Below are 230686 nucleotides of genomic sequence, written 5' to 3'. Positions count from 1 at the left end.
TGCACCAGGGGCGGACGAAGGAAGCGACGCATAGGCCTCTATCGAAACATTTCCGGCAGTTTCGATTCTCACGGCCTCGATCGTAACGTTTTGTCCTCGAGTGATTAGCTTTACATCTTCGAGGCGGAGTATCCCGAAATGAAAGGCAGGCGCGTCCAAGACGACGGTGGTACCCTTCAGAATTAGCGGGGCCCGTTTGGACAGTTCGGATATGCGGTCAAAGCGGTCACCATTTACGTCGGGGTCGGCCCTATAGCTCCCCGGGATGGCAACAGCTCCAGGACCGAGATAGATTGCAGGATCCCCACCGCTTAAGATCGCAAGTTCATTTTGCTTAAGCATTCTTGCGACGAGCGTGGCCCCCCTTTCCGGTAGACCGAAGAAAGCTGAAGTGACGAACAAAATCGCGACGGCAATGCAACCGGCCAGCATGGCCCAGAGAGCGACCGCCGCTGGGTAGCCAGTTGGACGGCTCAAGGCCTGAACCAGCAAGGCCACGATTGTCGCGAGCACCAGGATGAACACTGCCGTTGGCACAAGGGCAGATGGCGCAACTCGCCACGAGAGCACGATCGCGGCCGCAGCGAGCACCAGGTAACCACCAAAAACAAAACGAGCAACACGCGGCGACATCTTTTGAGCGTGTTTCCAAACGTCACCTTCCGCTGGTTCAGTCATGTATCTTCTCAAATGCTCCCTGAGTACAAATCGAGTGCGACTACTTATGGAGGATAGCGCCCGACGCCAGCTACCTATCGCCGGTCCGGCGAAGCGGTACCGGCATCTTTGCCCTGCCCATCAGGCAGTAAGAGCATCATCAAAATCTTGCAATTCCGAATTGTATTGGGCGGGGACCCGTTTTGTCAAAAGGAAGTTGTTCTTGGCAGCAGTTAAGGCATGTCATCAGCACAACTAGATGCCTAATCCACGCTTGCGGTCAAAATCCCAATCGATCCTGCCGCCCGCCATCATGACGCCTGTCACCTGCTTTCCAAGGCGCTGCTCCAGGGCCGGCCGCCATGGCACGAGTTGGAAACCGAGCCCATCATCGATCATGGCATAGCGGCCCGAGGCGAGGGTCACTCGTTGCCTATAGATGCCAGAAATTGGATCGCCCTCGGCAGCCAAACGGTGGTCAAGCCCCGTTTCAGCCGAAACCTTGCTGGCGCTGGCCTCTAGCTCCCGACTTCGTAACGTCGCAAGCAAGTCGCGGGCGAACACCACGCGTTGCCCGTGCCGGCGAGCCAAGCCCTGCTCAATGAGGTGATCGACGCGCGCGTCCATTGCATCCCGGACTTCGGCACCAAAGCCGCTGCGGCTGAGCGGCGGATCCTTGGTAAGGAGCTGACGGTCGAGCCAGGTGCTGCCCTTCGCGACCACTTGTTCATCGATCGACAGATCTGATCGGATCGCCAGCGACACGCGCCTGCGTCCGTTCGCATCGTCGTAGATGCGCCCCTCTCCGATCATACCGTTGTCCTTCTTCGAAGGCACCGCATCCGCGCAGAACGTGTCCCGTGAAAATCCCGTCGAACGGTTTGGCGCTCTTATAACGGAAGCGTCCGATCGCTTTGCCGTCCCGGCGCGTTGGATTCGCGCAGTGATGAAGATTGAGAGCGGGGGTGAACGATGTGCAACGTCGCCTCGCGGCGCACTAGGCCTGATGCAACTCATGCCCGGCACTTGGGTGGAGCTCAGCGCTCGCTATGGTCTCGGTCTCGATCCGTTTGACGCTCGCGACAACATACTGGCGGGCACTGCATATCTTAAAGAGATGCACGATCGTTTCGGCTCGGCAGGCTTTCTTGCGGCCTACCATGCAGGTCCGCGGCGATATGAACAGCACCTCGTAACAGGAAAGCCGCTTCCATCCGAAACTACGGCCTACGTCGCAGCGGTCACGCCATTGCTGGATAACGAGCAGGGTGAACATGCCGCAGCTGACGGCAGGCGTGCACTTCCTTGGCGGGAGGCTCCCCTGTTTGTTGACCGGGCGGGCGCACGGTGACGGACATTCGGTTCGCATTCGAAACGCTGCAACACGATCATGATGCTAAGTCTTTCGAGTTTGCTACTGAAAGACCCTCGCTCACAAGAGTTCGCGGAGGAGTGCGATATTAACGTGCTGCTGGCATACGGGCGATGCCTTCGGCCCGCGCTCTACTCGTCGCTTCGCTCCTCACCGAGCCACCCTACGGGTGTCTCGGCCCTCCGGGTGACGATCGCTATCGCAAGCGCTCGCTTCGCTCGCAAACAGTGGGCGGCTTCGCAAGTCAACTGCCAAAGTCGCGGCGGCTCGTTCGCAATGAATCCCCCACCAGTCGGCGCGTTCGGGCAGGCGCTATTGGATGATCCACCGCTATGACTCGAACTGCATTTTGTCGCAAATCGTCGCGAGTACTGAGAGCCCGTTGTCCTAGAAGTTGGGCCCTGGCGACCAGCGACCGGGGATGGCAAGGGAAAAGGCCGGCCGTCGGCTCGGCTTATGTGGTTGGTTGGAGAGGGGATTTTGTCGTGCGGGCAATAGTTCCTGCCGTCGCCTTTCGCGATTTCTCGAGCGCAATCAATACCTCGCGCGCCGTACACTCGGTGCAGAAGCAGGGGTTACAGCCGTGACGTCACGTGACGACGACCTGCGGATCCGACCCGGCCGCATCCACCACGGCAACCGTGGGGCCAAGCGCCCGAAGAGCTTTGTCGGGGAGGTGATGAGGTCAGCAAAGCGGGCGGGTCATGTCGGCAACAGATTCCGATCAGGCCAGGCTCACAGTCGTTCCCATTTCGGACGCGGCCGTCGCGCGGCAGTCTCCATCCGCCTGCGCTCGAATGCCCGGCGGGTCGTGACAAAAGCACGCGTTGTGCGTCACAAAGGCTCGCGCTTTCGATCGGCACCGCTGCCCAAGCACTTGGCCTATCTCAAGCGTGATGGCGTAACGCGTGACGGCGAAGACGCGCGCATGTTTGACAGGACGTGTGATGCGGCGGACGAGCGCGCCTTCGCCGCGCGTTGCGAAGAGGATCGTCATCACTTCCGGTTCATCGTCTCGCCCGAGGATGGCGCAGCGCTGGGGGAGCTTAAGACGTTCACGCGCGAGCTGATGCGTGACGTCGAGAAGGATCTCGGAACCGGGCTCGAATGGATCGCGGTGGATCATTGGAATACGGACAATCCGCATGTCCACATCCTCGTCCGCGGGCGTGCTGACAACGGTCAGGACCTTGTGATCAGCCGCGAGTATATCAGCCGCGGCCTCCGGGATCGGGCGGCGGAGCGCATCACTCTCGAGCTTGGGCCCCGCAGCGAGCACGAGATTCGCGCAAGCTTGGGGCGGGAGGTCGATGCGGAGCGCTGGACCAGCCTTGACCGGGCGCTGCGGGACATTTCCGACGCGAATGGGGGAGTGGCAGACCTGAGGCCGAGCGACGATATCGAGGACCCAGAACTGCGCACCTTGCTGCTCGGCAGGGCCGCCAAGCTGGAACGCCTTGGCTTGGCAGAACCGGCAGGTCCCGTCTGTTGGACCCTGAAACCTGGCCTCGATCAGACGCTTCGTCAGCTTGGCATGCGCGGCGACATCATCAAGACGATGCATCAGGCTCTGGTTGGGGCCGGTCGCGAGCCGGACATCAGCACCTTTGCTCTTCACGGCGAAGAGCCCGCCGATTCGGTCCTGGGCCGCCTCGTCAAACGCGGTCTTGACGATGAGCTCAAAGGATCCGCGTATGCGATCATCGTCGGTGTAGACGGCCGCACTCACCATCTGCGCTTTGCGGACATCGAGATGACCGGTGATGGGCCGGTCGGCGCCATCGTTGAGCCGCCGCGCTGCATGCGCGCGAAACTCGAAGTCACGGTCGAACGGGAGTTCGACTGCGTAAGCGACCGCAACGAGCGGTGCTTCCCGCATCCCCGGCGCGCGGCTGCCGTAAGAATTGGTTGGGAAGCCTTCTCAAGCGCTCCGACCAGCCCGAGCGGGCTGTTCACCCGCAAAGACGGTCAGCCGTATCCACGCCGTCACGCCAACGCAAATGGCGCCCAGGCAAGCGAAGACCTCACGCCAGGCCGGCGAAGGCACCCCGATCTGGGACAGGGCGAACATTGCATGATAGCCAGCAATTGCGGCGGGGAAGGCGAATGCTGCCGCGATCACGATGCGCAAAGCCAAGGACCGACTGACGGCGACGGTCACCTGACCAAGCACAAGCGTTAACGCGCCGCCGGCCATTCCGATAAGCAGCGCGCCGGCAACGCCGGCGCCGTTCTGAAACGCAGTCATTCCGAGACTCAGCGCGACGAAGAACGGCAGGGCATATACGGCAAGTGCGAGGATCGCCCAGCAGAACAAACCGATGCCGAGTGCGTTGAGGACAAGCCCAAGGGCGAGCATGGTGGTGACTCCATGTGCATAGATCTACTGGTCGCGCCTTCCACCACCACCGCGGCGCGACCTTGGACGTACTGTCGAAACGAGGCGGAGTTGCGGCGTGCAACTCCACCTTGCTTCTTGATATCGAGCAGACGGCGCTCACGCGCCGCCGAACCGCCAGACCGGAATGCCGAGCCGCTTCGCCTTGTCCGCAAGGTTGTCCTGGATTCCCGTGCCCGGGAAGTGCATGACGCCAATCGGGAGGAGCTCGAGCATGGCATCGTTGCGCTTGAACGGTGCCGCCTTGGCGTGCTTGGTCCAGTCAGGCTTGAAAGCGATCTGTGGTACCTTGCGGTTGGTCGCCCATCTGGAGGCGATTAGTTCAGCGCCTTTCGGCGAGCCGCCATGGAGCAGGACCATGTCGGAATGCTTGGCATGAACCTTGTCGAGTCTATTCCAAATGAGGTGATGGTCGTTGAAGTCGAGCCCACCGGTGAGCGCGATCTTCGGTCCTGACGGCAACATGATCTCGGTTTCGGATCGACGCTTCGCGGCGATGAAGTCGCGGGAGTCGATCATCGCTGCGGTGAGTGTGCGATGGTTGACCAGTGATCCCGAGCGAGGACGCCAGGATGAGCCGGTGTGAGTCTCAAAGCGTTCGATGGCCTGGTCGCGGAAGAGTTCCAGGCAGTTGCGGCGCTCGATCAGCGTGATGCCTTCGGCCGTCAGGCGCTCGAGTTCGACTGATCGCACCTCGGAGCCGTTCTGCTCTTGCTGACTCTTGTGTTGCGCCTGTTCGTTGTCGTCGAGATGACGTTCGATGCGGTCAACGGCGCGATGGAACAGGTTGACGGTCGACCAGAGGAGCTCGTCCAGGTCCGGCTCAAGCCGTGTGTCGCTCAACGTCGCGACCAAGGCGTCGAAGATATCGGCAACCGCACCGGTGATCATCTTGCCTTCGGGTAGCGGTCTCGGATCTGGCTGGTCGTCAAAAGGACGATAGCCGAAGAGTTGTAGTTCGGTGAGGACGTGGTCGGTTGAAGACGTGGCGTGCGGCGGCTCGATGTCGTCTTGATCGGTCATGGGAAGCGGTCCTTTGCCGGATCGGCCGCGCCCATCGCGGCCTTCGTGGCGATCACCCAGGCGGCGGGGGGAGCGGGCCAGAACCCGAAAGGGCCGAAGCGGCAGCGGAGGATGGCGGAGGCCGGCTATTTTGCTTCGCGATGCAAAGCGCGCTGGTCAGATCGCTCTCGTGTCTTCTCATCGCTTGCGCGCGGCGGAAAATAGCCGGACGCAGCCATTGCCGGCCCGGGCCGCTTGCCGTCCGATCGCCCGCTAGAAGGCCGAGGTCGCGTCCTCTTCCGGTATTGGGCCGCGCCTGTGACCGACCTTTCAACGTCGATCGAACAGCGGGGGCTATTCCGCGACCGCCATCGACAGATGCAGGAAGCGAACGGCGTCCTCTGGCGCCAGCTGAAACCGCAAGGCTTCTCGGAGCGCATCGAAACCGAAGATGTGCAGATCCTCGTTGAAGTCGCCCAACCGAGGCGACAGCGGAATTGCTTCAATGCCGGCGTCTGTTGCACGCCGAGTCAGAACGGCCTGAACCAAATCCCCCGCGGCATCGGTGTCGCGGGCGATGTAGAGCCGGCGCAGACTCGACGGGAGTAACATGGCTGAGAGGTGATTGGCCGAAAGCGCTGCGGCCATCGGCATAGTCGGCAGCACGTAGCGTAGCGAAAGCATGGTTTCGATCCCCTCGCCGGCAGCGAGCACGTCGTCCATCACGCCGAAGCGAACCGCGTTGCCGAGCAGGTCGCCCATCGCCCGTCGTGGCGTTCCGATCGGAGCCTTGCCGAGCCGCACGTGATCGAAGCCGTCCGGGTCGAGCCAGGTGCGGTGTACGCCGGTGATCCTTCCATCGAGATCGGTGACGCATGCGATCATTGCCGGCCAGGTCTCGGTCGGCAGATGCTCGTCCGGCCGATAGTAGCAGCGTGGATGAAAGCGCAGGCTGCTGCCATGGTGCACGTGGGCTATCCCACGACGCTGCAGATACGACTCAACCACGGTCCCCTGGATCGGACTGGATATCGCAAAGAGGCGGCGGGCGGCCGCTTGCGATCCGGCTGGCGCCGCCGGACGATCGAGCCTCAAGACCAATTCCGGCTCGGGACGAGGCAGCTTAAGAAAGCGCCTCGCCTCCTCGGCGACCTGGCGGAAGTCGCGCAAGCCCAAGCTTTCGCGGATGATGTCGAGGAGATCGCCATGCTCGCCCGTTGCGGCATCGGTCCACTTGCCGGCGGGTCCCTTGCGTGACTCCTGGAGCCGCACAAACATCGAGCGGCCTGCCGTGTTGTGAACGTCGCCGACCAGCCAGTACCGCCCCTCCCGCTTGCCGTTGGAGAGATAGTGACGGCACACCGCTTCGGCTTCGCGCGCGAGGCGGCGTGCAAGCTCGGAGGCATCGCGGCGCATCACGCAGCCTCGCGCGCACTGATGCGCGTCAGCGGATAGCGCTCGAGCACCCTTGCGAGGACTTCGACGCCGTTCGCGTCGGTCGGCACGAACATGCGCAGCTTCCAGGAGATAATCTCTCCAAAGAGACCGTAAGCCCGCAGGCGATCGCGCATCATGTCGCCGAATCCGGATAGTTCGATCCGGTGCGTGCCCATCACCCGGGCGCGGTGAAGTTGGAGTCCATCCGTAAGCTCAAGGACGGTCCGTCCGTCCATCAGCGCGGAAAAGGCGGCGTCCGGCGTCAGCGCCGGCGTGTCGGCCGAAAGAGCGTTCGCGACCCAGGTGGCGGAGACTTTGCGGCCAATGATACGTTCGCCCGCATCGGTCTGGAGCCGATAGACACGGGTCGATTCGTTCGGCAGCCGCTTCCAGATGGGTAGCAGCAAGCCCACCACGATGTGGATCGTGCTTTCCGTGAAGTCGGGAACCTCTGCAAGCTCCGCCAACCAGGCTGCTGCAAAACGCTCGCGATCCGCTTCAACCCAATGGCTTTCCGCTATCATGTTGAGTGAGACGCAGTGCTGCTCCATCGGCCGAATCAGGCGAATGCGCCGCTCGATCTCGCCATCGTCGAGCATAAAGCTCGGGGCTGGGACCTGCACGGCAGCTCGTCCCGAGCGCTGATTGATCAGCAGGACGGCACCACTGTCGGAAAGACGAGCGAGACCGCCGTCCAGACTTTCGGGATGATTGCGCTGGCGTTGGGTGATGGTGAAAAGGCGGGTCTCCGCTCCGGTGCCGGCGTGCGTGTAGATCGTCCGCCGGTCGGTGATGACAAAGCTCTCGGCGCGGAGCGTTTCCAGCCCGACGTCATAGGTGCCGGATGCGACTGCGCCCTCGATCCGAGCGGTCAATAGCTGCTCGAAGACGGTGAACAGGATGTTCTGAAGCTCGATCGTGAGCGCCAGCAACCTGTTCAGGAAGGTCGTGATCGGCGGCAGGTCGTCCCTGAGCCCGTTGGTATCGGTGAGCTTCAAGCCGGTTGCATCCTCGAATCGCTCGAGCGAGCAGCCGTCGACCTTGCCGCGCACCAGCAGGATGTAGAGTTGACGCAACGCGTCACGCCCATACTGGCTCTCCAGATTGTCCTCGGGCCGAAACAGGCCCTGCCCTCCGGTCTGGCGCTGGCCGCGCGTGATGGCTCCCAACGTATCGAGCCGGCGGGCAATGGTGCTGAGAAAGCGCTTCTCGGCCTTCACGTCGGTCGCGATGGGACGAAACAGCGGCGGCTGCGCCTGATTGGTCCGATTGGTCCGGCCGAGCCCCTGGATCGCTGCGTCGGCCTTCCAGCCGGGCTCAAGCAGATAGTGGACCCGTAGACGGCGATTCTGTGCCGATAGCTCGGCATGGTAGCTTCTCCCAGTGCCTCCTGCGTCGGAGAACACGAGGATCCGCTTGAGATCGTCCATGAAGGCCGAGGTTTCGGCGAGGTTGGCCGAACCGGCCCGGTTTTCCACCACCAGCCGGTCGCCCTTACGGATAATGCGGCGGGAGCGGCCGGTCACCTCGGCGACCATCTCGGTGCCGAAGCGCTGCACGACCTGGTCAAGCGCGCCAGGCACTGGCGGGAGCGAGGCAAGCTTCTCGATCAAGCAGTCGCGGCGGGCGACGGCCTCTCGGCTCTCCACCGGCTGGCCATCGCGATAGACGGGCCGCGAGCAGAGATTGCCCTCGGAGTCGGTGAAGGGTTCATAGAGCTGGACCGGGAAGGAATGGGCGAGATAGTCGAGCACATACTCGCGCGGGGTGACGTCGACCCGAACGTCGCCCCACTCCTCGGTCGGGATCTCGGCGAGCCGGCGCTCCATCAGCGCCTCGCCCGTCGACACGATCTGGATGACGGCGGCGTGGCCGGCGCCGAGATCGCGCTCGATCGATCGGATCAGCGACGGCGTCTTCATCGAAGTCAGGAGATGGCCGAAGAAGCGCTGCTTGGTGCTTTCAAAGGCCGATCGTGCCGCCGATTTGGCCTGCCCGTTGAGCGTTCCGGTCTCGCCGGTGATGTTAGCGGCTCGCATCGCCGCATCGAGATTGTTATGGATGATGCTGAACGCATCGGCATAGGCGTCGTAGATGCCCGCCTGCTCGGTCGAAAGCTGGTGTTCGACGAGCTCATACGTGACGCCCTCGTAGGAGAGTGAGCGGGCCGCGTAGAGACCGAGCGCCTTGAGATCGCGCGCCAGCACCTCCATAGCCGCGACACCCCCCTCCTCGATCGCCTCGACGAACTCGGCCCGCGTGGCGAACGGAAAGTCGGCGCCGCCCCACAGACCAAGGCGTTGGGCATAGCTCAGATTGTGGACCGTTGTGGCGCCGGTTGCCGACACATAAACAACACGCGCATTCGGCAAGGCGTGCTGGAGCCTGAGGCCCGCACGCCCCTGCTGAGAGGCCGCCTGGTCGCCGCGCTCGCCCTTGGCCCCGACCGCGTTCTGCATGGCATGGCTCTCGTCGAAGACGATCACTCCGTCGAAGTCGGAGCCCAACCATTCGACGATCTGCCGAACCCGCGAAAGCTTCTCGCCACGCTCATCGGTCCGCAGCGTAGCGTAGGTGGTAAAGAGGACGCCCACCGAAAGCCGGATCGAGGTGCCCTGACGGAAGCGCGACAACGGTGTCACAAGCAGGCGCTCCATGCCGAGCGACGACCAGTCGCGCTGTGCATCCTCGATGAGCTTGTCGGACTTGCTGATCCAGACCGCACGGTGGCGGCCCTTGAGCCAATTGTCGAGCAGGACGCCAGCGACCTGGCGTCCCTTGCCCGCGCCGGTGCCGTCGCCCAAGAACCAGCCACGGCGAAATCGGACGGCATTTTCCTCGTCGTCACGGGCAGCAGCCACGACGTCAAAAGTCGCATCGACCGTCCAGGAGCCAGCGAGAAATTTGGAGTGCGCTTCACCAGCGTAGATGACGCTCTCGAGCTGGGCATCCGACAGGATGCCCTCTGCCAAGACATTGGCCGGCAGGTGCGGTCGGTAGGAAGGTCTTGGCGGTGCCACCGAAGCCATCGCCGTGGACTGCACAAGCTTGGTCGGATGCGCGTGCGCTCCCGGAATGCCGATCGACTGCAATCCGTATCCCTCATAAAGCGCATCCGTGAGTCGAGCGCCTTCCGGCGGCGACCATTCGACCGTCTCGTACTCAAGTTCTGCACCTTCTTGCGTTGCGGCTACTGAACCGGACAATCGGCGTGACGGAAAGGTACCGAGCGATTGCGGCGTCGCAGAGCGCCTAACGACATCGAGCACGATCGGGGCTGCAATTGGCAGCCGCGGAGGCACATGCCGGCTCACCCAGTCAAACAAGGTTCCGACATCGCCCGCCATGCCCGGCGAGGCAGGAAAAACCTTCGCATCTACGGCGGGCAGCTTGTCGATCACAAGCAGCCTCGTATCCGTATGAGTTCCGTGTTTCGCGTAGACGCCGCCGTCGATGGCGGCAGAGAACACCACTCGCCCTTTTTCCTGGAGACGAACGAAGGCATCGGTCCATGCTGGATTATCCGGCGCACAACTCGCGCCGGTGATGGCGACCAGACGACCGCCGTTGCAGAGACGGGCGAGCGCCGAAGCAATATGCCGGAGAGCCGCGTCAGCCATCCGTCGATCGACATTCGCCAGCGTCGAGAACGGCGGATTCATCAGGACGACGCTCGGGACAACGCTCACCTCGAGGTGGTCATCGATCTGGGCCGCGTCGAACCGCGTGACATTGACGCCGGTGAACAGATGATCGAGCAGCGACGCGCGGGACGCGGCCAATTCGTTCAGCACCAGAGCGCCGCCAGCGAGCTCGGCAAAGATCGCGAGCAAGCCGGTGCCCGCCGAGGGTTCCAGAACCTGGTCGGCCGGCGTGACGCCGGCTGCGGTACAAGCGGCCAGCCCCAGCGGAATCGGCGTCGAGAACTGTTGAAGCGTCTGACTGTCCTCGGAGCGCCGCGTATGAGTCGGCAGATAGGTCGCGACCCTCGCGAGCATCGGCAGCATCGCCTCCGTTGAGCCTGCCTTGAGACGGATAGCCGGACCGAACTTGCGCAAGAATAGAACGGTTGCCGCCTCGCAGACGTCATAGGCGGTCTTCCAGTTCCAGGCGCCCGACGCATCGGACGCGCCGAAACCCGCCTCCATGACGCTGCGCAGGACGGTCGCATCGATGCGACGGCCACGTTCGAGATCGGTCAAGAGCTGTCGCGCAGCCCTAACAACGGCGGAGGTGACACTTGCGGCGGCACGCAGCGAGAGCGGCGCAGCGGCGGCGCCACCGACGAGAGTTTCGGTCATGGCAGGATTTCTTTCGGAGAGCAGGAACGGGTCGAACCGCCCGGTGCTCTCCTCAAGACCACGGCGATTCAAACCCTTTCCGGCCAGCCTCTCCCTCTCATCCGTTTCCAATAAAAATGGGACCGGCGCTGTACACCGGTCCCCGAGTATCTATGGGGTGGTCCGACCACCCCGCTCCACGATGTTACTCAGCCGCGTCGAGCTGTTGTGGATCGTCGTCGCCGGCGTTCTCCGGATCCTCTTCGTCAGCGAGGAATTCTGGCAGCGCAGCTGCTTCACCCTCCTGCTCCACTGGCGACGCACCGGGGTCGACGAGACGCAGCGGCTCTGGCAACCAGCCAGAGCCATCGAGCAGTCGCTCGGCCTCCTTAGCCATGTCGGCCTTCTTCAGGTGATCGATGAGTTGCGCAGAAGTTTCACCTTTCGCTTCCCGAACCGCTTCCAGGATTCGGGGCTTGGTGACACGGCCGAGATAGTTATCGACCGTGGGTCTCCACCCAGCCTGAACCAGGTCGAGCCCGACTGCGCGCGCCACGACGTCGGCCTGGTCGAGTCGCGTGCGAACGCCGTGGGCGGAAACGCGACCCTCGTTGTAACGGTTGGCAGGCTCATAGAGGGCGTTGATCGCGAATGACGCACAATGAGCAAACAAGGACGCCTGCGCGGCGCCATCGAGAGCAGTGAGCGCGTCCCAGAGATCGGTCTCGCTCTTCGGCAATCGTGCTTTCCACGACTCATGCCGCACCTCGACGGCTTTCGCAGACACGCTCTCCCTCAACCCGGGGGCTTGAGCGGGAAAGGTCGGCGTGCGAAGCCCGATTTCAAGACAGCTCCCGGTCGATGCGAACCGATAAAAGGCCGTCAGCACGAAATTGTGCAGCACTGCCTGGAACGCGACCGCCGGGTTTTCTGCCAGCGCATCCCGCAACGCCAGCGTGCGATGCGCCGTCAGTTCGATGATGAGCCGGTCCGGCAATGGCCTTGCCGGATCTTCATCATCCTCCCCCGGTTCGGCCGATCCGCCGGCGACCGATATCGCCGTACGCGTTGCGGAAGCACCAGCCTCCCGTCCCCCAGTCGATGACGCATCGGTGCCCCGCTCAAGCTCGCAATCGGCCGCAGGCGTCTCATCCTCAGGTCGGACGTAGCCTCGATCGACACAAAGCCGTCCTTCGGAATCGATGCTGACAAAGACGCCGGCTGCCGCGATTCCGGCCGGATCGTAGAGCACAGGCCGGTCTTCGAACACAGTCAGCGCGAGCTCGATCTCGCCGAGACGCTGATCGACCTCCTCGGGCAGTTCATCCGCATCCTGATACTCGGATTCAAGCTTTGCCTGCTCGGCGTTGAGGGCGTCGATGGTGGCCTGCTCCTCGGCGGTGAGATCGACAGGTTTGCCTTCGAGCTCACGCAGGCGATCGGTGTGGCCGTAAGGGAACTCGAGGGCGACCGAAATCCATTTCCACCCCTCCGCGGCGATCGTCTCGGCCTCGGACTTCAGTTTATCGGTAGCAAGGCGGTCCAGCAGGGCAACGTCCTGAAGCCAGCCACCATCATCGTGCTCGAACAGGTCGCGCAGAACGCCGCCGCCTGCCTGCTCGTAAACATCGAGCCCAATGAACTGCACGCGGCGATCGGACGCCCGCACCGTATTCTCCGTCAGCATCCTCCGGATCTGATAGGGCTCATCATAGCCGGATCGGCTGACGTTCTCCCACACTTGCTCCTGCCGCGTATGATCCGCCATGACCGAGAAAGCCATAAGCTGCTCGAGCGCCATGCCGTCTTCGGCATAGACATCGTGCAGCTTTGGCGACACGGACGCCAGCCGGAGGCGTTGCTTCACGACAGCCGGCGTCACGAAGTGCCGGGCCGCGATATCCTCCTCGGACATGCCAGCGGAACTCAAGGTCTGGAAGGCTCGGAACTGATCGAGCGGATGAAGCCCAACTCGCTCGTCATTCTCCGCAAGAGAGTCGTCTTCAGCGATGCCGCCCTCGCGCACGACACAAGGAACGGCTTGCGTCTTCGCCATGCGCTTCTGCTTCACGAGAAGCTCCAGCGCGCGATAACGCCGGCCGCCGGCCGGCACCTCGAACATACCGGTCTCCTTGCCTTCCGCGTCCACAACCGCCCGCACGTTCAGACTTTGCAAGAGTGTACGTTGCGCGATGCTTTCGGCCAGCTGGACGATCGAAACGCCTGCCTTCACCCGCCGGACGTTCGACTGGCTGAGCACCAGCTTGTTGAAGGGAATGTCGCGGGAGGGCGACAGCGTGATCTTTTGGACAGCCTTCGTCATGTCAATTCTCCACGACGGGCGCCCGAGAGCCTCTCTCTCGGCCTCCAACCCGTCGCGGAAACCGACCCCGCCCTCTCACTCTCCTCGGCCAAGGAGAACCTCAGGCCGCTTCCAGGTCCGCAGCCTCAATCGTCATGCCGACAGAGGATTCCGGCAGAAAGCCAAGCAGATAATCAGCAGCTTTGCTGGCCTGGGAGGCAGCGCGCACAATCGCGCGATTGTCCTCGCGCAGCACTTCAAGCCAGGAGCCGATATAGTCGGCGTGCCGCACCGTCGGCACAATACCGAGCGAAGCGCAACTGAATGCAGCCGATATCTCCGCGATGAGCTCCTCGAAGGCATACTTCTTGGTACCGTAGCCGCCTGACAAGTCACGGTTAAGACGTGACGGATGGCCGCTCGCATGCGCCAGCTCATGCAGGGCCGTTCGATGCCAATTGATCGGCTCGAAATAGGCTTGCGGTGGCGGCACCTGCACATAGTCTTCTTCTGGCAGATAGAATGCGCGGTTGCCGCCGATCCGAAATTCGATGCCAGTTGCCTTGATGAGCTTTTCGACCTGCGGCTCAATCAGGCCTGGCGGAGGCGGCGCGGTTGTTGCAATCTCCGCAGGCAGGTCGGCGCACTGATCGGTATTAAAGACCGTGAAGCGTTTGAGGAACGGGATGGCCTGCGCTTCGTCGCCAGTTTCGCTGGCGCGCCGCTTTTCGTCGATCGGAATAAAGCGGTCGGCATAGACGACCGTGGTACCGCGCTCGCCCTTACGGACATGACCGCCGAGCGAGAGCGCCTGGCGGAAGGTAAGCCAGCTCTGACCGGCAAATGCGCGTTCAGTGGCAGCCCCCCAAAGGATCAGAACGTTGATGCCGCTGTAACGACGGCCGGTTGCCGCGCTTTGCGGCATGGCCAAAGACGGCTTCGCCGCCGCACTACCCCAAGGCCGTACCCATGGCAGCCGGCCGGCCTCAAGTTCACCGATGATCTTGTTGGTGATTTCGTCATAAAGGTTTGCCCGGTCCTCACCGGCGCGCGCTCGAGGATGATGTCTGGACATCGCGGGTCTCCGCGACGGGCGCTGCGAGCCTCTCTCGCAACCTGCAACCCGTCACGGCAAAGCCGGGCCGGCACTCTTACTCTCGCCCCTGTTCGCGCGGAAGCGTCGCCGTGTGACGAATGAGCCCGCCGGCCCTCGCCGCACGCACACAACGGTGAGAACGGGGGATCTGCGAGGCGCCCCGCCTTGAGTCCCATTTCTTGATGGGGCTTGGCATCCTAGGGTCGCGCAGGGCCCTGATCAGGCGTGCGCCAATGGCGCATCGCCTCAACAGAAAATGGCACCCGGAGAGCGTGAGCATAGCGACCCGAAGGGGCACGCGGGTCCGAGTGCAGCGACGAGACCGGTTAATAGCGACACCCGGGAACGGGGCAGTGATAGCGATCGCCGAAGGCGAGCCCCTTTCCCGAGTGCCCCCGGCGAGGAGCTCCGATAGTCGTTGCGCGAGGGATCGAAGCCGGATGGCCGAGACGCAAAGCGGCTCGGTTCACGAGAGCCCGATGCGGCGTAAGCCGCACGCGCGCCAGCGGAACAATTTACCAGTCGGAGGATCTAGATGTCCTCGCGCGCATTCGTCTGCGCGTCATAGATTTTGATCTGGAGCATCGGGAAACGCCTCTTCAGTTCTTCTCCACCTGTTCTGGCGCCGTCTCGGGTCGCAAATTCGGCTTTCAGTCGGCCATCCACTTCGAGCGCGTAACCAGAAGATGGCAGTTCACCGGTGGCTGCAACCATGTCGTCCCTATCGTGCAGTGAGGCAATCAATGACGATTGGTTAGCGTGAGTCGCCCAAACCAGGCTAGCGTCACCTAACGGACCGGACGACACCTTTCAAAACGGATGCATGCTGTTGGGGTAGAATGCTCGATTGAAGGGCGTCGAAAAGCCGTAGTCTACGAAGCGTGGTCCGGTAAGACCGAGCGCAGCTCCCGCATGGTTGAGCACGGCCGCGTCGCTAGGGCCCCACTTGCCCGTCCTCAGGCGATCGACCATCGCTCCGATCGCAGCCATGGCTTCGGACACGCTCGTCTCGCAGTGTCCCGCTGCATCGACAAAGGCTCGCCGATATAGCTCCGTCTTGTTCCTTGCCTCGACGGCAGTCAAGTAGCCCGCCAGGAGATGCGGCGGCAGGAGTGCATCTCCAAGCCCATGTGCATGGAAGAGCGGGACCTTGATATTTCCGTCGAGCAAACGCCCGGGTTCTAACCAATAGTGGACGCCGCTCGGCGTCCCTGCGATGCGGGGTTGCTGGTTGATCCCGGCCAGGTCGTGGGCTATCCCCTCGCCTCCCAGGCCGGCCTCTTCGTAGAGCTTGGAAACGATAATCTTCTGCTCGGGATCCGCACCAAGCTCGTAGAACTTGGCGTAGTCTACATCGGTATTCCAAGACGCAAGGCCGCTCGGATTGTCGTAGAGCTGCCTCCGGGTAATGGCATTGGCGAGTCCATCACTCGCTGATTTGATCATGGCGGATTGCAACGATGCCAGGTCCCCCGCAGGCCGCTTCATGGGCGGATCCTTGATGGCTCCCCAAGTTGGCCATTGCGACACTGCAACGGCCAACGCGATGCGGGCTCGTCCCTGGGCCGTCTGCTGAGCTCGTTCCAAAACAAGCTTCCAGGCTTCGTATGCGGCCGGTAACGCATCATTGGGAACGGGAGCCATCAAAAGATCTGACGCCGGCGCCAGGAGGGCCTTCAGGGTGAATGGCAGGTCGAGCCACATGTTGGCAACAGCCATGCCTCCCGTGCCGCGGGCGTTGAAAGCGACTGCTCCATCGATCACGTCTGCATGTTTCTCGGCCATGGCGAGACTCACGAACCCGCCACCCGAGCAACCATACTGAATCGCGTATTTCGGGGTCGCGAACCTTTCCCTTACCATCTTGAGCACCGCCACCTGAGCATCCAGCTCGGTGAGCGGATCATGACGCGTCATACGCTCGGGATGACGGCCTGTTCCGGAGTACGCGTACCCATGGTCCAGAAGATAGGCGGCAAACTTCCCATTTTGATTAGCGATCGCATCAAGATCGTTGATTACGATGCCATTCCAGTCGCTCGGAACAGCTATCATGTAGGGAAAGCCGGATGAAAGCGTCCCTTCCAACCGCTTTATCTCGGCGCCGACGGCTGTCGCTGGGACCGATAGACTCATCAACAGCAATCCCAGCCCGAGTTGCTTTGCATATTTCATATGGGGCATCCTCCTGGCATGGTTATGCGGGCAATCGTCCGAGCGAATTTGTTAGCTTGGCGTTTCACTGCGACCATGTCGTCAGTATCATGCAGTGAGGGAATCAACGATGTTTGGTTACCGTGAGTCGCCCAAGCTAGGCCATCATCACCTGCATCATCCAGCTCGCCGACTCAGCCGATCACGGATGAGAGTTTGCATCATCCGAGCAGGCGGCCGGCTTGCCGTTCGCGCGGACACAGGCGCGGTAGAGCCACGGTTCGACATAACTGCCCTTCCAGATCCCTCGACCGGCGCGCTCGGCGTTTCGCTGAACTCCGCCATATCGGCCTTTCGAGTATTGAGGCCAATCCAACGCAAGACCGTGAAGCACAAGCCATTCGCCAAGGTCCGCGCCACCGACCGAACAGGTCGCGACCGTACGGCCGTATTGATCGAGGCTGACCGGAACGCAATTGACAGGACGGCCAGCAATGAAAGCGTCGAGGCCGTTCGCAGCCTGCGCGCCGCAACGATACTGTAAACTGTCTTCGCCGCGGCACAGCTGGCTGCTCTCCGGCGCATCGACGCCCCAGAGCCGGATGCGCGTTCCATGTATCTCCAGGGTGTCGCCATCGATGACGCTGGCCTGGCCGACAAACTGGTCGGCCAACGCCTTGGTCGACAGAAGTGTGAGCATCAGGGCCACAGGGATTCGAAGCATGCTAATGACCTTGCAGCCACCGCAAGTCTCGCGGTTCGCTCCTGGCCGAATTAGGCCATTCGCTCAATCAAAGTAAGTCGTTCATGCAGACAGACTGCACGAATCGTACTTCCGCTTTATTCGATTGCCTTATCGTCGAGTTCGGCGGCGGTCTTACGTTAGCTCCGGCCGCAAGTCTGAAGGCTGCACGGTCAGCCGATAGGCGACCTCACTGGACCCGTCGAAGATCTCTAGAACGCGATCACAGACCAGGCATTTGTAGTGCCCGGGTTTGCCCTGGCGGGATTCGAGCTCAATCTGCCGATATCCGGCGAAGCAGTCGGGACATGTCACATCGCCCTTCTTCATATGACTTTTATGCGACGGTCCGCCACGGGCGTCAACGGCCAGTGTTCGTTTCGTGGAACGCTCGTGTTCAAAAGCAATTTTCAGAAGTAACTTCTACCCCGTGGAAAGGAATCACAATGGGATCGCCGCGCGCTTCGTTGAAGCGCGCGGCGCCGGTCTAGCGTAGGTCGCAGGAATCTCCCCTGCTAGAATCTAAAGCGAGCACCTACGGTCGCGTTGTAATTGGACGTATAGGCGTATCCGTTCGAAAATCCGCCGTTCACCTGCGTGCGCGACAAGCCTCCATAGAAGTCGAGGCGCCGCGTCAGCTGATAGTCGACAGTTGCCGATATCCAGTTGATCGTACCCGCACACTGGACCTGAGTCGCAGTCCCCGATCCTGGGTTGCTGCATGCCGCTCCGGAGCGCACATAGCTGTTTTGATCCACACCGTACCAAGCCGCTGCCGCGACCAATTTCGGAGTGATTTGCCAGCGAGCGCCGATGAAATAGACGTCAAGCACCTTGGCGGTAGTGTACGAAGTGAACGTGGTTGGAATGAAATTCAACCGGTAGTCCCCGATAGTCCGGTAACCGACTGGAAGCGTGCTCGAGGGATTGGCCATGGAGATATTTTCATAGCCGCCCATCGCCGTGACTGTCGGGAGACCGACGGCCTTGAAATTGTACCACCCCATGATCGACCAGGCGGTGTTGTCCGAAACCGTGGCGTTCAGAACATCGAGATACTGACAGTCCGCAAGGCTCACTCCGAGCGATTGACAGCTTCCGGCCGCCTTGGTCGCCGAGCTGGTTAGAGATGAAGCGGCAATACCATCGTTGAAATGCCCCCAGGTCGCGCTGAGCTTCAGCCCCTCCAACACCCCCCACCCATCGACACCGGCACGAAAGTCATACGCCGATCCGCCCTGTCCCGCGCCCTCGAACCTGTACTGGGCAGCGAAATTGAATTGGCCGACCGCCCCCTTGTACTTCACCGAGTTGTTCCAGTGTTTATCCTCGGTGGCTCCAAGCCCTCCTCCATACGTGCCCGATGTACCGACGAGTGAGTAGGCCGAGGACACTCTTTGCGGGTCAAAGAGCACAAAGTCATCGAATAAAAGGCTGTTCTGGCGTCCGAAGCGCAACTCGCCAAACGACGTGTGGTTTAGACCTGCCCAAGCCTCGCCGTTGAAGATCTGCCCACAGCGACTGCTGTCCGAGTTTGCCGGTGTACCCGGCACGTTTCCGGTCCCGTTGGCGCGAACCAGCGACTTGCAGGAATCTTGAATCGCCAGGAAGGCTGGATCGAAGCCGCTTTGCATGTCCGATATGAACGACCATCCCCGCAGACTCGGCGCGGAGAAGAGTTCGTCGAGCTTCTGCTCTGTACGAATGCCGATGAACGACAGGGTCATCGCGTTGTTGGTGAACGCCCAACGCGGGTCACCACTGTTCTTGGCGACCAAATACTGCCCGTTGATGTAGGGACTCGGCGGGGTACCGTGGTCCTGATACAAGCCGGTCAGGTCGAACACGCCGTAGACGGTCACGCCGGCGTACGACAACTTTCCGGGCTCGCCGTCGAAAATAGTTGAGACGATCTCGGTCGATTTCGTGGGCTCCTTGGTCGCGATATCACCCGCATTCGCCGCCCCAAATGAGCCGGCCATGGCCGCGATACCAAGCGCGACAGCTCCGATAAATCTTCCGCAGATGGACGTATGTGAAGTCAATTTTGCCCCCCATGCGAGATATCTTCAAAGATCTCGCCCCCAGACTCACTCCCCATTTCGTTTTGCCCAGCAGGTCGGCGCGATACAATCGCGTCGAAAAACATAACAGCTATAGCTAACGCCCCCCGCTTCGTCGGCACCGGGACATCGTACGCCAAAAGCGACAGCCAATGGTTGTATGCAATTGACCCCGTTGCCACGCTTGGCGATGCAACGCCCCGTCAATCCAGCAGAACCACGCGGATGTCGTTCGCGTTGGTGAGCGCGGGCCCCTTTAGCAGCAGATCCCCGGTCGCAGCGAAGAGTTCGGTCGCATTACTCTCAGCCTCTAAGAGAATGCGAAGACCTGCGAGGCGACTCGCTTTGCGTCCCATTTCTTCATGGACTTGGAGCCTTGACTACCTGGGTCCGCTGGCCCTGATCAGGCGTGCGCCAACGGCGCATCGCCCGCTGAAATGGCACCCGGAGAGCGTGAGCATAGCGACCCGAAGGGGCACGCAGGTCCGAGTGCAGCGACGAGACCGGTTAACAGCGGCACCCGGGAACGGGGCAGTGATAGCGATCGCGCGAGGGATCGAAGCCGAATGGTCGAGACGCAAAGCGGCTCGATTCACGAGAGCCCGATGCGGCAGAGCCGCACGCGCCCAAACGAAGAGACAGGAAAGCCAAGACGACGCAATCTGGCACCTCCCGCCATTGCGAATCCCAGTCTTGCGTTAGCAAGGGAACGAATGACGGACATAATGATTCGTCGTTTTAGGAGGCATCACAATGCTGATGACGCGTGAACAAAGGCCAGCGACACGTACGTTACGCGGATGGGCGATCCAGGTGCTCCAGGAAGCGGGCGCCATCCGCGAGTGCGACGAACACGGCTGGATGCAAGATCGCGCCGATCCGCATGCACGGGAGCGGGCTTTCGATATCGCCCGTGGAGACCCGCCAGCAGGCATTTCCCCTGATACGGCAGCGGCCGAGGTTCGCGACGTCCTGAATTCGATCGGTGACACCTGCCCGGAATGCCCCGCAGGCTAGAAGGGCTGCTGCCGCACCTCAATACGCTTAGGCGCGTTTCGACAAAGAATTTTGCTTCGGCCGGCAACGTACTCCTGCACCCTGACTTGGCGACCAGGATGCCTTTGAATAGGCGAAGCGCGCTGCATTTCCAACATGGCATGCACGAGATAGGCGCACAGTTCAAAGTATGTCATGATGCAACCACACCTTGATTTGCCGGGGCACGAAGAATGAGTGGAGACGATCTCGGAATCGATTTCTCCGAATGGGCTGCCTTCCAAGATACTCTAAAGCGGCTTGTCGAATTTATTCTCGGCGACGCGCGTGGCATCGTATCTATCCAATCGCGGGTAAAGAGCCTGGAGGCGATCAAGGCAAAGATTCATCGGAGGCAACACCAAGGAAGGCCGGACTATCAGCCGACAGACCTCCGAGACATTCTCGGAATCCGAATTATTGTCGCTGACGAAGAACATGTTCCTGCGACGCTCGAAACCATTCGATCGGAATTCTACGTCCACGAGGCGATTGCCTATGTACCGCAGGACGGGCGCAGCACGTCATTCAGCGACAGCCGTCACCCTAACGTTCATGTAAGGGAACGCTTCGTTGGAGATAGCGCCCATCTCGTCATTTCACTTGGTTCAAAGCGATCCGCGTTGCCCGAGTATGCTCGCTTTGGAGCCTTTCTAGCGGAAGTCCAGATTCGATCAGCGTACGCCGAAGCGATTTCTGAAATGGAGAGTCTGGCAACTGCAAAAGCGAACAATTTGCCTGTGGCGGCCGCAGCGGAGCGAGCCGGAGTAGAATTAAACCGAAAGATATCAGAGTTTGTGGCGCTGTTGAACCGGTCGACAATCCATGAAAAGCGAGACATCCATCCTTTCCTGGACCAGAACCACTTTATCCTCCATCCAAACCCAAACGAGGTTTTCTCTGAAGCCGCTTTGGGATTGGGCACACAGTACAGGATCGACTTCTTGATCCGGCAAGCGGATGGTTCCTATTTGCTTGTCGAGTTGGAGAACCCTGGCGCGCGGCTTTTTAATGCAAACGGTGACTTCAGCGCCTTGGTGAATCATGCGCAGCGGCAAGTCGAAGATTGGCAGCAATGGATCGAAGAGAATCTCTCGCTCGTCCAGAAGCACTATCCCGACATGCTAGCTCCCATGGGGCGTGTCGTCATTGGACGAAGCCGCGACCTCAGTCAGGCTGAAAAAGTTAAACTGGCCCGCCGGAATGTCACTATGCGAGGCCGGATAGAAATCATCACTTACGACGAACTCATACGTCATGCCAAAGCCTTCGTTGATTCCGTTCAACGAAGCATAAGAACCTGACCTCTTCAGCGTATTCCTGCCGACTGTCGAAAATTTCTAGCACACCCATATGTAAGTCTGCAGACGGCTGGAGGAAAACAAAAAGAACGGTCGGCGCCTATCAGAAAGGCAATCGCTCCTGCGAGCGCCCTTAAATCATTGAGTATTTTAGCAAGCACTACTTTAGGTTAGGTGGCCGGGCTGTGGAGGGAATGGCCAGCGGCCAAGTTTTAGCTTGCGGCCTTTCGTTCTGCGGTTGTTTCCTGACATGGGCTAATGCACGCGAGCACCTCGAATGTCTGACGCAACTTCTTCTCCTCCACAACTCGACCCCGCGCCATCCAACTTTGATCGGCTACGCGCGAACTTGACGAATGGCAGTCTCGCCATCGCGCTGCTGGATAGCTGGCTCACCGGTCTACCTTCTACCGCTCAAGAACGAATGCTTTCTGCCGTGGATCAGCACGTCACCAAAAGCCAAACGACGAAATGAAGCATCGCATTCAGAGAATCGACCTTCAGGGCTTCCGCGGATTTGGCGCAAGTCCGCAATCCTTCACCCTGCCGGAATCCGTCACCGCTCTTTGGGGTGGCAATAGCCAGGGCAAGACGAGTCTCGCCGAAGCGATCGAGTTCCTTCTGACAGGGCATATCGCAAGGCGGGAACTCCTCGCCAGCGCCAAGGACGAATTTTCCCAATCCCTGCGAAATGCGCACCTACCAGCCGCAGTTTCGGTTTTTGTCGAAGCCACGTTCAAGTGTCCGGATGGAGTAAACCGCCGCCTCCGCCGAACCTTGACATCCGACTATGACGGCAGCACCGCTTGCACCAGTACGCTCCAAATGAACGGGGTGCAGTGCGCCGAATCTGACGTCGAAAGTACTTTGGGGCTTCGTCTTCTTCATCCGCCGCTTCGCGCGCCTGTGCTCGCCCAACACACCTTGGCGTACGTCTTTACCGCGTCCCCCAACGATCGCGCGGCATATTTTCGGGCGGTGCTCGACACCCAAGACCTCGAAGATTTCCGGTCTGCGGTTGCGAGCCTATCATCCCGTCTCAAGCCCCCGCAAAATACTGAACTCGAGGCACTCGCCGTTCTCGACACGATTCCAGGCCATGCCGCACACGCAAAAGCGATGCGCAACACCAAGACCGAGACGGCGCTCGGAGCGGCACTTTCACGCTCGGTTGAGGCCCTGCTTTTCTCAATTGGGATTGCCCTTAAGCCAACGCCGGCTGAACGAATCGACCAACTGAGTGCGGAGCTGGAAACAAGGCGGTCGCAAGCGTTTCCAATCGACCTCTTCGCTCGGAAAGCCCTTGCGCCGTGGAATACCCCTGCCGATGACCTTTCCAGCACGGTCGACGTTTTTCGACGCGAGCAAGCTGCTATTTCACAGGAGACACGCCGTCTCGTGTCGCTGTTCGAAAGCGCTCTTGCAATACCTGCCGTTCACGACTGCATCGAACCGACAGACTGTCCCCTTTGTGGTACCGCCAATGCCGTTACTCCCGAGCGGGTCGTATTTCTAAATGCTCAGCTCCGCACGAACGAATCCTATCAAAGTGCAGAGAAGGCGTTGCTAGCCTCCCTCCGCGGCGCCGACGCAAAGCTCGTTGCGCTTAATGACGCCGCGCAAGCCGCTTTGCCAAAGTTCATGGGTATTTTGGCTGCGGACCGGCGCAAACGCGGCTTCCGCGTAGCCCGCGTCGTGACGTTGTCGGCCGACCAAGACGGAGCCTCGCGTTGGGTTGCCGCAACGCGCGTGTTCTTCCGCGCGTACATGCGGTATCGCCGCTTAATCGTGGCGATCCGAGGCGAGATCAGCCAGGCGATAGGCGATCCGTTCTCCTGGAAGCGCGATACTGCACTAGCACAAAGCTTGGATCGCTTGCGAGAATACTATGCCGACCTTGAGGCAGCCACCGGCGGATATGGTTTGGCTATCGATGGCATTAGCGCAACGCTGAAAGCGTCCGTCGATCAGAGCACGAACACTCTCGGTTGGGAGGCACTTATTGCGTTGGCCCACAAGCCTTCAGCAGCTTGGTTTGCACTCGAGCAACTCCGCCATCACGAACAGGTCGTCAAGGCGATCGAAAAGGCCGTGCGCGACATCGACACGGCCAACGGCAAGGTATCTGACGAAAAGTTCGCTGACCTAAGTGCGCAGGTTCTGGCGTGGTGGGAACGCCTCCGCCCTGGCGAGCCGACATTCTTTAGCGCAGTGCAGCGGCGCGGAGCCAAGACGCGGCGCACCGTCGATTTGAAGGTCGCACTGTCTTCCAAAGATGATCGAAGCGATATCAAGCTCCGCGATGCCGTTGCCGTGTTCAGCCAATCGCAGCTCCATTGCTTAGGCCTCTCGCTATTCCTGGCTCGGGCGATCGAAGGAGGAGCAGGCTTCGTCGTCCTCGACGATCCTGTCCTCACGAGCGACGACGATTTTCGCCCAAACTTTGCTTCTTCTGTAATCGAAGCACTCTTGGATTCGAGCGTGCAGGTTATTGTCATCACGCAGGACCATAAAAGCTGGAAGGACATTGGCCATCGCTGGGAGCATCGTGGCGCAGCCCAGTTTCAGATTGTCCGCGAAAATGCCGTGGCTGGAACCGAGATTCGAGGGCAGGATGACGCACTCGCCACCATGCTTGCCCAAGCCCGCCCTTTCATCAATTCTCAGGACAGCGATCAGCGCAAAGAAGGAGCAACGCGCCTGCGCCGCGTGATCGAACGCTTTTGCAAGGAGTTGATCGTCAAATCGAGGATGGCGCGGGGCGACAACATGGCGTCCATAACGGACTATGATGGCAAGAACTATGGCGACTACGGCGCACAGGCGCTTGCACTGCTGACCCTTGATCCAGCTCATCGGGGCAAGCTCAACGCCGCCTACAGCTACGTCACGCCAGGGCCGCACGACGACACGCCGCCATCCACGGCCCAGCTCAAAGTAGCTGCCGGAGACCTTAATCGGCTGAAGAAAGACTATCTGCAATAATGTGCACGCTCTATTCCCCCCGCGGTGGCACTCGGTCGCCTTCAAGGTCGTGGATTTCCGGTTGCATGCCGTCAGGCGTCACTTCGAGCGTCGCAAGCGTGACCGGGATCTTGAAACGCCGGGGTCCCGCGCTGCCGGGATTCAGATAGAGAACGCCCCCGACTGTGTCGATCTTCGACACGTGAGAATGCCCGGAGACGATGACGTCGATGCCAGCGCCTGGATCAGCCTTCAGCGTCTTCAAGTCGTGCAGAACGTAGATCGACTTTCCCGCCAGGCGCACAAGCTTCGTGTCGGGGTAATCGCGGGCCCACTCGCCAGTATCCACGTTTCCACGAATGGCCGTGACGGGCGCGATGCGACGAAGCGCGTCGACGATCTCGGGGCGCCCGATGTCGCCGGCATGGATGATGTGATCGACGTCCGTCAAGCCCCGTTCCGCCTCGGGCCTCAACAGACCGTGCGTGTCCGAAATGATTCCAATCCTGAACATCATTTCCCGGCGCCCTCAACCGCGATCGCCAAAAGACGATCAAGAAACTCAACTTGAGCGGCCAACATCTTAGTTCGCGCAAGCTCGATATCAAACCATTCGGCGCAGTCGACTTCGGGAAAGCTCTGCCGTCGACCGCTTCGGGGCGGCCATTCGATATCGAAGGTATTGCTGATCAAGGCCGCCGGGTCAAAGTGGCCCTCGCCGGCGAATGCGATGACGCGCTTCCCTCCTCGCTGTCGGACTTCCCCCAGCGCCTGGAGTGGACCAATCAAAGCGCTCGGGCCGAGTTCTTCGGCAAACTCGCGTCGTGCGACGTTTTCCGGAGCATCATTGGCATCGATTTCGCCCTTTGGAATGGACCAGGCGCCGCTATCCTTCTTACGCCAGAACGGACCGCCGGGATGAACGAGCAGGACCTCCAGCCCACGAGCGCCCTTGCGGTATGCGAGAATGCCCGCGCTCAAAGTCGATCTCCTAGAAGTCTTTTTCACCGCAGCCATATCGCTCCCATTTTGCAGAGCATCCAACGCCTAGCGGGCGAGGAGCACTGAGGCGCGATGACCGGCTAGTTGCACAGCAAAGATCGTTCGAAACAGGCCAGTAGCGCAGCGAGCCCCGTTGTGACGCCTTTGTAGAACCTCGTCGAGATTGAGACTTGCTATCCGCCAATGCCGCCGGCGGACGACGAAGCAGAGGCCGTCCGGCGTCACCGCCACACAATCTAAGCCGACTTCCGCTGCGGTTTGGCTGCCGGCTTCTTCGCCGCGGCCTCTTTCGCCGGCTTCTTGCCTGCGATCGGCATCAGCATTTCCTTCTGGCCGGCCGCCGCCTTGCGCGGTTTTTTTCCTGGCTTCTTGGGTGCCTCTGTCGCTGCTGCCCCCTCGCTTCCAATGCTTTTGCGCAGCGCGTCCATCAGGTCGACGACGTTCTCGCCTCGAGGGCGCGCTTTCGCGGTGATGGGTTTGCCAGCGCGCTTCTGGTTGATGAGATCGATGAGGGCGGTTTCGTACTGGTCTTCGAACTTGTCCGGCTCGAAGTGACCCGCCTTCTGATTGACGATGTGCTTGGCGAGATCAAGCATATCCTTGGTGACTTTGACGTCCTGGATTTCGTCGAAATATTCCCCCGCGGATCGGACTTCGTAGGGATAGCGCAGCAAGGTGCCCATCAGCCCCTTTTCCAGCGGCTCGAGCGCGATGATGTGCTCGCGATTGGTCAGCACCACGCGACCGATCGCGACCTTGTTCATTTCGCGGATGGTTTCGCGGATAACCGCGAAGGCGTCGTGCCCGACTTTGCCATCTGGGGTCAGGTAGTAGGGGCGGATCAGATAGCGGGGGTCGATCTCGCTGCGGTCGACGAACTCGTCGATCTCGATCGTTCGCGTCGATTCCAGCGCGACATTCTCGAGCTCTTCCTTCGTCACCTCAATGAATGTGTCGGTGTCGACCTTGTAGCCCTTGACGATGTCTTCGTTATCGACCTCCTCACCGGTATCAGCGTCCACCTTGGCGTACTTGATGCGGTGGCCGGTCTTCCGGTTGAGTTGGTTGAACGAGACCTTTTCGGATTCCGACGTGGCCGGATAGAGCGCTACCGGACAAGTGACGAGGGAAAGTCGCAGGAAGCCTTTCCAGTTAGCGCGCGGAACCATCGCGGGGGAACTCCATTACTGACGCCGGATTCAAGACGAACGGCCCGGCTTGGTTCCGACACCGCGCCCCTTCCGAAACGATGATTTTTTCAAAATGAGGGTCCGAGCGGACTCGACATTTGTTCTTGTTATGTTCTAATTCGGAATGACCGATCGACCCGCGAGCTGGCGTATGCCGACCCCGAAGCAGATGGAAAAACTGGCCGCGGAAGCTGCCCGTAGACCCGGCCCGTCCGCGGCGGCTCCGGATGCGCCGCTTTCAGCGGAATATTGGGAATCGGTCCTGAAAGACCCTCGCGCCGACGAGAGCGTCGCCCAGAAGCGACAGCGGCGTCTTTCCGAGATTCAACGCCACGTGCTGCGCGTCTCCTGCCGCCGATGCGAGCGAACCGTGGAAATCCAGAAGGCCGATGCAGTCCGATTGTATGGCGCCAACGCGCTTTGGAAGGACGTGGCGCAGCGGTTGCTCGACAACACCTGCCAGCAGCGCACCGGCAGGCATGAAGAAGACGGGTGCTGGCCGGCGTTCGAGACGTCCTAGCCCGTTCCGGAACGCGATCCGATCGCTTGCGCCTGGATGTCCGGATGGCACCGAAGTATCACCCCACGCCCCTGTCGGGCGGCGATCGCAAGGCTCTGGCGAAAGAGCTCGGCAAGGCACGCGCGATGGCCAACATGCTTGCTGCCCAATCGTCGGAGATGCGGGCCAAGGGCGAGGCCATGATCCAGCAAGCTGACAGGCTGCTTTGCGAAAGCTGGAACGAGCGCATGTGGAGCGACGGCGATACAAACGGCGTAACCGCAGCAATGATAAGCGCCATTGCGCGAGCTGAACGTAGGCAAGAAATCAGCCTCGCCCATGCGCGGGTATGACTGTTCCGTCGTCCGCAGGGTGACTGCGTGGCTGATTTCAGATCAGGCCGGGAGGGAAAGATCGACCGCTGGCGCGACGAGCCCGGAGCGGCCGAGTGACAGCAAATGGTGCGCATGTTCACTCCTCGTCGGTCCAGATTGGAACAGCATGGCCAATGACCGCGGATGCCGGTATCGGGCCGAAATAGCGGCTATCCAGCGAGTCCGCCGACTCCCAGTTCATGACAAAAAGCTCGCCTTCACCAATAACGCGGCATCCTTGCCAGGACGGAAGCGGTCGGCCGCGGCCATCGCGCGCGCGAGCCTCTCCCATCTCAATGCCGTCGACCGTGATGGTGAGCGTTTCCCTGCAGACCGTATGGCCCGGCAACGCCAGCACCCGCTTGAGCATAGGTACCCCGACCGGCAGGTAGCCGTTCAGATCAAGGAAGGTTGCGAGCGGCTCGGGTGGTTGAACGGCCACGAGTTCGGTGACGGTCAATCTACCTGCTGGTTGCAGCCTGTAGAGACCGGTCGGGATGCTATTCGAGGCGTTCCAAATGTACCATGGTAACGCCTCTCCGATCGTAGAGAGCAGAAGAGCGATCGCCCCCAGCATGGTGAAGATGGTCCCGCATCGCCCCGTCATGATGCGATCCTCCGGCGATGCAGCCATGCCTGGTGGCGCGAGCGGGTGTATGGCCGGGGTGTTTCATTGACCGACAGACGGTTGTGGATGTGGTGCCAATAGTCGGGCGCGGCTTCGGCCGGATCTATGCCGAGCGCCTCGACAGCATCGATCAATTGCAAGACACGTTCGACCTTCGGCCAGCCGGACAGCCGCAGCAAGATATCGCCGCCGGGATTGATCCAGGGCACGGTCGAATAGCGCTGCCCTGGTGTGGCCGCGCGCAAGATGTCGATACGAGACAGGATCGTTCCGAAGTCGTTGGACGTCCATCTCACGAAAGCGAACACGCTGCCGGGGGCGAAGGATAGGACGCGGCGGCTATTGTCTAGAATCTGCTCCGATACTGGCCGACCGAACCGAATTCGATTCTCGATACGTTTCTCGAGCCACAGGAGCTCAACCGTCGTGACGTCGTTCACGATGAACCTCCAGGTTTGCATTTCGGAGAAGTGAGCGCGGTTTCACGAAACGCCGTGCGGCTCGCGAAAGCCATACGTGCCGGTCGGTCCGAGAACTCGCGGAAACGTGGAGTACTCAGATCCGTTAGAAGGAATCCGAAGGATTCCAAGTTAGGAAAGTTAAGAGAGCGGGAAGTTCTTGCAGGGCAAGGTGTTGGCCAGGATTTTGGTCCCAGATAGCACGAGGATCCGGTCCCCGATGGCACGATAGTCTTGGTCCCCGATAGCACGAGTTGATTCACAGCTTTTTCCCCGGCTGATGGGTGTCGCGGTCACGCAGTCGTTCAGCAAGGGGATCGACGAGAGCGGGCGCAAAGTTCAGTCGCTCGGTGCCGCGTGGATCGCAGGTGATGACGAGTTGGTAGCCCGGGAGCGTTTGACGGCGGACGATCTGGCGCAGGTCGTATGCAAAGTGCTTGAGGGGTGACAAGCTGCCGGATTTCGCATGAAGATGCACGATGTCGAAGCTCCAACCGCCTTGCTGGCGGCCGCCATGCTTGCGCACCAGACGATAAAGCCACCGCTCCAATCCCCCGGTGAGATCGAAATATGCGCGGTCGATCGTGAGCACGAGGGCTTCATTGAGGACGCCGGAGTAGAACCAATCGGGTAAGATGAGCTCCAACCCGCGGGGCTGGCCGTGCATGTCGGCCGTCTCTTTCCACTCATTGATCCAGGAGAAGCGATGCCGCCGGCGTTCGGTCGGCTGCCGGATCGACGTCAAGACAGTGGTCGACTGCAACCGATCGAGCGCAGCCTTGAGGCGGTCGTAGTCGCGAACGCTGGTGCCGCGGCCGACGAAAGTAAGGATCTCGTAGGGTGTGGCGGCCATCAACCGGGATGTCTTCAGGCCGGCGTCACGGGCCTCCACGATTTGCGATGCGGCCCAGATCAGGACATCGGCATCCCAGATCGTCGCCATGCCGTGTTCCGGCACGGCTTCGACACGAATGGAGACGGTCCCCGCGTGGAAGTCGATCGGTACGACGCGCTTGGACTTCGCCAACGAAAAGAACGGATAGGCCATCAAGTCCTGAGCGTCGCGCGGCGCAAGATCGCCGGGAAGCGCACGGAACAGGTCGAGCTGATCGCGCTCGGAGCGACGCTGAAGCGTAGAGGATCTGCTGTCGGACATGGATCAGCGCCGCTCTTTGCCAGCGTAGGGAATAGGTGCATGCCGCTTTGCCGGCAACACGCCGCCTGCACCGGGATCGCTGGTCGACGTCTTGGCGCCGCGGTCGACCCAAGCCTTGAGGTCATCAACCGCATAGACGACGCGACCACCGAGCTTGCGGTAGGTGGGGCCAGTGCCGTAGGTGCGGTGCTTCTCCAACGTGCGGCCGGACAGGCCGAGGAAGCGCGCGGCCTCTGGCGTGCGCAGGTATCGCGGCGGCAAGCCGGCGTTCGTATCGGACATTTGGCGGGCTCCGTGGTCGTCCGGCGCGCTGCCGACTTGCAGCGCGCGACGCCGGTCATAATCGCGGAGTGGACCTGCGTAGGGGGATGCCGAAGATAGGGATGGCCATTTTCGGCACCCCCACTACTCCTTGCGAGACGACGGCCGCAGCAATGCGCGATAGCCGCCGCGCATCAGCGCAAAACCATTTTGGACCAGGCGGATGGTCTGGTTGCGCAAGTCATGCGTCTTCCAGGCGCGCTCTGGAATGCGCTTCGGGCTGAAGAGAACTTGCGCGATTTCGCGATAGGTCGCGCCGGCCAGGCGGCCATCGAGCGCACGGAGCGCCATCGCCAAGCGACGTCGTCGATGTGCGGAAAACGCGTGCAAGGGCGCTCCGGGCGGACGGCCGTTGAGCGTGCGCCAGAACCGATCGATCCTTCGCCCACCATCGACCAAGCTGTGAATGGAGGCTTCCCTTGGCTCGAGATCAGGTGCACGCGCTGCAAGACGCCGAGCGACGTCGACCTTGCGGCGATGAAGCACCCGCCAACCACGTTCGTGCACGATCTTGCCAGCCGGCTGCGCTGCCGCAAATGCGCCAAGGCGGGCCGGCGTCCGTCCGCGACTCTGCTACAACTAGCTTGGCAACCTCGCCACCCTCGAACCGAAGCTTGAGCGATGTGCAATCTCTATTCGATCACGACAAATCAGGCCGCGATCAGCGCGCTATTCCGCGTCGTGAACCGATACGTGGGCAATTTGGCGCCAATGCCCGGCGTGTTTCCCGATTACAAGGCACCGATCGTGCGCAACGGAGCCGAGGGCCGCGAGCTCGCTACGGCCCGGTGGGGAATGCCATCGTCATCGAAGGCACTCATGGACGCCACGAAGAAGCGAGCCGAGAAGCAGCAGGCCAAGGGCAAGACGGTCGATTTCAAGGAATTGCTCAGAATGGAGCCGGACGGCGGCACGACTAACATCCGCAACGTCAAGAGCAAACATTGGGCTCGCTGGCTCGGCGTCGAAAATCGCTGCGTAGTGCCGTTCAACTCCTTCAGCGAGTTCAACAAGACTGAAGGCGGCGACATTTGGTTCGCGTTCGACGAGGCCCGGCCCCTCGCCTGCTTCGCCGGCATCTGGACCAACTGGACGTCGGTCCGGAAGGTCAAGGAAGGCGAGACCACAAACGACCTCTACGCGTTCCTCACGACGGAGCCGAACGCAGAGGTCGGCGCCATCCATCCCAAGGCGATGCCCGTGATCCTAACGACGCCGGATGAGGTGGAGACCTGGTTGACGGCTCCTCTGGACGAAGCCATGAAGCTGCAGCGGCCGCTCGCCGACGGAACGCTCCGGATCGTCGCCCGTGGCGTCAAGGAAGACCCGGCCGGGCTAACGCCGTGACCATCGAAGTCGATGAAGACCAGACAGGTTCGGGGTCACCAGCGCAAGATCATCCACAACGACGTGGACACCTTTTGATGCATCCGTCGAGCAGCGGGACAAGACTATCATGAAAGTCGTCATTCCCACCGAATTGACAGCTCTGGGACAGTATCTTCCACGCTTCCTTGGCCTTGTCGGCGAAAGACTTTGGTTCAAGCGCTTGGACCAACTCGATGCGGAACAGCATAGGTCGCCTTTCCGCTGGAAAATCATTAGCGATTATCACTGGCTTGAAATGGCGATTGGCTTTCAGCATGACGTCTTAACAAAGGAAGGCGTTTTGCGGCCAGAATTGGTCGATGAACTGATCGTCGCAGCTCTGAAGTTCGCAGCAAGCACGGTCGAAATACACGCGCGGCTATCGCCCGTCGGACAAAAGAACTTGGCAGGTCGGTTGCGCGATTGCCTCAAGGCAGAGACAGGTTACGCATCTCTATTCCTCGAGCTCGATCTCGCCCAAAGGCTGATGGATGCCGGGTTCGACGTTAGTTTTGCCGACATGGAGGGAACGGCCCAGTTCGATCTCCTATTCAGCAAGGATACCTTCGCCGGTGAGGTTGAATGCAAAAGCCAGTCGGCCGACGCTGGTCGACAGATCCACCGGAAAGACTTCTACCGCTTCATGGAAGCGATTCTGCCAGCACTTGACGTGCAACGCGCTGTTTGCCGACGCGAAGTCTTGCTCATTACGCTCGACATGCGGCTGTCGCCGAACACTTCGGACCAAACCGGGCTCCTTACGGCAGTCCGGTCAATTCTAGTGGACGGTGCGCGGACATCATTTGCTGGAGACGGCTTCGTTCTGGAGCGCCTGAACTTCGATGCCGTGGCGCCGGATCAATCGATGTCAGGCCCCGAGGCGCTTTACAAGGCTTGCGGTACAGCATTCGGAGCGAACACTCACATCTCGGGTGGCCTTACCGCGGAAGGCGGTTGCCTTGTTGTCATGCGCAGCAAACGCGAGGACGACTCCTCTAAACCATTGCTCGAAGCAATGCGCAAAGCCGCGAGCCAGTTGTCCGGCCAGCGTCCGGGTTTCATAGCAATCCAGGATCACGGGATTTCGGCTGCCGATCTCATTCTTCCTCATGTCCAGCGACGAGCGGCCATCCTGTCATTGGCCCTGTATGGTCGCTATGGCGGATCGCATGTTACCGCAACTTATGTGACTGCGTTCGGAGCGGTCATCTTGCGTAACGGGGTGTTGGGTACGCCAGCGTTCGCTGTTCTCAATCCTGAGCCTAAGTTTCCATTAAATCCAGCCGACGCATCGTCGCTCCTTGCGCTCATGTCGGACGAGACTTACACAGGCAGCACCGGGCCATCGTCTTCTGAGACCGATTTTGCCTAGTGGTCGCCCGTCGAATTGACTGAACAGGAGGCCACACGGCTGACCGGTCCCAACGCTGACAAGACGGGTTAGGCAGTTCCGAACCACTGTTGCGTCAGGATAAGTAGTTCTGCCACCGCCTCCGATGGGCTTGGCGGGCCGAGCGTATCCGGATTCAGTCTAAGGCAACGATCGTCGACCTTGATACCGAAATCCCTCCGGCGTCTTTCCGTCCGGTATATTCTTGGCCGCATGCACCAATTCAACCCAGCCCGATGTCGGCGAGACGCCGCCTTCCGGAATCCACTCGGACCCCCGATGCCCGTCCGGACGTCGTTCGCTTATGGATGCCTCCTCCTGCGATGCGCCGCATCCCCCGGACCCGCGGCGCGTTCATGTTCAATGACATAGCCGCGGCGCGAGGGCCGGACTCCGTCGTGTTGTTCAACGAAAATCTCCGGATCGCTGCAAGATCGGTCACTTCGGCCGTTCTTGAGTTTGAACGGTCGGTTGCTGAGATTTCGTCGCCAGCGAATCCTTGAGCCAGCTCACGCTCAACGCGACGACGACCGCCAGTACGAGAGCGGCGATTCCGCGGTAATAGTTCTGCTCGCGCTCGATCGCGTGGATCCGGTCGCTCAGCGATTTCTCCTGATCCTTGATCTTCTTGGACAGGCCCGCGAACGATTGCAGCTCGCCCGCGACCGAGGTGACGACGTCGATGTCGATGCCCCTGTGGACCGGTCCGTCCTTCTTGAGCTTCGTCTCGCGGTCGAGGCGCGCGAACCAGATCAGGAAGATGGGCTGCCCCCGCCTCAGATGGATCGGCACCGGCCCGGCGTTGAACACGGCGAAGGTCAACTGGCCGCGATAGCCAGGATCGACGTGGAAGCCCGATACGTTGACCAGCCCCCTGAACTTGATCCTGGCGCGGATTGAGATGAACGCGATCGCGTCCGCTGGCACCGAAACGACCTCCTCGGAGAGAAGAAACGCGAATTGTCCCGGCGGGATGGTGAATGCCTCTTCCTCGGAAAGCCTGCGGACCGTCACCTGCGCGGGATCGACCGACTGATCGCTGGGCGACACGTACACCTCCGGCCCGACGGCCAGGGTGTACGCGGCGCAGTCGATCCTTTCGGCGGAGAACGGCTCGATCAGATCCGGCAGCCGCTCGCCCAATGTCTCGCCGCTCCAGAAATATCCATCCATGATCGCCCTCCGCCTGCTGGCCCAGGACGACGATTATCACACAACCCGGGATTGTCCGAGACGCCGGACCTCGATAGAATCATGCACATGGTGGTGCTGGGACATGGGGTCGATCTCGTGGACGTCGAAGCGATCCGTCGCTGGATCGAAGATCCGCGGGATCCTCTCGTCTCCCGCTGCTTCAATGCCGAGGAGATCGCGGAGATCGGCGAAGAATCGGACCGGGTCGAGCGTCTCGCCGGCAGGTTCGCCGCCAAGGAGGCGGTGCTTAAGGCGCTCGGCACCGGATATGGCGCCGGCATCTCCTTCAAGAACGTCGTGGTGCGCCGGAATGCGGGACGTCCTCCCGAAGTGGTCCTGAGCGGGGGTGCGGCGCTGGCCGCCGCCGCGATGGGCGTCGTCGACTGGAAACTGAGCATCAGTCACGCCGGCGGCATGGCCATCGCCAGCGCGATCGCGCTCGGCGTTCCGGTTCAGTCCGCGCTCTCGCGCGAGGGACCCAGATAGTCCAGGCGGTGCGCGTCGAGGTCGACGGAGATGCGGCCGCCGCCGGCGGCATGCACCGCGCGCCAGACCTCGAAGCCCTGAAGGATTGCCTGTTCCCACTCGCCCGTCTTGCGCAGCTTCACCTCCAGGTGCGACGTCATGTCCTTGATCGTGCGTAGAAGTTGAAAGTCCAGGCGCCCCACCCCGTCGAGCATCCGATGCCGGCGGGCGTAGTCGAACACGAGGGCGGCAATGCCCTCCTCGATCACTGCCGCGCGACCGCCGTCCTCCACTTCGTCGAGCAGCGGTCTGCTCTTCCGCTTCCGCCGGATCAGCGACCGCGTGACCGGCGACCAGCCGAGAACCGCGGCGTAGGCGAAATGGAAGACGTCGTGAAAGCGATAGCCGTCGGGATCGTAGGCGTTGTCCGTGAGCTCACTTCCGAACGGCTCGCCGTCGATGACGACGCGCACCCGCCGGCGGACGCCCACGTCGCAGTCGACCAATTCGACCTCGAACCTGCGCGGCAGGCGTTCGTTGTCGGGAAGATCGGCGTCGAAGCTGTCCGACGTCGCGCCGCCGGAAAGGAAGCGACCGCGCGTCTTGTGAAGGTTGGCGGCAGCGACTTCGTCGAGGTCGAGACCGAACTTGCTGGCGACGTTCGCGACGTACCACATCAGATCGCCGAGCTCCTCGGATACACGCTCCTTGAAGAGTCGATGCGCCTCGCCGTCCCGTAAGTGCTTCTTGTATTCGCTCAGCAACTGGCCCGTCTCTCCGGCGAGACCTAGCATCGGCACGATCAGCGACGTCATGTCGTCCGGTCCCTTGGCCGGCACGCGATCGGTGCCCAGAGCCTCCCGCTGGTAGGTCTTGAAGTCCATCCTATGCTCCTGTCGCGGCGGGTCGCCCGAACGGTGGCGCGCCCGATTCGATCTTCAGGTTCAGTTTCCATTTCGGCGGGTAGAACGGTTTGATGGGCGTCAAAGTCGGCTGGAATTTCTGCTTGATGCGGGTCCGCCCGGTTTTGCCCGACACGTGCGGGTGGACCACGCGGGCGTACTTGTCGACCTCGCAGAACAGGTTCTGACAATCGATTAGCTGGAGACGGCGCCCCCACAGGCTTTCGAACTCAAGACCGTAGCGGTCGAACTCCCGCTCCTGGATGTCCGCCATCAGGCGGATCAGTTCGGGTTCGTTCAGTCCGCCGGGGTCCCGGAAACATTTGCGCAGGCCGTCCCGCGCGCCCGGTCCCGGAACGACGAACTCCATCTCGCTGAAGTCGGTGATCTCGCTGTAGTTGACGTCGATGATGAACTGGTAGGCCAGGAAGTCTCCGATCGTCGGATAGGAACGCAGCTTCTCGAAACCGTCCTGCATCGAGTAGGCCTGCGCCAGACGGTCCGGAAGGCGATCAGCCATCATCCGCTCGAGCATCAACAGGTTGTTCTGGTGCTTGGCGGGACGCCCGTAGGCGGCCGCGCCCGGCGGCATTATGTAGGCCGCCGAGTAGATCTGCTTGCCTGCGGCTTTCGCGCGGTCGAGCACGGCGTTGAAGCGTTCGAAGCGGTAGTCCTCAAAGGTAATCTGTCCCAGCGCACGCTCGAGCATCTCCCAGGTCTCGATCTTGTTGAACAGCTTGAACAGCAGTATCCTGAAGAACACCTCTGCGTGGGTCTTCGGCAGGTCCTCGCGGTATATCACCCGCCTGATCAGATACTGGCTGACGCGATCGGACGCGCGGTACGCGTTGGTGAACTTGTAGGTCCCGATCACTCCGTCGCGCGTCCACGGCGGCGCTTCCGCACGCGCCCTGCGGAAGAAGACGGCCTGCCGCTCCGCCGCGAAACGCCAATAGCTTTCGTAGACCTCCGATATCATCGCCGGCGCCAGATGGCTCAAGACGGTCGGAGACGCGGGCCGCCGATCGTCCGACACCCCGCCCGCTTCCGTCCTTCTCCTTGCGCCGCGCGTCCTGGCCGACCGGTTACGCGAAGACTCCTTCAAACCGAAACTCCCCCTGCGAGCCCGACCGGCTCGCCAATTCCCGGGACGATCGACGGCGCGACGGCGGTGCGCAAGGTGGCGATCATCGAATCCAAGGACGCGTCCTTCTTCCTGACGCCGTCGAGCTTGGCGACGCCGACGGTCACGTTGAGCCTGACGAGCGGAAGCTGCATCTCGTGCGCCATGAAGGCGCCGAGCCGCGCGAGCCCGAGATAGTTGCCGTAGGCCTTATCAAACACGTATTGGGTGGCATAGAAGGCGTTGGCGACGAGACCCTCGTTCGTAGGCACAAATGAGACGTGCTGCAGACACGGAAACACCAGTCGCGCCTGCCTCGTGTGATCGCGGGCCGGATCGAAGATCGAAACCTGCAGCATGGTGTCGCGGACACCCTCCTTCCAGTTCGACAGAATGAATTCCAGTTGATTGCCGTTCGAAGGCGTCGCCTCGTTGAAATGCGTCATGCGCTCGAAGTAAAGTCCCCTGCCGTTGACCGAGCGATTCATCGCGACGTAGCGCGGAAACGCGCCAGAATAGAGGGCGAACAGGCGTTCCCGGTCTCCCCGTGCGATCTTCCACAGCCGCTCGGGGAAGATCGTGAAGGCCACGGTATCGACGGAGATCTTCTTCTTCAGCTTGAGCGTCCTATCGAGGGCGTCGCGCACGTCGGCGATCTCGGGAACGACGCCGTCCGCATCGAATCCAGTCAGGCTCAGCGTCAGGGGCGAGATCTCCGTCCGCCGACCGTCGTAGATGGCGAGGAACAGTCGCGCCCAGCCCCGGGACAGATTGGTGTCGCTTATGACTGTCGGTTCGTCGGCGTGAGAATTCGACCTACTCATCGGGATCTTCCTCCAGGTGCCTGAATTGAGCCAACCCCACGTATTCCTTGGGTGCGACGCGGACGAACGTCGCCCAATCCCCGACCGCCGCCCGCACGATGCCGGGACGCACGGCGCGGAAGACGCGGCCGGCTTCGACGTCGCCTTCACGGACGAGCGCGGAGCCCTCGGCTTCGGTGCCGCCCGGCATCAGCACGAGAGTACCGACCTCGGCGTCGATCGTGGTCGAGACGCGGTGACGGTCCGCCAGGATCAGCGGCTCGGGAACGAGCCTGCCGAGCAGTCCAGCGCGGATCGCGCGCGGTCCCGTACGCTTCAGGATCTTGGCGCGTCCGTAGGGAATGATCTTCACGCCGAGCGAAAGGTGCGTGAGCAGCGTCTCGTAACCCACGCCGAACTCGCACGCGACCGCGAACATCTGCTCCGGGCTCGCCGCCGCGGCCGTCCAGCCGCGCGCGCGGAACGCGCGCCGCAGACCGATCGTGGGCATCATCAGGAAGCCCGCGAAGGTGTCCGCGAGGAATTCCTTCGGGTCGTTCCAGGGGTTCTCCTTCGCGTCCTCGCGGAGCTCGTCGATCGAACTGCCGTGGCCGAAGACGTGATGACCGAGTTCGTGCGCGCAATTGAAGGCGCGTCGCGGAAGCGGCCGGCGCGCCGACAGGTGGATGCGCGGCTGGGCGCCGCGTTGGTACATGCCTTCCATATTGATGGCGTTGAAGCGGACGTTCACGCCGAGCTTCTCGCAGATCCCGTAGACGCAGATCGGCTGCGACTGGTGCGCTTCCGCTTTGGTGCGCGTCGCGACCGCGGCCTTGAGCGCGCGCGAGGCCAGTGAGATCCGGTCGAAAGCCGGTTTGTCCGTCCGCTGCATCTGCATTAGCCGTCGCTTCCCTCGTTTTTTTCGTCGCGCATCACGGCCAGCAGCTTGAGCAGCCTCTGGAGGTCCTCGGGCTTGAGCTTGGAAAGCTCGCGCGCGGCGAGTTCGAGGCGGGGATCCTCGGCCGCGACCGCATCGGGCACTTCGCGGAGCAACCAGGCCACGCTCACGTCGTAGAGGGAGGCCAGCTTCGCGAGCTCTTCGGCGGAGACCCTGCGGTTGCCCGCTTCCATCTCCGATACCGACGGCCGATGCAGTCCCAGAATACGGGCGACATGTCCCTGCGAAAGACCGGCGAGCCGCCGGGCTTCCTTGAGACGTTCGGCGATCTGGCCGCGCTTGACTGATTCCTGATCCGTCATGCCGCGGCTTGCTTCTCGCCCTGCTTCTTCTGCAGCTCGCACACGAAGACGGCGATCTCGTCGAGCGAGCGCGGCTCCTTGGTCGTCTCGTCGATGAAGATGTTGACGTCATCGGGGATAGGGACGTCGATCTGCGTGGCCAGGATCGTGGTCGCGACCGGCCACACCTTGCTGTCGAATTCCGGAACGGCGCCGACGGGCTTGGTCGCGCCGGTGAGCGGCGGACATTCAAGCTCGCTGTCGCTCTGTATCTGGTCGATGATCGCGATCAGGGTTTTCACAAGCTCTTTGGGTTCCATGGGTTCTCCGATCTGACCCTTGGTAAGATAATCTTACATTGACATTCGTCAAGAGGGGCCGGCCCCCTTTCTTGCGATCGCAACCTTGCGTACGTGAAGATGTTGTTTACCTGATTGAAAATGCTGGCATACGTACGTGTACGGAAATCCTTGCATGTCAGAAAAACTTACCCTATTTTCTGACGAGAGGAGCGATCTCAATGATTTCGGTTGCGGATAAAATCCTGCGGTATGTTCGAGCTCGGGGTCCGGGCAGCGTTTTCACGCCCTCGGATTTCATCAGGTTCGGCAGTCGTCCCGCCGTGGACCAAGCCTTGTCGCGCCTCTGCAAGGACAAGCGTATTCGCCGTCTCGCCCATGGTCTCTACGACTATCCGCGCGTACACGCGCAGCTGGGCGACCTGGCGCCAGCGCCGGATGCAATCGCCAAGGCCTTCGCGCGCGAGACCGGCTCGCACCTGCAGATGACGGGAGCGCAGGCGGCCAACGCCCTCGGATTGTCCACTCAGGTGCCGGCACGCAGCGTATATCTGACCGACGGACCGTCGCGCCGGGTCGTGCTCGGCAAGCGGACTGTCGATATCCGCCACGCCTCGCCCAAGCATCTGATCGCGCCGGGCAGCATGGCCGGCAACGTCGTCCAGGCGCTGCGCCATCTCGGCCCCGACTCGACTGCGGCCGTGGTTGCCGCCGCAGCCGCGCGCATGAAGGATTCCGACCGGCGCGCGCTGGCGAGCGGCATCAAGCAGGCTCCCGCCTGGATGCGGCCCGCGCTTGACCAGATCGTTCAGCGGACGGCCGCCTAAACCGTGGACACGATCGCCAAGACGCCGGCTGCGGACCGCGCCGCCCTTTTCAACGAAGCGGGCGCGGCCCGCGGCCTAGCGAACGCGATCATCGAAAAGGACTTCTGGGTCTGCTGGACGCTGAAGCGTCTCTTCGGCATCCAGAGCGAAGACTCGCCCGATCTCGTCTTCAAAGGCGGAACGTCGCTGTCAAAAGCGTACGGCGCGATCCGCCGGTTCTCGGAAGACATTGACCTGTCGTTCGATCGGGCCGACCTCGGTTATGAGGGCGCACGAAATCCAGAAGAGGCCCCTTCAAGAAAGAAGGCCGACCGGCTGATCGAAGATCTGGTTGCAGACGTCGAGAAGCACATTGCAGACGTAGTGTTGCCAACCTTGACCGCAGCCATCGCCGGCGAGTTGGGTCCGGCCGATCAGGCCGGATGGAGCCTAACGATCGAGCCGGGCCATCCCCAGAACTTGATCTTCGAGTACCCGTCGAGCCTGTCCGCCGGTGACTACGCCGGCTTCGCGTACATGAGCCGCAGGGTGAAGTTAGAGTTCGGAGCGCGTGGCGATCCCTGGCCCACCGAAAAGCGGCAAATCAAATCCTACGCCGCGCAGCAGTTTCCCGACCTCTTCGCCGACCCCGCATGCACCGTGGACGTCCTGGCGCTGCGGCGCACCTTCTGGGAGAAGGCGACGGCACTTCATGCCGAGCACCATCGCGAACCGCAGTCGCCGACGCCACCGTACTTCTCGCGGCACTACTACGACCTTGCGACGCTGGCGGACACGGACGAGGGCAAGGAAGCAATGATGGACGGCGATCTGCTGAAGCAGGTCGCCGACCACAAGTCGGTCTTCTTCCGCGCGGCCTGGGCGAACTATGACACCGCTCGCGTCGGTACTCTTCGGCTTTCGCCCCACCCCGATCGCGTCGCAGATCTGCGTGCCGACTACCGCAAGATGGCGCCGATGATGTTCGACGATCCGCCGCCGACCTTTGACGCTATCCTGGACCGGATCGCCCAGCTCGAGAAGCGGATCAACGGCGCCTAAGGCGCCTGCATCCGCCGCCCTTCAGGCGGGAATAGCGATGCCGAGATCGACGCAGGTCCCTTCGGCATCGTCCCGGCCGCATGTAGCTCGACTTCGCCGCGACAGTGCAGTGGTTGCAAGGATTTCCGATCGCTTAGTCTTAACCATGAGGCACGCCTCAAGCCAGGTAGGATCGGTTCTCCTCCACGACCCATGCGGCTTATCTGCTGGACAACATGAGGGGCGAACGAAAGATCGAAGCGGTGAAACGGTACGGCGCCGATCATGCCATCGACCACCGCCAAGGCGGATTTCGGGATCGCGAACTGGAAATCACCGGCGGTCGCGGCGCTGACGTCGTGTTCGATCCGGTGGGCGGCGACGTCTTCGATGAGTCCCCGGGCGACATCATACGGGTTCACTTTTGCTGCAGGTCGCGGAGAGCTTCATAGCAAGCCATACTTCGGGAATTGGTCCGAAAATACCAAGTTCCACTTCGCGATTGCAGCGCCCGGCCTGCTCGCGTTCTTCTCGTTCATGGCTTGCCCAGACCAAAGAGCGGCATTGCTCAGCTTGCTAAGTGCATCAACTCGTGAGGTCTCACTCGAGCAGGCGGTCAACACGAAGCTATCGTCTGGGAATCGCGGATCGGATACGTCGGCGAGTTGATCGGACCAGAGCGCTGCGAGAATATTCTTCAGATCAATATCATACAGAATGACGTTTTCTTTTCTCATGAGAGCCGCAGCCCGCATCTCGAGATAGAACGAGCGGATCGGAGCATTGCGGTAAAATTTCCAGGCCTTGAGCAGTCGGATAAGAGGCTTGAGCTTTCCGTTCAACTTAGTATCCAAGCTGTCCACCCAAGCTTTATGGGACTCGGGCGCACTAAATTTCCAGCCTCCCAATCCATCCGGCATGTCGAACTGGCGAAATCCGAGCATCGTCTTACCCGTTTCGTCGACAGGAATGATTTCGACGCGTTCTGCGCCTTCGTCACCGAACGGTATCTGCACTCCGGGACCATTCACTCGGATGTTTGCCGTCGAAGGGAAGCGGGCGCGCATCGACTCAGCAACGGATGCAAGCGTTCGGCCAGAATCCTGTTTGAGATTCGCCCTCGGAATGACGGCAAAATAGTCGACGTCGCTCTGACCGCGCACATTGGTGGCGGCACCGAATGACCCTGTGCGAAACATCGTCACGAGACCAAAATCCGATTTCAACCTAGCCTCGACAGACGCTCGGTGCGAAGCGGCGCTCTGCGTTTCCTGCCGTGAAGTGCTCAATTTTGGGAGAAACTGATCGAAAGCATCTTCCACAGTCAGCGGCATCGTCGGATCTCACTCACCAATGACCTAAAGTTCCTAGCGCTCCGATGTCAGGCCACCGCCTCGTCGGGGAGCTTTAGAATCGTCAGAATCTCGTCCTCGGGAAGCCGGAACGACTGCTCCTCAACCTCGAAGCGGTCACAACCCTTGAATCCAAACCACGCGTCCGCCGGCATCTTCCTTGGAAAACTCTGTTCGGCGGCATCTTCGAATAACATCGCTCCGGCGAAAGTCGCGCGATCAAGAGTATCAACAGGAAACCACCAAGGTTGGATCATCGGCGCACGCTCGAACCACCTCCGCTTGGCTCTTCCGTAGCAGGCAATGATCATGGGGAAGCGGTTTAACACCGTCATTTTGAAGAGAGTCGCCGTCAGGCTGGCTGAATACTCCTCAGCTACTTCGCGCGCGGCGGCCAGCGTCGGTCGCTTGATTTTACGCAACCGGGGGGTAAGCAGATAATTCGGTAAAATGAGATCCGACGCGAACGCATCCGCCTGCCGCTCGGGGTCGAGGGGGCCGTTGCCGAAATTGCAGACGTCCCGCCCCCCACAGAATAGCATCCTACCCTTGTGATGGTGCCAATGCCCTAGTTCGTGGGCGAGCGAGAACCTGCGACGATCTGGAGAACTTTGGCTGTTGACAGCGATCACCGCCTTCCGCCTCGATCCGACGATCGAAGCCTCGCAGCGATCGAGCGGGCGATAGTCGACGACCGCTCCGCGCGTCCATGCGATGGCTTCTAGGTCGATCTCGCCCGGAGCTTCGATTCCAAGGCTTTTGAGAATGCGTTCGGCGGGCGTCAGCGTGGTCATTCGACCTCCGGATCCTCGGACTCGAGACGCGCGAGCCGAGCGAGGTCGTCGAGGATTCCTTGTTCGTCGCTATCGGACAGGCCTTTTCCCTTGCGAGCGGCCATCATCATATCGGAAGCCTTAGTTCCGTCCCCGGCACGCATATGGTCGAGTTTCTTGCGGATGGCGTCCCTTTCTTCGGCAGATACGTTCGTCGACTTGGCCTTGAACGCCGCGACCGCCTGCTTGGCCAGTTGGAGACCTCTCTTCGCGGCAGCGATCTTGGCACGCTCGGTCACCGCATCCATCTCGGTGACGACCGCATCGGAATTGAGGCCTAGCGCGGCGAACTCCTCGCGAAGCTCTTCGGAAGAAGCCGCAAGGATGCTTTCGTCGATCGCATCGTCTAGCTTTTCAAGCTCTTCGCGATATGTGCGGTTGCCGCTCATGATCGAAACCCGTTCGGGAATTTCCTGCCCAGGATCTTCCTGATCCGTTTCATGATATAGTCGTAGCCAGCTTGATCGACCCCGATCTCATCGCGCAACGCTTTTCCCTTGTTCGGACCCGCGATGGCGATGACGGCCAGCTGAGCCTCCTCGTCGCCTTCGAGGGCGTTGTAGATGATCTTGATCGTATCCTCGGACTGCTTTTCGATAAGCGCCGCCTCCGGATCTAGACCATCCGACGCAACCCGCCGCTCCACTCCGACGCGCCCCTCCTCCTCGGTGAGCGACTCCGTCCGTGCGAGCGCCTTACGGCGGTGCGAAGCTATGCTTCGCATCGATTGGGCGAGAAACGCGACGAAAGATTCGTCCTTGGGGCACCTCCGTTCGCCGACGATCGCCTGACAGACCGCCTCGGAATAGAGCTCGTTCTCTCCGAGGTCCGTTCCGCCCCGACGGCGCCGCTCGATGAGCCGGAGCCTGCGCTTGTCGTCCGCGGACATTGAGTCGAGCTTCTCCAGCACCTCCTCGGGGGCGAGGTGCTCCGCGTCCGAAACCGGGGCAGTGCTGCCTTTCGGGGATCCGCTCATGTCGTCCGTGGCCTCGAATATCCCATGCCGGGCTGGGCGAAGGATTCGGACAAAAAATCTGCCCGCGGGAAAAAAATAGAATCCGGGTCCGAAATCGCGCGGCCCGCCGGCATACCCGTTTAGTAGCCGAAGCCCCACCGGACGTGCTCCGGCCTAATACAACCCAAGGCCCGGCGGTGCAACCTTGAGCGGTCGCCCGAGTCCTTGGACGGAGGTTTTTGTGCCCAAGAACATCGTCGTCTTTTCGGACGGCACCGGCCAGGACGGAGGCGCCCGGCCGGAACAGCGGATCAGCAACATCTACAAGATGTATCGGATCTCGCGGGATCACGCCGACACCGGCATCGATCCCTCGCGGCAGGTCGTCTTCTACGACGCGGGCCTGGGCACCGACATCGGCGCTACGGCCCTGACCGCACCCGTCCGCTTCGTCCAGAAGCTGCTCGGGTCCGTCACCGGCGCCGGCATCAAGCGCAACATCGCCGACTGCTACGAATTCATCGTGAACCACTACGAACCGGGCGACAGAATCTTCCTCTTCGGCTTTAGCCGCGGTGCCTACACGGTGCGCAGCCTCGCGAACCTCCTGATGCTCTGCGGTGTGCCGACGAAGTCTCCCGGAGGCGCGCTGATGTGCTATCGCAAAACCGTCAAGGACATCGCCTGGGAGGCGGTTGATACCGTGCTCGAGCACGGTGCTGGGCACCCTCGGGCTGAATTCGAGGACGAGCGTCTCGAATTGGCCCGGCGTTTCCAAATCAATTACGGTTCCGGCGACGGCAGCGATTCCAACGTCGCACCGTACTTCATCGGCGTCTTCGACACCGTCGCCGCCTTGGGCGCGAGCGGCCTGCGTTATTTCGTCATCCAGGCTGGCCTGGCCACCGGCGTCGCGGGTGCGGCGTTCGCCGGCGGATTTCTCCCGGCGGTCCTGATTGCGTTCGCATGGTCCTGGTGGTTCGGCACCGGCTTCATGCTGACCGGCTTCATCGCCCAAGTCGCCATCATTGCAGGCGCGCTCTGTGCGTTCTGGTACTGGCAGAACAAGTCGACAACCAAGACGATCGTCGATTATCCGAAGCCCGGAGAGTCGCGGTCCCACAAGGCCGAGTGGAAGGGCGAGAACTTCGATCGCCTGTTGAGCCGTCACGTTGCTTTCGCGCGCTCGGCGAACGCGATCGACGAGACGCGGAAGGATTTCGACCGCGTCGGCTGGGGCGGCCGCGACGAGGGCGCGCCGCATTTTCCTGGACACGAGCGGCTGCTCCAGTGGTGGTTCGCCGGTAATCACTCTGACGTCGGCGGCTCCTATCCGGAGCCCGAGTCGCGGCTCTCCGACATCGCGCTCGAATGGATGTGCCGCGAAGCCATTTCCGTTCCCGACGGCTTGCTCACGGGCCCCATCGTGGTCAGCGGGAAGAAGATGGAAGGAACGGGCGACTTCGGTCAGGCGCTAAACGTCTATCCGGACGCCGGCGGCGTGCAGCACTGCGAGATCGCCGGCATGCGGGACACGATCGACGCGTTGGGCGATACGCTGCCGAACTTGTCGTGGCTTCGAAAACTGCTCGCCCACCAGACGTGGCAAATCAAGATCCGCGACATCGGTGCCGCCTCCAAGGTCCATCCGACGGTGGCTCAGCGCTTCGAGCTTCCGACCGTCGTGCAGTGCGCGACAGGAGCGGCACACTACCGTCCCGAAGCGCTCGCCCGACACGACGATTTCAAGCAGTACTACCCGGGGAAGGCCGACGCGTCATGAAACTGGTCTCGCTGTTCGACGACTTCCTGAAGGAGACCGTCAACCTCAACAAGACCAGGATTGATCTCCTGGAAGCCAGCATCCCTGCGCTTAAGTCCTTCGTCCGCGACTCTGACTGGAAGCCGAAGGTCCGCACCTTCATGGAGCAAGGCTCATGGGCTCACGAAACCATCATTCGCCCTGTCGACGGCGGAGAATTCGACGCCGACCTTCTGGTGATGGTGGATCCTGTCGACGGCTGGACTGCCACCGAATACGTCGAGAGCCTTGGGCGTGTATTCTCCGGCAGCAAGACCTACGAAGACAAGACCAAGACGTGGGACTACTGTGTCACGATCACCTACGCCGGCGACCGCAAGATCGACCTGGCCCCCTGCGTCGTCGGCCGACTCTGGGAGGGCAGCATGGAGGTCTGCAACAGGAAAGACAGCTTCGAACTGACGGCGCCCATCGAGTACACCGAATGGATGAAGGAGAGGAACGCGTATTCGGGCAACAACTCCTTCCGCAAGGTAACGCGGCTGGTTAAGTACCTGCGCGACATCAAGGAGACTTTCACTTGCCCGTCCGTTCTGCTCACAACCCTGCTTGGCAATCAGATTCAGTGGTTCGAGAGGGGCACCGATGAGTTCGCCGACGTGCCGACGACTCTCAAGACCCTGATCGGGCGGCTCGACGACTGGCTTCGGATGTATCCGTCGAAGCCTACGGTGACCAACCCGAAGCTTCCGAGCGAGGATTTCTCGGCACTCTTTGGCACCGACGAGCAGTATACGAACTTCCGCAACGTGATCGCCCGGTACCGGAAGTGGATCGACGACGCTCACGCCACCGAGGGGCGGCAGGAGAGCATCAAGGCTTGGCAGAAGGTCTTCGGGACCGAGTTCGCCAAGGCCGATCTGGTGAAGGTCGCGGCGGATGGAGTGTCCGAAAGCAACAGCACTTCCCTCGTCAGCCGCTTCCTTGACTCGACGGCGGCCCACCTCGGTGGAATCGTGGATGTGGTCCGGGACTACGGATTATCGATCTTACCGGCCAGCTTCGCGCGCCCAGCGCACATGCAGACGCCACGGTGGCGTAGCGTGCCTCAGCCGACGGACATCGCGGTCTACGCGGAGTGGCGCTCCGCCAGTCATGTGGAAGTCGGTCGGCCCGTCATCGCCGGACAGTTGTTGACGCCGCAGGGTGGACTTTACTTCCGGGCGGCGCTTGTCGGCGGCGCGCCCGTGCCGCTGGAATACTATGTCGAGTGGCGGATCACGAACACCGGAGCCGTGGCGATGACCGCGAGAGCGGGACGCGGCGGATTCGAGGTATCGAACAAGTCGAACGGCCGATGGGAAACGCTGGCGTATCGTGGCATCCACATGGCCGAGGCCTTCGTCGTTCGTCGGAGCGACGATGTGCTTGTCGGTGTCAGCAAGCCGTTCTATGTCGTCATCGAGTGAGCGGGAGCACCAGATGAACTCGATTGCGCAAGAGCAGGATTCGCCGGTATTCCAACGGCTCCTCAAGGCCCGCCAGCGCATCTATTCAGACGCGACGCGCTATCAGATTCTCCAAATGACGTTGACAGTTGTGCTCCCGGTCGTAGGAGCGGTGCTAGCGTTTGCGTATCCGCAGACTAGGCCCTACGTGGCGCTGTACGGTCTGATCGCGACCGCATTGGACGTGATGTGGGTCGATCGAATGCAGCGCCGATTGCTAAAGGTCGCGGCGAAGGTCAGCGAGGAATTCGACTGCGGCCTCTTAAAGATGCCATGGAATTCCTTTGTCGCTGGCAGGCGCGAAGATGCGGAAGTCGTCGACGCTGCCGTACGCCGCTGGAACGACAAGCCATCCAGCATCGAGGAATGGTATACGGGGATCGACCCGGCCGCGAGGCATTCTATGGCTCGCCTGGTCTGCCAACGAATAAACCTCCAGTACGACGCCTCGCTGCGGAGGAAATACGGAACCTACCTGATTTGGGGCGCGGGAATCGCCTTCATCGCATTAATCGTCGGCGCAGTGCTGAAGGATCTCAAGCTGATCGATTTCGCCGCCGTCGCAGCCACGGTGTCGCCGGCGATCTTCTGGGCCATCCGCGAGCAGTTCAGGCAGTCGGACGCCGCAGCGGCCAACGAGACCTTAAAAGGCGAAGCAGAGAAGTTTCTTGAGGCAGTTCGGACCAACGGTTGTGACGATGCCGAGTGCGAAAAGCGGTCCAGAGAACTTCAGGATGCTCTGTTCCAGCGCAGAGTAGCCAACCCGCTCGTGCTGCCGCTTGTCTACCGACTCATGCGCAACGAACTTGAGAAACAGGCGCAGGCCGGTGCCGACGCGCTGCTGAGACAGTAATAGCCGCGGAGCCGCAAGACTTGGCGGGATGGTCTCGCAAACCGGTGAAAAAAGCGCGGATCCGGACAAAACCGAATCCCGTCGCTGATTTCTGAACGAACGCGTGCGGTACTCGCGGTCCCCGCGCAATGCTCCCGCGAGAATAGTTCGGCGGCGGAAGAAGGTCTAACTGCGACCTCGCAGTGGCGCATGTGCTCCTTCGCCGATCACATTGTGGAGAGCATACTGTTAAACAGGCCCCCAAAAACACCGTTTGAAAAACCGTTTTAGTTCGGCAGTCTCCAACGGTTTTTCCCGCTAAGTCCTTGAGGATCATGGTGGGCGCACCAGGGCTCGAACCTGGGACCCGCTGATTAAGAGTCAGCTGCTCTACCAACTGAGCTATGCGCCCGAAAGGCGGTCAATGCCTTGCGAGGCCGGTCGTTTAGCAAAGCGATCCGGGTCTGGCAAGCGATGGGACGCAAGTTTTCCAAGGCTTCGTCCGCAGGGACCAAAAAGCGAAAAGCCGCTGGATTCCAGCGGCTTCGCCAAGGTTAGTCCCGGGGTTAATCCCCGGGAAATCCCGTACTTGCTCAGAGCCGGCCCTCGCGGTCCCGGTCCGGGCCCGGGCCGCCGTCGCGATCGAAGCGGTCACGGTGGAAATGGTCCATGCCGCGCTCCATCATGCGGTCCATGCCGCGTTCCATGAAGTGGCGGTGCCGCGGGCCGTCGTCGCCGCCGCCAAATGGACCGCGGTGGCGGGTCAGCACGGCGAGGCGCCGCTTCTGGCCCTCGTCCAGCGTCTTGTAGAGCGGGTCGGCGGCATCGGCGATCTTCTTCAGGGCCGCAGAGCTCGCGCCCATGTCCTCGGCGCGCTGGCGCAGGCGGGCGATCGGATCACCCGGCTTGTCGCCATCGCCCGGGCCGGCATTCATCCGCGCATTGGCGCGGTCGATGCGCAGCTTGGCGAAATCGCGCACGGCAGCCTCGACCGGCGGCCACAGCTTCTCCTGGTCGGCGTTGAGCTTCAGCCCGGCATGGACGGCGGCGATCCGCGCGTCGACGAAGGCGGCGCGGTCTTCCGGGTTCATGCGGATGTGGCGGATGTGCTCCATCCACGGGCGGTGATATTGAGCATAGACCGCGCCCGAGCCTGCGATGCTGAGCACGGCGATGGCAGCGATGGTGAACTTCCTCATGACGTACCTCCTCTGGAAGGATGCCCCGAGGATGAGCGCGGCGCGGCTGACGTGCAACTTACAACTTGGACAGGGAGCGCGTTCTTACAGAGATGTAACTGCCGTGAATATCCATTCAGATGCATACTGAAATGATTTGCAACAGAAAGGGCTTCCGTGCAGTGCACGGAAGCCCTTGGTTCATCGCCTTTTTAGATCAGTTCGTGGTGCTCTTGGCTTCCTTCAGGAACTCGTCGATCAACGGCTGGCCGACGCGGCCTGCGGCGTCCTTGTAGACCGGCTCCATCGCCTTGCGCATCGCCTCGTCCTGCTCCGGCGTGAGCTTGATGATCTCGCTCTTGCCGCTCTTCTTGATCTCGGCCAGCGCGGCGTCATTCTCCTTCTGCGACTGCGCGTTGTTGAAGTCGGTCGCCTCCTTCATCGCCTTGGACAGCTGGTCGCGGATGTCGGCCGGCAGATCGTCCCAGAACTTCTTGTTCACGATCACGACGTAGCCGATGTAGCCGTGGTTGGTCTCGGTGATGTACTTCTGCACCTCGTGCATCTTCTGGGTATAGATGTTCGACCAGGTGTTCTCCTGGCCGTCGACGACGCCGGTCTGGAGTGCCTGGTAGACTTCCGAGAACGCCATGACCTGCGGCAGTGCGCTCAGCGCCTTGAACTGGGCCTGGATCACGCGCGAGGACTGGATGCGGAATTTGACGCCCTGATAATCGGCGGGCGTCACCAGCTTCTTGTTGGCGCTCATCTGCTTGAAGCCGTTGTCCCAATAGGCAAGTCCGGTGATGCCCTTGGCGTCCAGCAGCTTGAGCAGTCTCGTGCCGAGCGGGCCCTCCGTCACCTTCCGCAGCGTCTTCAGATCGGGCAGGATGTAGGGCAGATCGAACACCTCGAATTCGCGGATGCCGAGCGGGCCGAATTTCGAGTTGGACGGCGCCAGCATCTGCACGCTGCCGAGCTGGAGCGCCTCGAGCTCTTCCTTGTCCTTGTAGAGCGTCGAGTTCGGATAGACTTCGACCTTGACCTTGCCGCCGGTGTACTTCTCGGCGAGCTCCTTGAATTTCTCGGATGCCTTGCCTTTCGGCGTGTCGGTGGCCACCACGTGGCTGAACTTGATGATGATCGGCGATTGGGCCGATGCCGCCCCGGCCAAGCCAAGTGCCAGCGCCGCAATGGAGGCGGCGATCGCGAAGGTGCGCATAATTTCTCCCCGTTGTTATTCTCTTGGGCCGCCCAACGCGGGCGCCTATCCAATAGCCGGGAGCATCAATAGCGGCTCACGCATTGAGCCGCTATTGGCCCTTAGCAGGGCGGCTATTCATGATGAACGCCAGTGAGCCCCTCTCCCGCTTGCGGGAGAGGTTGGGGAAAGGGTGTCTCCGCAACGGGACATTCCCATGAGGAGAGAACCCTCACCCGCCACGCTTCGCGTGTCGGCCTCTCCCGCGAGCGGGAGAGGCAAAGCCAACTCGCAGCTTCGTCAGCTCGCCGCTGCCGTCGTCACCGTGTCGCGCTGGCGCTTCATGACGATCTTGTTGAGTGCGCCGAGATAGGCCTTGGCCGAGGCCACCAGCGTATCCGGGTCCGCCGCGCGCGCCGTCATCGCACGTCCCTCATGCGACAGCCGCACCGAGACTTCGGCCTGCGCGTCGGTGCCTTCGGTCACGGCGTGAACCTGGTACAGCTCGAGCTTGGCCTCGTGCGGCACCAGGCGCTTGATGCAGTTGAACACCGCGTCCACCGGTCCGTTGCCTTCGGCTTCCTCGATCTTGATCTGGCCGTCGACGTCGAGCTTCATGGTCGCGCGCTGCGGGCCATGGGTACCCGCGATCACGGTCAGCGAGGTCAGCTTGATGCGGTCGTGTGAGGCCGCCATCTCCTCGTCGACCAGCGCCTCGATATCCTCGTCGTAGATATCCTTCTTGCGGTCGGCGAGCGCCTTCATCCGCGTGAACGCATCTTCCAGCTGGTTGGGGCCGAGCTTGTAGCCCATCTCCTCCAGCTTGTGCACGAAGGCGTGGCGGCCGGAATGCTTGCCGAGCACCAGCGAGGACTGCTTCAGGCCGACCATTTCCGGCCGCATGATCTCGTAGGTGGATGCGTCCTTCAGCACGCCGTCCTGGTGGATGCCGCTCTCATGGGCGAACGCGTTCCGGCCGACGATGGCCTTGTTGTACTGCACTGGGAACGAGGTCGCCGCCGACACCACCTTCGAGGCGCGGGTGAGCTGCGTCGTATCGATCTTGTTCCAGTAGGGGAATTTGTCGTTGCGGACGTTGATCGCCATCACGATCTCTTCGAGCGCAGCGTTGCCCGCGCGCTCGCCGATGCCGTTGATGGTGCACTCGACCTGGCGTGCGCCGCCGACGACGCCGGCCAGCGAGTTCGCGACGGCCATGCCGAGGTCGTTGTGGCAGTGCACGGAAAACACGGCCTTGTCCGAGTTCGGCACGCGCTCGATCAGCGTCTTCATGAAGTGGGTGTATTCCTCCGGCACCGTGTAGCCGACGGTGTCGGGGATGTTCACCGTGGTCGCGCCGGCCTTGATCACGGCTTCCACGATGCGGCACAGATACTCCATCTCGCTACGGGTGCCGTCCTCGGCCGACCATTCGACGTCGTCGATCTGGTTGCGGGCGCGCGCAACCATGGCGACCGAGGTCTCGAGCACTTCTTCCGGCGTCTTGTTCAACTTCACCCGCATGTGCAGCGGCGAGGTCGCGATCACGGTGTGGACGCGGCCGCGTTTTGCAAATTTCACGGCTTCGGCGCAGCGGTCGATATCGGCCGGATGGGCGCGGGACAGGCCGGCGATGACGGCATTCTTGGAGCGGCGGGCGATCTCGCTCACCGCTTCGAAGTCACCCTGCGAAGTGATCGGGAAGCCGGCCTCGATGACGTCGACGCCCATATCGTCCAGGAGCTCGGCGACCTCGAGCTTCTCCTCGAAGGTCATGGTGGCGCCGGGGCACTGCTCGCCGTCGCGCAAGGTGGTGTCGAAAATGATGACGCGGTCCTTGTCGGACTTGTTCGCGGGGGCCATTGCAAATTTCCTTTTGAGCTTCTGCGCCGTCAGTCTGCTGGGCGCTTGAGGTGTCCGATGATCTCGACCAACCCCTGAGCGCCCAGGCGCGTGGCGCCCAGCCGGCCCTCAGGGGCAAGTAAGAAGAAGGCCGCCAATAAGGAGGGTGGGCAGCAACGCGGCCGGGATCGTGGCGGCGGCCAGAGCCACCTCCCCCGAAATCCCATCGATTTGGCCACGAATCAGCATTGCCAGACCCTTTTGAGCCACACATCCTCGGCCAAAACCGTTGACGGTTCGTTGCCGGAAGGCTCAACGCGCCCGTTTCTAGACGAGAAACGGCCGCAACTGCAACGCCAAAAAGATGGTCAGGGGAACTGACCTAGTAGGGAGTTATCACGCGAAGCAGAATGCGGCGACACCGTGCCGGATTTCGCTTCGCTCCATGCGACCAGACTGGCGCAGCACCGCCGATTATCCCGTGCCGGTGCGGCGGGCGCGAGCCCTGCTCTCCCAGCGGTTCAGCATCTGGCCGAGTTCGCCGTTGACCACGGGCACCACGGTGCTGGGGGGCGCGATCTCGTTGGTGTTGGCTGGCGTGTTGGCGGAGAGCCAGTCCGGCTCGACATATTCGCGCCAGCGGCGTGCCTCCGCCCGCCTCTTGCGGGAGACGTGCTCCCGCGTGAAGTAGCCGCCCGCAAATGCGATCGCGAGCAGGATGACCAGTACGACACCTTGCACAATGAGCTCCGGCTTTATCCCCGTCAGCGCCGCCAATCCAAACGCATTTTAAGGTGACGAAATTGCGACCCGCCGCCGCGCAGCGGTTTCGATTTCACCCCTCGCAACCCGCAGCGGACCGCATTAACCTCCACTTGGCCTGGCCGGGATCAACCGGCCGGCGAACACGATCGGGAGGACGCGATGACACGCCAGGAGGCTCGTGACAAAGAGCAGCGTGACCAGAATGCTGCGCTTTCACGACGAACACTTGTTCAAGGGCTCGCAATCGGCGCGGCCACAATGGTTGGAGCCGGCTCCGCGCTGGCCCAGACCGGCCCCGCCGCACCGCCAACGACGATCACGACACCGCCGCGCGATTTCGGCCCCAACGGCGCACCGACCACCTATTTCTGGGACCCCGACATCATCGCGGTCGATCCGTCCTTCAACGATCTCGCGCAGCCCAACACCGCGATCAAGCGGCTGTACACCGGACTGCTATGGGCCGAAGGCCCGGCCTGGAGCGCGCAAGGAAAGTATCTGCTGTGGAGCGACATTCCCAACAACCGGCAGATGCGCTGGACCGAGGACGACGGCCGCGTCAGCGTGTTCCGCACGCCCTCCAACAACTCCAACGGCAACTCCTTCGACTTCCAGGGGCGCCAGCTCTCCTGTGAGCACCTGACGCGCCGGGTGACGCGCTACGAGCACGACGGCACCGCCACCGTGCTCGCCGACGCCTATCAGGGCAAGCGGCTGAATTCGCCGAATGACGTCGTCGCGCATCCCGACGGCAGCTACTGGTTCACCGATCCGCCCTATGGCGGCCAGCTCTACGAAGGCGAGCCCGACGTCGCGGGTGGCCCGAGCAATGCAAGCGGCAAGCTCAATCCGCGGATCGGACAGCCGGCCGGCTTCGTGCCGGGCAAGCGCGAGTTGCCGACCAACTGCTATCGCATCGATCCCTCGGGCCGCATCGACCTCGTCGTCACCGAGGACCAGGTGCCCGACCCGAACGGACTGTGCTTCTCGCCGGACTACAAGAAGCTCTACGTCGCCTCGACCGGCAAAGGGCCGGGCGACACCGGTCCCGGCGGCAAGGGCGAGATCTTCGTGTTCGATGTCGGCACGGACAACAAGCTCTCCAACCTCAAGAAGTTCAGCGATTGCGTGGTCGACGGCGTGAAGTGCGGACCGGACGGCGTGCGCTGCGACGTCAACGGCAACGTCTGGGCCGCCAGCAATGCCGGCCGCGCGGTCGGCTACAGCGGGGTGACGGTGTGGTCGCCGGAGGGCAAGCTGCTCGGCCGCATCCGTCTGCCGGAAGTATGCGGCAACGTCACCTTCGGTGGGCCGAAACGCAACCGCCTGTTCATGGCCGCGAGCCAGTCGCTCTACGCGGTGTACACGGCGACGCAGGGCGCCGGCCCGGGCTGAGGCCGAAGAGCGGATCACGACACGGCGCCGGCATGCTCTGCCGGCGCCGAATGATGCTTTATCGGTCGTTTGAAACGACCCAGCACTATCCCCATTCGTGATGATGCATCTCATACGGCTTTACGCCCAGCAGGTCGATGATCTCGGAGCCGACCAGCAACAGTGTTCCGCCATGATGGTCAGATGATTTTAAGACGTGAACGTCGCTTGAAAATTGCAATTTGTCCTGTTTGGGATCGAAGTCGGTGATGACCGCGGTGTTGTGCTTGCCTGCGAGATCACCAAGATCGAATACGAACGTATCGGCACCGTCACCTCCGGTCATGGTCATGTGGCCGCGCGCGGCGACCAGCGTGTCATCCAGATCTCCGCCGGTCAGGATATCCCTGCCGGGAGATCCGACCACAAGCTGCGCCATGCCTGCTGCAGCCTCTTCTCCGGTCGGGTCTACGCCGCCCAGCGTCCCGCTGTGACGCTCGGTGGCGACGAAGGCATCGCTCTGCATCGCATTGGTATCGGTGTCACGCAGAATGAGGTCCGACAGCGTGGTGTTCTTTATCTCATTCAGGGTCTGCTTATCGAAGCCTTGGTTCTCGAAGTAGTAGCGATCACCGTCGCGCAACGCGGTGAATTGGTCGGCGATGATTTTGCCGAAGGTGGGCCCGATGACGGCTCCTGGCGCATGATCCTCAGCCAATCCACCGGCCCACAAATCGACGGCATCGATCGAACCATAGGCTTTCTCGAACGCTGTTGCCGTCGCCGGATCAGAGCTGAGTTGATCGAAGCTGGTGTAAGGCGCAAGCCCCAGCGCCTCCCGCGTTTGGTTCAGTGTACCCAGCCCAAGATCATGGCCGCGTTGGATATTGATCGCCGCCAGATCCATGCCGTCCGGAGGATCGAACAGGAGGTTGCGCAAGCCATCGACAATGTGAGCGTCCAGCGGGTTGGCCAGGTCCCCCGCCAGATGCCGCAGCAGGCCGTCCGCGCCAGTCGCCTTGAAGGTCGCCGTGTCCTCGAAGAACGATTGCGCGAGCGTCTGCTCCGACGTAAAGGCCCCCAGATTGCTGATCGCACTGATCTCGTCGGAGACGATGGAGTGACCGAAGCGAAAGGCCGCACCGGCGAACTCTTCGGTGATCCGCGCATCCGCCGTGCGATCATAGCCGTGGTACGGCTTGACGGTGTCCTCGCCCAACAGATGCGGCAGGAACTCGTTATAGGTGATGTTGACCATCTCGGCCGTGGTGATGGCCTTGGCCGTCTCGTATAACTTGTCGCCGCTCCAGTTCGGATGGTCCTCGTGCAGTCGATCGACCTGGTAGTTGTGCTCGCGCACAAACAAGACTTGCAAGGCGGTCAGGTCGGGATTCTCCTGCGCCCGTACGTCGCCGGCCGCAAAGACGTTGCCGTGCTCGGTCTTGACGATCGGGAGATTGTCTCCCGCCGACACCTTCATATGGCCGTCCGCCGTTCGCAGGCTAGCTGCGGTGGCCGCGTCGGAACCGTAGATCTGCGATCCGTCCAGCCAACCCGTCACCGTGTTGATCGCGACTGCCGGACTCCCGGTGACCCCCGTCGCAGGATCGATGGCCACCCGCGTCAACGGGATCATACTACCGGGCGGCAGAAACTCATCATCAGCCGGAACCTTGATCGAGATATCATTCGTACCTGTGCCCTCTTTCTGCAGATCCAGATCGTGATCGATAAACTGGCCCCACGCATACATCATGCCTGACAGCGCGACGCCTAAGTCATCCACCAGATGCGGGCCTTCCTCGTCATCTCCAATATCCGTCTGCGCCACGACAATGTTGCTGATCTCGCGTGGATTCGGACCCGGCGTCATTTCATAGACCCCATCGACGAAATTTGCCGGCCCCAGCCGAGCAAAGTCGGTGTCGGCCTGGTTCAAGGTGGGATCCGCACGATTGTTGTTGGAGCCGTCGATGCTGCGGAATCTGAGCGCCATAGTTCACCCTCCCCGTAGAGTGTTTCGCCCCAGCGCCTTCTACATTTGGTCGCTTGCGGCATGACGCTTTTGTGATTCTTTGTGACGCTCGAATGATCGTTGAGTGGCGACATTCGCTATACGACAGAATTGCACCTCTAGGGTCTGGACTCAGTTGAGCCACCAGAGCAAGGCGGCGGTCAGAAGGATTGCTGAGAGGAAGATATCTGCGCGCTTGTCATATCGGGTGGCGATGCGGCGGAAGTCCTTCAGGCGACAAAACATGCGCTCGATGACGTTGCGGCCTTTGTAGGCGCGTTTGTCGTAGCGATGCGGGTGCTTACGGGTCGGATTTGGGGGGATGACCGCCTTGATCCGCCGCTGTGCGAGTTCCTCGCGCAAGCTTCTGGCGTCATAGGCTCGGTCGGCAATGACACTCTTCGGTCGATGCCCCAAAGTGAGCAGACGGCGGGCTCCGTCGAGGTCGTGGACGTTTCCAGCCGTGATCAACAAGGCATATGGACGCCCGATCTCATCGGTCAGCGCGTGGATTTTGGTCGTTTGCCCGCCACGCGAGCGGCCGATGGCATTGTTGAAGGCCCCCCTTTTGCGCCGGCTGCCGAGCGGTGGGCTTTGATGTAGGTGGAATCAACAGATGCCGCCCCGTACATGCCAGTCGACCCCGTCAGGGCATAGAAAATATCGGTCCAAATCCCCTGACGGCTCCAGCGATTGAAGCGATTGTAAACCGTCGTATACGGGCCGTAGACCTCCGGGCAGTCGCGCCAACGCGCCCCACATCGCAGCATATGGACGATCCCGCTGATCACCCGGCGATCATCCACCCGGTGCGCTCCGCGGCGGCCTCGCGGCAACAACGGCTCTATTCGCTGCCACTCTGCATCGCTCAACCAATAGACTTGCTTTGCCATCCAAGCCTCCCTCCGTTGGAAAGCTTGAATCACAATCCCGCCTCAAGAGGAATCTCTATTGAGTACAGACCCTAGAGGCGAAGCGGCAATCTTGGCCTGAACGATCGTGCCGAACGGCGATGTTGCGCAAATCGGCGCAGCACTATCCAAGGAACAAGCCATGCGCGTTGTGATCTGCGGCGGCGGCGTGATCGGGGCCTGCATCGCCTGGTTCCTCCGCCGCCGCGGCATCGACGTCATCGTGGTCGAAGGAACCGAGGTGGCGGCGGCCGCTTCGGGCAAGGCCGGCGGCTTCCTCGCACGCGACTGGTGCGCAGGCACGCCGCTCGACGCGCTGGCGCGGCGCAGCTTTGCCCTTCATGCACAACTGTCCGGGGAGATCGCGGGCGATTGGGGCTACCGCCCCATGACCGCCTATAGCGGCTTCGTTGCCCCGGATGACGACGCACGCCGGACTCTCCCTTCCACACTTGGCTGGCTCGCCAACGGCGTTGTCATCGCGCAACGCATCGGCACGCGCGAGACGACAGCGATCGTTCATCCCCGCAAGTTCACCTCGTTCGTGATGGACGCGGCACTGGGGCAAGGCGCGCAGCTTCGCCGCGGTCGCATCATCGGCATCGTGCGCGATGCCGATGGCATGACGGCGAGCGGCGTCGAGGTCGAGGGCGACGTCATCGAGGCAGACGCCGTCGTTATCGCGATGGGACCATGGTCGCTGCTCGCTGCGCAATGGATGAGCCTGCCCGCGGTCTACGGCCAGCGCAGCCCAAGCATCGTCTACGACACCGGCACGGATGTGCCCGCCGATGCGCTGTTCCTGGAGCTCGAGGACGGCGGCAACGCGATATCGATCGAGGTTTTCCCACGGGCCGACGGCAGCACACATATCACAGCGCTTTCCGATATCGCGCCGCTGCCGCTCGATCCCGCCGCCGTGACGCCCGACCAGGACGCGATCGCCCGCCTGCAAGCGATGAGCGAGCGGCTGTCGCCGCTGTTCACCCCTGCGAAGATCATCGCGCGGCAGGCCTGCTTCCGCCCGGTGACGCAGGATGGCCTGCCGCTGATCGGCAAGGTGCCACGGAGCAAGGGCCTCTACGTTGCGACCGGACACAATGTCTGGGGCATTCTCAACGCGCCCGCGACCGGCGAAGCGCTGGCGCAGCTGATCGCCGAGGACGCAACGCGCGAGGTCGACTTGTCGCCATTTGATCCCGCCCGGCTGAGAGCACTCGATCCATCCACGCTGCAAGCACGCTGACCCGCTTGACGACAGTGCGGCTCGTCAACCGCGGATTGCTCTCAGCCGTTGATACCCACGCATGCCCGCCGACGAAATCTGCATGCCTGCGCACGCAATGAGTGTTTGGCACTTCTCCTGCCTGCAATTTACGCAGCGCTAGACTTTAGTCCCCTTCTCACAATCCTGAACGCGGTTTCACTTGCCGAGAATGCCCTCGCCGTTATAGTCCCGCCCCAATAGCTCAAAGAAGCTTGGTTCAAAGGGAGATAACAACATGAATAAAGCACTCTCTGTTGCATTGCGAACTGCGCTTGGTGCGGCCGCGACGGGCGCGGTGATGGCAGCCTCAGGCGCGGCACTTGCAGCCGATCCGATTCGAATCGGCGTGATCGCGGAAGCGCAGGCGATTGCCGGCGCCTCCATCCCACAAGCGGCGCAGCTCGCCGCCGAAGAGATCAACGCCAATGGTGGCGTCGACGGCCGCAAGATCGAGATCGTCTCTTACGACAATCACTCCTCCTCGGCGGATTCAGTGCGCGCGTTCCAGCGCGCCGTGAACGAGGACAAGGTCAACGCGGTCATCGCAAGCTACATCAGCGAGGTGGTGCTGGCGCTGGAGCCATGGGCGTCGCGACTGAAGACACCCTTCGTCACGCCCGGTGCTGCCTCGAACGAGATCAGCAAGAGCGTCCACTCCGACTACGAGAAGAACAAGTACACCTTCCACGGCTACCTGACCTCGGCCGCGCTGGCGCTCTCGGTTTGCGACGCCGCCAAGGATCTGCTCGTCGACAAGATGCACATGAAGTCGGCGGTCATCATGAGCGAGGACGCCGCCTGGACCAAGCCGCTCGACATCGGCTACGAGGAATGCCTGCCCAAGATCGGGCTGAAGGTGCTCGACCACATCCGCTTCTCGCCTGACACCACTGACTTCACGCCGATCTTCAACAAGATCGAAGGCTCCAAGCCCGACGTGATCATCACCGGCATCTCCCATGTCGGCGTGCAGCCGACGGTGCAGTGGAAGAACCAGCAGGTGCCGATCCCGATGTTCGGCATCTCTTCGCAGGCGACCAACGAGACCTTCGGCAAGGACACCAACCAGGCCGCCGAAGGCGTGCTCTATCAGGGCGTCTCCGGCCCCGGCGTCGCCGTGACGCCGAAGTCGGTGCCGTTTGCGGAAAGCTTCAAGAAGAAGTTCGGCAACTATCCCTCCTATGCCGGCTACACCGCCTATGACGAGGTCTACTACATCGCTGACGCGGTGAAGCGGGCGGGATCGACCGACGCCGACAAGCTGGTCTCCGCACTGGAAAAGACCGACTGGGAAGGCACGATCGGCCGCGTCCAGTTCTACGGCAAGGAGGATCAGTTCACCCACTCGATCAAATACGGCAAAGGCCTGATCACCGGGCTGATGCTGCAATGGCAGGACGGCAAGCAGAGCGCGGTCTGGCCGAAGGACGTCGCCAAGGTCGACGTCAAATTCCCCAGCTTCATCAAGCTCAGCAACTAGGCAAGCAAATGCTCCCGGGACCATCTCCCGGGAGCTTCCACATGCGGCCCTCCGCAGCACCTCCCCTCAAAGCGGCAGTTCACTACTGCCACGCGGCCAGTCATCAATGCGAGCATTCCAGATCCTGATCGATGGCTTCGCCATCAGCGCTCTCTACGCTCTCGGTGCCACCGGCTTCACGCTGATCTTCGGCGTCTCCGGCGTTCTCAACCTCTCCCACGGCGCCATCATGGTGGCCGCAGCGGTGGCGGCCTGGGCCGCCGCCAGCGTGCTTGGCGTCGGCACCTATGCCGGCGCGCTGATCGGCGTCGGCGTCGCGCTTCTGACAGCCTTCGCCACCTATTTCGCGGTGGTGAAGCCGATCCAGGACTCCCGTCGCATCCCGAATGAAGAGAAGGAGATCTTCGTCCTCACCGGCACGCTGCTGTGGGGGATCATGATCCAGGAGCTGATCGCCTATTTCTTCACCAACAACGCCAAGACCGTGCTGCCGATCGTCGAGGGCGTGGTCGAGATCCTCGGTGTCCGCACGCCGCGCAACGAGATCTTCACGGCGATCGTGTGCTGCCTCGTCATCGCGCTGCTGTGGCTCCTGGTGAACCGCACCCGCACCGGTAAGGCGGTGCTGGCGGCCTCGATGAACCCGCGCGGCGTCACCTTGCTCGGGCTCGAGCTCACCAACATCTACATTGTGGTATGGGGGATCTACGGCATCCTCGCCGGCATCGCCGGGGTGCTGCTCGGGATGTTCCTCGGCGTCAGCTCCTACAGCGTGGGACCGCTGACCGCGAGTGCGTTCTCGATCGTGGTGCTCGGCGGCCTCGGCAGCGTCTCCGGCTCGCTGATTGCGGCCTTCGTGGTCGGCTATCTCGAGACACTGACGGCCTATCTGGTCTCGCCGGCCTATCGCACCATCCCGGCGCTGCTGCTGCTCGTGTTCGTGATGTACATCCGGCCCCAGGGCCTTCTGGGGAGGCGCTGAGATGTCCACCTTCTTTACCTCGCGCCTGTTCTTCATCTCGGTCGCGCTCGTCGTCATCGCGGGCACGCTGCCGCTCTACGTCTCCGGCTATGTGCTTGGGCTGCTGACCGTCGCCTTTTACTTCGGCGTGTTCGCGATGGCCTGGGATCTGCTGTTCGGCTTCGCCGGCGAAGTGAACTTCGGCCCGACCTTCCTGATCGGCGTCGGCGCCTACACCGCCGGCATCCTGAATGCCCAGTTCGGCTGGTCGGTTTACCTCTGCATCGTGCTCGGCGCGCTCGCTTCGGTGATCGCCGGCCTCGTGCTGGCACTGCCGGCGCTGCGCGTGCGCGGGCCCTATTTTGGCCTGACCACGCTGGTCGCGGTGCTGATGCTGCAGAACTTCATCGTGGTGTTCGCCGATCTCACCGGCGGCGAGATCGGCCTGACCATCCCAGACGTCATCACCATCAATGCCGGTGCCAATTACTGGATCGCACTCGGCTTCATGACGATCTCGGCGGCCATCCTCTACGGCCTGTCGCAATCACCGATCGGCCTCGTGCTCCAGGCCAGCGGCCAGGATCCGGTGCAGGCCGGCGCGCTCGGCTTCAACATCGTCAAGCACAAGCTCGCCGCCTTCATCGTCAGCGCGTTCTTCTCCGGGCTTTCGGGGGCACTCCTGGTGTTCTATTTCGGCACCGCCTCGGTCGGCACCGTCGTCGACGTCGCGGTCGGCGTGAACGTGATCGTCTCGGCCGTGCTCGGCGGCCGCCGCACCGTGCTTGGTGCCGCTCTCGGCGCGATCTTCCTGATCGTCGCCGGCGAATTTTTGCGGCCGACCGGCGAGCTCGCGACCTTCATCGTCTCGGCGGTCGCGCTTCTCGTCGTGCTGTTCTTCCCCGGCGGCTTCCTCGGAGCGGCCCTCTCGCGTGAGGCGCGCTCGTGATGGATATGAGGCTTTCAAACCGCGCCGTGCTCGAAGTCCGCGGCCTGACAAAACGCTTCGGCGGCCTGACGGCGGTGAAGAACCTCGGCTTCGAGGTCAATGCCGGGGAGATCTTTGGCCTGATCGGACCGAACGGCTCGGGCAAGTCGACCGCGATGAAGAGCGTCATGGGCATCGAGCGCCCAACCGCCGGCGAGGTGATCTTCGAAGGCGAGAACGTCGCCGGCCTGCCCGCGCACAAGATCGCGCGCAAAGGCTTTGGCATGGTGTTCCAGCACTCGCGGCCGCTGAACCGGCAGACGGTGCTGGAGAACATTCTGGTCGCGCTGCTGCCGGACAGCCTGTTCATGCTGTTCCCCGACAAGACGCTGGTCGAACGCGCCAAATGGATCGCCGACCGCGTCGGGCTTGGCGCCGTGATGAATCGCCGTCCGCCGACGCTGCCCTTCGCCGACCTCCGCCGGCTGGAGCTTGCCAAGGCTATCGCGCGTGATCCCAAAGTCGTGCTGGTGGATGAGCCCTTCGCCGGGTTGACGCGCGCCGAGGTCGAGATGTTCTCCGACCTGATCCGCAGCTTTCGCGACGAGGGCCGCGCGGTGATGCTGGTCGACCACAACGTCAAGAGCGTCGCCGCCCTCGTCGATCGCGTGCTCGCAATGTATCTCGGTGAGGAGATCGTCACCGGCAAGGCCGACGAGGTCATGAAGAACGAGACGGTGCGCCGGGTCTATCTCGGCGGCGCGATCGAGACCCACGCGCGGCCCGAAACCAGCTTCAAGGACAAGGTGCCGCTGCTCCAGGTCGAGAATGTCAGCGTGTTCTACGGCAAGGCGCAGGCGCTGGAGAACGTCTCCATCCACGTCCACGAGGGCGAGTTCGTCTCCATCGTCGGCCTCAACGGCGCCGGCAAGACCACGCTGTTCAACACCATCTCCGGCTTCCTGCCCTATAGCGGCGAGATCGTGCGCGGCGGCGAGAGACTGCGCGGCACGAGCCCGGCGAAGATCGCGCGCAGCGGCCTCGTGCAATGCCCGGAATCGCGCGAGCTGTTCGGCGAGATGAGCGTGCGCGAAAACCTCGATCTCGGCGGCCAGCATCTTGCCGACGACAAGCGCGCGGCGCAGCTCGCCTGGCTGTTCGAGCTCTTCCCGATCCTGAAGGAGCGCCAAGGCCAGATGGCGCAGACGCTGTCAGGCGGCGAGCAGCAGATGCTGGCGATCGGCCGCGCCCTGATGATGCAGCCGCAGATCCTGATCCTGGACGAGCCGACGCTGGGCCTTGCCCCCGTTATCCTCGAGCAATTGTCCAAGGCGCTGACGAAGCTGCGGCAGACCACGTCGATCACGGTACTGCTCGGCGAGCAGAACGTGACCTTCGCGCTGCCCCATGCCGACCGCGTCTATGTGCTGGAGCATGCACGGATCGTCTGGGAGGGTGATCCTGGCCGCTTCGCCAGCGAAGCCGGCGCCGATTTTCTTTGAGTCCGCCAACATCAACAAAAAGCAATAGAAAGGGAAATGACCATGCGACCATCAATTCTCGGCAGCAGCTTCCTCGCCTCCGCACTGGCGCTGTGCCTTGCCGCGCCCGCCTACGCGCAGTCGAATGCTCCCATCAAGATCGGCGTCATCGCCGAGGTGCAATCGATCGCCGGCGCGGCGACACCGGGGGGCGCGCAGATCGCCGCCGACGAGATCAACGCCAAGGGCGGCATTCTCGGCCGCAAGGTCGAGATCGTCACCTACGACAACAAGAGCTCGTCGGCAGACTCCGTGCGCGCCTTCCAGCGCGCCGTGAGCGAGGACAAGGTCTCGGCTGTCATCGCGAGCTATATCAGCGAGGTCGTGCTGGCGCTGGAGCCCTGGGCCGCGCGGCTGAAGATGCCGCTGATCACGCCGGGTGCCGCCTCGAACGAGATCACCAAGGCGATTCACAACGACTACGAGAAGAACAAGTACACCTTCCACGGCTACCTGACCTCGGCCGCCCAGGCCCAGCTCGTCTGCGATGCCGCCAAGGATCTCCTCGTCGACAAGCTCAAGTTCAAGACGGTCGCAATCATGAGCGAAGACGCGGCCTGGACCAAGCCGCTTGACGTCGGCTACGAGGCATGTCTCCCGAAGGCCGGTCTCAAGGTGGTCGAGCACGTGCGCTTCTCCCCTGACACCACCGACTTCACGCCGATCTTCAACAACATCGAAAGCAAGAAGCCGGACGTGATCGTGACCGGCATCTCGCATGTCGGCGTGCAGCCGACCGTGCAGTGGAAGAACCAGCAGGTGCCGATCCCGATGTTCGGCATCAGCGCGCAGGCGCTGAGCCCGACCTTCTGGAAGGACACCAATGGCGCGGCCGACGGCGTGCCGTCGCTGGCGGTCGCAACACCCGACGTCGCGGTGACCTCCAAGACCAAGCCGTTCGCCGCCGCCTTCAAGGCCAAGTTCGGCACGCCGCCGGCCTATACCGGCTACACCGCCTATGACGAGGTCTACATCATCACCGACGCCATCAAGCGCGCCGGCTCGACCGATCCCGACAAGATGGTCGCCGAGCTCGAGAAGACCGACTACGAGGGCACGATCGGCAAGATCCAGTTCTACGGCAAGAACGACGAGTTCACCCACGGCATCAAGTCAGGCCCCGACACTGTCTCCGGCCTCGTCTTCCAGTGGCAGGACTCCAAGCAGGTCGTGGTCTGGCCCGAGAAAATCGCGGAAGGCAAGATGAAGTTTCCGAGCTTCGTGAAGCTGTCGCAGTAATCAGCCGATCCCGGACGCTGGAGCAGCCAGCGTCCAAGTATCTCACCACAGATGCGAGGCCCGTCGCGTAGCAGCGACGGGCCTTCGCTTTGCGCAGACGCAACCGGCCCGCTGGCATCTTGGGACCCATCCTGCGATCCTGCCGTTAATCTCTCCCACGGGGAGCTGGAGAAGCCAGATGGACGACCGACCGAGACAACCCGACAGTCTGATACAGGACGACGGCTTCGTCCGGGTGCGTGGCGCGCGCGAGCACAACCTTAGGAACGTCGATGTTCGCATTCCGCGCAACGCCCTTGTCGTTTTCACGGGCGTGTCGGGCTCGGGGAAATCCTCGCTCGCCTTCGGGACGATCTACGCCGAGGCGCAACGGCGCTATCTGGAGTCGGTGTCGCCCTACGCGCGGCGCCTCTTCCACCAGATGCAGATCCCTGAAGTCGACGACATCGAAGGCCTGCCGCCCGCCGTGGCGCTCCAGCAGCAGCGCGGCGCACCGACGACACGGTCGTCGGTCGGCAGCGTGACCACCATCTCGAACCTGCTCAGGATGCTCTACTCCCGCGCCGGCGACTATCCGCGGGGACAAGCGATGCTCTATGCGGAGGCATTCTCGCCGAACACGCCGGAAGGAGCCTGCCCAACCTGTCACGGTATCGGCAGGATGCTTGACGTCACCGAGAAGTCCATGGTGCCCGACGACACCAAGACGATCCGCGAGCGCGCCGTCGCGGCCTGGCCGAGTGCCTGGCAGGGCCAGAACCTCAGGGACATCCTGACGACGCTTGGCTATGACGTCGACAAGCCCTGGCGCGAGCTGCCCAGGAAGGACCGCGACTGGATCCTGTTCACGGAGGAGCAGCCGACCGTTCCGGTCTACGCCGGTTACGATGCAGCCGAAGTCAAACGCGCCCTGCGTCGCAAGGAGGAGCCGAGTTACCAGGGCACGTTCACCGGCGCCAAGCGCTACGTGATGCAGACCTATGCCAAGTCCGAGAGCGCGATGATGAAGCGCCGGGTCGCGCAATTCATGATCACCCAGGACTGCCCGACCTGCCATGGCACGCGGCTGAAGCCCGAGGCGCTCAAGGTCAAGTTCGCCGGCCTCAACATCGCCGAGATGTCGCACCTGCCGCTCAAGGAGCTGCAGGAGCTCATCAAGCCATTCGCAAAGGCTTCGACCGACAAGTCGGAGAAGGTCGTCGTCGCCAGGCGCATCTGCGAGGACCTGTCGGCACGGCTGACCGTCCTGCTCGACCTTGGGCTTGGCTACCTCGCTTGCGAGCGCAGCACGCCGACGCTGTCGCCGGGCGAGCTGCAACGACTGCGTCTTGCGACGCAGGTCCGCTCCAACCTGTTCGGCGTCGTCTACGTGCTCGACGAGCCCTCAGCGGGCCTGCATCCCGCCGATACCGAGGCGCTGCTGCGGGCGCTCGATCGGTTGAAGCACGCGGGCAATTCGATATTCGTGGTCGAGCATGAGATCGAGGTGATCAGGCGTGCCGACTGGCTCGTGGATGTCGGGCCTGAGGCCGGCGAGAACGGCGGAAGCATCCTCTATAGCGGGCCGCCGGCAGGGCTCGGCCAAGTCGAGGAATCGCGGACCGCCAACTACCTCGTACATCCACGACAGCCGCTGCCGACGGTCCGTCGCGAACCGATCGGGCATCTCAAGCTCAGGGGCGTGACCCGCAACAACCTTCGCGGCCTCGACGTCGATATTCCCCTGGGCGTCCTCGCCAGCGTGACAGGCGTGTCGGGCTCCGGCAAATCGAGCCTGATCAGTCAGTTTCTCGTCGAGGCCATGGCCGAACATCTCGGCCATGCCCTTGCCGACGATGACGACGATAGTCTTTCGCCCACGGTCGAGACGTTGGGCGGCAAGATTGTTGCCGGCCTGGATCGGGTGAATCGTCTCGTCGTGGTCGATCAGAAGCCGATCGGCCGCACGCCACGGTCCAACCTTGCAACCTATACCGGCCTGTTCGACTACGTGCGGCGGCTGTTCGCGGCGACGCCGCAGGCCAAGTCCCGCCGCTACGATGCCGGACGCTTCTCGTTCAATGTCGCGAAAGGCCGCTGCGCGACCTGCGAGGGCGAGGGTTTCGTCTGCGTCGAGCTTCTATTCCTGCCCAGCGTCTATGCACCCTGCCCGACCTGCAAGGGCGCGCGCTACAACGACAAGACGCTCGAGGTGAAGATCCGCGGCAAATCCATTGCGGACGTGCTGGCGATGCGGGTCGACGAGGCCTTCGACTTCTTCCGCGACGATACCGCGCTCAACCGGTCGCTGTCGGTCGTCCGCGAGGTCGGCCTCGGCTATATCCGGCTCGGCCAATCCGCGACCGAATTGTCCGGCGGCGAAGCACAGCGCATCAAACTGGCGACCGAGCTGATGCGGCCGCAACGTGGTCACACGCTCCATATCCTGGACGAGCCGACCACCGGGCTGCATCCAAGGGATGTCGAGCGATTGATCGCCCAGCTCGCGCGGATCGTGGACGCCGGCAACAGCGTGGTCGTGGTCGAGCACGACATGGATGTCGTCTCCCACAGCGACTGGATCATCGACCTCGGCCCCGGCGCCGGCGACGAGGGCGGCCGCATCGTTGCATCGGGGACGCCGCATCAGGTTGCGAGAGCCGGTGGAAAGACCGCCCGCTATCTCGCCGTCCGATTGAAGCAGTGAGGCACGCATGCCTCCATGCACCCTTGAAGCGAAGCACCTTGCAAATTTGGGAGGGTCGATCACAGTAAGGACCGCACGCAGGCAGCTTCAAGAATCTGCGGCTCATTCAAGGAGGATGCATGCTCCCCTATGTCGCTCACGACCCTCGCTTCGAGCGGCTGGTTATCGGCCATGTCAATCTCGAAAAGCTCACCACCGGTTGCCGCTGGGCCGAAGGCCCCGCCTACTTCCCGGCCGGACGCTACCTCATCTGGTCCGACATTCCGAACAACCGGATGATGCGGTTCGACGAGACCGACGGATCGGTGTCGGTGTTCCGCTCACCGAGCTTCAATTCCAACGGTAACACGACCGACCGCCAGGGACGGTTGATCAGTTGCGAGCACTTCATGCGGCGCGTCACCCGGACCGAGCACGACGGCTCGATCACCGTGCTGGCCGACGGGTTCGAGGGCCGCCGACTGAATTCGCCCAATGACGTCGTGGTCAAATCAGACAATTCGATCTGGTTCTCCGATCCGACTTACGGCATCGACAGCGACTATGAAGGACAGCAGAGCCCGTCCGAGATCGGCGCGTCCAACGTCTACCGGATCGACGGCAGCACCGGTGCCATCACGCGCGTCGTGTCCGACCGCGTGCAGCCCAACGGGCTGGCCTTCTCGCCCGACGAGACACGGCTCTATGTCGCCGACACCGGCGCGACGCATGTCCGCGGGCTGCCGCCGACGATCTGGTCCTATGAGGTCAAAGGACAGACAGTCGGAGAGGCCTCGCTGTTTGCGACATGCCCGGACGGGCTCTATGACGGCTTCCGCTGCGACATCCAGGGCAACATCTGGACGTCGGCCGGCCGCGGCGTATTCTGCTACGCAGCCGACGGCACGCATCTCGGCACGGTTCCGATCGGCGAGATCGTCGCCAATGTCTGCTTCGGCGGCCCACGCCGCAACCGCCTCTACATCTGCGGACAGACCTCGCTGTATTCGATCTATCTCAACACGCGGGCGGCGGTGTAAGACAACGGTCGCGACGAGATCGAACGTGTCGCGTCAACTCGTGACACGTTCGCCGCGACCGTAGACCAGCAACATGAAGATGATGACGAGGCCGTAGATCACTTGGCGGCCCGCCTCGGGCATGTCCATGATCGACAGCACGCTGTTGAGCAGCACGATCAGCACGACGCCGATCAGCGTGCCGAGATAGCGGCCGCGGCCGCCGAGAATGTTGGTACCGCCGATCACGACCGCCGCGATCGACGGCAGCAGATAGGCATCTCCCATGCCCTGATACGCCTTGGTGGAGTAGCCGGCGAGCAGGACGCCGGCGAGCGCGGCGGCGAGACCACAAAGGACGAAGCAGATCACGGTGATACGGCGGGTGTCGACGCCGGCGAGATACGCGGCAGCCTCCTTGTTGCCGATGGCGTAGACGTAACGTCCGAGCGCAGTGCGCTGGAGGATGATGGCAACGAGCACGGACACTGCGGCCCAGACGAACAGGGCGTTGGGAATGCCAAGCGTACGGTCACCGGCGAGTGTCCGCATCAGGTCGGTGGCGGCTGTCTGCGGGGCGTAGCCGCCGGTATGCGCGACCATCAGGCCACGCATAACCGCGTTGACGCCGAGGGTAAAGATCATCGAGGGCACGCGGAGATACGCGACCCCGATACCGTTGATGAGACCCACCAGCAGCCCGACCCCGAGTCCGACTGGAATTGCGAGCGGTCCGCCGATCGATGTCGCCATCATCGCGGCGGCGGCGAGCGTCCACGGCACCGACAGGTCGATCTGAGCGATCAGGATCACCATCATCATTCCGGCGGCGACGATGCCGAGGAAGGCGCCGATCTGAAGCTGCTGCAACAAATAGGTCGGCGACAACAGCGGCGCGCTGCCAAATCGGGCAAAGGTGTAGACCGTGCCGGCGACCAGGATGACGAGGATGAACAACGCCGCAATCAAAATCGGGCGGTCATCGCGGGAGAGTCCGAGGGACGCAGTCGTCATCGAAACAGCTCCAGCGTGTTCTTGACGCGCAGAACGCCGAGCGCGCCGATGCTGACCGCCCCCAGCAGGATCAGCCCCTCGAACAGCGGCTGCAATAGCGGCGCGATGTCAAAGATGCGGAAGAAGAACGAGATGACGCGCAAAACCATGGCGCCGAAAATCGAGCCGATCGCGCTGCCGGTGCCGCCAAGCAGCGACGTCCCGCCGATGACGACAGAGGCAATGGAGTTGAGCGTATAGGCGCCGGCCTGCGGGATGTCGGCATTGCCTGAGGAGGTCTGGATGGCGAGGAACAGGCCGCCGCAACCGGCAAAGAAGCCGGCGAGCGTGAAGGCCGCAATCTTGGCACGCTCGATCGGAAGACCGGACATGTAGGCGGCGCCCTCAGCCGAGCCGACTGCATAGACGGCCCGGCCGAGCACGGACCGCCGGAACGGCACCCAGACCAGCAGCGCAATCAGGATCAGCAGCACGAACGGCACAGGGATCCAGGCCACAGGTGCAAACCAGCTTGCGGCGCCATCGTCAAAAATGTGGACGGTTGCGGCGAAATCCCCGAGCGAATTGGTCAGCGCCCAGTTGAGATCCTCATCGATCTTGCCGCCCGGCGTCGGCCGCAGGAACAGCGCGATGCCAATATAGACCGCGCCGGTCGCGAGCGTCGCGATGATCGGCTGGATCCGTCCATAGACGACGATGCAGCCATTGATGAAGCCGGCCAGCGCACCGATCGCAAGGCACACGACGATTCCGAGCAGGATACCGTTCACTCCGCCGGGAAAGGTGCCGAGGCCAAGATGCAGGCCGAAGACGTCCAGATGCAGCGGGGCGCCGCCCGCCGCCCCGGTGAGCAGATAGCTTGCGAAACATCCCACCATGGTCATGACGGCACCCACGGATAGATCCAGCCCCGACGCCAGCACCGGCACGGTCTGGGCCATCGCCAGCATGGCGAGCGCAAAGATCTCGTCGCCGTTCTGCACCAGAACCGCCGACGAGAAACCCTTGGGGTGGGCGAGGTTGTAGAGCAGATAAAGGACGGAGAACAAAAGGACGGCGGTGACGATGCCGATGTTCTGGCGAACCCTGATGACCATATCGTCAAGCATGGGCGGCTCCGGCAGCGTCCGGCGTCGCCGCGTCGATGTTCAGCGCGCTCGCGATAATGTTGGTCTCGGTGAGCTCATCACCTTCGAGCTCGCGCACGATGCGCCCGTCATACATGATCGCCACCCGGTCGCAGCAGCCAATGAGTTCGTCATAGTCGGTCGAGTAGAACAGGATGGCTGCGCCCTGATCGGCGAGCTCGCGCATCAGCCGGTAGAGCTCCTGCTTGGTACCAACGTCGATGCCGCGCGTGGGATCATTGAGCAGGATGATGCGCGGATCGGTCATCAGCCATTTGGCAAGAACGACCTTCTGCTGGTTACCGCCGGAGAGCGTGGACACCGCGTCGCCGGGCGCACCGATCTTGATTTGCAGCCGCGCGATGGCGCGCTTGATCATATCGTTCTCTCGCGCGCGGTCGACCAGAGGTCCGGTCGAGATCGCATCGAGCGAGGCGATCACCAGATTGTCCGATATCGACATCGGCAGCATCAAGCCTTCGGTCTTCCGATCCTCCGGCACTAGCGCGATGCCGACCGACTTCGCCGCCGCCGGGGACGCCGGACGCACCTTGCGGCCCTCGACAGTGATTTGCCCGGAGACGCCGCGCAGCACGCCGAACAGTGCCAGCAGCAAGGATTTTTGGCCCTGGCCGTCGAGCCCGCCGAGGCCGATGATCTCGCCGGCACCGACGCGGAGCGAGATGCGATCGAGGTGCCCGTCCCAGCTCAGGTTCTCGATCGCCAACACCGGCTTCGGCGACCCGCGCGCGGGCTTGGGCGGATATTGGGCCGCGATGTCGCGTCCGATCATGAGCTGAACGATATCGGCAGTCGAGCGCCTGCCCTTGTCGAAGGTCTCGATGTGGCGGCCGTTGCGAAACACGGAGGCGCGGTCGGCCAGCACCTCGACCTCGTGCATCCGGTGCGAAATGTAGAGAATGGCAACGCCCTCGGCCTTGAGCCGCGCCAGCATGGCGTACACTTTCTCGACGTCGGCGCTGGTGAGAGCCGATGTTGCTTCGTCGAGGATCAAGAGCTTCGGCTTCTTGCCGAGCGCCTTGGCGATCTCGACCACCTGGCGGCGCGACAGCGGCAGGTCACGCACGCGCATCAGAGGATTGACGTCCTCGCAGCCGATCTCGGCCAGCAACTCCTCGGCGCGGCGACGCTGCGCCCGCGCGTCGATGAGGCCGAAGCGGCGCGGCGGCGAGGCGATCGAGATGTTGTCCGCGACCGAGAGGTCGGGCATCAGCGACAATTCCTGAAAGATACAGACGACGCCGGCTGCATTCGCCGCCGACGGCGTCGCGAAGCTCACATCGGATCCACCGAGCCGCATGGTGCCGGTATCAGGCTGTACCACGCCGGCGATGATCTTGATCAGCGTCGACTTGCCGGCGCCGTTTTCGCCCAGCACCGCGTGGATCTTGCCGCGCTCGCAGGCGAAGTCGACGCCTTCGAGCGCCCGCACGCCGGCATAACGCTTGGAAATTCCTGATAGCGTGAGGAAGGCAGATTGGGTCAGGGCCGGCTCCGGCATGGCGGGGCTCACGCAGCGGCGGCCCGGCGGAGGCCGGGCCGCAACCGTGACGTCTCCAGTGCGCTCACTGGGTGTTCTTTTCGCTCTGCGACATGATCTCCGGCGCCGTAAAGTTGACGCCGCAGGGCGTGAACTGGTTCGGCGCGAAGAAGTTGGCGTTGAGGTCCGGCCAATAGTTGGTGCCGGGCTTCAGGTCCTTGTAGGTCGCGACCGGGATCGGGATCGAGATCAGCTGCGGCATGACGTTGCCTTGCAACGCCGAGATCGCCGCCTTGGTGGCGATGGCGACCAGCGCCGGAGACTGGCCGTAGGACATACCCTTGAGGCCGTCCTTGGCATGATCGGCGATCTGCTTGCGGTACTCGTTCTCGCCCTCGCCCGACATCGGGACGAAGGGGTGCTTCGCCGACATCATGGCCTGCACGGTGCCGTCGGAGCCGCCTTGGGTGAACACACCATCGAAACGTCCGTGCACGGCCAGCGCGTCCGCCGTCACCTTCTGCGAGGTGCCGGTATCCCAATTGCCGACCACTTCGGTGATCTTGAAGCTGTTGCCCGGCCCTTCCATGACCTCGCGGAAGCCGAGATGGCGGTCACGGTCGACCGAATTGCCCGGCAGGCCGCGAACCTCGAGAATGTCGCCGCTCTTCTTGCCGCTCTCATCGATCAGCCATTTCGCCGACATGCGGCCCATTTCCTTCTGGTCCTCGTTGACCATCATCACCTTGTCGGTGTCGAGGACGTTATCGAAGGGGACCACGACCACGTTGTTCTTGTCGGCGAGGCGGATGATGCGGTCGAAGCCATCAGGAGCTACGGCGATGGTGACGATGGCGTCAAAGCCCTGATTGATGAAGTCCTCCATTGCGCCGAGTTGCGCTGCAACATCGGTGCCGGTCGAGACGACCTTGAACTCCTTGATGTTCTCCTTGATGCCCGGCTGCGCAGCGAAGGCCTTTGCGGTCTTCACCATCTGGATGCGCCAGGTGTTGCCGACAAAGCCGTTGACGAGGGCGATCTTGTAGGGACCGGGCTTCTTGTCCCACTGGAAGAACTTGGTTTGGGACGACCAGGGCTTGAAGCATCCAGGATCGGCGCCCGGACCGGACACCACCTTGGGCCCTGCGAGGGCGCTGACCGAAGACAGCAACAGGCCAGCGCAAGCGAGCCCCGTAAAACGAAGCGTCCACACCATGTCTCTCCTCCTGAGCTTTGTGTTCCACCCCTGACGCGGCGCAATGGCCAAGCCGGGAATTGGGCTTCCCGTGCAATTTACCGAGCTAGGATGGCACGCAAACTCCGATGCGCACAAGCCGAATGCCGGTCATGAGCCCTGCCTTGCTGCGAACGCGTGGAGCAAAACCATCACAATTGCGGGAGACGATGCGACGCCGGGACGAAGTTGAAAATACACGCGTGACAAGCGGATGTTCTCGTCCACCGTGATGCAGCGCAATCGAATGATCCGGACCAAAGGACAGCGCAGCGCAAAAAGAATGATACACAGGGGAAAGATGCACACGCGATGCGCGTCCGAATTGCCTAGTGCGGCGCATGTTGACTTTCGGAGACGCCCTCCAAATACTGGCGAAAAATATAAAACCAGTCGCTAACGACGGTTCTGAGGGAGGATAGGATGCCGACTTCACGCAGGCAGCTGCTGAAGAGTTCGGCGGCTGCCGCCGCTGCACTCAGCCTCGATTGGACACGGGCCCAGGCGCAAGCCGAGAATTTGCGCATCGGCCTGATCTATGACCTCACCGGCCCCTTCGCCGCCGGCGGCTCGGTCGCCTCCTCGGTCGGCGCGCAGATCGCCATCGATCTCGTCAACGAGAAGGGCGGCATCGGCGGCAAGACCAAGATCGTTCCGGTCGCGGCGGACTCGCAGAGCAAGGCGGATGTCGCGATCAACGAGGCCGAGCGGCTGATCAGCCAGGAAAAGATCGACATCATCAACGGCGTCTATTCCAGCGCGCACGCGGTGCCGATGGCGGCGAAGGTGGAGCAGCAGAAGAAGATCCTCTGGATCACGACCGCGGTCTCGACCGCCGTGTTCAAGGACAAGAACCTGCAATACGTGTTTCGTGCGCAGATCCATTCCGATCAGTATGGCCAGGCGTTTGCCGGCTTCCTCGCCGAGCACGCGAAAGGCAAGCTCGGCATGGATCCCAAGGACGTCAAGGTCGCGCTGATCCACGAGGACGGACCCTATGGCGTCGGTGTCGCGGCAGCCGACGAGGCCTATGCCAAGCAGGCCGGCATCCAGGTCGTGCTGCGCGAGGGCTACTCGGCCTCCGCGCCCGACCTCTCGGTGCTAGTCACGAAAATCAAGCGCGCCAAGGCCGACGTGATCTCGCATGCCGGCTACAACCCCGACATCACCCTGTTCCTGCGGCAGGCGCGCGAGAGCGGGCTGCGCTTCAAGATGCTGTTCGGCGCCGGCGCCGGCTACAGCCAGCTCGACAAGCTGCGCGCCACTTTTGGTGCCGACATCGACAATTTCTGCAACATCGATCCGGTGCCGGCGCAACTGCTCGATCCCGCCAAGCTCGCGCCTGGTATGGGCGACCTGATCAAGACCATGGTCAGCCGCTACCAAGCCAAGACCGGCGCGACCGACGTGCCGCCGCACTGCTCGATGGGTTTCAACCAGACCTGGGTGCTGCTCAACAACGTGCTGCCGATCGCGAAGGAGAAGTACGGCAGCTTCGAGCCCGAGGCCATTCGGAAAGCGGCGCTCGACGTCGACATTCCCGCCGGCGGCACCATCCAGGGCTATGGCGTCAAATTCTTCCCGCCAGGCACACCAATGTCCGGCCAGAACGAACGCTCGACCCCGGTGGTGATGCAGAACGCCGGCGAGCACATATCGGTGGTGTGGCCGACGAATATCAGGACGCAGGATCCAGTGTTCCCGCTGCCGAAGGGTTCGACTTACGGGGCGTGAAGGGCGGCGCGGCGATGCACCCTCTCCCTTGCGGGAGAGGGTGGTTTCGCGAAGCGAAGCCGGGTGAGGGGCTGTCTCCGCAAGCGAGCCTCTCGCAATTGAATTCGCGAAGAGAGACCCCTCATCCGGCGCCACAGCCGAAGCTTCGCTTCGGCGTTCCAAGAACGGCGGCCGACGGCCGCCTATGCCACCTTCTCCCACAGGGGGAAAAGGGATGGCAGTGCACGCGTGGCTCCGGCGTGGCGTCACACTCTCACAACACCACCCGCCGTCCCTCCTCCGCGGCCCAGTAGCCCGCGTAGTTCACCTTGATCGTCTCATACGCCAACGCGAGGTCCGACAGCGGCTGTCGTCCCGTCGCGGCGCACTCCATGAAGTCCTGGATCTCCTGCAAATATCCGCGCGTCCATTCTTCCTCGAGGCAGACATATTGCCAGCCGGTCTTGCGATCGACCTTTTCGGTGATGTAGACGCTCGCGAGTTTTTCCTCGCTGGTCTGGTAGCTCATCAGATGCGTGTTCGGGGTGATGTTGGCGAACAGCGAGCCACCGCTCGTATAGGTCTCGATCAGATTGCGCACACCGCCCATGATCATGTCGCCGGAGAACACGGTGGCCTTGGTGCCGTCGGAAAACGTCACCGTCAGCGTGCCCCAATCCTCGACATCCACGGGCTTGGCCTTGATGTAGGTGCGCTCCTCCGGCTTCAGCCCGGCGGTGACGTTGCCGACATCGCAGGTGACGCTGGCGACGCGGATGGTCTCGCCCCGCGCCCTGGCTTCGACCTGTTTCAGATACAGCACGGCCGAGAGCGGATGGCAGCCCATGCGGATCAGCGAGCCGCCGCCCGTCATCGCCCATTGCGCGGCGTGCGCCGCGTGCGAGCCGGAATGGCTCTCCTCGCCCTTCATGAACAGGACCTTGTCCCTGGTCGCTCTCAGGATCTCGGCGGTCTTGGTCACCGCAGGCGCGTAGATCCAGTCCTCGGCATACATGAAGAGCTTTCCGGTACGCTCGATCGCGGCCCGCGTCGCGTCCATCTCCTCCAGCACGCGTTCATACATCAGCGCCTTCGGCACATACTTGCCGATCGGCTGCTTGTCGTCCTCGCGGCCGAAATAGCCGGCGAACGGTTTTTCGCAGATGACATGCTTGCCGGCCTGCATGGCGCCGACGATCATTTCGGCATGGAGATTGGGCGGGGTGCAGATGTCGATGACATCGAGCTCGCGGTCAGCGATCACCTCCGCAAAGCTGCGATAGACCCGCGGAATGTTATGGCGCCCCGCGAAGTCGACGACATGGTCGCCGCGCGCGGCCACGGCCGCGACCTCGACATCGACGCCATAGACGCGCCGGAACGCATACATGTGCAGCTCCGACACGAAGCCGCAGCCGACGAGTCCCACCCTGATCTTTGCCATAGCGCCCCTCACCCTTGCTTTGGACGGCACTATAGCGCGCTGACGCTTCTATTCCACCGACACGCGCACCACGCCGGCGCTCATCATGCCCAGCGCGCGGGCTGCCGGCACCGAGAGATCGACGATGCGGCCACGGATGAACGGACCGCGATCATTGACACGGCACTGGATCGAGCGGCTGCCATAGGACACCCTGATGACGCTGCCGAACGGGCGCGTCCGGTGGGCACAGGTCAGCTCACCGCCCTTACCGGCTTTTCCATATCCGTAATATGAGGCAAGTCCGCTTTCGGCATGGGCAACGGAAAAAGCAGAAAGCGAGAAAGTGGCTAGGCAAAATAACAGCGTCGGCTGCGCTCGCACGGCACCGCCTCCCGGTTAGCCTGCCCGGCGCTGCAAACGTCGCCTTGTTCCCCAAGGTTCCCAAAGCACCGCCGGGCGAGCCCGGCGGTGCCATCACACTTTGTTACGATCGTTGAATTGTTACGATCTGTGAAACACCAGCGTCCTCACCTCGATGCTTTCGCGCGGCGCCGCATCGGCCGGCGTGGTCGGGTCGAGGAACGCCGTGTGCGGCCCGAAACGCGTGCGGCCGTCGGTTGCGGAATCATAGCACTTGAGCAGCAGCGCTTCGTCCGGCGTCATCTCGGGGAAATAGAACCAGCGATGGTTCGGATTGTACTTCACCGAATAGGTCTCGCCGCGCCGGTTGGGATAGATCAGATCGGACGCAACGAGATCGTCGGACGTAACCGTCGTGCCGTCCGCCATCGCCAGCGGAGAATCGCGCAAGGGACCGCGGATCGGCCGCCACAGATTGATCACCTGCACACGGCCCCCAAGCAGCTCTTCGGCTTCGTCAGGCAGATGCTCGCGCACGCGGTTGGCGCCGGAGATGGCGGTCTGGTCGACATGGACGCGCGTTGCTGGCTGGCGTGGGCCGCCGCCACGGATACCCGCGGCACCCTCGACGCGCTTGCGCACGGTATGGTCGAAGATGACGACACGGTCGGCCTTCAGCGTCGCACGCAGGAACGCCTCGACGGCAGGATAATAGACCGCCCTCACCTCTTCGTCGTTGTAGAAATCCTTGACCTGCGTCGGGTGGCGCACCAGCGCAAAGCCTTCGCGGTCGAGCGAAAAATTTTGAGCAATCAGCCGCGCATCGAAGATCGGGACCTGGTGCGGCTCCGGCAGCGCCGTGCTCTTCGGCTCGCCTGGCGGCGGATCGAGGGCATAGGTGCGCGGCTTGGCTGTAACAGGTGCGAGATAGTTGAGTTCGGCAGTGACGAAGGGAAGCGATTCGATTTTTGTTTCTTGCAGGCCCATGGCCGGTCTCCCGATGTTGTCGTCGGATTGATTTTTGAGGGGATGCGGGACGCCGCAAGGGAGGCGCTGCAAATAGCAATGGAAGTGTTGTCGAGGATGAGGAACGAAGAAGGAATGCTTCGACGTCGACCCGACATGCGTCGCTTCCCTTCTCCCCTTGTGGGAGAAGGTGGCGCGAAGCGCCGGATGAGGGGTTCTATCCGGGAGTTCAGGATGTCAGAGATGTGATCGCGGAGAGAGACCCCTCACCCGTCTCGCCGCTAGAGCGGCGAGCCACCCTCTCCCACAAGGGGAGAGGGAAAGGTCCACCTACAACCCCTCTTTCGCAATCGCATCAGTGAACGAACGATCGACGATCTCGGCGGCATCCAGCTTCTGCTTGATCAGTCCCCAGCGGAAATAGAGATCGATCGTCGCCTGCTCGTCCGCGACCACGCCGTCGTCGATCGGCGCGATCCGAATCTTTGCGCGCGACAGCCAGTTCTGCGGCACGGCGGTCGGGATGTTCATCAGCCTGCCCCAGGTCGCCGCATAGCTGTCGACATTGTTCAGCGACCACGCCCGCGCCACGGTGAGACGCCGGACGAAGTCCGTCAGCTCCGCGCGCTTGTCCCTGATGGCATCGGGCCGTGCGACCTGGAAGCTCAGACCCGGCGTCAGGCCTTCAGAGGTGATAATGCGGCGCGACTTGAACAGCACCTCCTCCTGGCTCACATACGGCTCCCAGGTCGACCACGCGTCGACGGAGCCTTGCGTATAGGCGATTTTGGCATCCGAGGGCGCGAGGAATGCAATCTGCACGTCGCTTGCGCTCCAGCCGTTCTTTTCCAGCGCCGCAAGGATCAGCTGATGGCCGATCGAGCCGCGGCCGGTCGCGATCTTCTTAGCCCGAAGATCGGCAAAGCTCTTGATCGGCGAAGCCTCGGGCACGAGGATCGCGAGCCCCTCGCGGGTCTGCCGGATGGCGGCAATCGCCTTCACCGGCGCGCCGGAGGCGGCGGCGAAGGTGAAGGGTGCGTCCCCGACGAGACCGGTCTCGATCGCGCCGGCACTGAGCGCCTCCAGCAACGGGGCTGCCGCCGGAAACTCCTTCCACTCGATCTTGTAGGGCACATCCTTGAGCACGCCGGCCGCTTCCATCACGGCCTGTGCATTGCCCTTCTGGTCGCCCACGCGCAAGGTGGTTTGCGCCGCCGCCAGCTCGAACGAGGCGAACAGCAGCGCGCCGGCCAGCATGAGACGGATCATTCCGCGGCCTCGCCGCGCACGGCCTGACGCTTGGCGACGAGCTCCCGCGTGAGCGGGATCAGTTCGCGGCCGTACTCGATCGCATCGATCAAGGGATCGAAGCCGCGGATCAGGAAGTGGCTGATGCCGAGATCGTAATAGTCGCCGAAGACTTCCGCGACCTGTTCGGGCGTGCCGACCAGCGCGGTGGTGTTGCTGTTGGCCCCGGTGAGCTTTGCGATTTCGGTCCAGAGCCGCTTGTCGATGCGGCTGCCCTGGTCGGCGAGCGCAAGCAGGCGCCGCGCTCCGGCCGTGGCATGGCCATCGGCGGGCTTGCGATATCCGGTCTTGTCCTGAAGTGCCGTCGCGCGCGCCAGAATCTCCTCCGCCTTTTCCCAGGCCTGCTTCTCGGTCGGGGCAATGATCGGCCGCACCGAGAGGCTAAAGCGCGGCGTCGGCCGCCCCTGCCTGACGGCGGCGTTGTGGACGCGGGAAGTGACGTCGCGCACCTGCGCATAGGATTCACCCCACAGCGCAAACGTGTCGGCATGCTTGCCGGCGACGTCGATCGCCGCATCCGAGGCGCCGCCGAAATAGACGCGGATGCCCTCGGGACGATACGGCTTCACCTGCGAGAAGGCATTCTCGACCTGATAATACTTGCCCTTGTAAGTGAACGGCTTGTCGCTGGTCCATTCCAGCTTGAGGACATCGAGGAATTCGGAGGTGCGGGCGTAGCGCTCGTCCTTGTCGTCGAGCGTATTGCCGTCCTGCCGGAGCTCCGTGGCATTGCCGCCGGTGATGACATGCAAGGCGACCCTGCCGCGGGAAAGCTGGTCGAGCACGGCGAATTGCCGCGCCAGCAGCGTCGGCGCAGTAAAGCCCGGCCGCTGCGCGATCAGCACATTGAGGCGCTCGGTGACTCCAAGGGCATGCTGGGCAACCTGGAGTGCGTCCGGCGTAGTCGAATGAAACGCCAGCAGCGCACGATCGAAGCCGGCGTTCTCATGCGCCTTCGCCACCGTCTCGATGTGGGTGGGGTTGAGAACCGGCCCCTCGCGCACGACGGTCTCGGACGAATTGTTGTTGCTGATGAAGCCGATGAACTCGATCGACATGACCGTCTCCCTGTTTGTATCTGCTAGAGTCCGAGCGCGGCGCGGCCGAGGCCGATGCGCGTGGAATCATCCTGTGGCGTGTGCACACGGCCGCACAGCACGTCGCGATAGTGCCGCTCCAATGGATTGATGCGGGACAAGCCGTGATTACCCGTCAGCGACAAGGCATCCTCGACCACGGCCACCGCGTTGTTGGTCACCGTCAGTTTGATGACGTTGGATTCGCCGCTGGAGAGATCGACACCATCGTCAAAGTCGCGGGCGAACGTGTCGATCAGCCGCGCATTGACTGCGAGCCGCGCCTCGATGGCGCCGAGGATCTCCTGTGCGCGCGGCAAGGTCGCGAGCGGCGCGCCGAGGCCGGCGGGAACGCGCTGCCTCAGGAACGAGATCAGCCAGTCCCGCGCAGCACGGGCGACGCCGTCATAGATCGCAGCGACGAAGACGGTGTGGACGGTCGCCTGTGTGAGATCGGGGTTGCGCCAGTCCGGGGGCTTGCGCACGTCGACCTCCGCATCGAGCGGAATCACGACATCGTCGAAGATCACGTCGTGGCTGCCGCTGGCGCGCAGGCCGTGATGGTTCCAGGTCTCGACGATGCTTGTGCCCGGCAGGCCCGCCGGCACCAGGAAACTCCCGACACGCGGCTCGGCTTCATCCGTACGTGCCCAGACCAGATACCATTTCAGGATCGGCGAACCCGTCGAATAGATCTTGTGGCCGGTGAGGCGCCAGCCGGTCTCGGTACGCCGCGCGATCGTCGCCGGCAGGCCGCCGCGCGCGGGTGAGCCGAGCTCGGGCTCGACCCGCAGCGCATTGATGAGCGCAAGGCCTTCGACGCTCTCGCGCGCAAGCTTGCGCGATAGCCAAGCCGGCCAGGCCGGGCTGCGCGCCATCACCAGATGATTGATGGTGTGCATCGACAGCACCAGCGCCGTCGACGGATCGGCCTTGCCGATGATGCCGATTACGCGCGCGGCATATCGTGCGCCGGCACCGGCACCGCCATGAACAGCGGGCACCGTCAGCGACAACAGGTCTGCCTCGGAGAGCTCGCGAAAGTTCTCGAAGGGGAAGCTTCCAGTGCGGTCATGCTCGGCTGCGCGCGCGGCAAAGTTCGTCGCCAGCGCCTCGGCGCGCGCGACATAGTCGGGCTCGCTGTGATCGGTCCGGCCTTTCGCTATGGACGTCACCATGTGGCATCCAGCCCCAGCAGGCCCAAGATCTGACGGCGCAGATCGGCGAGATAAGGATCGCCGCGATGCCGCGGATAGGGCCGATCGACGCGGATGTCGGCCTTCACGCGGGCCGGACGGTCGCTGAACACGATGACGCGATTGGCGAGCACCAGGGCCTCCTCGGCATCATGCGTCACCAGCAGCGTGGTAAAGCCCTTGCGTTGCCAGAGCGCGGCCAGCTCGGCCTGCATGGTGATGCGGGTCAGCGAGTCCAGTTTTCCCAATGGCTCGTCGAGGATGAGGATCTTGGGATCGTTGACCAGCGCCCGCGCCAGCGCGACGCGCTGCGCCATGCCGCCGGAAAGCTGGTGCGGATAGGCGTTGCGGAAGGACGACAGCCCCACGAGATCGAGCGCGGCGTCGACGCGGTGACGCTGGCTTTTCAAAATGCCCTGGGCCTCGAGGCCCAGGGCCACGTTGTCCCAGACCGACCGCCAGGGAAACAGGGTCGGATCCTGGAACACGACGACGCGCGAGGGATGCGGACTCCTGATGCGATCCTCGTCCTCGCGCAGCCTCCCCGCCCTTGGCTTATCGAGGCCGGCGACCAGTCGCAGCAAGGTCGACTTGCCGCAGCCGGAGGGGCCGAGCAGCGCGACGAACTCGCCGGGCTCGACCGAGATGCTGACGTCGCTGAGCACCGGCAATTCAGTGCCATCGATGTCGAAGGCGTGGCTGACCTGCTCGATGTCGAGCGCGGCGCCGGCGGCAGGATGAGAGGCGACTTCGGCGAATGCAGCTACCATTTCACGGTCCCCTTCTGCCACACCAGGAGACGATCGCGGATCGAAAGCAGCAGCGTGATCGCGCCGGAGCAAAGCAGCGACATCACGATCAGCGCCGCATACATGTTGGCGTAGGCGGCCCAGCCCTGCGCCCATTGCAAGTACCAGCCGAGGCCGGCCTTGACGCCGATCATCTCGGCGACGACCAGCACCGCAAAGGACGAGCCGAGCCCCATGAACAGCCCGACGAAGACGTGCGGCAGCGCGGCGGGGATCGCGACCTTCAGCACCAGGAAGGACGGCTTTGCGCCCAGCGTGCGCGCGACGTCGTAATAGGCGTTGCTGACGCTCGCGACGCCCGACCAGGTCAGCACCGTGACGGGAAAGCCCGTTGCCAGCGCGATCAGGAAGGTCGAGGCGCTCCAGCTCGATGGGAACGTGAAGAAGGCGATCGGCAGCCATGCGGTCGCCGGCAGCGGGCCGATGAAGCGCAGCACCGGATGCACCCAATAGCCGACTGCGCGCGACCAGCCGATCGAGACACCGGTCAGGAAGCCGACCGTCGCGCCGATGAGATAACCGCCGAGCTGAAGCTTCACGGATGCAAAAACGCTGTCGAGCAGTTTTGGCAGATCGTCGGTATAGACCTCGACGATCGATTGCGGCGGCGGAAAGAACGGCAGCGGCAGCCAAGCGAATTTTGCGGTCGCGACTTCCCACAGTGTCAGAAACGCACCGAGCGCAACGAGCCAGGGCGCGCGCTGGCGCAAGCCGCGGCCGGCCGAGCCGAGATAATCGGCACCGACCGTTCCGAACAAGGCGACCGCGGCGACGATGAAGGCGGCGATGCCGACCGAATGCGTGCGCGACCAGTCGCCGACGTCCTCCCACCACAGGCAGGACAGGCCGAAGGCGATCCAGGCGACGCTGGCGAGAATGCCGACGCCGGACTCCCGGAGCCAGGCCGCAAGCAGCGGCGCGCGCGAGAGGCGCGGCGCGCCGGAGGCGAGGCCGTCAGACAGCGAATACGTCGACATAGATGCGCTCCGCGAATTTGGCCGTGTCGGTGCTCGGCTTGAAGACCTGCACGCTCTTGAGATCGTCGGCATAGGCCTTGAGCTCGCGCTTGAGCACGTCGCCGACGGGATGATGATGATGGGTGTGGTAGCGCACCATGCCCTCGATATCGGCGAGCGTGGCCGCCTTCGGCGCGTAAGGCTGGAACGATTTGGCCGCGACCGTCGCATTCTGCGCGGTGAACATCGCGGCATCGAGCAGCGCCTGCGTGATGGCGCGCGCGACCTGCGGCTCCTCGCGCACCAGGCTGCCGCGCAGGCCGAGGATGCAGCAGCTCTTCTCGCGGTATTCCCCGTCGAGATTGGAGGCGACCTCCTTGTACTGGCTGTCCTTGAGCCAGAGATAGGCGAGCGGATCGGACGACAGGAACGCCTGCACCTCGCCCTTCTCCACGGCGACGTTGAGCAAATTGCCGGGATAGGCGCGCCAGTCGACGTCCTTGACCGGATCGATGCCGAGCTTCGCCAGCTGGATCGAGAAGAAATTCTTGTCGGGGCCGGCGAGATCGCCGACCGCGACGACCTTGCCCTTGAGATCTGCGAGCTTCGCGACGCCGGAATCGGTGCGCGACAGCACGCGCATGCAGCCGCCATGGGTGCCGGCGGCGATCTTGACGTCAAACCCCTGCTCCAGCGGCTTCAGCCAGCGCAGCGCCATGCCGAGGCCGGCGTCGCTCTTCCCCGTCGCGATGGCTTCGAGCAATTGGTCGGTCGAGCCGGAATAATTGACGAGCTCGACGTCGAGATTGTGCTTCTGGAAGAAGCCGTGCTCGATGGCGACCGGCACGGGCGCGAGGCAGACGGCGCCGGCATTCCACGACAGTTTCAGCTTGCGCGGCGCGCCGCCGAGCGCAGGTGCATCCGATGCCGTCCGGCACAGCGGAAACTCGGAGAAGTCGACACCGGTCGCAATCCCGCCCGGCACGAAGGCCTGCGCTGCACCAAGGGCGCCGAGCGGCGCGGCGAAGGCCGCGGCCAGTCCCGCTTGAAGCAGATGACGCCGGTCGAGCCTCGATCCGCCACGCTCATTGTCGTTATTCATCAGTCCCCGCTCCTGCGCTGGCACGGCTCCGCTGTCTGCGCAACGTGTCGCGTTGCGCATGTTCCGTGCGGAGCTGCGTTGAGAGAATGTCGTTCTGCGGCGGTCATTCGCCGCGTTGATGCGATGCGCAAATCATGCGGCGCAGGCACTGCATCGTCAATGAAATGGAATTTCGAATGTAGTGCGACGGAAAGTCATTCTCTCCATCGCCGTGCGCGGCAACGATGAAAGGATTTTCGATGAGGCATCGACCGGCAGATCGCACTGAGACGCCCTCTTCTGCCTCGTTCTTGCGCATCTTCGGCCGCGCACGCCGCACATTCTCGAAAGCAGCGCTTCACTGAAACGTCCTTGCCCGACACACGCGCAATACAAACGGCCATTTCATTGACTGCATGTTGGGTGCTCATAGACTTGATTGTCTCGCTGCATCGTTCGCTCACGCGTTGTGAGCAAAGCAACAAGACAGGCTACATGCGCATCAACTCCCATCGTCATTCCATCACCCGCCGTCTCGCGGCATCGCTGCTTGCCGCCGTCGTTACCTTGTCGACGGCCGCCGCATCGCTTGCGGCCGACACCGTCGTGCTGCGCGTCGGCGACCAGAAAGGCGGCAACCGGTCACTGCTCGAGATATCCGGCTACGCCAAGGATCTGCCCTATAGAATCGAATGGTCGGAGTTTCCCGCGGCCGCGCCGATCCTGGAAGCGCTCAACGCCGGTGCGCTCGACGTCGGCTACACCGGCGATCTCTCCTTCCTGTCGGTCTATGCCGCCGGCGCGCCGATCAAGGCGATCGGCGGCACGAGATCCGACGCGAAGACACAAGCGATCTTGGTGCGCCAGGATTCGCCGATCAAATCGGCGGCCGACCTCAAGGGAAAGCGGCTCGCCGGCACGCGCGGCGGCTGGGGTCAGTTCCTGATCGACGCCACGCTGGAGAAGGCGGAGATCAAGCTGGTGGATGCGACCTTCGCGCCACTCGGACCGGTCGACGCCAAGATCGCGCTGCTTGCCGGCTCGATCGACGCATGGGCGGTGTGGGAGCCCTACGTTTCGTTCGCGACGCTGAAGGACAAGGCCCGCGTGATCGCCAACGGCGAGGGCCTGACGCCGACCATCACCTTCATCGTCGCCTCCGACAACGCCATCGCCACCAAGCGCGCGGCGGTGCAGGACCTCGTGCAGCGGCTGAACAAGGCGCGGCTGTGGTCGCTTGATCACCTTCCGCAATATGCCAAGAGCACGGCCGAGCTGACCAAGCTGCCGGAAGACGTGCTGCTCTCGGCCTACACCGCGCAGCGCACCAGCCCGATCGTGATCGACGAGAGCGTGGTGAAGGAGGTGCAGGCAGCCTCCGACCGCTCGACGCGCTATCGCATCCTGCCGAAAAAGCTCGACGTCGGCAAAGCCGTCGACCGCAGCTTCACGGCCGCGGCCGCAGGCTCGAACTGAGCGGAGGCGGCGAGATGCACAGCCTTCGCCTTAAGGCCGGCCCGCTGCATCTCGCCGCGATCGTGCTCGCGCATCTCGCCTGCATGAGCCTGATCGTGTGGCTCTCGCTTTAGCCGCGCGAGGCGCTCACCAATAGCCGCGATAATAGGGCCGGTAATAGCCGTAGCGCGGACCGTAATATGGACGATAGGCGCGATAGCCGTAGTAGCGCGGACGCGCGTAGTAGCCGCCATACCCGTAGCTCGGCCCGTAGCCATAATACGCCGGCGCGTAACCATAGCCGTAGCCCGGGTATCCATAGCCGCCATAATACGGACGACCGTAATAGCCATAGCCGTAAGGCGCACTACTGGCGATGGCACCGCCGATGATCGCGCCGGCTGCGAGGCCGCCGAGGCCCCAGCCCCAGCCGCCGCCCCAGCCTCGGCCGCGCCAATACACCGGCGTGACATCGTCACCGGCGGCAGCCTTCATGGCCGCGACGTTGGTCGGCATCGGACCCGCCGCGGCCTGCTCGATTTGGCCGGCCATGACCACGCCGGCAAGCGAACAGGCAATTGCCGTTTTCCAGATCCTCATCGTCTTACTCCCTGTCTGACGTTTCGCTTGGAAAAGGATCGCAATGCCATGATCGGACATCCCTGCGCCAAGTCAAAGCCCAGATTTTTGCGTGCGGCGCACAAGCCCGACCACGGCGCGTCGCTGGATGGCGAGGGCAAAGCATTAAGCTTCCCGCGCCCGCAACCAACAACGGACTTCCCGATTTAGCATTCGTACCGTTACTATCGGTTCCAATGGGCGCAGGACCGTGGGGCTTCTCGCGACAAAAGGTCCCGGCATGCGCCAGAGCGTGGGAGGAAGAACATGAGTGCCGTCGGTAGTGAGCCGCTTGCCCGCCAGGCGCTGGCCTTCGTCCTCGCCGGTGGGCGCGGCAGCCGGCTTTTGGAGCTGACCGACCGGCGCGCCAAGCCCGCGGTCTATTTCGGGGGAAAATCCCGCATCATCGATTTCGCGCTGTCGAACGCGGTGAACTCCGGCATCCGCCGGATCGCGGTCGCGACCCAGTACAAGGCGCACAGCCTGATCCGGCACCTTCAAATGGGCTGGAACTTCTTCCGCCCGGAACGAAACGAGAGCTTTGACATCCTTCCCGCCAGCCAGCGCGTGTCCGAGAACATGTGGTATGTCGGCACGGCGGACGCGGTCTACCAGAACATCGACATCATCGAATCCCACGCCTGCCGCTTCATCGTGGTGCTGGCCGGCGACCATATCTACAAGATGGACTACGAGGTGATGCTGCGCGAGCATGTCGAGAGCGGCGCCGACGTCACGGTCGGGTGCCTGGAGATGCCGCGCGCGGAATCCTCCGGCTTCGGCATCATGCATATCGACGAGAAGGGCTGGATCCAGTCGTTCCTGGAGAAGCCGAAAGATCCGCCGCCGATGCCCGGCAAGCCGGACGTCTCGCTCGCCAGCATGGGCATCTACGTATTCAACGCGAAGTTCCTGTTCGACCAGCTCAAGCGCGACGCCGAGGATCCGAACTCGAACCACGATTTCGGCAAGGACATCATTCCCTACCTCGTCCAGAACGGCCGCGCGTTCGCGCACCAGTTCTCGACCTCCTGCGTGCGCTCCAGCGCCCACAACGGCGCCTATTGGCGCGACGTCGGCACCGTCGATGCCTACTGGTCCGCCAATATCGATCTCACCGACGTCGTGCCGGAACTCGACCTGTTCGATCGCGCCTGGCCGATCTGGTCCTATGCGGAGATCACGCCGCCGGCCAAGTTCGTTCACGACGAGGAGAGCCGGCGCGGCCAGGCCGTGAGCTCGCTGGTCTCGGGCGGCTGCATCATCTCCGGCGCTTCGCTGCGCCGTTCGCTGCTGTTCACCGGCGTGCGCATCAATTCCTACGCCAATGTTGAGAATGCCGTGATCATGCCTTACGTCAATGTCGGCCGCGGCGCGCGGCTGAAGAACGTCGTGATCGACCGCGGCGTCGAGATTCCGGAGGGCCTCGTCGTCGGCGAAGACCCCGAGCTCGACGCGAAACGATTCCGCACCACCGAGCAAGGCATCTCGCTGATCACCCAGCCGATGATCGACGGGCTCAATAAATGAGGCCTGTTCGCGTCCTCGCGGTCGCTTCTGAAGTCTACCCCATCGTCAAGACCGGCGGCCTCGCCGACGTCGCCGGCGCGCTGCCGGTGGCGCTGAAGGCGCATGGCGTCGAGATGCGCACGCTGATGCCCGGCTACCCCGACGTGACGCGGATGCTCGCCGGCGCGGAGGAAATCTGGCGTTGGCCAAACTATTTCGGCGGACCGGGCCGGCTGCTCGCAGCCTCGCACGACGGGCTCGATCTGTTCGTGCTCGACGTGCCGCATCTCTACGCACGGCCGGGCAACCCCTATGTCACCAGCGACGGCATGGACTGGCCGGACAACGGCCTGCGCTTTGCCGCGCTGTCACGTGTCGCGGCCGATATCGGGCACGGCCTGGTTCCGGCTTTCGTGCCCGACATTGTGCACGCCCACGACTGGCAGGCGGGGCTCGCACCGGCCTATCTGCACTATGACAACCGTCCGCGGCCCGGCACCGTGATGACGATTCACAACATGGCCTATCAGGGCAAGTTCGCGCCCGAGCTGATCGGTGCGATCGGCCTGCCCTGGCACTCCTTCAACGTCGACGAAATCGAATATTTCGGCGGCATCAGTTTCCTGAAGGCCGGTTTGCAATTTGCCGATCGCGTCACCACGGTGTCGCCGACCTATGCGCGGGAGATCCAGAGCGACGAAGGCGGCATGGGATTCGGCGGCCTCTTGCGCGCACGCGCGAGCGTGCTGAGCGGCATCCTCAACGGCATCGACATATCGGTGTGGAATCCTCAGGAAGACCCGCACATCGCCTACCGCTTCGGCGCGGAAGATCTGACATTCCGGGCCGCGAACAAGGCGGTGCTTCAACAGCAGTTCAATCTCGATTCCTCGGACGAGGCGCCATTGCTGGGCGTCATCAGCCGCCTGTCCTGGCAAAAGGGACTCGATCTCCTGCTCAAGGCCATTCCAACCATCTTGAGCGAAGGCATGCAGCTCGCGCTGCTCGGCAGCGGCGATCGCGATCTCCAGGAGGGCTACCAGGCCGCCGCACGCGCCCATCCCGGCCGGATCGGCGTCGTGATCGGCTACGACGAGATCCTGGCCCATCTGATCCAGGCCGGCTCGGACGCGCTGATCGTGCCTTCGCGCTTCGAGCCGTGCGGCCTGACCCAACTCTGCGCGCTGCGCTATGGCGCCGTCCCGATCGTGTCGCAAGTCGGCGGCCTCGAGGATACCATCGTCGATATCGACGAGGCCGACGCGACCGGCCATGACGCCACCGGCTTCAAGTTCGGCCCCGTGACGGCGGACGCCCTCGCCGGCACGCTACGCAAGGCCAACAGCGCCTTCCATGATAAGCCGACCTGGCGCCGGCTGCAACGAAACGGCCTTGCGACCGACGTCTCCTGGCGCAACCGCGCCGGTGACTATGCTGCGCTCTATCGTGACCTCATGGCATCCCGCCGCCCCTGAGGCATGACCATCGTCGAATCCATGCTATAGAATCGGCATGGACCCTCTCGTGATCAAGCTGATCGGCTTTGCTGCCGCCACCTGCACCACCGTGGCCTACGCGCCGCAAGCCATCAAGGTGTGGAAGACCCGCTCCACCGGAGACATCTCGCTCGGCATGTTCCTGGTCATGGTGCTCGGCCTCGCGCTCTGGCTGATCTACGGCCTGCTCTCGGGCGACGCTCCGCTGATCGCCTCGAACGCGGTCACCATGCTGCTCGCCGGCGGCATTCTGGTGATGAAGCTGAGATACGGGTGAGGCAACGACCCTCCCCTCTTCCTTCTCCCATCGTGGGAGAAGGGGATCGAGTGCTCGGCTCGATATGTGTCATGCTCTCGCACCGAGATGCACGTTGATACGCCCTCTCCCCTTGTGGGAGAGGGCAGCGACGCCGGTAGATGCAAACTCGCTTGGGTGAGGGGTCGGTCTCGGCAAGTCCAACTCGCGATTTGAATTCGCGGAGAAATACCCCTCATCCGGCGCTTCGCGCCACCTTCTCCCACAAGGGGAGAAGGAAGAGTTAGCCACCAAACACATACGATGCCATCGCAACGCCCGCGACCTCGTCGACGAAGACGCGTTTGCCGACGTCGCTGCCGGCGGCGCCGGCCGCGACCATCAGCGGCAGCAGATGGTCCTCGCGCGGATGCGCAAGGCGCGCGCTGGGGGCGTTCTCCCAGTCGACCAGCATCGCATTGCGGCGCGCCGCATCCGGATTGCTGATGGCCTCGTTCAGATAGGCCTCGAAATCATATGAGACCGGCTTGGACTCCGGCCGGTTGAAGCCACGCATGTTGTGGTAGGTCAGCCCGCTGCCGACGATCAGGACGCCTTCGTCGCGCAACGATGCGATCGCCCGCCCGACCCTGATATGCTCGGCCGCATCATAGCTCGACTTCATCGACAGCAGCACGATCGGCATGTCGGCGGCCGGATACATCAGGCCGAGCGGCACGAAGGTGCCGTGATCAAAGCCCTGATCGGGATCCTCCCGGCAATCGAGGCCGGCCTGCGTGAGCAGCGCCTTCACTTGCGCGGCGAGCTCGGGCTGGCCCGGCGCCGGATATTTGAGGTGATAGGTGTGCTCGGGGAAGCCGTAATAGTCGTACACCATCGGCGGCTGCGGCGAGGTCGACACGGTGAAGGCATCGGCCTCCCAATGGCCGGTGATGACGAGCACGGCTTTCGGTCTCTCGGGAAGCAGCTGCGGCAGCCGGCCGAACTCGGCGGCGGTCTTCGCATATTGCACCCGCCTGTCCTCCATGAACGGCCAGGGGCCGCCACCATGCGACAGGAACAAGGTTGGAAATCGCGTCATGGGCTCGTGTCTCGTTGGCAACAGGCGCGTGCGAGCTGCCCGCGCGATCGGCGACGAGCATAGGCAAAGCCGTATGGTTAGCAAGCCGTTAACGATTTGCCTTCCAAAATCCCTGACGTGGCCGAAGCCGTCGGCCAGAAGACGAGGACGGAAGATGAGGAAGTTTGCGCTGGGGGACGTCGTCAACAGTGACAAGGGCCGCCGCGGCGTCGTGCGCGCCGCCTTCAAGTCGCGGGAAGGCCAGCAGTTCTATGCCGTCGAGAAGGACGGCGCGATGGACTATCTGGAAGAAGACCGGCTGAGCCCGGCGCCGCGCGTCGAGCTCGCGGCTTAACTCCAACTCATTTCCTGCTCTCACCTGCGATCCGATCGAGACGCTCCGCGAGGGGGTCGTCTCCGCTCGCGATGCGATCGTTGGTGATCAGCAGCAGACGATCACGGTCTGCGGCCGCGTCCCAGCGGGGCAGACCGGGACCATTGGGATCGCCGCTCCTTGCAAAATTGATCCAGTAACCGCGAATGCGGCTCGCAACCTCGCGATCTCGTCGCGAAAAAATTCCTGCACCGGGCACGCCTTCCACACCGAAGATGAACTGCAATTCGCGTCCGTGCCCACGATCGGGACTTGCGCGCCGCGCTTCGGGCACATAGCCAAAGCGATAGCGAAAGCTCGGCGCGCCCGTGGCCGCGTGAAGACGAGCCAGTTGTCTTGCCGGCTCGGAAAAGACCTTGTCCGTATAGAACCGAGCCTTCAGCTCCGAAGGTTTCGCGAGGCTGGGATAGAGCTCGCGCAGCCCATCGATCATGCGGCCTGATGCTGCGAGCTCGTCTTGGACGTCGAGTTCGTCGCCGAAACGCGTCTCGTCATCATTCGAGCCGATGATGAGGGGAACGCGGCTCTCGTGCCCCGCGGTAAATCCCGCAGCTATGTCCTCCGTCACCAGGCTCCCATCGATTGCCGGCACAAAGGCGTGCGCGAATTTCTCCAGCAGGCGATCTTCGTCAGCCAGCAATCGCGCCGGCGGGACTGCCCGCAGATCCGGCTCGGAAGCGAGTCCCTCGACGAAATGCGCGCTCACAAGCTCGGCTTCCTGCGGCGAGTGCAGAGCTGCACGGCCGGGCAGCGATTGCAGAATGGCTTTATGGAATAAGCCGCGCGCCTGCCGGCACAGCATCAGCAATGCGATCGATGTCGCGCCTGCGCCGTTGCCGAACAGGGTGACGTTGTTCGGATCGCCGCCGAACGCCGCGATGTTGTCGTGGACCCAATGCAGCGCCGCGATCTGGTCCATCAGGCCGTAATTGCCGGAGCCGCCCTCCGACAGCGAGGAATGCGTGAGCCAGCCGAGCACGCCGAGGCGATAATTCACGGTGACCACGATGAGGCCGGCTTGCGCCAGCCTGGCGCCGTCGAACACCGGATCGCTCGCGGTGCCCATGACGAAGGCGCCGCCATGGATGAACATCATCACCGGCAGCGGACCGTCGACCCCGAAGGGACGAAACACGTTCAGCGTGAGGCAATCCTCGCGCGCGGCAGGCAACGACGGCTGAAGGCATGGCGCGCCGTACTCGTAGGCGGTGTGCATCTCCGAACTCTCGGCCGTCGGCTGCGGCGGGCGCCAGCGCAGCGCGCCGAGCGGTGGCGCCGCGTAAGCCAGTCCCTTGAAGGAGGCCACCTCGCCCTCGACGGCACCAAGCATCTGTCCTTCACGCGTCAGCGCGAATGGAAATTGTCCGACCGGCTGGGCCGCAGCCAAGCCGGCGCAGCACAGACCAATGGAGGCAGCAAGAAGCGCGAGCACGGATCGCATCTTCGGAGTATCTCGATGCGCGGAACGGTTATGGCAGGTTACGTCCGCGGCCGTCAGCGAGGCAAGCCTCCCTCACCTCTCCCCCAAGGAGCTCTCAAGGAGCGGGGCGGGGAAGCGCACCTTCGCACCCGCGGCCTAACCGCCCTTGGCAAGCAGTTCCGCCAGCGCGCGTCGCGCGATGATGCCGAGCTCTCCAAGCGTGGAGTGGCCTGACCGGGCCGCCTCGATCAGGCGCTCGGCGATGAACCTGCGGCTGTCGTGATCGCCGCCATGCGGCAATTGCCGGCAGGTCTCCTCCAGGACGACGTCCATGTTCGCTTTGGTTCGCTCACTCAACTCTGTCATGACGCTCTGGTACGCGTGGCTTGTAAGCGCAAGCATACACAGAAGGATGTGGTCTGATTAGCCCGGACAATCCCGGCGATGGTGCATCGCGGTGCGTGTATCGCCACAAGCTTCGCGCGGCCACGATGACGCCGCAAACGACTACCGAAGATTGCACTTGTCCTGATGACAAGCCGAACCTGCAGCGATAGCCTGCGGGCAAAACACAATACACGGGAGGAATGCCATGCCTGACGCAATGGTCGCCGCGCGTGAATCCAAGGCGACGAGTGGAGCAGCCCAACAGGTCGATGTCGCCGTGGTCGGCGCCGGGTTTGCCGGCCTCTATCTCCTCCATCGCCTGCGCAAGGCCGGCTTCAAGGCGGTCGCCCTCGACGAGGCCGGCGATGTCGGAGGTACCTGGTACTGGAACCGCTATCCGGGCGCCCGCTGCGACATCCAGACCATCGATTACAGCTACACCTTCGATCCGGAGCTCGAGACCGCCTGGACCTGGTCGGAGAAATACGCGACCCAGCCCGAGATCCTGCGCTATCTCGGCTTTGTCGCCGACCGCTATGACCTCAGGCACGACATCCGCTTCAAGACCAAGGTCGTGGAAGCCAAATGGGACGAGGCCGCCGAGCGCTGGCTGATCACCACCGACAACGGGCCGCCGGTCTCCTGCCGTCACTACATCATGGCCACCGGCTGCCTTTCGGCGCCAAAGCCGCCGGAGATCGACGGCGTCAGGGATTTCGAGGGCAAGGTCTATTTCACCGGACGTTGGCCGCATGACGGCGTCGACCTCGCCGGCAAGCGCGTCGCCGTGATCGGCACGGGCTCGTCGGCCATCCAGTCGATCCCGCTGATCGCCGAGCAGGCCGCGCACCTCACCGTGTTCCAGCGCACGCCGAATTTCGCGCTGCCCGCGCATAACGGCCCTTCGCCGTCCGACCGCATGGACCTGTTCCAGAGCGACCGCGCGGTCTATCGCGAGCAGGCGCGCCAGTCGATGACCGGCGTGCCCTATCCTCAGCAGACCGTCGTGAGCTGGCAGCTCAGCGATGCCGAGCGTCGTGAGCGGTTCGAACGCGCCTGGGCAGCCGGCGACCTCGTCCACATCCTGACGCAGCTTTGGGCCGACCAGGCGGTCGATGTCGACGGCAACAAGATCGTCCAGGATCTGATCCGCGAAAAGATCCGCGCCGCGGTCAAGGATCCCGAGACCGCGGCGGCGCTGATGCCGCACGACCATCCCTTCGGGGCAAAACGTCCCTGCCTCGATACCAACTACTACGCGACCTACAACCGGCCGAACGTCACGCTGGTCAACCTGCGCCAGGAGCCGATCAAGGCGATCACCGCGAGCGGCATCACGACGGCCAAGCGCAGCGTCGACGTGGACGTCATCGTGTTCGCGACCGGCTTTGATGCCATGACCGGCGCGATCCGCGCCGTGCATCCCATCACCGGGCGCGGCGGCAAGTCGCTCTCCGACGTCTGGGCGCAGGGACCGCAGAGCTATCTCGGCCTCACGGTCGAGGGCTTCCCGAACTTCTTCATGATCACGGGCCCCGGCAGCCCGTCGGTGCTGTCGAACATGGCGGTGTCGATCGAGCAGCATGTCGACTGGGTCGTCGACCGCCTTGCAGCGCTGCGCGACGCCGGGTTCACCACGATCGAGCCAACCGAGACGGCACAGACCGGCTGGGGCCGGCACATGGCCGACTGCTCCATGGTGACGCTGCATCGGCTCGCCAACACCTGGTACACGGGCGCCAACGTGCCCGGCAAGGTGCAGGGCCTGATGCCCTATACCGGCGGTGTCGGCCCCTATCGCAGCATCTGCGACGAGGTGGTCAGCCGCGGTATGCTCGGCTTCAAGCTCACCGGCCCCAATGGCGCCGCGCAATGCAATGACGGCGAGGCGGTGCGCCTCCAGCCGGACGTGCGGCTGGTGCTGAACCTGCTCGCGTCGCTGAACCTGCCGCCGATCGAGTCGATGGGCGCACTCGGCGCCCGCGCCTTCGTCGACGAGTTCAACAAGGGCCGCCCCGCGGGGCGGCTGATCGGCGACATCGTCGACGGCACCCTGCCCGTCGCCGACGGTGCGCTGCCCTACCGTGTCTACAAGCCGGCAACGCCGGGACCGCATCCGGTCGTGGTCTATTTCCACGGCGGCGGCTGGGTGCTCGGCGACGAGCAGTCGGACGAGCCGTTCTGCCGCGACATGGTGCGGCGGACCGGCATGATCTTCGTCAGCGTCGGCTACCGCCACGCGCCGGAGCATCGCTTCCCGACCGCGGCCGAGGACGGCTATGCGGCGACGCGCTGGATCGCCGAGCACGCCGCCGAGCTCGGCGGCAAGCCGGGCCCGGTGCTGGTTGCCGGCTGGAGCGCCGGCGGCAACATCGCCGCCGTCACCTGCCAGCTCGCGCGCGACCGCGGCGGGCCTGAGATCGCCGGCCAGCTGCTGGTCTGCCCGGTCACCGACTGCAGCTTCGATCGTCCCTCCTACAACGACAATGCGACCGCGTATTTCCTGACGCGCTCGTTGATGTACTGGTTCTGGGACCTCTATTGCTCGCCGGCCGACCGCACCGACCCGCGCGTCTCGCCGCTGCGCGGCAAGGTCGAAGGGCTGCCGCCGGCCCTCGTCGTCACCTGCGAGTTCGATCCGTTGCGTGACGAGGGCATCGCCTATGCCGAGGCGATGGAAGCTGCCGGCGTCCAAGTCGAGCAGCTCAAGGCGCGCGGGCATTTCCACTCCTCCTTTGCGATGGTGGACGTGGTGATCACGGGCGTGCCGGGCCGGGTGCAGATGGCCGGGGCCTTGCGGCGCTTCGCCGGACTGCCGCCGGAAATCAGCCGCGGCGACGAGAACAGTCACGCCAGCCCGGGGCAAAGGATCGCGGCGGCCGCGAGCTGACAGGAATAGGGCGGCCAGGGAACCTTTCCCCGGCCGCCGCGTTGAGTGTTCGTGGCATTGAGATGCAGCGACAGGTGTGAGCCCCGGTGCGCAAGTCGGCGTACTGGGGCTTTTTTGCGTGAGGCGGGGCAATGGCGGACGCGGCCGGGGATTCAAAGGTCGATTTCAGCGCGCTGGCTGTGCTGTACAAATGGCCGTCGCTGGCAAATCAGCGTAGGCCGGACCGAGACTCCTATCAGGTGAGCGAAGGCACGCTCGACGATTGCATCTCGGTGTTCATGGGGAAGCCGGCGGCAACCCGGCACCTCTATGAGATTCGCACCGTGGCGCAGCCACCGCTGGTCACAGACATCCTCTCACCCGAGCACGTCATCGAGCTCTCGCGCTTACGGGAATTTCTCTGACGGCGCTTCACAATCTCGCGCGCAGGAACCTTCTTCCGGTTTTTCCCGTTAACAGGCATCGGGGCCAAGTCGCGAGTGCCTGAGATGCTTGAAGCTGGCGTACCATCTTTCGTCGTGCCCTACGGCGCAGACCAGACCCTGTTCGTGGTGATCGATCGCCTCGACCGGGCGACCGAAATCCGGATCGAGCGAAGCGATCTCGAAGCCACGATCGGCGAACTCGTCGCCGGCTGCTTCAACGATCCAATCAAGGTGATTTCGTTCAACACGCTCGAGCATTGGATGAAGGACATCTCGACCGATGTCGCCGGCGAGATAAAGGCGCGATGCGACATCGATGGCGTGAGGCTGCCCGATTATCTCAGCGACTTCGTCGAGAGTCATTCCTGAGCGCTTGCGTCAATTGCGCGGGCAACAAAAAAGCGCCGCTTCCGCGGCGCTTTCGTGTGATAGCATTATTGTTCGAGCATGATCTTGTCGGAAAACCGCTCCATACTTTTCCGGATCATGCTCTAGTGGTGCCAGAACAATGCCAGCAGCAGAACGATCGGCAACGGCACGCCAAGCAACCAAAGCAAAGCACCTCGTCCAAAACCCATGATGTCCTCCTCTTCAATCACTGTCATGACGCAGGAGAAAAGAAGAAGTTCCGCACCCCGCGGCGAGGGCGAATGCAACCAGGGCATGGAACGCGGGAGTTAGGCGCTGCGGCGCCTGCCGGCGATGACCTCGATCTCGCGGCGGCGCTCGCCGGCGAATGTCAGGAGCCTCTCGATCGTCAGCGTATCCGTGATCCGTTTGGCCAGCCGCTCGGCGCGCGCGGCCTGATCTTCGAGATACTGGATCGTGTTCAAGCGCCGCCTCCCCCGAATTGCTTGGGCAACCATGGTGCTTGAGAAGCAGCTAACAGCCGGTTAAGCGCGCCGCCTCGTCTTGATGAGTCGCGCCCTATCGCACGACGTCGAGCCGGACGTTGGTGATGCCCTTGTCGACCATACCCAGTGCCTCGGCCGCGGAAGGGGAGACATCGACGACGCGCCCGCGAACATAGGGTCCGCGATCGTTGACCCTGACGGTCACGAAACGGCCGGAGGAGACGTCGGTGACGCGCAGCTTGGTGCCGAACGGCAGGCTCGGATGCGCCGCGGTCAATTCGTTCTTGTCGAACTTCTCGCCGCTCGCGGTCTCCGTATCCGAGTAGAAGCTGGCAACACCGTGCGAGGCAGTCTGCTTTGCTGCGACGCGCGCCCGCCTGATCGGGCGCGGATGCAGCGCTGCCACCCTGTGTGGGCGCTCCACCGCGGCCTGCCGGCTGGTCGCGGCGAGATCGGCCTTCTGGCGACCGACCGGCGATTGCGCGCAGGCGGCGAGCGAGGCGGCACCGGTGATGGCGAGCAGCAGCCGGCACGAGGTTGCGAGGGAAATCCGGGCACTTTCGGCACGTGCGATGCGAGACATGGTACGCCCCTCCGAATGGCCGGATTTCGGTGGGCAATGAGGGCAGAACCTTGTCGGAACAAAAGCGGGCCTGAGGCCACCGCCGTTTCGCGTCAGCTGTGACGATTACACCACAGTGCCAGGTCCTGAATCGGGACGGAGACTGCCTCCTGGGAGCGGCGGCCCGGCTCAGGCCGGAGGCGGGATCGCGCGCACCACGTCCCTGAATACGCCGAACTGCAATCGAAACGCTTCCGGGCTGTAATCCTGATAATAGCCCGCAGTCACCGCGACGACGAGATCGAGCTGCGGGACGATGCGGATCGACTGCCCGCCGCGCCCCAGCGCGCCGATCCAGTTGACCTTCCGGTTATTGAGGCGCGCTTGGCCGAGCCACCATAGGTATCCGTAAGACTGATTGTCCGTCGCCTTGATCTTCTCTGCCGTCGAGGCGTCGATCCATGCCTTGGAAACGATTTGGCGATCGTTCCAGCGGCCGCCCGCAAGGACCATCTGGCCGATCTTGGCCATGTCGCGTGGTCGCAAGCGCAATCCCCCTCCGGCATCGGTATCCCCCCGGTACCGACGCCACGATGTGCTGGTGATACCCAGAGGCTCGAACAACGTCTCACGCGCAAATTCATCGAGGGGACGTCCTGTCGCCTTACGGACGATGGCCGACACCAGCATGAGCGCGCCGGTGTTATAGAAGAACTCCTGCCCCGCCGCGGCGGTCACCGGAAGACCGAGAACGTAACGGCACGGATCCCATGCCATGTGCATGCGCGACTCGTCGTTGTCGTAGTCGCCCGTGGCGGGCGTCGCTTCCACCCACTTCAGGCCCATCGACATGGTGAGCACGTGCACCAACCGGATGCGGTCCTTTTCAGGGGAACGCAAGTCGGACAGCTCGGGGAAGAAGCTGAAGATCGGTTCGTCGACGCTGCGTATCAGCCCGCGATCTATCGCGATCCCGACTGCGAGCGACGCAACGCTCTTCGACACCGACTTCATGTCATGCAGCGTGTCGGCATCAAAGGCGACGGTTTCCACGCGGCGGCCGAAAATGCCGTCGGGAATCTCGTCGGCTCCCTTGAAGTAGTGCTCGAACGACAGCTTGCCATTGCGGGCGACAAGCACGGCATGAAAGTTGGCCTCGCTCGCGGCGAGTCGATCAGCCATCCCGCACAGCGCCTCGCGATTGACGAGACTATCGTCATGCACGGAGCCGACCGGCCAGCCGTCGTTCCGCTCAAGCGGGACACCGCAGCCGTCGGGTGCGATCGCGTAGCCCGGCAACGCGGACAGTGGCGCCAGTGCGGCTCCCCCGAGAAGTGAGATGAATTGGCGCCGCCTCATTCGAGCCTATCCATCACCCTTGTTGCGGCCCAGAGCAAACTTCAGCGCCGGCGTAACCAGGCTGCGTATTCTCCCTGAGGATGCGCGCGAATTCACGCCAATAGAGCCTTCGCCAGTCCGTCTTCAAGCTGGCGAGAAAATCGAGCTCTCTTTGCGTCAACATGCACGTCGCGCCTTCATGCCAGAAGGCCTCCCATCGGCTTGACGTCGGTGCTGCCGGGGAAAACCGCATCGGCCAGCGCCTTCTCGTCGACCCGCAGATGATCCCTCAGCAGCCCCTTCAGCACAGAACGCAAGTCCGTGGTCGGCTTGAGGTCGCGATCCTCGAACAGCTGCGCCGGCTTCAGGCCCGGCCAGTCCGCAATCACGCGCCCCCCGGCAAGGCCGCCGCCGATGAGGAAGGCGACCGTGCCGGTGCCGTGATCCGTGCCCTGCGTGCCATTGATGCGCGCGGTGCGTCCGAACTCGGTGACGACGGCGACCACAGTCTCCCGCCACGCCTCACCCATGTTGCTCTCGATCGCCGCGAAGGCGCCGTCGAGCGCGCCGAGCAGATTGTAGAGCTGCCCCGATGCCGCGCCTTCGGCAATATGCGTGTCCCAGCCGACGAAGCCCATGGCACCGACACGCGGACCTTCGGGCTTGGCGAGATAGCGCGCCGCGGTGCCGGCGGCGTCGGCGAAATAGGCGCGCACGCGCGCGATGCCGGCCGGCGCCAGCGTCGGATCGTCCGACATCGGATCGCCCATGCCCACCGCGCCGTCGAGCGAGGCTAGCTTCATGCGCGCCTGAAGCACGGTTGCAAGCTTCGGATCGGTGTGCCGGTAGAGATCGAGCAGGCGGTTCTGCGTGTCCTCGCTCGCCGGCAAGAGCTTCTGCGGCACCCAGGTCATGACAGGCGCGGCGCCGCGCACCACCAGCGGCGTCACCGAGCCGATACCGAGCGCACGGCTGCCACGTGGATCGACGCGGTCGCCCGATTCCAGTGCGAGCAGCGCGCGGTTGAGCCATCCCGATGCGGTCGCGCCGGGTTTTGACATGCCGCTCTCCAGCACGTCCTGACCGTCGAAATGCGAGCGCTCGCGATAGGGCGTCGCGGTGGCATGGACGATCGCGGCCTTGCCGCTCTTGTAGAGCCGGTGCAGGTTCGGCATCGCCGGATTGAGCGCGAAGAAGGCATCGAGCGGCAGCGCCGGCGGCTTGCCGTCCAGCAGCAGCGCGCGATCGCCTCGCAAGGCGATCCAGTCGGGGTCGCCGACTGGCGCGACCGCACCCAATCCATCCAGCGCGCCGCGCAGGACGATGACGAGCAGGCGCGGATCGCGCCCTTCGGCGCGCGCGATCCGCGGCATCTGGCTCCATGCGAACAGCGCGCCGGAGCCGACCAGAAGCTCTCGCCGTGTGGGCAGGTGATCGACGAAGCCCATGTTCACCTCCTCTGAAAATCCGCTGACATGAACAAGAGCGCCAGCGCCTGCTGCCGGGTCTCGGCGCGGCCGACCGCCTGCTTCACCTCGGACGCCACCTGCGATGCGAAGACGTCCTCGATGATGGCTTGCGGATCGACCGTGCCGGTGATGCGCTCGGCGAAATTGTTGGCGACGTCGAGCCGCCGGCCGACGCCGTCGATCCAGCTCGCCTCGTCATCCGGATAGCCCTTGGGCGCGGACGGACGCCACAGCGCCTCGCCGAGCAACTCTTGGCCTGCGGTGTAGCGCACCGGATCAACCTGCGTGATGCCCGTGGCACGCACCATGCCGGCGACCCATTCGCCGGGACGCTTGAGCTTTGACGGTGGTCCGCGCCAGGCGTCGTCCGACGACACCATTGCGATCGCGACCTGCTTGAGGTCGCCCTCGGTGTCGCGAAAACTCTTCGCCATCTGCTCGATGAGCGCCGGCGGCGGCTCGTCGGCGATGAAATGGCGCGCGAGCTTGGTCGCGACATGGGTTGCGGTCGCGGGATGCACGGCGAGATCACGCAGCACGGCGCGGCCCTGCTCGACGTCGTCCTGCTCGTAGCGTTTGCCGAGCACGGTCTGCCCGCCGGGCTCGTGCAGGCGCGGATTGAAGATGAACTCGCCGCCATGCTCGGGATTGTCTCCCGGCGGAACGAGCGTCCATCCTGTCATCACATTGGCAAAGCTGATGACGTCGTCCTGGGTGTAGCCGGTGCGCACGCCGAGCGTATGGAGCTCCATGATCTCGCGCGCGATGTTCTCGTTGAGCCCGCGGCTGCGGTTGATGCCGGCGATCGAGTTCGCGCCCATCGAGCCGAGGTTGTCGAGATAGAACAGCATCGCCGGGTGGCCTTCGACGGCCTGGAGCAGATCGACGAAACGGCCGAGCGTATGGGCACGCACGGCCTCGCGCTCATAGGCGCCGGACATGCTCTGGATCTTGTTGGCGGAGATGCAGAAATGGTTGGACCAGAACCACACCAGCCGCTCGGCAAAGCCGATATCGGCGGCAAGCGCCGCTTCCGTGCGCAGCTTGGCTTCCTGCAGATAGATCGGACGGCCGGGATCGGGAACGGCGTCGGCCGCCTGCTTCGCCGCCGTCTCGGCGGCGTCCTTCTCTTGGCCATAGCCCTGCGCTTGCCCTTCGGGCTGTGCTTGAATCTGCCCTTGGTCGCCCGATGCGGCTGATGCCGCAGCCATCTGCTGCTTCTTGGCCCGCTGCTGTGCCTGCTTGGCACGCGCGGTTCGCCGCGCATTGGCGTCGGCAACGGTGCGATAGGCCTTTGCGCTGGTGGGAAGACTGGCCGCGGCACCCAGCATCAGCGGACGGTCGAGCTCGGCGATCAGCGCGCCGCGCGGATCGGTGCCCATGGCGGCAATCGATCCCGGTCGCGGCCCCATCCCGAAGCGATGGAGCGCAAGCACAGCTTCGGCCTTTGCAGAACTGCTCATGGCGAATGCCCAATTCTTTCGAGCCTGACCGACAGCTTGCCGTTCGCGGCTACGAACCGTAATGCTACAAATCGTAGCATTCAGGATGTGAGGCAGCAAGCGGAGATTGAGGCACCGCTGTCAAGAAATCGGGAGCCGCCGGTCTGACAGACCGGCGGTGGACATCGTCCTAGAAATTCGGCCCCAACGCGATCTTGGTGATCGTGCCGTTCCTGACGCCGATGCGCCATTCCGCCGAACCATTGGCGAACTGGGCGACATAGATGTCGCTGTCGAGCGCGGTGACACCGCGGAACGAGACCGCGCGCAACGCGCCGAGCCGTGCCAGGATCGCCTGGTCGATCGGAAGCTGCTGGCGCGTGATGTCGGCCACCTCCGCCGTCATCCGGTCGTAGTCGGGCTGGCCCTTGCCGACGCCTTCGATGTAGCGGCGCAGCATCTCCTCGCCATTGGCAATCGGAACGGCGCGGCGTGCCGCCCGCCCCGGCTTCGCGCCAATGTTCGAGGCTTCGACATTGTGGAAGCGCGTCTGCCGGCCCGGCATCAGGACCTCGAGGCATCGCCCCGACTTGTCGGCAATCACCCAGGGACTGTTCACGGTGGTCGTGGAGGCCCAGGACGCGTTGGGCCTGACGACGCTCTGCGCCTTGCGATTGCCGTCGGCGTCGAGATTGAAGACCTGGATGTCGTCGCCCATCTCGTTATAGACCATGATCCTGATCGGCGAGGTGCCGGCGCGGCCGCGCGCGCTCGCCTCTTCCGAGCAAGGCAGGATGCCGCCGAGCTCGTCATTGCCGTCGGCCCGGAAGATCACGTCGCCGGCCTTGCCGTCGGGCTCGAGCATCAGGCGGAATTCGGCCGTGCCGTTCTCGAACTTCGCGCCGTAGATGTCATAGCCGCCGGGCCCGACGCCGCGGAAGAAGATCGACTCGACCTCACCGAGCGCCGCGAACGTCGCGCGCATTTCGTTGAGCTGCCGGTGGATCTTGGCTGCCAGCGGCGCGCTCATGCGATCATAGTTCGGCGTGCCGCGGCGCAGATCCTCGATGCCGCGCAGGATCATCTCCTTGCCCCCCGCGACCGGGACCTGCTCCCTAAATCGATCAGGGACTTCCGCGAGGCGGCGCGCAAAGTCCGCCTCGACCGCCTGGGCCACCCCCGCATCGACGCGGGCTGCGAGGCGGGCGCCGAAAACCGCGCTCTGCACCAGCACGCGCGAGACTTTCGCCTGCTCGTCGCGCAGGAAGATCAGCAGACGATCGCCGCCGAAGGAGAAGGCGTCGGTCCCCTCGGCGAGAACAGCCGTCGCGCCCTGCCCGGTTTCCTGCAACCAGAGACGGTCGCCGTCGCGGCGCACCGTGAGCACGCGGTTCGGCGCCAGCCTGTACCAGCCGACATACTGATCGAGCGAGGCGGAATCGGACGCCGGCGTCGGCATCTCGGCAACGCGAACCGCGCGCACGTCGCGGCCGTTCATGCGCAGCATCAGCTCGGAGGAGCGACGCTCCGCTTCGATCGGGAACGTGATCTCGCCCGACGAGGCCGCGTACGCCGCCATGCCGTCACTCCCAACCGTCAGGCGCAGCCTGCGCTGCCCGGTGATTTGTCCGTAGAGCTCGTCGCCCTCGCGGAAGATGGCGAACACCGAGGCCGGGCCCATGGCGTAGAAATTGACAAAGGGACGGTAATGCTGGGTCGGAATCTCGCCGGTCTCCGCGGCGACGGGCGCCAAGTCCGGCGCGCGATAGGCAATCATGCCGGCGGAGACAATCACGACCGGCGCGATCGCGGCTGCGATCGACAGCCGCTTGCGCCAGCCGACCGCGACGGGCATCGCGGCCGCCGCGATGATGCGCTCGACGCGGGCGCGCACGGTCGAGGCGCGCGCCATCGCAAGCTCGACCGGCCGCGGTCTTACCGTGCTGGCAAAATCGAGCAGGATTTCCGCATAGGACAGCCGGTCCTCGATCACCTCGATCGCCTGGGCGTCACTGATGATCTCGGCAAGCTCGGCGAGACGCGCGAGTTGCCACCACGAGAACGGGCTGAACCAGAACACCGCGCGGTTGAGCGAGGCGAGCAGGAGGACATAGAAATCACGGTTGGCGACATGCGCGCCTTCATGCGCGAGCACCGCGAGGCGCTTCTTGGCGTCCCAGCCGGCGAATTGCGGCGGCACCAGAATGGTCGAGCCGAAGGTGACGGGACCGCCGACGTCGCGGCTGACGCGTACATCGGCGTCGATCATCTTCAGGCTCTTCATCGGCTTTGCCGCGCGCGCCAGGCGCCAGGTCAGGCAGAGGCCGATGGCGAGCCGCAGCAGCAACAGGCCGGCGCCCCCGGCATAGACGATGCTGGCGAGAAGCCACCAATTGATCGAAAGCCCGCTTCTGGCCGGCGCAATGGCGGCACCGGGCGCGATCGGCAGCACCGGCTGCGGCGACTCCAGCATCGAGATGTCAGCCGGCAGAAACTCATCCGGCGCGGGCATCGGCAAAGGCAACCGGGTGATCGTCAGCGTCGGCCAATGCATCACGAAGGGCATCGCCAGCGACGCGAACAGCACGACGATCCACGCCGTCATGTGGATGTGCGGATTACGCACGCGGAACAGGGTGAGACCGAACCAGACGACGCCTCCCAGCACAAAGGAGCGCAGCGCCGCCTCCGCCAGAGTTGCGATCATTCTTTCTTCACTCCCCTCGCCTTCTTCGCCTTGGCCACCTGGTCGGCCAGCGTGCGCAATTGCTGCTGGTCGAGCATCGCATTGTCCACCATGCCGACGAGAACTTCTTCAATTGAACCGTTGCAGAACCAGTCGACGATGCGCTGCACGGCCTTGGCCGCCACGCGCGCGCGCGGTTCGGCGGCGTGGTAGACATAGGTGCGACCGTCCACGGTGTGGTTAGCATAGCCCTTTTCTTCCAGCCGGCGCAGCACCGTGCGGACCGTCGATTCCTTCAGACGTCGCGACAACCGCTCACGCACCACCTCGGCCGTGACAGGACCATGGGCCCAAACCAATTGCATGACCTCGCGCTCGAGGTCGCCCAGTTCGGGCAAACGATCGTCCATGGCACCTGACCTTGCGATTGAGTTTTCTTGTAATGCTACAGACAGTCGCATATACGGACGCGCGGCACAACGGCGATTCCGGCGGAAATGGCGGTGTGGGGCTGACCTAACGAGGCGCGTTGCGACCCGCGAGGGTGGTGCGCTCCCTCTCCCGCTTGCGGGAAGGGTTGGGGTGAGCGTGTTTCCGCAGTGGAACTCCCCAAGAGGATAGAGCCCTCACCCGGCGCAAGTGCGCCGACCTCTCCCGCAAGCGGGAGAGGTGACCGAGCCAGCCGCCAGATCGAGTCAATCAAAAGTCATCGGGCTCTAGTAATGCGGCTCGTACATCAGCGACTGGACCAGTCCCTTGACGTCGTTGGGCGCAGGGCCATCGGCGAGGCCGCGCTGATACACGACGTCTGCGACGGCAGCGGCGATGCGGACCGAGACCTCGCGGATGCGCGGCAGCGCCGGATAGAGGCTCCCCTGCGCGAGGTCGTCCTTGCCGACGCAATCGGCGAGCGTGTGGGCGGCGGCCATGAACATCTCGTCGGTGACAAGGCGCGAGCCGCTGGCGATGACGCCAAGGCCGACGCCGGGGAAGATGTAGGAGTTGTTGCCCTGGCGCGGCACGAAAGTGCGGCCGTTGAGCGTCACCGGGTCATACGGGCTGCCGCAGGCGAACAGCGCACGGCCCTCGGTGTAGCGATAGGCATCCTCCGCCGAGCATTCGGCCTTCGAGGTCGGATTGGAGAGCGCGAACACGATTGGCTGCTCGTTGAGCTCAGCCATCGCCTTGAGCACGTCGGGCGTGAAGGCGCCGCCGACCGCGGCGACGCCGATGATCGCCGTCGGCTTCAGCGTCTTGATCGCGGTGAGGAAGTCGGCGATCGGCGCCTGGCCGGCATGAGCATAGCGCAGCTTGTGGCCGGAGAGGCCCTCACGGCCGCCGACGACGAGGCCGCGGGAGTCCACCAGCCAGTTGCGGCGGAGCGCTTCCGTCTCGGACGCGCCCTCCGCCATCATGGCGGAGACCACGAGATCGGCGATGCCGGTCGCCGCCTCGCCCGCGCCGAGGAAGAGAATGCGCTGATCCCTGAGCTTGCCGCCGGAGACGCGCAGGGCCGAGAACAGGCCGGCGAGCGCCACCGCCGCGGTGCCCTGGATGTCGTCGTTGAAGACGCAGGCGTCATCGCGATATTTGTGCAGCAGCTTGAACGCCGAATGGTTGGCGAAATCTTCGAACTGGATCAGCACGCCCGGAAACGTATTGCGCGCGGCTTGCATGAATTCGTCGACGAAGCTGTCATAGGCCTCGCCCGTGAGCCGCCGCTCGCGCAGACCGAGATAATAGGGATCGGCCAGCAGCTCTTCGTTGTTGGTGCCGACGTCGAGCACAACAGGCAGGCACAGTTCGGGATGAACGCCGGCGCAAGCCGAATAGAGCGAGAGCTTGCCGACCGGAATACCCATGCCGTTGGCGCCGAGATCGCCGAGGCCAAGGATGCGCTCGCCATCGGTGACGACGATGAGCCTCGCCTTATAGGGCCAGTTCTTCAGGATCTCCGCGATCTGGCCGCGATCGCGCGAGGAGATGAACATGCCGCGCGGCCGCTGGAAGATCAGGCCGTATTTCTGGCAGGCGAGCCCGACCGTCGGCGTGTAGATGATCGGCTGGATCTCGTCGATATTGTCGACGACGACGCGGAAGAACAGCGCCTCGTTGCGGTCATGCAGCGCGTTCAGAGCGACGTATTTTTCCAGATCCGTCGGCAGCGTGCGCAGATTGGTGAGCACGCGCTGAGCCTGCGTCTCCATTGTCGTCACGCAAGGCGGCAGCAGGCCGCGCAGGCCCAGCGCCTCGCGCTCGGATTCCGTGAAGGCGGTGCCCTTGTTGAGCAAGGGATCGCGCAGCAGCGTCATGCCGTGCGATTGATCGGACGATGTCGGTTGGGCAGCGACCCGGGCAGGTCTATTCACGAATTCCCCCAAGGAGTTTCTTATTGAACCGGCGGCATTGTCGGCCACCGCTCCCCCGAGATCAAGGACGTTGGGACGCAAGGCTCGATTGTGATCTCGCACCGCAGCGAGATTGGCGCGCGAGATAAAAGACTCTCACCCCTCATGGTGAGGAGGCGCGTCAGCGCCGTCTCGAACCATGCAAGCCCCGCTCTTGCCCGCGGCCATCCTTCGAGACGGCCGCTGCGCGGCCTCCTCAGGATGAGGGACAGCGCTCGTGGCGCCGCGCAGCTATTCCGGCTTGATGTCGGCTGCCTTCACGATCGGCCACCATTTCTCGGTCTCGGCCTTCTGGAAGGAAGCAAGCGCTGCCGGCGTTTGCTGATCCCTTGGCGGAATCTCCTGCCCCAGTTCGGCAAAGCGCTGCCTGACCGCGGGGTCTGCAAGCACGGTGACGATGGCTGCATTGAGCTTTGTGACGATCTCCTTCGGCGTGTTCTTCGGTGCCCAGATGCCGTGCCAATAGGAAATATAGAGCCCGGGCAGGCCCGCCTCGTCGACGGTCGGGATGTCGGGGGCGGAGGCAAGCCGCGTCGGCGAGGTCACTGCGAACGCCTTGATCGCACCGCTCTTGGCATGGGCCAGCGAGTTCGACGCCTGGTCGAACATGATGTCGATCTGCCCGGCGACGAGATCGATCATGGCAGGCCCCGCGCCACGATAGGGCACGAACTGGAACTCGGTGCCGGTCTTGCCCTTGAAGAAGACGCCGGCGACATGGGCTCCCGTGCCTGCGCCGGCAGTCCCCGCAGTGGCCTTGCCGGGATTGGCCTTCAACCAGGCGATCAGCTCCTTGAGATTGCTCGCCTCGAGCGACTTCCGGCCGACGATGAGTTGCGTTCCCATCGCGATCATCGCAACCGGCTCGAAGTCGCTCACCACGTCATAAGGCAGCTTGAGGATCGCGCCGTTGAGCACATGGGTGCCCCAATGGCCGATCGTGATCGTGGTGCCGTCAGGCGTTGCGCGGGCGACCCGGGCGCCGGCGATGCTGCCGGAGGCGCCGGCGACGTTCTCGACCACGACCGTGGTGTGCAACTCGGCGGCGATGCGCTCCGACAGGATCCGCGCCAGCGTATCGGTTGGACCGCCCGCCGCGAACGGCACGATGAGGGTGATGGGGCGCGATGGAAACGGCTGTGCGCCGGCCGGCGCGATCGCCCATCCAATCAACGCGCACACGGCGATCACACCGCCGCGCAATCCGGCCCACAGCCCCCGCATCGGTCTCTCCCACCCCTTGTCGCCTGCATGCCCTCTGCAGGCTGAAGCTGGGAGTGAACGCTGCCGGGCGCGCGCAGGCAAGCCGGAAGATTGTCGAGCCGTTATCCGGCCGCCCGCCTTGGCGCCAAATTGGCGGCGCTGTCGGCGGGCGGCGCGATATGCATCAGGATCGTCTGCGTCGCGGATGCGACCTCGATCCCATTCTGCTGGAAGCGCAGCTTCATACGGCGGTTGAATTCACGCTGGACCGGCCAGCGGCCGGCCTCGGTGCAGCGGATCTGGCCGACGATCGACACCATCGCGCCGTCGACCTTGTCGATGCCCCAGAGCTCGAGATCACCGCGGATCAGTGCACGGAACTCCGGTTCGCGCCGCATCTCGTCCACGATGTCCTTGAGAATCTGGCCGGCGCGATCGGTGTCTTCCTTGTAGGCGACGTTGACGCTGACCGAGGCATTGCCGGCGCCGCGGCTTGCATTGGTGATGGTCGTGACCGCGCTGAACGGAACGATATGCACGGCGCCATCGCCGGCGCGCAGGCGGATGGTGCGGATCGAGACGTTCTCCACCACGCCCGAGAGCCCCGACACGCTGACATTGTCGCCGACCTGCACCGTGTTCTCCAGGAGCAGGAACAGACCCGTGATGAGGTCCTGCACCAGCTTCTGCGATCCGAAGCCGATGGCAATGCCGACGATGCCGGCGCCCGCGAGCAGCGGGGCGACATTGACGCCGATCTCGCTCAGTGCGGTGAGGCCGACGACGGTGGCGATCAGGCAGAGCAGCGCGGTGCGCAGCATCGGCTGGAAGGTGCGCAAGCGAGCGGCGCGGGCATAGTGGCCGTCCCGCGACAGCGTATTGATCTGGCGGTCCAGCAGCGCGTTGCTGGTTTCCCAGATCGCGGCTGCAACGAGTATTGCAACGCCGATCGTCACCACCGCCGAGATCAGCCGGCTGCCGATCTGGCCGCCGTAGAACCAGACGATCGCGTCCACGCCCCAGACCTCGAGCACCGCCACGAAGCCGATGAAGGCGATCACGCCGGATACGATCTTGCGCAGCAATGGGAGATAGCGGTTCGCACGGGTCTCGAGACCGGGAAAGCGCTGAAGGATCTCCGGCTTGATACGGAAGCCGCGGTCGATCAGGCTCAGCGTCAGCATGATGGCGACCCGCGTGATCAGCGCCACCACGACCGTCCCGACGAAATACTGCAGGAGCAGCGAATAGCCGTTGCGGATGTTGAGCGCCCACACGGCCCACAGCGCAAGATCGAGCGCGATGGCAAGATAGTGCCAGCCGCCGGCAATGCGATCGCGCAGACGGGCCGCGATCCCCTGCCGGTCGACCGGCGCGCGAATGGCTTCGGCGACCTGGCGGCGGCATTGCAGGATGATGACGACGATGAAGAGATGCACGACCAGCATCACCATGCGCAGCAGCGCGGCGTAACCGGCGCGATGCAGGCCGAGCAGCAAGGCCACATTGGCAAAGGCGATGCCGGATACGCCGACGCCGACGATGCGACGCGCCCAGATCTCGATATAGGCGGCGGTCTCGGCCCGAACCGGAAACAGGCCGAACGGTCCCGCCAACGCCCGGATCACGCAGATCAGTCCGCGGGAGAACGCATAGGCGTTGACGACCGCGAGGATCACGAGGCGAACGGTCGTGGGCTCGCCGATCTCGGTCCCGAGCAGCGCCGTCGCGACGCCGACGAAGAGGACCACCGGCAGCAGCTCGAGCGCGAGGCGCCCCAGCACGAAGGGCAGCCGCAGCATGACCTGCCAGACCCGCGCGAGACTGTGACGTCGCTTGTTCAGTTCGGGGGTGGGAGTGACGTCGGCCATGGATGACGGCGGATCGGCGATCAGCAACACCTGCGTCGGCAGGCGCGCGGTCTGCGGCACGCGTCCTTCCAGGAACGCGACCGGACGACGGATCAGGCGGAAGATCACCCACTCGGCCGCAAGGGCGCAGCCGAGCACCAGCGCCAGCTTCCAGGCGATCTCGATCAGGAGATTGTAGGCCGCGGGATCGTTCGCGGTGCGCAGGAACCAGTAATAGAACGCCGGAAAATGCGTGAGCGTCCGCGCCATGCTGGCGATCTCGCTCGAGATCGCACCGATCTCCTCGGAGACCGTGAGCAGGAGCTGCGCGCCGAGGCCGTCGGCCGAAAGCGGGATCGGCGATTTCTGCTCGGGCGCAGCCGAAGCAGGCTGCTGCTGACCTGATGCGTTCGCGATCGCGCGCAGCGTATCGATCATCTGCGCGCGCTTCTTGTCGTCCTGGAGCGTTTCGAGCGCGCGCTTGGCCTCGTCAGGCGACAGCGCGGCAGCACTGCTGGCGGCCGGAGTCTCGGCGCGGGCGGCGCAGAGAGATGAGATTGCGAGGAAGAGAGCGGCGAGGAGCGCCGGGACAAGCTTATGCGACACGCGGATTCCCTGAAAAAAATGAATGCGCCGGCGGTGTGGGGGTCGTCACCACCGAAGCACATGCGTCATGTCGGATGGCCGCTATTCGCCCCGGCCCTGTGTCGGAAGTTGGCCAAGGAGGCGACATTCTCTTGGCATTTGCCGCAATGCGAGAATGGGAACCGCGGCCTCGGCATCGCGAGAGCCATGAGAGCGCTGAGCGCACGAAGGCCTCTCCCGTCATTCCGGTAGTCAATCCGGAATGACGGCGAGGAGGAGGAGAGAGAAAGCTGGATGTCGAACGGCGCTGTCGCGATGGCCATCATGGCCATCCGATACGATCGATGTGATGCAAAATACAGCGCCGGGAAGGTAGGGGCTTTGCCTCACTGATGCAGCCCGCTAAACCTTGACCCGGCGTGCCGTTCGCGGTTTCTGCCGCTATGCGATAGTCCGAACGAGCTCCATCGCACTTAACGCGGCTGGATTTGCGGAGGTGGCGTCATAGACCTCCCCTTGCTCATGAGGTGGACGTTGCGCGTCGCTTGTTTGCGACCACGGTGATGCTCCTCCCGGGACGTAAAACTGTCAAGCAGGATCAACGATCTAGAGGATCACATTTGAGCGCGCCGGTTCCTCGGATCGCCGTGCTCGCCGAGACGAAACCGCGAAGCATGAGCAGCCGCCAACATGAAGTGCTGCACGCGGAGATAGAAGGGCTATGGCGCGATGGTGGCATCATGCCCTTGTTTTGCCCGACGCGTCAATCCAATTTCGTAAAATCAGCAACCGCTCGAACTGCCAGGCAAGCCATTGATTCCGCTGTCCCGGGCTACTGTGCATGGGGTTGTTTTCGCAGTTTTTATCCTGGCCGGCTCAGCGACCTAAAGAAACATGTCCGTCAGATCGACCGTCGAGGACCTTCCGACCTGGCCGAAGTTTCGCGCCAGCCAGCTTCGCGCCGCCGCGCGGCCCTCGTCGCGCAGGCGGCACAACAGGCTCCATTCGGGATGGAATTGCGTGGCCGTGCCGAGCTGCGACATCAGCTGGTCGTTGCCGATCCAGTGCATGTACATGCGGCTGTGCTTGCCGCTGTCGAGTTCACCCTCATCGATCAGCCGCGTGGCGAAGGCGATCGCGCGCATCTCGCGCATCAAGGACGAATTGAAGCTGATCTCGTTGATGCGGTGGAGGATATCGGCGGCGCTGGTCGGCAGCTCGTCGCGCCGGATCGCCGTGACCTGCACGATGACGACGTCGTGACTGCCTTTGCGGTAGATCAGCGGATAGATCGCGGGATTGCCGAGATAGCCGCCATCCCAATAATGCTCGCCGTCGATCTCGACGGCCTGGAAATAGGGCGGCAGGCAGGCTGAGGCGAGCACGGTGTCCGCGGTGAGACGTGGGCTCTGGAACACCTTGATCTTGCCGGTGCGGACGTTGGTGGCGTTGAGAAACAGCTGTGGCGCCTCGGGCGAGGAATTGAGCCGGTCGAAATCGACCACGCGCTGCAGCAGCGAGCGGAGCGGATTGAAATGGAAGGGATTGAACAGGTTCGGCGGCAGCGTGTGCGTCAGCGTGTGGATCAAGGCGTGGACCGGATGATATTCCGGTGGCAGCTTCAGGGCCTGGATCCATTGGTTGAGCGGCGAGAACAGGTCGTACGCCATGTCCATGCGCGACACTTCGTACCAGAATGCGTGCAGGTTCTGCCGCGCGGCCTCCGCGCCTCCGTTCGCCATGCCGGAGGCCATCGCCACCGCATTCATCGCGCCGGCACTGGTAGCGCTGATCGCCTCGATCGCGAGCCTGCCATCCTCGAGCACGTGGTCGAGCACGCCCCAGACAAAGGCGCCGTGCGCGCCGCCGCCCTGGAGCGCGAAGCTGACGTTCTTCCGGTTCGTGGTTCCGTCGCCTTTCACTTTGCTCGCTTCCTGCCTCCCTTCCCTTCCTTCTCCAGCGCCTTGCGCACCGCGTCGAACTCCTGCAGCGAGGCCTTGTCGGCGCGCGGAAAGCGCAGGTCCAGCTTTTCCAACGCAGCATTGATCACGGAGCCGATCACCACCCGGGCAAACCATTTGTGATCGGCGGGCACGACATACCAGGGCGCATGCGGCGTCGCGGTGTGGCGCACGATGTCCTGATAGACCGCCTGGTAGCGCGGCCACAGCGCGCGCTCCTTGATGTCGTCCATCGAGAACTTCCACTGCTTGGCCGGCTCTTCCAGCCGGTCGAGGAAGCGCTGGCGCTGCTCGTCCCTGGAGAGGTTGAGGAAGAATTTCAGCACCACGGTGCCGTTGCGGCAGAGGTAGCGCTCGAACGCCGAGATGTCCTCGAACCGCTCCTTCCAGATGTTCTTGGTGACCAGCTTCGGCGGCAGCTTCTCCTTGGCGAGGATCTCCGGGTGGACGCGCGTTACCAGGCATTCCTCGTAATGGGAGCGATTGAAGATGCCGATATGGCCGCGCTCGGGCAGCGCGACGGCATGGCGCCAGAGGAAGTCATGGTCGAGCTCCTTGCTGCTCGGCGCCTTGAAGGAACTGACTTCGCAGCCTTGCGGATTGATGCCCTCGAAGATCGCCTTGATCGCGCTGTCCTTGCCGCCGGCGTCCATGGCCTGGAACACGATCAGCAGCGACCAGCGGTCCTGGGCGTAGAGCTTCTCCTGAAACGCGATCAGCTGTTTCTTGTTGGCCTCGAGGATCTCCTGCGCCATCTCCTTGTCGAGATCGCCCTTCTCGTCGGTCTTGTGATCCTTCAGGCGAAACTTGCCGGATCCGTCGTAACGGAACGGCGTGATGTAACGGTCGAGCTGCTCGGCGATCGATTTGGATGGCTTCTTGCTCATGAGTTCGGCGACACCTTGCGTTGCGGCTTCAGTCGGTCGAGCACGCTACCAAGGATGCCCTTGGGAAGGAATATGATGAACAGCACGAGCAGCACGCCATAGACGAGATTGTCCCAGCCGACCGCCTTGGTGCCGAAGCCGATGCGCAGGGTCTCGGCGAGCAGGATGGTGATGACGGCGCCGACGGTCGGGCCGAGCGAGACGAACAGGCCGCCGACGATGGCGGCGAACACCATCTGCAGCGACACCGCGATGCCGCTGACGGTGTCGGGCGTGATGAACATCTGGTACTGGCAGTAGACCGCGCCGGCGAGCGCCGTCATCAGCGCGCTGAGCAGCGTGATCTTCAGCTTCTCCGCGGTGACGTCGACACCGGCTGCGGCCGCGGCGTCCTCGTCCTCCGAGATCGCCTCCAGCGCGTAGCGGGCCATGCTGCGATCGACCCAGTGCCAGACCACGATGCCGAACAGCCAGACCGCGAGCGCGATCAGGTACCACGTCGTCTTGTCGTCGAATTGCAGCGCCAGCAGCTTGTTGCCGGACGCACGGTTCGGGGTGTAGCCGAGCGAGCCGCCGGTATAGTCGCGCGTCGCCGTGATGACCTGGAGCACGATGCCGGACAGCGCCAGCGTCACCAGCACGAAATAATGCCCGGTGATGCGGAAGCGGAAACAGGGATAGCCGACGATCAGCGCCAGCGCGCCCGCCGCGACCATGCTGACGGGAATGCCGATCCACGGCGACAGACCGAGATGATTCCACAGCAGTGCGGTGACATAGGCGCCGATCCCCATGAAGCCGCCGTGCCCGAGCGAGACGAGGCCGAACCGCCCCATCATCGACCACGATGTGTAGGCGAACGACCAGATCAGGATCAGCACCAGAATGTGCAGGTGATAGGGATCGCGATAGACGAAGGGCAGCGCGACCAGCGCCGCCAGCCCGATGCCCCAGGCTGCAAGCCGCCCCTGCCCCATCATCGGCGCCTCGCCAGGAGGCCCGCGGGCCGGATGAACATCATGACGATGAAGAAGGCGAAGGCGAGCACATAGCCCCATTCGAGATCGGAGAACAGGCCGCCGAGCGAGATGATCTCCGCGAATACGAAGGCAGCGATGAAGCCGCCGATGAAATTGCCGAGCCCGCCGAGCACGCAGATCAGGAAGGTGATCGGTCCGAAGGACAGCCCGACGAAGGGATGCACGTCGTATTGCAGCACCAGGAGGCACGCGGCGAGCCCGGCCAGCGCACCCCCAAGTGCCGAGGTGATGAGATAGATGCGCTTGGTATCGACGCCCATCAGCGCCATGATCTGCCGGTCCTGCGAGATGGCGCGGATCGCGGTGCCGGTGAAGGTGCGCGTCATGAACAGATACACGGCGACCATTCCGACCAGCGCCGCTCCGAAGGACAAGAGCCGTGCGTAGCTGAAGTTCATGTCGCCGAAGGCAAGCACCGGCAGGCGGATGCCGAGATTGCGGAAGTCTATGCCGAAGGCGACCGTGGCAAAGCTCTGGAGCACGAACAGCACGCCGCCGGTCGCGAGCAGCTGGTTGATCGGCGGCGCGGTGAGCAGCGGCGCGATCACGAGGTAGTGCAGCGCCGCGCCGAGGACCGCGACCAGCAGGACGGTGAGCGGTGCGGCGACGAAATAGCTGACGCCGTAATACTGCACCATGAAGTACATGGCGTACATGCCGATCATCACCAGCTCGGCGTAGCAGATCCAGGTCACGTCGATGACGCCGAAGATCAGGTTGAGCCCAAGCGCGAGCAGCGCCAGCACGCCGCCGAGCAGGATGCCGTTGATCACGGCCTCCAGCAGATAGATGTCGAAAACCTCCAGGAATGCTTGCATGCCCCCTCACACCCCGAGATATGCTTCCTTGACCGTGTCGCTCGCCAGCATCTCGGCCGAGGTGCCGGACGCCCTGATCGTGCCCGCCTCGATCAGATAGGCGCGATCGACCACTTTCAGCACCTGCTGCACGTTCTGCTCGACGATCAGCACGGTCAGCCCGCTGGCGCGGATCCGCTTCACCAGCTCGAACACCTGCTGCACCACGACCGGCGCCAACCCTGCCGAGGGCTCGTCGAGCAGCAGCAGTTTCGGATTCGACATCAACGCGCGGCCGATCGCGCACATCTGCTGCTCGCCGCCGGACATGGTGCCGGCCATCTGGTGCCGGCGCTCCTTCAGGCGCGGAAACAGGTCGAACACGACGTCGAGCCGCTCGGCATAATGCCCGCGCGCCTCCTTCATGAAGGCGCCCATCTTGAGGTTGTCGTCGACCGTGAGCTGCGGGAACAGCCGGCGATTCTCCGGCACATGCGCAATGCCCAGGCTGACGATCTTGTGCGACGGCGTCGCCACGACGTCGATGCCTTCCATCTTGATCGAGCCACGCGAGGGCCGGATCAGGCCGGAGATGACGCGCATCAAGGTGGTCTTGCCGGCCCCGTTGGGTCCGATGACGCCGACGGCTTCGCCGGCCTTGACGTCGAGATTGACGTCGAACAGCGCCTGGAACGTGCCATAACCGGCATTGACGCCGTGGAGCTCCAGCATGGCTACCCTCCCGCGCGGCGGCGTGCTTCGGCAGCCGCGGCCTGCGTGGTCTCGGCATCGGTGCCGAGATAGACCTCGATCACGCGCGGATCGCCGGCAACGGCACTGGGAAGCCCCTCGGAGATTTTCTCGCCGTGATCGAGCACCATGACGCGATCGACGACCCGCATCAGCACGCCCATGATGTGCTCGACCCAGATGATGGTGATGCCGAGCTCATCGCGAATATTGCGCAGCATGTCGGCCGCCTGGTCCATCTCGGCCTCGTCGAGACCGCCGAGGCTCTCGTCGGCCAGCAACAGCTTTGGCGCGGTGGCGAGCGCTTTCGCGAGCTCGAGCTTCTTCAGGCCGGCGGCTCCTAAGCCGTCGACGCTGGCATGGCGATCGGTCGGCAGGCCGACCAGCGCCAGAGACCGCTCCGCCGCTTCCTCGGCCTTGACGCGACTGTGCCGGCCCTGGCCATAGAAGCCGGCGAGCGCGACATTTTCGAAGATCGTCAAGCGGCGGAAGGGACGCGGAATCTGGAAAGTACGGCCGATGCCGCGATTGATGATCCGGTGCGGCGCAAGACCTGCGATCTCGTGCCCGGCGAACAGGATCGATCCGGAGGTCGGCGCCAGCGTGCCGGAGAGCATGTTGAAGATCGTGCTCTTGCCCGAGCCGTTGGGACCGATCAGGCCAAGGATCTCGCCTTGGTCGACCCTGAACGAAACGTTGTTGACGGCCCTGAAGCCGCCAAACCGCTTCACCAGCCCGCTGACTTCCAACACCGGAGCACCCCGCCGCTACTGGTTGCTGTAGGTGGTGCCTTTCGGCAGCGGCAGCACCGCCTCGCGCTGCGCCTGGCTCTTCGGCCACACCACGGAGGATTTGTCGTCGATGTATTGGATCACGACCGGGAACGAGCGCTCGTTCTGCCCGGCCATCGGCGTGCCCTCGCCGTAGAACTTCACGCCGAAGCCGAGCATGGTGCCGCCTTCGGGAATGTCGGTGTCGAGCGCAGCCTTGCGCAGCGCGTCGGGATCGACACCGCCATATTTCTTGATCGCGCGCGGCAGCACGTCGCTCATGAACACATAGGTGTTGGAGGCGCCGATGCCGACATGAGCCGAGCGGATGGCAACGCCCGGCTTGATCTTGTCGAACTCCTCGCCGACCATCTTGATGACGGGAGAGAGCTTCGGGTCCATCGTCTTCTGGTTGGCGAGCCAGATCGAGATCGGATCGGCGTTGAAGATGTAGGTCGCGTCCGCGCCCATGCCCTCCTTCAGCTTCTCATAGACGCCGTAACCGGCGCCATGCCCCATCAGCGCGCCGAACTTCAATCCCTGTTCGCGGGCCTGGCGCAGCAGCAACGTAATATCAGGGTTGTAGCCGGTGTGGAAAATGACGTCGGGCTTGGCGCGCTTCAGCTTGGTCACCAGCGCAGAGAGATCCGGTGCGGTGGCCGAATAGCCCTCCTTCATCACGACATTGAAGCCGGCCTTCTTCGCACCCGCCTCGTTGCCCTTGGAGACGTCGACGCCATACGCGCCGTCCTCGTGGATGATGGCGACGCGGAGGTCCTTCGGCTCCTTGCCGAGCTTTTCCTTGGCATTCTGCGCGATGAAATCCATCGTCATCATGCCGAACTGGTCGCCGCTCGCCTGCGGGCGGAACACGTATTTGTAGCCCTTCTCGTTGAACACGGCCGACGAGATGCAGGTCGTCATCCACATGAACTTCTTGAGTTGCTCGACGCGGGCCGCGACCGGCACGCATTGCGCCGAGGAGAAGAAGCCGAGCACCATGTCGACCTTCTCCTGCTCGAGCAGGCGGACGGATTCGTTGATGGCGATATCGGGCTTGCTCTGCGCGTCAGCGTAGACGGCCTCGACCTTGTAGCCCTCGACGCCTGACTTGGCGAAATGGTCGAGGATGATCTTTGTGCCGACATAGTTCAGCTCAGAGCCGCCGCCCGCGAGAGGCCCGGTCAAATCAAAAACGACGCCGATCTTGATCTTCTTCTCCTGAGCCTGGGCGGACGCCGCCAAGCCCGTCGCGGATATCGCGACCAACAGCCCACGTACCAAACGGGCAGCCATGCGCAGGCGCATCAAAACCTCCCTGGACGATTGTGCATCGCATTCTTGTTGCTCTTGCTTTTTTGCCCATCACATGGGCTGAGCGAAGCGATGTCAAGCCTCGCGCGTCAGCGGGAGGCGAACTGCTGCGCAATAAAGGCCGTGACAAATCGTGGCATGGTCGGCAGGAAATCGCTCATCTCGCGCACGAGATGAATGGCCGACAATTCAGGCTCGGCCTCGCGCGCCAGATTGGCTTCGATCTGGGCGCGGGCCTCATCGCCCGGCATATCCAGGTTCAGGACCTGAATCATCGCAATCGCACGGCCGGAGACGACGCAGTGCCAGTCCGTCTCCGCCGCGTAATCGTCGGCGGTCAATCCGGTCTCTTCCGCGATCTCGCGGACGACGCTGCCGGGGATATCGAGCATGCCATCCCTGACGTCGTCGAGATCGGGCGTGCCCGAGGGGAAATAGATGCGGCCGGCATTGGAGGTGTGATGCGCCATCTCGCCCATCACGAAGGCGCCGTCGGAGGTGCGCAGCGCGCCCATGCCGAAGCCATTGAATACGGCCGTGTCAGGAAAGCCCCAGTCGCGCCAGGCGAGGAAGCTTGCAAAATCCGTCTCGAAATAGGTCGCAGCGAAATGACCGTCCGCGAACACGGGATCGCGTCCCATCAGCACGCGGCCGTTCCAGAGCTTCGGCCGCTCGCGCTGCATTTCGGCGAAATGCGCCGCGATCTCGACGCGGCGCTCCTCGGCGAACGGCCACGCGATCGGCCGCACGGCAAGATCAAGCGACGTGACGCGATGAATGACTGGTGACGTCATGACGCCTGACTACTACGCCTTCGCGTCAGTTATTTGGCATTCCCCGTCGTCTTCTTGGCCTGGTCGATGAATTTGTTGGTGAAGGTCTTGCTGACGTCGATCTTGGCGTTCGCGACCTCGGGCGAACCGACGCTGAACACCGCAAGCACGGCCTCCGCGCCCTTCGGGTCCATCTTGCCGGTCTCGGAGAACATCGGAATCGTGTTCTTCAGCGCCGCGAGATAGAGGTCCTTGTTCTTGCCGACCATCTCCTCCGGCATCTTCGCCATGATCTCCTCGGGCGAATGCGAGTGGATCCAGGCGATCGTGGCGAGCATCGCATTGGTGAGCGCCTGCGTTTCCTTCTCGTGGCCATTGATCCAGGCCACGGTCGAGTACAGCGCGCCACCCGGGTATTCGCCGCCGAACGTCTCGAGCGTGTCCTTTTGCGTGCGGGTGTCGCTGAGGATGCGCAGGTCCTTATGGGTGCCCTGCAGCACGGTGACGGAAGGATCGAGCATCACAGCCGCATCGAGCTGGCCCTGCTCCATGGCCGCGACCGCGGTGGCGCCGAGGCCGACGCCGATCACGGCGGTGCCGGCGGGATCGAGCCCGTTCTTCTTGAGCAGGTATTTGAGGAAGAAGTCGGTGGAGGAGCCGGGCGCACTCACGCCGACCTTCTTGCCGGCGAGGTCCTTGACTGATTTGATGTCATTGGTACGCGACGGCGCGACTACCAGCACAAGACCGGGATAGCGGTCATAGACCACGAAAGCCTGAAGCTCCTGCTTCTTGGCCGCCAGATTGACGCAATGGTCGAAATAGCCGGAGACGACGTCGGCGCTGCCGCCGAGCACGGCCTTGAGCGCGTCGGAGCCGCCCTTGAGGTCCACGAGCTCGACATTGAGGCCGGCCTTCTCGTATTCGCCGAGTTGCTTGGCCAGCACCGTCGGCAAATAGCACAGGCAGGCGCCGCCGCCGATCGCGACGGTGACCTTGCTTTGCGCCGCGGCAAGCGAAGTGGTGAGCGTCAGCGCCAGCAGCGCGCCGGCGAGCCTGGCAATCGTGTTCTTCATTGGTTTCCTCCGTTAGGCCGGCGGCACCATAGAGCAGCCGGACGGGCTTGAGAAGCACCGCCCAAGTGGGCTGGCCATTGGCCTTTCGGCGCAATAGCATGCCCAGACAAGAACAATTCTCGATGGGGAGATCATCCATGAACCGCCTTGCTACCGGGCTGTCGATCGCCGCCGCCTTTGCCGCCGGATGCGGCGCAACCCACCTACTCCGACCGGCGCTCGCCGCCGAAAACATCACCGCGCAGATCATCCACACCGGCGAGATGGAGGGCGATGCGCTCGGGCCCGCCAACGCCGTCGGCTACCGCTCCAAGATGTTCGCGAGTGCGGACGGTGCCACCATCTCGATCCAGGTCGGCAACGTGCCCAAGCACATGCATCCCAACACCAACGAGATCCAGTACATCCTGGACGGCACCGGGACGATTTGGCTCGGCGACAAGGAGGTGACGGTCAAGCCCGGCGACCTCGTGATCATCCCGAAGGGCACGCCGCATGGCGGCACCAAGCCGATCAGCGGCCAGGTCAAGGCGATCGCGATCAAGACCCCGCCGCAGGCACCCGACGACACCAAGCTGCTGGATTGAGCTCTTGCTTTCACCTCTCCCGCTTGCGGGAGAGGTCGGCGCGAAGCGACGGGTGAGGGTTCTCTCCTCTTGGGGATTGTCCCATCGCGGAGACCCCCTCTCCCCAGCCCTCCCCCGCAAGCGGGGGAGGGAGCAAACCTTCCATGAGGCTTGTAATCAAATCACTCTTATCACGACCTAGCCGCGTCCGTCCGACGCGGTCGGCCGCCACACCAGCAACCTGCGCTCCACCAGCGTCACCCCGAAATCGATCAGGATGACAAAGGCGGACAACACGAACATGCCGGCGAACACGCCGGCGACGTCGAAGATACCCTCGGCCTGCTGGATCAGATAGCCGAGCCCTGCCGCCGATCCCAGATATTCGCCGACCACCGCGCCGACCACCGCGAAGCCCACCGAGGTGTGCAGCGAGGAAAACATCCAGGACAGCGCCGATGGCCAATAGACGTGCTGCATCAATTGCCGCTCGCTCATGCCGAGCATGCGGCCATTGTCGAGCACGGTGCGGCTGACTTCCTTCACGCCCTGATAGACGTTGAAGAACACGATGAAGAACACCAGCGTGACGCCGAGCGCGACCTTGGACCAGATGCCAAGCCCAAGCCACAGCGCGAAGATCGGCGCCAGCACGACGCGCGGCAGCGCGTTGACCATCTTCACGTAGGGGTCGAACACCGCTGCGACGAGCGGCTGGCGCGCGAACCAGAAGCCGACCAGCACGCCGCCGAGCGATCCGATCACGAAAGCCAGGATCGATTCTGCCAGCGTGATGCCGAGATGCTTCCAGATCACGCCGGAGGCGAACCACTTCACGATCTGGTTGAACACGTCGATCGGGTTGGAGAAGAAGAACGGCGGCAGCAGGATCTTGCCGAACACCGGCACGGTCGACAGCAACTGCCAGAGCGCGAGGCAGACGATGGCGACCAGGACTTGCAGCGCAAGCAGTGTCACGCGCGACATCAGATCGCCTCCGCCGCCTGGGTCGACTGCGCGTACCCCTTCATCACCTCGTCCTTGAGCACGCTCCAGATCTCCCGATGCAGCGCATGGAACTCCTTGTCCAGCCGCACCTCGAAGATATCGCGCGGACGCGGCAAGCTCACGCGCCAGTCGCCGATGATGCGCGAGGACGGTCCCGCCGACATGATCACGACACGATCGGCGAGCGCGATCGCCTCTTCGAGATCATGGGTCACGAACAGCACGGCCTTGCGGTCGGCGTTCCAGAGGTCGAGCAGCAGGTTGCCCATGACCTGGCGCGTCTGGGCATCGAGGGGCCCGAACGGCTCGTCCATCAGCAGGATCTTGGGATCGCGGATCAGCACCTGCGCCAGCGCCACGCGCTTGCGCTGGCCGCCGGAGAGCATGTGCGGATAGCGGCCTGCGAAGGCACCGAGGCCGACGGAGGTCAGCCATTTCTGCGCCCGCGGCAGCGCTTCAGCGCGCGGCGTGCCCTTGATCTCGAGCCCGATCGCGACGTTGTCGAGCGCGGTCTTCCAGGGGAACAGCGCATCGGCCTGGAACAAATAGCCGGCATCCCGGTTCAGCCCCGCCAGCGGCTGGTCGAATATCCTGACGCTGCCGGCCACGGGCTTCAGCAGCCCGGCGGCAACGTTAAGCAATGTCGATTTCCCGCACCCCGTGGGACCGACAATGGCGACGAACTCGCCCTGCGCCACCGCGAGATGGGCTTTCTCCACCGCCGTATAGACCCGGCCGTCCCCGAGGCGGAATGCGACCTTGGCATCTTCCAGCGCCACTGCCGTGGGCGTTGTCATGTATTCCCTCCGATTTGGCCCGATGCCTTAGCCGCTCGCGCAGCCAAGTTCAATCAACCGGCCAAGCGTGCTACGCATGGGGCTTGCCGTGCCTCCCCCTCCAGGGGAGGGTAAGGAAGAGCCCCGTTCAATGCCCGCCAAGTTGGCGATCAGCTACCAACACGTCACCAAGAGCTTCGGTCCGCTCAAGGCCGTCGACGATTTGTCGCTCGACGTCGCCGAAGGCGAGCTCGTGGCGATCGTCGGCGGGTCGGGCTCCGGCAAGACGACGCTGCTGCGGCTCGCCAACCGGCTGATCGAGGCGGAGAGCGGCACGATCACGGTGGAGGGTGAGGACGTACGAGACATCGACCCGGTCGCGCTGCGGCGGCGCATCGGCTACGTGTTCCAGGCCGGCGGACTGTTTCCGCATTTGAGCGTTGCCGACAATATCGGCATCACGCCAAAGCTGCTGGGCGCGCCGGCAGCGGACATCGCGAGCCGCGTCGACGAGCTACTGGAGCTCGTGCAGCTCGACCGGACCGCGCATCGCGACCGGCTGCCGGAGGCGCTCTCCGGCGGCCAGCGCCAGCGCGTCGGCGTGGCGCGGGCGCTCGCGGCCAAGCCGCGCATCGTGCTGATGGACGAGCCGTTCGGTGCGCTCGATCCCCTCACCCGCGATGCGCTCGGCGAGGATTTTCGCGACCTGCACCGCAAGCTCGGCCTGACCACCGTGATGATCACGCATGACGTGACGGAGGCGATCCTGCTCGCCGACCGTATTGCGGTGATGCGCGATGGAAAACTACTGGCACAGGGCACGCCTGCGGAGCTGTCGAAGAGCAGCGACGCCTATGTGCTGGAGCTGTTGCGCACGCCCAGGCGTCAGGTCGAACGGTTGAACGCGCTGCTGCCGACGAGCGGTGCGGCATGAGCTTCTTCTCCGACCCGCGCTGGAGCGAAGCGTTGTCGCACTTGCCCGATTATCTCGGCAATCATGTGCGGGTGAGCCTTGCCGCGCTCGCGCTTGGCCTTGTAACCAGTCTTCCGCTGGCCATCCTCACACGCAACCGCCCGGCGCCGCGGAGCATCCTGCTTGCGCTTGCCAGCATCGTGCAGACGGTCCCCGGACTTGCGCTGCTTGCGCTGTTCTATCCGCTGCTGCTGCTGGCAGCCTCCCTGGCGCTCGCCTGGTTCGGCTTTTCCTTCTCCGCCTTCGGCTTCCTGCCGGCCATGCTGGCGCTGGCGCTCTATTCGATGCTGCCGGTGCTGCGCAACGGCATCACCGGCCTCAACGGCATCGATCCGGCGTTGCACGAAGCCGCCAAAGGCGTCGGCATGACCGCACGGCAGTCGCTGGTGATGGTCGAGCTGCCGCTGGCGCTGCCGGTGATGATGGCGGGCATCCGCACCGCCGCCGTGTGGGTGATCGGCACGGCGACGCTGTCGACACCGATCGGGCAGACCAGCCTCGGCAATTACATCTTTGCGGGGCTTCAGACCCAGAACTGGGTGTTCGTCCTGTTCGGCTGCGTCGCTTCGGCCCTGCTCGCGCTCGCCGTCGATCAACTGCTGGGCCTGATCGAGAACGGACTGCGTCATCGCAGCCGTCTGCGCACAGCGCTCGGCGGCGTCGGGATCGCGGCCCTCGTCGCGGCAACGCTGGTGCCGACGATGGGGCGCTCGACGCAGGGCTATATCGTCGGCGCCAAGACCTTCGCCGAGCAATATGTGCTGTCGGCCCTGCTCAGGGATCGCCTCCAGGCCGCCGGTCTGTCCGCCACCGCACGATCGGGCCTCGGCTCCAGCGTGATCTTCGAGGCGTTGAAGGCCGGCGACATCGATCTCTATGTCGACTATTCCGGCACGCTCTGGGCCAACCAGCTGCATCGCACCGACATCAAGCCGCGCAAGGAGCTGATCGCCGAGCTCAAGACTGCGCTCGCCAAGGACAAGATCACGCTGCTCGGCGAGCTCGGTTTCGAAAACGCCTATGCGCTGGTGATCCCGAAGAAACGCGCCGAGGCGCTTGGCATCCGCACCATCGCCGATCTCGCCGCGCATGCGCCAACCCTGTCGATCGCCGGCGACTACGAGTTTTTCTCCCGGCCGGAATGGGCGGCGCTGCAAAAGGCCTACGGCCTTCAATTCCGCGCGCAGCGCCAGATGCAGCCGGACTTCATGTATGCGGCGGTCGCCAGCGGCGAGGTCGACGTCATCGCCGGCTACACCAGCGACGGCCTGATCGCGAAATACGATCTCGTCGCGCTCGACGATATCAGGCACGCGATCCCGCCCTACGACGCGATCCTGCTGCTCGCGCCCAAGCGCGCCGACGACGAGCGATTGCAGGCTGCGCTCAAGCCACTGCTCGACAAGATCGACATCGCCGCCATGCGCGAGGCCAATTTGCGCGCCAGCGGCAACGATGCGAACTCGTCGCCCGACGCGGTGGCGAAATGGCTGTGGGGGAAGGTGGGCGGGCAGTAGGCCCGCAGCACAACCCGTCATCCTGAGGTGCGAGGCGTGCACTGCGAAGCAGTGCGCGCGGAGCCTCGAAGGATGAACGGCCCCGATGCAGCCGGGCCGTCGCCTTTCGAGGGCCGCTGAAGAAGCGGCCACCTCAGGGTGACGGTCAAAGAGTAACGCTTGTGGCCGAAGCAAAGAGCCTACAGCCCGCGGATCATCCCAGCATTGATCAGCAGCCGGTTCAACCGCCGCGCCTCGGCGCCGTCCTTGCAGCCGTAGAAGATGCCCTTGCAGCGGAGCATGATTTCTTTCTGCTCGGCGAAGGACGGATCGAGCGGGATGCCGGCGGCCTCCTGGATCACCAGCGGCAGGTAGGGGCCGTCGATCGTGTCCATCACGGCGTCACTCTTCACCGGCTCGAAATTGATGGCGTCGATCGCATAATAAGTCGCGTAGAGACGTGGGTCGTAAGCGTCGAGCTTCTTGCCGAGATCGCCTTCGTCGAGCCCGGGCTCGAGCAGATGCGGCGCGAACTCCGGCTGATGATCGCCGTAGCGCACGATCAGGAAGGGCTCACCCGGAAAAGTCTTCTTCAGGCCCGCGACGAACGCCTTGTACTGCTCGGCGCTCATCGTCTGCCGGCGCAGATATTCGTCGATCGACGGCGCGTTGCCCGGCGCGCGCCAGTTCGGCAGGAGATCGGGACGGAAGCGCGTCTCCCAGGGGAAATGATTGGCACCGAGATAGATGAAGGTGAACAGCGGCTTATTGGGCGGCTGCTGGCCCATCAGCTGAAGCGCCTTGTCGTAGAAGAAGGAGTCCGGCTCGACGTCCTTGGCGCCGAGATCCTTCGAGTCGAGGAAGCGCTCGATGCCGGTCGTCATCTGGAAGCTCCGCGCGCCCATGAAGCCGCCATAGGCGGGATAGAGCGACATAGTGTCGTAGCCGCAACGGCGCAGCGCCAACGGCAGGCCGCGTTCGACGCGGTTCGAGGCGATGCGCGTCACGAAATAGGAGAAGCGGCCGAACGAGCGCGAGGAGAGCCCGGCAAGCACGTTGTATTCGGTGAACCAGCTCGGCCCGCCATTGCTCTCGGCCAGGAATGCGCGCTGCTTGCCGTCCCACGACTTGAAGTGATCGCCATAACGCGGCGGCACCTTGACGCCCTGCGCGGCGCGGATGTCGAAGCTCGATTCATCATGGATCATGATGATGTTCGGCCGGCGGCGCGCGGGGTGGCAGGCATCGACCAGTGGCACGTTCAGCCGCTCGTTGGTCGCCGCGGCCGATTCCATGAAACCGTATTGCACGAAGTCGGAGACCGCGGTCACGCCGGAGCGGAAGAATTTCGAGAGATAGCCGTCGTCGTAATAGCCGCGCCAGGCCTCGTCGGGATGATAGAGCGAATAGCAGACCAGCGTGGCGAGACAGGCGAGCTTGCAGGCGAACGCCGGCAGACGGCGGATGCGGAACGGGTCGAGCCACCACAGCGCATACATCAGCGGCAGCGTGACGAGGCCGGCCAGGATCACCGACCAGCGCAAGTTCGGGAAGATCGTGAACAGGAATGCGACGGTGTCGCGGTCGATCATCATCAGGTCGATGAAGTTCACCGTCATCTGCACGACGTCGTGCTTGAGCTGCGACAGCAGCACCAGCACGACGACCATGGTCAGCGACAGCGCGCCCGACAGCGCCGGCCGGCGCAGCAGCGTGATCCAGAAGAAATTGAGGATGCCCCAGGCCAGCGCGAAGGACAGGCGCGAGCCGAAATCGGTCTCGGTCTCGTACATCAGCGCGAGCGCGGCAAAATGTGGCGCTGCGACCGCGAGCAGCCGCCAGATGCCGAGCGCGGCGACGCTCGCCAGCACGGCAGTCGTGGCAGAGGGACCTGGATTGGGCGCGGACGCCATCGACGCTACGCAACTTCTGGTCCGGCGCGGTGATGCCAAGCCGTCTGGCCGGCCTGACGGCGGCTAGGGCGTCCGGGGCAGCCGGAAGCCTGCACCGTGTCATAAAACTGTAACGGAACCATCAAGGACAGGCAACGCGCGGTGCGATCCAACCTTCGCTTAATGTTAGCGGGAGACGATGGGTCGCACCGTCGGCCGAGCCGCGCGACCGGCTCTGGGCTTGGCGATCCCCGCGATGAACAGGCGGAAGCGCCGCTGCGCCTCCTCGGCCACCGCCCCATCAAGGCGTCGCGGGCGGCCTCGCGGCAGGCTGAAACGGCCGCCTTACTGCGGCAGCAGGCCAAGCCGCTTGGCGATGATGCGGTCGAGCGTCCGTTTCGGCAGCAAGGCTCCGATCAGATGACGCATCGGATCCGGCGTGATCTGGTAACGCACCTTGGGGCTTGCCGCCGTCAGCGCCTCGAACACGATCTCGGCGATGCGCTCGGCCGGCAGCCCCTTCGCGCCGAGATCCATCATGAACGCCATGGCCTTGTTCAACGCCGGCAGATAGGGCGAGTTCTGGTAGACTGAGAGATCGATCTCTTCGGCCTTGCTCCAGATCGGCGTCTTGACCGCGCCGGGCGCGACGATGATGACGTCGATGCCGAACAGCATCAGCTCGCGACGCAGGCTCTCCGACAGGCCCTCGATGGCGTGCTTGGAGGTGCAATAGGGCGCCGACAGCGGATTGCCGTTCTTGCCCGCGACCGAGCTGATCATCACGATCCGCCCCTTCGGCCCCTTCAGCGACGGGTCTGCGCCAAGCAGCGGCCCGAACGCCTGCGTCGCGATGACCGGGCCGATGACGTTGACGTCCATCTGGCGGCGGAAACCGTCGGCCGATAGTTCGAGGACGGGACCGGCGACCGCGATCCCGGCATTGTTCACGAGACCGGCCAGCGTCTCGCCGCCCAGCGCCTCGCGGACTTGGCGCGCCGCGGCCAACACGGCGGCCTCGTCGGTGACGTCGAACAACAGTGGCGTGAAATTGGCGCCGAACTCGCTCCTGAGCCGCTCAGCGTCGGCCTGCTTGCGGACACTGCCGAACACGCGATGGCCGCGCCCGATCAGAAATTTCGCAGCGGCCCAGCCGATGCCAGTGGACGCGCCGGTGACGACAACAGAGCGCATGGTCCCCTCCCCTCAAGGTTCCCGCGATCATGTAAGAGGAAGGCGCCGTTGTGCAATGGATCGCGGCGCTCAGGCTGCGCAATCCGCGGCAAGAGGGCCCAGCAGATGTCGGTTCTTAGAATCACGCGAAACGTGAACGCCGCGCAGCATAGGGGTCGCAGGATGAGAGCGCGGATGAAGAGTGGATTTCTAGACTCTGAAGACGCTGATGTTTTGGTGTTCAGAAACTAGCGAAAAATCCTAGAAACGACGCAAGGTCAAGAATGTGGTTTAGGCGTCAGTTCTTCGCGCTCAGAGGGCACATCAGCTCGCGAAGAATTTGAATGAAGCAGCAATGCTTCGCGCGAGATAAGGAGCGAGATCGCTGGTTGCGATCTCGCTCGATATAGTCGCGAAGGTTTAAGATTTGGTGTGACGAGCGAAGCTTGTGTGATCCGCCGTCACATCTCGGGCGTAGCGCGCTGCGCCACGTCCCGAGAACGATGACTTAGTTCTTCGACTTGTCGACCAGCGCGCCCTTCTTGATCCAGGGCATCATGTCGCGCAGCTTCGCGCCGACTTCCTCGATCGGATGTGCGGCGAGCTTGGCGCGGGTGGCCTTGAACGAGGTCTGGTTGACCTTGTTCTCGAGCATCCAGTCGCGGGCGAACTTGCCGCCCTGGATGTCGGCGAGAACCTTGCGCATCTCCTTCTTGGTCTCGTCGGTGATGATGCGCGGGCCGGTGACGTACTCGCCATACTCGGCGGTGTTGGAGATCGAGTAGTTCATGTTGGCGATGCCGCCTTCATAGATCAGGTCGACGATCAGCTTCACTTCGTGCAGGCACTCGAAATAGGCCATCTCCGGGGCGTAGCCGGCCTCGACCAGGGTCTCGTAACCGCCCTTGATCAGTTCGACCAGGCCGCCGCAGAGGACCACCTGCTCGCCGAACAGGTCGGTCTCGCATTCTTCCTTGAAGGTCGTTTCGATGATGCCGGCGCGGCCACCGCCGACAGCCGAAGCGTAGGACAGGCCGAGGTCATGGGCGTTGCCCGAGACGTCCTTGGCGATCGCGATCAGGCAGGGCACGCCGCCGCCGCGCTGATATTCCGAGCGCACGGTGTGGCCGGGGCCCTTCGGCGCGATCATGAGCACGTCGAGGTCGGCGCGCGGGTCGAGCAGGTTGAAGTGGACGTTGAGGCCGTGCGCGAACACGAGGGCGGCGCCCTTCTTCATGTTGTCGTGCAGGTGCTCGCGGTAGATGTCGCCCTGGAGTTCGTCCGGGGTCAGCATCATGACGAGGTCGGCCCATTTGGCGGCTTCGGCGACTTCCATCACCTTGAAGCCGGCGGCTTCCGCCTTCTTCACCGAGCCAGAGTCCTTGCGCAGCGCAATCGCCACCTCCTTGACGCCGGAGTCCTTCAGGTTGAGCGCATGGGCATGGCCCTGGCTGCCATAGCCGACGATGGCCACCTTCTTGCCCTTGATCAGGTTCAGGTCGGCGTCGCGATCGTAATAAACACGCATAGTCGTTTCCTCGTTCGGGGGCCGGAATCGGCCGATGGTCAGGTCTTTCGAAGGCGAAATGACGGATTTCGGGGGCTGTCTAGAGCATTTTAGGGCCCCTGGGAAACCCGTTTCTGCATGGAAATCTGCGGCATCATGCATCCATGAAGACGGGGTAGAGGGAAGCGAGTAGCAGGACCGCCATCAGGATGTTGAAGGCGCGGACCAGCCGCTCGGAGGTCAGGACCGGGCGCAGCGCAGTGCCGAACAGGGCCCAGACCACGGTCGAGACGGTGCCGATGATCAGGCTGATCAGGGTCTGGATCGCGATATTGAGAGGGAATTGGGCGATCGCCGCATAGGCGGTGATGGTGCCGATCACGATCACCCAGCCCTTGGCGTTGATCCACTGGAACATCGCCGCGCCCCAGAAGGTCATCGGGCCGCGGGCGCTCCCCTCACCGGGCTTGGTCGGGCCTGACATGGCGATCGCAGCGGCAAGATAGATCAGGTAGATCGCACCGCCATATTTCAGGATGGTCTGGAGGATCGGATAGGCCAGGAACACGGCGCCGAGACCGAGGCCGACGGCGGCGACCATGAAGGCAAAGCCGATGACGATGCCCGCGATGTGCGGGATGGTGCGGCGAAATCCGTAGGTCAACCCCGAGGACAGCAGCATGATGTTGTTCGGCCCGGGCGTGAAATACATCACGGCCATGAAGGCGAGGAAGGCATAGAACAGCGATTGGGACATGCTCACCTCACGCGGCTTTCGGTAGCGTTTGAGGACGCTTCACGAGCACCATCACCGCGATACCGCCGATCACCGTGAGCATGCCGGCGAGGCGCAAAGGTCCAAACCGCTCGCCGAACACGACGCTGGAGGCGGCCGATCCCACGAACGGCACCAACAGCGCGAACGGCACCACCTGCGCAGCCGGATAGTCACGGAGCAGCCGGCCCCAGAGCCAGTAGGCGATGCTGGTGGAGATGGCGCCGATCGCCAGGAGGCAGATCAGGCCGGTCAGCGACATGTGGATCAGCGAGTGAAAGGTCGGCGCCGGCCCGTCGACGACCAGTGCCAGCACGAACAGAGGCACCGCGGCAGTGAGACATAGCCAGGCGAACAGGTCGAACATCGGCGCCCCCCGCGCGCCCCGCAGCAGGAGATTGCCGACGGCAAAGCAGATCGGCGCGATCATCAGCACCGCGAAGGCGCCGACACTGAAATCATAGCCGACGGTGCCGCAGATCATGAGAAGGCCGACCGCCGCGATGACAATGCCCAGCGTCTGCGCCGGTGTTGGCCGCTCGCCGAATGCGATCGCGGCAAAGCCGATCGTGAACAGTGCCTGACTCTGCACGACGACGCTGGTCAGCCCCACGGGCACGCCATGGGCGATGCCGTAGGCCTGGCTCAGGAACTGTCCGAGGAACAACGTGAAGCTGATGGCGATCAGCAGCGACCAGGCGACCTTCGGCTTGGGAATGAAAAGGCACGGCACCGCGGCAATGGTGAAGCGCATCGCCGTCATCAATTCCGGCGAGAACTCGTCGAGCGCGATCCGGCTCGCCACGAAGGCAAGCCCCCAGATGATCGCCACTAGGATGGCGATGAGGATGTCGGCCGGCTTCATTCCCAAACTCCCCAACCTCTCCCGCTTGCGGGAGAGGTCGCGCCGAAGGCGCGGGTGAGGGTTTTCTCCTCTAGGGGGTTCTCGATTGTGGAGACACCCTCTCCCCAACCCTCCCCCGCAAGCGGGGGAGGGATTACAGCAACGTCGTAGTTGCAGTTTTCTCTCACGACTTTAGCCTTGCTCGCCGGCTTTCGGTTTCCGCAGCAGATAAGTGCCGTGCATGGGGGCGTGGTAATCGGCCGAGACCAGCGTGAAGCCGACGTCGGTCAGCATCCGCTCCATCACCCAGCCGAAGGTGGAATATTCGTCGCGCATGTGCGTGACGACGCCGTCGCGCGAAAAGTCGTGGTTCTTGATCTGAAAATCGGCCCATTGCTCGACGTCGCGCTCGATGGCGTCTGGCATCAATGCGTAGACGATGTCGCGCAGGTAGAAGCTCGCGCCCGGCTTCAGCGCGCGATAGATCCGCGACATCGCAACCGCCTTCCAGAAGTCCGGCAGGTGATGCAGCGTGAACTCGCTGACGATCAAATCGTAGGACTCCGGCTGGTAGGAGAAGCTGAGCAGGCCGGCCGATTGGGTGCGGACCGGCGCCTTGCGGTCACGCGCATAGATCTCGGCGAGCGCCAGCATCGCCGGCGAGATGTCGATGGCATCGACCTCGGCGCCCATCAGGGAGCCTTCGGTCGCTAGGACGCCGTTGCCGCAGCCGATGTCGGCGATGCGCCAGCCGCGCTGGACCCCGAGCATTTTCAGCGCGGCGCGCGCCCTCAGATCGGCATCGTCATGGCTGTCGTAGATCGACGCCACTGCGGGCTCGATCCCCATCCGGTTCCGCTCGTTATAGTACCAGTCGCGCGCCAGCATGGTTCACATCCCTTCAGGCCCGCGGCCGATCGCGGCAACGCCGGTGCGCGAAACCTCGACGAGGCCGAGCGGGCGCATCAGGTCGATAAATTGATTGATCTTGTCCGTATTGCCTGTGATCTCGAACACAAAGCTCTCGGTGGTGGCGTCGATCACACGGGCGCGGAACGCATCCGCCAGCCTGAGCGCCTCGACCCGATGCTCGCCCTGCCCGCGCACCTTCACCATGGCGAGCTCCCGCTCGATCGAGCGCTTGGTCAGGGTCATGTCGACGACGCGGTAGACCGGGATCATGCGGTCGAGCTGGTGCTTGATCTGCTCGATCACCATCGGCGTGCCCGTGGTGACGATGGTGATGCGCGACAGGTGCTTCTGGCTCTCGGTCTCCGAGACCGTGAGGCTCTCGATGTTGTAGCCGCGGCCTGAGAACAGGCCGATGACGCGTGCGAGTACGCCCGGCTCGTTCTGCACCAGCACCGCAAGCGTGTGCGTTTCGTTGGGATCGTGGCGGTCCTCGATGAAATAGGCGGATGCGGGCTGGTTCATTGTCGTCCCCTCTTGTCTTCCGTCACGCCATCGCTGGCGCGTCCGTCCCCACCCAACGGCGGAACAGATCGAAATCGATATTGCCGCCGGACAGCACGAGACCGACGCGCTTGCCCTTCAGCTTGCTTTTCTCTTGCAACGCCGCAGCAAGCGCAGCTGCGCCGGCACCTTCGGCGAGATTATGCGTGTCGGTCCAGTAAGCGCGGATCGCGGCGGCCACTTCGTCATCGGTGATCTGCACGATGCGTGAGGCGCCCTTGCGGATCAGCGCCAACGCATCCTCGTCAGGGATACGCGTCGCCATGCCGTCGGCGTGCGTTTTACTGGTCTCCGTGGTCACGACCTTGCCGGCCGCAAACGACAGGGCGTAGGACGGCGCCTCTGTCGACTGCACGCCGACGATCTCGGTCTTCAGGCCCAGCAAGTCGCGCGCTATGATGCAGCCGCAGATGCCGGAGCCCTGCCCGATCGGCACATAGAGGATGTCGAGATCGGGCGCCGCGCGGAACAGCTCGAGCGCGTAGGTCGCAACACCCAGGACGAGGTCCGCGTGGAACGACGGCACCATGTGGAGACCGGCGAACTGCGCGCGACGCTCGGCCTCTTCACGTGCGGCCTGGAAGTCCTCGCCATGCTCGACCAGCTCGGCGCCGAACGCCTTCATCGCGCGGTTCTTCTCGACCGAGTTGCCGCGCGGCACGTAGATCACCGCCGGCACACCATGGCGGCCCGCGGCAAAGGCCAGGCTCTGGCCGTGATTGCCGCGCGTCGCCGAGATGATGCCGGGAATGTCCGGCCGCTCGCGCTTCAGCCGATCCAGATAGACCAGCCCGCCACGCACCTTGAAGGCGCCGATCGGCGTGTGGTTCTCGTGCTTGACCACGACCTCGGTGCCGAGGCGCTCGCTGAGCAAGGGCCAGCCGCGTGCCGGCGTCGCCGGCACCGCCTGCCCCACGATCGCATGTGCGCGCTCGAGCTCCGTCAGGTCGAACATGGTAGCCCCGCATACGGTCTGCTCCCTCGCCCCGCTTGCGGGGAGAGGGTTGGGGTGAGGGGGAGTCTCCACGGGGACGGTGGCAGTGCGACTCGCCGAGCCTCCCCCTCACCCGGATTGCGCTCGCGCGCAATCCGGCCTCTCCCCGCAAGCGGGGAGAGGCGAAGAGAAGTCGCTCGTCGTTGCTGCGTCATCACCAGCTCACACCAGCGCCTTGCCGCCGGCGAATGCCTTCGCGGTTGCCTCGTCGTTGGCCTGCTCCGGCAACAGCATCTCGTTGTGCGCCTTGCCGGAGGGGATCATCGGGAAGCAATTTTCCAGCGCAGCAACGCGGCAGTCGAACAGCACCGGGCGCTTGACCGCGATCATCTCCTTGATGGCGCCTTCGAGATCGCCGGGCTTGTGCACCTGGAGCCCGACGCCGCCATAGGCTTCCGCGAGCTTGACGAAATCCGGCAGCGCCTCCGAGTAGGAATGCGACAGGCGGTTGCCGTGCAGCAGCTGCTGCCACTGCCGCACCATGCCCATGTACTGGTTGTTCAGGATGAAGATCTTGATCGGCAGCTCGTACTGCACTGCCGTCGACATCTCCTGCATCGTCATCTGCACCGAGGCATCGCCCGCGATGTCGATGACGAGGCTGTCGGGATGGGCCACCTGCACGCCGATGGCCGCCGGCAGGCCGTAGCCCATGGTGCCGAGACCGCCCGACGTCATCCAGCGATGCGGCTCCTCGAAGCCGTAGAACTGCGCCGCCCACATCTGGTGCTGGCCGACCTCGGTCGTGATGTAGGTATCCTTGCCGCGCGTCAGCTCGAACAGGCTCTGGATCGCGTGCTGCGGCAGGATGACGTCGTTGCTCTTCTTGTAGTAGAGCGAGTTGCGGGCGCGCCACTGCGCGATCTGCTGCCACCACGTCTTGATGTCGGGCCTCTTCGCCTCCGCCTTGAACACCTGGAGGATGTCGCCGAGGATGTTGCCGCAATCACCGATGATCGGGACATCGACCCGGATGTTCTTGTTGATCGAGGACGGGTCGATGTCGATGTGAATCTTCTTCGAGCCCGGCGAGAACGCATCGACCCGGCCGGTGATGCGGTCGTCGAAGCGCGCGCCGACGCACAGCATGACGTCGCAATCATGCATGGACATGTTGGCTTCGTAGGTGCCGTGCATGCCGAGCATGCCGAGCCAGTTCTTGCCCGACGCCGGGTACGCACCGAGCCCCATCAGCGTGGAGGTGATCGGAAAACCCGTGACCTCGACCAGCTCGCGCAAGAGCTTGGTCGCCTCGGGGCCGGAATTGATGACGCCGCCGCCGCTATAGATCACGGGGCGCTTGGCATTGGCGAGCAGCGACACAGCCTTGCGGATCTGCGTCGCATCGCCCTTCAAGCGCGGCGCATAGGAGCGGTGCACGTCGGACTTGCGCGGCGGATGATAGGTGCCGGTGGCGAACTGCACGTCCTTGGGGACGTCGACCAGCACCGGGCCCGGACGGCCGGAGGTCGCGACGTAGAACGCCTCATGCAGCACTTTTGCGAGGTCGTTGACGTCGCGCACCAGCCAATTGTGCTTGGTGCAGGGGCGCGTGATGCCGACGGTGTCGCATTCCTGGAACGCATCGTTGCCGATCAGATGCGTCGGCACCTGGCCCGAGATGCAGACCAGCGGGATGGAATCCATCAGCGCATCGGTGAGCGGCGTCACCATGTTGGTGGCGCCAGGGCCGGAGGTCACCAGCGCGACGCCCGGCTTGCCGGTCGAGCGCGCATAGCCCTCGGCGGCATGGCCCGCGCCCTGCTCGTGGCGGACCAGGATGTGCTGGACTTCGCTCTGCTGGAAGATCTCGTCATAGATCGGAAGCACGGCGCCGCCGGGATAGCCGAAAATGTCGGTCACGCCATGATCGATGAGCGCGCGGACGATCATCGCGGCGCCGGTCATCTGGTTCGGATCGTGGCTCTTGTCGCTCATTGGCTTGCTCCGGATGCGCTGTTGTCAGCGGCTTCGTTCGGGTTCGGGAAATAAAAAAGGCCCCGAAGAGGGCCCACACACACCGCCTGTCTTGTGGATGGCAGCTAGCCATCCCCGGCGGTGTGCCTGGGTACGACGGCGATAAGGAGTTTGGTAATAATGTTACGCATGGCAGGGGCCCGGCTTCCCAAAGGTTGCGCGAAACATAGCGACCAAAGCCCGGATGTCAAGGCAATGCGGCCGTTCCCGCGCGATTTTGGCAGTGTAGCGGTGTTCCCGGGGTTCGGCGAGAGGTAAATTTGGGAACTGGATACAAAAGCACGTTAGGCAGGATCCTCAGTCGCTCGCACAATCGCCGCCAGCCACCCCCTCGCCTCCTCCGGCCTCACCCATTGGAACTTGGGCAATTGGTGCCGGAACCAGGTGAACTGCCGCTTGGCGTAATGGCGGGTATCGGCCTTGCCGATCGTGGCAGCTTCCTCGAGGCTGAGCTCACCGCGCAGACGCCGCATCAGCGTCGGCACGCCATGAGCCTTCATCGCCGGCAGCAGGGGATCGAGGTGTCTAGCGGCCAGCCGCTCGACCTCCTTCAGCGCACCGGCACCCAGCATGGCGTCGAAGCGGGCATCGATGCGGGCATAAAGCTCGTCGCGCTCGGGGGCGAGAAACACCGCGTGATAACTGTTCTTCGGCAGCAAGGGCGGCTGGCCCTCCTGGTGCCAGTCGAGCAGTGAACGGTTGGTCGCTTCGACCACCTCAAGCGCGCGCGCGATGCGGGTGCGGTCGCGCAGGTTCAATCGCTCGGCCGCGCGCGGATCGCGGCGCGCAAGTTCCGCGTGCAGCGCCTCGACGCCGTTTCGCTCCAGCCGCGCACGCACGTCCTCGCGCACCGCGGCCGGGATTGGTGGCACCACGGAGAGGCCCGCCGTCAGCGCCTTGAAATAGAGCCCGGTGCCGCCGATGAAGATCGGCAGGCGGCCTTCGGTTGTCGCGTCCTCGAGCGCCCTCGCCGCATCGCCCACCCAGGCACCGGCCGAAAAATTCACGGCCGCGTCGACATGGCCATAGAGACGATGCGGCACGAGCGCCTCATCCGCCACTGTCGGCCGTGCCGTGATGATGCGCAGGTCGCGATAGACCTGCATGGAATCGGCATTGATGACGACGCCGCCGGTGGCGAGCGCGAGCTCCAGCGCCAGCGCCGACTTGCCGCTGGCGGTCGGGCCTGCGATAAGCACGGCCTTGCCAACATGCCTTCTGCCGACTTGTCCCTCGCTCACGAAAACCTCAAATGTCCCTCGTCGCCACGCTGATCTGCAATCCCGATAATCCTGCGCTCGACTCTACCATCGTCGACGGCGCCCGCGCCGTGCTGCCTCAGGCAGCTCCCGCGCACTGGCTGTTCGACGGGGTTGCGGTCGACATTCCCTTCGGCGCCGACAGTAACCTCGGAGGCGACCGCCACGCCATCGAGCAGCGGCTCCGCGAGCTTCGCGGCGACCTGCCCATCGACATCGTCGTGCAGCCAGCCGGCTTCCGGCGCAAGAAGCTTTTTCTCGCCGACATGGATTCCACCATGATCGGCCAGGAATGCATCGATGAGCTCGCCGACTTCGTCGGGGTGAAGGCGCATGTGGCGGGCATCACTGAACGCGCGATGCGCGGCGAGATCGAGTTCGAGCCGGCGCTGCGCGAGCGCGTGGCGCTGCTGAAGGACCTGCCCGCCAGCGCAGTCGACGAGGTGCTGGCCAAGCGCATCACGCTGAGCCCCGGCGGCCGCGAACTGGTCGCGACCATGCGCGCCCACGGCGCTTATACCTGCCTCGTCTCGGGCGGTTTCACGCTGTTCACGAGCGCGGTCGCCGCCAGGATCGGCTTCCAGGAAAACCGCGCCAACGAGCTCGTTGTGCGCGACGGCAAGTTCACCGGCGAGGTGAAGGAGCCGATCCTCGGCCGTGCCGCGAAGCTCGCGACGCTGGTGGATCTGATGGAATCGTTCGATCTCGACGACCTCGACTCGGTCGTGGTCGGCGACGGCGCCAATGACCTCGCGATGATCCAGGCGGCGGGACTTGGCGTGGCCTATCACGCGAAGCCCGCGGTGGCCGCGGCCGCGGCGGCGCGGATCGATCACGGCGACCTCACCGCCTTGCTGTATGCGCAGGGGTATCGGCGGGACGAGTTCGTGGAGGCTTGACACACTCGTCGTTCCGGGATGGTGCGAAGCACCAGACCCGGAACCTCGAGATTCCGGGGTCGACGCTTCGCATCGCCCCGGAATGACGGATGACGTTACTGCACGCTCAGCGCCACGAAGCGCAGCTCGCCGTCGGCGTTGGAGACGAGCAGCAGCACCGACTTCTTGCCGTCCTTCTTGAGCTGATCGACCCGCTTCTGGATGTCGGCACCGCTCGACACCGCCTCCTGCGCCACCTCGACGATGACGTCGCCGGCGGAAAGACGCTTCTCGGCGGCGTCGGAATTGGCGTCGACGCTGGTGACGACCACGCCCTTCACGCTTTCCTTGATCTTGTAGCGCGTGCGCAAATCCTTGCTCAGCGCTGCCAGATCGAGGCCAAGCGCCTTCTGCGTCACCAGCTTCTCGGGTGCGGGCTCGTCGGTCTTGACCGCGGCCTGCACCTTTTCGGGATCCTGCAGGCGGCCGAGCGTGACCTTCTTGGTCTGCTCCTGGCCCTTGCGGATGATGATGACGTCGACCTCCTTGCCGACCGCCGTGTCGGCGACGACGCGGGACAGGTCCTTCGGGTCCTTGACGTCCTTGCCGTCGAACTTGACGACGACGTCGCCGGGCTCGATGCCGGCAGGCTTCGCCGGGCCCTTGTCGTCGACGCCCGCGACCAGCGCGCCACGCGCCGGCTTGATGTTGAGGCTCTCGGCGATCTCGTCGGTGACGCTCTGGATCCGCACCCCTAGCCAGCCGCGGCGCAGCTCGCCGAACTGCCGGAGCTGGTCGACGACGCCCACCACCGTCTTCGACGGCACGGCGAAGCCGATGCCGATGGAGCCGCCGGAGGGCGAGATGATCAGCGTGTTGACGCCAATGACGTCGCCGTCGAGGTTGAACAGCGGACCGCCGGAATTGCCGCGATTGATGGAGGCGTCGGTCTGGATGTAGCTGTCATACGGCCCCGAGGAGATGTCGCGGTTCTTGGCCGAGACGATGCCGGCCGTCACCGTGCCACCGAGGCTGAAGGGGTTGCCGATCGCGACCACCCAGTCGCCGAGGCGCAGCTTGTCGGAGTCGCCGAACTTCACCGCGACCAGCGGCTTCGGCGGCTTGATCTTCAGCACGGCAAGGTCGGTCTTCTTGTCGACGCCGACCAGCTCGGCCTTGATCTTGGTGCCGTCGTTGAGGATGACGTGAATCTCGTCGGCGTCGGCAATGACGTGGTTGTTGGTGACGACCACGCCCGACGTGTCGATGATGAAGCCGCTTCCGAGCGAGTTGGTCTTGCGCGGCGGGTTGTTCTCGCCGCCCTTGCTGCCGCCGCCGGGCCCTCTGCGGTTCTTGAAGAAGTCGTCGAAGAACTCCTCGAAGGGCGAGCCGGGCGGCAGTTGCGGCATGGTGTTGCTGCCGCCGCCCTTGGCCTCGACGGTCTGCGACGTCGAGATGTTGACGACCGCGTCGATCACCTTCTCGGCGACGTCGGCGATGCCGTCCGGTCCACGCGCATGAGCCGGCGTGGCGAACGCGCCGAAAGCACCGATGGCGAGCGCGGCCAGCCCAATTCGCACACAATGGCGCAAGCGGGACGGGGCAAGGGTGGCAGCGGTCATTGTGATCTCCAGAGAATAGGGATTCGGCGCCAGACTGCGCTCGAACTGGGGGACGGCGCAAGCGCAGAGGTTAATGGGCCTCAAAACCCGATAATACGGCGAAAACCGGTCGTTCGCCTTCACTTTGGCGTTGGCGTCGCGCCTAAACCGGGCGGCGCATCACCCAGATCAGGATCAGGCCGGCCACGGCCGAACCGATCCCGACAGCCCGCAGGATGTTGTCCGGCGTGGCGATGGCACTTTTCATGGCCTTGCGCATCCAGTTCGGACTTGCCGCGAACATCAAGCCTTCCAGCACGAACAGGATGCCTAGGCCGATGAGGAAGTCGGCGAACGCAATGGACCTCATCGGATTGGAACCTCCCGTGTGCTGTTCTTGTGTGGACGAAGGGCGGCAGAACTGCCGCCCTTGTCTAGCCTACGGCTTGGCTGCCGTCTCGGCCGCCGTCTTGCCCGCCGGGTTACCGAAAAACCGGAAGAAATCCGACTCCGGCCGCAGGAGGAAGCGGGTGTCGCTGGAGCGCAGCCCGTTCTCATAGGCCGTCATCGACCGGTAGAAGGCGAAGAAGTCGGCATCCTTGCTGTAGGCTTCGGCGAACAGGCGGTTGCGCTCGGCATCGCCCGCGCCGCGGGTCTGGTCGGCCTGCGAATTGGCTTCCGCGACGATCACGGTCGCCTCGCGGTCGGCCCTGGATTTGATCTCCTGAGCCTTCTGGCCGCCCTGCGCGCGGAACTCGGCGGCCTCGCGCTCGCGCTCCGTCTTCATCCGCAGGTAGACCGCCTGGCTGTTCTGCTCCGGCAGATCGGCGCGGCGGATCCGGACATCGACGACCTCGATGCCATAACCGTCGGCCTCGCGATCGAGCTGATCGCGTATGCGCAGCATCAGCTTCTCGCGGTCGTCGCGCACCACGTTGATGAAGGTCACCTCGCCGAGCACGCGGCGCAACGCCGCGTTCAGGAGCGTGGTGAGCTGGAGGTTGGCGGCCTGGATCGTGCCGACGCTCTGATAGAAACGCAGTGCGTTCTTGATGCGGTAGCGCGCGAACGCGTCGACCACCAGGCGCTTCTGATCGGAGGCGATCGCTTCCTGCGACGGGTTCTCGAGGTCGAGGATGCGTTTGTCGATGTTGATCACCGAATTCCACGGCGCCTTGAAGTGCAGGCCGGGATCGGTGACGACATCGACGGGTTCACCGAAGCGCAGCACGATGGTCTGCTCGGTCTGCTGCACCGTGAACAGCGACATGTAGCCCACGATCAGGACCAGGAGCAGCCCGAGCAGCGCGACGAAACCTGTAACCGGAGACCTCATCGGTTGCCTCCGCTCGACTGCGGACCGGTCGTAGGCTGCCGCTTCGGCGCCAGTTCGGGCAGCGGCAGATAGGGCACGACGCCCTGGCCTGCGGGGCCGCCGTCATAGACGAGCTTGTCGGCGCCGCCGAGCACGCGCTCCATCGTCTCGAGATAGATCCGTTCACGCGTCACGTCGGGTGCCTTCTTGTATTCCTCGTAAACCTTCAAGAAGCGCGCGCTCTGGCCCCTGGCCTCGGCGACGGCCTGCTCCTTGTAGCCTTCGGCGGCCTGCTGGATCTGCGCCGCACGACCGCGCGCCTGCGGCACGACCTGATTGGCGTAGGTCTGTGCTTCGTTCTGCAACTGCTCCTGATTGGCGCGAGCCGCCTGCACGTCGCGGAAGGCGTCGATCACCTGCGCCGGCGGATCGACCTTCTGCATCTGGACCTGGGTGATGAGGATGCCCGCGCCATAGCTGTCCAGCGTCCTCTGGATCAGCTCCTGCACGCTCTGCTCGATCGTGTTACGGGCGCCGGTCAGGATCGGCTGGATCTGCGAGCGGCCGATCACCTCGCGCATCGCGCTTTCGGCAACCGCCTTCACGGTGCCTTCGGGGTTCTGAATGTTGAAGAGAAAAGCGCCGACGCCGCCGGCGTCCGGCTTGATGCGCCAGAGCACGGTGAAGTCGACGTCGACGATGTTCTCGTCACCGGTCAGCATCAGGCTCTCTTCCGGCACGTCCCGTATGGAGCGGCCGCGCCGCGCCGGATCGTCGATCAGCGTCATGCCGATCGAGGTGGTGTTGACGCGCAGCGCCTTCGGCAGCAGCACGGTCTCGATCGGATAGGGCAGATGATAATTGAGGCCCGGATCCACGGTGCGGACATGCTTGCCGAAGCGCAGCACGACGCCCCGCTCTTCCGACTGCACGCGGAAGAAGCCCGACAGCAGCCAGAACGCGATGATGAGCAGGATGATCAGCGTGATGCCGATGCCGGAGAAATAGCCGCCCGGCATGATCTGCTGGAGGCGGTCCTGGCCGCGCCGCAGAAGGTCTTCCAGATCCGGAGGCCTCGGCCCGACCGGTTGCGGGCCTGAGCCCCATGGTCCCTTTGGACCCGAGCCCCATGGGCCACCGCCCTGATTCTTCCACGGCATTCGATGCTCTCCTCGGCAGGGTCGAATTGCCCCCGCCCGCTTGTCCGGTCCGGCTTTATAGGGGACAGGCAGGTCCCTTACAACGCAGCCCTGGCCGTCTTTCGAGCTATGCTCGGGCACGAAAATGTCAATGTAAACATTGACGAATGCGGTTAATGGCCCGCCCGCCGACGATATGTCACATAGGAGAAGTCGGCGCTGTCGTCGGGGCCCGCAGGATGACGGATGCGCGCCACCTCATCCCACTCCGACTTGTCGATGTCGAAATGCGTGTCGCCGTCGGGCCGCGCATGCACTTCGGTGATTTCGAGGCGATCGGCGCGATCGAGCCATTGCCGAAAGATCTCGGCGCCGCCGATCACCGCGACCTCAGTGACCGAACGCCGCAGGGCATCGCCGCGCGCAACCGCGTCCGCATCCGCCGCCGCTGTCGTGACGATGGCGCCCGCGGCGCGATAATCCGCGGCGCGCGTGATGACGATATTGGTGCGGCCCGGCAGCGGACGGCGGGGCAGGGATTCGAAGGTCTTGCGGCCCATGATCACGGGCTTGCCGATCGTAAGCGCCTTGAAGCGCGCCATGTCGGATTTCAAGCGCCACGGGATCGCGTTGCCCGCACCGATGATCCCGTTCTCGGCGATCGCGACGACGAAGACGATCTCCATCAAGAACCGCTCCCGGCAAGCCGTGTCAGCGCCGGCCCGGTGACGCGACACAGCGTCCAGTCGTCCATCATGGCGGCACCGAGCGATTTGTAGAACGCGATCGACGGCGCGTTCCAGTCGAGCACCGCCCATTGCAGGCGCGACCAGCCATTGTCGACGCATTCCTTGGCAAGATAGACCAGCAGCGCCTTGCCGAGGCCCCTGCCCCGATGCGACGGCCGCACATAGAGGTCTTCGAGATAGATGCCGTGGCGACCGCTGAAGGTGGAGAAATTCGCAAACCACACCGCGAAGCCGACCGCCTCGCCGTCCCACTCGGCAATCGCGCAATAAAGCCGCGGGTTGCTGCCGAACAGCGCGTCCGCAATCATCGCCTCGGTCGCCTCGACCTCGTGCGAGAGCTTTTCGTATTCGGCAAGCTCGCGGATGAAAGCCAGAACGAGCCCAGCTTCGCCCGGGCGCACGCGGCGGATGTTGAGCGACATAGGGCGCTAGACCGCCACTTCCGCCTTGATGTGCGGATGCGGATCGTAGCCGACGAGCTCAAAATCCTCGTAGCGGAAGGAGAAGATGTCCTTCACCTCGGGATTGATCCGCATCACCGGCAGCGCGCGCGGCGCGCGGGTGAGCTGGAGCCGGGCCTGCTCGAGATGGTTGGAATAGAGATGTGTGTCGCCGAGCGAGTGCACGAAGTCGCCGGGCTTCAGGCCCGTGACCTGCGCAACCATCATCGTGAGCAGCGCATAGGAGGCGATGTTGAAGGGCACGCCGAGGAAGACGTCGGCCGAACGCTGATAGAGCTGGCACGACAGCTTGCCGTTCGCGACATAGAACTGGAACAGCAAGTGGCAGGGCGGCAGCGCCATCTTCTCGACGTCGGCCGGATTCCAGGCTGTGACGATCAACCGGCGCGAATCCGGGGTGCGCTTGATCATGTCGACGACATTGGCGACCTGGTCGATGCTGCGGCCGTCGGCCGTCGGCCAGGAGCGCCATTGATGGCCATAGACCGGACCGAGATCGCCATTGGCATCGGCCCACTCGTCCCAGATGGTGACGCCGTTGTCCTTGAGATATTTGATGTTGGTGTCGCCCTTCAGGAACCAGAGCAGCTCATGCACGATCGCCTTCAGCGGCAGCCGCTTCGTGGTCAGCATCGGAAATCCGGCCGACAGGTTGAAGCGCATCTGATGGCCGAACACCGACAGCGTGCCGGTGCCGGTCCGGTCGGTCTTCTCCGCGCCGTCTGAAAGAATCCGCTCGAGCAGGTCCTGATACTGGTGCATGTGCCAAAAACCTTAGGAAGACGGCAGCCTTTTGGGGAGGCGGCGAATTTAACGGCGCCCTCCGCGCGACGACAGCGGCGATTCGCTGTTCGCGCCGATTATACCCGGAAAAATGAGTGGTCCCGGCACAAACGACAAGGGGCGGAACTCGGCGTCCCGCCCCCTTGCCTATCGGATTGATCCTGCTGGCTAAGTTGCCGGCTTGAGCACCGGGCTCCACTTCGCGATCTCGCTCTTGACGAGGGCCGCCAGCGCCTCCGGCGTGCGGTCCTTCGGGGCCGGAATGACACTACCGAGCTCGAGCAGGCGCTTCTTCACGGTCTCGTCGTCGAGGGCCTTGACGGCCGCGGCGTTCAGGCTCGCCACAATCGCCGGCGAAGTTCCCTTCGGCGCGAACATCGCGTTCCAGGCTTGGGCCTGGAATGCCGGCAGGCCGGCTTCCGCCGTCGTCGGCACGTTCGGCAGCGACGGATTGCGCTCGGCCGTCGCGATCGCATAGGCCTTGATGGTGCCGGCATTGATCTGCGGCACGGCGTTGACGATCTGGTCGCACATGTAATCGACCTGGCCCGCCACCAGCGCGTTCATCGCCGGGCCCGTGCCGTTGAAGGGCACGCCAACCGGCTTGATGTCCAGGATCGAATGCAGGAGCTCGCATGAGACGTGCGAGACCGAGCCGACGCCGGCATGCGCGGCGTTCACCTTCTCGGCGTTCGCCTTCACATAGGTGACGAACTCCTTGAGGTCCTTCGGCGGGAAATCCTTGCGCGCCAGGATCAGGATCGGCGTGCCCGCGAGCAGCGCGATCGGCTCGAAGTCCTTCTCGGGATGATAGGCGAGTTTCGGATAGAGCGGCACGGAGGCGGCATGCGTGCCCATATGCCCGGTGATGAGCGTATAGCCGTCATTGGTCGCGCGCGCGGCGCGCGTCGTGGCGGTGGTGCCGCCGGCGCCAACCACGTTCTCGATGATGATGCTCTGCCCAAGCGTCTGCGCCATGTGCCCGGTGACGATGCGCGAGATCACGTCAGTCGGTCCGCCGGCCGCGAACGGCACGATCATGGTGATGCTGCGCGTCGGGTAGGTTTGCGCCTCGACCGGCACGATGAAGGTGCACAGCGTTGCCAACGCTGCGGCACATGCGCCCGTGAGCGCGCGAATGAAGGTCATGTCGATCTCCTTGGACACACACAAAAATGCCGGCCCAAAGGCCGGCATTTTCATTTCATGAAGCCGTAACACAAGTCGATTCGACTTCTGAATGCGGCGCGCCGACGCAGGGGCGCGGCGCCGACGCAGGGCGAGCTCAGTTCTCGGACTCGGTGAACACCTCGTCGCGCTTGGAGCGCAGCACCGGTAGCACCGTAAGGACAAGGAGGCCCGCCGCGATCGCAAGCAGCACCGCCGACAACGGACGCGTCAGGAAGACGCTCCAATCGCCGCGCGAGATCAGCAGCGCACGGCGCAGGTTCTCTTCCATCAGCGGTCCCAGCACCATGCCGAGCAGCAGCGGCGCCGGCTCGAAATCGTGCTTGATCAGCCAGTAGCCGACGAGGCCGAACACGCCTGCGAGGATGACGTCGACCGGCGCGTTGTTCACCGAATAGATGCCGATCGCGCAGAAGATCACGATCGAGGGGAACATCAGCCTGTAAGGCACGCGCAGCAGGCGCACCCAGATTCCGACCAGCGGCAGGTTGATGATGATCAGCATCAGATTGCCGATCCACATCGACGCGATCATGCCCCAGACGAGATCCGGCTGCTTCTGCATCACTTGCGGACCCGGCACGATGCCGTGGATGGTCATCGCGCCCACCATCAGCGCCATCACCGCGTTCGGCGGGATACCGAGGGTGAGCAGCGGGATGAAGGAGGTCTGGGCCGCCGCGTTGTTGGCGCTCTCCGGCCCCGCCACGCCCTCGATCGCGCCGCGACCGAACCGCGAGGGGTTCTTGGCGAGCTTCTTCTCGAGCGTATAGGCCCCGAATGATGCGATCGTCGCACCGCCGCCGGGCAGGATGCCGAGGATCGAGCCGAGCACGGTGCCGCGCAGGATCGCGGGCGTCGAGTCGATCAGGTCCTTCCTGGTCGGCATCAGGCCGGTGATCTTCTGCTGCACGAGGTCGCGGCTCATCTCGGCGCCGGCGTCGAGATTGCGGATGATCTCGGCAAAGCCGAACACGCCCATCGCCACCGTCGCAAAGCCGAGACCGTCGGCGAGTTCGGGAATGTTGAAGGCCATGCGCGAGGCGCCGGTCTCGATGTCCGAGCCGACCATGGAGAGCAACAGGCCGAACACGATCATCGCGATGGCCTTGAGCACCGAGCCCTTGGCCAGCACCACCGCGAAGATCAGGCCGAGCACCATCAGCGAGAAATATTCGGCCGGGCCGAACGCCAGCGCGAGTTTCGTCAGCGGCGCGCCGAGGACGGCAATCAAGACCGTCGCGACGCAGCCGGCGAAGAACGAGCCGATCGCGGCGATCGCCAGCGCCGGGCCGGCGCGGCCCTGCCTCGCCATCTGATGGCCGTCGATGGCGGTGACGACCGATGTCGCCTCGCCTGGTATGTTGACCAGGATCGACGTGGTTGAGCCGCCATATTGGGCACCATAATAAATGCCCGCGAGCATGATCAGCGCGCCGACCGGCGGCAGTCCGAAGGTGATCGGCAGCAGCATCGCGACCGTCGCGATGGTGCCGATGCCCGGGAGCACGCCGACCAGCGTTCCGACCAGGGCGCCGATCAGGCACATCAGCAGGTTGATCGGAGAGAACGCGACGGCAAAGCCGTGAGCGAGGTTGGCAAAGATATCCATCACGCCCTCACTGGATCAGGAAACGCGGAAACATCGGCATCGGCAGTCCGAGCACGTAGGGAAACAGGATTGCGCAGCCGAACGTCAGACAGGCGCCGACGATGGCGGCTTCCAGCCACCGCGTCTCATGCGAGCCTGCCGCCGCGATCATGAAACTCGCGAAAGCCGTGACGACAAGGCCGAGCGACCGGATCGACAGGGCGAAGAAGAGAATTGCCGCCACGACGAACAGCGGTCCCCGCCAGGAGTAATGGGACAGCGGCGCGCCCTCGTGCACGAGGCCCGTCAGGGCGATACCCGCGGATAAGGCCACCAGCAATCCGCCGAACATGCGCGGCGCGGTGCCCGCGCCGAAGGAGAAGCCCCGCATGCCCTGCAAGTCGCTCCCTGCCCACAGCGCGAACAGGGCAACCGCCATCAACACCACACCGCCGACATAGTCCTGCGCCGACCGGATCGTCATGAATACGGTGAGGATCGCCACGGCAAACAACGGATAGGAATAGATCAGCGCCAACAGCACCTCGGACGACGCCTTCTTGGCGCCGCCGCCGAACGATCCGAAGATGGTGCTGGGCGCCCCCACGAGCAGCGCCGTCACGTGGCTGGTGACGACCGTCGCCGGGCCTCGGCCGGCCCCCCAGCCGAAGATCGTCCCGATCGACCAGATCAATTCGAAAATCTGCGGCGCAATTGCCAACAGACAAAAGCCGAGCGCCAACCGGGTGTTTCGGGTGGCGGTCGCTGAGTGGCCCATCGTGTCGGCCATGCATGTCTCCTCCGCGACCCGTAAGTCACGAGCACTGTTGTTCTAAATCGGCTGGAACTGGATCCCCCCGCCCCGGATCACTGCCTAGCGATTTTCATCACACAATGCCAGCAAAACCCAACACCCCCCCAGCGAGCAGGAGCCAGAGTGGATTGATGCGCGAGATGGATGCGATCACCGCAACCGTGGCGGTCAGAAGCAGTGCAGCAATCGTGCGATCGGTCGACTGGGCCAGGATCAGGGCGCTCGCCGCCATCAATCCGATCGACAGGGGAACCAGTGCAGCCTGGATCAGGCCGGGCCAGCGCGATTGGCTGGGCCGGTTCAGGAGCCGGCTGACACAATAGGCAAGCAGCGCCGTCGGCAGGCACATCGCCAGCGTCGCCGCCAGCGCGCCGGGGATTCCGGCGACGGCATACCCGATCAGTGTCACGATAAGCACGTTCGGACCTGGCGAGAGCTGCGCAATCGCATAGGCATCGGTGAACTGCTTGTCGGTCATCCAATGATGCACCTCGACCGCGATGCGGTGCATCTCCGGCACCGCGGCCGCAGCGCCCCCGACCGCGAACAGCGACATCAGGCCAAAGGTGGAGATCAGCGCCCAGATCGGGTTTTCGGCGTTCATGCTGCTACTTTCCGCCGCAGGAAATAAGTGACCCCGACACTGACGGGAATCGCGACCAGCAGCACCGCCTGGAGCGGCAGACGGAGCACGCCGATGGCGGCGAACACGCCGAGCATCAGGATCAGCGCGACGGCGTCCATCCGCTTGAACAGCGGGGTCATCATGCGGAAGACCACCGCGATCAACAGCCCCACCGCCGCGCAGGAGATGCCGGCGAGGCTGCGGCGCAGCAGCTCCAATTCGCCAAAATGAGCGTAGATGATCGCGAGCACGGTCATGATCAGCGTCGGCGGGAGCAGCAGCCCGGCAAAGGCGGCAATTCCGCCCGCGATCCCGCGCAGCCGCGCGCCGAACACCATCGACAGATTGACGATGTTGGGACCGGGCAGGAAATGGCAGAGCGCAAAGGTCTCGTTGAACTCGTCCGCGGTCATCCAGCGGTGCTGCTCGACGATCGCACGTCGGGCAAACACCAGGACGCCGCCAAAACCCGCCAGCGACATCCGGGCGAACGCCAGGAAGAGCGCGACAAGGCCTGGCGGTGTGGTGGCAAGATCCGGCTCTTGGACGGCCGGTGCTGAATCCGTGGACATGTCAGGAGCTTAGAACGAGGGTCGTGCCGCGGCCAAGACGCTCCGGAACCTATCCAAGGGGAAACCGTACCCGTCTTGCTCGAAACCTCTGTTTTTCGAAACCTTTGCCTCCTATATTGGGGGTGCCGGTTCGCCGGCTATGGAAATAAACGGTCGTCGCAATAAACCATTCGGACCCGGGGGCGGTACCCGGCGCCTCCACCAAAGCCCACTCCGTGGGACTACCCGGACAGCGGGTTTTGGCGGGGGCGAAATAGGATCGACGAGGGCGTAAAGGGCGTACTTTTTCCCGGTATTGTTCCGCCGTTATCGGGCTACTGCAATAGTTGCCAACGACAACTTTGCTCCGGTTGCTCAGGCTGCGTAACGCAGTTTGAAAGACCACTTTAAAGTCCTAGCGGGTTAAGCTCCGCTAGGCGGGGTTCGGAGGCACCTGGCAACAGAAGCCTCCACTTTGCTCTTTGATTTCTTCCCCGGCGGGGACTCCTGCTGACCCGTCAGGCGCGGTACTATTGCGGCTTGGCGAGTCGGGCCGGCAGGGCCCAACTCCTGGAATGCAACAGGACCACCATGGCGACCGATCATATCCGATACGATGTGCTGGCCCGCGACGCGCTGCGCGGCGTGCTGCGCAAGGTGCTGACCGATGCCGCGGCCCATGGACTGCCGGGCGAGCACCATTTCTTCATCACCTTCGTATCGAAGGCCGAGGGCGTGAAACTGTCGTCGCGGCTGCTCGCACAATATCCGGAAGAGATGACGATCATCCTCCAGCACCAGTTCTGGGACCTGACCGTGCTCGAGGACCGTTTCGAGGTCGGCCTGTCCTTTGGTGGCATTCCGGAGCGGCTGATCGTGCCGTTCAGCGCCATCAAGAGCTTCCTCGATCCGTCCGTGAAATTCGGCCTTCAGTTCGACACCTCCGATGTCGCGGAGGTGGCACCCGAGAATTTGCCGGCGGCCCCCGCCGCCTCGGCCGTCGCGGTGCCCGCGCCTGCCACCGAACCGGCGGAGAGCACGGAGCAGCCGACGGCCCCGAACCAGGGCGGCGCCGAGGTCGTGCGGCTCGATCGTTTCCGCAAGAAATGATCTAGTTTGGGCCCGCGCCCGTCGCACACGGCCAAACTCCCTATATAGAACAGCATATCAAGAGACCGCGCGGCGTTTCGCGCGACGGAATGGATGTGCTCATGGCCAAGACTGCTGGTTCGACGACTGCTGGTTCGAAGACTGCTCGCTCGAAGACTGCCCGCTCCGCGTCCCGCACCGAGACCGACAGTTTCGGTCCCATCGAGGTCGCCGCCGACCGCTACTGGGGGGCGCAGACCGAACGCTCGCGCCAGAATTTCCGCATCGGCACGGATCGCATGCCGATCTCGCTCGTGCATGCGCTCGGCATCGTCAAGCTCGCCGCCGCGCAGTCCAATCGCGAACTCGGCCTGCTCGACCAGCGCCGCGCCAACGCCATCATCCGCGCCGCGCGTGAGGTGATCGACGGCAGCCTCGACGATCATTTCCCGCTCGTGGTGTGGCAGACCGGCTCGGGCACGCAGACCAACATGAACCTCAACGAGGTGATTGCCAACCGCGCCAACGAGCTGCTCGGCGGCGAGCTGGGCGCCAAGAAGCCGGTGCATCCCAACGACCACGTCAACATGAGCCAGTCGTCGAATGACTCGTTCCCGACCGCGATGCACATCGCGGCGGCAAGCCGCATCAATGTCGATCTCGTCCCTGCCCTCGGCGAGCTGCTCCGCGCGCTGCGCAAGAAGGAGAAGGAGTTCGCCAGAATCGTGAAAATCGGCCGCACGCACACCCAGGACGCCACGCCGCTGACGCTCGGCCAGGAGTTTTCCGGCTATGCCGCGCAGGTCGAGAGCGGCATCGCTCGGCTCAAGGTCGCGGTGAAGGACCTCTATCCGCTGGCGCAGGGCGGCACCGCCGTCGGCACCGGCCTCAACTCGAAGCCACGCTTTGCAAAACTGTTCGCAAAGCACGTTGCCGGGATTACGAAGCTGCCCTTCACCAGCGCTGCGAACAAATTCGAGGCGCTGGCGTCGAACGATGCCTATGTGCTGGTGCACGGCGCCATCAATGCGGCGGCGACGGGCCTGTTCAAGATCGCCAACGACATCCGCCTGCTTGGCTCCGGCCCGCGCTCGGGCCTCGGCGAATTGATCCTGCCGGAGAACGAGCCGGGCTCCTCGATCATGCCGGGCAAGGTCAATCCGACACAGTGCGAGGCGATGACTATGGTCTGCTGCCAGGTGTTCGGCAATCACACCGCCATCACGGTGGCGGGCAGCCAGGGCCATTTCGAGCTCAACGTCTACAAGCCCGTGCTCGCCTACAACATGCTGCATTCGATCCGCCTGATGGCCGACGCCGCGCGCTCCTTCACCGAGCATTGCGTCAGCGGCATCCGCGCCGACGAGAAGCGCATAAGTGAGCTGATGCAGCGTTCGCTGATGCTGGTGACGGCGCTTGCCCCGAAGATCGGCTACGACAATGCCGCCAAGGTGGCCAAGACCGCGCATGTCAACGGCACCACGCTGAAGGAGGAGGCGTTGCGTCTCGGCTTCGTCTCGGCTGACGAATTCGACCGTCTGGTGCGGCCGGAGAAGATGACCAGCCCGGGATAGTTTCCGAATTCCGATAGTCATCCGTAATGATACGGCTCAGAAATATGCGGCTTTGAGAGCGGGATTTGATTACCGTCAATGTTGTGGCCTGGCAGCGTGCTACGCAGCCCTTCTGCCCTCGACGGGCGAAATTCATCGTTTGGTGGCCCAAGAGGCCGATTGACGAGGACAAGCGAATGGCGATCAAGTCTTGGAGGGTGCAAGGCAGCACCCTGTTTCTGAGTATTTCATCCAGCCTGAAGAGGAGCGGATGATGGAGACGCGGCATGGGGAACGTCATCAACCTGAATCGTTTCAGGAAGCGCGCCGAGCGGGAAGCCTCGGCGAAGCAGGCGGACGCCAACCGGGCGAAGTTCGGCCGCACGAAGGCGGAACGGTCGGCGGAGGAGACACGCGCGGACAAGGCGAAGGCGCACCTGGACCAGCATCAGATCGATCGCGAGGAGCAGCCATGAAATCGCCCGTCGTGAAACGATCGATCGTGGTCGCCGGCCACAAGACCAGCGTCAGCCTGGAAGAGGCGTTCTGGAACGGCATGAAGGAGATCTCGGGCCTGCGCAACATGACGCTGTCCGAGCTCGTCGGCGAGATCGATGGCGCTCGCCAGCAGGGCAATCTGTCCTCGGCGATCCGCCTGTTCGTCCTCGATTACTTCAAGAGCCGAGCCATGGCCGCCATGCAGCCGGAAAAGGTCCCGGCCCAGTAGGCGTTGGGGCATATCCCTCATCGCAGCCCGAGTCCTGCACTTTAAAATCACTCTAAGGTGCAGTTTCGGCGAGCCCGCCCGCTTGACCTCAATGCCCTGCGTTGAAAATACAGGGCATGACCGACACCAAGGATACGCGTTCGCACATGCCGCTGGGCCTGGCCCAGCGCGGCTATATCGGCGTCATTCAGCATCTTGCCGCCAAGGACGCGGGCTCGGCGCTCTCGGACATCGAGCTCGAGAGCCGCCTGATCGAGCTCGGGTTCGTCGAGGGCGCCCGGGTCGAGGTCCTGCACGAGGGGCTGGTCGGGCGCGACCCGATCGCCGTGCGGGTCGACAACATCACGATCGCGGTGCGTCGGCGTGAAGCCATGGCCATCATCGTCGCTTAGATAGCGGCCGGACCTCTGATCCCGGACCAGTGCCCCCATGGAATTACCCCTGCTGCATCTCGCCCTGGTGGGCACACCAAACAGCGGCAAGACCTCGCTGTTCAATGCCCTGACCGGCAGCCGGCAGAAGGTCGCGAACTATCCGGGCGTCACCGTCGAGCGCAAGGAAGGCTTCTTCGTTACACCCCTGGGACGCCAGGTCTCCGTGGTCGACCTGCCCGGCACCTATTCGCTGCGCGGTCGCAGCCCGGATGAGGAGATCACCCGCGACTTCGTGCTCGGCAAGGCCTCCGGCGAGACGATGCCCGATCTCGTGCTGTGCGTGGCCGATTCCACCAATCTGCGGCTGACCATCCGCCTGCTGCTCGAGCTCAAGCGCACGGGACGGCCGATGATCCTCGTGCTCAACATGTTCGACATCGCGACGCGCCGCGGCATCAGTGTCGACGTGGAACGGCTCGCCAAGGAGCTGGGGGTGCCCGTGGTCACCTCGATCGCGGTGCGCAAGGGCGGCACCGCAGATCTGTTGCAGCTGACCGACGAGATCGCGGCAAAACTAGCCGCCGAGCCACAGGAGAACAGCTGGCGCGCGCTCAGCGTCAGCGAGTTGCGCGCAACCCAGCGCGAGGCCGACCGCATCATCGGCGAGTGCGTCGGCCTGCCTGCTAGGCCCGACACCTGGACCGCGCGGATCGACGCGATCGTGCTGCATCCCGTCGGCGGCCTCGTCGTGCTCGCGCTGATCCTGTTCGTGATGTTCCAGGCGGTGTTCGCCTGGGCGCAGCCGCTGATGGAGCTGCTCAATTCGGGCTTCGATGCGCTCGGCGAGTTCGTGCACGCCACCCTCCCCGCCGGCCTGCTCCAGAGCTTCCTTCAGAACGGCGTGATCTCGGGCGTCGGCAGCGTCATCGTGTTCCTGCCGCAGATCATCATCATCTTCCTGTTCATCCTGCTGCTCGAAGATTTCGGCTACATGGCGCGCGCCGCGTTCCTGATGGACCGCATCATGGGCGGCGCCGGCCTGCACGGCCGCGCCTTCATTCCGCTCCTGTCGAGCTTCGCCTGCGCCATTCCCGGCATCATGGCGACGCGCGTCATCGACAACAAACGCGACCGGCTGACCACGATCCTGATCGCGCCGCTGATGACCTGCTCGGCGCGCATTCCCGTCTACACGCTGATCATCTCCGCCTTCATTCCGGCCAGGGACGTCTGGGGCTTCATCAACCTCCAGGGGCTCGTGATGTTCGGCCTCTATGCGGCCGGCATCACCAGTGCGCTTGCCGTCTCGTTCCTGATCAAGTTCTTCATGCTGCGCGACTTTGCGCCGGCGCCGTTCATGCTGGAGCTGCCGGACTACAAGATGCCGCGGCTGAAATCGATCGCGATCGGCATCTACACCCGCGCCAAGATGTTCTTGCAGCGCGCCGGCACCACGATCTTCTCGATGATGGTGCTGATCTGGTTTCTGGCCTCATTCCCGCAGCCGCCGGCAGGCGCGACCGAGCCGGCCATCGACTTCAGCCTGGCCGCGATGATCGGCAAGGCGCTCGAGCCGCTGCTCGCCCCTGTCGGATTCAACTGGCAGATCGCGGTCGCGCTGATCCCGGGCATGGCGGCGCGCGAGGTCGCGGTCGCAGCGCTCGGCACCGTCTACGCGATCGAGGGCGGCAAGGAGGCGGCCGAGCAGATCGGCCAGGTGCTGGCGACGAAATGGTCACTGGCGACCGCCCTGTCGATGCTGGCCTGGTACATCTTCGCCCCGCAATGCGCCTCCACGCTAGCCGTGATCCGGCGCGAGACCGGAAGCTGGGGATGGATGGCCGTGACCTTCACCTACATGCTGGTGCTGGCCTATGCGGCGAGCCTCGTGACCTACAATGTCGCGGTCGCGCTGGGCGCGGGATAACACCCAACAAAGCTAAGACTGCGAAAACAACCCCATGCACAGTAGACGGGGGTTGCGGAATCAATGGCTTACGCGTGCGCTAAAGAATCCCGGCCACAGACTGCGCGCCGATTGCGCCGTCGGGCAAAACACTGGCACAATGGCATCGTCGAAGAATTGCCGGGACCAGGATGGAGATCCCCCGGCGAACACCAACGATGGCAAGGATCCGTCTTGGCTGTGCCGTCTTGCGAGGCCCATCTCGCGCGTCGCCGCCGCGATCGAGTAGGCCAGGTTCGACACAACCTTTTCGGACCGCGGCGTAACGGCCCGCGCAAGGTTGATCTATATCAACGTGATCGATCTCTTGAAGAAGCGGCGACTCTCGGTGTCGTGGTCACGAGAGCGGTGTTTGGCCCGGGCTATGTCACTGACCACCGGATCATCGGCGCCGTGCTGGTTTATCTGCTGATTGCTGTTGGATTTGCCTGCATATTCACGTTCTTGGGATTATCGATCGACGGTGCATTCAAGGGAATCGAGTTCGAGGACGACCGCTCGCTCGCGAGCAAGGTTTTCTATCTCAGCTTCGCCACGCTGACGACCACCGGATATGGCGATACTCGGCGAGCAGAACCAACACATTGACCGATGATACGCCGCCAAACGCAGCACGTTCCTGTCCGTTGGTACTATGAACGTTGGGACAATAGTCATTGGCTCCAGTTTTGAACAAGCTTGATATCGGCCAGAACGAGGCGGCGCGACACCAGCCCCGAGGCACACGCGCTGCGACTGACAAACCCGATCGTCATGAGATTGAGGAGTTGGTCCGATGCTGATGCACTTGACCTCGGCTTCCCTGCCACGCCCGCATTCTCTCAGTGAACTCGGAATGACCGCGGACTCCAATCCAATGATCAGCCTGAGCGAGTTCAAATACCGGCGCGGTAGCGAGATCTACGGCGAGAAGGAGCCCGCCGAGTATATCTACCAGGTCAAGTCGGGGACGGTACGAAGCTACAAACTGCTGTCCGACGGACGCCGGCAGATCAGCGCATTCCATGTCCCCGGCGACATCTTCGGATTGGAGAACAGCGGGGTGCATCGCTTTACGACAGAAGCCGTGGTGGACACGACCGTGCGCTTGATCAGGCGCGAGAGCCTCGACTCCGCCGCCGAAAATGACGGCGCGCTGATCAGGAATCTGCTCTGCATGACCACGACGAATCTCCGGCATGCGGAGGACCACATGCTTCTGCTCGGGCGCAAGACGTCAATGGAGCGGGTTGCCGCCTTCCTGATCGAAATGGACAGACGGCTCACCGCTGCAGGAATCCTGTCGCTGCCGATGACCCGACGCGACATCGCGGATTATCTCGGCCTGACGATCGAGACCATCTCGCGGTCGCTGTCGTATTTGCGCGAACTCGGCATCCTCCGCTTCATCGACAACAACCAGCGTCACCTCGTCATCATGGACAGGCAGCAACTCGCCGCATTCGACCGGCGGAATTGACGCTGAACGCGCTGAAATCCTGGCGCTTGTTCGACGCCCCATGAAAAAGGCCCCGGTCGATGCCGGGGCCTGAGTTCACTGGGGAGACTCGAGATCAATAGTGAGCCGCGACCGGAGCACCGAAACCACCGAAGCGGTAATTCAGCCGGAGCGTGATCATGTCCACATCCTGGCTGATCCCGTTACCCGCAATGAAGCCCCCGGAAGGGAGGGGAACGCCGACGAAGGCGTTGTTGTCATTCCCCATCCAGAGATGGTCGTATTCAACGCCGACCGACCAGTTCGGCGCGAAGCCATATTCATAGCCGACACCTAGGGCGCCGCCCCAACGCGTGTGACCTGCCGAGGCGATGCCGATCCCGGTCAAGTTGTCGAATAGATCAAGGCGATTGCGCGTCACGGCGGCGCCACCCTTCACGTAGAACAGTGACGCGTTCCATGCCCAACCGAGCTGTACCGTGAAGAGGCCAATGGCGTCTGTTTTGGCTGTGGTTGAGAGAAATGGATCGATCAGGCTGACGCGGGTGTTCTTGAGATCGGCCCAATCGCCCTGTGCTTCCAATCCGAGCACAAACTGATTGGTCTGCCAGCGGTACCCGATCTGTCCGCCCGCAACGCCTCCGGAACGATCACCGCAAGCGCCTGCGGCTACCCCTAAGTCGTTTACGAAGTCCACGCAACCGTGGCTCTGGGCCCATCCGCCGTTGGCGCCGATGTAGAACCCGCTCCAGTTGTAGATCGCCACCACCGGCGCCGGCGGGGGTGCCTTGACGGCCATGTCGGCCGCCATGGCCGGAGCTACCATACTCAGCGCCGCGAAACCGATTGCAGCGATCGAGAGCCTTTTCATCGTCATATCCCCTTTGCTCGAATCTTCCCGTCCCCAAAATGCGAGCCCTTGTGCAGGATTGGCGTGCACAAACGGCGCGAATATCCGGAATTCTACCTGCGAGGGAATTTTCAGCCCGTATCAAAATGGCAACATTCCAGCGCCATCGCTGTGCACGTTGCCGTGCTTAGTCGGTGTTCTGAGCTCCGGCCCCTGCGGCGCTTTCCCGTCCGTCGGCAAGCCACGCGTTGATGCCGGACGCCGGAATGACCCTCTTGGGAAGGTGGGGATTGATCGTGCCCGCAAAGACAGCGAGGCCTTCGTCGAGTTTTGCGCGCGCGAACAATTTTGCGTCGTGCTCCGTCACAAACGTCTTTGTTTCGCGAGGGCTCCGCTGTCTCGGCAGGATGCCGCGCTTTTGCACTTCAAAGGTGACGTACCAGATCGGGATCATCGCGCTCACCAATTTGTCACCAGCCATAGGAGGTGGTTGTGGCGCGGTCATGATCGCGACGATTGATTCAGATCAAGTCGCGACTTTGACGACCCGATGCCGCGATTGAATCGTTGGGCGGAGCTGCGGTAGGAAGATTGATCGGCGTGATCGGCGAGACCGACATGCGAATCCAGCCCCGGATTCCGCTGCACTCCATCCGGGCTACGGGCCGCTCTTATGCATCACTTCAGCACCAACAGGCTAACCGCCGAGCGATTGCACGAATCTGACATCGCCGACCTCGTCGCGCTGCATCTCGATGCCGAGGTGTCGCGCTATCTCGGCGGGGTGCGGGCGCCGGACGTCACGAGGACCTACCTTGCGACCAACATGGCGCATTGGGACCAGCATGGCTTCGGACTCTGGACGCTGCGAACGAAAGACGGCACCTTCGCCGGGCGAGCCGGCATCCGGCACATTCTCGTGGACGACGTCGACGAGATCGAGATTGCCTACGCCTTCAAACGCGAATTCTGGGGCCAGGGATTTGCAAGCGAGATCGCGACCGCGCTGACGGACATCGCCCTGTCGCAACTGAAACTGCTCTCTCTTATCGGCATCGTGTTCGTCGGCAACGGCGCATCGCGCCGCGTGCTGGAGAAATCGAACTATCTCCTCGAGCGGAGCACGATCCGTCACGGCGAGGACGTCGTGATCTACCGCATCCGGCGGTGAGAGCGCCGGTAGCCTCATGGCTCCAGCGTGTAGGAGCGCCCGGGTTCGAGCACGTAGATGGTCAGAAAGCGCAGCGGACGTTCCGGGTCGCAATTGCGAAACAGGCTGTGCGGAAGATCCGCCCGATCCTGCAGCGTCTCGCCCGCCCGGTATTGTCGCGGTTCATCGCCGCCATAGGCGGACTCGGCGACCCCTTCGACGATGTAGACCGCGCCCGCAACCGGATGCCGGTGAAGCGGCGCCACGCCGCCGGGCGGATAGGTGACCTCGACGACCATGAGCTCCTGATTGCCGGGCATTGGAAGGCGTTCGAGAACCTTGCGCGTGACACCGGCAAATCCCGCTTGTTGAGCGCTTGCCTGACCGTCGGTCCGTTCGACCATGGAGCACCTGTCTCGTTCGGAATCGGAGGGAGATCTAGAATGCCAGTTGCAGCCGCGTCAGTACACCGGCGAAAGGGGCAACGATGGCGCCTGCACACGATCGCATCAAAATCTCCGTCGGCATGACCACGCGGTCCGCTAGCGCGACTGGTCTCGTCCGTCCTCCGGATCGCTCTCCGGCTCCTGGATCAGCACCGCCGGTTCGTCATAGCCTTTGCGGCTGCTGTAGAAGACCAGCGCCATCAGTCCGACGCCGACGACCAGCGAGAACACGACACCGAGCACCAGCGCGACGTAACCCGCCTTCGGCACCTCCGTATCCGTGCTGAACCAGCCGAGATAGCCGAGCGCGCCGGCGCCAACGAGCATCGCGCACAGCACCGCGATGACCAGCCATCTGGCAAGCCTGCCGTCGCGCGGACTGGATGGTGCCGGTTGTCCGTCGCTGCTGGTCATGGAGATCTCCAGAAGGCCCGCGTGTCGCGCGGCCGTCGCGTGACGCTACGGCGCAGTGGCCTTGGCTGCGATGGCACGCAGAGCGCCGGTCATTGCGGTGACGACAGCCGTCGCCGGCTCGCCGACGCCATGACGCCCGGCTAGATACGCAGGGTCGTTGTAGGACAGCCAGGTCGCGCCCTGCTCGTCCTGCCAAACCAGTGCCTTCAGCGGCAGGTCGATGCCGATGGTCTGCGCCTGCTGCATCAACGGCGTGCCGCCCTTGGCGTTGCCGAAGATGACGAGATCAGTCGGCCGCAGCGGCAGGCCGACCGCGGTGGCGCCCGCTGCGTGATCGACATGGGCGAACACAGTGAGGCCCTTGGCCTTCACCTCGGCCTCCAGCCGCTTCATCGTGTCTTCCGGCCCGAAGCTGCTCTTGATGGTGATGAGTCCCTCTGCCGCCATGATTTGCGTCTCCCATAAACATACAGCTGCGATCAGCGCGAGTATCCTGATCAGTCCCGAAAGCCTCATGAGCGCGAGCTCACTTCCTGCGGAACAGCTTCGCCGGGTCGAATTCCGGCTCTGGAATGAAGCCGTCGCGATTGGGCATCCTGATCTTCGGCAAGGAGTCCTTGTCGACCTTGCCATCGGCGAGAACGATGCCGTTTAGGCTCAGGATGTAGGCGGTGACGGCATAGGTCTCGTCAGTGCTGAGCGAGCCCGGCGTCGGATAGGGCATCGCGCGGTGAATGTAGTCGTACAAGGTCGTCGCATAGGGCCAGAAGCTGCCGACGGTCTTGACCGGCGTGCTGGATGCGAGCGTGCCCTGCCCGCCGACGAGGCGATCCTTGATGCCGCCCTGGCCATTGTCGCCGTGACACGCCGCGCAATTGTCGGCGAAGATCTGCTTGCCCTGCGCCGCCGTGCCGCCGCCGTCAGGCAGGCCCTTGCCGTCGGGGGCGATGTCGATGTCCCACAGCTTGCTTTCCTGTGGCGTTGCCGGACGCCCGAAATCGAACGCCAGTGCGGGTGCGGCGAGCAGGCCGGCGGCGAGGATGCCGGCGAGAAACAGCTTGTCATGCGAGGACATTGCGGACCCTCCCGGCCTCGTCGATGCTCCAGGTCTGCTGGGCGTTGTAATGAAACAGCGCATTGGTCCCCATCGTGGCGATGAAGGACTGCCGGTCCGGCTGAACGTTGCCCTTCTCGTCGGTCGAGCGGCTCACGATTTTCGTCGGCTTGCCGTCCCAGACCCAATCCATCTGGAAGCGCACCTGCGCCTTGGAGAGCACCGGTTGGCTCAGTTGCGCGGTCTTCCAGGTTTTCGCGCCGTCGGTCGAAATCTCGACCTTGGCAATCTTGCCATGCCCGCTCCAGGCCAGGCCGGAGATGCGGTTGTAGCCCGGCTGGATCTGCATCATGCCCGAGGGCTGGGTGATGACGGAGTTGTTCTCCATCCTCAGCTGAAATTGCCTTGCCTTGCCGTTAGCGAGCAGCTGCGTGTAGCGCGCGGTCTCCCAACGCGTCATCCAGGGTCCGTTGCCGAACTTGAGACGGCGCAGCCATTTGATATTGAGGTTGCCTTCGAACCCCGGCATCACCAGCCGCATCGGAAAACCGTGCGCGGGCCGCAGTGGCTCGCCGTTCTGACCATACGCGACGAAAGCTTCGTTCACGATCTCGTCGGTGAGCGGAATGCTGCGGTCGACGCCCGCGCCGTCGCCGCCTTCGGCCAGCATCCAGTTCGCACCCTTGTCCTTGGCGACGAGGTCGATCAGGAATTTGAGCGGAACGCCGGTCCATTCATTGGTGCTGACGAGGCCATGCGTGTTTTGCACCGTCACATCGGGATCGGCCTTCTTCCAGTTCTCCCAGCCGTTGCCGGTGCACTCGATGAACACGACGCGCGTAACCGACGGCATCCGCTTCAGATCGTCAACGCTGAACACCAGCGGCTTCGAGACCATGCCATGCATCAGTAGCCGGTGTTGCGCAGGATCGATATCGGGCACGCCGGAATGACTGCGCTCGTAGTGCAGATCGGTTGGCGTGATATTGCCCACGAGCTTCTGATGCGGCGTCTTGGAATTGATGGCATCGCCGGGATCGACGTTGCGCTTGCCCGGCGTCGCCTCGGGAATGCGATCGAGCCTGGCGAAACGGGAGCGTTCGCTGTGCGCGCTGAGATCGGCGCCGGGCCCGCGATCGGGGATGTCGGCCAGCGTCTCGGCGCCTGCCGCCTCGGTCGCAACCGCGCCAAGGATGCCCGCCGACAGGCCTCCGACGAAGCCGCGGCGCGATACATTCGCAGACCCCGGCAACAACTCGATTGGTGTCTTGGACGTCATGCGATCTCCCAATTCATCATCGTGCTTTTTGAAAATGCCTTCCGCTCTCGTGCCGCGACATTGACGGGACGCCGCGACGATTGCTTGTTAGGTTGTGTCAGAAGCAATGAGCGTCGGTGCGTTGGCTCACGCTTCTCTGAAAGCCTCGTGCGCTCGGGTCGAGTAGACCAGCGCCGCACCGGCATTGACCGAGATGGCGGTCCCGAGCGCCTCGGCGACCTCGCCCTCGCTCGCCCCGTGTTTCTTCGCTTCAGCGGCGTGGACGGTGATACAGCCGTCGCAACGCAGGCTGATGGCGACAGCGAGTGCGATCAGCTCACGCGTCTTCGCGTCGAGGTGGTTGATCCTGGCGCCAGCGCCGCTAAGGGTCGCGTAGCCCTTGACCGTATCCGGCGTCAGCTTCCCGATCTCGCCGACGCCGGCGACGACCTGGCGGCGGTAGTTGTTCCAGTCGAGCATCGCCATGGTGTGTTTCCTCGGTGCCTTGACGCAAATAGGTTAGATGCGCTTTGCCGATCCGTGGATGGCCAGGCGGCTCGAAGACATGTCCGGGCGGATCAAGGGAAAAGCGATGTCCGAGGGGGAAGCGGCGGAGTTGTTGAAGGCCATGGTCCCGCTGTTCAGGATCCGTCCCGTGTTCGAGGATTCCTGCAAGTTCGGCGGCCGCTGGGAGTCGTTGCACGCGCCGAACGGCCGGGGATGGGCGCAATTCCACATGGTCACGCGCGGCGCCTGTGTGGTCGAGCGGCCGGGCCTGGGCCCGCAGCGGCTCCAGGCCGGTGACATCCTGCTGCTGCCGCACGGCGACAGCCACGCGGTGCGCAGCCGGATGGGAGGTGCTGTCGGGCGGATCTCGACCGAGGTCCGAAACGGCGTGCGCCAGCGCGCGACGGTTGATGCCGAGGTCGATACCGAGCTGCTGTGCGGCCGGTTCCTGTTCGAGACGACCGACGAGAATCCCCTCATCGCAGTGCTGCCCGACGAGATCATTCTGCGCACGGCGGGAGAGCCTCTGCTGGAAAGGTTTCGACGTCTGCTGATCGACATCCGCGAAGAGCTGGACACGGGGCGGATCGGGTCGGAGGTGGTTGCGGCCGATCTCGCGCGGGCGCTGTTCGTCATGATGCTCCGCGACCATCTCGCGGACGATGCCTCCGGGGATGGCACGGTCTCGCTGTTGCGCGACCGCACCACGGCCCGTGTCGTGTCGGCGATCCTCGGCGATCTCGCCCGGGACTGGACGCTCGACGAGATGGCGGCGGTCGCGATCACCTCGCGTGCGACGTTGGTTCGCGCCTTTCAAAAGCGTGCAGGCATCGCGCCGATGACGTTCTTATCCGAACTGAGACTGACGATCGCCCGCAAGCGGCTGGCCGGCACCTCCGATCCGATCGCGAAGATCGCAGGCGAGGTCGGCTATGCGTCCGAAGGCGCCCTCAGCAAGGCCGTCATGCGCAGATACGGAATGCGGCCCGGCGCGCTGAGAATGGCGAAGCCGGAGCAGTAGCAACCGTCGGGAACGAGGTGCTGCGCGCCGGCTGCCCCCTGCATGATGTCACGGGATGGGATCAGGATGGCCTTGTGTTCAGTTTTGAACCGACAAGACTGAGCTGCCCCAGTCTATCAACCAAAGTGATCGGCTGACCGCCGGTCTCGTGCGAGAACGAACGCCGGGTGAGCTCGTCTCACACAACTCTATCTTCATCTTCCGCAACGGGAACTCAGAGCCGGCCCAGGAGTTCCTAAGCGGGACCTTCGCGGTCCACCCGGGCCGCAAGCGCCCTGGGCAAATGGCTGGCTTCCGGAAGACATTTGTAAGGGTATTCGATGACTGGTCCGTCCATCGCTGCTCCAGACAGCGACCCTAAGGATTTGCCGAGAATCTCGACTGGCAGTGAGGGACTGGATGACATCCTGGGCGGCGGCTTCGACGCCAACCGGATGTATCTCTATGAGGGACGGCCCGGCACCGGCAAGACCACGATTGCGCTCCAATTCCTGCTTCGGGGTGTCCGCGACGGCGAACGGGTTCTCTACATTTCCCTCTCCGAAACCAAGCGTGAATTGGCTCTGGTGGCGCAGCGGCACGGTTGGCCGCTGGACGGCGTCGACATCTTCGAACTGGTCCCGCCGGAAACGACGCTGGATCCGGACCGGGAGCTCACAGTGTTTCATCCCGCCGAGATGGAGCTGAGCGAAACGACCGGCCTGATCTTCAAGGAGGTCGAACGGATCAATCCCACCCGGGTGGTGCTCGACAGCCTGTCCGAACTGCGACTGCTTGCCCAAAACCCGCTGCGATACCGGCGTCAAGTGCTCGCCCTGAAGCATTTCTTCACCAACCGCAATTGCACCGTGATCCTGCTCGACGATCTCTCATCCTCTCAGGACGACCTGCAATTACATTCGATCGCGCACGGCGTCGTCATGCTCGAACAGCTCGCGATCGACTACGGCGCGGAGCGGCGCCGGCTTCGCGTGATCAAGATGCGGGGCATCCGGTTCCGCGGCGGCTTCCACGATTTCACGATCGAGCAGGGAGGCCTGCGGATCTTCCCACGCCTCGTGGCGGCCGAACATCACAAATCATTCCTCGGGGACTTCACGCTCAGCGGCAATTCCGAGCTCGATCAGCTGCTGGGAGGTGGCCTCGAGCGCGGTACCAACGCACTTCTCATCGGTGCGGCCGGCGTCGGCAAATCGTCGGTTGCGCTGACCTATGCGATAGCGGCGGCAGATCGTGGCGAGCACGCCGTGTTTTTCGCCTTCGATGAAGCGCGTGGCACGGTTGAGGCACGCGCCCGGACACTCGGCCTGCCCCTGCAAGGACACCTCGACTCCGGGCATATCCGATTCCAACAGATCGATCCTGCCGAGCTCTCGCCGGGCGAGTTCGCGGCGAACGTGCGCAGGAGCGTCGAGGTCGACAATGCTCGTGTCGTCATCATCGACAGCCTCAACGGCTACCTGGCCGCAATGCCGGACGAGCGGTTTCTCATCCTGCAAATGCACGAGCTCTTGACCTATCTGGGACAGCAGGGGGTGCTGACCATCCTGGTTCTCGCCCAACATGGCCTGGTTGGCCCGATGGATACGCCTCTGGACATCAGCTATTTGAGCGATGCGGTGCTCATGCTGCGTTATTTCGAGGTAGCCGGCACGGTGCGGCGCGCCCTGTCGGTGGTCAAGAAGCGCAGCGGCCAACACGAGCATACCATCCGCGAATTTCGCCTCAGCAGCGCAGGCATCAAGCTCGGGCCCCCTCTCAAGCAGTTCAGCGGCATCTTTTCCGGCAATCCGCGTTACACCGGCGTGGAAGCGCCGGAAGGACCTGTCGAATGAGCGCCGGCCCGGATCAACGTGTTCTCATCTTTGCTCCGATCGGGCGGGACGGACCGGCGTCGGCCGAGCTCTTCCGCAGCTCCAATCTGAACGCGATCAACTGCCGAAGCCTGCCCGAACTCATCAGCGAGATGACGGTCGGCGTGGGCACCGTCTTTCTCGCCGAGGAAGGGTTGTTCGGGAAAGAGACGGCGCCGCTGGCACAATGGATCGCGAACCAGCCACCATGGTCGGACCTGCCTTTTGTCGTTCTCACCAGCCATCGAGAGCAACCGGCGGTCGTCGCCTGGCGGCGCAGCATCGTCGATCTACTCCGCAACGTTTCGCTGCTCGAACGGCCGGTTCAACCGATGACGCTGACCAGCGCGATCCAATCGGCGATACGGGCACGGCGGCGTCAATACGAAATCCGGGCTCTGCTCGAGGCGCGCGAGCAAACTGCGCAGGAGCTCGAGAAGCTGGTGGTCGAGCGCACGCGAGCGCTGGAGGAAGCGAACAAGCAGCTTCGACTTGAAATGAACGAGCGCGCCAGGGTGGAGGAAACCCTGCGCCAGGCCCAGAAGATCGAAGCGATCGGCCAGCTCACGGGCGGCGTGGCTCATGACTTCAACAATCTGCTGATGGTGATCTCCGGCGGCCTCGACATGCTCGACCGCCAAACAGACCAGAACCGCCGGCGCCGCTTGATGGACGGGATGATCCAGGCGGCGCAGCGCGGCGCCAGCCTGACCAAGCAGCTTCTAGCGTTTTCTCGCCGGCAGACACTTCGTCCGGAGCCCGTCGACGTTGCTGCGCAGATCGGCGGGATGCGCGAACTGCTCGACCGAAGCCTGCGGGGGGACGTCCACGTCGAGTTCGATTTCCCCGAGCAGCTCTGGCCGGTGGAAGTTGATCCGGGGGAGCTCGAGCTGGTCATTCTCAATCTGGCCGTCAACGCCCGCGATGCGATGCCCAATGGCGGCACCATCATCGTCCGTGGCGAGAACCTGCTCAATCTGAGTGATGAGAACATCGCGGGCGACTATGTGCGGCTGTCCGTCGTCGATACCGGCGTCGGCATGAGCCCGGAGATCCTTTCGCGGGTTTTCGAACCGTTCTTCACGACGAAGGACGTCGGCAAAGGATCCGGCCTCGGCCTGGCGCAAGTCCACGGCTTTGCGACCCAGTCACGCGGGACTGTCCGCATCAAATCGCAGGTCGGTGAGGGCACCAGCATCGAGTTGTACCTGCCGCGCTCCCAAGATCTCCCCTCGAAGCCGCGACACCTCATCGATTTCAGCAGAGCGCGGCCGAAGAAGAGCAACCAGGGCCGAATCTTGTTGGTCGAAGACGACGACGAGGTGGCCACGCTCGTCGGCGAGATGCTTGGTCAGCTCGGCTATGAGGTCACGCGGGCCGCGAGCGCCGCAGCTGCGCTCGGCGCGTTGGCCGACGGGCGCTCTGTCGATCTCGTCTTTTCGGACATCATGATGCCGGGTGGCATGAATGGGGTAGAGCTCGCGCGAGAGATCAGGAGACGGCGCAGCGACGTGCCGGTCCTGCTGACCAGCGGTTATGCCGAGGCCGCGATCCATCAAGCCGAAGCGGCGGATATCCAGATCTTGGCGAAACCGTACCATCTCGACGAGCTGGCCGCGGCTCTCAGCGCGGCAAAGTCGGACCGTCGGATCGACATGGGTTCGAAACGCTCGAGCTCACTGCAGAACTCGTGAGCTTCGGTCGGCGCTTCGCCGTCATGATCGTCAGCGAAAATACCCCAGCACAAGATCGACATCGGCGCTGCCCGCCGCCGTGCCGTTCAGCTCGGCGTCAATGACGCGGCGGCAGGCGTCGATCGCGGCGTGGTCGCCGAGGTCGTTGGCGGCTTCGAGAACGAGCCAGGCGGCGTCCACCGAGGCCTTATCGGGTGCTCCGCCGCCGAGATCGGTGACGACGGGCTTATTGAGGCTCTTCTTGCGAACCGCGGTGCCGAATTGAGGCAACATTGCAAATACCCTCCTCTCCTCAGTGGACCTGTCAGTGGACTTGGAGCTCGGGCTGACGGCCCGCATCGGCACCCGCGCTGTTCTTGCGCGACTGGTAGAACTTCAAGATGCTGCGCGAGGTCTCGATCTTGAGGCGGCCGAACTCGCGCTCGTTGTCCTGGAGGTCGCGCGCCGTGATCAGATGATCCTTGGCGCCGAGGAACAGCAGCGACATCGTCGTGTCCCAGGAGAAGTCGAGCGCCTTGCACAGCACCAGGATCATCTCACGGTTGCGGTCCATCAGCGCGCGTTCGATCACGTCGACCGGCAGCGCCGACAGCAGCGACAGGCCGATCTGCACCTCGTCGAAGCGGTGCTGGCGCGCATAGTTAGAGATCGAATCCTGGTTGAGATTGCCCTGGCGGTACTGCGTCGTTACCACACGCTTGGCGACGAAATAGCTGCGCGAGGAAGGGCCGAACTTGGACTGAAGATCGCCGGTGACCTCGGTCACCGAGCTCTGGATCTGCGCCAACATCTCGGGCCGCTCGGTCTCGAGCCGGCGGCGGACGTCTTCGGAGGCTTTCGCGATGAGCTGCTGGAAGATGTGGCGCGGCACGTCCTTGCGCAGGCCAAGCTGCTCGGCGAGGATCGAGTCGCCCTCGGCGCGGCGGACCATGTGCAGAAGGCCCGAGCCGGAGAAGCGCGCGCCCTCGTTTCTGGCGACCGAGGTCACGACTTCCTGGTTGCCGCGCTTGACCAGCACGTCGGTCACGGCCTCGCCGATCGACTCGCGCTGGGAGATCGCGAGCAGATGCGCCTGGCCCTTGGTCATGGCGCTCTCGACCAGCATCTTCTCGTCGATACGCGTGGAGTCGCGCAGCACGGGACCGGCGATCTCGATCTCGTCGTCGAGCGCGAGCTTTTCGATGACGTTGAGCGGGGCGTGATCGCACGCCGACATCAGCTCCGAGAGCTGCGCGCGCGCGGCAACCTCGATCTCGTCCGCGAGCCGGCCGATCACCTCGCCGAACATGCTGATCTCGTCGTCGCTGTAGCGGCCGGTGATCAGGATGTCGGTCGCATGCCACAACGCGCGCGCCCGGCTTTCGTCGGTGCCGCGCGCGATCGCGTCGTCCAGATCCTGTAGAAGCGTCTTCGCCCCGTCCATCTCGCTAACCCCAGTTCTTGGCGCGCCGGCCCGCCGCTCGTGGCAGGACACCGGATTCCTCAGGAACCGACACTAGAGGTCAAACGCGAGAATTCAGTAAAATCAGCAAATCAGTTTTGCCGACCAAAATTCATTCAAATGCGCGGGAATGGGTTTACCGGTGGGCAAGGGGCCGCACGGCAGGTGCACCCCCTCTCCCGCTTGCGGGAGAGGGTTGGGGAGAGGGTGTCTCCGCAACGGGATACTCCCCACGACGAGAGAACCCTCACCCGGCGCTTCGCGCCGACCTCTCCCGCAAGCGGGCGAGGTCGAGCCCGCGGCTCGCATTCTCCAAACCAAAATCGGCTCTCACGGATTGGACGGCGTCAGCACCAGCGGCGGCTTTGGCTTGGGCCTGGCGGGCGCAGGCCCCGGGGCGGGCCGAACGTCGATCGGCGGCGGCAGCGGCGCAAGCTGCTGGCTTGCGAGCGGCGGGCTCGGCGCGGCGGGAGCGGCCTGCGGCGCCTTAGGTGCCGGCGCGACCTTCGACTTTGGCGGGGTGCGGCGCGGATCGCGGCCGGGTATCGGCACGTCCGTCAGCGACGGCTCGGGCAGCGGGTCCGGCGAGACCAGCGTCGGCAGCGCGGCGGTCGCCGGCGGCGGCTCGCCGCGCTCGATGGCATCGAGCCGGCGTGTCTCGCGATCGATCGTGCGCACCGCGAGCCACGAGGACAGCGGCGCGAGATCGACGGTGCGGCTCAGCTTGTCGGGCGGGCCTGCCGCGAACAGCTGGATCTCCGGCGGGGCGCCGGAGAGCCCGGTCATGATCGGCGTCAGGCTGGCGCGGATGTCGGCCTGGTCGGCGGGAATATCATAGCCGCCGGAGACGATGGCGCGGGCGTTCTTCGCCTCCAGCGGTGTCGCGCCGACGCGTAGCCGCCCGTCGCGGATCGTGAACGGGATCTGCGCGGACGCGACCGCGATCGGGCCTGCCGACAGCGCGGGCTCGACCAGCTGTCGCAGCCGGTTGTCGTCGGCGACCTGGCCACCGTCGCTGGCGCGGATCGCGATCTCGAAGGCGCGCGGATTGAGGCCGGCGATCTCGGCGGAGTCGAGCGTCACCGTGCCGTTGCCGGCGAGGGCGCCGGTGAGAGCCGCGACGCTGCGGCCCTGGCTCGTCAGCGCCATCTGCACCGAGGCCCGGCCCTTCGGCAGCGCGAGATCGCGGTAGCGTAGCGTTGCCGCATCGACATTGCCGAGCTCGATGCGCGTATTCAACGTCAGCCCATTGGCGCCATTCCGCGCGTCGAGACTCGCCGACATCTCGCCGCCACCGATGCCGCCCTTGAGCGCATCGAGGGCGAGCGACTGGCCGTCGCTTCGGATCGTGCCGCCGACGGGGCGCAGTTCGATGCCACTCGGCAACGTGCCGCGCAGTGCCTGGAAGACGATCCGGCCACGCCAGCCACCGACGAGCCCCGGGCTCAGCGGCTCGCCGGGGTCGTGGCCGGCCGCACCGATGGCCATCGCGAGCGCCGGCGCAAGATCGAGCGAATCAAGACCCATCTCACCATCGACACTCGTCTCCTGATCGAGCGTCACCGTCAGATGACCGCGCAGATGCGACCCGGCCGCGCTGCTGTCGAGATCGTCGAAGGTCAGGCGGTTGCCTGACAGGCCGACGCGGGCGGACAGGCTGACGTTCTGCACTGATTTGTCGGTCACGCTGGTCCCGAACAGCGGCGCCAGGTTGACGTTGCGGACACGCAAGCTCGCGCTGCCCTTGGATGTCGACCAGTCAAAGTTACCCAGCGCGTTCGCGTCCAGCCCACCCGAAAGTTTCGCGCTGAACTGCAGCGGCTTCTGCCAGGTGCCACTCAACTTGCCTTCGAGCTGCGAAGCGCCCTCGCCTGCCGCCACCATGCGATCGAGACCGAGCAGCGCCAACAGGGCGCCGGCTTGCGGTGTCGATACCTTGGAGTCGAGCGTGAAGTCGCTGTTGCGCAGGCGGTCGATGTCGATGCCGTCGATGGCGGCCACCGGCGCCTGCGCGGCCAGCGTCGCGGTGGCCTTGAGCTGCGGCGAGTCGAGATCGAACACGACGCGGGCGTTGCTGCGATCGGCATGCTCGGCATTCCTGTCGAGGCTGAGGTCGAGCTTGAGGCGGGTCGCGCCTGATATTGCCGGGATGGCGTCAAAGCGCGCACGCACCGCGGGCGCAAATGGCTCGATCAGGGCCGTGAGGTCGCGCAGCGAATTGGCCGACGACTTCAGCGCGAGCTTGCCGGTGGCGTGAGCGCGATCAAAATTGCCGCTCGCCTCCGTGGTCACCCCGCTCGCCTGGCCGAACCGCAGCTGCTCCAACGACAGCGCCGCCGGACCGTAGCCGAGCTTTGCCGCAAACGGCCGCAGCTCCTGGCCGGCGGAGATGGCGCGGCCGATATCGAGCGAGAGCTTGGCTTCCTCCGGCCATTCGCCCTGCGGCCCCGCGAGCGCGCGCACGAAGCTTGCGGCGGCGTCGAGGTCGAGACGGTCGGCCTTGAGCTCGGCATCGATCCGCGAGCCCTTGCTCGCGCCGGTCTGGACGAAGGCGATGCGGCCCTCGACCGCGCCGCCCTCGATGTCGGCCTTCAGCCTGTCGATGGCGAGATGGTTGGCGGCGATCGTCACGTCGCCGGCAAGGCGCAGCGGCCGCGTGCTGCGGCGGTTGATCTCGCTGCGGCCCTGGAGCCAGGCCACCAGCGCGTCGGGATCGGACGACTCGACGCTGAGACGGCCGCTAAAGCTGTCGGCGCCGGGAGTAGCGCCATTGAGCGAGAGCTGCGTCATGCCGGGCGCGCGCAGCTCGAGCCGCTGGAAGGTCCAGGATCGCCCGTCGGTCTGAAGCTCGGCGGTGATGTTCTGGAGCGGACGGCCACCCAGCATGATCTGGTCGGAGTTGAATTCGATCTGCGCCGGGATCGGCGCCTGCGGGATCGCGGCCAACCCCGCGCGCAGCGCCGGCAGGACGCGCTGCGGATCGGCATCGTCCTTGGCCGTCAGCTTGTCCGCATCGACCTGCCGCGCCGACAGCACCGCGCGCAGCAGCGGCGAGGCGCCGAATTTGAGGTCGCCGACGCCGCCGAGCTTCAGCGCGGCGTCCTCGGTGCCGATGCTGGCGTCGACCTGTTCGAATTTGGCGCCGGCCGGATCGGCCTTGAGCTTTGTCGTGAGCTTCCAGGGCGTCGGCCCCGCCTCGCCTGCTTTCTTGACCGCCGGCACGGCGAGCATCAGCGCGCCGTCGAATTTCGGCAGGCGGTTGTCGAAGGCGAGCACGCCTTCGAGATCAGCGAGGATCGCGCGCTCGCCCGGATCGATGTTGAGATGGAGCCGCGTGGCGTTGCCGTCGGCGCTCGGGCCGGAGGAGATCCGGAACGGATAGCGCACCCCCGTCGTGCTGAAACTGCCCTCGCCGCGGACCGCGCCGGCCAGCGATCGCACGTCGCCGGAGAAGACGATGTCGTTGAGCTCCAGTGTCGAGCGGCTGGTGGCATCGTGCAGGGCGATGCGGCCGGTGAGATTGAGCCGCTCGATGGCGAGCGAGGCGAGATTGAAGCTGCCGCTCGCGATGGACGGCAAATCGACCCGCCCGCGCGCATCGAGGCCGAGATCGACCGCCATGCCGCCCACCGAAAGCTCGGTGGCACGCCATTCGCCGCGCATCAGGGACCCCAGGCTGAACTCGACGTCGAGCTTGTCGGCGCGCAGGCGGCCGAGATCGTTGTTGCCGCCGAAGGTGACCGAACGCAGCCGCAGCGTCGGCGCCGGCAGAAGCCGCGCATCGAGCTCGCCCGCCACCCGCACCGGCACGCCGATGATCCTGGTCGCCTCCGCCTCGAACTGGGGCCGAAACTGGTTCCAGTCGATGAAGTAAGGCCCGATCAGCGCGGCCAGCAGCGCAATGATGAAGGCAATCGCCAATCCGAGCAGCGTCGTCTGCACGGGTCTCCCCTCGGCCAAACCGGCACCCGGGTCAAACTTGACCCTGCAAACCTTGGCCTTGAGGCTTCAGGCGCGCCGGAACAGCCCCTTATATAGGGGGAAGTGTGGCGAAGTCACAGCGACTGTTGCGCGCGGAGGTTAACGCCGAGCGCCCTCACCAGCTCGCCGGCAGCCGCGTCAGGCCGCGCAGCACGAAGGTCGGCCGCCACTGCGGGTTTTCGACGTCGTCGATGCGCAGATCCGGCAGCCGGCGAAGCAGCGTCGCGATGGCGATCTCGGCCTCGATGCGCGCCAATTGGGCGCCGAGGCAGAAATGGATGCCGCCGCCGAACGACAGCGGCTTCACGTTCTGCCGGGTGACGTCCAGCCGGTCGGGCCTGTCAGGATAGACCGCCGGATCGCGGTTGGCCGAGCCGAGCAGGCAGAGCACGGTCTCGCCCTTGGGGATCTTCGCGCCGCCGAGATCGTCGATGTCCTCCAGCGCGACGCGCCCGGTCATCTGCACCGAGGAGTCGTAGCGCAGGAATTCCTCGATCGCGCCCGCCATCAGCTCGGGCCGCGCCTTCAGCAGCGCGAGCTGGTCCGGATTGCGGTGCAGAGCCAGGAGGCCGTTGCCGATCAGGTTGACGGTAGTCTCGTGGCCGGCGCCGAACAACAGGATGATGTTAGCGGTCAGCTCCTCGTTGGTGAGCTTGTTGCCGTCCTCCTCGGCCTGCACGAGCTGGGTGATGAGATCGTCGCCGGGATTCTTGCGGCGCAGCTCGAACAGCTGCTGGAAGTACATCTGGGCCATCAGGTTGCCCCCGTTGCCCTTCCTGATCTCCTCCGGAGACAAGGGCACGGGGTCGAGCAGCCGCCCGCCGTCGCGCGAGCTCTTGTAGAAGACCTCGCGGTGCTCCTCGGGAATGCCGAGCATGTCGCAGATGATGGTGACCGGCAGGCGGAAGGCGAAATCCTCGATCAGGTCCATATGGCCGTGATCGATCACGGCATCGATGGTCTGATCGACGATCTCCTGGATGCGCGGCCGCATGTCTTCGACGCGGCGCGCGGTGAAGGCCTTCACGACCAGGCCGCGCAGGCGGGTGTGGTCGGGCGGATCGGCCTGCAGCATCCAGTGGCTCATGCTGCGGAACACCGGCTCGTCCATGATCTTTTCGCTGTAGCGGCGCTTCGAACGCTCGACGAAATCCTTGCCGAAGCGCCTGTCGCGCAGCACGAGGCTGACATCGGCGTGGCGGCTGGTGACGAACTGGCCGAACGGCGTCAGATGGATCGGATCGATCGTGCGCAGCCGGTCGTAATGCGGATAGGGATCGCGGATGAAGTCCGGCGACAGCGGGTTGAACAACGGATCGCCGTTCGCGCCTTGCACTGGCTCGTTCATGGTGACCTCAAATCGGTTGCCGCATGACACGAATACGCAAGGCTGCCCCAGAGCCCGGCGTAACCATCCCCATAATTATCAACTCGATACATTATTGTATCGAGTTGCATTCTGCCCTAACCTGGTCCGATGTCAAGGGTGAGAACCAGGCCGACCAGGGACAATACGCGCGACAAGCTGTTCGAGGCGGCCGCGCGCGTGTTCGAGGAAGACGGCATAGGCGGCGCCAGCATCGAGGCGATCGCGGCCGCGGCCGGCTTCACCCGCGGCGCGTTCTATTCCAACTTCAAGAGCAAGGACGAATTGATCATCGCCATGCTCGAAGACCATGTCGAGCAGTCGATCCGGCGCAACCTGGACATTCTCGCTCAGCACGACAATCTCGACGACTTCATCGCGGCGCTGAAATCGATGGACCGCAGCAGGCAGGACCCCCTCGCCCGCTCGCCGCTGCTGCACATGGAGATGATCCTGTTCGTCGCCCGCGCCGAGAAGCGCCGCCCCGAACTCGCCAAACGCCTGCGCGCGCGGCGCAAGCTGGTCGCCGACATCGTCGAGGCGACGTTGAAGAGCAACGGGCGCAATGACAATTTGAACCCGCCCTGGATGGCTTCCGTGGTGCTGGCGCTGGAGGACGGCTTTCGCCTGCACCGGCTCATTGATCCCGAAACCACGCCGGCCGACAGCTTCCTGCGCGCGATCACGGATTTGCGGCGGAGGACGGGACTGGCTTCGGGCTAATCGAATCCTCGCATGATCGCCGAGCCAATTTGAGCCATTGGAAGCCGCGACTGCGCTGAACCGCCGCAGCACCGTGAAAGGAACGCACCGCGCGATCGCGATCATCGATGGCCGCGGAACAGCGGGCCGTGCCGACCTCTTCAACCCTCGATCAGTAAGGAGGCGGCCGCTATCAGGAGACGCGAAATCGTCGAGATGAACGCCCGTTTATCTTCATGACTCTTCGCGCTCGCGGTCGGGCGTTTGCAACTTTTGCCCGTCGTTAATGTTGGCCCGACATCGAAACACCAACGAAACGAGCGCGGTCGCGTCGCGACGGAAGCGCGCAAGTGCAGCGAAGCAAACCCAAGGAGATTCAGATGAACACTGCAAAGAACAAATTCCTGCTGACTACGGCAGTGCTGCTCGCAGGCGTGAGCCTGGCATCGGCGCAAGGTATGCGCGAAGGCGCAGGCGGCGGAATGAGCGCCGGCGGAGGAGCCGGCGGAAGCGGCATGAGTTCAGGTGGCGGAGCCCGCGAAGGTGCTGCGGAACGCGGCCGGTCCGGCGGTGCGACGTCGCAAGGCGCAGGTGGCGCTTCCCGCAGCGAAGGAATGACGCAGGGCCGCGCAGGCGGTCGGGCCGAGGGTGCTTCCGAAGCGCGCGATAGCGGCCGAGCCGCCGACAAGACCGACAAGCAGACTGTCGGTCAGGGCCGCGGCGACCGCGATAACGCGCGTCAGTCGCAATCCGGATACGAGAAACAGGGCAAGGACCAGACGGTTGGCCAGAGCCGTAGCGATCGAGACAGCGCGCGCCAGTCGAAGTCCGAGAGCGACAAGCGCGGACAGAAGGACCAGACCGTCGGACAGAGCCGCAACGACCGCGACCGCACGCGTCAGTCGCAGGGTGCGGAACAGAAGAATAAGAGCACGACGACGGGCGCCAACACCAAGGACAATGCCCAGGACAAGAACGCTCAAGGCAAGAACGCGCAAGGTCAGAGCACGACGACGACCGGCGCGAACACCAACAACGCCCAGGGCCAGAATGCACAGGGCGCAACGACCGGCGCCAACACGCAGGGACAGACCAACACCCAGGCGCAAACCTCGAATGCGGCCACCCAGAGCATGTCCGGCCGCGTGCAGGTGAATGCGCAGCAGCAAACCCAGCTACAGCAGTCGGTGCTGAACTCACGCAATGTGGAGCGCGTCCGGGTCAACGCCAATTCCATCAACTTCCGGGTCAATGCCGGCGTGGTCGTGCCGCGAAACATCTCCGTGGTCTCGGTCGCGGCTTATCCCGCGCTGATCGACGTCTATCCGGACTACCGCGACGACAGCTTCTTCGTCGTCGATGACGAAATCATCGTCACCGATCGAAGCCGCAGGATCGTGGACGTCATTCCCGCCGGTCCGCGGATGCATTATGCGCACCGTGGCAGCTCAAGCGGTGGCGGTGTTGCCGCGCTGGATCTCAGTCCCGACGAGATCCGCATCGTTCAGCGAGTCCTGATTGAACGTCGGATGCTGTCTGGCGAAGCGGACGGCGTCCTCGGGCCCGGTACGCGCAGAGCACTGATGACTTTCCAGAGACAGGAAGGCTTCCAGGCCACCGGCTCGATCGATACCCGCACGGTCTCCGCGCTTGGCGTGTCCAACCAGATCAGCGCCACGCAGGGCCAGTCGACGACGGTCGGTCAGGGGCAGAATAGCCAGTCGACGCCGCAAAACACGACGACCGGCCAGACCGGCGCGCCGGCGCAACAGAACCAGACCACCGGCCAGGCTCCGCAGAACCAGCCGTCCACGGATGGCCAGGCTCAGCAGAACCAACCAACGCCTTCGGGCCAGGCGGCCACGCAGCCGCCCGCGGGCCAGACCACCGGTCAGGCCCCGGCCCAAAGCAACAATCAGTCCACCAGTCAGCCCAGCACCAACCAGAACATGCAATCTGGGCAGACCAACCAGAACAATGCCCCGCCGCCTTCGACGTCGGGTCAGCCGGCGCAGCAGTAACCTCGCCGGTAATGCGCCCTCGGAGCCTCGCCTCTGGCGGGGCTCAAGACCTCCGCGAGCACGTTCAGCCTTCCCATACGCGTGCGAAACGTCGGCTGAACATCCTCACGAAACTGCTGCCTGCAAGCCGCGGGCAGCTTTTTGTGTCCGGCCAAAGCGGATCAGCCGCCGCTCAGCGTGTGGCTGATACGGGTTATGATTGCGTCCCACTGCCGCTCACGGCAATCGCAACTCATCCGGCGTCGTCCATGCGCGAAGTCGCGCCGTCGAGAAGATCTGCTCGACCTCGCGATGCATCGTGCCATGACATTCGCACGCCGCGGCAGCAAGTCTTACCCGGTCGATCTCAATGTGGCCCCGTCGAACAGATCGGATCGCTCCGGAATCACGCAGATTTCGCATCAGAAGCGTCACGGTCGTTCGCCGTACGCCGAGTATTTGCGACAGCGCCTCCTGGGTGAGCGGCAGGAAATCGCCGTCAATGCGATCGCAAATGTGCAGCAGCCAGCGTGCCATGCGGGCTTGCACCGGATGCAGCGCATTGCAGGCGCCGCCGCGCTGAAGCTGGACCAGCATCGCCCTGACGTGAGTCTGGATCGCGTGCCGGATTGCGGGGCTGCGGTTAAATGCCGCGTTGAATCGCCGCGCCGGGATTCGCGAGGCGACCCCCGCAGCACGAACGATGGCAGTCAGTGCCGAAGGTGACGGCCCAAACACGGAAAGAGTGCCCATTGCTCCCTCGCGACCGATCAGGGCGCTGGCAACGGTTTGGCCATCCGCCAGGTCAACCATCAGCGAGATGGCCCCGCTATGGGGAAACAAGACATAGTCGACCGGATCACCGTCCTGCGAAATCGCGGTGTCTTCGACAAGCGCGACTGTATCGAGCTCGGGCGCCAGAAGATCGAAATCGGCAGGCGGTAGCGCTGCCAAGAGGCGGTTACCAATTGCAGGGACTTGCCTCACTGCGGATGCTCCGCTGCGGCGCTGAACAGCGGTCTTAGCATATGCCCGGATCTGTCTTTACGGCCTGCACCCAGATCCAGTTCATTGACAAAGCATCCTCACGCTCAACAACAAAAAACAGTGTCATGAGGCGGAATTTCCTCTGCGCTCAATCGCGATCTAGATGCAAGCAGAACGCTGATTACGCAACTGCAAAACAAGTATGGGTAACACCGTACAGTCCTCCGGAAGAGTTCCATTCAAGGGCGGATTGGCAACCCAAACCAATCCGTTGCTTTCAAAGGTTTTCCGCGAGTTCCATGCGACAGTGCAGTCAAACAACGGTCTGAAACAGACGCTTTTCGGAACTGGAGGACAAGCGGACGGCAAGCCCTACGCCGATCGCTTCACCGCAACTACACCCACCGGCACGACGTCGAGCCGCCCCAGCATCGCCCTCGCCTGCTCGGCGCAGTGCTCGATCAGCCAGCGCTCGAAGACGACAGGCGCAAGCGCAGGTGCATAGAGGAAGCCCTGGACGACGTCGCAACCAAGCTCGGCCAGCGTTTTGCGCTGGCCTTCGGTCTCGACGCCTTCGGCGACGACGGTCATGCCGAGGCCCTGGCCGACGCGCACCACGGCGGTGGCGATCGCGAGCGCGCCGGCGTCGCGCTCAATGTCGCGCATGAAACTGCGGTCGATCTTCAATTCGCGGATCGGCAGATGCGCGAGGCGGCTGAGGCTGGAATAGCCGGTGCCGAAATCGTCGACCGAGAGGCCGATGCCGAGCGCGCGGATCGCATGCATCGTCTCCAGCGCGGCCGCGCCGTCCTGCATGAAGGTGCCTTCGGTGATCTCCAGCATCAAGGCGTCCGGCGGCAGGTCGTATTCGGCGAGGATCTCCTTGAGCCGCGCGGCCAGCGTGACGTTGCGGAAATTGATCGGCGACAGATTCACGGACACGCTGGGAATGTTGAGCCCGGCGCGGCGCCAGTTCGCCATCTGCCGGCAAGCCTCGCGCACCGACCACAGGCCGATCTGCTCGATCAGGCCGCATTCCTCGGCGAGGGGAATGAATTTTGCGGGGGAGACGTCGCCGAGCACGTCGTCGCGCCAGCGCGCCAACGCCTCGACGCCGTGGATCGCGCCGTCACAGCTGCGGATCTGCGGCTGGTAGCTGAGACTGAGCGCACCCTCGGCGATGGCGCGACGGAGCGCTGCGATCAGCGCCAACCGCTGCTCGGCAAGCCCGTTCATCTCGACGCTGAACAGGCGATGGGTCGAACGTCCCGCCTGCTTAGCCATGTACATGGCGGCGTCGGCCTGCTGCATCAACGTATCGATGTCGGTGGCATGATCGGGGTAGAGGCTGATGCCGATGCTGGCCGACATCGGCATCAGCTTCGATCCGAGCCGTAAGGGTGCTGCGAGCGCTTCCGTGATCCCGGCCGCGACGCGCTCGGCACTCTCGGCGTTGCGTTGCGGCAGCAGGATGACGAACTCATCGCCGCCGAGCCGTCCCAGCATGTCTTCGGGCCCGATCTGCTCGCGCAGGCGCTGCGCGAGCTGGACCAGCAGTTCGTCACCGGCGGCATGGCCCAGCGTATCGTTGACGTCCTTGAAATGATCGACGTCGAGAAAGGCCAGCGCGACATGGCTCCCGGTCGGGCAGGCGTCGATTGCGGTGGTGATCAGGTGTCTTAGCTGTGCGCGGTTCGGCAGGCCGGTGAGGATGTCGTGATAGGCGAGCCGCGCGATCTCGGCGCGCGCCTCCTTGCGCTCGATCGCGAAGGCGCCGAGATTGACGCAGGCCTCGACGATGCGTCGGTGCCAATTGCTCGGCGCACGCGGCTCACGAAAGTAGAATGCGAAGGTGGCGATGACCCGGCCGTCTTTCGCCTTGACCGGCGTCGACCAGCAGGCACGCAAGCCGATCGCGAGCGGCATCGCCTTGTAGGGTTGCCAACGCGGGTCGGTGTCGAGATCCTCGGCCAGCACCGGCTCGCCGTAAAAGGCGGCCGTGCCGCAGGAGCCGACATTGGGGCCGATGGCGACGCCGTCCAGCGCACGGGAATAATCCTCGGGCAGGCTCGGGCCGCCGAGCGGATGGACCAAGCCCGCGGAATCGACGTGAAGCAGCGAGCAGACGACATCTGGTGCGATCTCCTCGACGCGACGACACAGCCTGTCCGCGATCTCGCCGATCGGCACTTCGTCGGCGAGCGCGCCCATGATGAGCTGCTGGAGCGAGCGCAGCTGCTTGGTCTCGGTGATGTCCTCGAGCAGTGCGAAGATGTGCTTGGCCCGGCCCTTCATGTCGCGGAAGACGTCGATCCGGGCACAGACCCAGATCTCCTCGCCGTCCTTGTCATGGGTGAGCACCTCGACCTCGCCGCGACGGCCGCCCTGCATCAGACGCTTGACAAGCTTTGCGACGGCCTTGCGATCGGTGTGGCAGCCGGCGATGAGCTCGCCTGCGCGGCGGCCCGCGGCCTCGTCGCTGGTGTAACCGAACAGCGCCGTGAAGGCCGAATTGATGTAGACGATGTTCTGCTCGGTGTCGGTGATGATCACCGCCCTGTTGGTCTGGTCGGAGACTGCGTGGAGGAGCCCGATTCTGGCGCGGCGTTCGGCGTCAGTGGTGACGTCGCGCGCGAACACGACGTGATGGGGCATGCCGCCGCTCGCAACGGACGACAGCGCGATGGCCGTCCGGATTCGGCTGCCGTCGTGCCGCGTGAGACTGATCTCATCGCGGAACTCCGCGACCGGCTCGACCTGCAGGCACTTCAGGGTGAGAATGTCGGCATTGCGGCCAATTACGTCGGCGCGCGCGAGCTTCCAGATCCGCTCGGCACCGGAGTTGAAATGCGTGATGCGCCGCGCGCTGTCGATGATGACGATGGCATCGTCGGCGCGTTCCAGCGCAGCCAACAACACGTCCGGAGTTTCTTTCACGAGACAATCGGAGGCAGACATTGGTGGATCCGGCGGAATCGGGAAGAAGCGGCATTCAGCCCGAGGCTAGCGCTCCGATGGTGTCCAAGACGTTTTGCCGATCCTGGTCGCGCGTCGCCAGGCCCCGACGTGCTTAACATTCGGCGAAAGAAGCACGGATAATCCGGTGCGTCCGGAACTCACTCCGCAGTTCGGCCCTGCAGCTCGTGCAGCCGGCCGGCCACCACCCGCACCTTGCGCGGCGCGGCCTGCCAGATCGACAGCGCCGACAATCCGCTCACGATGATCGCGATGCCGAAGGCGAGCGTATAATCGCCGGCGCGATCGTAGAGGAAGCCGGTCACCCAGGGACCGGCGGCACCGCCCGCCAGCGCGGCGAGCATGATCGTTCCAAAAATGCTGCCCTGGTGCCTGCCCTGGAAGATCTCGAACACCACCGCGCCCATGATTGAGGTGAGGCCGTAGCCGAGCGCGCCTTGCGTGAACACCATGAGATAGACCAGCCACAATGACGGCTGGAACTTCAGCGCCATCAGCGCCGCAAAGCAGATCGCAAACCCTGCGCAGCTGATCGCCCACACCCATTCCCGCCCGATCCGGTCGGAGACATGGCCGAGCAGGATCTGGCCGGGAATGCCGAGCAGGCTGACGATGCCGAGCGCCCACACCGCAACGCCGGGGCTGAAGCCGATATCGAGCAGGAATTTGGTCTGGTGCACCTGCACCGCGTACCAGATGTACAGGCCGCAGAAATAGCCGAGCGCGATCCACCAGAACCGCGCCGTTGCGACGGCGCTCCTCAGCGTCCATTCGGTGCCGGCCCAGACGGGATCGACGATGTTGGAGACAGCTTTTGTGGCGCCCGCGGCCGGCGCCGCATCGCCGTCCGGCTGAAGGCCGATATCCTCGGGGCGCTTGCGCAGCAACAGATTGATCGGCGCCAGCACGATCAGAACGAGGAGCCCCATCGCGGTGCAGGCGGTACGCCAGCCGGTCCCTTCGATCATGTGCTGCACCCATGGCAGCAGCGTCACCGAGCCGATGCCGACGCCGGCGAAGGCGATGCCAATGGCGAAGCCGCGCTTGCGGATGAACCAGTTCGGCAGGAACAGCGATTGACCGGAATAGCCGAGACACACCGAACCGGCGCCGACCATGACGCCGATGGTGACATAGAGATGCCAGGGCGCACTGGTAAGCGGTGCCAGCAGCAGCCCGCCGCCCATCAGCACGACGCCGAGCTCCATCACCGCGCGCGGGCCGGCGCGGTCCATCAGGCGGCCGATCAGCGGGCTGACCACGCCCGACACCACGAAGCCGAAGGAGAAAGCTCCCGCCGTGACGCCGCGCTCCCAGCCGAATTCGGAGATGATCGGCGGAAAGAACAATGAAAAGGCGGTTCGCGCGTTGACGCCAATGGCCATGGTGACGAAGGTCACGGCGACCACGACCCAGCCGTAGAAGAACGGAAGCCGCATTGTGTGTTTCATCCCTGGACGATCCTTCGGACCATCCGGGGATGTCCGGGTCAAGCGCTTTTCGCGCATGCCCCTTAGGCGCGCTCAGGCGGCGTCGAGGTGCGAAGGTTCGACCGGCGCGTCGAACAGGATCCGCTCGATCGGGTGCGGGCGACCGAACAGATAGCCCTGTGCGAAGTTGACGCCGAGCGCCTTCAGCCGCTCGAACTCCTCGCGGGTCTCGACGCCTTCGGCGGTGACCGACATGTCGAGCCCGCGTGCCAGCGTTACGATCGAAGAGATGATGGCGGAGCTGCGCGGCTGCTGCGTGAGATTGCGAATGAACGACTTGTCGATCTTGATCTTGTCGAACGGGAACGCGGTCAGATAGCTGAGCGAGGAATAGCCGGTGCCGAAATCGTCGAGCGCGAGCTCGATGCCGAGGTCCTTGAGCCGCTCCATGAAGGCGTGGTTCTCGACCCCGCGTTCCAGCAGCACCGATTCCGTGATCTCGATCTCCAGCCGCTGCGGCGGCAGGCCGGAATCGGCGAGCGCGGCCGAAATCACTTCGAACAGATCGGCCTCCTTGAACTGGATCGGCGACAGGTTCACGGCGACCGCGAGCTCGGAGGGCCAGCCAGCTGCGTCCGCGCAGGCGCGGCGCAGCACGAATTCACCGAGCGGCACGATCAGTCCGGTCTCCTCCGCGAGCGCAATGAACTGATCCGGCGGGATCAGCCCGCGCGTTGGGTGCCGCCAGCGCACCAGCGCCTCGAAGCCGCGCCGCGCGCCGCTGAGGGCGTCGACGAACGGCTGGTAGTGCACCTCCAGCTGGCAGCGCGCGATGGCGTCGCGCAGATCTCCTTCCAGCGTGTTGCGCGCCTCGAGCTCGGCCGACATCGCCTCGTCGTAGATGGTGAAGCAGTTGCGGCCCGCCGATTTCGAGCGGTAGAGCGCAAGGTCCGCCTTCTTCAGGAGCTGCTCCTGGTCGCTGCCGTGATCCGGCGCGATCGCAATGCCGATGCTGGTGCCGATCTCGACGCGATGTCCGGGCAGCAGGAACGGCTCGGTCACGAGCCTGGCGATCCGCCCTGCGAGCTCGGTCGAGCAGGCGCGCTGATCCTCGCAAGCTTCCTGGATGATGGCGAACTCGTCGCCGCCGAGCCGCGCCAGCACGTCGCTGGCGCGCACGGCCGACTTCAGCCGCTGGGCCACCTGGCGCAGCAGCGCATCGCCGGCGCCGTGACCGAGGGAATCGTTGACGTTCTTGAAGCGGTCGAGGTCGAGCATCAGGATCGAGAAGGTCGGCCCGCCGTCTTCCAGCCGGCCATTGAGCTCGTCGAGCCGGGCGAGGAAGAAGGCGCGGTTCGGCAGTCCGGTCAGGATGTCGGTCTGGGCGAGCTCGAGCACCCGCCGGTTCGCGACCGACAGCCGCCGCGAATTGCGGCTTGCGAGCATGAGATAGGTCGAGAGCGACAGCGTGAGGAGCATCCCGACGATGAGGACCGCGACGGCGCGATCATAGGACGTCTCAAGCGAACCGCCCGCCGTCGGCATGGCACGCACCTGCCAATCCGTGTCCCCGATCTTGAGACTGCCCGACCAGTGCACAGCTCGCGCGACGTCCCGCATCGATTGCGGCGCCGTGGCAGCCGACGAATAATCCGGCTGCGTTTGCTCCAGGCTGACGATCTGCCCCGTGAAGGGTGGGTAGACGTTCACACTGACTGCGGGGCTTGCGCCGGTCGTCACGCGAATGGACTGGATCAGCAGCGGCAGGTCGAAGATGCCGACGACGAAGCCGGCGAGATTGCGGCGCCGGTCCGCGACCGCCTCGCGCGAGGTCCCCTTGGCGTAGACGGGAATGGCGACGAGGACGTCGGGCAGCCGGCCACCCTCCCTCGGTTCGTAGAGGCGCGTACGAATGGCGGCCACGCGGTCGTTGTCGCGCGCACGTTCAAGGATCGCGCGGCGCTCCGGCACCGTCGCGTAGTCCATGCCATAAACCGAGGACGTCTTCGGCTGGGTCGAGTAGAACACCGGAAAATATTCGTCGCTCTGCGGCGCGGTCGCAAATCCGTCACCCTGAAGTGACTTGATGCGATAGCCGGACACGCCATCAGTGACTGCGGCGGCCTCGTATTCGGCGCGCTCCTTGCGATTGACGCGCGGCAGCCAGCCAATACGCAGCATGCCGGGATGACGCTCGAACAGCCGGACGCTGAAGGTCTCGAATTCGCTGCGGGTGATTTCCTCGTTGGTCGATTCGAACAGGGTGCGCAGCGCGACGAGCCTGGAGATGTACTCGTTCATGCCGTTCTGCATGACGATCGCTTCGGTTTCGGCCGCGTTCTCGAACTCGATCCTGTTGACGCGGTCTTCCCATCGCGCCACAGCGGCCGCGCCCACGGCCGAGAACAGAAGTCCGACGCCGACCGCGACGAGCGCAGGGCGATAGAGCCGGAGCAGCGGCGCGGCACGCCACCATCCAGTCACACGCTTCCGATCCTGATCGTTCTGATCGCGACCGCCCATCTTGATCCGCAAGTCCCCCTCGGCGCGGCGGCCCGAACTTCTGGTTGAGCCCCCGGCACTGCTATCGGACAAGGATCGCGGTTAAGAACTGCAAAATTTCGAAGCCGGAGCGTTCCGCATCACGCGGCTTAGTTAACGATTGCCCCTCCGGGATGTGGCAGTATGGCGATAATTTGCCGGCTTTCCCCGGGGTCTTACGGCCCATCGGCGCGGCGCGGATTAGCGAGCTGTTCAGTGCGATAGGCCTATCGTCGCCGCAACGCGTCCAGCATCCGGCAAGCCTTCTCATGACACCATCGCGATCCGCGACATACCTCGTCTTGACCATCGTATTGCTGGCCGCAGCGATGCTCCCGGCGAAAGGCGACGAGGCCGGCGTCAGCGACGATGCGATCCTGTTCGGCCAGGCCGCCGCACTCGAAGGCCCCTCCTCCGCGCTCGGACAACGCATGCGCCAAGGCATCGTCGCCGCGTTCACCGAGATCAACGCCAAGGGCGGCGTGCACGGCCGCAAGCTCCAGCTCATCAGCCGCGACGACGGCTACGACCCCGACCGCTCGGTGGCAGAGACGCTGCGGCTGATCGAGGGCGACAAGGTGTTCGCGCTGATCGGAGCGGTCGGCACGCCGACCGCGATGGCGACCATTCCGATCACCAGCGCCAGGAACGTGCCCTTCATCGGCCCGTTCAGCGGCGCCGAGTTCCTGCGCGACCTCGAACTTCCAAACGTCGTCAACATCCGAGCGAGCTATGGCGCCGAAGCCGAGGCGTGGATCAAGCATCTCACCGAGGATCGCAACTTCACCCGCATCGGCATCTTCTACCAGGACGATTCCTTCGGCCGCGACGGTCTTGTCGGCGTGAAGCGCGCGCTCGCCAAGCGCGGCCTCGAGCTCGCCGCCGAAGGCACCTTCGAGCGCAACACCCGCGCGGTCGCCCAGGCCTGGCGCATGATCAAGCGTGCCGACCCCGAGGCCATCGTCATGGTCGGGACCTACGGTCCTTGCGCGGAGTTCATCAAGCTCGCCCATCGCAGCGGCTTCCATCCGACCTTCGTCAACATCTCCTTCGTCGGCGCCAATGCGCTCGCCAAGGAGCTCGGCCCCGAGGGCGAAGGCGTCATCGTCTCGCAGGTCGTGCCGTTTCCCTGGGACCGCTCGCTCAAGCTGGTCGCCGACTACCAGGCGGCGCAGAAGGCGTTCGACCCGACACTGACGCCGGATTTCGTGTCGCTCGAGGGCTATCTCTCCGGCCGCCTCGCGGCCGCCGCGCTGGAGAAGGCCGGACCGAATCCGACGCGCGCGAGCCTGCTGCGCGCCATCAACGATGTCGGCCGGTTCGACATCAGCGGCAGCACCGTCACCGTCGGCGCGCGCATGATCGACACGCCGCCGAAGGTGTTTTTGACGGTGATCCAGAAGGACGGCACGTTCAGGGCGGTGGATAGGCTTTAGGTCCGCTCACGGCCGCCGTGTCCAGCGGTCGGCGTTGACGGCGCCTTGCGGCACCTCGCCTTTGACGATCGCCTCGACCTGCCGCACCGTTTCCAGCGACTGATATTCGATCGCCTGCGGCGTCAGCCCGCCGACATGCGGCGTCGCGACGACGTTGGGAAGTTTTGCCAGCTCCGGGCTCGGCATCTGGTCCGGCGCGCGGCCGACATCCATCGCCGCGCCGGCAATGCGGCCCTCGCGCAGCGCGCGCGCCAGCGCGGCTTCATCGACGAGGTTGCCGCGCGAGAGATTGATGAACACGGCATGCTTCTGCATCCGCGCCAGCGCCGCCTCGCCGATCAGATTCTCGGTCTGCTCGTTGGCAATCGCAAGGCAGACGACGTAGTCCGACGCGGCGAGCAGCTCGTCGAGAGAGACATGCCGGACCGCGGCATCGCTGACGGTGGCGAAGGGATCGGAGACCAGCACCTCCATGCGCAGCACCTTTGCTACCTCGGCAAGATAGCGCCCGATGCTGCCATAGCCGATGATGCCGATCCGGCTGCCGCCGAGCTGGCGGCCCATCCGCGCCTCCGGCTTGCGGCCGGCCTGGTAATCCGCCGTGGTCCGCGACACGCCGCGGGAGAGGTCGACCATGAAGCCGAGCGCGAGCTCCGCAACCGCCTGAACGAAACCGGGGCCGGCGCGGGTCACCAGCACGCCGGACTGTGACGCCGCCTCGACATTGACGTTGCGGATATCGACGGCACAGCGAACGAAAGCGCGCAAGCGCGGCAGCTGACCAAAGATCTCGCCGCGCCCTTCGGTCATGCGATCGGCGACGATGATGTCGGCGTCCTGCGCGGAGCGCACGAGGCTGGCGGCGTCCAGTGTCTCATCGCTCTCGTGCAGGATCACGTCGGCGGCAGCGCGCAGGCCGTTCAGGCTGCGATCGCCATAATAGTTGCGGCGCATCTCCGGCGTATGGGCCAGCAGGACTTTCAAGGCAGGACTCCTTCAATAGCCGAACGCGCGCGGCAGCGCCGTCGAAAGCCACGGCACGAAGGCGATGACGAGCAGACAGAGGAACAGGAGACCGAGATAGCCCATGATCGGCTTCACCGTCTGCTCGATCGGCACGTTGCCGATCAGGCAGGCGCCATAGAGTCCGAGCCCGAGCGGCGGCGCGAACAGGCCGATGCCCATCGCGATGACGAGCACGACGCCGAAATGCAGGGGATCGATCCCGAGCTGGACGGCGACCGGCAGCAGCAGCGGCCCGAAGATGATGAGCGCCGCCGCGCCTTCCAGCACCGAGCCCATCACGATCAGCACGGCGATCGCCAAGAGGATGAACAACCAGACGCCTGACGTCTTGGACAGGCCGAGCATGAAGTCGCCGACCGCATGCGGCACCTGCTGCAAGGTCAGCGTGAACGCCAGCGACTGAGCGGCGGCGACGATGAACAGCACGAGCCCCGCGCGCGTCGCCGCCTGCACGAAGCTGTGCGCGGCCGATTTGAAGCTGAGCTCGCGAAACACGACACTGCCGACGACCAGCGCATAGGCCACGGCGAAGGCCGATATTTCCGTGGCGGTGGCAAAGCCGCTCTTGAAGCCGAAGAAGATCATGAAGATCAGGCCGAACGAGGCGATCGCACCGCTCCACAGGCCCGACACCGGCATCTGCGGCTCGACCTCCTCGGCCTGCGCCGGCCGTTTGCCGAAGATGATGGACACCGCGATCAGCACCGCCGCCATCAGCGCCGACGGCAGCAGCCCAGCGACGAACAGGCCGCCGATCGACAGGTTCGCCACGAAGCCCAGAATGATCAGGTTGATGCAGGGCGGGATGGTCTCCGCCATCACCGCGGAGGCTGCCAGCAGTGCCACCGCGCCGCCAGGATTCTGCTTCGAGCGCCGCGCTGCCGGGATCAGCACCGAGCCGACCGCGGCGACGTCCGCCATCTTCGAGCCTGATATGCCCGAGAACAGCACCATCGAGGCCACCATCACGACGTTGAGGCCGCCGCGCATGCGGCCCACGGCGCGTTGCAGCAGCTCGATCAGCCGCACCGACATGCCGTTGGCTTCCATGAGGTAGCCGACCAGGATGAAGAAGGGAATCGCGAGCAGCACGAAATTATCGATGCCGCGCGCCATCTGCTGGGCGAAGATGACGCCGGGCAGCGCGCCCTCGACCCAGATGAAGATCAGCGCGGCCAGCGCCAGCGCAAAGCCGATCGGCAATCCGCCGAACAGGGTGGCGAAGAAGCCGATCAGCATCAGCGTGCCCGCTGACGGCACCGAGGACGGCGACAGGTAGTCCCAGGCGAGGTAGAGGCCGGTCACGACGATGATCGCAACGAGGCCCCTGACGATGTCGGGCAACGGCCGCGCGCAGAGATGATCGATCGCGAACACCGTCATGAACAGCGCGCCGACGCCCATCGGGTAGAAGGTCAGCTCCAGGGGCAGGCCGGAGCCGGTGGTCTGGCCCGCCGTCAGCGAGCCCAGCTTGATGGCGTTGTAGGCGACATAGCCCGAGATCAGCACGATCAGCAGCGCGCTGGCGGCATCGACCAGCGTACGCAGCCACAGCGGCAGCAGATCGCGAAAGAAGGATACGCCGACGTTCTCACCGCGCGCGAGCGCACTCGCCGCGCCGAAGAAGGCCGAGCCGACCATCAGCCCGCGCGCAACGTCATCCGACCATTCGACCGGCGCGTTGAAGAAGAAGCGCAGCAGCACGGAGACGCAGACCACCACGAGATCGGCGGCCAGGAGGATGGCCGCGATCGCATCGCTGGCGCGAAGCAGCAGGGTGATGCTCCCGTGGCGGCCGCCCGACAGGGATGCGGCGGCTGTCATTGCCACGTCAGATTTGGCCATCTCAGGCTTGCGTCGCGCGGATGATGTCGATGACGGCCTTGGACTCCGGCCGCGCCTTGATGAAATTCTCGGTCTGCGGCGCCACCCGCTTCTTGAAAGCTTCGCGGTCGCATTCGGCCACCGTCACGCCCTTCTCGGTCAAAGCCGAGAGCGCCTCCTTCTCGACCGCAAGCCCATGGGCACGCGTGTCGGCCGCGGCCTTCTTCGCGGCATCGAGGAAACCCTCGCGCAGCTTCGGGTCCATGCGGTTGTACGTCATGTCGCTGAAATAGATCGCGAGCGGCGAGAAATTGTGCTGCGTCAGCGCGTAGGACTTCGACGTTTCAAAGAACTTGCTGGCCAGGATCGTCGGCGGATCATGCTCCAGGCCATCGAGCACGCCGGCCTGCAAGGCGGTGTAGATCTCGCCGAACGCCAGCGGCGTTGCGGCGGCGCCCATCAGCCGCAGGCATTCCGTGATGACGGGATTGGGCAGGGTGCGGATCTTGAGGCCAGCGAGATCCTCCGGCGTCTTCACCGGCTTCTTCGCCAGCACGCTGCGCGAGCCGAAATTATAGGCCCAGGCGATGATGCGGATGTTGCCGCCCTTGAGCAGCGCGTCCTCGATCGGCTTGGCGGCGCCGGAATCGAACGCCTTGGTCTGCTGCGGGAAGCTCGAGAACAGAAAGCCCAGGTCGAAGGTACCGACCAGCGGCACCAGATTCGCCGAGATCGACGAGCCCGACACCATGAGGTCGATGACACCGAGCTTCACCGAATTGATGACGTCGATCTCCTGGCCGAGCTGGTTGTCGGGGAAGAACGCGACCTCGACCTGCTCACCGAGGCCGTTCGACTTCAGGTTCTTGACCAGGTTGTCGTAGTAGACGCGGCCGTTGGCGAATTTGGGGTCGTTCGGCAGCGAGGAGGAGCATTTCAGCTTCAGCGTCGCAGCTTCGGCGCGGCCGATGATGGCGGGGGAGAGCGCGAGGCCGGCGGTGACCGCCGCCGATGACTTGATGAACGCGCGACGGTTCACGGGCACGATGGTCATGGTGCGGTCTCTCCCACATTATTTTTGTTCGCCGCGGTCGTTGCCGTGGCCTGTTGCGCTGACTGTATGGCCAAAGCGACGGCACAGGCAAGCGCGGCCGCCGGCCGTCATAGAGCGGCGCGAGGCGGGTACCGGCAGTCCGCAAGCGCAGCGAAACGACGACAATTTTCGGAGATTTGCGACGAGGATCGACCTGCAGCCCGGTCTGCGCAGGGGACGCTTGCGCGTGAACCCGGCATCAATCCAATTGGAGCATGGATCAATGCGCAATTCACATGGATGAACCCAGAACGATGCTCTTCAGCCTCCGCAGACACCCTGCCCCGTTTTGCCGCACGCCGAGCGTGATCCAGCGCACAGACGGACGCATGGCAGCCCCCTAGAAAAAGTGACATCATCGCGCGCATTGCCGATGGAGGTGACACCATGCGCCGTCCAGTCTTGTCGAATTTGCTTCTTGCGTCCGGCCTTCTTGCGTTCGCACAGTTGATGACACCGACGGACGCCGCCGCCGAAGCGCGGCTCGCGCTGGTGATCGGCCAATCCGCCTATCGCACGGTGCCGGAACTGCCCAACGCCGCCAACGACGCCAAGGGCATGACGGAGCTGCTCGGCAATGCCGGCTTCACTGTCACCACGGCCGCCAATCTGGCGCAGAGCGAGATGCGCGCGGCGATCTCAGATTTCGCCGGCAAGGTCAGCGCCAGTGGCGCCGATACCGTCGCGCTGGTGTTCTATGCCGGCCATGGCCTGCAGATCGACGGCGAGAACTATCTCGTCCCCGTCGATCTCGATCCCAAGCGCGAGGCCGACATTCCGCTCCAGGGCGTGCGGCTGAACGATCTGCTCAACACGCTCGGCGCGCTGCCGACGCGGGCGCGCATCTTCATGCTCGATGCCTGCCGCAACAATCCATTCCCTGCGCTCAGCGGCGCCGGCCACGGGCTCGCGATCGTCGACACCAAGGCCGGCGCGCCCGGCTCCTTCATCTCCTATTCGACCTCGCCCGGCGCCGAAGCGGAGGACGGCAACGGCCTCGACAGCCCCTACACCACGGCTGCGCTGACCATAGCCAAGCAGCCCAATCTGCCGATCGAGGACGTCTTCAAGCGTATCCGCGTCGCCGTGGCGCAAGCGACCGACGGGCGGCAGATCCCGTGGGAAAGCTCGTCGCTGACCACCGACTTCAAATTCTTCGGCGAGAGCAGCAGCCAGCTGCCTTCCCTTCCGGGCGCCTCCTCGATGGCGCTGGCCAGCGGCACCCGCAGCGTCGAGGACTGGCGCAGGGACTTGCAAGGCAAGCCGGCCAAGGTCGCCTATGAACTCGTGATCACCGACGACACGGTGCCGGCGTATCAGGCCTATATCGAGCTGTACGCTCAGGACACCCGCACGCCGCGCCTGCGCACGGTGCTCGAACGGCGCCGCCAGATGCTGGCCTGGGAGCGCGCGACCGCGATCAACACCCGCGCCTCGTTCGAGGCTTATCTCGCCAACTGGGACAACAGCGACCTCGCCGCGACTGCGCGCAGGCTGCTGCTCCGCGTGCAGAACCGCAACTATGGTCTGCCCGTTGCGGCCGCGGCGACGCCTGCCCCGATCGCCGTCGCAATGGCCCCAACCTGCCCGTGCTCGACGCCGTCGCCGCCGGCAACGCCCGTCAATCCGAGCGTCGCGCCCATCATCAAGAAGCGCGTCGACGATACGCCGCCGAAGCGCAAGGTCGTCGAGACGCCGCCCAAGCGCCGGCCTGCTCCTCCGCCCGAGGAAGTGGTCTACGAGCGCGCGCCGCCCGCCGGCCCGCCACCCGGCGCCGTGATGCAGGGCATCGGCATCGGTGTTGGGATCGGCATGGGCATGGGCATGGGCGGAGGCCGCGGCGGAGACTATCACAATAGCCGCGGCCGGTACTGAGGCCTGAGACTACCTCGTGCGATGCGGAGGACGAATTTGTCCTCCGTCATTGCGAGCGAAGCGAAGCAATCCAGACTGCCGCCGCGGTGGGATTCTGGATTGCTTCGCTTCGCTCGCAATGACGACGGACGTAGAGAAATTGCGTCTACCGCTTCCCGATACGGAAATGCTGTAGTCTTATCGGCTAACAAGCCTTTCCCGAGGACTTCAGCACGATGCCGCACGACGCCCGCGCCAAGGGATCATCGAAGCCCGCATGGCCGCTGTTTCGCTCACTCGCGTCATACTCCCTGCCCGGCGACCTCATGGCCGGGCTGACGCTGGCGGCGATCGCGATCCCCGAGCAGATGGCCACGGCGCGGCTGGGCGGCTTCGCACCACAGATCGGCTTCTTCGCGTTCATGGCGGGCTCGCTCGGCTTCGCGCTGCTCGGCGGCAACCGCTTCCTGTCCTGCGGCGCGGATTCCACGATCACGCCGATCTTCGCCGGCGGGCTTGCGGCGCTCGCGGCCACCGGTTCGCCCGAATATCAGGGGCTTGCGATCGCGCTCGCGCTGCTCGTCGGCGCGATGATGCTCGCCGGCGGCGTCTTCCGTCTCGGCGGCATCGCCAATCTCCTGTCGGTGCCGGTGACGGTCGGCTTCCTCGCCGGCATCTCGGTCCACATCATCGTGTCGCAATTGCCGGGTGTGCTCGGGCTGCGATCGCCGAGCGGGCCGATGCTCGATCGCATCGGCGTGCTGGCAAGCGAGCTCGGCCGCACCAATCCCTTCACGCTGGGCATCGGCCTCGGCGTGCTCGCCGTGGTCTTTGTCTCCGAGAGGGTCAGTGCAAAAATTCCCGGCGCGCTGATCGGGCTCGCCGGCGCGACGCTGGCCGTGGTCGCGCTCGGCCTCGAGAGCAAGGGCGTCAACGTGGTCGGCGCAGTGCCGGGCACGCTGCCGCGGCCAACCCTGCCCGACCTTGCGCCGGAGCAATGGGTGCGCCTCGTGCCGCTCGCCTTCGTGATCACCGTCGTGGTGATGGTGCAGACCGCCGCGACGACACGGTCGTTTCCGTCCGATCCCGACAAGCCTGCCGACGTCGACCGCGATTTCCTCGGCGTCGGTGCCGGCAGCGTGCTGTCCGGCCTGTTCGGCGCCTTTCCGGTCAATGCCAGTCCGCCGCGAACTGGCATCGTGGCGGAGACCGGCGGCCAATCGCAGCTCGCAGGTCTTGCCGCCGGGACAATCGTGCTGGCGCTGCTCGCATTCGGCACGGGTCTCCTGCGGCATGTTCCAGACGCGGCGCTCGGCGGCATCCTGCTGTTCGTGGCGCTGCGCATTGTCCGGGTGAAGCAGATCGTCACCATTTACCGCCAAACTCGAAGCGAATTCCTGCTGATCGTCGCCACCGCTGCACTGATCATCGTGCTGCCGATCGAGCAGGGCGCATTCCTCGGCATCATGCTGTCGCTGCTGCACGGCATCTGGAGCACGACTCGCGCGCGGCTCGTCGAGTTCGAGCGCGTGCCGGGCACCACGATCTGGTGGCCGGCGCATCCGCACATCACGGGCGAGCGCATCGCGGGCGTTGCCGTGATCGGGCTCCAGGCGCCGCTCTCGTTCCTCAACGCTCCGGGTTTTCGCAGCGACGTGGCGAAAGTGCTCGGCACAGCGACGCCGCAACTGCTGGTGCTGGAGGCCAGCGGCATGGTGGAGATCGACTTCACCGCCGCACAGATCCTGCTCGATATCTTCAAGGCCTGCCGCGAGCAGGGCGTCACGGTCGCGCTGGCGCGGCTGGAATCCGTGCGCGCGCAGGACGCGTTCGAGCGCTTCAGATTGTTCGATGCCCTGCCCCGCGAGCATGTCTTCCACAGCGTGGACGAGGCCGTGCGCAAGCTGGCGAAGTAGCGCGATCGGTGTTGGGTTGAATAGATCTGCCGTGGGCTCGGTGCACCTCTCCCGCTTGCGGGAGAGGTCGGCGCGCTCGAAGAGCGTGACGGGTGAGGGCTTTCTCCTCTAGGGGATTGTCCCGTTGCGGAGACACCCTCTCCCCAACCCTCCCCCGCAAGCGGGGGAGGGAGCGCACCGTCCTCACTGCGCGAGGATCGGATGATCCCGCTGCACTGTTTCGCGGATCCAGCTGGCGTGGATCGCGCGAAACAGGATCTGCGCGGTCTTGAGGTCGCCCGCCTTCATGCAGAGATCGACGATACGATGGACCGCGTCGTCGCGCATCAATCCATCCGAGATCTTCATCGCGATCTCCATCGCACTCTTGGCCGCGCGTTCGTAGCGCTCGCTCTCGCGCTCGGCGTTGCGCGCGGAGCCTGCGGCGCTCGCAGCCGCGGCCTCACAGATCGCGCGGATGCGCTCGGCGGCCTCGATGTCGCCGAGCGGTCCTTCGATGGCTTCGTCCCAGATGTCCTGTCGCACCTTGCGCGCGAACCAGCGCATTGCCCGCTCCCAAGTGATGGAGTGAGCATAAACGGCAGCCTTGCTGCGCGCTATGCCTCCGGCACGATCTTGCCGGGGTTGAAGATGTTGAGCGGATCGAGCGCCCGCTTCAGCGCCCGCATCGCATCGAGCGCTTCGGGGCCGAGTTCCGCCTTCAGATATTTCTGCTTACCCTGGCCGATGCCATGCTCGCCGGTGCAGGTGCCGTCCATCGCCTGCGCACGCTCGACGAGGCGATGCATGAACTCCTCGCCGCGCGCCATCTCGGCCGCGTCATTGGTGTCGCAGACCAGCGAGCAGTGGAAATTGCCGTCGCCAACATGGCCGACGATCGGCGACAGCAGGTTGAGCCGCTTGAGATCCTCCTCGGTCTCGCTGACGCAATCGGCGAGCCGCGAGATCGGCACGCAGACGTCGGTCGCGACCACGCCGATGCTGTCGCCAGGCCGCAGCGCCTTCACCGACCAATAGGCGTCGTGCCGCGCCTGCCACAGCTTGGTGCGGTCCTCGGGCTTGGTGGTCCAGGAGAATTCGCCGCCGCCGCATTCCTTCGCGATCTCGCCGAAGGCCTTCGACTGCTCGGCGACCTCGATCTCGCTGCCGTGGAATTCCATCAGCAGCAGCGGCGTCTCCGGCAGCGTCAGCTTGGAATAGGCGTTGCAGGCCTGCACCTGAGCGGCGTTGAGCAGCTCGATGCGCGCCACGGGAATGCCGGTCTGGATCGCCAGGATCACGGCCTGACACGCGCCGTGCACGCTTTCGAACGACACCGCGCCCGCCGCGATGGTCTCGGGAATGCCGCGGAGACGAATGGTGAGCTCGGAGATGATGCCGAGCGTGCCTTCGGCACCGACGAACAGATGCGTGAGGTCATAGCCCGCCGAGGATTTCTTGGCGCGCGTGCCTGTCGTGATGATCTCGCCGTCGCCACGCACCACCTTCAGCGCCAGCACGCTGTCGCGCATGGTGCCGTAGCGCACCGCATTGGTGCCAGAGGCGCGGGTCGAGGCCATGCCGCCGAGTGAAGCATCCGCGCCGGGATCGATCGGGAAGAACAGGCCCTGGTCGCGCAGATGCTCGTTCAGCGCCTTGCGGGTGACGCCGGGCTGGATCACGCAGTCGAGGTCCTCGGCATGCACCGCGAGCACCTTGTTCATGTCGCGCAGGTCGATCGAGATGCCTCCCGCGGGTGCGTTGACCTGCCCCTCGAGCGAGGTGCCGGTGCCAAAGGGGATCACGGGGACGCGGTTCTTGGCGCAGATCCGCACCACGTCCTGGATGTCGGCGGTCTCCTGCGCCATCACCACGCCATCAGGCGGCTGGTTGACGATCCACGTCGTGGTATGGCCGTGCTGTTCGCGAACGGCCTGCGAGGTGATGAGGCGGTTGCCGAAGCGTGCGGCAAGCTGTTCCAGCGCGCCTGCGAGGGCTTTCGGCTCCGGCCGCGGCGGATTATTGGTGATGATGGTGCCCACGGACATTCCTCCCGAGAGAAGGACCGTGGCAAAGGACATATAACCGGTCAAGTCAAGCGATCGGACGCATAACAGGAAGAAACATGCCGGAGACTGCCGCCTCAGCGCCCCAAGCGGAGCCGTTTCGCGCCTCGATCATGCAGATCGAGCCGCAATGGATCGACTATAACGGCCATCTCAACATGGCCTATTACAACGTGATGTTCGACCGGGCGATCGACCAGCTCTGGCTCGAGCTCGGGATGGGGCCGGCCTACATGAAGGAGCGCGGCGGCTCGAGCTTCACCGCCGAATGCCATGTGCGCTATTTGCGCGAAATCCACCTCGGAGATCCCGTGCAGATTTTCGTCTGGCTGCTGGAGGCCGACGACAAGCGGCTGCACACGTTCGAGGAGATGCGGCACGCAAGCGAAGGCTGGCTGTCGGCCACCTCGGAGAACATGTCGCTCCACATGGACATGAAAGCGCGCCGCGTTGCGCCGTTTCCGCCCGATATAAGCCAGCGTATCGCTGCGGTCACGAAGGCCCACAGCGCCGTGCCGCGACCCGAGGGCATCGGCCGGAACGTGGCGATGCCCTCGAAGCGGTGACAACTAGTCGCCGCTCGTGGTTCACCTCTCCACGGCGGGGAGAGGTGAATATCGCCGCTATATCCTGTTGCGGCCACGCGCCAAGCCAACCACGGCCGAAACCAGGAACAGAACGACCGCAATGAAGAAGATAATCTTGGCGATTTCGATCGACGCGCCGGCGATGCCGCCGAAGCCCAGGATACCGGCGATCAGTGCGATAACCAGAAACGTCACAACCCAGCCAAGCATGGTCAAACCCTCGTCTTGATATGTCTGTCTTGCGTCAGCGCGGCTGCCGCGCCACCTGCCGAGACAATCTCGACGCGGGAACGATGGTTCCGGCCCACGAAGGGGCGAAATTCGCGCAGGCATCAGGAACAAATCAGCCTGCCGCGTACGTGGAAAACCTCGTCCAGCCGCCCCATATAGGCACCAATCCCTGTTAAGAAGGCTCCCTTCCGACACCCCGCGGTGCCATCGTGGGGCCAATGATTCGCATGACCGAGCCGAGCAAGATCACCTCCCAGAGTGTGCCCGACCATAAGCCTGCGGCCGGCGGCATCGCCGCGCGTGCGCGCGCCTCGGTGGGGCCGAAATATCTGTCCGGGCTCAATCCCGAGCAGCGCGACGCCGTGGAGACCCTGGACGGCCCGGTCCTGGTGCTGGCCGGCGCCGGCACCGGCAAGACGCGTGTGCTGACCACACGGATCGCCCACATCCTGAGCCAGGGCCGCGCCCGCCCCGCCGAGATCCTGTCGGTGACCTTCACCAACAAGGCCGCGCGCGAGATGAAGCACCGGCTCGGCCAGATGCTCGGGCATGCCGTAGAGGGCATGCCGTGGCTCGGCACATTTCACTCCATCGGCGGGCGCATCCTGCGTGTCCATGCCGAGCTGGCGCAGCTCAAGTCGAACTTCACCGTGCTCGATGTTGACGACCAGGTCCGGCTGCTCAAGCAGTTGCTCCAGGCCGACAACATCGACGACAAGCGCTGGCCGGCGCGCATGCTGGCCGGCCTGATCGACGGCTGGAAGAACCGCGGCCTGATGCCGTCGCAGGTGCCGTCAGGCGAGGCCGCTGTCTTCGCCAACGGCAAGGGCGGCAAGCTCTATGCGAGCTATCAGGAGCGGCTGAAGATCCTGAACGCCGCCGATTTCGGCGATCTCCTGCTGGAGAACATCCGCATCTTCCGCGAGCACCCGGATATTCTCAGGCAGTACCAGCAGCGTTTCAAATTCATCCTGGTCGACGAATATCAGGACACCAACGTCGCGCAATATCTGTGGCTGCGGCTGCTGTCGCAGGCGCCGGCGTCTCCATCCTTCGCCTCTCCCCGCTTGCGGGGAGAGGCCGACGCGCAAAGCGCGGCGGGTGAGGGGGACTCTGCAAGCACCGAGCTCGTGGAGACTCCCCCTCACCCCGACGCTCTCAGTACGAGCGAAGCTCGTCACGCCCCCGCAAGCGGGGCGAGGGAGCAGAAAGGCCCCACCAAAAACATCTGCTGCGTCGGCGACGACGATCAGTCGATCTATGGCTGGCGCGGCGCCGAGGTCGACAACATCCTGCGCTTCGATCACGATTTTCCGGGTGCCAAGGTGATCCGCCTCGAGCGCAACTACCGCTCGACCGGGCACATCCTCGCCGCCGCCTCGCACTTGATCGCGCACAACGAAGGCCGGCTCGGCAAGACGCTGCGCACCGAAGACCAGGACGGCGAGAAGGTCACGGTGACGGGCTCGTGGGATTCGGAAGAGGAAGCCCGCGGCATCGGCGAGGAGATCGAGCAGCTCCAGCGCCAGGGCGAGAAGCTCAACGAGATCGCGATCCTGGTGCGCGCCTCTTACCAGATGCGCGAATTCGAAGACCGTTTCGTCACGCTCGGCCTGCCCTATCGCGTCATCGGCGGTCCGCGCTTCTACGAACGCGCCGAGATCCGCGACGCGCTGGCCTATTTGCGCGTCATCAACTCACCCGCCGACGACCTCGCCTTCGAGCGCATCGTCAACACGCCGAAGCGCGGGCTTGGCGATGCCACCGTGCAGATGCTGCACGACCACGCCCGCAAGCGCCGCATTCCCTTGTTCGAGGCGGCGCGCGCCGTGGTCGAGACCGACGAATTGAAGCCGAAGGCGCGCGGATCCCTGCGCGATCTCGTCGCCCAATTCGACCGCTGGCGCGTCCAGCGCGAGGTGACAGCGCACACCGATCTGGCCCAGATCGTGCTCGACGAGAGCGGCTATACCGAGATGTGGCAGAAGGACCGTTCGGCGGACGCCGCGGGCCGGCTGGAGAACCTGAAGGAGCTGGTGCGGTCGATGGAGGAATTCGAGAACCTGCAGGGGTTCCTCGAGCACATCTCATTGGTGATGGACCGCGACGGCGGCGCCGAGGACGACGCGGTGTCGCTGATGACGCTGCACTCGGCCAAGGGGCTCGAATTCGACAACGTGTTCCTGCCGGGCTGGGAGGAAGGCCTGTTCCCGAGCCAACGCACACTGGACGAGCAGGGCCGCGCGGGACTGGAAGAAGAGCGCCGGCTCGGCCATGTCGGTCTCACACGCGCCCGTCGCCGCGCGAAAATCTATTTTGCGACCAACCGTCGGATCCATGGCACCTGGTCGACCACGATCCCGTCGCGCTTCCTGGATGAATTGCCGGCGGCCAATGTCGAGATCACGGAATCCAAGGGCGGCTCGGCCTGGGGCGGCACCGGCGGCTATGGCGCCTCGCGCTTCGACGACATGGAGGCGTTCGGCTCCAGCTACACGACGCCGGGCTGGCAACGGGCGCAGGCAAACCGCAACCGCGGCGGTCAAGGCGGCCGCAACAGCGGCGGCCGCGGCGGTTTCGAGGAAGAGGCCGCATCGTTCTCGTCATCCGGACCGGATTTCGGCAGCTTCTCCTCGCGCCGCCGCGGTCCCCTGACCATCGAAGGCGAGCTGGTCGCCAAATCGACCGGCACGACCTCGGAATTCGCGCTCTCCGACCGCGTCTTCCACCAGAAATTCGGCTACGGCCGCGTCACCAAGATCGACGGCAACAAGCTCACCATCGCCTTCGACAAGGCCGGCGAGAAGAAGGTCGTGGACAGCTTTGTGCAACGGGCGTGATGGCTGAGTACGTCGCCATCATTGAAGACGCCGGCTCGGACGACGCCGTGAGCGTGTGGTTTCCCGACCTGCCCGGGTGCATTTCCGGCGGCGACGACGTCGACGAGGCCCTGGAGAATGCGCCCGAAGCGCTCGCATTCTATGCACAGGAACTGATCGCGGACGGCCGGCAGCTTCCCGTGCCCAGGACATTGGACGAGCTCAAGGCCGATCCCGAAGTGGCCGACGACCTCAGGAACCATACGGTCGCCCTGATCGAATGGCCGCCCCTCGCCGAGTCCACCGAGTGAGGACTGTTCGCCGCACTCGCCGGACCTTCGACAGTTCTCCTCCGAACAGCCCTTGACCACCGCGAACTTCCCCGTATCAGATGCACCCATGGTCCGGGGCTCCATCACACTGATCGTGCTTGCATTGGGGATGCCGTCGCTTGCGGCGGCGGAGACCATGAGCTTTGGCGATTCGATCGGAAAGCTGGCGGCGAGCTGCGGCGCGGAAATCGTCGCCAATTGCCGCGGCGTCAATCCGGACTCGACGCGGCTGAAGGAGTGCCTGTCGCGCAATAGGGACGTGCTGTCCCCGCAGTGCCAGAGCGACTATCTCGGCGTCTTCGACGCGATCCAGAAGCGCGTCGCCGCGCGCGTCACCGTGGCGAATGCCTGCCAGCGCGAGATCGTCAAGGTCTGCGGCGGCTCGACCAAGGAGACCAGCAAGTCGATCCCCTGCCTGATCTCGACGCCCAAGGGCATCAGCAACAACTGCCTGAAGGCCGTCGACGACGCGGGGTATCGCTGATGCGCGGGAGCAGAATCGCCATCGCGCTCGGCCTCGCCTTGCTCGCTGGCACAGCGCGCGCACAGACGGCAGCGCCGACCCGCGACGACATCGTCGGCAAGCTCAACCATTTCGAGGAAGCCGCCGAGATCGATCTTCCCGCGCTGAAGCAGCAGGTGATGGAACGCGCCAAGGCCAGGATCAAGAATGATCCGGGTCCGGTGAACCGGCCACTGATCGCGCCCGATCTCGCCAAGCTACCCGCCTTCAACGCGCAGATTCAGTTCGACGCCGACACGCCCATCATCCAGCCGTCATCTTACCGGACCGTCGGCCGCATCGCGGATGCGCTGGTTCATTCCTCGCTGCTGCCCTACACCTTCCTGATCGTCGGCCATGTCGAGTCCAGTTCGAAGACGCGCGAGGCCAATGCGATCCTGAGCCAGCGGCGCGCGGACGCGATCCGCGACGTGCTGGTGAACACGTTCAAGATCTCGACCAAGCGGCTGCATCCGATCGGCCTCGGCGAGGAGCAGTTTCTCGACCGGGCCAAGCCGACTTCGGCCGTCAACGGCCAGTTGCAGATCCTGACCTATGCCAAGCTGCCGGAGGAGCCGGCGCATCCGGCTGCGGCACCTGCGCCTGCGGCGAAAAAGCCCGCCAAGAAGCGCTGAGCGCGCGCGTCCTGGCTTTCAGCGGAACCCCTTGAAGTCCTGACCGTTTTGTGACCTGTCCCACGGCGCAACAGCACGGTTTCGCGCGACAATAGCACCGGTTTGTGCACCGCCCTATCAGGTGCTATAGGCTTTTTTCGTCCTTCCCCGACCCCATGCTGAACGAGAGCGAGATGGCTGGCTATTTTCAACGCCAACTGGCCGATTACGTCGAATATCATCGCGATCCCTGGAACTGCGCGATGCATGTGGTCGGCATCCTCCTGCTCTTCACCGGCGCCGTGCTTCCGCTGACGCTCGTGCATTTCCCTGTCTTCGGGATCGAGGTGAGTCTGGCGGTGATTTTGGCGCTGCCGGTGCTGGTGTACTGGCTGATGCTGGACGCCGGGATCGGGCTCGGCATCCTCGCCGCGATGATCGTGCTGCTATCGGTCGCAACCGCGATCAGCAATCAGGTCTCGATCGTCATGATGTGGTCGATTTTTGCGGTGCTGATCGGGATCGGCGTCGCGTCGCAGATCGTCGGTCACAAGGTTTTTGAGGAACGGCAGCCGTCGATGGTCGACCATCCCACGCATTTCCTGCTCGGACCGATGTTCGTCATGGCTAAATTGTTCATTGCACTGGGCTTCCGTCGCGACCTTGCCGCGATTCTGGCGCCTCTTCCGGCCAATTCCCTTTCGACTCGATAACTTCCAGAAGCGAAACAGCAAACCGTCTTCATGGCTCTCGTACTGGTTACCGGTGGCAGCGGCTTCATCGGACATCATCTCGTAGAAGCGCTCCGCGCCAGTGGGCAGCGGGTGCGCGTTCTCGATGTTCGTCCGCCGGCTGCGGAGAACGCCGACGTTGAATATGCCCATGGCTCGGTGCTGGACCGCGATGTGGTCGACACCGCGCTGGGCGGCGTCGATCAGGTCTATCACCTCGCCGGCCTGCCCGGAATGTGGGTCGCCAACAAGCAGGACTTTCACGACGTCAATTGCCGCGGCACCGAAATCGTGCTCGCGGCCGCAATGAAGCGCGGCGTGTCGCGCTTCCTGCACTGTTCGACGGAATCGATCCTGTTTCCCTACACCGACCTCAACGGTGTTCCCGCGGAAGAGGCGCTGCAACCGGCCGACGCGATGCCCGGCGGCTATACGCGCTCGAAGTCGCTCGCCGAGCACTGCGCCGCGAAGGCCGCGGCCAGCGGCTTTCCGCTCGTGATCGGCACGCCGACCATGCCGATCGGCGCCGCCGACCACAATCTGACGCCGCCGACCGCGATGCTCTGGTACTTCCTCCAGAAGAAGGTGCAGCCGCATCTCAACTTCCTGGTCAACCTCGTCGACGTCCGCGACGTCGCCATGGGCCTCGTGCTGACCATGGAGCGTGGCCGTCTCGGCCAACGCTACATTCTCGGCGGCGACTGCGTCCCGCTCGGCCGCATCCTGCGGATGATGTCGGCGATGAGCGGCCGACGGCAGTTTCCGGTCGTCGTGCCCGGCAGGATCGCCGAGCTCTCCGCGATCATGCTCGAATCAATCGCCGATCACATCACCCACCGGGCGCCGAACGGCACCGCCGAGGGCGTGCGCATTGCGCTGGCCGCGAGCGACCTCTCGATCGGCAAGGCGCGCACCGAGCTCGGCTATTCGCCGCGTCCGATCGAGCCGGTGCTGCGCGAAACCATCACCCATCTGCTCGCACGTAACGGCCAGCCGGTCTCCGGCACCATCGAGCATCACGCGCTCTCTTCGCGCGCGAGCTGAGCTCTCCGCCCAACGCAAAGAACCTTCATGTCCTTCGATTTCAGCAAGCTTCTCTCTGTCGCCTGGGGTGGCTGGACCACGACCTGGCCGACCCAACTGCTCGCCCTGATCTGGCTCGCCTGGCTCGCCAGCTGGGTCGGCGCCTCGTTCTGGCAGGGCCGCACCCAGAAGCAGGTGATGACGCTGGAATCCGGCCGCTATCGCATCCCGATCCTGGTCGGCGGCATACTGTTCACGCCGTGGACCGCGGAAGTGCTGGGTGAAAAGCCGCTCTGGGTGTTCAGCAATACCGGCGTCTACATCGTGGCGCTGATCGTGCTGGCCGGCATCTCGTTCACCTGGTGGGGACGGCTGCATCTCGGCAAGTTCTGGTCCAACACCATCACCCACAAGGAAGACCACCGGGTCGTCGACACGGGTCCCTACGGCATCGTGCGCCACCCGATCTACACCGGCCTGATCGCGGGCATGCTCGCGACCGGCATAGCGGTCGGCACAGTGACTGCGATCCTCGGCGCCATCCTGATCTCGCTCGGCATGTGGCAAAAGGGTCGGATGGAAGAGGTGTTCTTGTCTAAGGAACTCGGCGAAGATGCCTACGGCGCCTATTGCCGCCGCGTGCCGATGATCATCCCGTTCCTGTCGCCGCGGTGAAGGCGAACGCCTGCCTTACCGCTTTTTCTGAACAACGTTACTGCTCATCCCGTCATCCTGAGGTGCGAGGTTTGCGATGCGATGCATCGCGAGCCGAGCCTCGAAGGATGCACGGCCGGAATGTAGCCGGGCCGCTCATCCTTCGAGGCTCCCGGCGCGATGCAACGCATCGCGCCAGTCGCGCCTCAGGATGACGGTGTCGGATGGGGAGCTCGGAACTTTCGCCAGGAACCGCCCCTCCGCTTGCCCGTTACCCCCTCGACACCTGCAACTCCCCGCAGAGCATCGGGCCATGTCGGACGCCTACGATTATTTTCGCGAGCACGCGATTGCCGCCGTCCGCAAGGCGCGGACGCTGCCACCCGGTCGGCCGAAGCAAAAGCAGCGCACGGTGGCGCGGGTCTATCACCTCCTGTCCAAGGAAGCCGCGCTTGCGCCGAACATCCATCATCTCGATGATTTTCGCGCGGCACGGCGGCTCGAGCGGCAAGTCGGCCGTTGATCTCCGGGCAAAGCCCGTCGGCGATCGTCCCATGCAAATTCGGTCGGCTGCCATTCCACGGGAATAGACCCTGGCGATGCACCGCACAGGTTGACGTCTGCCCCGTCAGCCAGTTGGATGCGCGCGCACACAGGGGCTTTCTCATGACTTTTTCGAGCATCTTCGCGCAGTTCGTCGCGTTCATCGGCGGCATCGCGCTGCAATGGCGCAAGGTAACGGGCACCGAGCCCGCGCCGGCCTGGGGCCAGGCGCCCGCCATTCCCGAGGCCAAGCCGCAAGGCGCGATCCCGACGCTGAAGATGCCGACCGCGCGCGGCTGGAGCGAGGGCCACAAGCCGACCGTCGCGCCCGGGCTCAAGGTCAACGCGTTCGCGACCGGCCTCGACCATCCGCGCTGGATCGAGGTGCTGCCGAATGGCGATGTGCTGATCGCAGAGGCAACGCAGATCGCGGGGCCCCCGCGCAACGTGTTTCACTACGCCATGCAGGCGACGATGCGGCGCGCGGCGGCGCTCGGAGTATCCGCCAACCGCATCACGCTGCTGCGCGACAGGGACGGCGACGGCGTTGCCGAGGTTCGCGGCGCCTTCATGGAGAACCTCAACCAGCCGTTCGGCATGGCCCTGGTCGGCGATACCTTCTACGTCGGCAATACCGACGGCGTGATGGCGTTTCCTTACGTCGCAAACGCCGACCGCATCACCGCACCGGGCAAGCGGCTCACCACGTTCAAGCCGAGCGGCCACTGGACGCGCAGCCTGCTCGCAAGCTCCGACGGCAAGAAGCTCTATGCCGGCGTCGGCTCGCTCAGCAACATCGCTGAAATGGGGATGGAGGTCGAGGAAGGCCGCGCCGCGGTCTACGAACTCGATCTCGCCGCCGGCACGCACCGCATTTTTGGCGCCGGCCTGCGCAATCCGGTTGGTTTGGCCTGGGAGCCGAACACCGGCGTACTCTGGACCGTCGTCAACGAGCGCGACGGCCTCGGCGACGAGACGCCGCCCGACTATCTCACCTCGGTGCGTGACGGCGGTTTCTATGGCTGGCCCTATTGCTACTGGGGCAAGACGGTGGACGACCGCGTGCCGCAGGATCCGGCGATGGTCGCCAAGGCGCTTCAACCGGACTACGCGCTCGGCGGCCACACCGCCTCGCTCGGCCTGTGCTGGATGCCCGCGGGCACCCTGCCCGGCTTCCCCGACGGCATGGTGATCGGCCAGCATGGCTCGTGGAATCGCAGCAAGCTGTCCGGCTACAAACTGGTGTTCATCCCGTTCGAGAACGGCAAGCCCTCGGGCCCCGGTCGCGACATCCTGTCGGGCTTCCTGTCCCCGGACGAGAACGAATCCTACGGCCGCCCGGTTGGCGTCGTGATCGGCCCCGACAAGAAGTCGCTGCTGATGGCCGACGACGTCGGCAACGTGATCTGGCGCGTGACCGGCGCGTAAGAACTTTATCTTTTTTGCATGATCTGTTCGGAAAACCGCTTCACACTTTTCCGGATCATGCTCTACGTCCCGACACACAGCGTGGCGCGCTGCTTGCGCAGCAGCGCGATCACGGACAGCGCCGTGATCATCCCGGTCTTGGGATTCTCGGACGGAATGTTCTCGATGCCCATCGAGAACCGCGCCGAATCCGCTTCGACCTCGATGCGATGAACATTGCGCGTCACCGTGGGGTCGGCCCAAACCTGCATCTGGGTGCGATCGGGCCCGATGCCCGCCAGCGACAGCGCAACAGCGACATTGACGTTCGCCGGAAACCCCTTTGCGGCTTCGCGCGCGGAGCCCTCGAATAGCTTGAGCGGCTCGCGCAGATTATCGATGTCGATATTGTTCTGAACGATGAACGGCGCGCCCTTCAAGCCGTCGATAGGCTTGCGCGTCACCATCGTCACGGAATGAATGGTGCCGACCGCGGCGGCGTTGACGGCATCGAGCCCGATCAGCGCGCCCGTCGGCACGATGATGCGGCCGCCATTGGCGCGAGCGAGATCGACGAGATCGAAATTGTCGAGCAGCCCGCCGACGCTGACCACGACCGCGGCCCTGCCGCGCCTCACCGCGGGTTCGACGATCGCGCGCAGCTGGCTGCTGGGCGCGCATTCGACGACGATATCGGCGGCATCGCCGAGCTGATCGATCGGCAAAACTTGCGGCGGGCGGCGCAGGCCGCGGATGAAGGCTTGGTGCTTTGCGGGATCGCGCACGGCCACCGCAGACAGCGTCAGTCCTTCGATGCCCTGGTCGAGCGCAGTGGCGATCTTGGTCCCGATCGAGCCCAGTCCGGCGATGGCAACCCGCAACCCGCTCGACGCATTCTGTTCAATCATCACACCCACCCTTGATCCGGGCTTCCGTCATAGCCCCTCACGCCCCCCGCGCATAGCTGCGCAGGTGCGCCTCGAGCACCGCCAGCATGGCGTCACGGGCCGGATCGCGCGAGCCGCGCAGCCATGCGGCGGCAAGCGGCAGCCGGCCGGCGGGACCACGCTGCTTCAATCTGAGCGGCACGAAGCGCACGCCCGACACCGCCATCCGCGCGGTCCAGCGCGGCACGATCGCAGCGCCGAGCCGGGTTGCCACCAGGTTGAGGATGGTTTGCTTCTCATCCGCGACCTGTACGATGCGCGGCGTCAATCCGGCCTGTTCGAACAGCTTGACCGTGAGATCATGACTGTGCGGGCGCGAGCGGCGGTCGGGCACCAGCATCGCCTCCTCGGCGATATCGGTCAGCCCGATCGACGTTCTCTTGGCCAGCGCATGCCGCTGCGGGAATGCCACGATCGCCGTCTCCTGGAGCAGATCGCGGAATTCGAGCCGCTTGTCCGCACTGGCGGGCGGGCGAACGAAGGCGAGATCGAGCGCACCGGTCAAAATCCTGGGCAGCAGCCGGACGGTCTTGTCCTCCAGGAGCTGCACCGCGATGTCCGGATGCCTAGCGCGAAAATCGCGGAGCAGCGGCGGCAGCAATCCGGCCGCGGCGCTGTCGACGGCCCCAACCCGGAGCCGCCGCGCGGCGCCTGCGCGCGGGCGATTACGCAGATTGCTCTCGACCGCCTCCACCCGAGCCAGGATCGCACGGGCATCGCGCAGCAACGTCGCGCCGTCCTCGGTGAGCGACACCGCACGCGTCGTCCGCGCGAACAGCCGCGTCCCCAGGTCCTCCTCCAGCAACCTGATCTGGCGACCGAGTGCGGACGGCAGCATCTGGAGATGCTGCGCCGCGCGCCCGAAATGCAACTGCTCGGCCGCCGCCACGAAGCATCGGAGCTGATGCAATTCCATTCCGGATCCTATGGTCCCGCCCTACGCCAGCCCGGCCATGACGCGAAGGAAGCTTCAGGGCAACCAAACGCCCACCCCGCATGCGATTGACCTGCGTCTCACCCGACTACGATTATATCATTTTTTTGTATAAACCAGCGCCAATTGAATATGCCCTGCATTCCCATCTAGATTCCTCGATGACGCAGACCGCCAGATGTGCCGGCGCAATCCCTCAAACGGAGCCCTCCCATGCGCACCCATTCGATCGCCGCCATTCCCGCCGACGGCATCGGCCCCGAAGTCATCTCGGCCGGTGTCCGCGTGATGGAGGCTCTCGCAAAACGCAGCGGCGACATCGCCTTCAACGTCACGACGTTCGACTGGGGCTCGGACTACTACAAGAAGCACGGCGTGATGATGCCGGCGGACGGTCTCAGTGAACTTAAAAAGTTCGACGCGATCTATTTCGGCGCCGTCGGCGCGCCCGACGTGCCCGACCACATCACGCTGTGGGGCCTGCGGCTGCCGATCTGCCAGGGCTTTGACCAATACGCCAATGTGCGGCCGACAAAGATCCTGCCGGGCGTGGCCTCGCCGCTGCGCAATGTCGGCGTCGGCGATCTCGACTGGGTCATCGTGCGCGAGAACTCGGAAGGCGAATACGCCGGCATGGGCGGCCGCGCCCACAAGGGCCTGCCGGAGGAGGTCGGTACGGAAGTCGCCGTCTTCACCCGCGTCGGCGTCACCCGGATCATGCGTTATGCGTTCCAGCTCGCGCAGTCGCGCCCGCGCAAGCTGCTGACGGTCGTGACCAAGTCAAATGCGCAGCGCCATGGCATGGTGATGTGGGACGAGATCGCAGCCGAAGTCGCGGCGGAATTCCCCGACGTCAGCTGGGACAAGATGCTGGTAGACGCCATGACGGTGCGCATGACGCTGCATCCGAGGAGCCTCGACACGATCGTGGCGACCAATCTCCATGCCGACATCCTCTCCGATCTCGCCGGCGCGCTTGCGGGGAGCCTCGGCGTGGCGCCGACCGGCAACATTGATCCGCAACGACGCTTCCCCTCGATGTTCGAGCCGATCCACGGCTCGGCCTTCGACATCACCGGCAAGGGCATAGCCAACCCGGTCGCAACCTTCTGGACCGGCGCGCAGATGCTCGAGCATCTCGGCGAGAAGGACGCAGCTGTCAGGTTGATGTCGGCGGTCGAGCGCGTCTGCGCAGCCGGCGTGCTGACGCCCGATGTCGGCGGCAAGGCGACGACGAAGGAAGTGACGGATGCCGTGATCGACGCGATCCAGAGCTCGAATATTTAGACGTCAACGCACGCCGTAGCGCACGAACTCGGCGCCGACCTTGGCCTCGATGAGCTTTGCTGCCGAGACATCGCGGTCGCCAGCCTTGTCGCCCTGGCCGAGCTTGGCCAGCCCCCGTCCGTAGAGCGCGCTTGCCAGATTGGGCGTCAAGCGCAACGCCGAATTGTAGTCGTCGATGGCCGCAGCGAATTGCCCCATCTTCAGATGGATCAGCGCACGAGAATCGTATGTCGCGGCATCGTTCGACCCCAACTGAATCGCACTGTCGCAGTCGTCGAGCCCGGCCTGGAAGTCGCCGCTGACCGCGCGGGTCCAGCACCGTCCGCTTCTCGCCAACCTCGAATTCGGATCGAGGCGGATGGCCTCGTTGAAATCCAGCAGGGCCCGATCATACTGTTTCAATTTGAGATGGGCCGCAGCGCGATTGGCGAAGGCGCTGCCATAACTTGGGTCGCGCCGGATTGCCTCACCGAAAGCCTTGATAGCGTCGTCATACGCGCCCATCCTCAGATAGGCCACGCCGCGATTGTTCAGCGGCTTGACGTAGTCTGGCGCGATTTCGATCGCGCGATCGAAATCGCTGATTGCACGATCGTACTCCGCCGTCGCGGTAAAAGCGTTGCCACGATTGTTGTAGGCCACGGCCAGCGCGGACGGCCTGACATCACCCGAATTGATCAGCGCCGTACAGCCGGCGATCCGGGCTTGCGCCGGGATGCGGTCCCCGCCGTTGCACTGCTCAACCGTCTTGAGCCGACTGCTCTTCTGCGGCTGCTGGGCAGCCGCCAGCGATCCGAGCAACAGCAAGGCGAGAACGGGTGCGACGCTGCCGATGATGGCGGCCCTCATGGTCGTCTCCGTGCCAAGCTTTCAGCATCCTCGGCAGATGTTCAATCTTGGAGCCCTCTCCTGTTCCTGCGGACCCGCCGTGGCGGCGGCGCGCTTCTTGAGCAGTTTGGCCTTGCCCTCTTCGATGAGCGTCGAAAACTTGACCGAGCCGTCATCCGCCATTTCGATATGCGGCGTGGTGCCTCTGATCCCCATCGTCGCAACGGGCGTATCAACTTTCATGTCGCCGGACTTCGCGACCTGACCGGCTACGAATGTGGCAGTTCCCTTGGCCAGATTGAAAAATGCCGCGTTGGACTTGCCGGCCGGCTCGTACACGTACTCGTCCAAAGTCATGTGAGCATTGCTCGACAGATTGAACGACGAACCGTCGTTGAAATTGATGCTGACCCGGCTATCCGCTTCGGTTCGCACCACGTCGCGGAGATACACGACATCGCCGACCTTGGCTTGAGCGGCTTGATCGGGGAGGTTCACCTGCACGAGGGCCGCACCTGTGTGCTCGATCGTGACCGAACCCGTCGCGGCTACGACCTTCCCGATCGGACTTGGCGCAGCTTCCCGAAGGACGGGCTTCACGGGATTTAGTTGAGCCTGCGCGGGCGCAGCGAGACTTGCCGATGCGCAAACGAAACCGGCCATCAATACTGCGATCGTATGCCTGCACATGACCCGCTCCTTCCGAGAAGATCTTGTTCGCGGGGTCGCTCGATCAGAGCTCTGTGAGCCCCAGCAAGCCCGCCAGTTGTGCGTCGAGAGCGGCCCTGAAGACCAGCCTCTACTCTATGCCTTTGATCTTAGCTCCGGGCCCTTTGCCTCGCCACCAAAAGTAAGCTACATTTTGTGCAGTCTAATCGTCAACTTATTGAGAAGAAAGCTGCAGTCAGGTCGAGACGACGCGTCTCGTCTGAGGCTGTCACCGGCTTGGTAATACCCATAGAGGTCAGAATTTTTATCGGTCGTCTTCGGCGTGCAGGCCTGGAATTGCCAGTGCCAAAACCTGCTTTAGTGGCGCAGGCAAAACCGACAAGAAGACTGCGGCATCGCGCCGAACCCGAAGAATTCGGGATGCGAGGCCATTTCCATGTTGGTTGCGTTCGGCGTTGGACCCCGGGACGGAGTCGTCACGACTTCACCTCTCGAGATCATCGGCACAGTCGAGACGACGTTCGGTGACGTCACCCTCACCCGCGATGACGGCGCGACGATTAAGGTCAGTGTTGGCGACCTTGTCTGTCGTAGTGACGTAATAGAGACCGCAGCGGATTCCCAGATCGGAATTCGTCTTCTCGACGACAGCCTATTCAACGTCTTCAGCCAAGCCCGCATCGAACTGCGCGAACTCGCTTCCGAGTCCGACGGATTTTCGCGTTCGACCGTCGTTGCAGTCACCAGCGGAAGCTTCGCATTTGCTGCCGGCCGGCTGGCAAACAGCGGCACCCTTACGATCGACACTCCGCTCGGAAGCGTTCGTGGTCACTCCTACTCAAAAGGGTTCGGCATCCTGACGATCGCGGCGTTGACCTTTTCGATGATGGACAACGCACAAGCAGCAGACCCGGACGCCACCTTCGTGGACGACGATACGATCACTTACAAGGACCTGCAGCACGGTGCGTTCGAGCTCATCACCAAGGAGCCGGTGCCGCGACGCATCATCGTCGATGATCCGGGCGAGACCATCGTCCTGAATAGGATCGGCTCGTCGGTCAGCGTGAGCCAGGTCGCAAACAGCGCAGCTCGCATGGAAGAGTTGCAGGCGGCTCAACGGGACGTACTTGCCAATATCACGCGAGGGGCGACGGGATCCAGCACGCCGCCGTCCAGCAATTCGCCTTCGCTTCAGCACATCAACTTCACGTCGGACAACACGACGAATGCGCCGACGGACCAGCTTCCACCACTGACTCCGATCGAGATCCCCTTGATCGTGCTGCCGCAGCCGACGCTGAGGCTGCCGACGGCACCCATCGAAGTCGATACGGTCGCGTTTGACGAGTTCACCGCGTCAAGCGGTACCTTCGCCGCCAGCAGCCCGTTCGGTGCCGTGCTGACCTATGGTCTCAGCGGAGGGACGGTCGGAACCACGGTCCTGAATGGACTGACATACGATGTTTCACAGACCGGTCCGTATGGCACCCTCTATCTCAATAGCGCATCCGGCGCCTACACGTTCGTTCCGAACAATGCTGCCATCAATGCCCTGACGTCGCCGACGACCGCGAGCTTCGTCGTCACGGTCTCGGGCGACGGGCTCTCGGCGAGTCAGACCTTCAACATCAGCATCCTCGGCGTCAACGACACCGCCACTATCTCGGGCGATGTCAGCGGCGCGGTGATGGAGGCGGGCGCCGTCGTCAATGCGGCGTCGGGCACATCAACCATAACCGGCACGCTCACGAGCACGGACGTCGACCACCCACCCAATACCTTCACGGCGGTCAGTTCGCCGACCAAAAGCACCGGCGGCTACGGGCATTTCACGATGACATCCGCCGGCGTGTGGACCTACACGCTCGACAACAGCAACAGCACGGTGCAGGCCTTGAATGTCGGCGACACCCTGACCGATACCCTGACCGTGACCAGCATTGACGGCACGCCCCAGCGCGTGACGATCACGATCCAGGGAAGCAACGACGCGGCCGTCATCTCCGGCACCACCACCGGCTCAGTCGTCGAGGCGAGCTGCGCTTCGCCCGGCACGCCGATCGCGACGGGCACCCTTGTCGCCACGGACGTCGATGATCCGGTCAGCACTTTCGTGGCGGTCATCTGCCCGGCGGCCAGCGCGCAGGGCTATGGCTTCTTCACGATCACCTCGGCCGGCGCGTGGACCTATAAGCTCGACAACGACAACTGCACCGTGCAGGCACTCAATATCTGCGACACCCGGACCGATCAGTTCACCGTGACGACCGTCGACGATACGCAGCAGGTCGTGACAATTACGATCAAAGGCACGAACGACGCTGCCGTCATTTCGGGCACAAAGACGGGCTCGGTGCTCGAGAGCGGTTGCATTTCCTACGGCAAGCCGATCGCGACCGGCATGCTCGCAGCTACCGACGTCGACAATCCCGCCAACACCTTCACAGCGGTCACCTCGCCCGCAGCGAGCGACGGCGGCTACGGCACTTTCACAATGACCGCGACGGGGCTGTGGACCTATACGCTTGACAACAACAATTGCGTCGTGGACGCACTCGATGTCTGCGATACCCTCACCGACCACTTCACGGTGACGACCATCGATGGCACCACGCAAGAGGTGACGATTACCATCCGCGGCGCCAGCGACGCCCCCAATCATTTCGACTATTTGGCAACAGGAACTACCGTCGTATCCGATCCTCCGTTTGTCTACGGCACCGCTGGAGGCGACGGCAGAGCCGGCGGTGGCAACGTTCCCCAAACCATCTACGGGGACGCCGGCGACGACGCCCTCAACGGCACCGGCGTGAACTCGCGCGAGACGGCAACGCAATCTACGCTCTCCGAACCGCTTTCCGTCTCGCGATCGATGGACGACTTCAGATTTGTCTTCGACCAAACCGCGACCAGCGACAGCATCCATCACAGCGGAATTGGTGCGGGGGGCATGGCGAGGGACAGCCATGCCATGCTGGATGCCCCTTTGACGATGCCGGACGCACTCGTTCCAACCGAGCAGCTTGGCGAGGCCGCGGAGACTCATGGCCGTGCCGGCACCAACAATGCGCTTGATGCGGCCCCGCAGAAGGGAGTCGGGAATGGCGGCGACGCTCAGCCGAATCCCCTTCAAGCGAGCGAACACACTCATGCTCGGTCTGAGGGGCCCGGCAAGTCTCATTCTCAACAGCACTTTGCGGTCGATGGCACACCCGGCTCACACGGAAACTCAAAGGCCAATCCGCACGGCCTGGACGATTGCTTCAACTTCCTGAATCCTGCGATCGAGAGATCGGGCATCACATCCTCGAACGATCTCTCCGAGCCGCGCAATCATCACGAATGCGCGGCAACGGCCGCCGAACGTGGTGGCGCCGCGGCAGCCGCCGACGTTTCGCAACTGAACCATGACGCTCCCATTGCAGGCGGTTTAGCCGGGCACCATGCCCTGCACGATCTCTTGGTGTGATCTTGGTCTGCTGAAGATGCGCATGAGGTTCGCCCGCAAGCGGGAGAAGGAACGTACCTTCTTGGTCTCCTGAGACCGACGTCGCCTATCGCCGCCCAGTCGATGCCGGCGGCGTCGCCATCGCGGCGGCCGGCTCGGGCGGTGTCAGATGGCGCGGGACGATGATGGTCTGGCCCGGGGTGAGCTGGGCGTCTTCCGGCAACGAATTGCTCTGCGCGAGCGACCACAGCGGCACGCGGTTGGCGGCGGCGATGCTCTCCATGGTGTCGCCGCGGCGCACCGGCAGCCGCACGCCGCTATCCCACAATTCGACCAGCGTGTCGCCGGGCACGAGATAACGCAGCGGCACGGCATCGGCCTGGGTCTGCGGTGGGATGCGCGGCAACTGCGTCACCATCTCGACGATCTGGCGATGGATGTCGTCCGACTTCTCGATGTTGATGTGGCTGACGCGCGCGTTCGACTTGAGATCGTAGCTCGCATAATGGCCGCGATAGCCGGGCACCGCCACGACGTCGCCGCCGCCGAGCACGCTGTCGGACAGGAAGATATTGATGAAGCGCTCGACATTGAGCGGCACGTCGCCGGTCGCATGCGCGGGATCGATGGCGATGACGAGGCTGATCGGGATGTTCTCCTTGGCCGCCATCTCGGAGATGACAACCGAGCACAGTCCGCCCATGGAGTGGCCGATCAGCACGATCGGCGCCGCCTTCTCCTTGTAGCTGGAGATGACGCGGTTGCCGATGAACCGGCAAAGCGTGAACTCATAGACGTCAGCGGAGAAGCCGGCCTTGGTCAGCTTCTCGGCGAGCCGGTCCATGCCGGTCGAGAAGATCGGGCCCATCGCACCACGGAACAGATAGATCTTCGGCGGCGGCAACGGCTCGAACGGTGGAGGCGGTGGCGCGGCGGGGACGGCCGCGGTGGGCTTCGTCTTGGCAGGCGCCCCCACGGCCATGCTGCTGCTCAGGACGAGCAGCGCAACCGCTGCCAGCGCGACGGCTCGCCTCAAATCAATCATCGTCCAGCAGTCCCACCACGGGAGGCAGTGGCCTCCCCCAGATTGGCTTGGTGAACACCGATTGGGTGGAATTTGGGGCACGGAACCGAGTTCGTGATGCCCGTCCGGAGGGCCGCTCATTCTGCCTGCTCCCGCATCGTGGCATCAGCTGAACGGAACCCATGGCTCGGCTTCGCAGGCCTCGGAAATGACCGAACTCTGGATTCCCTTGTAGGTGTCATCATCGAAAAAGACCGAATAGGTGGGCCGTCTGCTTGCGGAGGGGCCGCTCTGCCTCAGGCAGGCAAAATACGATCCCGGCCCATGGTCGGTATGACGGACGGCGGACGTCTCGAGTCCCCCGCTCAGCTTGACTTCGGCGGCTCCTTTCCTGACGCCCTCCTTCACCGCCTCGGCGCTGGGCGGGCGCGCAGGATGATAGGCAGGAGGCAGATTTGTGCTCGACGCACACCCCGCCAGCAACAGCGTCAAGACAGCTGCCGAGGCAGCCAGGGAGCTCCGGCGGCCGAAGGCGGAGTTTCGGTCGACGCATGTTGAAGTCGGACGCGACGAGGAACGCAGCCAGATCATTGCGTGAGCGTCTGCCCTGCATTCACCTCGGGCGCTGGCGGCGGGGCCGGACTATTGGTCTCGTTGGCACCGGAATCCGTCCATGCAGGCGGCAGGCCGAGCCCTTGCCCCGCGAAGCCGGTGAGGCCCGGAAACCGCCCGAACGCTTCGCACGCGACATATTTGGGCGCGCCGCCGAACCGCACGGGAATGCTTTCCATCGGAGGCAGCGCGGGGACGCCGCCGAACGGCGACTCTCCGGTCGCGACCAGCTTGGCGAAGTCCGCGCCGAAGTCGGCAGCGAGATCGTAGGCATCGCCTTCATTTGCGACCCGTGCAGAGTTCGAGATGGAGTTGGCGCTGCGCGCCCAGACCATGGCCGCCTTCTGAAATCCTGCAAAATCGCGCGCCTCCGCCTCGACCGACAGGCTGCCCAGGCCGACCGGAAGCCTCGGCACCGGCACGGGCACGCCGGGAAGCGCGACTGTCTTGGCGATCGACAGTGCTTTCGATGCGCCGGAGGCTGTCGGGCTGGTCGGTTTGGCATGCGTCACCGTCGCCTGCACCGTGAGGTCCGCGTCGTCATCGGAGGAGACGATGCGGAAGCGCTCGCTCAAGCGGAGACACAGCTCGCGGCTGATGGCATTGGCGACCAGACGCCGCTCCTTCTCGTTCAGCGCAACGTCGGCGCGCGCGGGAATGACTGTCGATGCGATCCGGATCGTCTTCGCCGCCAGCATGTCCTTCTTGTTCACGCGGATTTGTGATCGCGTGACCAGTCCGTTCGCGTCGGACATTCGGTCGTAGCTCCTGAGCGAGCCGGCCCGTTCGAGCGGCGCGGTCGCACACCCCCCGACCGCGAACGTGACGCACATCAGGGCCGCCCATTTGAAGTGCATGGCCCCGCTCACGCCAGCGCGACTCATTAGAAAAATTACCCGAGTTGTCACCTGGCACCGCCATCCATCATCATAAATAGATGGAACTCTCTAATTTTGATTTTCTCGTGGCGAAACGTTGCTAGAGTGTTGCTGGACCGAGCCTCCACGGGATGAGAGACGTGCACCTTGAGGAAAGTTGACCCCGTCAAGCACGAGCAGAAGCGAAGAGAGATCCTGGACGCAGCGATCCGCTGCTTCATCCGGGACGGCTTCCGCGGCGCCAGCACGACGGACATCTGCGCTGAGGCCGGGATCAGTCCCGGCCACCTCTATCACTACTTCCCGAGCAAGATGGCGATCATCGAGGCCATGATCGACCTTGGTCTCGCGCGTTCTGCGGAGCGCTTCGAAAAGATCCTCTCCGCCCCCGACGTGATCGAGGCGCTGCTCGCCGATATCGAGGAATCCAGCCTGCGACTTCGTCCCGCCCAGATCCTCAACCTGGATGGGCTCGCGGAGGCCGCCCGCAATCCGGAATTCGCCAAGACCATCGAACGACACACCCGTGCGGTGCGCCGCATGTGGGGCGACTTCCTGCGCCGGGCGCAAAGCCAGGGACGGGTGGATCCGGGACTGGACCCTGACGCGACGGCGAACATCCTGATCGCCATCATCGACGGATCCCGCGCAATGCCGATCCGCAATCCCAAGCTGGATATCAAGCAGAGCGCGGCACATCTGAGGACGATGCTCGTCCGCTTCCTGAGGCCGCTCGACGCACGGAGCGTTGCGATCAAGCCCCGCAATCAGAAGACCGGTCGTCCCCTGAGGCTGGTCAGGAAGCGATAGGAGCCCACCCCCAAGGCGCGATGAGATCAGGATGAATCGTCATTGCGCTTTAGGTTGTTGTTCGAGGATGATCCTTTCGGAAAACCGCTGCACACTTTTCCGGATCGTGCCCTAGAGCGGCAGCATTCGGTTCAGCAATTCGAGCAGCGTGCGCTGCTCGGCCTCGGTGAGCGGGACCAGCATCTTCCGATTATAGGGCTCCGTCAGCCTTGCCCCGTCCTGAATGAGCTTTGCGCCCTTCGGCGTGAGCATCAGCTCGACGGCGCGGCGATCAGACTTGGAGCGGTTGCGCTTGATGAGGCCGGATGACTCGAGCTCGTTCAGGATCTTGATCAGGTTTGGCAGGCGCAGCCGGAGCAGGCTGGCGAGGCTGCTCGGCGGCACGCCCGGATTGTCGCGAATGACGGCGAAGATCGCGTAGGTCGCGGGCGTCAGCCCCAATGCGGCGAACTCCTCGTAGAAGCCCTCGAAGAACTTCAGCTGCGCGAGGCGCAGCATGAAGCCGGGCGTCCGCTGGAGAGCGCGCAGGTCCAGCGATTTCTCCGGCTGCTGATTGGACTTCGCTCCGGGTCTTACGGTTTTCGAGCTCATGATCCTCAATCCAAAGGCCGGCCGATTGACTCTCTCGAAAATAGCTATAAAATATAACTATTATTCAGCGGCACCAAGACCGCGCATGGGAGGGACACAATGAACAGCAAATTCCTGCACAAATTGTGCATGTTGGCGGCGATGCTGACGGCCGCGCCGGGATTCGCCCAGGAGGTCGTGAAGATCGGCATCCTGAACGACCAATCGGGTCCGTTCGCGAGCTATCAGGGCATCGGCTCGGTCGTCGCCGCCAAAATGGCGGTCGAAGACTATGGCGGAAAGGCCGCCGGCAAGCCGGTCGAGGTCGTTGCGGCCGATCACCAGAACAAGACCGACATCGGGATCGGTATCGCCCGGCGCTGGTACGAGAACGAGGGCGTCGACGCGATCTTCGACATTCCGAACTCGTCCATCGCGCTTGCGGTGGCCGGCATGAGCGCCGAGAAGAACAAGGCCTTTGTCGGATCGGGTGCCGGAACGGTGCTGCTGACCGGCGAGAAGTGCACGCCGAACACCGTGCACTGGACCTACGACACCTATGCCTACGGGCGCGGTCTCGGCAAGGCGATCGTGCAGCAGGGCGGCAAGAAGTGGTTCTTCATCACCGCCGACTATGCGTTCGGCCATGATCTTGAGAAGCAGGCGGCGGAGGCGGTGAAAGCGTCCGGCGGCGAGGTGCTCGGCAGCGTCCGGCATCCGCTGGGAACCGCCGACTACGCATCATTCCTGCTCCAGGCCCAGGCGTCGGGTGCGAACGTCATCGGCTTCGCCAATGCCGGCGACGATACCATCACCTCGATGAAGCAGGCCGCCGAGTTCGGGCTGACCAAGGACCACAAGCTGGTCGGATTGATCCTCGGCATGAACGGCCTGCCCGCACTCGGGCTGAAGTTTGCGCAAGGCGCGCAGATCATGAATCCGTTCTATTGGGATCTGAACGACGGCACGCGCGCTTTCGCCAAACGCTTCGCCGAACGCATTCCCTCGAAGGCTTATCCGAACGACATGCAGGCCGGCGTCTATGCCTCGGTCATTCACTATCTCAAGGCCGTCGACAAGGCCGGTGGCGCCAAGGACGGCAAGGCCGTGGTCGCGGCGATGAAGGAGATGCCGACTGACGATCCGCTGTTCGGCAAGGGCTACATCCGCAAGGACGGACGCGAGATTCATCCGCTCTACCTCTTGCAGGTCAAGGCTCCCGACGAGTCGACCTCCACCTGGGATCTGCTGAAGGTCGTCGCCACGATCAAGGGAGAGGACGCATTCCGCTCCGAGAGCGATGGTCAGTGTCCCCTCGCGAAGCAATAGCCGCTGGGAGCTGACCATGAGCGGCATTGCATCCAGTCCGGTCGATCCGTTTGCGCCCGACTTCCTGGTGGACCCCTACCCCGCCTATGAGGCGCTGCGCGCGCTCGGGCCAACGTTCGAGCTGGAGCGTTACGACGTGTGGGCCATGGCCGGCTATGCCGAGGTCGAGCCGGCCCTGAAGGACTGGAAGACGTTCATCAGCGGCGAGGGCGTCGGGCTCAATGGGATGAACCCGGCGCTGCCGAAGCCGCTGACACTCCAGATCGATCCACCCGACCACGACAAGGGCCGGCGGGTCCTCGGTCGTACACTGTCTCCGGGCGTCGCAAGGAAGCTGCGCGAGACGTTTCAGCGCGAAGCAGAGAGGAAGGTGTCGGAGCTGATCGACAAAGGCACGTTCGATGCCGTGACCGATCTTGCGGAGGCCTATCCGATGAAGGTGTTTCCGGATGCGATCGGCATCCGGCCGGACGGCCGCGAGAAGCTATTGGCCTGGAGCACGTTCGTGTTCGACAGCTTCGGGCCGGAGAACGAGATACTCGCAGCTTCACGGCAGGAAGGTCTCGCCGCGCAGAGCTGGATCATGGAATGTTGCGCCCGGGACGCGCTGCGGCCCGACAGCCTCGGCATGATGATCTACCAGGCGGCCGACGATGGCGAGATCACCGAGCACGAGGCAACACATCTGGCGCGGCCATTCCTCACAGCGGGAATCGACACCACCGTCAACGGCATCGGCAACACCCTGCTCGCACTCGCTACCCATTCGGATGAATACCGCAAGCTCCACCACAAACCGGAGCTGGCGCGCAACGCTTTCGAGGAAGGCCTACGCTACGATTCACCGGTGCAGACGTTCTTTCGCACCACCTCGCGCGACGTCGAGATCGGCGGCGGCGTGATCCCGGCGCATCGCAAGCTGCTGCTGTTCATGGCCTCCGCCAATCGCGATCCCGCGCGCTGGAACAGGCCCGATCGCTTCGACGTCGAGCGTCCCGCGACCGGGCATGTCGGGTTCGGCGCAGGCATCCATGCCTGCGTCGGTCAGATGATCGCACGTCTGGAAGGCGAATTGATCTTCAGCGAGATCGCAAGGCGCGTGAAGACCATCGAGCTCACGGCAGAGCCGAAGCGCAGGCTCAACAATTCGCTACGCGGGCTTGCGAGCATGCCGGTGCGGGTGACAGCAGCCTGACTGCATCGCATGTGGCGCTGCCGTCGGTCACTGCCGGCTCTTGAGCCGGCTGCGATGCGCGGCCTGCTTGGCGCGGTTGCCGCAGATCGCCATGGTGCACCATCGCCGCGCGCGCCTCCGGGTGTGGTCCGCGAACAGCATGGTGCAGTTATGGCCCTCGCACGCCTTCACATCGGAAAAATCTTCCTCGCAGACAAATTTCGCCAGGGCTTCCCCGATCGGCAGCAGCAGGGATTCGGGTGATCGCCAGCGCCGCATCCTTTGCAGCGCAAGACCGTCCCCCTGCTCACCGCGGCGCGGCACGATCTGCCGGAACGCCTCATCGCGCTCCAGGACGCTGTTCAAAGGGCCAAGCTCATCCAACGCCTTCGCAGTGAGCGGCCGTCCGGCATGCTCCAGAACGAAGCCGCGAAACCACTCGCGCAAGGCACGGACCTGACCGGCCACCTTGTCGAGCTCGCCCGGCGTTGCGCGCGCCGTCAGCGCGTCCAGCTCATCCGCCGGCGCCAGCTTCGCCTGTGCCAGCCAATCGATCAGACCCTCGCCATCGTCGAGCCAATCGACGGGCGTATCGAGCGGTGTCGCCACCGAGTTGAGGAAATCAAGCCCGAGCGAGTCGGCGATAAACATGGCGGGCGGGCGGTCCATGAGCGGTCCTTGGGCGATCGGAAAGCTGCGATCTAAGTAACCACTAAAATTTCGATTGACAAGTTACGAAAGTAACCTCAATAATTCCAATTAACAGGTTACTGCAGCAATGGAGACGGCGATGATCTCGACCACCTACCGCACCGCAGACGTCGACGGCTTCAAGGTGTTCTATCGCGAGGCCGGTCCAGCCGACGCGCCCAAGCTCCTGCTGCTGCACGGCTTCCCGAGCGCCGGCCATATGTTCCGCGACCTCATTCCGCTGCTCGCAGACCGGTTTCACATCGTGGCGCCGGACCTTCCCGGTTTCGGCCAGTCCGACATGCCCTCGCGCGAGAGCTTCCGCTACACCTTCGACAATGTCGCGCAGGTGATCGACCGTTTCACCGAGGTGATCGGCTTCGACCGCTTCGCCGTCTACGTCTTCGATTACGGCGCGCCGACCGGCTTCCGGCTCGCGCTGCGCCATCCCGAGCGCATCACGGCCATCATCTCGCAGAACGGTAACGCCTATGAGGATGGCCTCAGCGACGGCTGGACGCCGATCAAGGCCTATTGGCAAGACCCTTCAGCGGCCAATCGCGAGGCGCTGCGCGCCTTCCTCACGCCGGAGGCCACGCGCTGGCAGTACACGCATGGCGTCCCTGATCCAGCCGTGGTGTCGCCGGACGGCCAGAACCTCGATAATTTCTATCTCGCGCGCCCCGGCGCCGACGACATCCAGCTCGACCTGTTCGGCGACTACAAGAGCAACGTCGCGCTCTATCCGGCATTCCAGGGCTATTTCCGCACCCACAAGCCACCATTCCTGGCGGCCTGGGGCAAGAACGATCCCTTCTTCATCCCGCCCGGCGCCGAGGCGTTCAAGCGCGACAATCCCAACGCGGTGGTGCAGTTCTTCGACACCGGCCATTTTGCGCTGGAGACGCATGCGAAGGAGATCGCGGAAAGCATTCGCGCGTTCTTGAAGTAACGGACCGCGGCGATTGCCGCACGCCTGCGAAAGTCGCTAGTTCCGTGCCGGCGCCGCTGCCGCCGCCGAGTGCGAGGACCGCGGCGCACGAGGCTCGGCGACCGGAGCTGCCGGTGCACGCGAGCGCATGATCGCGGCGTCGATCTCGGCGATGACGCGGCGCTGGATCGCCTCGTTCTTGTCGATCGAGATGTGACCCACGCCGGTGCCGCGAACGTCGACATTGTCGAGCTTGCCGCGCAGACCCGCTGCGGCCCGCACCGGCTCGCCGGGACCGTCGCCGATATAGATGTTGATGTAGCGCTCGGCGCCGGTCGAGAGCCTGGTCTTGAATACGGAGTCGAGGCCGATCGCGAGCTTCACGGGAACGCCGAGCTGGTTGAGCTTGGCGATCATGTCCGGCAGCGCGGTCGCGCCGGAGGAGTGGCCGACCAGAATGATGGTCTTGAGGCGGCCGGCCCTGTAGGCGGCAGCCGCTTCATCGGCGAGCGAGGACCAGGAAACGAAGTTGGCGACGGTCACCGGGATGCCCTGCGCCTGGAGCCGGGCACCGATCGTGTCGAGCCCGAGCGAGAAGATGTTGAGCACGCCACGAAGCAGGTAGACATGCGTGGTCGCGACCTGAGCCTGGCTCGGCGCGGCCTTGGCGCCGGTCGGGCTGACGACAACTGCTGACAGGAGAAGCAGGCCCATCGCCCACATGCGGAGGGCGGACAACTGGCTGGCGCCGGCGGTGTGACGGCCGTTCGGTCTCATCGATCTTTTCCCCGGGGACAATACGCGTCGCGATTGGGTGGAATCGTAGCCACGGCCTGCTCGCAGACGCAACAAAGAGCCTCGTGAGCGACAATCTTAGCAGCAGGCCGTGACCATCGCGCAACACCTGGCCGGAACCTGCCACCGAAGGACCTGTTTTGAGACCATTTTTCTCCCAGCAATTGCGACCGAGCAGGGGCGCTCCTATCTCAGGGCTCCGCTGACCCGCCCTTCCCGGCAGGTTCCAGCCTCCCTCCCCCAACCTTTGCCCCTCAGCCTTGCGGCCATCATGTCCTCCATCATTTCCCTCGCCAATCTGTCGAAGACCTATGGGTCCGGCTTCAAGGCGCTCAAGAACGTCAATCTCGACATCAAGCGCGGCGAGATTTTCGCGCTGCTCGGGCCAAACGGCGCGGGCAAGACCACGCTGATCTCCATCGTCTGCGGCATCGCCAATCCGAGCGAGGGCCGCGTCCTCGTCGGCGGCGAGGACATCCAGACCTCCTACCGCAAGGCGCGCTCGCTGATCGGCCTCGTGCCGCAGGAGCTGCACACCGACGCCTTCGAGAGCGTATGGGCGACCGTAAGCTTCTCCCGCGGCCTGTTCGGCAAGCCGAAGAACCCTGATCATATCGAGAAGGTCCTGAAGGACCTCTCGCTGTGGGACAAGAAGGACAACAAGATCATCACGCTCTCCGGCGGCATGAAGCGGCGCGTGATGATCGCCAAAGCGCTGTCGCACGAGCCGCAGATCCTGTTCCTGGACGAGCCGACCGCCGGCGTCGACGTCGAGCTGCGCAAGGGCATGTGGGAGGTGGTGCGCGGCCTTCAGCAGTCCGGCGTCACCATCATTCTCACCACGCACTACATCGAGGAAGCCGAGGAGATGGCCGATCGCATCGGCGTCATCAACAAGGGCGAGATCGTGCTGGTCGAGGACAAGACGACCCTGATGCAGAAGCTCGGCAAGAAACGGCTGACGCTGCATCTGCAAGGCAGGCTCGACGCGCTGCCGGAGAGCCTCGGGCATTACGAGCTCGAGCTCTGCGACAACGGCGCGACGCTGGTGTACGATTACGACACCAAGGGAGAGCGCACCGGCATCACCAGCCTGCTCGGCGATCTCCGCACGGCCGGCATCCGCTTCAACGATCTCGACACGACGCAATCGTCGCTCGAGGACATCTTCGTCGATCTCGTGAGGACGTCATGAATCACCGCGCCATCCGCGCCATCTATTTGTTCGAAATGGCGCGCACCTGGCGCACGCTGCTGCAAAGCATCGTCTCGCCGGTGGTCTCGACCTCGCTCTATTTCGTGGTGTTCGGCGCCGCGATCGGCTCGCGCATCAGCCAGGTCGAGGGCGTCAGCTACGGCACCTTCATCGTGCCGGGCCTGATCATGCTCTCGGTGCTGACACAGAGCATCGCCAACGCCTCGTTCGGCATCTACTTTCCGAAATTCACCGGCACGATCTACGAGATCCTGTCGGCGCCGATCTCCTATTTCGAGATCGTGCTCGGCTATGTCGGCGCGGCCGCGACCAAGTCGATCATCCTCGGCCTGATCATCCTTGCCACCGCCGGGCTTTTCGTTCCGTTGCATATTCACCATCCGGTCTGGATGCTCACCTTCCTGGTGCTGACGGCGGTGACGTTCAGCCTGTTCGGCTTCATCATCGGCATCTGGGCCGACGGCTTCGAGAAGCTGCAGATGATCCCGATGCTGGTGGTGACGCCGCTCACCTTCCTCGGCGGCAGCTTCTATTCCATCGACATGCTGCCGGCCGGTTGGCGCACGGTGGCGCTGCTCAACCCGGTCGTCTATCTGATCTCCGGCTTCCGCTGGAGCTTCTACGAGATTGCGGATGTCAGCGTGTCCGTCAGCATCGGCATGACGGTGGCGTTCCTGGTGATCTGCCTGGCGACCATCTGGTGGATCTTCCGGACCGGCTACCGGCTGAAGAATTGATAGAGATACGTAGCCCGGATGGAGCGTAAGCGTAATCCGGAACGGGCATAGCTTCCAGGCAACAGCGACCCCGGATTGCGCTTCGCTCCATCCGGGCTACCGCCACGTCACCGGTAGCAATGGAAGTGATGATACCCGTCATAATACCCGCGGCAGCCGTGGCGGTAATGACGGTGGGGAATCCCGAACACGCCCTCGACCGCACCGACGGCGCCGCCGACACCGGCACCGACGACGCCGCCAACTGCGCCGCCTACGGGACCTGCAATCCGATTGCCTTCATAAGAGCCTTCCTGGGCTCCGCGCACGATGCCCTGGGCGTGACCGGCTTGCGGCAGCGACAACAGCGCGAGCAGGATGGCGGCGGCTGCGAACAGCAGCCGGAGGGGCAGACCGACCGGCAGGGCTGCGGCGACGATACGAGCTTTGTTCATCTTCAGTCCCAAGGAAAATAAAAGGAGCAAACGGGGCGGACGCCGCCGTCGAGAGTTGCCACGATCAACGCCCGAAGCGGCCAAATGGTTGCGCCTTTGTGACGAATTGTCGGCGTTGTGAACGCGCGTCCGGCTCGCGAAAATGTCAGCGCCGCCGCAGCCTGCGCGGCACAAAGCGGCCTTGCTTACATCAGGCTTCGCGTTAACGATGGGTGGCTAGGCTGCTGGACGAAAGCCGGATTGCAGGCATAGTGCACGCCGGGGGACGGAGAGCCGCGGCGCTAGCGTGAACAGGCCGGAGGCCAGAAGTCCGATGCGTTCGTTTTTGATTGCTTTCACATCCCTGATGGTTTTGAGCGCGGGCGCCGCGCAGGCTAAGGTCGAGATCACCGTCGACAAGGACAATCAGCAGATGACCGTCGCCGTCGACGGCGTCGCACGCTATCGCTGGCCGGTGTCAACAGGCATCCCCTCGCGCGAGACGCCGAATGGCGCATTCCGCGCCTTCCGCATGGAAGAGGATCACTACTCCAAGGAATTCGACGACGCGCCGATGCCGCACGCGATCTTCTTCACCAAGGTCGGGCACGCCATCCACGGCACGGACTCGGTCGGCCGGCTCGGCTCGCCGGCCTCGCATGGCTGCGTGCGGCTGTCGCGCCAGAATGCCACGACGCTCTATGCCCTGGTGCAGCAGCAGGGCGTGCTCAACACCACGGTGACCCTGACCGGCTCGGCGCAGGTGGCGCTGGCGCGCAATCCGCGCGGCCGCAACGCCAATGCAGTTGCCCGCGCTCAGCAGCCGGCCGAAGAGCAGTACAGCGCGGCCGGCGATCCCGTGAACCTGACGCCGCCTGCGCAACCCACCCGCCGCTACATGCCGCAGGATGACAACTACATCTATCCGGCCGACGGCAGCGACACCGGCGCGCGCTATCCGGCGCCGCGCTCGGCCACGCGCCCGCTCTATGACGCGCAGGTCTATCAGCAGCAGCAGCCGCGCCCCTATTACGACCAGGGCTACGGCCAGGAGGGCTACTACCATCAGCCGCAACCCCGGCAGGTTTATCAGCCGCGCGGCTATTACTACCAGAACTGACGCTCGCACCGTGTCCGTCAACCGCCCCTCGGCGGTCAGCACGAACAACAGATTGCTTTTCGAGGCACCATGCCGTCTCGTGCCACGATCGTTCTGACTGTGCTCTGGGCTTTGATAGCGGGACCGGCCATGGGATTCGACCTCGAGGCCCATCGCGGCGGGCGGGCGCTGCTGCCGGAAAACACCCTGCCGGCCTTCGCCAACGCGCTGTCGATGGGCGTGGACACGCTGGAGCTCGACGTCGGCGTGACCGCGGACGGCGAGGTCGTCGTCTCGCATGAGCGCAGGCTCAATCCCAGTCTCGCACGCGATGCGCGCGGCGCCTATGTGGTCGCACCTGGCACCCCTATCGTAAAATTGCGGCTGGGCGAGGTCAGGACCTATGACGTCGGCCAGATCCGGCCCGACAGCGCCTATGCGAGACAATTCCCCGACCAGCGCGCCGTGGCGGGGACACGCATTCCCACCTTGAGCGAGCTATTCGCCCTGGTGCGCAAGTCCGGCAATACGCGCGTGCGTTTCAACATCGAGACCAAGATCGATCCGAACCGCCCGGATGAAACCCTTGCCCCGCAAGCGTTCGTCACCAGCTTGCTCAGCGTGATCGAGGCCGAAAAGTTTTCCGACCGCGTCATGATCCAGTCGTTCGACTGGAGAACGTTACAGCTCGTGCAGCAGCAGGCGCCGAAGATGCCGACGGCCTACCTCACGCTCCAGCGCGGCACAGCCACTGTGGCGCTCGACAAAGCCACTGCGTGGACTGCGGGCTTCAACCCGGCCGATCACGCCGCCTCGCTGCCGCGGACGATCAAGGCCGCGGGCGGCGCGGTCTGGTCACCTCATTTCGGCGACGTGACCGCGGCACTGATCTCGGAGGCTCGCGGACTTGGATTGCGCGTCGTGGTGTGGACTGTGAACAAGCCGGAGGACATGGCGCGCATGATCGAGCTCGGCGTCGACGGCATCATCTCGGACAGGCCGGACCTGTTGCGGCAGGTCGCCGGCGAGAAGGGAATTGCGTTGCCGGCGGGGACGCCGGTGACGCCGTAACTCCGATCTCGTGTCCTGGACGCGGTGCAGCGTACAACGCTGCTCCGCAGGGCCGGGACCCAGAAACGCCGCGCCATGGGCCCCGGCTCTGCAGCGCATCACTTCGTGCTGCGCAGCGTCCGGGCGACGGAGCTCCCTACTCGCCGTCCCGCAAGCGCCGGTACAGCGCGCCCAGGATGTTGGAATAGTCGTCGCTCCAGGCCCGCACCCTGTCGTCGGCTTCGGTCTGCTCCCATGACTTGGAGGAGGCCAGCCTGCCGATGTCGGCATCTTCCCGCGCGGAGATGACGACGTCGGTCGAGAAGATGTAATCGCCATCGCGCCCGGAATCCTCGTTGAAGACCCAGCTCTTGAGATCATTGGCATCCGCAATGCCGACCACGACGGTCTCGAGATCGAGATGCCGGTTCGAGACGTGCATCACCACGGCGCCGTGCGGGGCAAGCTTGTCCTTGTAGATCTTCATCGCCTCTTCGGTGGCGAGATGAATCGGAATCGCATCTGACGAATAGGCGTCGACGATGATCAGGTCATAGGCGCCGTCCGGCTCCTTCGCGAAAGTCAGCCGTGCATCGCCGATCACCGGCTTCAGGCCCGGCATGCAGCTCGAGATATAGCGGAAATTCTTCGGGTCGCTCGCGGCGTCGACCATGGACTGGTCAATCTCGAAGAAGGTCCAGTCCTCGCCGGGCGCGGCCGCGCAAGTGAGCGTGCCGGAGCCGACGCCGATCGCGGCGACCTTCAGCGGTGCGCCCTTGCGCTCGCGGATCGCGGTGACGGCCTGACCGATGCCGCCGTCCTTGTGATAGTAGGTGATCGGCTCGGGCCGGCCGGTGACCGGCGTACCGTCATTGTTGCGGAAGCGCTCGGCGCCGTGGATCGTGGTGCCGTGCATCAGCACGTGGAAATAGCCGCCGGGCGTCACCACGATCTTGTGTACGCCGAAGAAGCTGCGCACCGTCGTGACGCGCCCCTCGTCCGCGGGATAAACCCGGATCAACGCCAGCGCGAGCGCCACGGTGGCAAAGATTTTCCAGCGGTCCGCATTGAGCACAAGCGCCAATAGCGCGGCGAGCACACCAACAGCACCGGCGACCCAGACGCGATGATCCTCGAACCAGGTCGACAGATCGCCCGTCGTGTAAGACGGTGCGACGAGCGCCACCGCGAGTGCGGCGAGCGCCAGCCAGTACCATTTGACGATGCCCGCCAAACGCTCGTTTGCAGGCGGCCGGCACAATGCGGCGAGCGCGATCAGGATCGGATATTCGGCGATCCACGAGAAGGTGAACGGCGCGACGAGCCCCGCGAACAGGCCGCCGACCATGCCGCCGAACGACAGCGCGACATAGAAACCGGTGAGATATTTGGCGGCGGGCCGTGTCCGCGCCAGTTCGCCGTGGCAAGCCATGGCAATGACGAAGAAGCAGAGTTGATGGCCGCCGAGCGTGAGCAGCAGGTTCTGCTCGCCACCAAAGGCCAGCAGGACAACCACGCCCGCGATCGCGACCGGCTGCAACATCAGCATCCATTTGTGCGGCAGCAGCGGACGGGACTGGAACACGACGACCCAGGTGAGCAGATACAGCGACAGCGGCAGCACCCACAGAAGCGGCGCCGCCGCGACGTCGGTGGAGATATGCGCCGTCACCGCAATGAGCAGACCGGACGGCACTGCGGCCAGGAAGATCCAGCGCAGCCGCGTCACCAGACCAGGCGCCGGCGCATTCGCCTCCTCGGTTCGCGCATCGGCCACCGCCAGCCTCGGCGAACGCAACAACAGCACGCCGCAAGCGGCGATCAGCAGGATCAGGAGGCCGTAGCCAGCGGTCCAGAACCGGTTCTGCGTATGCAGCGTGAACATCGGCTCCAGCAGGAATGGATAGGACAGCAGCGCAAGGAAGCTGCCGATGTTGGAGGAGGCATAGAGGAAATAGGGATCGTGCCCGGCGGGATGGCCGGTGCGGACGAACCAGGCTTGCAGCAGCGGATTGTTGGCAGCGAGCGCGAAGAACGGCAATCCGATCGAGACCACGAACAGGCCGAGCAGCCAGAACGCATAGCCCGAAGCGGGCGGCTCGCCATAGGCGGAGGCGATGCCGAGCGGCAGCGTCGCGAAGGCCGCGATCAGCAGCACCAGATGCACTGCGACCGGAACGATGCGGTTTTTGACCTGCATCAACAGATGCGCATTGGCATAGCCCGCGAGCAGCAGCGACTGGAAGAACACCATCGCCACCGACCACACCGCCGGCGAGCCGCCGAGCCGCGGCAGCACCATCTTCGTGAACAGCGGCTGCACCGAGAACAGCAGGAGCGCGCTGACGAAGATCGCGGCGGTGTAGACCGTCAACACCAGCCGGTTGCGCGACAACGACGGCTGCTCCGTGGCGGCGGGTTGCACGATCGAATCCATGGAAGCTCCGGCTCAAAGCCCCGGCGGGCGCCGGACCGCGCGCAATGGAGCACACCGCGCCTGAACGGGCAATAAAGGCTCTCGTGATGTTGCGGCGAGGAATGCTTGATATACAGATATCATTGTAAGGCCGGTCCTTCGAGCCATCCCGAAACGACCGTGGAACATTGAAGTCATCATCATGAGCGAAACCGACGTCGTCATCATCGGCGCTGGCCATAACGGCCTCACCTGCGCTGCCTATCTCGCGATGGCGGGACTGCGCGTCCGGGTGGTCGAGCGCCGCAAGGTCGTCGGCGGCGCCGCGGTCACGGAGGAGTTTCACCCCGGCTTCCGCAACTCAGTCGCGGCCTATACCGTGAGCCTGCTCAATCCGCAGGTGATCCGCGACCTCAAGCTTGCCGAACACGGGCTGCGGATCGTCGAGCGGCGCGCGCAGAATTTTCTGCCCGCGCCGGACGGCAGCTATCTGCTCACCGGCGAGGGACGGACGAAAGAATCAGTCGCACGGCTGAGCGCGCATGATGCAGACGCGCTCGACGGATTTTCACGCGAGCTCGAGGACATTGCAGACGTGCTGCGCCAGTTCGTGCTGCGCGCGCCGCCCAACCTGCTCGACGGCTTTGGCACGGCTGCGATCCGCGAGGCCGTGAACGCGTTCCAGAGCGCCAATATCCTGCGCGGTCTCACCCTGGAGCAAAGTCGCAGCCTGCTCGACCTCTTCACCCGCTCGGCCGGCGAGATGCTGGACGAGCGCTTCGAGCATGATCTGGTCAAGGCGCTGTTCGGCTTCGACGCCATTGTCGGCAACTATGCCAGCCCCTACGCCGCGGGCTCGGCCTATGTGATGCTGCATCACGCCTTCGGCGAGGTGAACGGCAAGAAGGGTGTCTGGGGCCACGCCGTCGGCGGCATGGGCGCGATCACGCAGGCCATGGCGCGCATGGCGCGGGATCATGGCGTTGCGATCGACACGGATGCTGGCGTGCGCGAGATCATCGTCGAGCGCGATCGCGCCGTCGGCGTCGTGCTGGACAATGGCACGGTCATCCGCGCCAGATATGTTGCGGCAAACGTCAATCCGAAGCTGCTCTATACGAAGCTGGTCAATACCGATGCCCTGCCCCACGACTTCCTCACGCGCATGCGCCACTGGAAGAACGGCTCCGGCACCTTCCGCATGAACGTGGCCCTGGATCGCCTGCCCTCCTTCACGGCGCTGCCTGGCGATGGCGATCACCTCACCTCCGGCATCATCCTGGCACCTGATCTCGGCTACATGGACCGCGCCTATCTCGACGCGCGCGCGCTGGGCTGGAGCCGCTCACCCGTCGTCGAGATGCTGATCCCCTCGACGCTCGACGATACGCTGGCGCCGGAAGGCAAACATGTCGCGAGCTTGTTCTGCCAGCACGTCGCGCCGGAGCTTCCCGATGGAAGGTCGTGGGACGACCACCGCGAGGAGGTCGCCGATCTCATGATCGCGACGGTGGATAAATATGCCCCGGGCTTTGCGGCGAGCGTGCTCGGCCGCCAGATCCTTTCGCCGCTCGATCTCGAACGGCAGTTCGGCCTTTTGGGTGGAGACATCTTCCACGGCGCGCTGACGTTGAACCAGCTGTTCTCGGCGCGGCCGATGCTGGGCCATGCCGACTATCGCGGGCCCCTTAAGGGCCTCTACCATTGCGGCTCCGGCGCCCACCCCGGTGGCGGCGTCACCGGCGCCCCCGGCCACAACGCGGCGCAGGCGATCCTGAGGGATCACCGCTCGCTGTTCGGAAGCCGTGGATAGGTCTGGGGATGGGCTGTGGACAGGCCTGTCGAGATACACGGGATCAGGAAGAGGATGCGCGCGGACAGTCGAGTGGACAAGCCTGGGGAAAGGCAGTGGAGAACCACAGGGGCAATTGAGGGAAAAGCCGCGGATGACGTGGTGACAAGGTGCGGACAGCCTGTGGAGAGCACCTGAGAATCACACAGCAAAAACGACCTCGCCCGCCAGGGGGCAATTCCCTAGCGGGCGGTGATCGGGAAACAATCTAAGAAGAAAATCAGCCCCCGCTGGGAAATGGAAGGCGGAAATTACTTCAAAGAGGTGCTAATCGAACCAAACTTGTCATTCAAACTGGTGCCCAGGCTGTTCACCACGGTGATGATCGCCAGAGCGATGCCGGCTGCAATCAGACCGTATTCGATCGCAGTTGCACCTGATTCGTCTGACCAGAACTTCGAAACCATGCGCTTCAAGACTTGCCTCCGTTTCCATTTCAAGCTGTGTTGGCCGCGCCAAACATCCGGAAATCTACGGCATGGAACCTTCGGCCGGGTTAATCTTGGAACCGCAACTTGTGCTGAAAATTGGAACAAAAGTTCCAAAAATTGAACCCGACGGAACTCTGGAATGCAGCCCTCCCCTACCCATCGCGCCAGCTTCTCGATTGGCAGTGAGGCGGCCGCGAAGCGCGTTGTCGACCTGCTGACCGAAGTGTATTTCGAGGGCGATGCGGCCGTCGCGGCCTTTGAGCGGCCGGACGGACAATGGGACGTCACGCTGCATTTCGCCGAGGCGCCGGACCAGGCGCTGCTGCGCGAACTCGTTGTAAATTCGGCAGGAAATGAGATTGCCGATACGCTGACCTTCGACACGGTCGAGGCCAAGGACTGGGTCAAGGCCAGCCTGGAAGACCTCGTCCCGGTCCCCGCCGGCCGCTTCGTCGTGCATGGCAGCCACGACCGCGACCGGGTCGCGCCGAACAAGCTCAAGATCGAGATCGAAGCGGCACTCGCCTTCGGTACCGGCCATCACGGCACC

205 protein-coding genes, 1 tRNA gene, 1 other RNA gene and 5 pseudogenes (2 of these 212 only partly in view) are annotated in these 230686 nt (G+C 63.9%); 80 read left to right on the top strand and 132 right to left on the bottom strand.

The window, feature by feature from the left end:
- A protein-coding gene (locus NLM27_RS02915; RefSeq protein ID WP_254141904.1) for a hypothetical protein crosses the window boundary here: on the bottom strand, positions 1-678 show its 5' portion. The gene continues 522 nt to the left of window position 1, outside the view; only the first 678 of its 1200 coding nucleotides appear in the window; it begins with the start codon at positions 676-678; its stop codon lies off the left edge, out of view.
- 234 nt (positions 679-912) lie between these two features.
- A pseudogene (locus NLM27_RS02910) lies at positions 913-1473 on the bottom strand (DUF3363 domain-containing protein); the annotation flags it as partial.
- A 1-nt stretch (position 1474) separates the two neighbouring features.
- Here NLM27_RS02910 and NLM27_RS02905 point away from each other — a divergent pair.
- Together NLM27_RS02905 and NLM27_RS02900 are read left to right on the top strand one after the other, a co-directional pair.
- Entirely contained in the window at positions 1475-2008 is a 534-nt protein-coding gene (locus NLM27_RS02905) for a lytic transglycosylase domain-containing protein (protein WP_309144730.1), read from the top strand.
- Positions 2009-2612: 604 nt separating this feature from the next.
- Entirely contained in the window at positions 2613-4211 is a 1599-nt protein-coding gene (locus NLM27_RS02900) for a DUF3363 domain-containing protein (protein WP_254141903.1), read from the top strand.
- A 315-nt stretch (positions 4212-4526) separates the two neighbouring features.
- Here the strand turns inward: NLM27_RS02900 and NLM27_RS02895 are convergent, their stop codons facing one another.
- The 9 genes from NLM27_RS02895 to NLM27_RS02855 all read right to left on the bottom strand — a co-directional run bounded on the left by NLM27_RS02895 (position 4527) and on the right by NLM27_RS02855 (position 19422).
- Positions 4527-5450, bottom strand: coding sequence for a DUF2493 domain-containing protein (locus NLM27_RS02895; protein ID WP_254141902.1), 924 nt, complete (start codon positions 5448-5450; stop codon positions 4527-4529).
- Between the two features lie 333 nt (positions 5451-5783).
- On the bottom strand, positions 5784-6845 hold the full coding sequence (locus NLM27_RS02890) for a toprim domain-containing protein (RefSeq protein WP_254141901.1): 1062 nt from the start codon (positions 6843-6845) through the stop codon (positions 5784-5786).
- On the bottom strand, positions 6845-11167 hold the full coding sequence (locus NLM27_RS02885) for a strawberry notch-like NTP hydrolase domain-containing protein (protein ID WP_254141900.1): 4323 nt from the start codon (positions 11165-11167) through the stop codon (positions 6845-6847). The genes NLM27_RS02890 and NLM27_RS02885 overlap by 1 nt, the downstream gene beginning before the upstream one ends.
- Before the next feature lie 184 nt (positions 11168-11351).
- Complete coding sequence (locus NLM27_RS02880; protein ID WP_254141899.1) at positions 11352-13469, bottom strand: ParB/RepB/Spo0J family partition protein; 2118 nt, start codon at positions 13467-13469, stop codon at positions 11352-11354.
- 100 nt (positions 13470-13569) lie between these two features.
- The gene (locus NLM27_RS02875) at positions 13570-14523 is read right to left on the bottom strand and encodes an ArdC family protein (RefSeq protein WP_254141898.1); all 954 of its coding nucleotides are present in this window, start codon (positions 14521-14523) and stop codon (positions 13570-13572) included.
- 552 nt (positions 14524-15075) lie between these two features.
- Entirely contained in the window at positions 15076-15258 is a 183-nt protein-coding gene (locus NLM27_RS02870) for a hypothetical protein (protein WP_254141897.1), read from the bottom strand.
- A gap of 96 nt (positions 15259-15354) precedes the next feature.
- On the bottom strand, positions 15355-16719 hold the full coding sequence (locus tag NLM27_RS02865; protein ID WP_254141896.1) for a hypothetical protein: 1365 nt from the start codon (positions 16717-16719) through the stop codon (positions 15355-15357).
- Positions 16720-16900: 181 nt separating this feature from the next.
- Positions 16901-17422: a thermonuclease family protein gene (locus NLM27_RS02860; RefSeq protein WP_254141895.1), complete on the bottom strand. Its 522-nt coding sequence runs from the start codon at positions 17420-17422 to the stop codon at positions 16901-16903.
- 533 nt (positions 17423-17955) lie between these two features.
- Complete coding sequence (locus NLM27_RS02855) at positions 17956-19422, bottom strand: porin (protein ID WP_254141894.1); 1467 nt, start codon at positions 19420-19422, stop codon at positions 17956-17958.
- Positions 19423-20256: 834 nt separating this feature from the next.
- On the opposite strand from NLM27_RS02855, the gene NLM27_RS02850 reads away from it, so the two are divergent.
- From NLM27_RS02850 to NLM27_RS02835, 4 genes are all read left to right on the top strand, one after another.
- On the top strand, positions 20257-20520 hold the full coding sequence (locus tag NLM27_RS02850; protein WP_254141893.1) for a hypothetical protein: 264 nt from the start codon (positions 20257-20259) through the stop codon (positions 20518-20520).
- Positions 20521-20732: 212 nt separating this feature from the next.
- Positions 20733-21842, top strand: coding sequence for a Shedu anti-phage system protein SduA domain-containing protein (locus NLM27_RS02845; protein WP_254141892.1), 1110 nt, complete (start codon positions 20733-20735; stop codon positions 21840-21842).
- A 274-nt stretch (positions 21843-22116) separates the two neighbouring features.
- Entirely contained in the window at positions 22117-22314 is a 198-nt protein-coding gene (locus NLM27_RS02840) for a hypothetical protein (protein WP_254141891.1), read from the top strand.
- A complete protein-coding gene (locus NLM27_RS02835; protein ID WP_254141890.1) occupies positions 22311-24824 on the top strand; it encodes an AAA family ATPase in 2514 nt (837 codons plus the stop codon). The genes NLM27_RS02840 and NLM27_RS02835 overlap by 4 nt, the downstream gene beginning before the upstream one ends.
- Positions 24825-24834: 10 nt before the next feature.
- On the opposite strand, the gene NLM27_RS02830 is transcribed toward NLM27_RS02835, so the two are convergent.
- The 3 genes from NLM27_RS02830 to NLM27_RS02820 all read right to left on the bottom strand — a co-directional run bounded on the left by NLM27_RS02830 (position 24835) and on the right by NLM27_RS02820 (position 26974).
- Positions 24835-25320 carry a metallophosphoesterase family protein gene (locus tag NLM27_RS02830; protein ID WP_254141889.1) on the bottom strand — a complete coding sequence of 162 codons (486 nt, stop codon included), beginning with the start codon at positions 25318-25320 and terminating at the stop codon, positions 24835-24837.
- A complete protein-coding gene (locus NLM27_RS02825; protein ID WP_254141888.1) occupies positions 25317-25820 on the bottom strand; it encodes an NUDIX domain-containing protein in 504 nt (167 codons plus the stop codon). The genes NLM27_RS02830 and NLM27_RS02825 overlap by 4 nt, the downstream gene beginning before the upstream one ends.
- Before the next feature lie 221 nt (positions 25821-26041).
- Positions 26042-26974, bottom strand: a complete 933-nt coding sequence (locus NLM27_RS02820; RefSeq protein ID WP_254141887.1) for a Ku protein — start codon at positions 26972-26974, stop codon at positions 26042-26044.
- 145 nt (positions 26975-27119) lie between these two features.
- Here NLM27_RS02820 and NLM27_RS02815 point away from each other — a divergent pair, with 145 nt between their 5' ends.
- Positions 27120-27515: a hypothetical protein gene (locus NLM27_RS02815; protein ID WP_254141886.1), complete on the top strand. Its 396-nt coding sequence runs from the start codon at positions 27120-27122 to the stop codon at positions 27513-27515.
- 44 nt (positions 27516-27559) lie between these two features.
- Positions 27560-27760 (top strand): annotated as a pseudogene (locus NLM27_RS02810) (hypothetical protein); the annotation flags it as partial.
- Between the two features lie 205 nt (positions 27761-27965).
- Here NLM27_RS02810 and NLM27_RS02805 read toward each other — a convergent pair.
- The 5 genes from NLM27_RS02805 to NLM27_RS43755 form a co-directional block, all read right to left on the bottom strand.
- Positions 27966-28475: a S26 family signal peptidase gene (locus NLM27_RS02805; protein ID WP_254141885.1), complete on the bottom strand. Its 510-nt coding sequence runs from the start codon at positions 28473-28475 to the stop codon at positions 27966-27968.
- Positions 28472-28936 carry a DUF2840 domain-containing protein gene (locus NLM27_RS02800; protein ID WP_254141884.1) on the bottom strand — a complete coding sequence of 155 codons (465 nt, stop codon included), beginning with the start codon at positions 28934-28936 and terminating at the stop codon, positions 28472-28474. Before NLM27_RS02800 ends, NLM27_RS02805 begins: the two co-directional genes overlap by 4 nt.
- A 277-nt stretch (positions 28937-29213) precedes the next feature.
- On the bottom strand, positions 29214-30110 hold the full coding sequence (locus NLM27_RS02795; RefSeq protein ID WP_254141883.1) for a replication initiator protein A: 897 nt from the start codon (positions 30108-30110) through the stop codon (positions 29214-29216).
- Between the two features lie 3 nt (positions 30111-30113).
- Positions 30114-30392, bottom strand: coding sequence for an AlpA family transcriptional regulator (locus NLM27_RS02790; protein ID WP_254141882.1), 279 nt, complete (start codon positions 30390-30392; stop codon positions 30114-30116).
- A 123-nt stretch (positions 30393-30515) separates the two neighbouring features.
- A complete protein-coding gene (locus tag NLM27_RS43755) occupies positions 30516-30917 on the bottom strand; it encodes a DUF2285 domain-containing protein (RefSeq protein ID WP_254141881.1) in 402 nt (133 codons plus the stop codon).
- On the opposite strand from NLM27_RS43755, the pseudogene NLM27_RS02780 reads away from it, so the two are divergent.
- From NLM27_RS02780 to NLM27_RS02770, 3 genes and pseudogenes are all read left to right on the top strand, one after another.
- A pseudogene (locus tag NLM27_RS02780) lies at positions 30798-31049 on the top strand (hypothetical protein); the annotation flags it as partial. The gene NLM27_RS43755 and the pseudogene NLM27_RS02780 sit on opposite strands and share 120 nt — an antisense overlap.
- A gap of 3 nt (positions 31050-31052) precedes the next feature.
- On the top strand, positions 31053-31778 hold the full coding sequence (locus tag NLM27_RS02775) for an SOS response-associated peptidase (RefSeq protein ID WP_254141880.1): 726 nt from the start codon (positions 31053-31055) through the stop codon (positions 31776-31778).
- A gap of 109 nt (positions 31779-31887) precedes the next feature.
- A complete protein-coding gene (locus NLM27_RS02770; protein ID WP_254141879.1) occupies positions 31888-33171 on the top strand; it encodes a hypothetical protein in 1284 nt (427 codons plus the stop codon).
- Between the two features lie 456 nt (positions 33172-33627).
- Here NLM27_RS02770 and NLM27_RS02765 read toward each other — a convergent pair whose 3' ends face one another.
- A complete protein-coding gene (locus tag NLM27_RS02765; RefSeq protein ID WP_254141878.1) occupies positions 33628-34332 on the bottom strand; it encodes a deoxycytidine triphosphate deaminase in 705 nt (234 codons plus the stop codon).
- Between the two features lie 111 nt (positions 34333-34443).
- Between NLM27_RS02765 and acpS the strand changes: the two genes are divergently transcribed.
- Complete coding sequence (acpS, locus tag NLM27_RS02760) at positions 34444-34869, top strand: holo-ACP synthase (protein WP_254141877.1); 426 nt, start codon at positions 34444-34446, stop codon at positions 34867-34869.
- Here acpS and NLM27_RS02755 read toward each other — a convergent pair.
- The 6 genes from NLM27_RS02755 to NLM27_RS02730 form a co-directional block, all read right to left on the bottom strand.
- The gene (locus NLM27_RS02755; RefSeq protein ID WP_254141876.1) at positions 34836-35732 is read right to left on the bottom strand and encodes a nucleoside triphosphate pyrophosphohydrolase family protein; all 897 of its coding nucleotides are present in this window, start codon (positions 35730-35732) and stop codon (positions 34836-34838) included. The genes acpS and NLM27_RS02755 overlap by 34 nt on opposite strands.
- Position 35733: 1 nt before the next feature.
- Entirely contained in the window at positions 35734-36729 is a 996-nt protein-coding gene (locus NLM27_RS02750; RefSeq protein WP_254148737.1) for a nucleotide kinase domain-containing protein, read from the bottom strand.
- Between the two features lie 122 nt (positions 36730-36851).
- Positions 36852-37697, bottom strand: coding sequence for a thymidylate synthase (locus NLM27_RS02745; RefSeq protein WP_254141875.1), 846 nt, complete (start codon positions 37695-37697; stop codon positions 36852-36854).
- Entirely contained in the window at positions 37690-38568 is an 879-nt protein-coding gene (locus NLM27_RS02740; protein ID WP_254141874.1) for an ImmA/IrrE family metallo-endopeptidase, read from the bottom strand. Before NLM27_RS02740 ends, NLM27_RS02745 begins: the two co-directional genes overlap by 8 nt.
- A 5-nt stretch (positions 38569-38573) precedes the next feature.
- Positions 38574-38936, bottom strand: coding sequence for a helix-turn-helix domain-containing protein (locus NLM27_RS02735; RefSeq protein ID WP_254141873.1), 363 nt, complete (start codon positions 38934-38936; stop codon positions 38574-38576).
- A complete protein-coding gene (locus NLM27_RS02730) occupies positions 38933-39235 on the bottom strand; it encodes a hypothetical protein (protein ID WP_254141872.1) in 303 nt (100 codons plus the stop codon). Before NLM27_RS02730 ends, NLM27_RS02735 begins: the two co-directional genes overlap by 4 nt.
- A gap of 200 nt (positions 39236-39435) precedes the next feature.
- Between NLM27_RS02730 and NLM27_RS02725 the strand changes: the two genes are divergently transcribed.
- The 3 genes from NLM27_RS02725 (at position 39436) to NLM27_RS02715 (ending at position 41513) form a co-directional block, all read left to right on the top strand.
- Positions 39436-40041 (top strand): DUF6088 family protein, encoded by a 606-nt coding sequence (locus tag NLM27_RS02725; protein ID WP_254141871.1) that lies wholly within the window; start codon positions 39436-39438, stop codon positions 40039-40041.
- A 3-nt stretch (positions 40042-40044) separates the two neighbouring features.
- A complete protein-coding gene (locus NLM27_RS02720) occupies positions 40045-41082 on the top strand; it encodes a nucleotidyl transferase AbiEii/AbiGii toxin family protein (RefSeq protein WP_254141870.1) in 1038 nt (345 codons plus the stop codon).
- Between the two features lie 215 nt (positions 41083-41297).
- Positions 41298-41513, top strand: a complete 216-nt coding sequence (locus tag NLM27_RS02715; RefSeq protein WP_254141869.1) for a zinc-binding dehydrogenase — start codon at positions 41298-41300, stop codon at positions 41511-41513.
- Here the strand turns inward: NLM27_RS02715 and NLM27_RS02710 are convergent.
- The 4 genes from NLM27_RS02710 to NLM27_RS02695 are packed head-to-tail and all read right to left on the bottom strand — an operon-like array spanning position 41508 to position 44222.
- Complete coding sequence (locus NLM27_RS02710; protein ID WP_254141868.1) at positions 41508-42395, bottom strand: nucleotidyltransferase; 888 nt, start codon at positions 42393-42395, stop codon at positions 41508-41510. The two genes, NLM27_RS02715 and NLM27_RS02710, sit on opposite strands and share 6 nt — an antisense overlap.
- A 47-nt stretch (positions 42396-42442) precedes the next feature.
- Positions 42443-43207: an ImmA/IrrE family metallo-endopeptidase gene (locus tag NLM27_RS02705; RefSeq protein ID WP_254141867.1), complete on the bottom strand. Its 765-nt coding sequence runs from the start codon at positions 43205-43207 to the stop codon at positions 42443-42445.
- Positions 43204-43635: a hypothetical protein gene (locus tag NLM27_RS02700; RefSeq protein ID WP_254141866.1), complete on the bottom strand. Its 432-nt coding sequence runs from the start codon at positions 43633-43635 to the stop codon at positions 43204-43206. The genes NLM27_RS02705 and NLM27_RS02700 overlap by 4 nt, the downstream gene beginning before the upstream one ends.
- On the bottom strand, positions 43632-44222 hold the full coding sequence (locus NLM27_RS02695) for a sigma-70 family RNA polymerase sigma factor (protein ID WP_254141865.1): 591 nt from the start codon (positions 44220-44222) through the stop codon (positions 43632-43634). Before NLM27_RS02695 ends, NLM27_RS02700 begins: the two co-directional genes overlap by 4 nt.
- Positions 44223-44442: 220 nt before the next feature.
- Here NLM27_RS02695 and NLM27_RS02690 point away from each other — a divergent pair, with 220 nt between their 5' ends.
- Genes NLM27_RS02690 through NLM27_RS02680 form a run of 3 tightly spaced genes read left to right on the top strand, consistent with a single transcriptional unit; the run spans position 44443 to position 48324 of the window.
- Positions 44443-45984 carry a DUF2235 domain-containing protein gene (locus NLM27_RS02690; RefSeq protein WP_254141864.1) on the top strand — a complete coding sequence of 514 codons (1542 nt, stop codon included), beginning with the start codon at positions 44443-44445 and terminating at the stop codon, positions 45982-45984.
- Entirely contained in the window at positions 45981-47432 is a 1452-nt protein-coding gene (locus tag NLM27_RS02685) for a cyclic GMP-AMP synthase DncV-like nucleotidyltransferase (protein WP_254141863.1), read from the top strand. The genes NLM27_RS02690 and NLM27_RS02685 overlap by 4 nt, the downstream gene beginning before the upstream one ends.
- A 13-nt stretch (positions 47433-47445) precedes the next feature.
- Positions 47446-48324, top strand: coding sequence for an S-4TM family putative pore-forming effector (locus NLM27_RS02680; protein ID WP_254141862.1), 879 nt, complete (start codon positions 47446-47448; stop codon positions 48322-48324).
- 315 nt (positions 48325-48639) lie between these two features.
- On the opposite strand, the gene NLM27_RS02675 is transcribed toward NLM27_RS02680, so the two are convergent.
- The 5 genes from NLM27_RS02675 to NLM27_RS02655 form a co-directional block, all read right to left on the bottom strand.
- A tRNA-Lys gene (locus NLM27_RS02675) sits at positions 48640-48715 on the bottom strand.
- Positions 48716-48896: 181 nt separating this feature from the next.
- Positions 48897-49502: a Spy/CpxP family protein refolding chaperone gene (locus tag NLM27_RS02670; protein ID WP_254141861.1), complete on the bottom strand. Its 606-nt coding sequence runs from the start codon at positions 49500-49502 to the stop codon at positions 48897-48899.
- Between the two features lie 196 nt (positions 49503-49698).
- A complete protein-coding gene (locus tag NLM27_RS02665; RefSeq protein ID WP_254141860.1) occupies positions 49699-50703 on the bottom strand; it encodes a TRAP transporter substrate-binding protein in 1005 nt (334 codons plus the stop codon).
- A gap of 279 nt (positions 50704-50982) precedes the next feature.
- The gene (locus NLM27_RS02660) at positions 50983-52545 is read right to left on the bottom strand and encodes a 2-isopropylmalate synthase (RefSeq protein WP_254141859.1); all 1563 of its coding nucleotides are present in this window, start codon (positions 52543-52545) and stop codon (positions 50983-50985) included.
- 453 nt (positions 52546-52998) lie between these two features.
- The gene (locus NLM27_RS02655; RefSeq protein WP_254148736.1) at positions 52999-53268 is read right to left on the bottom strand and encodes a hypothetical protein; all 270 of its coding nucleotides are present in this window, start codon (positions 53266-53268) and stop codon (positions 52999-53001) included.
- Positions 53269-53448: 180 nt separating this feature from the next.
- On the opposite strand from NLM27_RS02655, the gene NLM27_RS02650 reads away from it, so the two are divergent.
- Positions 53449-54684, top strand: a complete 1236-nt coding sequence (locus tag NLM27_RS02650; protein ID WP_254141858.1) for an SMP-30/gluconolactonase/LRE family protein — start codon at positions 53449-53451, stop codon at positions 54682-54684.
- Between the two features lie 85 nt (positions 54685-54769).
- On the opposite strand, the gene NLM27_RS02645 is transcribed toward NLM27_RS02650, so the two are convergent.
- A complete protein-coding gene (locus NLM27_RS02645; protein ID WP_254141857.1) occupies positions 54770-56659 on the bottom strand; it encodes a peroxidase family protein in 1890 nt (629 codons plus the stop codon).
- 150 nt (positions 56660-56809) lie between these two features.
- A pseudogene (locus tag NLM27_RS02640) lies at positions 56810-57570 on the bottom strand (IS5 family transposase).
- Positions 57571-57730: 160 nt separating this feature from the next.
- Here NLM27_RS02640 and NLM27_RS02635 point away from each other — a divergent pair.
- The 8 genes from NLM27_RS02635 to NLM27_RS02600 all read left to right on the top strand — a co-directional run bounded on the left by NLM27_RS02635 (position 57731) and on the right by NLM27_RS02600 (position 68709).
- On the top strand, positions 57731-58834 hold the full coding sequence (locus tag NLM27_RS02635; protein ID WP_254141856.1) for an FAD-binding oxidoreductase: 1104 nt from the start codon (positions 57731-57733) through the stop codon (positions 58832-58834).
- Between the two features lie 256 nt (positions 58835-59090).
- On the top strand, positions 59091-60335 hold the full coding sequence (locus NLM27_RS02630) for an ABC transporter substrate-binding protein (RefSeq protein ID WP_254141855.1): 1245 nt from the start codon (positions 59091-59093) through the stop codon (positions 60333-60335).
- Positions 60336-60441: 106 nt separating this feature from the next.
- The gene (locus tag NLM27_RS02625; RefSeq protein WP_254141854.1) at positions 60442-61317 is read left to right on the top strand and encodes a branched-chain amino acid ABC transporter permease; all 876 of its coding nucleotides are present in this window, start codon (positions 60442-60444) and stop codon (positions 61315-61317) included.
- Between the two features lies 1 nt (position 61318).
- Positions 61319-62245: a branched-chain amino acid ABC transporter permease gene (locus NLM27_RS02620; RefSeq protein WP_254141853.1), complete on the top strand. Its 927-nt coding sequence runs from the start codon at positions 61319-61321 to the stop codon at positions 62243-62245.
- Positions 62245-63726 (top strand): ATP-binding cassette domain-containing protein, encoded by a 1482-nt coding sequence (locus NLM27_RS02615; protein WP_254141852.1) that lies wholly within the window; start codon positions 62245-62247, stop codon positions 63724-63726. Before NLM27_RS02620 ends, NLM27_RS02615 begins: the two co-directional genes overlap by 1 nt.
- A gap of 42 nt (positions 63727-63768) precedes the next feature.
- On the top strand, positions 63769-65004 hold the full coding sequence (locus NLM27_RS02610; RefSeq protein WP_254141851.1) for an ABC transporter substrate-binding protein: 1236 nt from the start codon (positions 63769-63771) through the stop codon (positions 65002-65004).
- 178 nt (positions 65005-65182) lie between these two features.
- Positions 65183-67690 (top strand): excinuclease ABC subunit UvrA, encoded by a 2508-nt coding sequence (gene uvrA, locus NLM27_RS02605; RefSeq protein ID WP_254141850.1) that lies wholly within the window; start codon positions 65183-65185, stop codon positions 67688-67690.
- 119 nt (positions 67691-67809) lie between these two features.
- Positions 67810-68709 carry an SMP-30/gluconolactonase/LRE family protein gene (locus NLM27_RS02600; protein ID WP_254141849.1) on the top strand — a complete coding sequence of 300 codons (900 nt, stop codon included), beginning with the start codon at positions 67810-67812 and terminating at the stop codon, positions 68707-68709.
- Between the two features lie 33 nt (positions 68710-68742).
- On the opposite strand, the gene NLM27_RS02595 is transcribed toward NLM27_RS02600, so the two are convergent.
- The 4 genes from NLM27_RS02595 to NLM27_RS02580 form a co-directional block, all read right to left on the bottom strand.
- Entirely contained in the window at positions 68743-69702 is a 960-nt protein-coding gene (locus NLM27_RS02595) for an ABC transporter permease (RefSeq protein ID WP_254141848.1), read from the bottom strand.
- Positions 69699-70811, bottom strand: coding sequence for an ABC transporter permease (locus NLM27_RS02590; protein WP_254141847.1), 1113 nt, complete (start codon positions 70809-70811; stop codon positions 69699-69701). Before NLM27_RS02590 ends, NLM27_RS02595 begins: the two co-directional genes overlap by 4 nt.
- Positions 70804-72351 (bottom strand): sugar ABC transporter ATP-binding protein, encoded by a 1548-nt coding sequence (locus tag NLM27_RS02585; protein ID WP_254141846.1) that lies wholly within the window; start codon positions 72349-72351, stop codon positions 70804-70806. The genes NLM27_RS02590 and NLM27_RS02585 overlap by 8 nt, the downstream gene beginning before the upstream one ends.
- Before the next feature lie 64 nt (positions 72352-72415).
- Positions 72416-73546 (bottom strand): sugar ABC transporter substrate-binding protein, encoded by a 1131-nt coding sequence (locus NLM27_RS02580; RefSeq protein ID WP_254141845.1) that lies wholly within the window; start codon positions 73544-73546, stop codon positions 72416-72418.
- Positions 73547-73987: 441 nt separating this feature from the next.
- On the opposite strand from NLM27_RS02580, the gene NLM27_RS02575 reads away from it, so the two are divergent.
- Positions 73988-75298, top strand: coding sequence for an ABC transporter substrate-binding protein (locus tag NLM27_RS02575; protein WP_254141844.1), 1311 nt, complete (start codon positions 73988-73990; stop codon positions 75296-75298).
- Positions 75299-75551: 253 nt separating this feature from the next.
- On the opposite strand, the gene NLM27_RS02570 is transcribed toward NLM27_RS02575, so the two are convergent.
- The 10 genes from NLM27_RS02570 to NLM27_RS02525 form a co-directional block, all read right to left on the bottom strand.
- Positions 75552-76721 (bottom strand): Gfo/Idh/MocA family protein, encoded by a 1170-nt coding sequence (locus NLM27_RS02570; protein ID WP_254141843.1) that lies wholly within the window; start codon positions 76719-76721, stop codon positions 75552-75554.
- Positions 76722-76769: 48 nt separating this feature from the next.
- Positions 76770-77084 (bottom strand): septal ring lytic transglycosylase RlpA family protein, encoded by a 315-nt coding sequence (locus tag NLM27_RS02565; RefSeq protein WP_254141842.1) that lies wholly within the window; start codon positions 77082-77084, stop codon positions 76770-76772.
- A gap of 120 nt (positions 77085-77204) precedes the next feature.
- A complete protein-coding gene (locus NLM27_RS02560; RefSeq protein WP_254141841.1) occupies positions 77205-78050 on the bottom strand; it encodes a CmcJ/NvfI family oxidoreductase in 846 nt (281 codons plus the stop codon).
- 309 nt (positions 78051-78359) lie between these two features.
- Positions 78360-79298, bottom strand: a complete 939-nt coding sequence (locus NLM27_RS02555) for an ABC transporter substrate-binding protein (RefSeq protein WP_254141840.1) — start codon at positions 79296-79298, stop codon at positions 78360-78362.
- On the bottom strand, positions 79295-80395 hold the full coding sequence (locus NLM27_RS02550) for an LLM class flavin-dependent oxidoreductase (RefSeq protein WP_254141839.1): 1101 nt from the start codon (positions 80393-80395) through the stop codon (positions 79295-79297). Before NLM27_RS02550 ends, NLM27_RS02555 begins: the two co-directional genes overlap by 4 nt.
- Before the next feature lie 23 nt (positions 80396-80418).
- Positions 80419-81591, bottom strand: coding sequence for an acyl-CoA dehydrogenase family protein (locus NLM27_RS02545; RefSeq protein ID WP_254141838.1), 1173 nt, complete (start codon positions 81589-81591; stop codon positions 80419-80421).
- Positions 81585-82379 carry an ABC transporter ATP-binding protein gene (locus NLM27_RS02540; RefSeq protein ID WP_254141837.1) on the bottom strand — a complete coding sequence of 265 codons (795 nt, stop codon included), beginning with the start codon at positions 82377-82379 and terminating at the stop codon, positions 81585-81587. Before NLM27_RS02540 ends, NLM27_RS02545 begins: the two co-directional genes overlap by 7 nt.
- Entirely contained in the window at positions 82373-83395 is a 1023-nt protein-coding gene (locus NLM27_RS02535) for an ABC transporter permease (RefSeq protein ID WP_254141836.1), read from the bottom strand. Before NLM27_RS02535 ends, NLM27_RS02540 begins: the two co-directional genes overlap by 7 nt.
- Positions 83373-84476: an ABC transporter substrate-binding protein gene (locus tag NLM27_RS02530; protein WP_254141835.1), complete on the bottom strand. Its 1104-nt coding sequence runs from the start codon at positions 84474-84476 to the stop codon at positions 83373-83375. The genes NLM27_RS02535 and NLM27_RS02530 overlap by 23 nt, the downstream gene beginning before the upstream one ends.
- 103 nt (positions 84477-84579) lie before the next feature.
- Positions 84580-84774, bottom strand: a complete 195-nt coding sequence (locus NLM27_RS02525) for a hypothetical protein (RefSeq protein WP_254141834.1) — start codon at positions 84772-84774, stop codon at positions 84580-84582.
- A gap of 176 nt (positions 84775-84950) precedes the next feature.
- On the opposite strand from NLM27_RS02525, the gene NLM27_RS02520 reads away from it, so the two are divergent.
- Entirely contained in the window at positions 84951-85931 is a 981-nt protein-coding gene (locus tag NLM27_RS02520; protein WP_254141833.1) for an ABC transporter substrate-binding protein, read from the top strand.
- A 126-nt stretch (positions 85932-86057) separates the two neighbouring features.
- On the opposite strand, the gene NLM27_RS02515 is transcribed toward NLM27_RS02520, so the two are convergent.
- Complete coding sequence (locus NLM27_RS02515; RefSeq protein ID WP_254141832.1) at positions 86058-86510, bottom strand: hypothetical protein; 453 nt, start codon at positions 86508-86510, stop codon at positions 86058-86060.
- A gap of 285 nt (positions 86511-86795) precedes the next feature.
- Here NLM27_RS02515 and glgC point away from each other — a divergent pair, with 285 nt between their 5' ends.
- Genes glgC through NLM27_RS02500 form a run of 3 tightly spaced genes read left to right on the top strand, consistent with a single transcriptional unit; the run spans position 86796 to position 89810 of the window.
- A complete protein-coding gene (gene glgC / locus NLM27_RS02510) occupies positions 86796-88058 on the top strand; it encodes a glucose-1-phosphate adenylyltransferase (RefSeq protein ID WP_254141831.1) in 1263 nt (420 codons plus the stop codon).
- Complete coding sequence (glgA, locus tag NLM27_RS02505; RefSeq protein WP_254141830.1) at positions 88055-89512, top strand: glycogen synthase GlgA; 1458 nt, start codon at positions 88055-88057, stop codon at positions 89510-89512. Before glgC ends, glgA begins: the two co-directional genes overlap by 4 nt.
- Positions 89513-89549: 37 nt before the next feature.
- Positions 89550-89810 (top strand): SemiSWEET transporter, encoded by a 261-nt coding sequence (locus tag NLM27_RS02500; protein WP_212026421.1) that lies wholly within the window; start codon positions 89550-89552, stop codon positions 89808-89810.
- A 262-nt stretch (positions 89811-90072) separates the two neighbouring features.
- Here NLM27_RS02500 and NLM27_RS02495 read toward each other — a convergent pair whose 3' ends face one another.
- Positions 90073-90870 (bottom strand): class III extradiol ring-cleavage dioxygenase, encoded by a 798-nt coding sequence (locus NLM27_RS02495; RefSeq protein WP_254141829.1) that lies wholly within the window; start codon positions 90868-90870, stop codon positions 90073-90075.
- A 154-nt stretch (positions 90871-91024) separates the two neighbouring features.
- On the opposite strand from NLM27_RS02495, the gene NLM27_RS02490 reads away from it, so the two are divergent.
- Positions 91025-91204: a hypothetical protein gene (locus NLM27_RS02490; protein ID WP_027547875.1), complete on the top strand. Its 180-nt coding sequence runs from the start codon at positions 91025-91027 to the stop codon at positions 91202-91204.
- A gap of 7 nt (positions 91205-91211) precedes the next feature.
- On the opposite strand, the gene NLM27_RS02485 is transcribed toward NLM27_RS02490, so the two are convergent.
- A complete protein-coding gene (locus NLM27_RS02485) occupies positions 91212-92684 on the bottom strand; it encodes a carboxylesterase/lipase family protein (protein ID WP_254141828.1) in 1473 nt (490 codons plus the stop codon).
- Positions 92685-92819: 135 nt separating this feature from the next.
- Positions 92820-93065, bottom strand: a complete 246-nt coding sequence (locus NLM27_RS02480; protein WP_254141827.1) for a hypothetical protein — start codon at positions 93063-93065, stop codon at positions 92820-92822.
- Positions 93066-93255: 190 nt separating this feature from the next.
- Here NLM27_RS02480 and NLM27_RS02475 point away from each other — a divergent pair, with 190 nt between their 5' ends.
- From NLM27_RS02475 to NLM27_RS02465, 3 genes are all read left to right on the top strand, one after another.
- Positions 93256-95940, top strand: coding sequence for an alpha/beta hydrolase fold domain-containing protein (locus NLM27_RS02475; RefSeq protein WP_254141826.1), 2685 nt, complete (start codon positions 93256-93258; stop codon positions 95938-95940).
- A 131-nt stretch (positions 95941-96071) separates the two neighbouring features.
- Entirely contained in the window at positions 96072-96344 is a 273-nt protein-coding gene (locus tag NLM27_RS02470; protein ID WP_254141825.1) for a hypothetical protein, read from the top strand.
- A gap of 84 nt (positions 96345-96428) precedes the next feature.
- On the top strand, positions 96429-96734 hold the full coding sequence (locus NLM27_RS02465) for a hypothetical protein (protein WP_254141824.1): 306 nt from the start codon (positions 96429-96431) through the stop codon (positions 96732-96734).
- 308 nt (positions 96735-97042) lie between these two features.
- On the opposite strand, the gene NLM27_RS02460 is transcribed toward NLM27_RS02465, so the two are convergent.
- From NLM27_RS02460 to NLM27_RS02370, 19 genes and pseudogenes are all read right to left on the bottom strand, one after another.
- Entirely contained in the window at positions 97043-97198 is a 156-nt protein-coding gene (locus NLM27_RS02460) for a hypothetical protein (RefSeq protein ID WP_254141823.1), read from the bottom strand.
- A 94-nt stretch (positions 97199-97292) separates the two neighbouring features.
- Positions 97293-97802, bottom strand: a complete 510-nt coding sequence (locus NLM27_RS02455; RefSeq protein ID WP_254141822.1) for a septal ring lytic transglycosylase RlpA family protein — start codon at positions 97800-97802, stop codon at positions 97293-97295.
- Between the two features lie 168 nt (positions 97803-97970).
- Positions 97971-99080 (bottom strand): serine hydrolase, encoded by a 1110-nt coding sequence (locus NLM27_RS02450; protein WP_254141821.1) that lies wholly within the window; start codon positions 99078-99080, stop codon positions 97971-97973.
- Between the two features lie 236 nt (positions 99081-99316).
- A complete protein-coding gene (locus tag NLM27_RS02445; protein WP_254141820.1) occupies positions 99317-100567 on the bottom strand; it encodes a DUF1501 domain-containing protein in 1251 nt (416 codons plus the stop codon).
- 2 nt (positions 100568-100569) lie between these two features.
- Positions 100570-102051: a DUF1800 family protein gene (locus NLM27_RS02440; RefSeq protein WP_254141819.1), complete on the bottom strand. Its 1482-nt coding sequence runs from the start codon at positions 102049-102051 to the stop codon at positions 100570-100572.
- A gap of 169 nt (positions 102052-102220) precedes the next feature.
- Entirely contained in the window at positions 102221-104737 is a 2517-nt protein-coding gene (locus tag NLM27_RS02435) for a M56 family metallopeptidase (RefSeq protein WP_254141818.1), read from the bottom strand.
- On the bottom strand, positions 104734-105126 hold the full coding sequence (locus NLM27_RS02430; protein WP_254141817.1) for a BlaI/MecI/CopY family transcriptional regulator: 393 nt from the start codon (positions 105124-105126) through the stop codon (positions 104734-104736). The genes NLM27_RS02435 and NLM27_RS02430 overlap by 4 nt, the downstream gene beginning before the upstream one ends.
- Before the next feature lie 306 nt (positions 105127-105432).
- Positions 105433-107028: an oxaloacetate-decarboxylating malate dehydrogenase gene (locus NLM27_RS02425; protein WP_254148735.1), complete on the bottom strand. Its 1596-nt coding sequence runs from the start codon at positions 107026-107028 to the stop codon at positions 105433-105435.
- A gap of 327 nt (positions 107029-107355) precedes the next feature.
- Positions 107356-108348, bottom strand: a complete 993-nt coding sequence (locus NLM27_RS02420; protein WP_254141816.1) for a tripartite tricarboxylate transporter substrate-binding protein — start codon at positions 108346-108348, stop codon at positions 107356-107358.
- Positions 108349-108449: 101 nt separating this feature from the next.
- Positions 108450-110783 (bottom strand): mechanosensitive ion channel domain-containing protein, encoded by a 2334-nt coding sequence (locus NLM27_RS02415; protein WP_254141815.1) that lies wholly within the window; start codon positions 110781-110783, stop codon positions 108450-108452.
- An 863-nt stretch (positions 110784-111646) separates the two neighbouring features.
- The gene (locus tag NLM27_RS02410) at positions 111647-112684 is read right to left on the bottom strand and encodes a patatin-like phospholipase family protein (protein ID WP_254141814.1); all 1038 of its coding nucleotides are present in this window, start codon (positions 112682-112684) and stop codon (positions 111647-111649) included.
- Complete coding sequence (locus NLM27_RS02405) at positions 112681-113610, bottom strand: polyphosphate kinase 2 family protein (protein ID WP_254141813.1); 930 nt, start codon at positions 113608-113610, stop codon at positions 112681-112683. The genes NLM27_RS02410 and NLM27_RS02405 overlap by 4 nt, the downstream gene beginning before the upstream one ends.
- Positions 113582-114590, bottom strand: a pseudogene (locus NLM27_RS02400) (branched-chain amino acid ABC transporter permease); the annotation flags it as partial. The pseudogene NLM27_RS02400 and the gene NLM27_RS02405, both read right to left, overlap by 29 nt.
- Positions 114587-115468 carry a branched-chain amino acid ABC transporter permease gene (locus tag NLM27_RS02395; RefSeq protein WP_254141812.1) on the bottom strand — a complete coding sequence of 294 codons (882 nt, stop codon included), beginning with the start codon at positions 115466-115468 and terminating at the stop codon, positions 114587-114589. The pseudogene NLM27_RS02400 and the gene NLM27_RS02395, both read right to left, overlap by 4 nt.
- A 6-nt stretch (positions 115469-115474) precedes the next feature.
- Positions 115475-116179 carry an ABC transporter ATP-binding protein gene (locus NLM27_RS02390; protein WP_254141811.1) on the bottom strand — a complete coding sequence of 235 codons (705 nt, stop codon included), beginning with the start codon at positions 116177-116179 and terminating at the stop codon, positions 115475-115477.
- 2 nt (positions 116180-116181) lie between these two features.
- A complete protein-coding gene (locus NLM27_RS02385; protein WP_254141810.1) occupies positions 116182-116949 on the bottom strand; it encodes an ABC transporter ATP-binding protein in 768 nt (255 codons plus the stop codon).
- Between the two features lie 15 nt (positions 116950-116964).
- Complete coding sequence (locus NLM27_RS02380) at positions 116965-118275, bottom strand: ABC transporter substrate-binding protein (RefSeq protein ID WP_254141809.1); 1311 nt, start codon at positions 118273-118275, stop codon at positions 116965-116967.
- Positions 118276-118370: 95 nt separating this feature from the next.
- Positions 118371-119075, bottom strand: coding sequence for an NUDIX hydrolase (locus NLM27_RS02375; protein WP_254141808.1), 705 nt, complete (start codon positions 119073-119075; stop codon positions 118371-118373).
- A 29-nt stretch (positions 119076-119104) separates the two neighbouring features.
- The gene (locus NLM27_RS02370) at positions 119105-120130 is read right to left on the bottom strand and encodes an ABC transporter substrate-binding protein (RefSeq protein ID WP_254141807.1); all 1026 of its coding nucleotides are present in this window, start codon (positions 120128-120130) and stop codon (positions 119105-119107) included.
- A 137-nt stretch (positions 120131-120267) separates the two neighbouring features.
- Between NLM27_RS02370 and NLM27_RS02365 the strand changes: the two genes are divergently transcribed.
- Positions 120268-120717, top strand: a complete 450-nt coding sequence (locus NLM27_RS02365) for a cupin domain-containing protein (RefSeq protein ID WP_254141806.1) — start codon at positions 120268-120270, stop codon at positions 120715-120717.
- Between the two features lie 177 nt (positions 120718-120894).
- Here the strand turns inward: NLM27_RS02365 and NLM27_RS02360 are convergent, their stop codons facing one another.
- Complete coding sequence (locus tag NLM27_RS02360) at positions 120895-121683, bottom strand: ABC transporter permease (protein WP_254141805.1); 789 nt, start codon at positions 121681-121683, stop codon at positions 120895-120897.
- Positions 121683-122501 carry an ABC transporter ATP-binding protein gene (locus NLM27_RS02355; protein ID WP_254141804.1) on the bottom strand — a complete coding sequence of 273 codons (819 nt, stop codon included), beginning with the start codon at positions 122499-122501 and terminating at the stop codon, positions 121683-121685. Before NLM27_RS02355 ends, NLM27_RS02360 begins: the two co-directional genes overlap by 1 nt.
- A gap of 130 nt (positions 122502-122631) precedes the next feature.
- On the opposite strand from NLM27_RS02355, the gene NLM27_RS02350 reads away from it, so the two are divergent.
- Both NLM27_RS02350 and NLM27_RS02345 read left to right on the top strand, forming a co-directional pair.
- Positions 122632-123414, top strand: coding sequence for an ABC transporter ATP-binding protein (locus NLM27_RS02350; protein WP_254141803.1), 783 nt, complete (start codon positions 122632-122634; stop codon positions 123412-123414).
- Positions 123411-124970, top strand: coding sequence for a glycine betaine ABC transporter substrate-binding protein (locus NLM27_RS02345; protein WP_254141802.1), 1560 nt, complete (start codon positions 123411-123413; stop codon positions 124968-124970). The genes NLM27_RS02350 and NLM27_RS02345 overlap by 4 nt, the downstream gene beginning before the upstream one ends.
- A gap of 179 nt (positions 124971-125149) precedes the next feature.
- Here NLM27_RS02345 and NLM27_RS02340 read toward each other — a convergent pair whose 3' ends face one another.
- From NLM27_RS02340 to miaA, 10 genes are all read right to left on the bottom strand, one after another.
- Positions 125150-126862, bottom strand: coding sequence for a sulfatase-like hydrolase/transferase (locus NLM27_RS02340; protein WP_254141801.1), 1713 nt, complete (start codon positions 126860-126862; stop codon positions 125150-125152).
- Between the two features lie 324 nt (positions 126863-127186).
- Complete coding sequence (locus tag NLM27_RS02335; protein WP_254141800.1) at positions 127187-128035, bottom strand: SDR family oxidoreductase; 849 nt, start codon at positions 128033-128035, stop codon at positions 127187-127189.
- Between the two features lie 487 nt (positions 128036-128522).
- Entirely contained in the window at positions 128523-129542 is a 1020-nt protein-coding gene (gene ilvC, locus NLM27_RS02330; RefSeq protein WP_060735242.1) for a ketol-acid reductoisomerase, read from the bottom strand.
- A 133-nt stretch (positions 129543-129675) separates the two neighbouring features.
- Entirely contained in the window at positions 129676-130278 is a 603-nt protein-coding gene (locus NLM27_RS02325) for a LysE family translocator (protein WP_254141799.1), read from the bottom strand.
- A 7-nt stretch (positions 130279-130285) separates the two neighbouring features.
- On the bottom strand, positions 130286-131161 hold the full coding sequence (locus NLM27_RS02320) for an EamA family transporter (RefSeq protein ID WP_254141798.1): 876 nt from the start codon (positions 131159-131161) through the stop codon (positions 130286-130288).
- Positions 131162-131332: 171 nt separating this feature from the next.
- Positions 131333-132028, bottom strand: coding sequence for a class I SAM-dependent methyltransferase (locus NLM27_RS02315; protein ID WP_254141797.1), 696 nt, complete (start codon positions 132026-132028; stop codon positions 131333-131335).
- Positions 132029-132031: 3 nt separating this feature from the next.
- Entirely contained in the window at positions 132032-132574 is a 543-nt protein-coding gene (ilvN, locus tag NLM27_RS02310) for an acetolactate synthase small subunit (RefSeq protein WP_063705011.1), read from the bottom strand.
- A 22-nt stretch (positions 132575-132596) separates the two neighbouring features.
- Positions 132597-133568 carry a threonine dehydratase gene (locus NLM27_RS02305; protein ID WP_254141796.1) on the bottom strand — a complete coding sequence of 324 codons (972 nt, stop codon included), beginning with the start codon at positions 133566-133568 and terminating at the stop codon, positions 132597-132599.
- A 201-nt stretch (positions 133569-133769) separates the two neighbouring features.
- A complete protein-coding gene (locus NLM27_RS02300) occupies positions 133770-135545 on the bottom strand; it encodes an acetolactate synthase 3 large subunit (protein ID WP_254141795.1) in 1776 nt (591 codons plus the stop codon).
- A 323-nt stretch (positions 135546-135868) separates the two neighbouring features.
- Positions 135869-136825: a tRNA (adenosine(37)-N6)-dimethylallyltransferase MiaA gene (gene miaA, locus NLM27_RS02295; protein WP_254141794.1), complete on the bottom strand. Its 957-nt coding sequence runs from the start codon at positions 136823-136825 to the stop codon at positions 135869-135871.
- A gap of 11 nt (positions 136826-136836) precedes the next feature.
- On the opposite strand from miaA, the gene serB reads away from it, so the two are divergent.
- Positions 136837-137742 (top strand): phosphoserine phosphatase SerB, encoded by a 906-nt coding sequence (serB, locus tag NLM27_RS02290; RefSeq protein ID WP_254141793.1) that lies wholly within the window; start codon positions 136837-136839, stop codon positions 137740-137742.
- A gap of 95 nt (positions 137743-137837) precedes the next feature.
- Here serB and NLM27_RS02285 read toward each other — a convergent pair whose 3' ends face one another.
- From NLM27_RS02285 to NLM27_RS02230, 12 genes are all read right to left on the bottom strand, one after another.
- Positions 137838-139343, bottom strand: a complete 1506-nt coding sequence (locus tag NLM27_RS02285) for a Do family serine endopeptidase (RefSeq protein ID WP_254141792.1) — start codon at positions 139341-139343, stop codon at positions 137838-137840.
- Positions 139344-139485: 142 nt separating this feature from the next.
- Positions 139486-139692 (bottom strand): DUF2065 domain-containing protein, encoded by a 207-nt coding sequence (locus NLM27_RS02280; RefSeq protein WP_027560516.1) that lies wholly within the window; start codon positions 139690-139692, stop codon positions 139486-139488.
- Between the two features lie 69 nt (positions 139693-139761).
- On the bottom strand, positions 139762-140658 hold the full coding sequence (gene hflC, locus NLM27_RS02275) for a protease modulator HflC (RefSeq protein WP_254141791.1): 897 nt from the start codon (positions 140656-140658) through the stop codon (positions 139762-139764).
- Positions 140655-141797, bottom strand: coding sequence for an FtsH protease activity modulator HflK (gene hflK, locus NLM27_RS02270; protein ID WP_254141790.1), 1143 nt, complete (start codon positions 141795-141797; stop codon positions 140655-140657). The genes hflC and hflK overlap by 4 nt, the downstream gene beginning before the upstream one ends.
- Before the next feature lie 152 nt (positions 141798-141949).
- Positions 141950-142462, bottom strand: a complete 513-nt coding sequence (locus tag NLM27_RS02265) for a dihydrofolate reductase (protein ID WP_254148734.1) — start codon at positions 142460-142462, stop codon at positions 141950-141952.
- Positions 142462-142947, bottom strand: a complete 486-nt coding sequence (locus NLM27_RS02260; RefSeq protein ID WP_254141789.1) for a GNAT family N-acetyltransferase — start codon at positions 142945-142947, stop codon at positions 142462-142464. Before NLM27_RS02260 ends, NLM27_RS02265 begins: the two co-directional genes overlap by 1 nt.
- A 6-nt stretch (positions 142948-142953) precedes the next feature.
- Positions 142954-143748: a thymidylate synthase gene (locus tag NLM27_RS02255; protein WP_254141788.1), complete on the bottom strand. Its 795-nt coding sequence runs from the start codon at positions 143746-143748 to the stop codon at positions 142954-142956.
- Positions 143749-143937: 189 nt separating this feature from the next.
- Entirely contained in the window at positions 143938-144918 is a 981-nt protein-coding gene (locus NLM27_RS02250; RefSeq protein ID WP_254141787.1) for a tripartite tricarboxylate transporter substrate binding protein BugD, read from the bottom strand.
- 136 nt (positions 144919-145054) lie between these two features.
- The gene (locus tag NLM27_RS02245) at positions 145055-146569 is read right to left on the bottom strand and encodes a tripartite tricarboxylate transporter permease (RefSeq protein WP_254141786.1); all 1515 of its coding nucleotides are present in this window, start codon (positions 146567-146569) and stop codon (positions 145055-145057) included.
- A gap of 7 nt (positions 146570-146576) precedes the next feature.
- Complete coding sequence (locus NLM27_RS02240; RefSeq protein ID WP_254141785.1) at positions 146577-147338, bottom strand: tripartite tricarboxylate transporter TctB family protein; 762 nt, start codon at positions 147336-147338, stop codon at positions 146577-146579.
- Between the two features lie 97 nt (positions 147339-147435).
- Positions 147436-147966: a chromate transporter gene (locus tag NLM27_RS02235; protein ID WP_254141784.1), complete on the bottom strand. Its 531-nt coding sequence runs from the start codon at positions 147964-147966 to the stop codon at positions 147436-147438.
- Positions 147963-148559, bottom strand: a complete 597-nt coding sequence (locus NLM27_RS02230) for a chromate transporter (protein WP_254141783.1) — start codon at positions 148557-148559, stop codon at positions 147963-147965. The genes NLM27_RS02235 and NLM27_RS02230 overlap by 4 nt, the downstream gene beginning before the upstream one ends.
- 85 nt (positions 148560-148644) lie before the next feature.
- Here NLM27_RS02230 and ssrA point away from each other — a divergent pair.
- The 9 genes from ssrA (at position 148645) to NLM27_RS02185 (ending at position 155706) form a co-directional block, all read left to right on the top strand.
- Positions 148645-149013, top strand: a transfer-messenger RNA (tmRNA) gene (ssrA, locus tag NLM27_RS02225).
- A gap of 116 nt (positions 149014-149129) precedes the next feature.
- Positions 149130-149648 (top strand): SspB family protein, encoded by a 519-nt coding sequence (locus tag NLM27_RS02220; protein ID WP_254141782.1) that lies wholly within the window; start codon positions 149130-149132, stop codon positions 149646-149648.
- An 89-nt stretch (positions 149649-149737) separates the two neighbouring features.
- A complete protein-coding gene (gene fumC / locus NLM27_RS02215; protein WP_375142225.1) occupies positions 149738-151201 on the top strand; it encodes a class II fumarate hydratase in 1464 nt (487 codons plus the stop codon).
- A 266-nt stretch (positions 151202-151467) separates the two neighbouring features.
- Positions 151468-151656, top strand: coding sequence for a DUF4169 family protein (locus tag NLM27_RS02210; protein WP_130364945.1), 189 nt, complete (start codon positions 151468-151470; stop codon positions 151654-151656).
- A complete protein-coding gene (locus NLM27_RS02205; RefSeq protein WP_254141780.1) occupies positions 151653-151907 on the top strand; it encodes a ribbon-helix-helix domain-containing protein in 255 nt (84 codons plus the stop codon). Before NLM27_RS02210 ends, NLM27_RS02205 begins: the two co-directional genes overlap by 4 nt.
- 116 nt (positions 151908-152023) lie before the next feature.
- On the top strand, positions 152024-152299 hold the full coding sequence (locus NLM27_RS02200) for a FeoA family protein (protein WP_254141779.1): 276 nt from the start codon (positions 152024-152026) through the stop codon (positions 152297-152299).
- Positions 152300-152336: 37 nt separating this feature from the next.
- The gene (locus tag NLM27_RS02195) at positions 152337-154208 is read left to right on the top strand and encodes a ferrous iron transporter B (protein WP_254141778.1); all 1872 of its coding nucleotides are present in this window, start codon (positions 152337-152339) and stop codon (positions 154206-154208) included.
- A gap of 213 nt (positions 154209-154421) precedes the next feature.
- Entirely contained in the window at positions 154422-154835 is a 414-nt protein-coding gene (locus NLM27_RS02190) for an ion transporter (protein WP_254141777.1), read from the top strand.
- A gap of 247 nt (positions 154836-155082) precedes the next feature.
- Positions 155083-155706 carry a helix-turn-helix domain-containing protein gene (locus NLM27_RS02185; protein ID WP_375142224.1) on the top strand — a complete coding sequence of 208 codons (624 nt, stop codon included), beginning with the start codon at positions 155083-155085 and terminating at the stop codon, positions 155704-155706.
- A gap of 94 nt (positions 155707-155800) precedes the next feature.
- On the opposite strand, the gene NLM27_RS02180 is transcribed toward NLM27_RS02185, so the two are convergent.
- Both NLM27_RS02180 and NLM27_RS02175 read right to left on the bottom strand, forming a co-directional pair.
- Complete coding sequence (locus NLM27_RS02180) at positions 155801-156556, bottom strand: outer membrane protein (protein WP_254141775.1); 756 nt, start codon at positions 156554-156556, stop codon at positions 155801-155803.
- A 166-nt stretch (positions 156557-156722) separates the two neighbouring features.
- Entirely contained in the window at positions 156723-156989 is a 267-nt protein-coding gene (locus tag NLM27_RS02175) for a hypothetical protein (RefSeq protein ID WP_254148733.1), read from the bottom strand.
- A 219-nt stretch (positions 156990-157208) separates the two neighbouring features.
- On the opposite strand from NLM27_RS02175, the gene NLM27_RS02170 reads away from it, so the two are divergent.
- Complete coding sequence (locus tag NLM27_RS02170; protein WP_254141774.1) at positions 157209-157706, top strand: GNAT family N-acetyltransferase; 498 nt, start codon at positions 157209-157211, stop codon at positions 157704-157706.
- A gap of 14 nt (positions 157707-157720) precedes the next feature.
- On the opposite strand, the gene NLM27_RS02165 is transcribed toward NLM27_RS02170, so the two are convergent.
- The 6 genes from NLM27_RS02165 to NLM27_RS02140 form a co-directional block, all read right to left on the bottom strand.
- Positions 157721-158089 (bottom strand): cupin domain-containing protein, encoded by a 369-nt coding sequence (locus tag NLM27_RS02165; RefSeq protein ID WP_254141773.1) that lies wholly within the window; start codon positions 158087-158089, stop codon positions 157721-157723.
- A 138-nt stretch (positions 158090-158227) separates the two neighbouring features.
- Entirely contained in the window at positions 158228-158545 is a 318-nt protein-coding gene (locus tag NLM27_RS02160; protein ID WP_254141772.1) for a hypothetical protein, read from the bottom strand.
- A gap of 45 nt (positions 158546-158590) precedes the next feature.
- Positions 158591-159061: a DUF302 domain-containing protein gene (locus NLM27_RS02155; protein ID WP_254141771.1), complete on the bottom strand. Its 471-nt coding sequence runs from the start codon at positions 159059-159061 to the stop codon at positions 158591-158593.
- Between the two features lie 10 nt (positions 159062-159071).
- Positions 159072-159620, bottom strand: coding sequence for a c-type cytochrome (locus tag NLM27_RS02150; RefSeq protein WP_254141770.1), 549 nt, complete (start codon positions 159618-159620; stop codon positions 159072-159074).
- A complete protein-coding gene (gene soxC, locus NLM27_RS02145) occupies positions 159607-160878 on the bottom strand; it encodes a sulfite dehydrogenase (protein ID WP_254141769.1) in 1272 nt (423 codons plus the stop codon). Before soxC ends, NLM27_RS02150 begins: the two co-directional genes overlap by 14 nt.
- Before the next feature lie 126 nt (positions 160879-161004).
- On the bottom strand, positions 161005-161343 hold the full coding sequence (locus NLM27_RS02140) for a carboxymuconolactone decarboxylase family protein (protein ID WP_375142223.1): 339 nt from the start codon (positions 161341-161343) through the stop codon (positions 161005-161007).
- A gap of 106 nt (positions 161344-161449) precedes the next feature.
- Between NLM27_RS02140 and NLM27_RS02135 the strand changes: the two genes are divergently transcribed.
- The 3 genes from NLM27_RS02135 (at position 161450) to NLM27_RS02125 (ending at position 165932) form a co-directional block, all read left to right on the top strand.
- Positions 161450-162385, top strand: coding sequence for an AraC family transcriptional regulator (locus NLM27_RS02135; RefSeq protein WP_254141768.1), 936 nt, complete (start codon positions 161450-161452; stop codon positions 162383-162385).
- Between the two features lie 320 nt (positions 162386-162705).
- Positions 162706-164220: an ATPase domain-containing protein gene (locus NLM27_RS02130; protein ID WP_254141767.1), complete on the top strand. Its 1515-nt coding sequence runs from the start codon at positions 162706-162708 to the stop codon at positions 164218-164220.
- On the top strand, positions 164217-165932 hold the full coding sequence (locus NLM27_RS02125; protein WP_254141766.1) for a response regulator: 1716 nt from the start codon (positions 164217-164219) through the stop codon (positions 165930-165932). Before NLM27_RS02130 ends, NLM27_RS02125 begins: the two co-directional genes overlap by 4 nt.
- A gap of 30 nt (positions 165933-165962) precedes the next feature.
- On the opposite strand, the gene NLM27_RS02120 is transcribed toward NLM27_RS02125, so the two are convergent.
- From NLM27_RS02120 to NLM27_RS02105, 4 genes are all read right to left on the bottom strand, one after another.
- Positions 165963-166205 (bottom strand): hypothetical protein, encoded by a 243-nt coding sequence (locus NLM27_RS02120; RefSeq protein WP_254141765.1) that lies wholly within the window; start codon positions 166203-166205, stop codon positions 165963-165965.
- 31 nt (positions 166206-166236) lie between these two features.
- A complete protein-coding gene (locus NLM27_RS02115) occupies positions 166237-167355 on the bottom strand; it encodes a DUF2336 domain-containing protein (RefSeq protein WP_254141764.1) in 1119 nt (372 codons plus the stop codon).
- A gap of 348 nt (positions 167356-167703) precedes the next feature.
- Complete coding sequence (locus NLM27_RS02110; protein ID WP_254141763.1) at positions 167704-171315, bottom strand: AsmA-like C-terminal region-containing protein; 3612 nt, start codon at positions 171313-171315, stop codon at positions 167704-167706.
- Positions 171316-171469: 154 nt separating this feature from the next.
- Positions 171470-172702: a cytochrome P450 gene (locus NLM27_RS02105; RefSeq protein ID WP_254141762.1), complete on the bottom strand. Its 1233-nt coding sequence runs from the start codon at positions 172700-172702 to the stop codon at positions 171470-171472.
- Between the two features lie 129 nt (positions 172703-172831).
- Between NLM27_RS02105 and NLM27_RS02100 the strand changes: the two genes are divergently transcribed.
- Both NLM27_RS02100 and NLM27_RS02095 read left to right on the top strand, forming a co-directional pair.
- On the top strand, positions 172832-173443 hold the full coding sequence (locus NLM27_RS02100; protein ID WP_254141761.1) for a TetR/AcrR family transcriptional regulator: 612 nt from the start codon (positions 172832-172834) through the stop codon (positions 173441-173443).
- Between the two features lie 359 nt (positions 173444-173802).
- The gene (locus tag NLM27_RS02095) at positions 173803-175443 is read left to right on the top strand and encodes a peptidoglycan-binding protein (RefSeq protein WP_254141760.1); all 1641 of its coding nucleotides are present in this window, start codon (positions 173803-173805) and stop codon (positions 175441-175443) included.
- Between the two features lie 216 nt (positions 175444-175659).
- Here the strand turns inward: NLM27_RS02095 and NLM27_RS02090 are convergent, their stop codons facing one another.
- The 4 genes from NLM27_RS02090 to NLM27_RS02075 form a co-directional block, all read right to left on the bottom strand.
- The gene (locus NLM27_RS02090; protein WP_254141759.1) at positions 175660-176376 is read right to left on the bottom strand and encodes a Crp/Fnr family transcriptional regulator; all 717 of its coding nucleotides are present in this window, start codon (positions 176374-176376) and stop codon (positions 175660-175662) included.
- 405 nt (positions 176377-176781) lie between these two features.
- Positions 176782-179367 carry an EAL domain-containing protein gene (locus tag NLM27_RS02085; protein WP_254141758.1) on the bottom strand — a complete coding sequence of 862 codons (2586 nt, stop codon included), beginning with the start codon at positions 179365-179367 and terminating at the stop codon, positions 176782-176784.
- A 158-nt stretch (positions 179368-179525) separates the two neighbouring features.
- Positions 179526-180824, bottom strand: coding sequence for an MFS transporter (locus tag NLM27_RS02080; RefSeq protein ID WP_254148731.1), 1299 nt, complete (start codon positions 180822-180824; stop codon positions 179526-179528).
- A gap of 84 nt (positions 180825-180908) precedes the next feature.
- A complete protein-coding gene (locus NLM27_RS02075) occupies positions 180909-183338 on the bottom strand; it encodes an EAL domain-containing protein (protein ID WP_254148730.1) in 2430 nt (809 codons plus the stop codon).
- A 287-nt stretch (positions 183339-183625) separates the two neighbouring features.
- On the opposite strand from NLM27_RS02075, the gene NLM27_RS02070 reads away from it, so the two are divergent.
- Positions 183626-184792: an ABC transporter substrate-binding protein gene (locus tag NLM27_RS02070; protein WP_254141757.1), complete on the top strand. Its 1167-nt coding sequence runs from the start codon at positions 183626-183628 to the stop codon at positions 184790-184792.
- Positions 184793-184798: 6 nt separating this feature from the next.
- Here NLM27_RS02070 and NLM27_RS02065 read toward each other — a convergent pair whose 3' ends face one another.
- Genes NLM27_RS02065 through NLM27_RS02055 form a run of 3 tightly spaced genes read right to left on the bottom strand, consistent with a single transcriptional unit; the run spans position 184799 to position 188696 of the window.
- The gene (locus NLM27_RS02065; RefSeq protein WP_254141756.1) at positions 184799-185776 is read right to left on the bottom strand and encodes a hydroxyacid dehydrogenase; all 978 of its coding nucleotides are present in this window, start codon (positions 185774-185776) and stop codon (positions 184799-184801) included.
- 12 nt (positions 185777-185788) lie between these two features.
- The gene (locus NLM27_RS02060) at positions 185789-187642 is read right to left on the bottom strand and encodes a TRAP transporter large permease subunit (protein WP_375142312.1); all 1854 of its coding nucleotides are present in this window, start codon (positions 187640-187642) and stop codon (positions 185789-185791) included.
- A 22-nt stretch (positions 187643-187664) separates the two neighbouring features.
- Positions 187665-188696, bottom strand: a complete 1032-nt coding sequence (locus tag NLM27_RS02055; RefSeq protein WP_254141754.1) for a TRAP transporter substrate-binding protein — start codon at positions 188694-188696, stop codon at positions 187665-187667.
- Positions 188697-189122: 426 nt separating this feature from the next.
- On the opposite strand from NLM27_RS02055, the gene NLM27_RS02050 reads away from it, so the two are divergent.
- Positions 189123-190610 (top strand): caspase family protein, encoded by a 1488-nt coding sequence (locus tag NLM27_RS02050; RefSeq protein WP_254141753.1) that lies wholly within the window; start codon positions 189123-189125, stop codon positions 190608-190610.
- A gap of 215 nt (positions 190611-190825) precedes the next feature.
- On the top strand, positions 190826-192505 hold the full coding sequence (locus NLM27_RS02045; protein WP_254141752.1) for a SulP family inorganic anion transporter: 1680 nt from the start codon (positions 190826-190828) through the stop codon (positions 192503-192505).
- Positions 192506-192688: 183 nt separating this feature from the next.
- Here NLM27_RS02045 and NLM27_RS02040 read toward each other — a convergent pair whose 3' ends face one another.
- Complete coding sequence (locus tag NLM27_RS02040) at positions 192689-193051, bottom strand: hypothetical protein (protein WP_254141751.1); 363 nt, start codon at positions 193049-193051, stop codon at positions 192689-192691.
- A 50-nt stretch (positions 193052-193101) separates the two neighbouring features.
- Positions 193102-194526 (bottom strand): FAD-binding oxidoreductase, encoded by a 1425-nt coding sequence (locus tag NLM27_RS02035; protein WP_254141750.1) that lies wholly within the window; start codon positions 194524-194526, stop codon positions 193102-193104.
- Between the two features lie 83 nt (positions 194527-194609).
- On the opposite strand from NLM27_RS02035, the gene NLM27_RS02030 reads away from it, so the two are divergent.
- Positions 194610-195116 carry a thioesterase family protein gene (locus tag NLM27_RS02030; RefSeq protein WP_254141749.1) on the top strand — a complete coding sequence of 169 codons (507 nt, stop codon included), beginning with the start codon at positions 194610-194612 and terminating at the stop codon, positions 195114-195116.
- A 57-nt stretch (positions 195117-195173) separates the two neighbouring features.
- Here the strand turns inward: NLM27_RS02030 and NLM27_RS02025 are convergent, their stop codons facing one another.
- On the bottom strand, positions 195174-195347 hold the full coding sequence (locus NLM27_RS02025) for a DUF1328 domain-containing protein (protein WP_008556598.1): 174 nt from the start codon (positions 195345-195347) through the stop codon (positions 195174-195176).
- Positions 195348-195586: 239 nt separating this feature from the next.
- Between NLM27_RS02025 and NLM27_RS02020 the strand changes: the two genes are divergently transcribed.
- The 9 genes from NLM27_RS02020 to NLM27_RS01980 all read left to right on the top strand — a co-directional run bounded on the left by NLM27_RS02020 (position 195587) and on the right by NLM27_RS01980 (position 204014).
- Entirely contained in the window at positions 195587-198208 is a 2622-nt protein-coding gene (locus NLM27_RS02020; protein ID WP_254141748.1) for an ATP-dependent helicase, read from the top strand.
- The gene (locus tag NLM27_RS02015; RefSeq protein WP_254141747.1) at positions 198208-198498 is read left to right on the top strand and encodes a type II toxin-antitoxin system HicB family antitoxin; all 291 of its coding nucleotides are present in this window, start codon (positions 198208-198210) and stop codon (positions 198496-198498) included. The genes NLM27_RS02020 and NLM27_RS02015 overlap by 1 nt, the downstream gene beginning before the upstream one ends.
- A gap of 88 nt (positions 198499-198586) precedes the next feature.
- Positions 198587-199003, top strand: coding sequence for a hypothetical protein (locus NLM27_RS02010; protein ID WP_254141746.1), 417 nt, complete (start codon positions 198587-198589; stop codon positions 199001-199003).
- Positions 199003-199656, top strand: a complete 654-nt coding sequence (locus tag NLM27_RS02005) for an OmpA family protein (RefSeq protein ID WP_254141745.1) — start codon at positions 199003-199005, stop codon at positions 199654-199656. Before NLM27_RS02010 ends, NLM27_RS02005 begins: the two co-directional genes overlap by 1 nt.
- A 155-nt stretch (positions 199657-199811) precedes the next feature.
- Positions 199812-200348 carry an Mpo1-like protein gene (locus NLM27_RS02000; RefSeq protein WP_309144728.1) on the top strand — a complete coding sequence of 179 codons (537 nt, stop codon included), beginning with the start codon at positions 199812-199814 and terminating at the stop codon, positions 200346-200348.
- A 30-nt stretch (positions 200349-200378) separates the two neighbouring features.
- Positions 200379-201410 carry an NAD-dependent epimerase/dehydratase family protein gene (locus NLM27_RS01995; RefSeq protein WP_254141743.1) on the top strand — a complete coding sequence of 344 codons (1032 nt, stop codon included), beginning with the start codon at positions 200379-200381 and terminating at the stop codon, positions 201408-201410.
- A 27-nt stretch (positions 201411-201437) separates the two neighbouring features.
- On the top strand, positions 201438-202064 hold the full coding sequence (locus NLM27_RS01990) for an isoprenylcysteine carboxylmethyltransferase family protein (RefSeq protein WP_254141742.1): 627 nt from the start codon (positions 201438-201440) through the stop codon (positions 202062-202064).
- A 292-nt stretch (positions 202065-202356) separates the two neighbouring features.
- A complete protein-coding gene (locus NLM27_RS01985) occupies positions 202357-202566 on the top strand; it encodes a hypothetical protein (protein ID WP_254141741.1) in 210 nt (69 codons plus the stop codon).
- 143 nt (positions 202567-202709) lie between these two features.
- Complete coding sequence (locus NLM27_RS01980; protein WP_254141740.1) at positions 202710-204014, top strand: sorbosone dehydrogenase family protein; 1305 nt, start codon at positions 202710-202712, stop codon at positions 204012-204014.
- A 62-nt stretch (positions 204015-204076) separates the two neighbouring features.
- Here the strand turns inward: NLM27_RS01980 and NLM27_RS01975 are convergent, their stop codons facing one another.
- Together NLM27_RS01975 and NLM27_RS01970 are read right to left on the bottom strand one after the other, a co-directional pair.
- Complete coding sequence (locus tag NLM27_RS01975; RefSeq protein WP_254141739.1) at positions 204077-204901, bottom strand: aspartate dehydrogenase; 825 nt, start codon at positions 204899-204901, stop codon at positions 204077-204079.
- 37 nt (positions 204902-204938) lie between these two features.
- Entirely contained in the window at positions 204939-205856 is a 918-nt protein-coding gene (locus NLM27_RS01970; protein WP_254141738.1) for a LysR substrate-binding domain-containing protein, read from the bottom strand.
- Between the two features lie 231 nt (positions 205857-206087).
- On the opposite strand from NLM27_RS01970, the gene NLM27_RS01965 reads away from it, so the two are divergent.
- The gene (locus NLM27_RS01965) at positions 206088-207161 is read left to right on the top strand and encodes a tartrate dehydrogenase (RefSeq protein ID WP_254141737.1); all 1074 of its coding nucleotides are present in this window, start codon (positions 206088-206090) and stop codon (positions 207159-207161) included.
- Between the two features lie 3 nt (positions 207162-207164).
- Here NLM27_RS01965 and NLM27_RS01960 read toward each other — a convergent pair whose 3' ends face one another.
- A complete protein-coding gene (locus NLM27_RS01960) occupies positions 207165-208010 on the bottom strand; it encodes a tetratricopeptide repeat protein (protein WP_254141736.1) in 846 nt (281 codons plus the stop codon).
- Positions 208011-208031: 21 nt separating this feature from the next.
- Complete coding sequence (locus NLM27_RS01955; protein WP_254141735.1) at positions 208032-208679, bottom strand: FecR domain-containing protein; 648 nt, start codon at positions 208677-208679, stop codon at positions 208032-208034.
- 415 nt (positions 208680-209094) lie between these two features.
- Here NLM27_RS01955 and NLM27_RS01950 point away from each other — a divergent pair, with 415 nt between their 5' ends.
- On the top strand, positions 209095-212130 hold the full coding sequence (locus NLM27_RS01950; protein ID WP_254141734.1) for a VCBS domain-containing protein: 3036 nt from the start codon (positions 209095-209097) through the stop codon (positions 212128-212130).
- A gap of 85 nt (positions 212131-212215) precedes the next feature.
- Here NLM27_RS01950 and NLM27_RS01945 read toward each other — a convergent pair whose 3' ends face one another.
- Together NLM27_RS01945 and NLM27_RS01940 are read right to left on the bottom strand one after the other, a co-directional pair.
- Positions 212216-213154, bottom strand: coding sequence for a LysM peptidoglycan-binding domain-containing protein (locus tag NLM27_RS01945; protein ID WP_254141733.1), 939 nt, complete (start codon positions 213152-213154; stop codon positions 212216-212218).
- Between the two features lie 566 nt (positions 213155-213720).
- Positions 213721-214578 (bottom strand): DUF3313 domain-containing protein, encoded by an 858-nt coding sequence (locus NLM27_RS01940; RefSeq protein ID WP_375142311.1) that lies wholly within the window; start codon positions 214576-214578, stop codon positions 213721-213723.
- 192 nt (positions 214579-214770) lie between these two features.
- On the opposite strand from NLM27_RS01940, the gene NLM27_RS01935 reads away from it, so the two are divergent.
- Positions 214771-215433, top strand: a complete 663-nt coding sequence (locus NLM27_RS01935; protein WP_254141731.1) for a TetR/AcrR family transcriptional regulator — start codon at positions 214771-214773, stop codon at positions 215431-215433.
- A 111-nt stretch (positions 215434-215544) separates the two neighbouring features.
- On the opposite strand, the gene NLM27_RS01930 is transcribed toward NLM27_RS01935, so the two are convergent.
- Positions 215545-216024, bottom strand: coding sequence for a MarR family winged helix-turn-helix transcriptional regulator (locus tag NLM27_RS01930; RefSeq protein ID WP_254141730.1), 480 nt, complete (start codon positions 216022-216024; stop codon positions 215545-215547).
- A 99-nt stretch (positions 216025-216123) separates the two neighbouring features.
- Here NLM27_RS01930 and NLM27_RS01925 point away from each other — a divergent pair, with 99 nt between their 5' ends.
- The gene (locus NLM27_RS01925) at positions 216124-217332 is read left to right on the top strand and encodes an ABC transporter substrate-binding protein (protein ID WP_254141729.1); all 1209 of its coding nucleotides are present in this window, start codon (positions 216124-216126) and stop codon (positions 217330-217332) included.
- A gap of 16 nt (positions 217333-217348) precedes the next feature.
- On the top strand, positions 217349-218527 hold the full coding sequence (locus NLM27_RS01920) for a cytochrome P450 (protein WP_254141728.1): 1179 nt from the start codon (positions 217349-217351) through the stop codon (positions 218525-218527).
- Positions 218528-218554: 27 nt separating this feature from the next.
- Here NLM27_RS01920 and NLM27_RS01915 read toward each other — a convergent pair whose 3' ends face one another.
- Positions 218555-219175, bottom strand: a complete 621-nt coding sequence (locus NLM27_RS01915) for an ABATE domain-containing protein (protein WP_254141727.1) — start codon at positions 219173-219175, stop codon at positions 218555-218557.
- Positions 219176-219296: 121 nt separating this feature from the next.
- Between NLM27_RS01915 and NLM27_RS01910 the strand changes: the two genes are divergently transcribed.
- Positions 219297-220148, top strand: coding sequence for an alpha/beta fold hydrolase (locus NLM27_RS01910; RefSeq protein ID WP_254141726.1), 852 nt, complete (start codon positions 219297-219299; stop codon positions 220146-220148).
- A gap of 36 nt (positions 220149-220184) precedes the next feature.
- Here the strand turns inward: NLM27_RS01910 and NLM27_RS01905 are convergent, their stop codons facing one another.
- A complete protein-coding gene (locus NLM27_RS01905; protein ID WP_254141725.1) occupies positions 220185-220904 on the bottom strand; it encodes a hypothetical protein in 720 nt (239 codons plus the stop codon).
- A 289-nt stretch (positions 220905-221193) separates the two neighbouring features.
- Here NLM27_RS01905 and NLM27_RS01900 point away from each other — a divergent pair, with 289 nt between their 5' ends.
- On the top strand, positions 221194-222117 hold the full coding sequence (locus tag NLM27_RS01900) for an ABC transporter ATP-binding protein (RefSeq protein WP_254141724.1): 924 nt from the start codon (positions 221194-221196) through the stop codon (positions 222115-222117).
- Positions 222114-222875: an ABC transporter permease gene (locus NLM27_RS01895; protein WP_254141723.1), complete on the top strand. Its 762-nt coding sequence runs from the start codon at positions 222114-222116 to the stop codon at positions 222873-222875. Before NLM27_RS01900 ends, NLM27_RS01895 begins: the two co-directional genes overlap by 4 nt.
- Before the next feature lie 107 nt (positions 222876-222982).
- On the opposite strand, the gene NLM27_RS01890 is transcribed toward NLM27_RS01895, so the two are convergent.
- Positions 222983-223309 (bottom strand): hypothetical protein, encoded by a 327-nt coding sequence (locus NLM27_RS01890; RefSeq protein WP_254141722.1) that lies wholly within the window; start codon positions 223307-223309, stop codon positions 222983-222985.
- Positions 223310-223622: 313 nt separating this feature from the next.
- On the opposite strand from NLM27_RS01890, the gene NLM27_RS01885 reads away from it, so the two are divergent.
- Entirely contained in the window at positions 223623-224408 is a 786-nt protein-coding gene (locus NLM27_RS01885; protein ID WP_254141721.1) for a L,D-transpeptidase, read from the top strand.
- A 69-nt stretch (positions 224409-224477) separates the two neighbouring features.
- Positions 224478-225458 carry a glycerophosphodiester phosphodiesterase gene (locus NLM27_RS01880; protein WP_375142222.1) on the top strand — a complete coding sequence of 327 codons (981 nt, stop codon included), beginning with the start codon at positions 224478-224480 and terminating at the stop codon, positions 225456-225458.
- A gap of 136 nt (positions 225459-225594) precedes the next feature.
- On the opposite strand, the gene NLM27_RS01875 is transcribed toward NLM27_RS01880, so the two are convergent.
- Entirely contained in the window at positions 225595-227874 is a 2280-nt protein-coding gene (locus NLM27_RS01875; protein ID WP_254141719.1) for a fused MFS/spermidine synthase, read from the bottom strand.
- A gap of 181 nt (positions 227875-228055) precedes the next feature.
- Here NLM27_RS01875 and NLM27_RS01870 point away from each other — a divergent pair, with 181 nt between their 5' ends.
- Positions 228056-229666 (top strand): NAD(P)/FAD-dependent oxidoreductase, encoded by a 1611-nt coding sequence (locus NLM27_RS01870; protein WP_254141718.1) that lies wholly within the window; start codon positions 228056-228058, stop codon positions 229664-229666.
- A gap of 290 nt (positions 229667-229956) precedes the next feature.
- On the opposite strand, the gene NLM27_RS01865 is transcribed toward NLM27_RS01870, so the two are convergent.
- A complete protein-coding gene (locus NLM27_RS01865) occupies positions 229957-230112 on the bottom strand; it encodes a Flp family type IVb pilin (RefSeq protein WP_375142310.1) in 156 nt (51 codons plus the stop codon).
- A gap of 163 nt (positions 230113-230275) precedes the next feature.
- On the opposite strand from NLM27_RS01865, the gene NLM27_RS01860 reads away from it, so the two are divergent.
- Positions 230276-230686, top strand: partial view of a 50S ribosomal protein L11 methyltransferase gene (locus tag NLM27_RS01860; protein WP_254141716.1) — the 5' portion only. The gene runs 477 nt beyond the window's last position; 411 of the gene's 888 nt are visible here — the first part of the coding sequence; the start codon lies at positions 230276-230278; the stop codon falls past the right edge of the window.

Origin of the sequence: Bradyrhizobium sp. CCGB12 (assembly GCF_024199845.1) — a bacterium.
In the GTDB taxonomy this organism is placed as follows: domain Bacteria; phylum Pseudomonadota; class Alphaproteobacteria; order Rhizobiales; family Xanthobacteraceae; genus Bradyrhizobium.
The sequence above is the reverse complement of the archived record's forward strand: the minus strand, read 5'-3'. Positions and strand labels throughout refer to the sequence as shown.

Bases quoted from the DNA above. Each gene is read 5' to 3' on its own strand.
- NLM27_RS02895 (WP_254141902.1), bottom strand. From the start codon at position 5,450: ATGACCGATCAAGACGACATCGAGCCGCCGCACGCCACGTCTTCAACC.
- NLM27_RS02890 (WP_254141901.1), bottom strand. From the start codon at position 6,845: ATGCGCCGCGATGCCTCCGAGCTTGCACGCCGCCTCGCGCGCGAAGCC.
- NLM27_RS02885 (WP_254141900.1), bottom strand. From the start codon at position 11,167: ATGACCGAAACTCTCGTCGGTGGCGCCGCCGCTGCGCCGCTCTCGCTG.
- NLM27_RS02880 (WP_254141899.1), bottom strand. From the start codon at position 13,469: ATGACGAAGGCTGTCCAAAAGATCACGCTGTCGCCCTCCCGCGACATT.
- NLM27_RS02875 (WP_254141898.1), bottom strand. From the start codon at position 14,523: ATGTCCAGACATCATCCTCGAGCGCGCGCCGGTGAGGACCGGGCAAAC.
- NLM27_RS02870 (WP_254141897.1), bottom strand. From the start codon at position 15,258: ATGGTTGCAGCCACCGGTGAACTGCCATCTTCTGGTTACGCGCTCGAA.
- NLM27_RS02865 (WP_254141896.1), bottom strand. From the start codon at position 16,719: ATGAAATATGCAAAGCAACTCGGGCTGGGATTGCTGTTGATGAGTCTA.
- NLM27_RS02860 (WP_254141895.1), bottom strand. From the start codon at position 17,422: ATGCTTCGAATCCCTGTGGCCCTGATGCTCACACTTCTGTCGACCAAG.
- NLM27_RS02855 (WP_254141894.1), bottom strand. From the start codon at position 19,422: ATGGCCGGCTCATTTGGGGCGGCGAATGCGGGTGATATCGCGACCAAG.
- NLM27_RS02850 (WP_254141893.1), top strand. From the start codon at position 20,257: ATGCTGATGACGCGTGAACAAAGGCCAGCGACACGTACGTTACGCGGA.
- NLM27_RS02845 (WP_254141892.1), top strand. From the start codon at position 20,733: ATGAGTGGAGACGATCTCGGAATCGATTTCTCCGAATGGGCTGCCTTC.
- NLM27_RS02840 (WP_254141891.1), top strand. From the start codon at position 22,117: ATGTCTGACGCAACTTCTTCTCCTCCACAACTCGACCCCGCGCCATCC.
- NLM27_RS02835 (WP_254141890.1), top strand. From the start codon at position 22,311: ATGAAGCATCGCATTCAGAGAATCGACCTTCAGGGCTTCCGCGGATTT.
- NLM27_RS02830 (WP_254141889.1), bottom strand. From the start codon at position 25,320: ATGATGTTCAGGATTGGAATCATTTCGGACACGCACGGTCTGTTGAGG.
- NLM27_RS02825 (WP_254141888.1), bottom strand. From the start codon at position 25,820: ATGGCTGCGGTGAAAAAGACTTCTAGGAGATCGACTTTGAGCGCGGGC.
- NLM27_RS02820 (WP_254141887.1), bottom strand. From the start codon at position 26,974: ATGGTTCCGCGCGCTAACTGGAAAGGCTTCCTGCGACTTTCCCTCGTC.
- NLM27_RS02815 (WP_254141886.1), top strand. From the start codon at position 27,120: ATGACCGATCGACCCGCGAGCTGGCGTATGCCGACCCCGAAGCAGATG.
- NLM27_RS02805 (WP_254141885.1), bottom strand. From the start codon at position 28,475: ATGACGGGGCGATGCGGGACCATCTTCACCATGCTGGGGGCGATCGCT.
- NLM27_RS02795 (WP_254141883.1), bottom strand. From the start codon at position 30,110: ATGTCCGACAGCAGATCCTCTACGCTTCAGCGTCGCTCCGAGCGCGAT.
- NLM27_RS02790 (WP_254141882.1), bottom strand. From the start codon at position 30,392: ATGTCCGATACGAACGCCGGCTTGCCGCCGCGATACCTGCGCACGCCA.
- NLM27_RS02775 (WP_254141880.1), top strand. From the start codon at position 31,053: ATGTGCAATCTCTATTCGATCACGACAAATCAGGCCGCGATCAGCGCG.
- NLM27_RS02770 (WP_254141879.1), top strand. From the start codon at position 31,888: ATGAAAGTCGTCATTCCCACCGAATTGACAGCTCTGGGACAGTATCTT.
- acpS (WP_254141877.1), top strand. From the start codon at position 34,444: ATGCACATGGTGGTGCTGGGACATGGGGTCGATCTCGTGGACGTCGAA.
- NLM27_RS02755 (WP_254141876.1), bottom strand. From the start codon at position 35,732: ATGGACTTCAAGACCTACCAGCGGGAGGCTCTGGGCACCGATCGCGTG.
- NLM27_RS02750 (WP_254148737.1), bottom strand. From the start codon at position 36,729: ATGATATCGGAGGTCTACGAAAGCTATTGGCGTTTCGCGGCGGAGCGG.
- NLM27_RS02745 (WP_254141875.1), bottom strand. From the start codon at position 37,697: ATGAGTAGGTCGAATTCTCACGCCGACGAACCGACAGTCATAAGCGAC.
- NLM27_RS02740 (WP_254141874.1), bottom strand. From the start codon at position 38,568: ATGCAGCGGACGGACAAACCGGCTTTCGACCGGATCTCACTGGCCTCG.
- NLM27_RS02735 (WP_254141873.1), bottom strand. From the start codon at position 38,936: ATGACGGATCAGGAATCAGTCAAGCGCGGCCAGATCGCCGAACGTCTC.
- NLM27_RS02730 (WP_254141872.1), bottom strand. From the start codon at position 39,235: ATGGAACCCAAAGAGCTTGTGAAAACCCTGATCGCGATCATCGACCAG.
- NLM27_RS02725 (WP_254141871.1), top strand. From the start codon at position 39,436: ATGATTTCGGTTGCGGATAAAATCCTGCGGTATGTTCGAGCTCGGGGT.
- NLM27_RS02715 (WP_254141869.1), top strand. From the start codon at position 41,298: ATGAGGGGCGAACGAAAGATCGAAGCGGTGAAACGGTACGGCGCCGAT.
- NLM27_RS02710 (WP_254141868.1), bottom strand. From the start codon at position 42,395: ATGCCGCTGACTGTGGAAGATGCTTTCGATCAGTTTCTCCCAAAATTG.
- NLM27_RS02705 (WP_254141867.1), bottom strand. From the start codon at position 43,207: ATGACCACGCTGACGCCCGCCGAACGCATTCTCAAAAGCCTTGGAATC.
- NLM27_RS02700 (WP_254141866.1), bottom strand. From the start codon at position 43,635: ATGAGCGGCAACCGCACATATCGCGAAGAGCTTGAAAAGCTAGACGAT.
- NLM27_RS02695 (WP_254141865.1), bottom strand. From the start codon at position 44,222: ATGAGCGGATCCCCGAAAGGCAGCACTGCCCCGGTTTCGGACGCGGAG.
- NLM27_RS02685 (WP_254141863.1), top strand. From the start codon at position 45,981: ATGAAACTGGTCTCGCTGTTCGACGACTTCCTGAAGGAGACCGTCAAC.
- NLM27_RS02680 (WP_254141862.1), top strand. From the start codon at position 47,446: ATGAACTCGATTGCGCAAGAGCAGGATTCGCCGGTATTCCAACGGCTC.
- NLM27_RS02670 (WP_254141861.1), bottom strand. From the start codon at position 49,502: ATGAGGAAGTTCACCATCGCTGCCATCGCCGTGCTCAGCATCGCAGGC.
- NLM27_RS02665 (WP_254141860.1), bottom strand. From the start codon at position 50,703: ATGCGCACCTTCGCGATCGCCGCCTCCATTGCGGCGCTGGCACTTGGC.
- NLM27_RS02660 (WP_254141859.1), bottom strand. From the start codon at position 52,545: ATGGCCCCCGCGAACAAGTCCGACAAGGACCGCGTCATCATTTTCGAC.
- NLM27_RS02650 (WP_254141858.1), top strand. From the start codon at position 53,449: ATGACACGCCAGGAGGCTCGTGACAAAGAGCAGCGTGACCAGAATGCT.
- NLM27_RS02645 (WP_254141857.1), bottom strand. From the start codon at position 56,659: ATGGCGCTCAGATTCCGCAGCATCGACGGCTCCAACAACAATCGTGCG.
- NLM27_RS02635 (WP_254141856.1), top strand. From the start codon at position 57,731: ATGCGCGTTGTGATCTGCGGCGGCGGCGTGATCGGGGCCTGCATCGCC.
- NLM27_RS02630 (WP_254141855.1), top strand. From the start codon at position 59,091: ATGAATAAAGCACTCTCTGTTGCATTGCGAACTGCGCTTGGTGCGGCC.
- NLM27_RS02625 (WP_254141854.1), top strand. From the start codon at position 60,442: ATGCGAGCATTCCAGATCCTGATCGATGGCTTCGCCATCAGCGCTCTC.
- NLM27_RS02620 (WP_254141853.1), top strand. From the start codon at position 61,319: ATGTCCACCTTCTTTACCTCGCGCCTGTTCTTCATCTCGGTCGCGCTC.
- NLM27_RS02615 (WP_254141852.1), top strand. From the start codon at position 62,245: ATGGATATGAGGCTTTCAAACCGCGCCGTGCTCGAAGTCCGCGGCCTG.
- NLM27_RS02610 (WP_254141851.1), top strand. From the start codon at position 63,769: ATGCGACCATCAATTCTCGGCAGCAGCTTCCTCGCCTCCGCACTGGCG.
- uvrA (WP_254141850.1), top strand. From the start codon at position 65,183: ATGGACGACCGACCGAGACAACCCGACAGTCTGATACAGGACGACGGC.
- NLM27_RS02600 (WP_254141849.1), top strand. From the start codon at position 67,810: ATGCTCCCCTATGTCGCTCACGACCCTCGCTTCGAGCGGCTGGTTATC.
- NLM27_RS02595 (WP_254141848.1), bottom strand. From the start codon at position 69,702: ATGACGACTGCGTCCCTCGGACTCTCCCGCGATGACCGCCCGATTTTG.
- NLM27_RS02590 (WP_254141847.1), bottom strand. From the start codon at position 70,811: ATGCTTGACGATATGGTCATCAGGGTTCGCCAGAACATCGGCATCGTC.
- NLM27_RS02585 (WP_254141846.1), bottom strand. From the start codon at position 72,351: ATGCCGGAGCCGGCCCTGACCCAATCTGCCTTCCTCACGCTATCAGGA.
- NLM27_RS02580 (WP_254141845.1), bottom strand. From the start codon at position 73,546: ATGGTGTGGACGCTTCGTTTTACGGGGCTCGCTTGCGCTGGCCTGTTG.
- NLM27_RS02575 (WP_254141844.1), top strand. From the start codon at position 73,988: ATGCCGACTTCACGCAGGCAGCTGCTGAAGAGTTCGGCGGCTGCCGCC.
- NLM27_RS02570 (WP_254141843.1), bottom strand. From the start codon at position 76,721: ATGGCAAAGATCAGGGTGGGACTCGTCGGCTGCGGCTTCGTGTCGGAG.
- NLM27_RS02560 (WP_254141841.1), bottom strand. From the start codon at position 78,050: ATGGGCCTGCAAGAAACAAAAATCGAATCGCTTCCCTTCGTCACTGCC.
- NLM27_RS02555 (WP_254141840.1), bottom strand. From the start codon at position 79,298: ATGATCCGTCTCATGCTGGCCGGCGCGCTGCTGTTCGCCTCGTTCGAG.
- NLM27_RS02550 (WP_254141839.1), bottom strand. From the start codon at position 80,395: ATGTCGATCGAGTTCATCGGCTTCATCAGCAACAACAATTCGTCCGAG.
- NLM27_RS02545 (WP_254141838.1), bottom strand. From the start codon at position 81,591: ATGGTGACGTCCATAGCGAAAGGCCGGACCGATCACAGCGAGCCCGAC.
- NLM27_RS02540 (WP_254141837.1), bottom strand. From the start codon at position 82,379: ATGGTAGCTGCATTCGCCGAAGTCGCCTCTCATCCTGCCGCCGGCGCC.
- NLM27_RS02535 (WP_254141836.1), bottom strand. From the start codon at position 83,395: ATGTCGACGTATTCGCTGTCTGACGGCCTCGCCTCCGGCGCGCCGCGC.
- NLM27_RS02530 (WP_254141835.1), bottom strand. From the start codon at position 84,476: ATGAATAACGACAATGAGCGTGGCGGATCGAGGCTCGACCGGCGTCAT.
- NLM27_RS02525 (WP_254141834.1), bottom strand. From the start codon at position 84,774: ATGCGCAAGAACGAGGCAGAAGAGGGCGTCTCAGTGCGATCTGCCGGT.
- NLM27_RS02520 (WP_254141833.1), top strand. From the start codon at position 84,951: ATGCGCATCAACTCCCATCGTCATTCCATCACCCGCCGTCTCGCGGCA.
- NLM27_RS02515 (WP_254141832.1), bottom strand. From the start codon at position 86,510: ATGAGGATCTGGAAAACGGCAATTGCCTGTTCGCTTGCCGGCGTGGTC.
- glgC (WP_254141831.1), top strand. From the start codon at position 86,796: ATGAGTGCCGTCGGTAGTGAGCCGCTTGCCCGCCAGGCGCTGGCCTTC.
- glgA (WP_254141830.1), top strand. From the start codon at position 88,055: ATGAGGCCTGTTCGCGTCCTCGCGGTCGCTTCTGAAGTCTACCCCATC.
- NLM27_RS02500 (WP_212026421.1), top strand. From the start codon at position 89,550: ATGGACCCTCTCGTGATCAAGCTGATCGGCTTTGCTGCCGCCACCTGC.
- NLM27_RS02495 (WP_254141829.1), bottom strand. From the start codon at position 90,870: ATGACGCGATTTCCAACCTTGTTCCTGTCGCATGGTGGCGGCCCCTGG.
- NLM27_RS02490 (WP_027547875.1), top strand. From the start codon at position 91,025: ATGAGGAAGTTTGCGCTGGGGGACGTCGTCAACAGTGACAAGGGCCGC.
- NLM27_RS02485 (WP_254141828.1), bottom strand. From the start codon at position 92,684: ATGCGATCCGTGCTCGCGCTTCTTGCTGCCTCCATTGGTCTGTGCTGC.
- NLM27_RS02480 (WP_254141827.1), bottom strand. From the start codon at position 93,065: ATGCTTGCGCTTACAAGCCACGCGTACCAGAGCGTCATGACAGAGTTG.
- NLM27_RS02475 (WP_254141826.1), top strand. From the start codon at position 93,256: ATGCCTGACGCAATGGTCGCCGCGCGTGAATCCAAGGCGACGAGTGGA.
- NLM27_RS02470 (WP_254141825.1), top strand. From the start codon at position 96,072: ATGGCGGACGCGGCCGGGGATTCAAAGGTCGATTTCAGCGCGCTGGCT.
- NLM27_RS02465 (WP_254141824.1), top strand. From the start codon at position 96,429: ATGCTTGAAGCTGGCGTACCATCTTTCGTCGTGCCCTACGGCGCAGAC.
- NLM27_RS02455 (WP_254141822.1), bottom strand. From the start codon at position 97,802: ATGTCTCGCATCGCACGTGCCGAAAGTGCCCGGATTTCCCTCGCAACC.
- NLM27_RS02445 (WP_254141820.1), bottom strand. From the start codon at position 100,567: ATGGGCTTCGTCGATCACCTGCCCACACGGCGAGAGCTTCTGGTCGGC.
- NLM27_RS02440 (WP_254141819.1), bottom strand. From the start codon at position 102,051: ATGAGCAGTTCTGCAAAGGCCGAAGCTGTGCTTGCGCTCCATCGCTTC.
- NLM27_RS02435 (WP_254141818.1), bottom strand. From the start codon at position 104,737: ATGATCGCAACTCTGGCGGAGGCGGCGCTGCGCTCCTTTGTGCTGGGA.
- NLM27_RS02430 (WP_254141817.1), bottom strand. From the start codon at position 105,126: ATGGACGATCGTTTGCCCGAACTGGGCGACCTCGAGCGCGAGGTCATG.
- NLM27_RS02425 (WP_254148735.1), bottom strand. From the start codon at position 107,028: ATGACGCTGCTGCGCGATCCCTTGCTCAACAAGGGCACCGCCTTCACG.
- NLM27_RS02420 (WP_254141816.1), bottom strand. From the start codon at position 108,348: ATGCGGGGGCTGTGGGCCGGATTGCGCGGCGGTGTGATCGCCGTGTGC.
- NLM27_RS02405 (WP_254141813.1), bottom strand. From the start codon at position 113,610: ATGAGCAAGAAGCCATCCAAATCGATCGCCGAGCAGCTCGACCGTTAC.
- NLM27_RS02395 (WP_254141812.1), bottom strand. From the start codon at position 115,468: ATGCAAGCATTCCTGGAGGTTTTCGACATCTATCTGCTGGAGGCCGTG.
- NLM27_RS02390 (WP_254141811.1), bottom strand. From the start codon at position 116,179: ATGCTGGAGCTCCACGGCGTCAATGCCGGTTATGGCACGTTCCAGGCG.
- NLM27_RS02380 (WP_254141809.1), bottom strand. From the start codon at position 118,275: ATGCGCCTGCGCATGGCTGCCCGTTTGGTACGTGGGCTGTTGGTCGCG.
- NLM27_RS02375 (WP_254141808.1), bottom strand. From the start codon at position 119,075: ATGACGTCACCAGTCATTCATCGCGTCACGTCGCTTGATCTTGCCGTG.
- NLM27_RS02370 (WP_254141807.1), bottom strand. From the start codon at position 120,130: ATGAAGAACACGATTGCCAGGCTCGCCGGCGCGCTGCTGGCGCTGACG.
- NLM27_RS02365 (WP_254141806.1), top strand. From the start codon at position 120,268: ATGAACCGCCTTGCTACCGGGCTGTCGATCGCCGCCGCCTTTGCCGCC.
- NLM27_RS02360 (WP_254141805.1), bottom strand. From the start codon at position 121,683: ATGTCGCGCGTGACACTGCTTGCGCTGCAAGTCCTGGTCGCCATCGTC.
- NLM27_RS02355 (WP_254141804.1), bottom strand. From the start codon at position 122,501: ATGACAACGCCCACGGCAGTGGCGCTGGAAGATGCCAAGGTCGCATTC.
- NLM27_RS02350 (WP_254141803.1), top strand. From the start codon at position 122,632: ATGCCCGCCAAGTTGGCGATCAGCTACCAACACGTCACCAAGAGCTTC.
- NLM27_RS02345 (WP_254141802.1), top strand. From the start codon at position 123,411: ATGAGCTTCTTCTCCGACCCGCGCTGGAGCGAAGCGTTGTCGCACTTG.
- NLM27_RS02340 (WP_254141801.1), bottom strand. From the start codon at position 126,862: ATGGCGTCCGCGCCCAATCCAGGTCCCTCTGCCACGACTGCCGTGCTG.
- NLM27_RS02335 (WP_254141800.1), bottom strand. From the start codon at position 128,035: ATGCGCTCTGTTGTCGTCACCGGCGCGTCCACTGGCATCGGCTGGGCC.
- ilvC (WP_060735242.1), bottom strand. From the start codon at position 129,542: ATGCGTGTTTATTACGATCGCGACGCCGACCTGAACCTGATCAAGGGC.
- NLM27_RS02325 (WP_254141799.1), bottom strand. From the start codon at position 130,278: ATGTCCCAATCGCTGTTCTATGCCTTCCTCGCCTTCATGGCCGTGATG.
- NLM27_RS02320 (WP_254141798.1), bottom strand. From the start codon at position 131,161: ATGAAGCCGGCCGACATCCTCATCGCCATCCTAGTGGCGATCATCTGG.
- NLM27_RS02315 (WP_254141797.1), bottom strand. From the start codon at position 132,028: ATGCTGGCGCGCGACTGGTACTATAACGAGCGGAACCGGATGGGGATC.
- ilvN (WP_063705011.1), bottom strand. From the start codon at position 132,574: ATGAACCAGCCCGCATCCGCCTATTTCATCGAGGACCGCCACGATCCC.
- NLM27_RS02305 (WP_254141796.1), bottom strand. From the start codon at position 133,568: ATGTTCGACCTGACGGAGCTCGAGCGCGCACATGCGATCGTGGGGCAG.
- NLM27_RS02300 (WP_254141795.1), bottom strand. From the start codon at position 135,545: ATGAGCGACAAGAGCCACGATCCGAACCAGATGACCGGCGCCGCGATG.
- serB (WP_254141793.1), top strand. From the start codon at position 136,837: ATGTCCCTCGTCGCCACGCTGATCTGCAATCCCGATAATCCTGCGCTC.
- NLM27_RS02285 (WP_254141792.1), bottom strand. From the start codon at position 139,343: ATGACCGCTGCCACCCTTGCCCCGTCCCGCTTGCGCCATTGTGTGCGA.
- NLM27_RS02280 (WP_027560516.1), bottom strand. From the start codon at position 139,692: ATGAGGTCCATTGCGTTCGCCGACTTCCTCATCGGCCTAGGCATCCTG.
- hflC (WP_254141791.1), bottom strand. From the start codon at position 140,658: ATGAGGTCTCCGGTTACAGGTTTCGTCGCGCTGCTCGGGCTGCTCCTG.
- hflK (WP_254141790.1), bottom strand. From the start codon at position 141,797: ATGCCGTGGAAGAATCAGGGCGGTGGCCCATGGGGCTCGGGTCCAAAG.
- NLM27_RS02265 (WP_254148734.1), bottom strand. From the start codon at position 142,462: ATGGAGATCGTCTTCGTCGTCGCGATCGCCGAGAACGGGATCATCGGT.
- NLM27_RS02260 (WP_254141789.1), bottom strand. From the start codon at position 142,947: ATGTCGCTCAACATCCGCCGCGTGCGCCCGGGCGAAGCTGGGCTCGTT.
- NLM27_RS02255 (WP_254141788.1), bottom strand. From the start codon at position 143,748: ATGCACCAGTATCAGGACCTGCTCGAGCGGATTCTTTCAGACGGCGCG.
- NLM27_RS02250 (WP_254141787.1), bottom strand. From the start codon at position 144,918: ATGACCTTCATTCGCGCGCTCACGGGCGCATGTGCCGCAGCGTTGGCA.
- NLM27_RS02245 (WP_254141786.1), bottom strand. From the start codon at position 146,569: ATGGATATCTTTGCCAACCTCGCTCACGGCTTTGCCGTCGCGTTCTCT.
- NLM27_RS02240 (WP_254141785.1), bottom strand. From the start codon at position 147,338: ATGGCCGACACGATGGGCCACTCAGCGACCGCCACCCGAAACACCCGG.
- NLM27_RS02235 (WP_254141784.1), bottom strand. From the start codon at position 147,966: ATGAACGCCGAAAACCCGATCTGGGCGCTGATCTCCACCTTTGGCCTG.
- NLM27_RS02230 (WP_254141783.1), bottom strand. From the start codon at position 148,559: ATGTCCACGGATTCAGCACCGGCCGTCCAAGAGCCGGATCTTGCCACC.
- NLM27_RS02220 (WP_254141782.1), top strand. From the start codon at position 149,130: ATGGCGACCGATCATATCCGATACGATGTGCTGGCCCGCGACGCGCTG.
- fumC (WP_375142225.1), top strand. From the start codon at position 149,738: ATGGATGTGCTCATGGCCAAGACTGCTGGTTCGACGACTGCTGGTTCG.
- NLM27_RS02210 (WP_130364945.1), top strand. From the start codon at position 151,468: ATGGGGAACGTCATCAACCTGAATCGTTTCAGGAAGCGCGCCGAGCGG.
- NLM27_RS02205 (WP_254141780.1), top strand. From the start codon at position 151,653: ATGAAATCGCCCGTCGTGAAACGATCGATCGTGGTCGCCGGCCACAAG.
- NLM27_RS02200 (WP_254141779.1), top strand. From the start codon at position 152,024: ATGACCGACACCAAGGATACGCGTTCGCACATGCCGCTGGGCCTGGCC.
- NLM27_RS02195 (WP_254141778.1), top strand. From the start codon at position 152,337: ATGGAATTACCCCTGCTGCATCTCGCCCTGGTGGGCACACCAAACAGC.
- NLM27_RS02185 (WP_375142224.1), top strand. From the start codon at position 155,083: ATGACCGCGGACTCCAATCCAATGATCAGCCTGAGCGAGTTCAAATAC.
- NLM27_RS02180 (WP_254141775.1), bottom strand. From the start codon at position 156,556: ATGAAAAGGCTCTCGATCGCTGCAATCGGTTTCGCGGCGCTGAGTATG.
- NLM27_RS02175 (WP_254148733.1), bottom strand. From the start codon at position 156,989: ATGATCCCGATCTGGTACGTCACCTTTGAAGTGCAAAAGCGCGGCATC.
- NLM27_RS02170 (WP_254141774.1), top strand. From the start codon at position 157,209: ATGCATCACTTCAGCACCAACAGGCTAACCGCCGAGCGATTGCACGAA.
- NLM27_RS02165 (WP_254141773.1), bottom strand. From the start codon at position 158,089: ATGGTCGAACGGACCGACGGTCAGGCAAGCGCTCAACAAGCGGGATTT.
- NLM27_RS02160 (WP_254141772.1), bottom strand. From the start codon at position 158,545: ATGACCAGCAGCGACGGACAACCGGCACCATCCAGTCCGCGCGACGGC.
- NLM27_RS02155 (WP_254141771.1), bottom strand. From the start codon at position 159,061: ATGAGGCTTTCGGGACTGATCAGGATACTCGCGCTGATCGCAGCTGTA.
- NLM27_RS02150 (WP_254141770.1), bottom strand. From the start codon at position 159,620: ATGTCCTCGCATGACAAGCTGTTTCTCGCCGGCATCCTCGCCGCCGGC.
- soxC (WP_254141769.1), bottom strand. From the start codon at position 160,878: ATGACGTCCAAGACACCAATCGAGTTGTTGCCGGGGTCTGCGAATGTA.
- NLM27_RS02140 (WP_375142223.1), bottom strand. From the start codon at position 161,343: ATGGCGATGCTCGACTGGAACAACTACCGCCGCCAGGTCGTCGCCGGC.
- NLM27_RS02135 (WP_254141768.1), top strand. From the start codon at position 161,450: ATGTCCGAGGGGGAAGCGGCGGAGTTGTTGAAGGCCATGGTCCCGCTG.
- NLM27_RS02130 (WP_254141767.1), top strand. From the start codon at position 162,706: ATGACTGGTCCGTCCATCGCTGCTCCAGACAGCGACCCTAAGGATTTG.
- NLM27_RS02125 (WP_254141766.1), top strand. From the start codon at position 164,217: ATGAGCGCCGGCCCGGATCAACGTGTTCTCATCTTTGCTCCGATCGGG.
- NLM27_RS02120 (WP_254141765.1), bottom strand. From the start codon at position 166,205: ATGTTGCCTCAATTCGGCACCGCGGTTCGCAAGAAGAGCCTCAATAAG.
- NLM27_RS02115 (WP_254141764.1), bottom strand. From the start codon at position 167,355: ATGGACGGGGCGAAGACGCTTCTACAGGATCTGGACGACGCGATCGCG.
- NLM27_RS02105 (WP_254141762.1), bottom strand. From the start codon at position 172,702: ATGAACGAGCCAGTGCAAGGCGCGAACGGCGATCCGTTGTTCAACCCG.
- NLM27_RS02100 (WP_254141761.1), top strand. From the start codon at position 172,832: ATGTCAAGGGTGAGAACCAGGCCGACCAGGGACAATACGCGCGACAAG.
- NLM27_RS02095 (WP_254141760.1), top strand. From the start codon at position 173,803: ATGAACACTGCAAAGAACAAATTCCTGCTGACTACGGCAGTGCTGCTC.
- NLM27_RS02085 (WP_254141758.1), bottom strand. From the start codon at position 179,367: ATGTCTGCCTCCGATTGTCTCGTGAAAGAAACTCCGGACGTGTTGTTG.
- NLM27_RS02080 (WP_254148731.1), bottom strand. From the start codon at position 180,824: ATGCGGCTTCCGTTCTTCTACGGCTGGGTCGTGGTCGCCGTGACCTTC.
- NLM27_RS02075 (WP_254148730.1), bottom strand. From the start codon at position 183,338: ATGGGCGGTCGCGATCAGAACGATCAGGATCGGAAGCGTGTGACTGGA.
- NLM27_RS02070 (WP_254141757.1), top strand. From the start codon at position 183,626: ATGACACCATCGCGATCCGCGACATACCTCGTCTTGACCATCGTATTG.
- NLM27_RS02060 (WP_375142312.1), bottom strand. From the start codon at position 187,642: ATGACAGCCGCCGCATCCCTGTCGGGCGGCCGCCACGGGAGCATCACC.
- NLM27_RS02055 (WP_254141754.1), bottom strand. From the start codon at position 188,696: ATGACCATCGTGCCCGTGAACCGTCGCGCGTTCATCAAGTCATCGGCG.
- NLM27_RS02050 (WP_254141753.1), top strand. From the start codon at position 189,123: ATGCGCCGTCCAGTCTTGTCGAATTTGCTTCTTGCGTCCGGCCTTCTT.
- NLM27_RS02045 (WP_254141752.1), top strand. From the start codon at position 190,826: ATGCCGCACGACGCCCGCGCCAAGGGATCATCGAAGCCCGCATGGCCG.
- NLM27_RS02040 (WP_254141751.1), bottom strand. From the start codon at position 193,051: ATGCGCTGGTTCGCGCGCAAGGTGCGACAGGACATCTGGGACGAAGCC.
- NLM27_RS02030 (WP_254141749.1), top strand. From the start codon at position 194,610: ATGCCGGAGACTGCCGCCTCAGCGCCCCAAGCGGAGCCGTTTCGCGCC.
- NLM27_RS02025 (WP_008556598.1), bottom strand. From the start codon at position 195,347: ATGCTTGGCTGGGTTGTGACGTTTCTGGTTATCGCACTGATCGCCGGT.
- NLM27_RS02020 (WP_254141748.1), top strand. From the start codon at position 195,587: ATGATTCGCATGACCGAGCCGAGCAAGATCACCTCCCAGAGTGTGCCC.
- NLM27_RS02015 (WP_254141747.1), top strand. From the start codon at position 198,208: ATGGCTGAGTACGTCGCCATCATTGAAGACGCCGGCTCGGACGACGCC.
- NLM27_RS02010 (WP_254141746.1), top strand. From the start codon at position 198,587: ATGGTCCGGGGCTCCATCACACTGATCGTGCTTGCATTGGGGATGCCG.
- NLM27_RS02005 (WP_254141745.1), top strand. From the start codon at position 199,003: ATGCGCGGGAGCAGAATCGCCATCGCGCTCGGCCTCGCCTTGCTCGCT.
- NLM27_RS02000 (WP_309144728.1), top strand. From the start codon at position 199,812: ATGCTGAACGAGAGCGAGATGGCTGGCTATTTTCAACGCCAACTGGCC.
- NLM27_RS01995 (WP_254141743.1), top strand. From the start codon at position 200,379: ATGGCTCTCGTACTGGTTACCGGTGGCAGCGGCTTCATCGGACATCAT.
- NLM27_RS01990 (WP_254141742.1), top strand. From the start codon at position 201,438: ATGTCCTTCGATTTCAGCAAGCTTCTCTCTGTCGCCTGGGGTGGCTGG.
- NLM27_RS01985 (WP_254141741.1), top strand. From the start codon at position 202,357: ATGTCGGACGCCTACGATTATTTTCGCGAGCACGCGATTGCCGCCGTC.
- NLM27_RS01980 (WP_254141740.1), top strand. From the start codon at position 202,710: ATGACTTTTTCGAGCATCTTCGCGCAGTTCGTCGCGTTCATCGGCGGC.
- NLM27_RS01975 (WP_254141739.1), bottom strand. From the start codon at position 204,901: ATGATTGAACAGAATGCGTCGAGCGGGTTGCGGGTTGCCATCGCCGGA.
- NLM27_RS01970 (WP_254141738.1), bottom strand. From the start codon at position 205,856: ATGGAATTGCATCAGCTCCGATGCTTCGTGGCGGCGGCCGAGCAGTTG.
- NLM27_RS01965 (WP_254141737.1), top strand. From the start codon at position 206,088: ATGCGCACCCATTCGATCGCCGCCATTCCCGCCGACGGCATCGGCCCC.
- NLM27_RS01960 (WP_254141736.1), bottom strand. From the start codon at position 208,010: ATGAGGGCCGCCATCATCGGCAGCGTCGCACCCGTTCTCGCCTTGCTG.
- NLM27_RS01955 (WP_254141735.1), bottom strand. From the start codon at position 208,679: ATGTGCAGGCATACGATCGCAGTATTGATGGCCGGTTTCGTTTGCGCA.
- NLM27_RS01950 (WP_254141734.1), top strand. From the start codon at position 209,095: ATGTTGGTTGCGTTCGGCGTTGGACCCCGGGACGGAGTCGTCACGACT.
- NLM27_RS01945 (WP_254141733.1), bottom strand. From the start codon at position 213,154: ATGATTGATTTGAGGCGAGCCGTCGCGCTGGCAGCGGTTGCGCTGCTC.
- NLM27_RS01940 (WP_375142311.1), bottom strand. From the start codon at position 214,578: ATGTGCGTCACGTTCGCGGTCGGGGGGTGTGCGACCGCGCCGCTCGAA.
- NLM27_RS01930 (WP_254141730.1), bottom strand. From the start codon at position 216,024: ATGAGCTCGAAAACCGTAAGACCCGGAGCGAAGTCCAATCAGCAGCCG.
- NLM27_RS01925 (WP_254141729.1), top strand. From the start codon at position 216,124: ATGAACAGCAAATTCCTGCACAAATTGTGCATGTTGGCGGCGATGCTG.
- NLM27_RS01920 (WP_254141728.1), top strand. From the start codon at position 217,349: ATGAGCGGCATTGCATCCAGTCCGGTCGATCCGTTTGCGCCCGACTTC.
- NLM27_RS01915 (WP_254141727.1), bottom strand. From the start codon at position 219,175: ATGGACCGCCCGCCCGCCATGTTTATCGCCGACTCGCTCGGGCTTGAT.
- NLM27_RS01910 (WP_254141726.1), top strand. From the start codon at position 219,297: ATGATCTCGACCACCTACCGCACCGCAGACGTCGACGGCTTCAAGGTG.
- NLM27_RS01905 (WP_254141725.1), bottom strand. From the start codon at position 220,904: ATGAGACCGAACGGCCGTCACACCGCCGGCGCCAGCCAGTTGTCCGCC.
- NLM27_RS01900 (WP_254141724.1), top strand. From the start codon at position 221,194: ATGTCCTCCATCATTTCCCTCGCCAATCTGTCGAAGACCTATGGGTCC.
- NLM27_RS01895 (WP_254141723.1), top strand. From the start codon at position 222,114: ATGAATCACCGCGCCATCCGCGCCATCTATTTGTTCGAAATGGCGCGC.
- NLM27_RS01890 (WP_254141722.1), bottom strand. From the start codon at position 223,309: ATGAACAAAGCTCGTATCGTCGCCGCAGCCCTGCCGGTCGGTCTGCCC.
- NLM27_RS01885 (WP_254141721.1), top strand. From the start codon at position 223,623: ATGCGTTCGTTTTTGATTGCTTTCACATCCCTGATGGTTTTGAGCGCG.
- NLM27_RS01880 (WP_375142222.1), top strand. From the start codon at position 224,478: ATGCCGTCTCGTGCCACGATCGTTCTGACTGTGCTCTGGGCTTTGATA.
- NLM27_RS01875 (WP_254141719.1), bottom strand. From the start codon at position 227,874: ATGGATTCGATCGTGCAACCCGCCGCCACGGAGCAGCCGTCGTTGTCG.
- NLM27_RS01870 (WP_254141718.1), top strand. From the start codon at position 228,056: ATGAGCGAAACCGACGTCGTCATCATCGGCGCTGGCCATAACGGCCTC.
- NLM27_RS01865 (WP_375142310.1), bottom strand. From the start codon at position 230,112: ATGGTTTCGAAGTTCTGGTCAGACGAATCAGGTGCAACTGCGATCGAA.